The following is a 223921-nucleotide window of genomic DNA, read 5'->3' as shown; positions in this document are numbered from 1 at the left end:
TCCGTCATCGTCGCCGGAGCTCGTACCCCCATCGGCAAGTTGCTCGGCGCCCTGTCCGGGCTGTCCGGCGTGGAGCTGGGTGGCATCGCCATCAAGGCCGCCCTGGAACGTGCCGGAGTGGCCCCGGAGGCCGTCGAGTACGTGATCATGGGCCAGGTGCTCCAGGCGGGCGCCGGCCAGATCCCCTCCCGCCAGGCCGCCGTCAAGGCCGGCATCCCGATGACCGTGCCCTCGCTGACCGTCAACAAGGTCTGCCTGTCGGGCCTCGACGCCATCGCCCTGGCCGACCAGCTCATCCGCGCCGGCGAGTTCGACATCGTGGTCGCGGGCGGCATGGAGTCCATGACCAACGCCCCCCACCTGCTGCCGGGGCTGCGCAAGGGCGTCAAGTACGGCGGCTCCGAGGTGGTCGACTCCATGGCCCACGACGGCCTGTTCTGCGCCTTCGACCAGTGCGCGATGGGCGAGTCGACCGAGCGGCACAACGCCCGGCTCGGCATCGCCCGCGACGAGCAGGACGCCCTGTCGGCCCGCTCCCACCAGCTCGCCGCCGCCGCCACCAAGAACGGCGTCTTCGAGGAGGAGATCGTCCCGGTCGAGATCCCGCAGCGCCGCGGCGAGCCGGTGATCGTCCGCGAGGACGAGGGCATCCGCGGCGACACCACCGCCGAGACGCTGGCCAAGCTGCGCCCGGCCTTCGCCGCCGACGGCACCATCACCGCCGGGTCGGCCTCGCAGATCTCCGACGGCGCCTGCGCCGTGGTGGTCATGTCGAAGGCCAAGGCCGAGGAGCTCGGGCTGCCGTGGCTGGCGGAGATCGGCCGGCACGGCAACGTGGCCGGGCCCGACGCGTCCCTGCAGTCGCAGCCGGCCAACGCCATCAAGCACGCGCTGTCCAAGCAGGGGCTGACCGCCGACGACCTCGACCTGATCGAGATCAACGAGGCGTTCGCGAGCGTGGTCCTGCAGTCGGCCAAGGAGCTCGGCGTGCCGCTGGACAAGGTGAACGTCAACGGCGGCGGCATCGCGCTCGGGCACCCGATCGGGGCCTCGGGGGCGCGGATCGTGCTGACGCTGGCGTACGAGCTGAAGCGGCGGGGCGGCGGCCTCGGGGCGGCCGGCCTGTGCGGCGGCGGCGGGCAGGGCGACGCGCTGATCATCCGCGTGCCCTGACCCGTCCAGGCCCACCCGGTCGCTGTCGTCGGGTGGGCCTGTCTCCTGCCCCCGTGCGCGGTCGCCGGTCAGGGCGCGGTCAATGAGCCGCGCCCTTGCCCGTGTGCCGCCCGCCCGCCGGGACCAGCTCGCACACGCCGTCGGTGCACTGCCGCTGCATGCGTCCCATCGAGACGAGCTGCACCAGCGCCATCACCCAGCACGCCGGGCACCCGCGCAGGGCGATCGCGCCGGGGACGGCGAGCACCAGGCTGACCGGCCCGGTCCACGGGATCAGCGCGATCGCGGCGATCAGCGCGCCGAAGCCCAGCGCGCCGCGGGCCAGGTGACGGGGCAGTGACGTCCCCGCGGTGGGCTCAGTCATGGAGGGCTCCTTGGGACAGCAGGCCGTGCACGGTCGCACGGGCGCGGTGCAGGCGGGACTTCATCGCCGGGACGCTCAGCCCGAGGGCGTCGGCGACCATGCGGCCGCTGAGCCCCTGGACGTCCCGCATGATGAGCACCCGCCGCTGGTCGGCGGGGAGTGCCGCGATGGCCTCGGCCACCCGCGCGGCCTCCAGCCGTTCGAACATCTCCTCCTCGGCCGACTGCGCGGCGGCCGAGGATGGCGCGGGCGGTTCGGGACGCAGCATCAGGCGGGCCCGCCTGATGCATTCGTTGCGGATGATCCGGAACATCCACGAGGCCAGCGCTCCGGACGCGCGCAGGGTGCCGATCTTGCGGTACAGGACGATCAGCGCCTCCTGGGCGGCGTCCTCGGCGTCCTCCGGCGTGGCGCACAGCGTGTGGGCGAAGCGCCGCACGTGCGGGTGGGCGCCCGACACCAGCGCGGCGATCGAGTCGGCGTCGCCGGCCCGGGCCGCGTTGATCAGCTGCTCGTCCGACCAGGCGCGCCCGCCGCCGGCCGGCGCCGGGGCGCCGGGCGCGGCGGCCGTGCCGAGGCGCCGCGGGTCAGCCACGTTCCTTGCTCCTTCGCCGCAGTACGACGACGCACGTGCAGATCAGTACGGCCGCAGCGCCGGCCGCGATGGCGATCACCATGATGGTCTCCCATTGTCTCGTTCCGTTGTACGGACATGAGAGGCGCCGACCCCCGAAAAGGATTCAGGAGGCGCGGGTGAAGTCGGCCGTCCAGTTGGTCTCCCAGGTCGTCCCGCCGTCGGGGGAGAAGCGCTGCTCCCATCGGCACGACTCGGCGGTGATGTCCGACCAGACGTAGGCGACCTTGATCGGCCTGCCGTCGTACACGTCGTCGCAGGTGAACAGGCCGACTCCGGTGTCGTCGAAGCGGCCCACGACGGGCGGCAGGGACATGCCGGTGGCGCTGCCGGCCCAGTAGAGCGACCAGGTGCCGGCCGCCTTGTCGTACAGGCGCAGGGTCACCCCGGCCGAGCCCTCGCTGGGGAAGGTGACCTCGTCGATGTTGCCCGCGCCGTCCAGAACGCTCCAGCACCTGGTGCGCCCGGTGAACTCGTACCATTCGTCGCTGCCGGCCAGCGCCTTGCGCAGCCGCCGCTGCCGTGAGGTCCAGGTGCCGACGAAGAAGTCGAAGCTGTTGTCCATGCCCGGACGGTATGCGCCGATCCCTGACATCTTCCGTCAGTGTCCTGCCCACGCCGTACGAGCCCCCGCGACGTACGGCGTGAACGCGCGAAACCCCGGTCCGACCAGGAACGGGACCGGGGTGTCGGTGACGCTGCGCTCGGGCCGGCCAGGAATCCGGCGCCGGACGCGCCCCCTAAGGGGGCATCTCAGCCCGGCCGCGAGGGAGGTTGCGGCCGGGCTGCTTGTGGACGGTCATGAAGCCAGGAACTTGGCGAAGACCGAGCGGTGGCGACGCTCGGAACGCTGTCCCTTCAGCGCCTCCCGTACGCGCCGCTGCTCGGCGGCGGCCCGACGGAGTTCGGCGGCGTGGTGCTGCATGACGGAGTACTCGAGTTCGGCGTTCATCCGATGCTCCTGCTGTTCGTGTTTCCTTGTTCCCTGCACTCTTAAGACTCCTCCTAAGGCCCCTCCCGCCACATCGGGCGGATGTCCTATCTGCCGGGGTTCGGGCAGGTAGGGAGGTACTTAGGCAGACGCGCCCATGGACTAAGGACGCCTCGGCATACCTAGGCGGGAACGCGGACGGGCCGCCCCACCCGAGGTGGAGCGGCCCGCAGGCGGGGTAAGGACGCCCGTCAGGGCTCGTCGGTGAACTTCACGGTCACCTTGGCGAACCCGAGCGACTTGAGCATGCCGGTGAGCATCGACCTGGTGTTGGCGTCGGCCCGCGCCCGCAGGTCGCTGGCCACGGCCGCCTCGGTGATCTTCTTCTCCGCCAGCAGGTAGAGCTCGCGCTGGTCGCCCGGGGAGCCCGACAGGAAGTCCTGGACGCGGTCGAGCAGGCCGCGCTGCTGGGCGAACACGTACGAGCGGCTGTTGTCCAGGTTGGGCTTCTCCAACTGGGCGCGCGGGAGGCGGACGGTGGCCTCGGTGCGCTCCTTGTTCACGGTCACCGCGCCCGCCCCCATGGCCGAGAAGTCGACGTAGGCGTCGACGCCGCCCGCGCCCACGAACAGCGTGCGGGTGCCCTTGACCGCGTCGGGCAGGAAGTTGGCGTCCTTCTCCAGGTCGACGACGACCTGGAAGGTGCCCGTGGCCGCCTCGAACCGGCTGAGGTCCTTGATGGACTGCAACAGCACCGGCTGGCTGCGGTCGACGGTCTGCTCTCCGAACGGGTTGAGCCAGGTCCAGGCCAGCCGGCCGCCCACCACGAGCAGGACCGCCAGGACGAGGAACCCGGCCGCATATCGCCACCTGCGCCGCCGCCGGGGAGCCAGGTCCGGCGGCGTCGTCTGGGAAGTCGTCATGGGGCATGACTACCCGCTCGGCGATCATCAGTGCCACCCGCAGGGTGACATCTTCGTCCTCAGCCGGATGTGCTCGGGGTGCCGGGGTCGGGATAGACCGGGTAGACGTGGCTGCTCTCGGGCGTGGCGCCGGTGGGGGGCGTGATGACGGAGGTGGGGGCCGGACCGCCGCCGAAGTGCGTGCTGGACAGGCGGCACGCCTGGAAGTCGCTGTAGAACATGCGCAGCCACTCCCTGCGCTGGTGCTCGTCGAGACCGGAGAACCAGGACGCGGCGTACTGGTGCTCGGGCAGCGGGCCGCCGGGCAGCGGCTCGCCGCGCAGCCAGGCCATCACGATCTCCCGGTAGCCGTCGGCCGGCGTGCCGGGGCAGCGGGCGGCCAGCGCGTCGATGTACTCGTAGGCCGCCTCCTCGGCGAACCCCGCCGACAGGTCGGGCACGTGGATCGGCGCCAGGCCGTTGGAGGGCTTCAGCGGCTCGTCCAGCGGCCGCTGCTCCACCCGCGTGAACGCGGCCGGCGTGCCGGCCAGGCGCGAGGCTATCTGCGTGAACACCGCGCCCAGCTCGGTCTGCCCGGCCCGCATCCCGGGGTGCAGGCAGACCGTGATCGGCCACTCCTGGCAGGCGTAGGCGATGTCCTCGGCCGCGGCCGGCTTGGGGTGGGCCAGCATCCGCGACACGCCCATGCCAGCAGCCAGGACGGCCAGCAGCGCGCACGCCAGCACCAGGGCCTGCCTGGTCACCAGCGCCGCCCAGCCGAGCAGCAGCGCGCAGGTGATGCCGAGCAGCCAGATCGTCTGGTCGAAGAACGGCGCCCCGCCCAGCCCCTGGAACAGGTCGTACGGCTCGCCCGTGCCCGGCACCAGCCGGTCGGCCAGCCCCCGGTCGTCGGCCAGCCAGGAGAAGGCGACGTAGCAGGCCAGCCCCGTGATAGGCGGAGTGAGCATCTTGGGCACGACCCAGCCGGCCACCCACCCGATCACCGCGTAGAGCGCCAGGCCCGCCATGCCCATGCCCAGGCCGGACAGGCTGAGCCGCCCCGCCTGGTCGGTGAGCACGGTCTTGACCGCCAGCACCAGCACCGTCGCGCCGAACGAGCCCAGCACCACCACCACGATCGCCAGCGGCGCCTTGAGCGCCCGCCACGTCGTGAGCGACCGCCCGCGCAGGGCGCGCCGCTTGCGCAACGCCACCCACGCGGCGAAAGCGGCCGCCACCGGCCCGGTCATCCGCAGCGAGCCGATGACCGCGGCCAGGATGTTCTCCCACGCGTCGACGCCGGGTATCAGGACGTTCCACGCCGCGACCAGGCCGAGAGCGAGCAGCACCGCCACTGTCACGGCCGCGCTGTGCTTCAGCTCCTCGCGTGTAACGCCCGAGTGCTCACGCACCCTGTATCCCGTTGATGTTCACCAAGCACCCCCCGTGCCCTCGGCAAAGCGGAAGAATGCCAGCCCAGACCCGTCCCCACGGCAGATGGACTTGGCTTCCGCGTCACCTTACGTGAGAGAACAATAACGGAGCGTGATGATTGACGGTCGGATTCTTGGTCAAGCGGTGAAGCCTGTCGCTCCAGGTAGCCCGACGAAACCGGGACGAGAGGCACGCTACCGTAGCGCTGTGTCCCAGCCGAAGCCGCTCAATCTGCCGTTCGATCCCATCGACCGCGCCGCGGAGAGCTGGCGTGCCCGCTTCGGGCCTTCCTCCGCGATGGCCGCGGTCACCTCGATCATGAGAGCGCAGCAGATCCTGCTGTCGCAGCTCGACTCGCTGCTGAAACCCCACGACCTCACCTTCGCCCGCTACGAGGCCCTGGTCCTGCTGACCTTCAGCCACACCGGCTCGCTGCCGCTGTGGAAGATCGGCGAACGGCTCATGGTCCACCCCACCAGCGTCACGAACACGGTGGACAGGCTGGAGAAGTCCGGGTTCGTCTGCCGCCTGCCCAACCCCCGCGACGGACGCGGCGTGCTGGCCGAGATCACCGCCAAGGGAAGGGAGGTCGTGCGCCGGGCCACCGACGACCTGATGGCCGCCGAGTTCGGCCTCACGATGTACGCCGAGGACGAACTCCGCCAGATCTTCGACCAGCTCCGCACGCTGAGGGTGGCGGCGGGTGACTTCGCGGGCCCGTCCATGCGGCAAGATGAGGAGCATGGCGGACTTCTCTAGGCCCGGGTCGCTCTACGGAGCTGTGGACCTGGGCGCGCGCAAACAGGCACTGGAGGCCCAGGCCCGGCGGGAGGCCGCCGGTCCCCAGGGGGCCACCTCGGCCTCGGTCGTCGACGTGACCGAGGAGACGTTCACGACGGACGTCATCGACCGGTCGATGACCGTGCCGGTGGTGCTCGACCTGTGGTCGCCGAGGGCGCCCGGCAGCGCCCAGCTCAGCCCGGTGCTGGAGAAGGTGATCGGCGATCTGGGCGGCCGGGCCGTGCTGGCCAAGGTCAACGTCGACGCCAGCCCCCAGATCGCGCAGGCGCTGCGGGTGCAGGCCGTGCCGACCGTGCTGGCCATCTTCCAGGGGCAGGCCGTCACCGGCTTCCAGCAGGTGCTGCCCGAGCAGGAGGTGCGCCGCTGGCTCGACGAGCTGATGGGCGCGGTCGAGCAGTTCTACCAGGCCAACCCCGACGCCCGGCCGCCGGCGGCCGAGGAGGGGCCGCAGGAGCCCGCCGGGCCGCCCGCCGACCCCGACCTGGTGGCGGCCGAGCAGGCCATCGACGCGGGCGACCTCGACGCGGCCGAGGCGGCCTACCAGCGCCTGCTGGCCCGCGTCCCCGGCGACGAGGACGCCAAGATGGGCCTGGCGGGCGTCGGCCTGATCAAGCGCACCTCCGCGGCCGACCCGGCCGACGTGCAGCGGCGCCTCCAGGACCCGTCCGACATCGACGCGCAGCTGCTGGCCGCCGACCTGGAGATGCTCTCCGGCGCGGTCGACGAGGCGTTCGAGCGTGTCGTGGCCGTGGTCAAGCGCACGTCGGGCGACGACCGCGACCGGGCCAGAAAGCACTTGCTCGGACTTTTCGACGCGTTGCCGTCAGACGACCCATCTTTGGCGAAAGCGCGTAGAGCATTGGCGAGCGCCCTGTTCTAACCTGGGGGTATGCGGGTCGTCACGATCTCCGCGGCCTACGGCACGGCCGGCAGCCACATCGGCCCGGCCGTCGCCGAACGGCTCGGCGTGCCCTTCGTCGACCGTGCCATCCCCAGCGCCGTGGCCAAGGAGCTCGGCTGCACGCTGGAGGAGGCGCTGGCCCACGACGACCGCGCCGAGCACGGCCTGGGCAGGCTGCTGTCGGGCGCCATCCGGCTGCCCACGGTCACCTTCGGCGGCGTGGACATGTACGTGCCCGGCGCGATGCCGCTGCCGCCCGAGGAGTTCGTCCGGCGCACCGAGCGCATGATGAAGGAGATGGCCCTGACCCAGGGAGGCGTCTTCCTGGGCCGCGCCGGCGCCCTGGTGCTGGCCGACCATCCCGGCGCCCTCCACGTCAGGCTCGACGCGCCGCTGAAGCGCCGGGTCCGCCAGACGGCCACGCTGAGCGGCACGAGCGAGCGGGAGGCGCGGGCCGTCGTCGAGGACAACGACCGGGCCAGGACGGCCTACGTCCGCCACTTCTATCGGGCGGATCCGGGTGATCCGTGCCACTATCACCTTGTGCTCGACAGCACGACGATTCCCGTCCCCGCGTGTGTCGATCTCATCGTCACCGCAGCGACGGCACTGGGTTGACCTGATGCCCCCTATCCTTGGATGACTTCTTGGTCAGTCCCGAAGGAGCGATTGACGTGGCGACCGTCCCGAGTGTGTCGTACTCCATAACCGTGCGTCTCGAGGTGCCCGCAGGCGGCAAGGCCGTGAGCCAGCTCACCCACGCCGTAGAGTCGGCCGGAGGCGTGGTGACCGCCCTCGACGTCACCAACGCGGGCCACGAGAAGCTCCGCATCGACGTCACCTGCGCCGCGCGTGACACCGACCACGCGCAGGCCATCGTCGACCAGCTGGAGGCGGTCGAGGGCGTCGTCATCCACAAGGTGTCCGACCGCACGTTCCTCATGCACCTCGGCGGCAAGATCGAGATGAAGTCGAAGGTGCCGCTGCGCAACCGCGACGAGCTGTCCATGGCCTACACCCCGGGCGTGGCGCGCGTGTCGATGGCCATCGCCAGGAACAAGGAGGACGCGCGGCGCCTGACGATCAAGCGCAACTCGGTGGCCGTGGTCACCGACGGGTCGGCGGTGCTGGGCCTGGGCAACATCGGGCCGGAGGCCGCGCTGCCGGTCATGGAGGGCAAGGCGGCCCTGTTCAAGCGGTTCGCGGGCATCGACGCCTGGCCGATCTGCCTCGACACCCAGGACGTCGACGAGATCGTCCGCACGGTGCAGCTGATCGCGCCCGGGTTCGGCGGCATCAACCTGGAGGACATCGGCGCGCCGCGCTGCTTCGAGGTCGAGCGCCGGCTGCGCGAGCTGCTGGACATCCCGGTCTTCCACGACGACCAGCACGGCACGGCGATCTGCGTGCTGGCGGCGCTGACCAACGCGCTGCGCGTGGTGAACAAGTCCATCGAGAACGTCAGGATCACGATGGCCGGCGCCGGCGCGGCCGGGAACGCGGTGCTGCGGCTGCTGCTGGCCGCCGGCGCCCGCAACGTGGTGGTCTGCGACTACCTGGGCGCCGTGCACAAGGGCCGCGACGACCTCGACGACTCGCTGCGCTGGATCGCCGAGCACACCAACGCCGACGGCTACGCGGGCGACCTGCGCGGCGCGGTCAAGGACGCCGACGTCTTCGTGGGCGTGTCCGCGCCCGGCATCCTGACCGGCGACGACATCGCGACGATGGCCAAGGACTCCGTGGTCTTCGCGCTGGCCAACCCCGAGCCCGAGGTCTCGCCCGACGACGCGCGCGAGCACGCCGCCGTGGTGGCGACCGGCCGCTCCGACTACCCCAACCAGATCAACAACGTGCTGGCCTTCCCGGGCGTGTTCCGCGGCCTGCTCGACGCGCAGGCCGGCGGGGTGACGCAGGAGATGCTGCTGGCCGCGGCGGGCGCGCTGGCGGCCGTGGTGACCCCGGAGGAGCTGGGCCCCAACTACATCGTGCCGAGCGTCTTCCACCCCGACGTGGCGACGGCGGTGGCCGCCGCGGTCCGCGAGAGCGCCGGCGGCCGGGCAAGAGGCTTCACCGAGGCGTGACGCGCGGGGGCCGACCCGGCAGGCTCGGCCCCGCACCCGGACGGCCCACAGAGCGCACCGTCACGGCGGCGCGCCGGTGAAGGGTCAGCGGGCGTGACATGGAGGGCCACCAGCCGGAGTACGGCGGGTGGCTCGACCACGCGAAGCCGTGAAGACGGAAAAGCGTGCAAGGGCCGTGAAGACGGAAAAGCGTGCAAGGGCCGTGAAGACGGAAAAGCGTGCAAGGGCCGTGAAGACGGGAAAGCTCCCGCCTACCGGGTGACGGCGGGGATGAGGCGGTAGCTTTCCTGGAAGACCAGGTTGTGGGCGTCGGCGGCGGCGATGGCGCGCAGGGTGGTGAGCTGGCCCGCCGCGTCGGAGTGGTCGAAGACGTTCAGCGGCCAGTCGCCGACCGTGTTGCCGCGCAGGTGCGGGTGGTGGAAGTCGGCGCCGTAGTGGGCCACGATCGCGATCGGCAGGATGTCCTTGTCGCGCTGCTCCGGCCACGTGAGCGACCACATGGCGTTGAGCCCGCCCTCCTGAGACCTGGTGAGCCCGCTGGCCACCACCTGCCCCGTGCCGAGGAGCAGGTCGGCGTTGAACTCGTCCAGCGTCGCCCGCGCCACCGGGTCGAGCAGCTCGACCGCCGTGGCGAACAGGCGTTCCTTGTCCTCCCGCGCGGTGACGCCGCCGTGGACGCCGTCGCGCAGGTCGGTGAAATGCCTGATCAGAGCCTCGTTCATGGCAGTGCGCATGCCTACCCCCTTCCCCCGGGACGGGGGCGACACCCCGTGCGGCGGCGATCCGCCGCACGGGGACGCGCCGGTCAGGCGGCGAACGGCGCCGGACGCCGGTCGCGGATGCTCAGCTCGTAGATCTTCTCGTAGCCCATGGCCATGCCGAGCGCGTCGAAGTTGCGCTTGACGTGCATGCGGCAGTCGGCCGGGTTCAGGCCGCCCGCGGCCTCGACCGCCTCGGCCAGGTCGGCGGGGTCGTCGCAGACGTAACCGGTGATGCCGTCGACGAGGACCTCGCCCACGGCGCCGCCGCGCAGCGCGACCACCGGGGTGCCGCTCGCCATGGCCTCGATCATGACCATGCCGAACGCCTCCTCCCGGCGGCTGGGGAAGAGCAGGCAGTGGGCGTCGGCCAACAGCTCGCGCTTGCGCGGGCCGTCGGCCTCGCCGACGTAGACGGCGTCGTCGCCGAGCCGGGGGCGGATGTGGCGGTCGAAGTACTCGTGCTCGGACGGCTCGTTCAACCGGCCGGCGAGCACGATGCGCCGGCCGGCCCGCCGGGCGGCGTCGATGGCCAGGTGGGCGCCCTTGCCGGGGCTGAACCGGCCGAGGAAGAGCGCGTAGTCCTCCTTGCGCTCGCGGAAGGGGAAGCTCTTCAGGTCCACGCCGTTGTGCACGGTGCCCAGCCAGTTGAGGTCGGGGGCCTGCATGCGCTGGAACGTCGAGGTGGACACCAGGCCGACGGAGTCGCCGAGCCGGCGGTAGCGCTCGGCCTGCTCGCCGGAGGCCGGGCCGTGCACGGTCGTCACCGTCGGGATCCGGGGGTTCAGGGCGGTCACCGAGCCGGCCGGGGAGTGGTCGTGGACGACGTCCACGTCCAGGTCCGCCGGCCGGACGTCGGGGACCGCCGCCCTAGGGGCGGGTTCGTCGAGCGGGTGGGAAGGCGGCTCGGTGTAGGCGGCCAGGACGTGCGGGGACGTGCCCGACCGGCCCGCGCCGATCAGGGTGACCTGGTGGCCCAGTCTGAGCAGGGACCGCGCGAGGTCGTCCATCATGACCTTGACACCGCCGTACGAGCGGGGCGGGTTCTCGAACCTCGGGGGAGCCACCATCGCGATGTGCAGCCGGGACTTGGCGGACATGACGTCACCTCCGTAGGGGCGGCAGAAGAGGGTTCGGCCGGTAGGCGGCCCGCCGCCATGTTGGGAGGCGGCGGACGCGCCATCTCGGATTCCCCGTACCGGCCGCTTCGAACCTGTGAACTGCGGTGACGTTCGTCGCAGCCGCGGCGGCGGGGCGCCGCCGCGGCCCGGGTGACGGTCAGGCGAGGAGCTGCTCGATGCGGGTGCGGACGTCGGGCGTGTCGAGGCCGCGCACGGTGAGCGTGGTACGGCGGCGCACGACGTCGTCGACGGTGGCCGCCCACTCGTGGTCGCGGGCGTAGACGGCCTGGGCCCAGATGTCGGGCCCGTCGGGGTGGATGCGCTCGCCGAGCGAGGGGTCGTCGCGGATGAGCCGGGCCACGTCGAAGGCGATCGTGCCGTAGTGGGTGGCCAGGTTGCGGGCGACCAGCGGGTCCATGCGGGCGCCCGGCTCGCGTTCGGTCCACAGGCGCATGGCGACGGCGTCCGGGCTGGCCAGGCCCGGCAGCGGCACGGCGGGCAGGATGTCGGCCAGGTCGTCGCCGAGCGGCCGGCCCGGCAGGCGGGAGAGGGTCTCCAGGACGTGCCTGCCGATGTGCCGGTAGGTGGTCCACTTGCCGCCCGCGACCGACAACATGCCGCCCGCGCCCCTGGTCACCACGGTCTCCCGCTTGGCGGCCGACACCTGCCCGGGGCCGCCGGGCAGCACGCGCAGCCCGGCGAAGGCGTAGGTGATGTCCTCACGGCGGAGCTGGCAGTCGCGTACGGCGTGACCGGCCTCGTCGAGGATCTGGGCGATGTCGGCGTCGGTGGCGCGCACGTCGGCCGGGTCGCCCTCGTACGCCTCGTCGGTGGTGCCGAGCAGCAGGTGGTCCTCCCACGGGATGGCGAAGGAGACCCGGTACTTGTCGATCGGCGTGGTGAGCGCGGCCTTCCACGGGTCGTGGCGGCGCATGACCAGGTGGGCGCCCTTGGAGAGCCTGATGCTCGGCGCGGCGTGCGGGTCCTCCATCCGGCGCAGGTGGTCCACCCACGGGCCGGTGGCGTTGAGGACGAGCCGGGCGTCCACCCCGAACTCGGTGCCGTCGAGACGGTCGCGCAGCTCGGCCCCGGTCACGCTGCCGGTCGTGGCGCCGCCCGATTTGCGCAGTCCGACGACCTCGGCGTGGTTGAGCACGACCGCCCCCGCGTCGACGGCCGCGCGCACGGTCATGACGGCGACGCGGCTGTCGTTCATCTGGTGGTCGCCGTAGACGGCGGCGGCGCGCAGCCCCTCGCTGCGCAGCGCGGGGACGCGGGTCATGGCCTGGTGCGGCGTGATGACCTTGCCCATGCCGTCGCCGAACACCGACAGCGCGGAGTACAGGAAGACGCCGGCGCCGAGCTTGGCCGCGCCGTGCGGGCCGCCCTTGTAGATCGGCACCAGGAAGCTGAGCGGTTTGACCAGGTGGGGCGCGATGTCGGCGGCCAGGGCACGGCGTTCGCGGTGGTTCTCGGCGACCAGCTTGACGTTGCCGGTCTGCAGGTAGCGCAGGCCGCCGTGGACCAGCTTGGACGACGCGCTGGAGGTGGCCCCGGCGAAGTCGCCCGCCTCGACCATCGCCACCCGCAGCCCGGCCTGCGCGGCCATCCAGGTGACGGAGGTGCCGAGGATGCCGCCGCCGATCACCAGCAGGTCGTACGTGGCGCGGGAGAGCTCGTGCCGGATCTCGGCCCGGTCGGCGCCGATGACGATGTTCATGACGTGCTCCAGTCCTACTGTTCGACCCAGTCGAGGGTGCGGGCCACGGCCTTCTTCCAATTGCGGTACTCCCGCGCGCGGACCTGTTCGTCGATCTCCGGCCGCCACTCCGACGCCTTGTGCCAGTTGGCGCGCAGGCTGTCGAGGTCGGGCCAGTAGCCGGTGGCCAGGCCGGCGGCGTACGCGGCGCCGAGCGCGGTGGTCTCGGCGACCATCGGCCTGATCACGGGGACGGCCAGCACGTCGGCCAGCGTCTGCATGAGCAGGTTGTCGGCCGTCATGCCGCCGTCGGCGCGCAGCGTGGTCAGGTCGAGGCCGGAGTCGGCGTTCATCGCGTCGACGACCTCGCGGGTCTGCCAGGCGGTGGCCTCCAGGACGGCCCGCGCGATGTGCCCCTTGGTGACGAACCCGGTCAGCCCGGCGATCACGCCGCGCGCGTCGGAGCGCCAGTGGGGCGCGAACAGCCCCGAGAAGGCCGGGACGAAGTAGCAGCCGCCGTTGTCGTCGACGGTCTTGGCCAGCGTCTCGATCTCGGCGGCGCTGGAGATCAGTCCCAGGTTGTCGCGCAGCCACTGCACCAGCGAGCCGGTGACGGCGATCGCGCCCTCCAGCGCGTACGTGGCCGGGCCGTCGCCGATCTGGTAGCCGACGGTGGTCAGCAGGCCGTGCCGGGAGACGACGGGGTCCTGGCCGGTGTTCATCAGCAGGAAGCTGCCCGAGCCGTAGGTGCTCTTGGTCTCGCCGGGCTCGAAGCAGGTCTGGCCGAACAGCGCCGCCTGCTGGTCGCCGAGCGCGGAGGCCACCGGCACGCCGGCCGCGGTGTGGCCGTAGACCTCGGCGGACGGGCGGATCTCCGGCAGCATCGCGCGCGGCACGCCGAGGGCGGCGAGCAGGTCGTCGTCCCAGCTCAGCGTGTGGATGTTCATCAGCATCGTGCGGCTGGCGTTGGTCACGTCGGTCAGGTGGCGGCCGGTCAGGTTCCACAGCAGCCAGCTGTCCATCGTGCCGAACAGCACCTCGCCGCGCTCGGCTCGCTCGCGCAGGTCGTACGCGTCGAGCAGCCAGCGGATCTTCGGCCCGGAGAAGTAGGTGGTCAGCGGCAGGCCGGCCTTCTCCTTGAACAGCCCCTCGTGCTCGGCGAGCGCGCGGGTGAGCGCGTCGGTCCTGGTGTCCTGCCACACGATCGCGGGGCAGACGGGACGCCCGGTCTCCCGGTCCCACAGGACGGTGGTCTCGCGCTGGTTGGTGATGCCCAGCGCGGCGATGTCGAGCCCCTCGGTGGCCTCGGCCATGACGCTCTGGACCGACTGCCAGATCTCCTCGGCGTCGTGCTCGACCCAGCCCGGCTTGGGGAAGATCTGGCGGTGCTCGCGCTGGGCGACGGTGACGATGTTGCCGGCCTGGTCGAAGACGATGCACCGGCTGGACGTGGTGCCCTGGTCGATGGCTGCGATGTAGTGCGGTCGAGGCACGAGGTTCCTCGCTTGGGGAGTCGGGGTTCGACATTGTCGAACGATGTGAGCGATGTTACGTGTTTGCCCCGGTGTTGTTCAACCGGTCATCTGGCCAGATCGCGGGTGATCGCGCGGGCGGCGTCGCGGACGTAGGAGACGTACTCCATGGTCAGGGCGCCGTCGGAGGTCAGCCGTTCGACCGCGCCGCGGATGCCGATGGCGCCCACCACGAGGCCGCGCGGGTCCTTGATCGGGGCGGCGATGGCGACCTCGCCCTCGGTGAGCTCCTCCATCTCGGCCGCCCACCCCCTGGCCCGGACCTGCTCCAGGTCCTCCTCCAGCTTGGCGGCGTCGACCAGCGTCCGGTCGGTGTACGCCGGCAGCGGCGGGGCCGCGAGCGACTCCCCGTACGGGTCGTAGGCGAGCAGCACCTTGCCGAGCGCGCTGGCGTGCGTCGGCAGGTAGGTGCCGACCTGGAGGGTCTGCATGCTGTCGTCCGGGCGGAACACGTGGTGGATCACCAGCACGTGCCCCTCGTGCAGGGTGCCGATCCAGGCGCTCTCCCTGCTCCGCCCGGCCAGGGCGTCGGCCCAGTTGATCGAGCGGGTGCGCAGCTCGTTGACGTCGAGGTAGCTGCTGCCCAGGTGGAGCAGGGTGGCCCCGAGCCGGTACTTTCCGGTCGCGGCGTCCTGCTCGACGAAGCCGACGCGGACCAGCGTGCGCAGGATGCCGTGGAGCGTGCCCTTGGGCAGGCCCAGCGCCCTGGCCAGCTCCGCCACGCCGAGCTGGCGGGGGCCGGATGCGAGCAGCCGCAGGATCGCGGCCGCCCGTTCCACCGATTGAATCGTCTCTCCCACGGCGGCCACCCTAGCGCAGATCAGTTCGACATTGCCGAACGCTTGCGGGAGATCAGTGCTCCGCCGACCGTGAGGGCGGCGTTGACGAGCACCGCCACGATCACCCCCTGGAGCACGGTGCCCATCGCGGCCGTGGCCACGGCGCTCATGACCGGGATGCCCATGGTGATGCCGACCTGCTGGGTCATCGTCGCCAGGCCGGTGGCCAGGCCCTGCTCGGAGTCCGGCAGACCGGACGTGGCCGTCACCATGAACCCGACGATCGCCACCATGTTCCCGATCCCGCCCGCGAACGTGGCCGCCAGCAGCAGCCAGATCCATCCGGGACCGGTGCCCAGCAGCGCCAGCGACGCCGTCGCGACGGCCTGGAGCCCGAAACCGGCCGCCAGCGCCCGGCCCCTGCCGAGCCGGCCGAGGACCCGGGGCGCGAGCACGCCGCCGAGCACGGTGCCGAGCCCCAGCACCCCGAACGCCAGCCCGGTCGCCAGTGCCGAGTAGCCGAGCACCTTCTGCAGGTAGAGGGTCATCAGGAAGACGAGGGACGTCTCCGTGGCGAAGGCGATCAGCCCGGCCAGGTTGCCCCAGGTGACGCTGGGCCGGGCCAGGATCGGGACGGGCACCAGGGGCGCGGCGGCCCGGCGCTCGACGTACCGGAAGGCGACGAGCAGGGCGGCGCCGGCGGCGAGCGCGCCGAGGCCGAGGGGGTCGGCGAAGCCGTGCTCGCCGGCCCTGGTCAGGCCGAAGACCAGCGCGAGCAGGCCGGCGGTCACGCTCACCGCGCCGGGCAGGTCCATCCCGGGCCGCTCGGCGGGACGGCTCTCCTTCAGCACCACGGGCGCGGCGACGACCACGGCCAGCGCGACGGGCACGTTGACGAGGAACGCCCACCGCCAGCTCAGCAACTCGGTCAGCAGCCCGCCCAGGATCGCGCCCGAGGTGAACCCGGCCGACATCAGCGCGCCGTTCAGGCCGAGCGCCCTGGCCCGCAGCGGCCCCTCGGGGAACGACGTGGTCAGCAGCGCGAGCCCGGCGGGCGTGACGACGGCCGTGGCCAGGCCCTGGGCGACCCGGGCGACCAGCAGCATGCCCGGTGAGACGGCCAGGCCGCCGGCCAGCGAGGAGACCCCCAGCAGCACCATGCCCGCCAGGAACAGCCGGCGCCGCCCGAACAGGTCGGCGATCCTGCCGAAGAGCAACGTGAACCCGGCGGCGGCCAACGCGAACGTCGTGGCCACCCACTGGAGGTCGGACAGCGCGAAGCCGAGACCTGAACCGATCACCGGCAGCGCCACGTTCAGAATGGAGAAGTCCACGGCGAGCATGAACTGGGACCCCAGCAGGAGCACCAGAACCAGCCGCTGCGCGGACGTCATGCGATCGGATCGGGGCCGATCGGCGAGCACGGTCATGCCATCCCCCTAATGGGACGCTAGTTCCGTTAAGATGCGGCACGACGATAGCATGAAAGGGGCATTAATGGAACAAGAGTCCCGTTTGGCGGGGACTGTGCGGCCAGGGGGCCGCACCGCGCGCGTGCGCGCGGCCGTGCTGGAGGCCACTCAGGACGAGCTGGTCGAGCACGGTTTCCATGGGCTGACCATGGACCAGGTGGCGGCCAGGGCCGGCGTGGGCAAGACCACGGTCTACCGGCGCTGGGGCAGCAGGGCCGGGCTGGTGACGGACCTGATGACCGAGCTGGCCGAGCAGTCGTCACCGCACGCCGACACGGGATCCATCGAGGGCGACCTGCTGGCCAACGCCGGGGCCGTCGTGGGCGCGGTCACCGACCACCGGCTCGGGGCCACGTTCCAGGCGGTGATCGCGGCGGGCACCTCCGACGCGCAGGCCGTCCAGGCGTTGCGCGCGTTCTATCTGCGGCGCATCGAGGAGTGGGCGAAGGTCGTCGACCTCGCGGTGAAACGGGGTGAGCTGCCCGAGGGCACCGACGGCATGGAGGTGATCCGGGCGATCTCCGCGCCGCTCTACTACCGCCTGCTGGTCACCAAGGAGCCGGTGGACCTGGAGGTCGCCCGGGACGCGGCGCTGCGCACGCTGGCCGCGGCGCGGGCGGGCGCGTTCGTCCCGCGGGACGCCTGACGCGGCACGACGGCGCCTCTCGCGCAGGCGGGGTCACGGGCGGGGTCACAGGGGGCCGTCGGGGACCGAACGGGGCCAGACGGAGCCGTACCACCACATGATCCCGCCCATTACCACGAGCCCGGCCGCCGTCGCCAGCTTGCCCCACAGGTCGGACGGCGGCCCGGTGTACGGCAGGCGGCCGTGCCTGCGCTCCCGCCCCCAGGCGCAGTCGTTGCGCACCCGGGTGGAGTCGAGCAGCGTGTCGGGATGGGTGTCGGTGACCGAGAACGCCTCGATCTCGCGGGTGGTGCCCCGGTCGATGCGCACCGTCCTGACCACCTGCTTGCGGGCCGGGATCGAGCCGGTCGCCACGCTCCGCGCGTCCACCCGCAGGTCGAACCGGGCGAGCTGAGGGGTCTGGTTGCGCAGCGTGACCCGTACGGACCCCGAGCCGCACGCGATCCGGTCGGTCGTCATCGTGAACGGATCACCCCGGTCGGGCAGCGGCCACGCCTGCGCGGACGACGGGAGCAGCACGGCCGCGCCCACGGGAAGGGCGGCCAGGACGAGGCGTGTACCGATGCGCATGTGCTCCTCCCGAGCCCCGCAAGCGTGATCTTTGCCACAGATCGTGCCCATAAGCGCACAGAAAGTAACATGACCGAGCCGGGGGAGCGGAAGCCCGTCACAGCCCTCATGATGGAGGTATGGCGGAAGCGATCTACGTCGGCGGTTTGTTGGTGGCGACGCCGCTTCTTGACGACCCCAACTTCCGGCGTAGCGTCGTGCTGATCCTGGAACACGACCACGACGGCGGCACGCTCGGCGTGGTGCTCAACCGGCCCAGCGACATCTCGGTCACGCAGGTGCTGCCGGTCTGGGACCCGCTGGTGACCGGGCCGCCGGTGCTGTTCGAAGGCGGTCCCGTGCAGACCGACAGCGCCCTCGCCCTCGCGGCGGTCCCGAGCGGGGAGGAGCCGCTCGGCTGGCGCAGGCTCCACGCCGGCACCCCGGCCGTCTCCCGTCTGGGCACGGTCGACCTCGACGCGCCCCCCGAGATCCTCCAGGGCGAGATCGCGCAGATGCGGATCTTCGCCGGGTACGCCGGCTGGACCTCCGGCCAGCTGGAGAGCGAGATCGCCGAAGGCGCCTGGTACGTCGTCGACTCCGAGGACGGCGACACCTTCCACGGCGACCCCGGCTCGCTCTGGCGGCACGTGCTGCGGCGCCAGCCGGGCGAGCTGGCCTTCGTGGCGACCTGCCCCGACGACCCCACGATGAACTAGGCCGCCGGCCGGGTGTCCCAGCCGGGCCGCAACGACGCCTCGGCCAGCGCGACCGCCTCGGAGATGCGCGAGACGATCTCCGGCATGGTGGTCTCCCTGCGGGGGCACTCGAAGCCGATGCGCATGGTGGACATCGCGAACGCCACGATCAGGTACGTCAGCTGATCGTCCTCGGGGGCGACCCCTCTGCGGGCGGCGACGGCCTCGGCCAGCCGGGTCTCCGTCATGGCGCCCCGGGCCACCGACTGTCCCACCAGATGTGGATATTTATCGAATAGTTGCCGCAGCTTCAGGAACCTCTCGGTGTCCTCCGGCGTTGACCCCTGCATGTCGTCCACCATGGCCCGCAGGCCGTGCATGAGCGACGTGAACGGGGGCTCGTCCGCGGGACGAGCGGCGAACTCCTCCAGCAGGATCTCCTCGCCGTGGTCGTGGAACCACAGAACGAGATGGTCCTTGCTGGTGAAGTAGCGGAAGAAGGTGCGGGGAGAGACTTCGACGACCCCCGCTATCTGCTCGATCGTGGTGGACTCGTATCCTTGTTCGAGGAACAGGTCGAGCGCCGCGTCGAGGAGCGCGAGGCGCGTCTTCTCCTTCTTGCGTTCCCGTAGACCCACAGCGGACACCCCTTCGCCACCTTTCTGTCACAGTGTGCCAGAAGTCATGCGGCGTCTTTTTAAAATCGTTTGTCATAAGTCATCGCCTGACATACCCTACCTGAGGCTTACGAGACCTATGCCGCAGTTGAGCGGTATGTGACTGAGGGGGACCTTATGGCTAACGCGAAGGCGGTCGTCGAACCGTCGTCGCCCGGCCTCGGTAAGACGGGGACAGGTGGCGGAAACCCGTGGCTGGTGCTGTTGGCGGTCAGCCTCGGCGTCATCATGGTGATGCTGGACGGCACGGTGGTGGGCATCGCCAACCCCGTCATCCAGATGGAGTTGAAGGCGTCGCTGTCCGACCTGCAGTGGGTGACCAGCGGTTACCTGCTCGCGCTGGCCGTGTTCCTGATCACGGCGGGCAAGCTCGGCGACCTGTTCGGGCACAAGCGCGTCTTCCTGATCGGCGTGACCGGCTTCGCTCTGTCCTCGATCGGCATCGGTCTCAGCCAGGAACTGGCCGACATCGTTCCCGGCGTGTCGCCGGTCGGCGCGCTGATCGGCCTGCGGGTGCTGCAGGGCCTCTTCGGCGCCCTGCTCCAGCCGGCCGCCCTGGCCCTGCTGCGTGGCGCCTTCCCCGGTGAGAAGCTGAACCAGGCCATGGGCGCCTGGGGTGCGATCATCGGCCTGTCCAGCGCCGCCGGCCCGATCGTGGGCGGCGTGCTGGTGGAGAAGGTGAGCTGGGAGTCGGTCTTCTTCATCAACGCCCCGGTGGGCATCGTCGCGCTGATCATGGGCATTTTCCTGATCAAGGAGAACCGCGTCCAGACGTTCGCCAGGATCGACTGGCTCGGCGTGCTGCTGCTGTCGGGCGCGATGTTCTCGCTGGTCTGGACGATCATCAAGGCCCCCGAGTGGGGCTGGGGCGACTCGACGACGCTGACCTTCATCGGCGCGTTCGTGGTGCTCATCGCCGCGTTCATCTTCTGGCAGAGCAGGGCCAAGCAGCCGCTGGTGCCGCTGTCGCTGTTCAAGAACGCCTCGATCTCGATCGGCACCCTGCTGATGATGATGGTCGCGTTCGCCATGTTCGGCGCGATGTTCTTCCTCGGCTTCTTCTTCCAGGGCGTGCACGGCCTGACCCCGCTGGAGGCGGGTCTGCGGATGTTGCCGATGAGCGCGGGCATGATCGTGGCCTCGCCGCTGGCCGGCATGGCGATCGGCAAGCTCGGGCCGAAGATCACGATGGCCGCCGGTCTGCTGATCACCGCGTGCTCGATGTTCCTCATGTCGCGTCTCAGCATCGACGCCTCGTTCATCGAGAGCGGCCTGCCGTTCGTGCTGCTGGCCTTCGGTCTCTCGCCGGTGTTCGTCGGCGCGACCGAGATCATCGTGGGCAACGCGCCGGTCGAGCTGAGCGGTGTCGCGGGCGGCGTGCAGCAGTCGGCCATGCAGGTCGGCGGCGCGCTCGGCACCGCGATCCTGGGCGCCGTGATGGCCGGCGAGATCGCCGACACCCTGCCCGGCTACCTCGGCCCGGCGGCGCAGGCGATCCCGCCCGCACAGCTCCCGCTGCTGGAGAAGGCCGCCGCGTTCGGCGCGGCGCCTCCCGGGCTGCCGCAGGTGGTCACCGACGCCGTGCACCACTCGTTCATGGACGGCATGCACCTCGCCTTCCTGGTCAGCACCGGTGTCGCGGTGCTGACGGCCCTGCTGACGATGTTCGTCAAGGCCGGGCGGAAGAGCGAGGGCGCGCCGGTCCACATGGGCTGACCGCGTCCCGCCGGAACGGCCCCCGCCTGCGTGGCGGGGGCCGTTCCGCTGTCCGGGGCCGGTTGTGCGGGGGTGACGGTTGTCCGGGGCCGGTTGTGCGGGGGTGACGGTTGTCCGGGGCCGGTTGTGCGGGGGTGACGGTTGTCCGGGGCCCGTCATGCGGGGGTTACGGTCAGGACGACGCGGCCCGAGGTCTTGGTGGTGACCGTCAGGATGCGCCTGGCGGCGTTCCAGGCGGCGGTGCCGCCGTCCACCCGGGCGCCGTTGGGGAAGCCGCGCTCGGGCAGGTAGATCTCGGTGGGGCCGGTCTCGTTGGCGTCGAAGACCACCTGGAGGCGGTTCTCGCCGTAGGTCACGCTGATCGGGACGCCGCCGATCGCCCTCGGGTAGGCCCTGACGTACGCGCCCGGCAACGCGGTGGCCTTCCCCTTCACGTCGTACGGCCCCCAGGCGTCGGCGTCCCGCGACCAGTAGGCCATGCCGGTGCCCACCTCGTCGCTCAGCCCCTGGACCTTCCGCACCAGGTCGGACGCGCCGGGCCGGGTCATGTCCAGCCCGAACTCGCCCAGCAGGACGGGCGCCCCCATGCGCTCGGCCGTCCGCGCGATGTTCTCGCGCCACCAGCCCAGCGTGCGGTCGGTCCACTCCTTGGAGCCCGCGGCGTAGTCGTCCCCGAGGTCCAGCGGCAGCGGGTAGACGTGCGGGGCGAAGGCGATGCGCGGCGGCCCGCCGCGCGGGTCGTCGAAGCGCGGCAGCGACGACGGCAGCCCCCAGTTGACGCCCACGGCCTGCGGCTCCAGGAAGATCCAGCTGTCCTGGTCGACCGCCCTGATCCGCTCGATGCTCTTGCGGTAGAGGGTGGCCAGGGGGCCGGTCTCGAACGCCGCGCCCTGGACCGAGCCGCCCCACGGCTCGTTCATCAGGTCGTACCCGAGAACGCCCGGCACGTCCTTGAAGCGGGCCGCGACCGCCGCCCACGCCTTGGCGTAGTGGTCCATCAGCTCGGGGTGCTCGCCGGTGGTGTTCCAGAAGTGGTCGAAGGCCCGGATGACGCCGGGTTCCAGGTAGTACATCTCCCAGGTGAAGTGGTCGGTGGCCACCGGCAGGCCGTCGGTGTGGGTGGCCCAGCCGGGCGCGCCGTTGCCGGCGACGCCGGTGGGGGTGATGCCGTTGCCCCACAGGTCCTGGTGCATGTCGAGCATGACCTGGTAGCCGCGGTCGGAGTACCACCGCACCCGCTCAGCCACCTTGTCCAGATATTTCGTGTCATAGGTGCCGGGGGAGGGCTCCACGGCCCGCCACTGGATGAGGAACCGCACGAAGTTGGTGCCCATGTCCCGGTACTCGCGGTCGATGTCGTCCGGGGTCAGCTCGGGCAGGGCGTCGGGGGCGCCCTTGGCGCTGCCCGCCGTGTTGAAGCCGTGCAGGATCAGCGCCCGTCCCCGGTCGTCGGTGACGTAGCGGGGCGTGGACGGGGGAGCGTCCCTGGTCGCGGCGGCGACGGCGCCTCCGGACAGCAGGACGAGCACGGCTGTCGTCGCGAGCAACCTGGCGCGCTTCATCTGATCTCCGCGGATGCCGGGAAAAGGGGTCTTCCATCAGAATCATGGACGCGGCTAGCCTGCCGAACATGAGCCTTGTTCGCAATAGCCTGCCGGCGATCGTCGCCTTCTTGATCGTCCTGGGGTTCGGTCTGTTCGGCGCGGCCCTGGTCACGAGGGTCGGCTACCTGGCCGTGCCGTCCGCGGTCGGGGCCCCGTACGCGCTGCCGGGCCTGCGCGTCGTCCCCCTCGGCGAGACGACGTGGCTGCTCACGCTCGCCGACACGGTCCTGGCGCTCGCCCTGGTCGGCGCGCTGGCGGCCACGCGCGGCGGCTTCTGGCGCACCTGGGGCAGGTTCCTGGCCGCGGCGGTCGTGGTGAACCTGCTGCGCGCGGCCCTGCTCGCCACGGTCGCCCAGGCCGGGATCGGCGCCTATCTGGGCTATCTCGGCGGCGGCCTGGCCGTGGGGCTGATCTGGGGAATCGTGCTCGGCTGGCTCCCCGGGCTCGCCGCGCTGCCACGCCGGCGCGGTACGCGGGACCGCTCGCCAGCGGGCATAAACTCGATGGGGTGAGCACGAAGATCCTCCCAGAGCAGGAGACCACGCCGCGCACCTCTCACGGTGACGGCGACCACGAGCGCTTCGCCCACTACGCGGACAAGCACAAGATCACCGAAAGCATGGTGACGGGCACACCCATCCGCGCCCTGTGCGGCAAGGTCTGGGTGCCCAGCCGGGACCCGAAGAAATACCCGGTCTGCCCCGAGTGCAAGGAGATCTACGAAGGTCTTCCGTCGGGCGGCGGGGGTGACGACAAGAAGCAGTGAGTGTTGCTGAAGCCCAATCCCCTCGGGTAAGGCTACGGTCGGTAATCTGACCAGCCCATACCGTCACGGGGGGATTGCATGGCCCGGCGCGCGACCGCCGTCTCGTTGGCATGCCTGCTGGCGGCCGGGCTCGCCCCGCCGCTCCCGCTCGACGCCACCCCGACGTCGCCCTGCCGATCGTCGGCCGCGCGCCTGAGCACGCGCCCGGCCGCGCGTCCGACAGCGCGTCCGACAGCGCGCCCGGCCGCGCGCCCGGCCCCGGGCGTGCCTAAGGCGACCGGCCCGCGCTCGCCGCTCCCCGAGGACGTCGCCAAGGTCATGGCCGAGCTGAAGGTGCGGCTGCGCGGGGTGGCCGTGCCTGCGCGCATCACCGTGCCGACCCGGGTGGTCGTCCTCACCGACGGCCGCCGCAAGGTCTCCGAGCAGGCGGTCAAGGCCCAGATCGACGTGCTCAACGCCGCCTACGCCGGCCGCAACGGAGGCGTCGACACCGGCGTGCGCTTCAAGCTGGAGTCGGTCTCCGTCAAGGAGAACGCCGGCTGGTTCACCGACCCCGTCGGCGGCGAGAAGGACATGAAGACCCGCCTGCACCAGGGCGGCGCCCAGACGCTCAACCTCTACATCGCCCAGCTCAGCGAGCTCATGCTGGGCTTCGCCAGCTACCCCTACTGGTACGCCGGCGCCCCCGCCCTCGACGGCGTCGTGATCGACTGGCGCAGCCTGCCCGGCGGCCCGATGACCAACTACGACAAGGGCTACACCGGCGTCCACGAGATCGGCCACTGGCTCGGCCTGTTCCACACCTTCGAGAACGGCTGCGACGAGCCGGGCGACGGCATCGCCGACACCGCCCCCGAGGCCCGCGCGACCGAGGGCTGCCCCGAGGGCAAGGACACCTGCGCCCACGCCGGCTCCGACCCGATGCGCAACTACATGGACTACACCCACGACCGGTGCATGTCGGAGTTCACCCAGGGGCAGGCCGACCGCATGCACGAGATGTGGACGGCCTACCGACGCAGCGCAGATGCGTAGTTTGGGGGCAATTACGATGTGTAGGTGACAGCACCGAAGGCAATCGACGCTCCCGACACCTCCCCCCCGATCCTCGGGCCCCAGTACCGCACCGCCACCTTGGGGATCCTTCTGGTGGTCACGCTGATCGCCTTCGAGGGCATGTCGGTCGGCGTCGTCATGCCGGCGGTCTCGGCCGACCTCGACGCGCTCAACCTCTACGGCATCAGCTTCTCCGCCTTCCTCATCGCCAGCCTGTTCGCCAACGTGGTCGCCGGGCTCTGGTCGGACCGGCGCGGCTATCCGCTGCCGTTCCTCGTCGGGGTGGTGCTGTTCGTCGCCGGGATGGCGCTGGCCGGCGCGGCGAACGCCAAGGAGCTGTTCCTGGTGGCGCGGGCCGTCCAGGGGCTGGGCGCCGGTTCCTCGATCGTGGCGCTGTACGTGATGATCGCCCGGGTCTACCCGGCGGTCGTGCGGCCCAAGGTCTTCGCGGCGCTGTCGGCCGCCTGGGTCGTGCCCTCGATGGTCGGGCCCGCCGTGGCGGGGGCCGTCGCGAAGGAGTGGGGCTGGCGTTTCGTCTTCTACGGGATCATCCCGCTGGTGGTGCCCGCGCTGGTGATGCTCGTCCCCGCGCTCCGGATGGCCACGCCGGGGGAGGCCGACGAGAGCCCGCGCGGGCCGCGTTCGCAGCCGCTGGCGATGACGCTGGCCGCCACGTCCGCCGCCGGCGGCGCGGGCGTGCTGCTGTGGGGCGTGGACGAGCTGCACAAGCAGCCGATGATCGGCACGGCCGCCACGCTCGGCGGGCTGGGCTTCCTCGTCTACGGCCTGCAGCGGCTGCTGCCGCCGGGCGCGCTGCGGTTCGGGCGCGGGCTGCCCACGACCGTGCTGCTGCGCGGGTTCTTCTCGGCCGCCTTCTTCGGGGTCAACTCCTTCATCCCGCTGGTGCTCACGTCGGTCAAGCTCTTCGACGCCAGGGCCGCCGGGATCGCGCTGACCACGGGCGCGCTCGGCTGGTCGGCGGGCTCGTTCCTGCAGAGCAGGCGGACCGCCGAGCCGCACCGGCGGATCAGGCTCGGGGCGGTGTGCGTGACGGCCGGGATCGTGATCGCGCTGTTCGCGGCGCTGCCCGCGGTGAGCGGCTGGATCGCGGTGCCGGCCTGGATCGTGGCCGGGTTCGGCATGGGCCTCGGCATGACCACGGTCAGCGTGACCGCGCTCAGGCAGTCGCCGGTCAGCGAGCAGGGCGCCAACTCCGCCGCGCTGTCGGTCACCGACATGCTGGGCTCGGCCCTGACCGTTGGCCTGGGCGGCGCGGTGATCAACTTCATCGGGCACGGCTCCGGTCAGATCGCCACCGGGTTCGTGGTGATCTCGGTCCTCATGGCGCTCATCGGGCTGGCCGCCACGTTCCTGGCCGCGCGCACCCGCTGATCGTGTGATTCTGCCCCTCCCGCCACAGCGATCACGGATCGCCAGATCTTCGTCCCGAGGAGTGATAGGACAACGGGACGAGGAGGTGTCATGGAGGATGATCACCGGGTCTGGCCCCCCGCTTCCGGGCCCCGGCACCGCCGCACTCCTCCCCAGGACGCGGACTTCCCGGACGACCCCGACCCCGACCCCGACACCGGCGACGGCGGCGGCGACGAGGAGGCCCCCTGGCCGCCGCGCCGGGGGCGCGACCCGTACGAGCGGACGGCGTGGAACCCGCGGATCCGCAGGACCGTCCCGTTCGACCCGCCGGCCGAGCCGCTGCCGCCCTCGGCCCGCCGCCACGCCACCCCCTCCGAGCCGCTGCCGCCCTCGGCCCGCCTCTACGGCACCCCCGCCGACCCCGGCCCGCTGGAGCAGGCGCCGCGGCGCGGACGGCGGCTGGCCGGCGTCCTGGTCGCGCTGGTGGCGGTGGCGGGGCTGGTCGCGGGGATGAGCGCGGTGGCGTCCCGGCTCACCGCGCCGCCGCCGCGGCCCGATCGGCTGAGCGACGCCGTGGCCGGCGTGACGCTGCGGCTGCCGCCCGGCTGGAGCGCCGGGACGGTCCCGCCCGTCACCGGCTTCACCTCGGTCGCCAGGGACGGCAACGGCGCGCTGGTCATGGCCAGGCGGGTCGCCGAGCCCGTGCCGAACGCCAAGAAGGCCGCGGGGGAGGCCGCCGAGCTGTACTCCAGGCTGCTGCTCAAGGGCGACAAGGTCACGGTCGTCGACGACCGGGACATCCCGCAGGGACACACCCGGGCCCTGCGGGCCGAGTACCAGGACGTCGTCAACCGGCCCGCGTTCCTGCGCGTGATGCTTCTCACTCGCGCGGGCCGCGCCGTGCTGCTGGTCGGCCTGCTCCAGCCCGAGGCGGCCACCGGCAGACAGGCGCTCGACGCGGTGATGACGAGCTTCAGATAAGCCACATAGCACGTAGGGAAGACCTTGGCCAGAATCCTCGGTGCACGGCACGTCTTGTCGGTGAGCCCGATTACTCTTGGGTCACTGTGAGAGAGCGAAGCACACGAACCCCAGAGGTGATGCGGTGAGCACCTTCGCCGCGTCCCACCTTTCGCCTTCCTATCCAGACCGCGCCGCGTGGGGCACCGCGCCCAAACTGCGCGCCTGGCAGCAGCAGGCGTTCGACCTGTACTTCAGGCGCGAGCCGCGTGACTTCCTCACCGTGGCCACCCCCGGCGCGGGCAAGACGACCTACGCCCTGCGCATCGCCAGCGAGCTGCTGGCCAACGGGGTGATCAGGGCCGTCACCATCGTCACGCCCACCGAGCACCTCAAACGCCAGTGGGCCGACGCCGCCGCGCGGGTCGGCATCGGCATCGACCCGGAGTTCAAGAACAGCCAGGGCACGACCTCGCGCGACTACACCGGGGTGGCGGTGACCTACGCGCAGGTCGCGATGCACCCCGCGCTCCACCGGGCGCGCACCGAGGCCCGCAAGACGCTGGTCATCTTCGACGAGATCCACCACGCGGGCGACGCCAAGTCGTGGGGCGACGGCGTGCGCGAGGCGTTCGAGCCCGCCACCCGCCGGCTCCAGCTCACCGGCACGCCGTTCAGGTCCGACGACAACCCGATCCCGTTCGTCGGCTACGAGGAGGACGCCGAGGGCGTCAAGCGCAGCGTCTCCGACTTCTCCTACGGCTACGGCCCGGCGCTCGACGACGGCGTCGTCCGTCCGGTGATCTTCCTGGCCTACTCCGGCGAGATGAAGTGGCGCACCCGCGCGGGCGACGAGATCGCCGCGACGCTCGGCACCCCGCTCACCAAGGACCAGCTGTCCCAGGCGTGGCGGGCCGCGCTCGACCCCAAGGGCGACTGGATCCGCCAGGTCATGCAGGCCGCCGACCGCCGCCTGACCGAGGTCCGCCGGGGCGTGCCCGACGCGGGCGGCCTGGTGATCGCCACCGACCACGAGACCGCCCGCGCCTACGCCCGCCACCTGCGCAACATCACCGGCGAGGGCGCGACCGTGGTCCTGTCCGACGACCCCGGGGCGTCCAAGAAGATCAAGCAGTTCGCCGCCTCCCACGACCGGTGGCTGGTGGCCGTCCGCATGGTCTCCGAGGGGGTCGACATCCCGCGCCTGTGCGTGGGCGTCTACGCCACCTCGACCTCCACCCCGCTCTTCTTCGCCCAGGCCGTGGGCCGGTTCGTGCGCGCCCGCAAGCGCGGCGAGACCGCCTCGGTCTTCCTCCCCTCGGTGCCCACCCTCATGGGGCTGGCCAACGAGATGGAGGTCGAGCGCGACCACGTGCTCAACAGGAAGCCCCCGGAGGACGGCCTCGACGACAGCCTGCTGGAGCAGGCCAACCGGCAGAAGGACAACCCCGACGTCCTGGGCGACGAGCTGCCGTTCGAGACGATGGAGACCTCGGCCACCTTCGACCGGGTGCTCTTCGACGGCGGCGAGTTCGGCACCGGCGCGGAGATCGGCTCGGCCGAGGAGGAGGACTTCCTCGGCCTGCCCGGCCTCCTGGAGCCCGACCAGGTGGCCACCCTGCTCCGCAAGCGCCAGTCCGACCAGCAGGCCGCCAAGCGCCGGCAGAGCCCGGCCGAGCAGCCCAAGGAGACGCTCGCCCCGCACGAGCAGATCGCCGAGCTCCGGCGCGAGCTCAACGGCCTGGTCGGCGCCTGGAACCACCGCACGGGCCAGCCGCACGGCGTCATCCACGCCGAGCTGCGCCGCACGTGCGGCGGCCCGCCGATCGCGCAGGCCACGGCCGAGCAGATCCAGGAGCGCATCGACGCCATCCGCCGCTGGGCCACCCAGCGGCGCTAGCCGCGCCCCCCTTCGCCGGTTCCCCGCGAACCGGCGAAGGGGTCCGGCGGGGGTCCGGCAGGGGACCCTGCACATTTGGACACAGAGCAGTGACCTTCCGTTAGAAGGCCGGCCAGAACGGCAACAACCCTCTTGGCTGTCTTGGGATACCAGAAGGATCTTGCCCATGTCGTCTGAGGCACCCGGCAGGTCGACGCTCACCGTCGCTTCCGGCCTCTCCCGAAACGCCGTCATCATCCGGCTCGAAGGCGAGCTCGACGTCTACGCGATCCCGATCCTGCGCGAGCACATGCAGCGCGTGTGGGAGCTGCCGGCCAAGCCGTTCCTGATCCTCGACCTCGGCGCGGTCGCCTTCTGCGACTCGATGGGCATGAACGAGCTCGTCGAGGTCATGCAGCGGTGCGAGTCGAGGGGCACCAGGCTGTTGCTCGCGGGGGTGCACGGGGTGATGGCCCGGGTGTTGTCGATCACGGGGCTGCGGCACGCGTTCGAGGTGTTCGTCAGGTTCGACGACGCCGTGCGGCTGGCCGTGGCGACCCTCTAGGAGCCTAGAGGCCGGCGGGGGCTGGGATCCTCTTCCCGGAGCGGCCGTCCACCGGGATGTAGCGCTCGTCGCCCGGCAGCGGGACGGTCAGCGCGGCCCGGCCGTCCTTGACGCGGACGGGAAGGGTGCGCACCCCCTGATGGTCGCCGTTCAGCGGCCCCTCGTGCACCCACACCAGCAGCCGGCGGCCCTCCGGGCGGGCGATCACCTTGGCCGTCGCGCACTCGCGCGGCGCGGCCGACCACGACAGCACGAGCTGCCGCCCGACCTTGGCCCACTGGGGGATCGGGGTGCGCTCGTCGCAGGCGGGCAGCGCGGGCGCCGGCGGCATGTCGTGGGCCACGACGGCGGGGCCGCGGCCGGAGGGCACGTCGCCCATCGCGACCGTCGCGACCTCCAGCAGCGCCAGCGTCACGACCGCCCCCACCCGCGCCCCCGGACGGCCCTTGACGAGCACCCAGAGGGCGAGAGGGGCGAGCAGCAGCCAGGCCGCGCCCAGGGAGATGGCAAGCATGAGAAACCTCGCACAGGATGAAGAGATATGACTCTACGTACTACTTCGACTGCGGAGAGGTTGAGTCATCCTTGAATATCACATGACCGCAGGGTTGCGCACTGTGTACCGTCCGTGATCAGGCTCGGTCGCGGCACAACCGGGGGTCGTCCCCGGGCGGGGCCGGTCAGCCCGCCTTGGGCGTGCCCTCCAGCGTCACGCCCGCGGCCTCCATCTGGGCCATGGCCGACTGCGTGGTCGCCGGGGAGACGCCCGCGGTGAGGTCGAGCAGCACCCGCACGGCCAGCCCGTTGGCCGCCGCGTCGAGCGCCGTCGCGCGCACGCAGTGGTCGGTGGCGATGCCCACCACGTCGACCTCGGTCACCCCGCGCTCGCGCAGCCAGTCGGCCAGCGGCGCGCCGTCGCCCGAGGCGCCCTCGAAGCCGCTGTAGGCCGCCGCGTGGGCGCCCTTGCTGAAGACCTCCTCCACCTCCGACACGTCGAAGGAGGGATGGAAGTCGGCGCCGGGGGTGCCGGCCACGCAGTGGGCGGGCCAGGACGTGACGTAGTCGGGGGTGTCCGAGAAGTGGGTGCCGGGGTCGACGTGGTGGTCACGGGTGGCCACGACGTGGTCGTAGCCGTGCTCGCCGAGATGGCGGGTGATCGCGGCGGCCACCTCCGAGCCGCCTGCCACGGCCAGGCTGCCACCCTCGCAGAAGTCGTTCTGCACATCGACGATGATCAACGCGGTGCCCATAAGAGCACGATACGTCAGACGAACTCCGTGGGGATCGCCGCGTACCCCCTCCCGAGGTGCAGCGCCTCCTGGGGGAGCAGCGCGACGGCCGCGGCGTGGCGGTCGCGGGCGGCGGACAGGGGCTCCCGGCCGACGACCTCGCCGTCGCGCACCAGCTCGTGCAGCAGGGGGATGCCGCCGTCCGGGACGGCGCCGCCGGTCGTGATCAGCTCGGTCTCGACGTGCCCGCCGTCGTCGAGCAGCCGGTACGCCTCCTTGCGCCCACCGCGCGACGGCTTGCCCACCGACCGCTTGGCCACGGCCTCCAGCCGGCCCGCCCCGGTCTCCCGCGCCACCAGCTTGTACACCAGGGCCGCCGTGGGGACGCCGGACCCGGTCACCAGGGAGGTGCCCACGCCGTAACCGTCCACGGGGGCGGCGGCGAGCGCGGCGATGGCGTACTCGTCGAGGTCGGAGGTGACCACGATGCGGGTGTCGAAGGCGCCGAGCGAGTCGAGCAGCTCGCGCACCTCCTGCGCGGCGGCGGCCAGGTCGCCGGAGTCGATGCGGACCGCGCCCAGCTTGTTGCCGGCCAGCTCGACCGCCGTGCGCACCGCCTGCTCGACGTCGTAGGTGTCCACCAGCAGCGTCGTGCCCACGCCGAGGGAGGCGATCTGGGCCTCGAACGCGTCCCGCTCGGAGTCGTGCAGCAGGGTGAACGCGTGCGCGGCCGTGCCCGCCGTGGGGACGCCGTACATGTGGCCGGCCATGAGGTTGGAGGTGGAGGCGAACCCGGCGATGTAGGCGGCGCGGGCGGCGGCGACGGCGGCGTATTCGTGCGTGCGGCGCGAGCCCATCTCGATGAGCGGGCGCTTGCCGGCGGCGTTGGTCATGCGGGAGGCCGCCGAGGCGATGGCGCAGTCGTGGTTGAGTATCGACAGCGTCAGCGTCTCCAGCAGCACGGCCTCGGCGAAGGTGCCCTCGACGATCATGATCGGGGAGGCGGGGAAGTACAGGTCGCCCTCGCGGTAGCCGTAGACGTTCCCGGAAAACCGGTAATCGGCGAGAAACGCCAGAGTCGATTCGTCGACCACCTCCTGCTCGCGGAGAAAGGTGAGTTCTTCGTCACCGAAACGGAAGCGTTCGAGCTCGTCCAGGACGCGTCCGATGCCGGCCACGACCCCGTACCGGCGGCCGCCCGGCAGGTGTCTGGCGAACACCTCGAAGACCGCGCGCCGGTGCGCCGCGCCGCTGCGCAGTGCCGCCTGGAGCATCGTCAGCTCATAGTGATCTGTGAGCAACGCAGTGCTCATGGTCATTCTCACGACTCGAAGACTACGACCCAGATAGGGCAGACTCGGGGATGTGGGTAGCACCGCTCCAATCACCGTCGAGCGTCCGTCATCGGACGTCCGGCCCGATCTGCCATGGGTGACCATCGTCTGGAACGACCCGGTCAACCTCATGTCCTACGTGACCTATGTCTTCCAAACCGTCTTCGGCTACACCAAGGAGAAGGCGGAGAAACTGATGCTGGACGTCCACCAAAAGGGCAAGGCGGTCGTGTCCAGTGGCACGCGCGAAGAGATGGAACGCGATGTGCAGATTCTTCACTCCTACGGCCTGTGGGCGACGGTCCAGCCGGATTCGGTCAAGTGAGGCGGCGGCAGTGAGTTCGGGGTTCTCGGCCGGGCGGAACGGCTCGGTCATCGCGCAGTTCGAGGCCGCGGAGGTCTCGCTGTTGCGCTCGCTCGTCTCGATGCTGCTCGGCCTGGTCGCGCCGGGGGAGACCAGCGACGATCCGCTGGAGCGGGCGCTCGGCATCGGGGCGGCCCAGGCGCCCACCGACCCGGTGCTGGCCCGGCTGTTCCCCTCGGCCTACGAGGACGAGCAGGAGGCCTCGGAGTTCCGCCGCTACACCGAGGCCACGCTGCGCGACGGCAAGCGCGCCGACGCCCAGACCGTCCTGGACACCGCGCGACCGGGCGGCGCCGAGCTGACGCCGGAGCAGGCCCAGGCGTGGCTGCGCTCGCTCAACGACGTGCGCCTGACGCTCGGCACCAAGCTCGACGTGACCGAGGAGGTCCACGACGAGATCGCCATGATGTCCGAGGACGACCCCCGCTACCCGGCCTACGTCACCTACGACTGGCTGACCTACCTCCAAGACAGCCTGGTCCGCGCCCTCTGGTAGCTTCCGGGCATGCTCACGATCTCGCAGGAACTGGTGGACAAGATCGTCGCGCACGCGCGGGCCGACCATCCCGACGAGGCGTGCGGGGTGATCGCGGGCCGCGACGGCGTGCCCGAGCGGTTCGTCCCGATGGAGAACGCCGAGCGTTCGCCCACCTTCTACCGGTTCGACTCCATGGAGCAACTGCGCGTCTGGCGGGAGATGGACGACCGCGACGAGGAGCCCGTCGTGATCTACCACTCCCACACCGCCACCGAGGCGTACCCGTCGCGCACCGACGTGTCCTACGCCTCCGAGCCGCAGGCCCACTACGTGCTGGTCTCGACCAGGGACGAGAACGAGGTCGAGTTCCGCTCCTACCGGATCCTCGACGGAGTGATCGAGGAGGAAGAGGTAAGATTCCTCCCATGATGGTCCGGCCGGTGCAGAGCTACCTCTTCGCGCACACCCCGGCCGTCGTCGTCTACGACTGTCGCTGATCTGGAATCCGTACCAAGCCATCGGTGTTGCCGCCGATGGGACGACGACCAGATAAGAGGAGAATGACCGCGATGGCCATCGAGGTTCGCATTCCCACCATCCTGCGCACCTACACCGACGGCGCCAAGGCCGTCGACGCCGAGGGCGCCACCCTCGACGAGCTGATCAGCAACCTTGAGTCGCGCCACCCCGGCATCAAGGACCGCCTGGTCGACCAGGGCAGCCTGCGCCGCTTCGTCAACGTCTACCTCAACGACGAAGACGTGCGCTTCCTCGGCGGCCTCGGCACCCCGGTGTCCGACGGCGACACGGTTACCGTGCTGCCCGCCGTCGCCGGCGGGTGACATGCGGTTCGACTCGCTGATCGACTCGGTCGGGCGCACGCCGCTCGTCGGGCTGCCCCGGCTGTCGCCCTCGCCCGAGGTGCGCGTCTGGGCCAAGCTCGAGGACCGCAACCCGACCGGGTCGATCAAGGACCGGCCGGCGCTGTGGATGATCGAGCAGGCCGAGAAGGACGGCCTGCTCACGCCCGGCTGCACGATCCTGGAGCCCACCAGCGGCAACACCGGCATCTCGCTCGCGATGTCGGCCAAGCTCAAGGGCTACCGGCTGATCTGCGTGATGCCGGAGAACACCTCCGAGGAACGCCGTCAGCTCCTGCGCATGTGGGGCGCGGAGATCATCTCCTCGCCCGCCGCGGGCGGCTCCAACGAGGCCGTCCGCGTGGCCAAGGGCCTGGCCGCGGAGAACCCGTCCTGGGTGATGCTCTACCAGTACGGGAACCCGGCCAACTGGCGCTCCCACTACGAGACCACCGGCCCGGAGATCCTGGCCGACCTGCCCACGGTCACCCACTTCGTGGCCGGGCTCGGCACGACGGGCACGCTCATGGGCGTCGGCCGGTTCCTGCGGGAACGGGTGCCCGGCGTGCAGATCGTCGCCGCCGAGCCGCGCTACGGCGAGCTGGTCTACGGCCTGCGCAACGTCGACGAGGGCTTCATCCCCGAGTTGTACGACGAGTCCGTGCTGACCACCCGCTTCTCCGTCGGCTCGGCCGACGCGCTGCGGCGCACCCGCGAGCTGCTGGCCGCCGAGGGCATCTTCGCGGGCGTCTCGACCGGCGCCGCGCTGCACGCCGCGCTGGGCGTGGCCGGGAAGGCCGTCAAGGCGGGCGAACGGGCCGACGTCGTCTTCGTGGTGGCCGACGGCGGCTGGAAATACCTGTCCACGGGCGCCTACGAAGGCACCCTGGAGGAGGCGGAAGACCGCCTCGAAGGCCAGCTCTGGGCCTGAGGACATGAAGAAGGGGGGCGGCCGGGACGGCCGCCCCCCTTCTTGCCTGGTCAGTTGAACAGGACCCGCAGCGAGAAGTCCGCCTCGGTGGCGCTCTGCTTGCCGCTCAGCCCGACGGCCCGCAGGACCTGCACGTTGGCCTTCTCATCGCCCTCCATGCTCTGCAGGTACAGGTGCTCGACCTTGTCGAGGTCCACGAAGAGCGCGAAGGTCGCCTCGCCGGCGTCGGGGATCGCGGTCTGGAACGTCTCGGAGTCGCCCAGCGTGCCCTCCTCGGCCAGCTTCTTGGCGTACTCCTCGCTCGTCGCCGCCGTGAAGACGCCGTCACCGGGCACCTTGGCGAGCTGCGGAGCGGGCTGCCCGCTGGCCGCCAGCGCCTTCTCGATCTTGCCGACGACCGCCTGGGCCTTGGCCGGGTCGGTGACCACGCGGACGCCCGCCTTGATCTGGTCGCCGTCCAGGCCCTGGCTGTCCACCGCGACCGTGAAGTTCTTGCCGAGCACCGTGGCGAGGTCGCCGGGCAGGTCGAGGCCGAACTTGGTCTTGGCCTGGTCGAGGAGCTGCTGCACCTCGGCGCCGCCGCCGGCCGCGGCCGACTTCTGGATCTGGGCCCACTGGCTGGTGATCATCTGGTCCAGGCCGGAGACCGACAGGGCCCCGGCGGTGCCGGCGGGCAGCGTGCCCAGGGTGGCGGGCTGGAGGTCGTCCGAGGTCATGCCCTTGGCGCCCCTGACCAGGCCGGCCAGCTCGACGTAGGCGCTGTCGAAGCGCAGCGCGCCGGCGAATCGGGCGTCCTTGATGGGCTCGATGCTCGCGGCCTGCTCGGCGGGGATGGGGGTGAGCTTGGCCAGCGCGCCCATGTCCGCCCAGAACGACAACACGCCCTGCTCGCCGACGTCGCCCATGTCGTCGTTGAACTCGCTGTTGTCGGCGAGGGTGGCCTCGCCCTTCGCGAACTTGTCGGCCAGCGCCTGCGTCGAGGACAGCAGCGCGTAGTCGTCGCGGAAGGCGATGCCGTACTTGTCGCCGTCCATGAGCTTGGCGATGCCCGCCTTGGCCTGCGCCTGGTCCTTGACCTGCACGGCCACCGCGAAGTCGGGCTCGGACTTGCCGGAGGGCACGGCGGCGAAGCCGACCCTGCTGCCCAGCCACGGGTCCACGTCCTTGGCGAAGTCGACCTTCTTCTCGCCGCTGTCGTTGACCAGGTTGAACAGGGCCTGGCGCGGGTCCTCGCCGGTGAAGGAGCCCTTGGTGACCGTGAACTTCCTGGCGAGCTGGAACAGCGCCAGCTTCTGGTTCGCGGCCGGGTCGAGGTCGAGGCGGGCGTAGGCGATCGCGTTGGCGGGCAGGACCTCGTTCGGCTGCGTGCCGCCGCCGCCGATCGCGCCCACGGCCCACACCGCGCCGCCGCCGAGCAGCACCACCGCGAGCGCGGCCGCGCCGGCGATCAGCCAGCCCTTGCGGCCGCCCTTCTTCGCCGGCTCGGGCGGGCCGAAGCCCTCGGGGCCCTGCTGCTGCCAACCTTGCTGCCCGTACTGGTCCTGCTGCTGCCAGCCCTGCTGCTGGTGCTGCTGCGCGTAGGGGTCCTGCTGCGGCCAGCCCTGTTGCTGGGCGTGCTGGTCCTGCTGCGGCCAGGTCGGCTGTTGTTGCTGCTGTTGCCAGCCCTGCTGGGCCTGGCCGCCGTACGGGGCGCCGTAGGCGGGCTGCTGGCCGTAGGCGGATTGAGGGCTGTAAGCCGGCTGCCCGTACGAAGCTCCCTGCCCCGGCTGCGGGGCCTGCTGACCATACGGCTGCTGGTACGGCTGCTGCGGCTGGTACGGCTGCTGCTGCTCCTGCGGCTGGTCCCAGCCTCCTCGGTACGCCGTGGTGCGCTCAGGATCCTGGCCAGGTGGGGGATTATTCGCAGACATCACTCAACTCACAATGTGGACTTTTGACCACAGAGAAGGTAGCTGATGTTGCTAGATGGCCGCTTGCAATGTGCTGAAGTCGGGATCAGGCCCGGTTTAGCTCTTTTTTCAGCACATCGAGGTGGACTTCGCCATCTGTCCAGTCCGTCACGCAGGCCCAGGGGACGAACGTGCACCCGGCGTAGACCGTCCGCGCCAGCGTCTTGGACAGCCAGGGCGAGCGGCCCTGACGGTCGCGGGTGAGCCCGAGCAGCACGGGCGCCCGCCGCCCCGAGACGACCAGCCCGTAGACCGTCTGGCTCTGCTGGAGGCCGCCCCTGTGCTTGTGCGCGCGGATATCGACCACGTGACCGACCCAGATCCCGTTGGAGTCCCACACCGACTGACCGATGAGTTCGGTGACAGTTGCCATGATCGAACTGTCCCATCCGGGTGGTGTTTCCGCAGGTAGGCGCGCTGATGTCGGAACGGCGTGGTGTGAAGGCCGCAGCCCCGCGTAAAGTGGGGGGACTACTAGAATATAGTTCCGTACGGTGAAGGCAGGGCGGGATGACCAAGTTCGACGAGGCCACACAGGCGATCAGGGTCGACGAGACCACCTATGACGTGTGCCTCGACCCCGGATACTCCATCGGCGGCCCGCTCAACGGCGGCTACCTGATGGCCGTCGTCCTGCGCGCCGCCGTGGACGCCTCGCCGTTCGAGCACCCGGTGAGCACCACCTCGCAGTTCCTCAAGTCCCCGGTCGCCGGCCCCGCCCAGGTCCGGGTCGAGCCGCTGAAGTCGGGCCGCACGGCCGCCTTCGCCAGGGCCACTCTCGTCCAGGACGGCGTGCCGCAGATCGAGAGCCTGATCACCACCGCCACCCTGAGCGGCGCCGACCCCGTCTACACCGACGCGCCCTCGGTCGTCATGCCGTCCGTCGAGGAGTGCGTCAAGCTGCCCGACCCCAAGCCCGAGAACAACATGACCCTCAACGCCCAGATGGACATGCGCTTCGACCCGCCCACCATCGCCTGGCTGGCCGGCGAACCGACGGGCAGGCCGGAGTCGCGGGCGTACTTCAGGATGGCCGAGCCGCAGGACGCCGACCCGTACGTGCTGGCCCTGGCCGTGGACGCGCTGCCGCCCGTGGTGTTCTCCGCCGGCGCCCGCGGCTGGGCGCCCACCGTCGAGCTCACCTGGCACCTGCGGGCCCTGCCCGCCCCCGGCTGGCTCACCCTGATCGGGAGCGGCCGCCTCATTTCGGACGGCTGGTTCGACGAGGAGGTCGAGGTCTGGGACTCCGCGGGCCGGCTCGTCGCCCAGTCGCGCCAGCTCGCCAGGGTCGGAAGGGGCTGATGTGAGCAACCCGACAGTCGCGCCTTCATCAGGTGTGAGCATTCTTACGCGGTGTTGATCGAGCAGGTCGCCTACCCTCTAGAACGTGCCGGACGAGAGTATTGGGATCTTCGACAGCGGGGTGGGCGGCCTGACGGTCGCGCGCGCGATCATCGACCAGCTCCCCCACGAGTCGATCACCTACGTGGCCGACACGGCGCGCCAGCCGTACGGGCCGAAACCCATCGCGGAGCTGCGCGCCTACGCCCTTGAGGTGATGGACCACCTCGTCGAGCAGGACGTCAAGATGCTCGTCATCGCGTGCAACAGCGCCAGCGCCGCCGTGCTGCGCGACGCCCGCGAACGCTACGACGTGCCGGTCGTCGAGGTGATCCAGCCCGCCACCAGGCGCGCGGTGCGCGCCACCCGCACCGGCCGGGTCGGCGTGATCGCCACCCAGGCCACCATCACGTCGCTGGCCTACCACGACGCCTTCACCGCGGCCCCCGACGTGCAGCTCACCGGCGTGGCCGCGCCCCGGCTGGTGGAGTACGTCGAGCGCGGGGAGACGATGAGCAAGGAGCTCATCGACGTCCTGCGCGACTACCTGGAGCCGATCAGGGCGGCCGGCTGCGACACGCTCATCCTCGGCTGCACCCACTACCCGCTGCTCACCGGCGCGATCTCCTACGTCGTCGGCGACGGGGTCACGCTGGTCTCCAGCGCCGACGAGACGGCCAAGGACGTCTACCGGATCCTGCACGACCGCGGACTGGCGGCGGGAGGCGAGGCCACCCCCCGGCACCGCTTCCGCGCCACCGGCGACTCCCAGCTCTTCGCCCGCCTCGGCAGGCGGTTCCTGGGCCCGGAGATCGACGTGGTCGAAGTCGCGCCAGTGGGGGGTACTACCTTTAGCGGGAGGCCCACATGAAGGTGACCATCGTCGGATGCTCGGGCAGCTACCCCGGCCCCGACAGCCCCGCGTCCTGCTATCTCGTCGAGGCCGAGGGGTTCAGGATGCTGCTCGACCTCGGCAACGGGTCGCTCGGCGCGCTCCAGCGCCACATCGGCCTCTACGACGTGGACGCCATCTGCCTGTCCCATCTGCACGCCGACCACTGCCTCGACGTCTGCGGCTACCACGTGGCCCGCACGTACGGGCCCGACGCGCCGTACCCGCCCGTGCCGGTCTACGCGCCCGAGGGGGCGCCGGCCCGGCTCGCGGCCGCGTACGGGATGCCGGACGAGCCCGGCCTGGAGACCGCCTTCGACTTCACGCCGCTGTCGCCCGGCTCGTTCGAGGTGGGGCCGTTCGTGGTCACCGCCGGCCTGGTGAACCATCCGGTCGAGGCGTACGGGTTCCGGGTGGCCAGCGACGACGTGTGCATGGCGTACTCGGGGGACACCGGGGAGTCGGCGGAGCTGGTCAAGCTGGCCGCGGGGGCCGACCTCATGTTGTGCGAGGCGTCGTTCGTCGAGGGGCCCGACCTGCCGCCCGACCTGCACCTGACCGGCCGTCAGGCGGCCGAGCACGCGGCCAGGGCCAACGCGGGCAAGCTGGTGCTCACCCACCTGGTGCCGTGGAACGACAACGCGAGAGTGCTGCAGGACGCGTCGAGGGGCGGCTACGCCGGGCCGATAGAGCTGGCCCGCAGCGGCGCGGTCTACGACCTGGCCTGAACGTCGTCGAAGTCGCGTAATCGGGGCAGCGGCGAGAACAGCAGCGGCACGAACGACACGACCCGGCCGATCATGAACACCCATAAGGCCGTCCGCACGCCGAACTGCTGGGCGACGATCCCGCCGAGCAGCGCGCCCAGCGGGACCGAGCTCCACATCAACGACCGGAACGAGGCGTTGACCCGGCCCAGCAGCTGCTCGGGGACCGTCGTCTGCCGGTAGGTGATCTGGCCGACCGTGCTCAGCGCCGCGCTCCACGACAACGCGATCGAGGTGACGGCGAAGAACGCCACCCGCCAGTCGGCCTGGGTCATCGGCAGCAGCAGGGCGAAGGGCGCCGGCACGGTGAGGGAGAGCCAGGTGATCCTGGCCGTGCCGACCTTCCTGGCCAGCAGCGCGCCGAGCAGGCCCGCGGCCACGCCGCCGAACCCGCCGGACATGAGCAGCACGCCGATGAGACCGGGCGCCAGCCCCACCTCATCGGCCAGGAACAACACCGACAGGCCGAGCACCGCGCCGACCGTCAGGTTCGTCAGCACCGAGGACGCGGCGAACATGCGCAGCAGGCGGTCGCGCCACACGTGGCGCAGCCCCACGCCGATGCCGCGCAGCAACGGCTCGCGCTCGCTCGCGGCCGGCGGCTTGTCCGGGGTCTTGATGGTGCTGAGGAACAGCGCCGACGTCAGCGAGCCCAGCGCGGTGGCGAACATCGTGAACGGCGCGCCGACGAGCTGCACCAGCAGGCCGCCGATGCCCGGCCCGGCCAGGAAGCCGCCGGAGCGCACCACCTCCAGCTTGGAGTTGCCGTCGCTGAGCTGCCGCGTGCTCACCAGGCTGGGCAGGTACGTCTGGTCCGCGACGTCGTTGAACACCTGCGCCGCACCCGCCAGGAAGGCGACCGCGAACATCATCCCGATCGACAGCAGGCCCAGGTGCGCCGCCAGCGGAATGCTCGCCAGCAGCACGAACCTGGCCAGGTCGGTGACCATCATCACGCGGCGCCGGCGCATCCGGTCGACCCACACCCCCGCGGGCAGGCCGAGCACGAGGAACGCGGCGGTCTGCAGCGCGGACAGCAGAGCCACCTGGGCCGGCTGCGCGTGCAGCGTGACGACCGCCACCAGCGGGAGGGCCACGCGCGAGATATTCGCTCCCAGTTCGTTCCCCACGTGCGACGTCAGGAACCGGAGGAAGTCAGGGTTTCGCAACACCCCCGTTGTCATTGCGTAAGGATCCATGTGTCGGACACATTTGGTCAAGAGTGTCGTGCCGCGGAGATAGGGTGATCTGCATGTCCCGACAGGATGGCCGCAACCCCGACCAGCTACGCCCCATCACCATCACCCGGCAGTGGCTGGCGCATGCCGAGGGTTCGGTCCTCGTCGAGTTCGGCGGCACGCGGGTGCTCTGCGCGGCCTCGGTGCAGGACAGCGTGCCGCGCTGGCGCAGGGGCAGCGGGCAGGGCTGGGTCACGGCCGAATACGCGATGCTGCCGCGGGCGACCAATACCCGTAATGATCGGGAATCGGTCCGCGGCAAAATCGGCGGGCGCACGCACGAGATTTCCCGGTTGATCGGAAGATCACTTCGCGCGTGCGTCGATTACAAGGCTCTGGGCGAAAACTCCATTGTGCTCGACTGCGACGTTCTCCAGGCCGACGGCGGCACCAGGACCGCCGCGATCACCGGCGCCTACGTCGCGCTCGCCGACGCCGTCGCCTGGATGAAGGCGCGCAAGATGTGCCCGGGAGACCCGCTGATCGGCTCGGTCGCGGCCGTCTCCGTCGGGGTCGTCGGCTCGGTCCCCATGCTCGACCTGTGCTACACCGAAGACGTCGCCGCCGAGACCGACATGAACGTCGTGATGACCGGCGAGGGCGCCTTCGTCGAGGTGCAGGGCACCGCCGAGGGCGTGCCCTTCGACCGCGCGGCCCTCGACCAGCTGCTCGACCTGGCCGCCGCCGGGTGCGAGGAGCTCACCCTGATCCAGCAGGAGGCGCTGAGCGCATGAAGATCGTGCTCGCCACCCGCAACCCGGGCAAGATCGCGGAGCTGCGGCGCATCCTCACCGGGTTCGAGATCGTCGGTCTGGAGGAGTTCCCCGAGATCGGCGAGGTCGCCGAGACCGGCGTCACCTTCGAGGAGAACGCGCTGCTCAAGGCGCACGCCGTCGCCAATGGCTCCGGGCTGCCGGCCGTGGCCGACGACTCCGGGCTCTGCGTCGACGTGCTCAACGGCATGCCCGGCGTCTTCTCGGCCCGCTGGTCCGGCCGCCACGGCGACGACCAGGCCAACCTCGACCTGCTGCTCGCCCAGCTCTCCGACGTGCCCGCCGAGAAGCTGTCGGCGCACTTCGCCTGCGCCGCCGCGCTCGCGCTGCCGTCCGGGGAGCACCGGGTGGTGGAGGGCACGCTGCCCGGCCACCTGATCACCACCCCGCGGGGCACCAACGGCTTCGGCTACGACCCGATCCTGGTCCCGCTCGGCCACGACCGCACCACCGCCGAGCTGTCCCCTGACGAGAAGGACGCCATCAGCCACCGGGGCCGCGCCTTCCGCGCGCTGGCGCCGATCGTGCGCGACATCGTCGGGTCGTAACCACCGCGTAAGAACCTGCTGACCACGGGCGACGTAACGTCGTACCGTGCAGAAGAACGAGACGGTGCCCGCCTGGGCCGGCGCCCTGGCGGGGCTCACGGCGGGCGCGCTGGCGCTGGGGATCGCGCAGCTCGTCGCCGGGCTCGCCGGTCCTGAGACCTTTCCGGTGGTGGCGGTGGGGGACGCCGCCGTCGACCTGACGCCGGCGCCGGTCAAGGATTTCGCGATCAACACGTTCGGGGAGAACGACAAGACCGTCCTCATCGGGGGCGTGCTCGTGGTGCTCGCCGGGATCGCGGCCCTCATCGGCGTGCTGGCGCGGCGGCGGCTGGCGTACGGGTACGCGGGGCTGGCCCTGTTCGGGGTGGTGGGGGTGGCCGCGGTGCTCACCCGTCCTGGGGCGGGGGCGGCGGACGTGCTGCCCACGGTGGCCGGGGTCCTGTGCGGGGGGCTGGCGCTGGGGTGGCTGCTGCGGCGCGCGGGCGGTGGTCGCGGGACGGCCACGGCGGGCTCCGAGGCCGGTGGCGCGGTCGCGGGCGCTGAGGCCGGTGGCGGGGCGGCGCCTGAGGCCGGTGGCGAGGTGGCGCCTGAGGCCGGTGGCGAGGGTGCCGTTTCCGAGGTCGGCGGCGCGGGTGGTGCGGGGGCTGTGGAGCGGCCGGCTGTGATGCGGGCCGGGGCGGGGGAGCGCGGTTTCGACCGGCGGCGGCTGATCACCGGGGTGGCGGGCGGGATCGTGGTGGCGGGGGCGTCGGCCGCGCTGGGCCGGCAGCTCGGCGGGCGGCGGGAGCTGGCCGCGACGCGGGGGAACCTGGCGCTGCCCAGGCCCGCGACGCCCGCCCGGCCCCTTCCCCCCGGTACGGACTTCCGCATCCCTGGCCTGTCCCCCTTCATCACGAAAAATCAGGACTTCTATAGGGTTGATACGGCGCTCGTCGTCCCCCAGGTGGACCCGCGCGCCTGGCGGCTTCGCATCCACGGCATGGTGGACAGGCCGGTCGAGATCACCTACGCCGAGCTGCTGAACCTGCCGCTCACCGAGGCCGACATCACCCTGACCTGCGTCTCCAACGAGGTGGGCGGCCCGTACGTCGGCAACGCCCGCTGGCTCGGCGTACGCATGGCCGACCTGCTGCGCCGTGCCGGGCTCCAGCCGGGCGCCGACATGCTGCTGTCCACCTCCGACGACGGCTTCACCTGCGGCACGCCCGTGGACGTCGTGATGGACGGCCGCGACGCCCTCTTCGCCATCGCCATGAACGGCGAGGCGCTCCCGTTCGAGCACGGTTTCCCCGTCCGCCAGGTGGTGCCCGGCCTGTACGGGTACGTGTCGGCCACCAAGTGGGTGGTGGACGTGAAGGTGACCCGGTTCGACCGGGACCAGGCGTACTGGACGCCACGCGGGTGGGCCGCCAAGGGGCCGATCAAGACGGAGTCGCGCATCGACGTCCCGAAGAGCGGCGCCTCGCTCAAGGCCGGGCGCACGACCATCGCCGGGGTGGCGTGGGCCCAGCACACCGGGGTGGACGCCGTCGAGGTGCGGGTCGATCGCGGCGAGTGGCGGCAGGCGCGGCTGGCCGCCGTGCCGGGGCCCGACACCTGGCGGCAGTGGGCGCTCGACTGGGACGCCACCCCCGGGGAGCACACGATCGAGGCGCGGGCCACGGACGCGGCGGGTCACACCCAGACCGAACGGCAGGCGCCGCCCGCGCCCGACGGCGCCAGCGGGTGGCCGGCCGTGACGGTCCAGGTGGCCTGATTCGCGGACGTTTGCGCAGGTAAAGCCGTTCCCCCTGACGGATAATCTTCCCCACTTCCCCCTCTCGGACGCGACGGCGGCCCTACGATCGGTCGTCCAAGCAGGACAGGAGGCAGGACGTGGTCCGCGAACGCAAGTCGAGCGTCCGAGGGGTCCTTCCGGAGGGGCAGTACAACCCGGTGGTGGGGGAGGGGGTCCGGTGGCTCGACTACGAACGTGCCGCCGAGGACGTGCTCGGCGAAGCGCCCGCCACGACCGAGGCCCCCTCCTCCCGTGAGGGCTCGGCCCCCTTAACGCCCGCCGCCTCCATCGCCCCCGACGAGGAGCCGCCGCCACCCGGCCTCCGTACGCAGGCTCCTCCTCCTTCCCATCCGTCCCCCCAGCCCGCCACAGCCCCCGCCCCTGGTGTGGCCTCCGCCCTGGACGTGCTCACCGGTCTCGCCACCCGCCCGGCCCCGGCCCGCGCCGGCACGCCGTACGGCCTGACGTTCAGCCTGAACGCCCTCAGCCGCCTCACCCTCCCGGACGAACGGGAGGACGCACGTCCCGGCCCGCCGCCGACGGATGTGCCGGACGGTCCGGCGCCGCCTTCCACCGAGCCGACCGGCTGCGACGCCGACGCCGGCGCGGCGACCGACGGGCAGACCGCCGCAGAAGTGCCGAATGCCGGGGAGACGCGGACCGGCACGTCCGGACGTCGGACCGGCACGTCCGGACATCAGGAGGGACGTCCTGACGCGCCCGACGGCCGGGAGCTCACGGAGGAGGCGGCGTCGCGCACGACGGCTCACCCGGCCGGCGATCCGCACGGAGCCGCACCCGCGCCGGCCGCCCCGCGCGAGATCGGCCTGAACGGAGCCACCCCGCAGGCAGGCGCGGCACGCGGAAGCGACCTGCGGGAAGTCGCCCCGGAGCCGGGCAGCCTGCGTGCGGCCGGTCCGGACCTGCGAAGCCCGCGTGCGGCCGGTCCGGAAGCGGGCAGCCTGCGTGCGGCCGGTCCGGGCAAGGGCAGCCCGGCTGGAGCCGGGCCGGACGCGCGGGAGCCGGGGGAGTTCCCAGGGGGCGGGACCGGTGGGCCGGAGAGACCCGGGGGCGCGGTGACGCGGGGGTTCGGGGCGGCGGTCAGCGGGATGCGGCGGCTGGAGTTCGGGGAGAGGGACGGGGCCTGTGGCGCGGATGGACGGCATCCGCTGGAGGCCCGGATCGACCGGGCGAGGAACCGTGCCGCCGTCGACTGGTTCGAGGGCGAGCGGCGGCCGCCGAGGCTGGCCGACAGCCGGCCGTACGGGCTGCCCGGCGGGCTGGCACAGCCCGACCCGCAGGTGGAACGGGAGCTGAGGCAGGCGCTGGAGCCCGGCACCCGGTTCCCCGACCCGCGCGGCACCTGGGTCCGGCTGATCAACGGCGGCGGCCCGGCGGACGACCCGTTCCGGGCCTCCAACGCCGCCGACTGCGCCCTGGCCGTGCTGTCCACCTGGCACGGCGAGCCCGCCACCGCCGCCCCCAGGCTCCCCGAGTACGACGGGATCGGCCGTCCGCTGCTGACCGGCGAGAAGGGCGGAGCGGCCCGGATCGAGCGGTGGACCGGCCAGCGGTTCCAGCATGCGGGCCAGGGGCGGCACGCCTACCCCATGATCGCCCGGCGGCTGCTGGAGGCCGGGCACGGCGCGAGCGCGGTCATCGTGGTGCGCTGGCCGGGCGGCGGGTCGCACGTCTGGAACGCGGTCAACTCCGGCAGCGAGGTGATCTGGATCGACGCCCAGCGCGGGCACATGTCGGTGGAGCCGCCGTACGCGACGGTGACGGGGGTGTTCTGCATGATCCTCGACCGGCAGGGGCGGCCGCGATGAACATGGACCAGGCCAGGGCGCTGGCGGAGGAGTACGTCAACGGGACGCGTCCGCCGGACGAGCCGCTGTCGGTGGGCCTGTACGGCTTCCACGACGGGTACGTCGCCTGGATCCGGGAGCTCGACCCCGACGACCCCACCACCCTGCCGGACACGGTCGGCGGGGCGTGCATCGTGATCGACAAGGCGTCCGGGGAGGTCGTGGTGCGGCCGCTGCTGGACCCCGAGACCGTCGCCGAGCTCTGGCCGGGTCGCACCCCGCGCTGACCGCGTGGCGCACGCGGGGCCGGGCGCCGCCCCCATGGGGCGCCCGACCTGGCGGCACGTACGTGGCCGCGCCCCCCATGGGGCGTCCGACCTGGCGCCCGACCTGGCTTCTGGTCTGGCGGCACGTATGTGGCCGCGCGGCCTCGGCGTCCCCCACGACACCCGTCCCATGAGGCCGCGCAGCCCCCTGCGCGTACCCTCTATCCTGATTTTTCGCTTTTATTCGCTTTTATCAGGGATTAACCGGTAGCCAGCGAGCCGACGATCGACGCCCTGGCCGCCCGCCGGGCCGGCACCACGGCGGCCAGCACGCCCGCCAGCCCCGAGAGCACCACGAACAGCGCGATCTGCCCGAGCGGCGCGGAGAACACCGCACCGGGCAACATCGCCCGTACCGCGGCCCAGCCGAACACGCCGCCGAGCACCACGCCGACCAGCGCCCCGATCAGGCCGAGCAGCAGCGCCTCGACCGAGAGCATCCGCCGCAGCTGCGGCCGGGTCAGCCCGAGCGCCCGCAGCAGCGCCGACTCCCTGGTGCGTTCGTGCACCGACAACGACAGGGTGTTGGCGATGCCGAGCAGCGAGATCAGGATCGCCAGCCCGAGCAGCCCGGTCACGATCATGAGCAGCATGTCCAGGGTCTCGTCGAACTGCCCGCGTACCTCGGTCGAGCTGGCCATCTGGACGGTGGGATGGGCCGCGATCGCGGCCTTGACCACCTGGCGGGCCTGGTCGGTCGCGACGCCGTCGCGGATGTTGATCATCACGCGGGAGTCGGGCACCCGGTCGTAGTAGGTGTCCAACGGCCGCTCGGCGACGGTGAGCGGCGGCAGGGTGGAGTTCGTCCCGGCGAGGACGGCGACCACCTTCAGCGGCACGGACCCGGCCAGCTCGGTCTTCACCGTGACCGTGTCACCGACCTTGACGCCCAGGGCGGAGGCCGCGTAGTCGAGCAGCGCGACCTGCCCGGCCGACAGGCCCGCGATCGAGCCGGACAGCACCTCGGGGGTGACGGTCCCGTGGTAGGTGCCGATGTCGAAGCGCCGGTCGCCCACCTTGGCCGGGGTCTCGCGGATCTGCAGCACCGAGGCCAGCTCGGGACGGCCGCGCAGCTTCTCGGCCACCGACCTCGGCACCCCGCTGTCCTGCACCTGGCCGGCCAGCATGTAGTCGACCGGGAACTGCTCGTCGAGCTTGTTCCACACGGTCAGCCGGGTGGAGGCGCTGAGCACCGAGATCAGCGTCATCAGCGTGACGCCGATGGTGAGCGCGACCGTGGTGGTCGCGGCGCGCCGGGGGTTGCGGGCCGAGTTGTCCAGGGCCAGGCGGCCGGGCACGCCGAACAGCTTGGCCGGGACCCAGCCCACCACCGCGCTCAGCGGCCCGACCAGCACCGGCCCGAGGATCAGCACGGCCAGGAAGACCAGCGCGCCGCCCGCCATCACGACGAACAGCGTGCTCGTCTCGCCCGCCGGCAGCCCCGCCACGCCGTACGCGGTCAGGCCCGCCCCGGCCAGCAGGAACAGCCCCGCGAACACCGAGCGCAGCAGGCCGGTGCGGAAGTCCTGCTCCTCCGGCTGGGCGCGCAGCGCCGCGACCGGCGGCACGCGCGTGGCCGCCCGCGCGGGCAGCAGGGCCGCGAACAGGGTGACCACCAGGCCGACGGCCAGGCCGATCCCGACGGTGGCCGGCGTCAGCGCGACCGCCGCGTCCGTGGGCATGGGGGCGTCGAACGCGGCCAGCAGCGTCAGGGCGAGCATGGCCAGCCCGTAACCGGCCAGCAGGCCGAGCGCGGAGGCGAGCAGCCCGACCGCGACCGACTCCAGCACGATCGAGCCGAACACCTGCCCGCGGGTCGCGCCGATGCAGCGCAGCAGCGCCATCTCCCGGGTGCGCTGCGCGACCAGGATGGTGAAGGTGTTGTAGATGACCAGCGCGGCCACCATCATCGCCACCGCCCCGAACAGCAGCAGGCCGATGGTCAGCGTGCGCATCGACAGCCCGGCCGAGGCCGCCAGGTCGTCGGCCAGCTCCGTGCCGGACTTGACCTCGTACGCGTCGCCGAGCGCCGCGGCCACGGCCTGCTTGAGCCCGGGGGCCGAGCCGGCGACGTCGATCTCGCGGTAGCCCTTGGCGCCGGTCATGCGCTGCGCGGTGGCCGCGGTGAAGCCGACCGCGCCGGTGAAGGACAGCTCCTGGTCCACCCCGGGGTCGAGCAGGCCGACCAGCCGGAACTGGTGGCGGGCCTGCTTGCGGTCGAGCACGGTGATCGTGTCCCCGAGCCGCAGGCCCTGCGACTTCGCGGTGTTCTTGTCCAGCACGGCCGCCTGGTCGTCGGTGCCCGGGCCGGTGCCCGCGACGATCGCGGTGCGGTCCAGCGGGCCGGGGACGATGGACAGCGCCGTGGTCGGGCTGCTGCCGACCGCCCTGCCGTCCTTGCCGAGCAGCGGCGCGGGGTCGCGGATCAGGCCCTGCGCCTCGGTCACGCCGGCCAGGGCGCGCACCCGTTCCAGGGCCTGCTCCGGCAGCACGCCGTCGCGCTCCTTGGGCAGGACGGCCACGTCCACCTTGTCGGCGTCGGCGGTGACGCGCTGGGAGAAGCCCGCCTGGATGGTGTCGTTCAGCACGAACGTGCCCGCGATGAAGCCCACCCCGAGCGTGATCGCCAGCGAGGTGAGCAGCAGCCTGAGCTTGTGCGCGCGCAGCCCGGCCAGCGCCGTCTTCAGCACCTCAGCCCTCCAGCTTCACGAGCGTGTCCAGGACGGCCTGCGGCGACGGCGAGGTGATCTCGGTGACCAGCTCGCCGTCGCGCAGGAACACCACCCGGTCGGCGTAGGCCGCCGCGACCGGGTCGTGGGTGACCATGACGATGGTCTGGCCGAGCTCGCGGACCGAGGTGCGCAGGAAGGACAGGATCTCCGAGCCGCTGCGCGAGTCCAGGTTGCCCGTGGGCTCGTCGGCGAAGATCACCTGCGGCTTGCTGATCAGGGCCCTGGCCACGGCCACGCGCTGCTGCTGGCCGCCGGACAGCTCGGTCGGCCGGTGCCCGAGCCGGTTCCGCAGCCCGACGGTGTCGATGACCCGGGCGAACAGCTCCTCGTCCGCCTGCCGGGCGGCGATGTCCAGGGGCAGCCTGATGTTCTGCTCGGCGGTCAGCGTGGGCAGCAGGTTGAACGCCTGGAAGATGAAGCCGATCCGCTCCCGGCGCAGCAGCGTGAGCTGCCGGTCGGCCAGGCCGGTCAGCTCGACGTCGCCGATGTGCACCGTGCCCGAGGTGGCGGTGTCCAGGCCGGCCAGGCAGTGCATGAGCGTCGACTTCCCGGAGCCGGACGGGCCCATGATCGCCGTGAAGGCGCCGGTGGCGAAGGCCACGTCCACGCCGCGGAGGGCGTGGACCTGGGCGTCGCCCTGGCCGTACACCTTGGTCAGGGCCTTGGCCACCACCGCGGGCGGTGCCGCGCGCCAGGACTCGGTGAGGGTCACTTTCACTCCTTGTCGCAATTTCTCGTCGCGACCCACGTTAGGAGTGGAAATTTCAGGAATTGTGGGCCCTGAGGAGGGACTTCGTGTAGGACCTCAGACGACCCTCGTCAGCCTTTCGGCCGATGCGAGGGCACGACGAGCCCCGCCTCGTAGGCGTACACGACCACCTGGGCCCGGTCCCGCAGCCCCAGCTTGGCCAGCACCCGGCCGAGATGCGTCTTCACCGTGGCCTCGGCGACCTCCAGGCGGCCCGCGATCTCCATGTTCGACAGGCCGCGGGCCACCATGAGCAGCACCTCCCGCTCGCGCGGGGTCAGCTCGGTCGCCGCCGGCAGCTCCTCCACCGGCAACTGGGCGGCGAAGCGGTCCAGCATCCGGCGCAGCGTGCGCGGCGAGACCACGGCGTCGCCCGCGTGCACCTGCCTGATGGCGTTGACCAGGTCGGCCGGCGGCACGTCCTTCAGCAGGAACCCGGCCGCGCCCGCCTTGATCGCGGCCAGGGCGTACTCGTCGAGGTCGAACGTGGTCAGGATCAGCACCTTCGGCCCGTCGATGCGCCTGGTCGCCTCGACGCCGTCCATGCGCGGCATGCGGACGTCCATGAGCACGACGTCCACCTCGACGCGGTCCAGCAGCTCCAGGGCCGTGACGCCGTCGGCGGCCTCGGCCACCACGTCGATGTCGGGCTGGGCGCCGAGCACCATCCGGAACCCGGCCCGCAGCAGCTCCTGGTCGTCGACCAGCATCACCCTGATCATCACGCCGCCCTGGCCGTCGGGAGGCGGGCCAGCACCTCGAAGCCGCCGCCGGTCAGGGGACCGGCCGAGACCGCGCCGCCGTACATGCCGACGCGTTCGCGCATGCCGATCAGGCCGTGCCCGTCGGGGCTGCGCGGCGCGGCGGCGCCCCGCCCGTCGTCGGTCACCCGGACGACCAGCTCCGGCCCGCCGTAGTCGATCTCGACCCGCGCCTGGACGTGCGGGCCGCCGTGCTTGAGCGCGTTCGTCAGCGCCTCCTGGACGATGCGGTAGACGGCGAGCTGCTGACCTTCGGGAAGCTCGCCGGGCACGCCGCCGATCCGCAGGCTGGCGGGCACGCCGGCGCCGCGTACCAGCTCTTCGAGCTGGCCCAGGCCGGGCTGCGGAGTGTAGTCGGTGCCGTCGTCCTCGTTCTCGCGCAGCACGCCGACCATCCTGCGCATCTCGGCCAGGGCCGCCCGCCCGGTCTTGGAGATGTTCCGTACGGCCAGCCGGGCCTGCTCGGGGTCGCTGTCGAGGGCGAAGCCCGCGCCGTCGGCCTGCACCACCATCACGCTGACATTGTGCGCCACCACGTCGTGCAGCTCCCTGGCGATCCGGGTGCGTTCGGCCGCCGCGGCCATCCTGGCCTGCTGGTCGCGTTCGCGCTCGGCCCGCTCGGCGCGTTCCTCCAGCCCTTCGAGGTAGCGCCGGCGGGTGTTGGCGTACAGGCCGGCCAGCCAGATGGTGACGACGAAGATCGAGCCGCTGAAGAACATGCCGAAGGTGGCGACGGACCAGTTCACCAGCGCCAGGAAGATCCCCAGCTCGGCCACCAGCCCGGCGGCCAGCGCCCACCGGAACGCGCACTCGGAGGCGACCGTCCACAACGCCACCATGACCGCGAGGTTGGCGGGCAGCGGGTCGACGTGGGCCAGCCACTGCCCGAAGGAGGCCAGCGTGATCACCGCGTACGCCGCCAGCGGCCTGCGCCGCCACAGCAGCGGCGCGATCAGCAGCACCGAGAGCGCGAGGTAGCCCGCCACGCCCAGGTACCGGCCGCCCCCCGCCGGGGTGAGCGAGGCGTAGGGGATCGCCAGAAGCAAGCTGAAGACGGCGAGGGGGGCGACCCGCAGGACGCTCACCAGCCCGCCGTGGCGCCTCGACCACGCCCGTACCCTGCCGAACACATCATCACGATATGTAAGCCACGCCGCGGGTTTGTCCGCCTGGAGGGGGAAGTCCGCCTACGACCCAGGTCTTACATGGGTCTTACGGGGGACCAGGCATGGTGGTACCTGGGAGCGCCCCTCGCGGGCGAGTAAAGGGAGATCGTGATGGCGGATCATGATCGAGACGCGGGTCGCGCGGTGAAGAGGAAGCACCGCGCGACCCGGCCTCCCGGACGGCGCGGCCCGCGCAGCCGCCGCGTGTGCGGGCGGGGGGACTCGAACCCCCACAGTGTCTCCACCAACAGGACCTAAACCTGCCGCGTATGCCATTTCGCCACGCCCGCGATCCCGCCGAGGCGGGCTGGGAACAGCTTAGCGCTCCGGCCGTGGCCGGGCAGCCTTCCGCGACGACCGCGGGCCCCCTGTCGGCGGGGCCCGCGAGCCGGGGTCAGGCCAGGCCGAGCTTCTTCTTGAGCGAGGCCACGTGGCCGGTGGCCTTCACGTTGTAGAGCGCCTGCTCGATCTTGCCGTCGGCGTCGATGACGAACGTCGAGCGGATCACGCCGATCATCTCCTTGCCGTAGAGCTTCTTCGGGCCGTACGCGCCGTACGCCTGGTGGATGGCGAGCTCCGGGTCCGACAACAAGGGGAAGGTCAGGGCGTCGCGGGCGACGAACTTGGCCAGCTTCTCCGGCTTGTCCTTCGACACGCCGAGGACGACGAAACCCTCGCCGGTCAACTGGCTGAGGTTGTCGCGGAAGTCGCAGGCCTGTTTGGTGCAGCCGGGCGTCATGGCGGCGGGGTAGAAATAGAGGATCACCCTCTTGCCGCGCAGGCTGTCGAGGGAGACGGTGCCGCCGTCGGCGGTGGGTAGCGTGAACTCGGGCGCGGCGTCGCCGGGCGCGAGCTTGGTCTCTGTCATGGGCCCTCCTGAGTTCCTCCGGCAAACCTACCGGCCCGGCCGCTGTGCCGTACGGCACGCCGACCTGACAGACTGATCACGACCAGAACGGACGGAGCTCGCGACGGACAACGTAGCGGGCGCGACCACGCGTACGGTCGAAAGGAGAGCCATGGCTGACACCGATCCCGACGAGTTGGAGCGGCGGATCGCGCGCACGCGCGCGGAGTTGGCGCAGACGGTCGACGCCATCGCCGACCGGGTGAGCCCCAAGCGGGTCGCCGAGCGTACGGTCGCCGATGTCAAGACCCGGGCGGGCCACTTCGTGGCGTCCGTGGGGGACGCCCTCGGGGTGACCGCCCGCCCGGTCGACTACGGCGACAAGCCCGAAGGGGTGTGGGAGGACGAGCAGCCCAACCTGGCGCCGGTGCTCATCGGCGTCGGCGCGGTGCTGGTCGTCGGCGCCGCGATCGTGCTGTTCCGGCGCAGGCGCCGCCGGCGCTGAGCGGGTGTGCCGGGGCCGGGGCCGGGGTCACAGGAACGTCCGGCCCTCGCCCCGGTACGTCGGCACCGACTCGGCCAGGGTGTCGCCGTCCACGAGGTGGAGGGTGTCGAAGCGCTCGCACATCTCGCCCGCCTTGGCGTGCCGGAACCACACCCGGTCCCCGACCCGCAGCTCCTGGGCCGCCTGGCCCAGCAGCGGGGTCTGCACCTCGCCCGCGCCCTCGTCCTGCGCGTACCGCAGGCCGGCGGGCAGGTACGGCTGCGGCAGCCGGCTCGGCCCGGGAGGGCCGGAGGCGAGGTAGCCGCCGCCCAGCACCGTCACCGTGTCCGGCCCGGGCCGCCGGACGACCGGCAGCGCGAACAGGGCCGCAGGACGGCCGGTGAAACGCCGGTAGAAGTCGAACAGCCGCGGGTGGAAGAAGCCCGATCCGGCGGCGACCTCCGTGATCGCCTTCTCCCTGACCGTCGTCTCGATCGAGCCGGTGCCGCCGCCGTTGACGAACTCCAGGTCGGCGACCTGGCGCACGGCGTTCACGACGCGGCCGCGGCGCAGGATCAGCTCGCGGGCCGAGCGGGCCTGCATGACCCGGACGACGCGCGCGAAGGCGGCGTTGCCCGGCGGGGCGTCGCCCACCCCGGCGATCTGCGCCTCGTAGGCCATGAGCCCCACCAGGCGCAGCCCCGGACGCTTGGCGATGGCCGTGGCCAGGTCGGCGGCCTCGTGGGGCTCGCGCACGGGGGAGCGGAGCGCGCCGGCCCTGAACTTGCCGCCGAGGGCGACGTAGCCGGCGTCCAGGTCGAGGGAGAGCCGCAGCTCGGCCCTGGGATGCACGTCCGACACGGCCTGCTCGACGAAGTCGAGCTGCTCGCGGGAGTCGACGGTGATCGCGATCTCGGCGGCGGCCCGCGGGTCGGCGGCCAGGGCGGCGAGCGCGCGCCGGTCGGCCGTGGGGTAGGCGACCAGGATGTCGGTGAAACCCTGTCCGGCCAGCCACAGGGCCTCGGGGAGGGTGAAGGCCATGATGCCGCGGAAGCCGTCCATGGCCAGGATGCGTTCGAGGACCGCGCGGCTGCGCACGGACTTGCTCGCCACCCGGATCGGCTTGCCGGCGGCGCGGCGCACCAGGTCGGCCGCGTTGGCCCGCATGGCCGCCAGGTCGAGGATCGCGAAGGGCGGTTCGAGCGCGGCGGTGGCGCGGTCGTAGCGCCGGCGGTCATCCATGTCAGCAGGGTAACGGCATATCGGGCGAATGAATATGAGTGAGGTTCATATTCCTTTCCGGAGCGCGGGAGAGGTTCACTTTCCTTGGTGCGGCCGTAATGATCGGGCAAATGGGCGGCGAGGGCGCGGTCGCGGCCCCCGCGCACCCATGTACGTCTGTCGTTGTGATGACCACGCTTCAGCAGATGGTGCCCGCAGCCATCACCGCCCAGCACCACACCGGGCTGCGCAGGGCGAGACGGGCGCTCAGACCGGCGCGCACGCTGCCCGGCGCGCTCGTCGCGCTCGTCCTGGCCGCCGTGCTCGGCGCGACGACCGCCGAGGTGGTGACGTCGCTGCTCGGCAAGCCGCTGGGCTGGGTCCCGGTGAACGAGGCGGTCGAGCTGGCCGGCGCGCGGACCTGGCCGCAGGTCTCCTCGGCCGCGCTGCTCACCGCCGGGGCCGGGCTGCTGATGCTGCTGCTCGCGATCGTGCCGGGACGGTCCAGAACGGTCCCGGTCGAGACGTCCGACCCGCTGATCGTCATCGGCATCACCCGCGCCGGGCTGCGCCGCACCCTGCGCGCGGCCGCCCAGAAGGTCAACGGCGTGGACCGGGCCCGGGTACGGCTGCGCCGGCGCACCATCGAGGTCACCGTCGTGACCGGGCCGGAGAGCTCGGGCGCGATGCTCCGGCAGGTCGGCACGGCGGTCGGCGACCGGCTGGCCGGCGTCGGCACGCTCGGCACCGGCGAGGTCGTCGTCCGGCTGCGCAGGAAGGGCGTGTGATGCGGCAGTACACGGGCAACCGCGTCGGCCTGGCCCTGGTCGGCCTCGCCCTGCTCGCCGTGGGCGGCTACGGCTGGCTGCGTGGCAGGGGCCTGCTGTTCGACCTGCCGCGCAACGCCAAGGTGCTGCCCGCCGAGTTCGCCCGCACGCTGGCCGCCGACCCCTGGACGTTGTGGCTGCTGGCCTTCGCCATGCTGATCCTGGCCATGCTCGCCGTGCGCTGGCTGCTGCTCAGCCTGGGCTGGGGCCGCCGGGGCGCGGCCAGCGGCACCGGCACGGCCATGCTGTGCGTGGGCCTCAAGGGCGTGGACGGCCTGGGCCGGGCGGCCGTACGGGTCGCCGACAACGGCCTGCGCGTCGCCCTGACCTGCCCCTCCGACGCGGACGTCGGCGCGGTGGTGACCAAGCTCGACCAGGACATCGTCGGCCGCATCCGCCGTGAGGTGCGCGACGACGAGACGCCCGCGGTCGTCCGCGTGCACGTCCGCCGCCAACCGGCCGAGCGCCGCTGACCAGTCAACCGGCTGCTCGTAGCTGAAGGAAGAAGGCGCGACTCGGCGCCTTCGTCGTCGAATCCGATCGGGAGGTCGTCATTCACCGCATCATCGGCGCGTTCGCCGCCGCAACCCTCGCCCTCGCGCTCGCCGCGCCCGCCGCCCACGCGGCGACGGGCGACGGTTTTCCGCTGATCCCCTGCAAGATCGGGGAAGACGGCCAGATGCACTGCGTGGGGGACCACCTGCCCGGCCTGCTGGCCCAGGCGCTCAGCCCCGCGGTCGGCCTGATCTGCGTGGACAGCCACACCACCACGGTCATCTGCCGCTCATCCGCCTGAACCCCGGCCCCCGGCCCTCTCCCGCGGAGGGGGCCGGGCGGGTCTACTCGTAGTGGTAGCGAGCCTGCAGGACGACGATCTCGTCGTGCAGGACGAGGTACACCAGGCGATGCTCGTCGGTGATGCGCCGGGACCAGGCGCCCGCCAACGCGTACTTGAGGGGCTCGGGCTTGCCGATGCCCTCGTAAGGATCGCGCAGGACATCCTCGACGAGCCGGTTGATGCGCTTGAGCACCTGCCGGTCAGCCGTCTGCCAGTGGACGTGGTCCTCCCAGCCCTGGCTGGTGAACGCCACCTTCACCGAGCAGCCTCGTCGCCCAGCAGCTCGTGCCGCTCATGACGCCCTTGGATCGCTTCCTGATAGGACTCGATCAGCCGGCGGGCGTTGGCCGGGGAACGTAGCAGGTAGGCCGTCTCCTGCAGTGCTTCGTACTCCTCTGCGGCCACCAGGTAGGCGCTGCCGCTCTTGGACACGATCTCCACGGCGGTGCGGTCGTTGTTGACCTCTTCGATGAGGGGGAACAGACGACGGCGAGCCTCGCTGGCGGTGATGGACATGGTCGCCTCCTCCGAGCGGTACAACTTGGCGGTACCACTCGGAGGCGGGTCAGCACTCGATGACGTTGACGGCCAGGCCGCCGCGGGAGGTCTCCTTGTACTTGTCGAGCATGTCGCGGCCGGTGTCGCGCATGGTCTTGATGGCCTTGTCGAGCGCCACGTAGTGGCGGCCGTCGCCGCGCAGGGCGATCCTGGCGGCCGTGATGGCCTTGTTGGAGGCCACCGCGTTGCGCTCGATGCACGGGATCTGCACCAGGCCGCCGATCGGGTCGCAGGTCAGCCCGAGGTTGTGCTCGATGCCGATCTCGGCGGCGTTCTCCACCTGCTCGGGGGTGCCGCCCATGACCTCGGTCAGGCCGGCCGAGGCCATCGAGCAGGCCGAGCCCACCTCGCCCTGGCAGCCGACCTCGGCGCCGGAGATCGAGGCGTTCTCCTTGAACAGCACGCCGATCGCGGCTGCGGTGAGCAGGAAGCGCACCACGCCGTCGTCGTCGGCGCTCGGGACGAACTTGGTGTAGTACGTCAGCACGGCCGGGATGATGCCCGCGGCGCCGTTGGTGGGGGCGGTGACGATGCGGCCGCCGGCGGCGTTCTCCTCGTTGACGGCCAGGGCGAACAGCGCCACCCAGTCCATCGCCTGCAGCGGGTCCTTCTCGGCCGACTCGGCCTGCAGCCGCCGGTGGAGCTGGTTGGCCCGGCGCTTGACCTTCAGGCCGCCGGGCAGCACGCCCTCCTTGCTGATGCCGCGCCGCACGCACTCCGACATCACCCGCCACAGGTTGAGGATGCCCGCGCGGATCTCCTCCTCGGTGCGCCCGAAGGCCTTCTCGTTCTCCAGCATGAGGGCGGAGATCGACAGGCCGGTGTTCGAGCAGTGCTTGAGCAGCTCCTCGCCCGAGGCGAACGGGTAGGGCAGGACGGTGTCGTCGGGCTTGATGCGGTCGGCGCCGGTGGCCTTCTCGTCCACGACGAAGCCGCCGCCGACGGAGAAGTAGACCTTCTCGCGCACGGTCTCGCCCTGCTCGTCGCGGGCGGTGAAGCGCATGCCGTTGGGGTGCTCGGGCAGGGAGATCTTGCGCTCGAAGACGAGGTCCTGGCCCACGACGAAGGGGATCTCGTGCTCGCCGTAGAGCTTGACCGTGCCCGCGGCGCGCATCTCGGCCAGGCGGGCGTCCACGGAGTCGACGTCGACCAGTTCCGGCTTCTCACCGGACAGGCCGAGCAGCACCGCCTTGTCGCTGCCGTGGCCCTTGCCGGTCAGGCCGAGCGAGCCGTACAGGATGACCTCGACGCGGGCCACGCGGGGGAGCAGGCCGTCGTCGTGCAGCCCGCGGGCGAACTTGTGCGCGGCGGCCATCGGGCCGCCCGTGTGGGAGCTGGACGGTCCGATGCCGATCTTGAAGAGGTCGAAGACGCTGATCGCCATTGATGGGCGCCCTTCAGTTCAGGAAGTGCCGGGGCCCGCGGCGGGCCCCGGCGTTGGTGTCAGGACTCGCCTGAGGTGAGCGCCGTGTACTCCTCGGCGGACAGCAGGTCCTCCGCGTCGCCCTCCATGCGGACGCGGAACATCCAGCCGTCGCCGTACGGGTCGCTGTTGGCCAGCGACGGGTCGTCGGCCACGGCCGAGTTCACCTCGACGATCTCGCCGCCGACGGGCGCGTAGATCTCGCTCACCGACTTGGTGGACTCCACCTCGCCGACCGAGTCACCCGCCTCGACGGTCGAACCGACCTCGGGGAGCTGCACGAAGACGACGTCACCAAGAGCCTCGGCGGCGAAGGCCGTGATGCCGACGGTCACGGTGATGCCGTCGTCCACGCCCGACACCCACTCGTGCTCCTTGGTGTAGTTCAGGTCGTCAGGGATGTTGCTCACTTGTTCCTCCTGTAGAAGGGCAGCTCGACCAGGTCCATAGGTTCATGGCTGCCCCGGATGTCCACGGCCAGACCTGTGTCGGCCCCGGCGTCCACGTAGGCCATCGCGATGGGCTTGCCCAGGGTCTGGGAGGGCGCACCGCTGGTGACCTCGCCGACGACGGCGCCGTCGCGGGTGACCGGGTAGCCGTGACGCGGCACCCGGCGGCCCTGGGCGACCAGGCCGACGAGGCGGCGGCGGGGCTGGTCGTCCTTGACCGCCTCCAGTGCCGCCCTGCCGACGAAGTCACCGGGCTTGTCGAATTTCACCACTCTGCCCAGCCCCGCGTCGAACGGGGTCAGGTCGGAGCTCAGCTCGTTGCCGTAGAGCGGCATGCCGGCCTCCAGCCTGAGGGTGTCGCGGCTGGACAGACCGGCGGCGCGCAGCCCGTGCGGCTCGCCCGCGGCCTCCAGGGCGCGCCAGAGCGGCACGGCGTCCTGGTTGGCGACGAACAGCTCGAAGCCGTCCTCGCCGGTGTAGCCGGTACGGGCGATGAGCGCCTGGCGGCCGTCGACCACGCCGGGCAGGCCCGCGTAGTACTTGAGACCGTCGAGGTCGGCGTCGGTGAGCGTGGCCAGGATCTCCTGGGCCTTCGGGCCCTGGATCGCGATGAGGGCGTACTGCTGGGAGCGGTCATCGACCGTCGCGTCATACGACTTAGTACGATTTTTCAGCTCATCCGCGACCTTGTCGGAGTTCGAGGCGTTGGCCACCACCATGAACTCCTCGTCCGCCAGCCGGTAGACGATGAGGTCGTCGAGCACCCCGCCGCGCTCGTCCACGATCATCGTGTACCTGGCCCGGCCGGGCGCGAGCGCCGACAGGTGGCCGACCAGCGCGTAGTCGAGGGCCTCTCCGGCCTGCGGGCCGGTCAGGAAGATCTCGCCCATGTGCGAGAGGTCGAACAGCCCGGCCGCCTCGCGGACGGCTTTGTGCTCCGCGGACTCGCTGCCGTACCGGAGCGGCATGAGCCAGCCGGCGAAGTCAGTCAGCGTGGCGCCTAGGGCCTCGTGGACGTCTCGTAGCGGCGTAGGTCGGGACATTTGTCGCACCTCAGGACAGGATTGGATGCCAGCATCCTCCCCCTCTGTCATGGATGCCTGAGAGCTTCGCCCGAGTTTTACCGGACTTTCACCTTCGGCGAGGCCCCGAGGGCCTGCTTTCCAGAGGTCACCTCCCCGTAAGAACGCCTTACAGGGCTGCCGCGCGGTCCTTTGCCTTGAGAGGTTCGCGGGGAGGGCTTGCTCCTTCAGGGACCCTGACCGGCTGTCAGGGTGCTCTCCCGCACGGTTTCGCCGGTGATGTCCGTCAGCCTAGTGCCGTCATGGGGGTGTTGTCGCGCTTCGCCCTCCACCATCCGCGGCATCCTCGACATCCCGCACGCAGCGAAAAGCGGCCGCGGCCCCGGAGAGGCGGGGTCGCGGCCGCGTTGGTGGCCGCGCGCGAGCCGGTCATGGCAGGTCAGCTCGCACGCGGCAGCTCGGGGCGGGCCGGCGGTGACCGGCCCGCGGGGATCAGGCCCTACAGATCACAGGCCCGGAGATCAGGCCCGACGGTCAGGCCCGCGCCCAGAGGGCGGGCACGTTCGGCGGCTCCCAGCCCGGCAGGCTGGTGTGCGCCTGGAGGCAGCGGTAGCTGACCCCCTGGTAGGTGACGACGTCCCCGGCCGTGTACGACTTGTAAGCCGTCCACGTGGTGCCCTGGCCGTCCCCTCCGACGGTCAGGGTGAAGGACGCGGAGTGGTCCGCCGTCGCCCCGTCGCCGTTGATCCCTATGGTGTACGTCCCCGCCGCGACGCCGCCGGTGGTGGCGATCGTGACGGTGGACGACTGGCCCGCCTGAACGGTGGACGGGCTGAAGGAGACGGTGACCCCGCTCGGCACGTTCCCGGCGGAGAGCGCGACGCTCTGCGCCTGGCCGGACGTGACCTGGGTACTGACCGCCGCGGTAGCCGACTGACCGGCCTGGACCGATGCCGACGACGGGGTCACCGAGATCGAGTAGTCGTTCTCCGTGGGCGTGCCGGTGCCCACGGCGAGCTTCCATATGGCGTAAGCGATGGCGTCGGAGTTGCGGTCGAGCGCCGTGGTGTTGATGGCGCTCGGGTAGCTGTCGCACGCGCTGTGGTAGCAGCGGTCGAACGCCTGCCCGGCCGAGCCGCCCCACTTGGCGGCCTGGGCCGAGCTCTTGACCGCCCCGGCCCCCGTGGCCAGGCCGCCGACCCGGACGCCCGCGCTCTTGAACGAGGCGTGGTCGCTGCGGCCGTCGCCCTCCCTGTCACCCTCGGTCTGCAGGCCGATGGTGGCGAAGTAGTCGTTGAAGGTGCGCTGGATCGCCGCGTCGTCGTCGTAGACGAAGTAACCGGCGTTGGTCGAGGCGATCATGTCGAAGTTCAGGTACACCTCGACGCCGCTCGCGCCGCCGTTCTGCACGTAGTACCTGGACCCGACCATGCCCGCCTCTTCGGCGCCCCACCAGCCGAACCGCACGTGCTTGGTGAGGGTGGGCTTGCGGGCGGCCAGGGTGAGGGCGTTCTCCAGGAGCGCGGCCGAGCCGGAACCGTTGTCGTTGATCCCGGGGCCGGCCGCGACGCTGTCGAGGTGGGCGCCGAGCATCACGGTCTGGTTGGCCGGGCCGCCCGGCCAGTCGGCGATCAGGTTGCTGCCGCCGCTGAAGTTCTGCACGCGGGTGGTGAAGCCGGCCGCGTCCAGCTTGCCCTTGATGTAGTTCATCGAGGCGGTGAAGCCCGGCCTGCCCGAGGCGCGGTTGCCGCCGTTGCTCGTGGCGATGGACTGCAACTGGCTCAGATGCGCCGTCACGTTCGCGACGGGGATGTCGGGCGCGGGGTCGGCGGCGGCGCCGACCGGTCCGGCCGGCGTGGTGAGGGTCAGGGCCAACGCGGCGGTGGCCGCGGCGCCCAGCCTGAGCATGGCGTTCACGATCTGTGGCTCCTCAAGGGGGTTGGGCGGCCACCCCGGCGTGGCCGCCCAGGTCGTGCGACTTAGACCGGCTGCCAGAGGGCAGGGGTGTTGGGCGGCTCCCAGCCCGGCAGGCTGGTGTGCGCCTGGAGGCAGCGGTAGCTGGTGCCCTGGTAGGTGACGGTCTGTCCGGCCGTGTAGGCCGTGTACGTCTGCCACGTGGTGCCCTGGCCGCCGCCCACCGTCAGGCTGAAGGAGGCCGAGTGGTCGGCGCTCGCGCCGTCGGCGTTCAGGCTGATCGTGTACGTGCTGGGCGTCACGCCGCTCGTGGTCGCGAACGTCACCGTGGACGACTGCCCCGCGGTGATCGTGGACGGGCTGAAGCTGACCGTCACGCCCGCGGGCACGTTGCTCGCCGCCAGGGCGATGCTCTGCGCCTGACCGGCGGTGACCTGCGTGCTGACCGTGGCGGTGGCCGACTGGCCGGCCTGCACCGAGGCCGACGACGGGGTCACGCCGAAGGAGTAGTCGTTCGGCGAGCTCTGCCCGATCTGCAGGTTGTAGGTCGCCTGGCGGTCCACGTCGGCGCCGTCGGCCGTGATGGCGATCGAGTGGCTGCCCTGCGGGCTGCTCGCCGAGGTGGTGATCGTCAGCGTCGAGCTCTGCCCCGCGGTGATGGTGGCCGGGCTGAACGAGGCGGTCACGCCGGCCGGCAGGGTGCCGGTCCGCAGGGTGATCGACTGCGCCGAGCCGCCGGTCACGGTGGTGCTCACCGTGGTCGTGGTGCTCTGGCCGGGGGTGACGCTGCCGGAGGCGGGGTTCAGGTTGACCGAGAAGTCGTTGCTGCCCTGGGTGCAGGTCGGCTCGCCGGACTGGGCCCGTACGCTGACGCCGTCCCAGGCGTTCTTGACCACGTTGAACTCGGTGCAGCTGCCCGGGTACAGGGTCTTGGCGGCCTGGAGGGTGGCGACCCTGGCCTTGGCGTGCGTCCACGGCTGGGTCTTCGTGTTCAGCGCGGACATGAACACCTCACCGGCCTTGCGGATGCCGATGCCGGTGATCGCGGCGCCGTTGTCGCAGCGGGTGCTGGCGGGCTTGCCCGAGGGGTTGGTGCCCTCGGCCACCAGGTAGAACCAGTGGTTCTGCGGGCCGGCCGCCGCGTGCACCTCGGTGTTCGGGATGGAGGCGCTGTAGCAGTTCGGGTGGTTGAGGGCCGACGGGTTGTACATGTTGCGGATCGGCCCGGACCCGGAGAGGTTGACCTCCTCGCCGACCAGGTAGTCCGGCGGGTCGTTCGGGTTGTTGGCGTACGCCTCGGTGAGCGCGCCGAAGATGTCGCCGGTGGACTCGTTCATGCCGCCGGTCTCGTTGCCGCTGCCCGAGCCGCCGCTGGTGAACTGGAAGATGCCGTGGCCGAACTCGTGGCCGACCACGTCCATCGACGTGAGCTGCTGGGAGTTGGCGGAGTTGTGGCCGAAGGAGCCGTACTGGCCGTTCCAGTAGGCGTTGACGTCGGCCAGGCCGACGCGGGCCGGGTAGCCGCCGCCCTGGCCGTTGATGCCGTTGCGGCCGAGCCAGGCGCTCAGCATGTCCCATTCCCGCTGCGCGGCGTAGAGCGCGTCGACGCAGGCGGTCTCCAGGTTCGTGCCCGAGCCGTTGCCCCAGGTGTCGGTGGTCTTCGTGTACGGCGAGCCGTTCTGGCCGCCGCACGCGACGCCGCTCCTGCGGGGGTCGCGCATCGTGTACGAGGGGCTGGTGTCGATGGTGACGGTGCCGACGTAGTAGCTGTTGCCGGTGCCGTCGCGCACCTCGTCCCAGTCGTCGATGACCTTGCCGGTCAGGGCGTCCACGTAGACGTGGAGCTTGGTCTCGTGACCGGCGGCGGTGGCGCCGGTGACGAGGACCTCCCAGGCAAGTCGCGGGGTCGTCGTGGTGGCGTGCACGGACAGCACGGGCGTGGCGACGGTCTCGACCCTGGCCACCTTGGCCCTGGCCGTCACGGCGGCCTGGGCCGCGGTGACCTTCGCCTTCGTGCCGATCCCGATCTTCGTGCGCTGCCCGGTGGCGACCGTGTCGACCACCGCGCCGGAGGCGTCCGTGGCGACGACCACGTCGCCGCCGTAGACGGGCAGGCCCGCGTGCTTGCGGGCGTAGGTCAGGTACTGCAGGCCGCGGACGCCTTCGACGGTCGACGTCAGCGTGAACGTGTCCTGCTCGGATGCCAGCAATGCCGCCGAGTCGGCCAGGATCGCGTTGTGTGCGGTGGCGATCGCGTTCCTGCGCTCGTCGGGGCTGGGAGGATCGGCCACCTGCGACGCTTGGGCTGTGGCGCTCGTGGCGCCCACCAGCGAGCTGGTGGTCAGGGCTAGCGCGAGCATTGCGGCAGCCCCCAACCTGAGTTTGGGGTTCACTCTCTGGCTCCTCAGGGGGGTGTGGAGTGGAAGAGCCCCGGCCGGCTGGGGATGAACACAGGGTGACACCGGGATGGCGCGACCCGGTACCCAACAAGTTCGCTATAACGTGGTGGTATGGCCCCCTGAGCTGGGATTTCGCGCGATTTGAGGGCGCAGAAAAGGTAAAGAAGCTTTCCAGTAACGGTCTCAGCAGGCCGCCGTGAACGCCTCGAAGAGCGCCGGTCCCTCGCCCGCCTCCGGGTGCCACTGGACCGCCACCGCGAACCCGCCGGAGTCGAGCTCCACCGCCTCGATCGTCCCGTCGTCGGCCGTGGCGGTGACCGTGAGGCCCCGGCCGAGCCGGTCGATGGCCTGGTGGTGGTAGTGCGGGACCGCCACCGGGTCCGTGCCGAGCACCTTCGCCAGGCGGCTGCCGGGGACGGGCGTGACCGGCAGGTGGCCGAACTCGCCGGGCGCGGGGGAGTGGCCGGTGTGCCCGGTCACGTCGGGCAGGTGCTGGTGCAGGGTGCCGCCGAGCAGCACGTTGAGCACCTGCAGGCCGCGGCAGATGCCCAGGAACGGCAGCCCGGCCTCCAGGGCCGCCGCCAGGAGGGCGAACTCGGCCTCGTCCCGGAACTCCCGGACGTAGCCGGTGCGCTCGTGCGCCGCCCGGCCGTACCTGGCCGGGGCGACGTCGCCGCCGCCGGCCAGGACGAGACCGTCGAGCCGCCCCACGACCTGGGCGGGATCGCCGGCCGGCGGCAGCAGCACGGGCTGCCCGCCGGCCTGGACGATCTTCTCGACGTACATGTACGGCAGCAGCGCGACGGGCAGGTCCCACACGGTGAACCGGGCGGGCTCGACGTACGTCGTGACGCCGATGACCGGACGGGTCACAGCGGCGTCACGTACGCGCCGGAGATGCCGCCGTCCACCAGGAACTCGGCCCCCGTGATGAAGGAGGCGTCGTCGCTGGCCAGGAACGCCACGGCGGCGGCGATCTCCGACGCCTCGGCGAAGCGGCCCACCGGGATGTGCACCAGGCGCCGCTGGGCCCGCTCGGGGTCCTTGGCGAACAGCTCCTGCAGCAGCGGCGTGTTCACCGGCCCCGGGCACAGCGCGTTGACCCGGATGCCCTCGCGGGCGAACTGCACGCCCAGCTCGCGCGACATCGCCAGCACGCCGCCCTTGGAGGCCGTGTACGAGATCTGCGACGTGGCCGACCCCATCACCGCCACGAACGACGCGGTGTTGATGATCGAACCCTTGCCCTGCCGCCGCATGTACGGGATGGCGTGCTTGCAGCACAGGTACACGCTGGTCAGGTTCACCTCCTGGACGCGGCGCCAGGCATCCAGGCCGGTCTCCAGGATCGAGTCGTCGTCGGGCGGCGAGATGCCGGCGTTGTTGAAGGCGACGTCCACGCTGCCGTAGGTCTCGTGGGCCGTGGCGAACATCCGGACGACGTCGTCCTCGCTGGTCACGTCGGCCTTGACGAAGAGGCCGCCGACCTCGCCCGCGGCCTTGGCCCCGGCCTCCTCGTCGATGTCGACGCAGACGACCTTTGCGCCCTCCTGCGCGAACCTGCGCGCCGTGGCCAGCCCGATGCCGCTGCCCGCGCCGGTGATCACGGCCACGCGGTCCTGCAAACGCTGCACTGTCACTCCCTGTCCGATTGGTCGTTCACCTTCCTCATTCGCTTCGCGAAGGGCTTCGTTCCTCAGCCCTTCACTCCGCTCACTGCGTCAGGTTCACTCCCATGAAATGAAGACGTTCTTGGTCTCGGTGAAGGCCGTCAAGGCGTCGGGGCCGAGCTCACGGCCGAGGCCGGACTGCTTGAAGCCGCCGAACGGGGTCCAGTAGCGCACCGAGGAGTGCGAGTTCACCGACAGGGCGCCCGACTCCACCGCGCGGGCCACCCGCAGCGCCCGCCCGACGTCGCGCGTCCAGATGGAGCCGCTCAGCCCGTACGGGGTGTCGTTGGCGATGCGCACGGCCTCGGCCTCGTCGGCGAACGGCACCACCGACACGACCGGGCCGAAGATCTCCTCGGTGAAGGCGCGGTCGGTGACCTTGGAGGTGAGCACCGTCGGCGGGAACCAGAAGCCCTTGCCCTGGGGGCAGTCGCCCTGGAGGTAGGGCGTGCCCTCGACGAAGCCGCGGACGCGCTCCAGGTGCTCGGCGCTGATCAGCGGGCCCATCTCGGTGGACTCGTCGAGCGGGTCGCCGACCTTGACGCCGCGCACCGCCGCCGACAGGCGTTCCAGGAACTCGTCGTACACCTCGGCCTGGACGAGGATGCGCGAGCGGGCGCAGCAGTCCTGGCCGGAGTTGTCGAAGACCGCATAAGGGGCGGTTTTTGCTGCTTTTTCGAGATCCGAGTCGGCGAAGACGATGTTCGCGGACTTGCCGCCCAGCTCCAGCGTCACCCGCTTGACCTGCGCCGCCGCCTTGGCGGCGATCTCCTTGCCCACCTCCGTCGAGCCGGTGAACACGATCTTGGCCACGCCGGGATGCTCGACCAGCCGGGCGCCCGCGACCTCCCCTGCCCCGGGCAGCACCTGGAGCACCCCCTCGGGGAGGCCCGCCGCCAGGGCCAGCTCGGCCAGCCGCAGCGCCGTGAGCGGAGTCCATTCCGCCGGCTTGACGATCACCGTGTTGCCCGCCGCCAGCGCCGGGGCGACGCCCCACGACATGATCAGCATCGGGAAGTTCCACGGCACGATGACGCCCACCACGCCCAGCGGCTCCTGGAACGTGATGTCCACGCCGCCGGGCACCGGGATCTGCTTGCCGTGGTTGCGCTCGGGGGCGGCGGCGTAGAAGTGCAGCACGTCGCGGACGGCCCCGGCCGCCCAGCGCGCGTTGCCGATCGGGTGCCCGGCGTTGTCCAGCTCCAGCCGGGCCAGCTCCTCGCCGTGGGCGTCCACCAGGTCGGCGAAGCGGCGCAGCACCCGCGCCCGGTCGCCCGGCGCCACCTCCCGCCAGCTCCGGTACGCCTTCGCGGCCCGCTCCACCGCCCGGTCGACCTCCGCCGCGTCGGCCATCTCGACCTCGGCGACGACCTCTTCCGTCGCCGGATTAACGATCCTCATGCCTACCGTCACATTCGCTCGAAACCACGGAACAGCTCCCAGTCCGTCACCGCCGCGTCGAAGGCGGCCAGCTCCACGCGCGCGTTGTTCGCGTAGTGCTCGACCACGTCCTCGCCGAACGCCTCCCTGGCCAGCTTCGACCCCTCGAACAGGGCGAGCGCGTCCCGCAGCGTGTGGGGCACGGTCTCGGCGCCGGAGTCGTAGGCGTTGCCCGCGAAGGCGTCCTCCAGCGGCAGCTCCCGGTCGATGCCGTCCAGCCCGGCCGCGATCAGCGCCGACACCGCCAGGTAGGGGTTGACGTCCCCGCCCGGCACCCGGTTCTCCACCCGCAGCGACGGCCCGTGGCCCACCAGCCGCAGGGAGCAGGTGCGGTTGTCCACGCCCCACTTGACGGCGGTCGGCGCGAAACTGCCGGGCACGTAACGTTTGTAGGAGTTGACGTTGGGGGCGTACAGCAAAGTGAGCTCGCGCATGCGGGCGAGCTGCCCGGCGATGAACCGCGCGCCGAGCTGTGAGAGCCCGTACGGCCCCTCGCCCGCCATCGCCAGGCCGCCGTCGAGGCCGCGCAGCGAGATGTGGATGTGGCAGGAATTGCCCTCGCGCTGGTTCGGCTTGGCCATGAAGGTGATCGAGCGGCCCTCCTGGGCGGCGATCTCCTTGGCGCCGTTCTTGTAGATCGAGTGGTTGTCGCAGGTGCGCAGGGCCTCGTCGTAGCGGAAGGCGATCTCGTGCTGGCCGAGGTTGCACTCGCCCTTGGCCGACTCGACGTACATGCCGGCGCCCTCCATGTCGCGCCTGATGCGCCGGAGCAGCGGCTCGACGCGGGCGGTGCCGAGAAGGGAGTAGTCGACGTTGTAGAGGTTGGCGGGGGTCAGGTCGCGGTAGGCGCGCCGCCAGGCGTCCTCGTAACTGTCGTCGTAGACGACGAACTCCAGCTCGGTGCCCACGTACGCGGCCAGGCCCCGCTCGGCCAGGCGGGCGAGCTGGCGGCGCAGGATCTGCCGCGGCGAGGCGGTGACCTCGCCGCCCTCCTCCCAGGCCAGGTCGGCCATGACCAGGGCGGTGCCGTCCTGCCAGGGGACCCGGCGCAGGGTGGACAGGTCGGGCTTCATCGCGAAGTCGCCGTAGCCCCGGTCCCAGGAGGACATGTCGTAGCCGGCGACGGTGTTCATGTCCACGTCGACCGCGAGCAGGTAGTTGCAGCCCTCGGAGCCGTGGTGCAGCACCTCGTCCAGGAAGTAGCGGGCGGAGAGCCGTTTGCCCTGCAACCTGCCCTGCATGTCGGCGACGGCGAGCAGCACCGTGTCGATCCGGCCGGAGGCGACCTCGCCCCGCAGTTCCTCGACGGACAGGAATCCGTTGCCCGCTGGTTCGCTCACCCTAGGTCGCTCCGATCTGCTCTGAAGCGCTTTCCCGTTGATTGGGCTAGTCTCAGACCATTGATGTGCATGCCGGGATCGCTTGTCAAGACCTGAGGACACCTTGGACGATTCGGCGCGTTTGATGACAGTGCTGCGCCCGGTGAAGGCGGGAAACGCCTTCGAGGAGACCGTGGAACGGCTGCTCCAGGCGATCAAACTGGGCGTGGTGGCGTACGGCGACAAGCTGCCGCCCGAGCGCGAGCTCGCCGTGCGGCTGGGCATCAGCAGGGTCACCCTGCGCGAGGCCATCCGCGCCCTTCAGGACGCGGGCTACCTCGATGTGCGGCGCGGCCGGTACGGCGGCGCGTTCGTCACCTATGTCCCGCCGCGGCCCGACGCGGGCGACCTGCGGCAGGCGGTGGCCGACATGGGCATGGCCGAGCTGTCGGACGCGCTGACGTTCCGGCTGGCGGTCGAGTGCGGGGCGGCGCAGGTGCTGGCCGCGGCCGAGCTCACCCCCGCCCAGCGGGAGGTGCTGCTGCGCCGGCTGGCCGAGCTGGACGCGGCGCCCCTGGAGGACTACCGGCGCCTGGACACGGCCTTCCACCTGTCGATCGCCGAGCTGACCGGCTCGACGCTGCTCGCGGCGACGTGCGCCGACGCCCGCTCCCGGGTGAGCGACCTGCTGAACGCGATCCCGATGCTCCAGGTGAACATCGAGCACGCGGCCGCCCAGCACCGGGCCATCGTGGACGCCATCCTGGCCGGCGACCCGGACGCGGCGCGCCGGGCGATGGCCGAGCACCTGGAGGGCACGGCAGCCCTCCTGCGCGCCTTCCTGGCCTGAGCGTGGGCCTGAGCGCCTTCTGGAGGGCCGGCGCGTGGGTCTCAGCGTGGGCGGGCCGTCAGGCGGCGGTGTCCGGGGTGCGGACCTGGAAGGTGTGGCGGGTGCCGTCGGGCCAGGTCAGCGTGATCTCGTCAGCCGTCACCGCCGCCGACGGCACCGTCAGCGTGATGTCGTCGGCCGCCGCCGACGGCGTCCCGGCCGGGTCGCCGTCCAGGACGGCCGTGCTGACCGCCCAGCCGTCCGCCGCCACCCCCTCCAGCACCGGCACGGCCGCCGGGGCCCCGAAGGCGCTGCCCTCGGGGGCGTCGGCGACGTAGGCCCGGCTGTAGCCGCGCACCGCGACCAGCTCGGAGACCAGCCCGTCGCCGTCCCGGGCCCGGACCCGGACGCCGGGCCCGCCGGCCGGGTCGTCCTGGTCGGCCTGGTCGGCCGGGTCGGCGGACGCGACCAGCGCCCAGCCGCTCTGCCGGACCGCCGAGCCGGGCGCGACCCGATGGACGCGCACCTCGACGGCCCCCCTGATCACGCTCAGGCTCTCCACGCCCGCGCCCGCCGACGCGGCCCACGCCAGGTCGCCCGCCGAGCCCGCCCCCCGAGGGGTGATCGTGCCGCGCCCGGCGACCGTGCCGTCCGGACCGACCACGCCGAAGTGGTTGTCGGGGACGCCCGTCGTCGGCGCGGTGCGGGTGGAGTAGGCGTAGCGGTCGTACAGGGGGTCGCCGGGGTGGTGCTGGCTGCCGTGGTTGAGCAGGCGGGCGACGTCGCCGGTGTGCTGGACGACCAGTCCCGGACCGGGCAGCGCGGCCAGGCCGGTGGGGCCGGGCTCCTCGGTCGCGGTCCACACCGGATGGCCGGCCGGCAGCAGCAGCCCGAGGAACGCCTTCGACGCCCAGTACGGCGACGCCGAGCCGGAGTAGGACTGCAGCGAGGGCTCGTGCGGGCCGTGCCAGCCCAGCGTGAGCAGCCCCTCGGGGGAGAGCGCGCCCTCGTCGAGGAAGCGGCGCAGGACGCCGGAGGCGATGCGGCGGGTCTGGCCGGGGGAGAGCGGGGTGGCCTCCAGCAGGGCGCCGGCGAAGAGCGAGGTCGCCGAGGCGAAGCGGTAGGTGAGGGAGCGGCCCTGGTAGAGCATGCGGCCGTCCTGGTCGAAGGTGAGGGCGTAGCTCTCCAGGAAGCGGCGCAGGCGTGGCCCGGGGGAGCCCTGGCCCGCCAGGTGGGCCAGCAGGGCCGGGTAGAGGTGCATGGCCCAGCCGTTGTAGTGGTCGAAGGAACGGTTGTCGCCGTCGGCGTACCAGCCGTCGCCGGCGTACCAGGGCTCGATGCGGGCCAGGCCGCGCTCCACCGCCGCGCCGGCCTCCTCGGCGTGCAGGCCGACGGCCGACAGGAAGCCGCCCACCATGGCGGGGAACAGCCACCAGTTGTTGTCCACCGGCTCGTGGCGCAGCGCCCCGGCCAGGTACACGGCGACGCGTTCACGGGTGGCGGGGGACAGGCGGTCCCACAGGCGTTCGCGGGTCAGCCAGAGCGACAGGGCGATCGAGGCCGCCTCGACCATGGGCTGGGTGCGGTCCTCGATCGGCTGCCAGACGCCGGGGCCGGACTCCAGGCCGCGCGCGTACGGGGCCAGCAGCTCCTCGGGGCCGCCGCCGGCCACGCGGAAGGCGGCCAGCAGGAAGGTGCGCGCGTACCCCTCCAGGCCGTCGCAGCGCGACCAGCTCTCGCGTCCCGGCAACGTGATCACGGCGCCGTCCGCGGAGCGGTACGGTTCCACCGCGGCCAGCAGCCCGTCGGCCACCGCCTCCCAATGGGCGCGGGTCCAGCCGGTGTACGGGCTGAGCGTTCGATCCTCCGGCGGAAGCGGGAACATGCGGCACTCCAAAGGGACGTCCGGTCTCGGCCGGGACCTTAGCATCCTGATCGAACGAAAGCATCCGTTCAAAAACGAAAGCACTTCCCGCTAGGATCGTAGGGTCGAGTCAGAAGGAGTCGCGGTGTTCGCCGAACAACGTCATGAACTGATCCTGCGCGAGGTGCGCGAGCGCGGTTCCGTACGCCTGGCCGAGCTGGTCGACCGGCTCAACGTCTCGATGGTCACCCTGCGCAGGGACGTCGAGCACCTGGCCGGCCAGGGCCTGGTCAACCGCGTGCACGGCGGCATCACCCGGCCCGAGTCCGCGCCCGCCCCGGCCAGGGAGCGCTCCCTGACCCTCGGCATGCTGGTGCCCTCGGCCACCTACTACTACCCGGCGGTCATCAGGGGCGCCCGCGAGCAGGCCGAACGGCTGGGCGCGCGGCTCGTCCTCGGCGTCTCGCGCTACGACGACGAGGAGGACCGCACCCAGGTCAGGCAGCTCGTGGACGGCGGCATCGAGGGCCTGCTGCTCACCCCGAGCAGGCAGCCGGACGCCTCGCACGAGGACTGGCTGGCCGAGCTGGGCGTGCCGGCGGTGCTCGTCGAACGGCGGGCCGAGCTGGGCGGGCCCGCCTCGCTGCTGGACGCGGCGGCCTCCCACCACGCCCACGGGGCCTTCCTCGGCACCCGGCACCTGGCCGAGCTCGGGCACCGGCGCCTGGCGATGGTCTCGCGGGACAGCCCCACGGCCCCCCGGGTGCGGCACGGGTTCCTCGCCGCCGTCCGCGACCTGGGGCTGGCCGAGCCCGTCCACCTCGACGTCGCGCAGGAGGGGCCCTCGCGCGAGCAGGTGGCCGACGTGGTCGCGGCGATCAGGGGCGGGGTCACCGCCATGCTGGTGCACAACGACGAGGACACGTTGCTGCTGGTCCAGCACCTGCGGACGGCCGGGGTGCGCATTCCCGAAGAGGTGTCGCTGGTCGCCTACGATGACGAGGTGGCGGCGCTCAGCGACCCCCCGCTCACGGCCGTCGCGCCCCCCAAGGCCGCGGTCGGCCGCTGTGCCGTCGACCTGCTGGTGAGCCGGATCCAGGAGGGCCCGCGGCGCCCTGCCCAGCACGTGGCGCTGCTGCCCGAGCTGAGGGTCCGGGAATCCACGGTCGCGCCACGTCCGTGACGTTACGCATCCATTTCGTTATTGATCGATTTGTGGCCTCTCTCTAGACAATCGATCGAGTATGAGCGAATGATGCCTTATCGATCGAAAGCGATGAGGAGCCATCGATGGGACGCAAGAGCGCCGGCATTGCCGGACTGCTGGCCGGTATGAGCCTGCTCGCCGCCGCGTGCGGCAGCACGGAGCCGGCGCAGCCCGCGGGCGAGGCGGGCAAGCCCGCCGAGGTCACCTTCTGGGGCTGGGCCAAGGGCACCCAGCAGGTCGTGGACGCCTTCAACAAGTCGCACAAGGACGTCCAGATCAAGTACGAGGAGATCCCCTCGGGCAACGCGGGCGGCTACGCCAAGTTCTCCAACGCCGTCAAAGCCGGCAACGCCCCCGACGTCATGTCCGTGGAGTACCCGCAGCTGCCCGACTTCGTGAACCAGGGCGCCCTCCAGGACATCTCGGCCGACGTGGCCGACGTCAAGTCCAAGTACCCGGCCGAGGTCTTCGGCCTGGTCGAGCTGGGCGGCAAGGCGTGGGCGCTGCCCATGGACGCCGCGCCGCAGGTGTTCTTCTACCGCAAGGACCTGTTCGAGAAGAACAAGATCGAGGTCCCCAAGACCTGGGACGACTTCCGCGCCGCCGCCGAGAAGGTCAAGAAGGCCGACGGCAAGTCGCGCATCGCCACCTTCTTCCCCGACGACCCGAGCGTGCTGGCCGCGCTGTCGTGGCAGGCGGGCGGCAAGTGGTTCGGCACCGAGGGCGACGCCTGGAAGGTGACGATCAACGACGAGCCCAGCAAGAAGGTCGCCGAGTACTGGCAGGGCCTGGTCAAGGACGACCTGCTGAAGGTCCAGCCGTCCTTCAGCCAGGAGTGGAACGCCGCCTTCGAGGACGACACCCTCTGGGGCTACGTCGGCGCCAACTGGGGCGCGGGCGTCATGAAGGGCAACCACGCCGGCCAGGCCGGCAAGTGGGCCATCGCGCCGATCCCGAACTGGGGCACCCCGGCCAGCGGCATGCTCGGCGGCACCACGTTCGGCGTGAGCAAGGGGTCGAAGAACGCCAAGGCCGCCGTCGAGGTCGTCAAGTGGCTGACCGGCTCGGAGGAGGCGTGGACCGCCCGCCTGTCCTCGGGCACCTCCAGCGGCTTCCCGGCCATCGCCGACCTCGTGCCGGTCGCGGCCAAGAGCTTCGACGCCTCCTTCTACGGCGGCCAGGACATCTACGCGCTGTTCGCGGAGTCGTACAAGACGGTCCAGCCCGGCTGGACGTGGGGCCCGAGCATGGTCCAGACGCTGACCACGTTCAAGGACGCCCTCGGCAAGGTCTCCAGCGGCGGCACCACCATCCCCGGCGTGCTGGACGCCGCCCAGACGGCCACCGTCGGCGAGATCAAGAGCCGCGGCCTCAACGTCGCCCAGCAGTAGCACGACGCTCGCGGCGGAGCGCCGGCTCCGCCGCGACCCACCGAAAGGCAGCTTGTGACTCCTCCAGTAGGAAGCGGTCGCGGCGGCGAGGGGTGGCGGCGGCGGGGGGCGATCCTGCTGTTCGTCGGGCCGTTCTTCGCGCTGTTCGCGGCCGTGATCGTGGCCCCGCTGGCCTACGCGGTCTACCTCAGCCTGTTCAGCGAGAAGTCGTCGGGGCTCGGCTTCGGCGGCGCGGAGACCGTGTTCGTCGGGCTCGGCAACTACCTGGACACGCTGAAGGACTCCGCCTTCACCGACGGCTTCCTGGTCATCCTCGGCTACTGCGTGCTGTACATCCCGCTGATGATCGGCGGCGCGCTCACGCTGGCGCTGCTGCTGGACTCCGGGCTGGCCAGGCTGGCCAAGTTCTTCCAGCTCGCGCTGTTCATGCCGCACATCGTGCCGGGCGTGATCGCCGGGCTGATCTGGCTCTACCTGTACCTGCCCGGCATCAGCCCCATCGTGGACCTGCTCGGCGACGTCGACTTCCTCGGCGGCGACCACGTGCTCGGCTCGGTGGTCAACATCGCGCTGTGGGAGTGGGTGGGCTACAACATGATCATCTACTTCGCGGCGCTCCAGGCCATCCCGGCCGAGGTCGTCGAGGCGGCCAGGATGGACGGCGCGGGCCCGCTGCGCGTCGCCCTCCAGGTCAAGGTGCCGCTGATCCGCGGCGCCGTGGTCACCACCGTGCTGTTCACGATCATCGGCTCGCTGCAGCTGTTCACCGAGCCGATGGTGCTCGACAACGTCAGCGACGGCGTCGTCAGCACCTGGACGCCCAACATGTACGCCTACAACGAGGCGTTCGGCAACAACGACTACGGCCAGGCCGGCGCGGCCTCCATCCTGCTCGCGCTGCTCGCCGCCGTGCTGTCCTACGCCGTCACGAAGTGGGGGAACCGCCGGTGAAGTGGATGTCCCGCGCCACGGTCAACGTGCTGCTGATCATCTCCGCCCTCTACACGCTGCTGCCGCTGACGTGGCTGCTGTTCGCCTCCACCAAGTCGCTGTCCGACCTGTACTCGACGCCCGGCTTCTCCTTCGCCGGCTTCAACCTGTTCGAAAACATCAGGGCGGTCGCGCAGGAGGGCGACGGCGTCTTCTTCCGCTGGTACCTCAACAGCGTCCTGTACGCCGGGGTCGGCGCGGCGGTCAGCTCGTTCGTCACCGTGATGTGCGGTTACGCCTTCGACAAGTACTCCTGGTTCGCCAAGGAGAAGATGTTCGGGCTGGTGCTGCTCGGCGTGCTGGTGCCGACCACCGCCACCGCCGTGCCGCTCTACCTGCTGGCCTCCAAGATCGGCGTGGTGAACACGTTCTGGTCGGTGTTCGTGCCGGTGCTGGTGCATCCGTTCGGCGTCTACCTGGCGCGGGTGCTCTCCTCCGGGTACGTGCCCGGCGAGGTGCTGGAGGCGGCCAGGTCCGACGGGGCCGGCGAGCTGCGCACGTTCGTGTCCGTGGCGCTGCCCATGCTGCTGCCCGCGTACGTGACGATCTTCCTGTTCCAGTTCACCGCCATCTGGAACAACTTCTTCCTGCCCCTGGTCATGCTGAGCGACCAGCGGCTCTACCCGCTCAGCCTCGGCCTGTACGGCTGGGAGAAGCAGGGCAACGCCTTCCCCGAGTTCCACAGCCTCGTGATCACCGGGTCGCTGCTGTCCGTGGTGCCCCTGCTGCTGGTGTTCGTGTCCCTGCAGCGGTTCTGGAAGGCCGGGATGACGGCGGGCAGCGTCAAGTGAACGAGCTCTCGGGGGAGAACATGAACAAGCCGGTGACGGTCGTCGCCATGGCCGCCGAGGTCGCCGGGCGCATGCTCACCGGCGAGGTGCGCGCCCGGCTGGCCAGGGTGGCCGACGTCCGGGCCGAGGTCGCCGCGTTCGACGACGCCGACCTGTCGCAGGCCGAGGTGCTGCTCACCTCGTGGGGCTGCCCGCCGGTGACGGCCGAGGTGCTGGCCCGCGCGCCCCGGCTGCGGGCGATCGTGCACGCGGCCGGCTCGGTCAAGCACCACGTCACCGACGCCTGCTGGGAGCGCGGCATCGTGGTCTCCTCGGCCGCCTCGGCCAACGCCGAGCCGGTGGCCGAGTTCACGCTCGCGGCGATCCTGTTCGCGAACAAGCGGGTGATCGACATCGCCCGCGCCTACCGGGCTCGGCGGGCCAACGACGACTGGGACGCCCGCTTCCCCGGCTTCGGCAACTACCGGCGGGTGGTCGGCGTCGTCGGGGCCTCCAGGATCGGGCGGCGGGTGATCGAGCTGCTGCGGCCGTTCGACTTCGAGGTGCTGGTCAGCGATCCTTACCTGACGGAGGACCTGGGGGCGCGCCGGGTCGGGCTGGACGAGCTGGTCGCCCGCTCCGACGTGGTCAGCCTGCACGCGCCCGACCTGCCCGAGACCCGCCACCTGATCGACGCGGGCCGGCTGGCCGCCATGCGCGACGGCGCCACGCTGATCAACACGGCCAGGGCCGCCCTGGTCGACCAGGACGCGCTCGTCGCCGAGCTGACCTCCGGACGGCTGTACGCGGTGCTCGACCACACCGAGCCGGAGTTCCTGCCCGCCGACTCGCCCCTCTACGACCTGCCGAACGTGCTCGTCACGCCGCACGTCGCCGGCTCGCTGGGCGGCGAGCTGGCCAGGATGGCCGACCTCGCGCTCGACGAACTGGCCCGGCACGCCCAGGGCCTGCCCTTCGAGCACGGCGTCGAGCCCGGCACGCTGTCCCGGTCCGCCTGAAGCCCCCTCTGAACCGCTCTGAACTGATCAGAGCTCGCCTGAAACACCCCCGGAGAGGAAACATGCGCCTTCAGTTAGTCGCGGCCCTGGTCGTGGCGGCCGGACTGGTCGCCACCCCCGCGGAAGCGGCCGCCGCCCGGAACTTCTTCGTCGACTGCCAGGCGCCGGACGGCGGCTCGGGGCGCAATGCCGCCGGGCCGCTGAACAGCCTGGACGCCGTCAACGCCATCACCTTCCGCGAGAAGGACACGATCAAGTTCAGGGCGGGGACCGTCTGCGCCGGCCGGCTCGAACCCGTCGGCTCGGGCACGGCCGCGCACCCCGTCGTCTTCACCTCCTACGGCGAGGGCCCCAAGCCGATCATCCAGGGCGACGGCGGCGAGTGGGCCGTCCACCTGGTGGACAACAGCTACGTGACGCTGGAGAAGCTGCACATCACCAACCCGGCGGCCACCACGGCCAAGCGGACCGGCGTGCAGTACAACTCCACCACCCCCGAGCCGAAGGCCGGGCTGGTCCTGCGGGACCTGGAGATCTCCGACGTCGCCGGATGGGGCAACAAGACCGGGGCGAACAGCTCCTGGTTCGCCTACTCGGCGGGCATCAGCGTCCAGGCGCTGCCCGAGGGCAAGGTCGGCTACCTCGACGGCATCACGATCACCGGCAACTACGTGCACGACACGGGCGGCGGCGGCATCAAGATCAGCCGCAAGGGCACCGACTACCACCGGAACGTGCTCATCGCCCGCAACACCATCCGCGCGGTCGGCGGCGACGGCATCGTGGTGCACGCCTCGGACCGGCCGCTGGTGGAGCAGAACCTGTTCGACGAGGGCGGCGCTGGGAAATACCCGTACGTAGACGGAAATTTCGCGGGAATGTGGCCGATCAACTCTGTTGACCCGGTATTTCAGTTCAACGAGGTGACCCGGCAGCGGCCCACCATCTTCGACTCCACCGCCTGGGACTGCGACGGCGGCATCAAGGGCTCGTGCGTCTACCAGTACAACTACTCGCACGACAACGCCGGCGGCTTCTACCTCGGCTGCCAGAGCTGCACCGAGTTCCCCAACTACAAGGCCACCGCCATCCTGCGGTTCAACATCGCCCAGGACGACTGCCGCATCGCGGGCAACGCCTCCGGCGACAACACCAGCCCGCTGTGGCTGTACAACAACACGTTCTTCTGCCCGTCGCAGAAGCTCGACGTGGCCGTGCCCACCGGGAACTCGAAGATCGTCAACAACATCTTCTACGCGCCGTCCGGCACGCTGCCCGCGGCCCCCGGCATCGGCTACGACTCCAACGTCTACCACGGCGGCGTGGCCGTGCCGGCGGCCGACGCCCGCGCGGTGACCGCCGACCCCGGGCTCGCCGCCCCCGGCACCGCCGACGGGGCCGCCGACGTGAACGGCTACAAGCTGCTCGAAGGCTCGCCCGCGCTCGCGTCCGGCGCGGTCGTGGACGGTCTCGGCGACCGCGACTACTTCGGCAACCAGGTCGCCGGCACGGTCTCGCGCGGGGCCTACAACGGGCCGGCCACCGCGCCGGTCGTGGCGGGCTCGGTCGAGGAGGCGTACAACAACGTCGCGGTCAGCTCCGACCTCAACCCCAACGTCGGCGGCTTCTCCACCAGCGGTCGCAGCTACTCCGGCCAGGCGCTGGAGAAGGCCGGCCTGACGCCGGGCCGGACCGTGAACGTGCTCGGCGCCGACTTCGTCTGGCACCCGCGCCCGTACGGCATGACCGACAACGTCAAGGCCGCCGGGCAGACGGTCGCGCTGCCGGGGCAGGGCGCCAGGCTGGTCCTGCTCGGAGCCGGTGGCCTGAAGGCGCGCGAGGGCGTGTTCAAGGTCACCTACACCGACGGGACGACCGAGGACAAGACCGTCAGGTTCGGCGACCAGTGGGACGCGACCGCGCCCGCCGGTGGCGTGCTCGTGGCCCGCGCCGACTACCACAACATGACGCAGACCAGCTACAAGAACCCGGCCACCGGGCAGACGCGCGAGTCGGGCGTGTCGGTGTTCGGCTACGCGGTGCCGCTCGACGCGTCCAGGACGGTCGCCACGGTGACCTTCCCGGCGGGCAGCCCGCTGGCGAACGCGGGGTTCCACGTCTTCGACATGAAGATCGCGAGCTGACGCCGTGACGAGCACCACGGCCACCGGCCGGTCGCGCCGGGCGTCCGGCCCGCGTCCGGGGTTCCCGGCGCGCGGGCGGGTCCTGTGGGCGGCTCTCGCCCTGGCCGGGATGCTCGTCGTCGGCATCGCGGTGTCGGGGAAGGAGACCGGAGGCGGGGTTCCGGCGCGGGCGGCGTCGGCGGGCGTGGCGGAGGTGCTCGGGATGCGTCCCGGGGACACGGTCGTCACGTTCGAGGGGGAGCCGGTGAGCGGGGCCGAGGTGCTCAGGGCGGCCGAGACCGTGCGCGCCGAGGTGATCTCCGAGTTCGCCGCCCAGGGGCTCGGTCCTGGCTTCTGGGACCGTCCCCGCGACGGCGTCACCCCGGCGCGGCGGCTCAGGGAGCGGGCGGTGCGGGCCGCCGTCCTGGACAAGGCGCGGCGGATCTGGGCCCGCGAGGCGGGCCTGCTCGCCGACGTCAGCGAGCAGGGGTTCCAGCGCGAGCTGGCCGCCGAGAACGCCCGCCGCGCGCAGGCCGCGCGCTCCGGCCGCCCGATCCCGGGCGTGCCCTCCTACGACCAGTACACCTACGCGCAGGTGCGGGCCGCCGAGCTGGACTCGGCGCTCGGCAAGCTGCACGCGGCCGCCCTCGACCTGTCCGAACGCCGCCTGCGCGACCGGTACGCCCGCACCGCGGGCCCCGGCGCGCCCCCTTTCGACCAGGTGCGCGACACCATCAGGCGGCAGCTCGTCATCGAGGGCTACGAACGGGCCCTCCAGGCGAGAGCCGCCTCATGAGCCCTCCCGCAGCGGACATACAAGGCTGTTCCGGCTCGTACCATCGACTTCTAAGGTCATGGGGAACTGGTTCCAGAGCAACATCGTCACCACGGGACGGCTGCCGCTGTTCTGTTACTTCGTCACGCTCATCGTGGCGTTCATCGCCACCCGCATCAACGTCCGCCTGATCAGGGCCAAGGTCGGCTGGTTCCGCAACGTGAACGTGGGCGAGATGCACATCCACCACGTCGTGTTCGGCGTCGTGCTCATGCTCATCGGAGGCGTGACCGGGCTCATCGTCAACGGCGCCGCGCAGGCCGGGCAGGTGGTCGCCGCCTGCGTGTTCGGCGTCGGCTCCGCCCTCGTGCTGGACGAGTTCGCGCTGATCCTGCACCTGCACGACGTCTACTGGGAGGAGGAGGGGCGCACCTCGGTGGACGCGGTCTTCATCGCCGTCGCCGTGACCGGCCTGCTCCTCATCGGCCTGCGCCCGCTGACCTGGGACTACGGCACGCCGGTCAACCCGGCGGCGCTGATCGTGGCCAACCTCGCGCTGGCGGTGATCACGCTGCTCAAGGGCAAGATCTGGACCGGGATGGCGGGGCTGTTCCTGCCTTTACTGCTCGTGGTGGGCGCCGTGCGCCTGGCCCGTCCCGGCTCGCCGTGGGCCCGCTGGTTCTTCCGCGGCGGACGCTCGCCCCGCAAGCTGGCCACCGCCGTCCACCGTGAGGAGCGCTGGCGGCGGCCGGTCATCAGGGCCAAGATCGCGTTCCAGGAGTTCCTGTCGGGGCGGCACGACCTGCCCTCCAGCCGGCGCGGCCGTCGGCATACTTGACCCATGACACCGCTCGCGCCCCCCGCCGCGCTCTGATGCGCTTACCGCCGTTCCCCGAGCGCCTGCTGCGGGCGCTGTCCCCGGCCGGCGAGCGGCATGGGCTGCTGCTGGCGGGCGGCCACGCCCTGCGGGCCCACGGCTTCACCGACCGCCTGGTCGACGGCCTCGACCTGGTGACCGCCGCCGAAGGGCCCCTGCCGTCCGCCGCCGATGACGTCGTGGCCGCGTTGCGCGCCGGGGGGCTGGTCGCCGAGGTCGCCGAGAGCGCCGCGTGGGCGGCCCGCCTGATCGTCACGGACCCGTCCATCGGGCGTGAGGCCGAGATCGTCCTCACCCGCGAGGCGCTGCGCGAGCCCCCGGTGGTGTGCGACGGCCTGCCGGTGGCGGCCCCGGCGGACGTGATCGGGCTGCGGGTGCGCGACCTGCACGAGAGGGGGCTGCCGGCCGACGTCGCCGACGCGGCCTCGGCGGCGCACGTTTTCTCCTTCCGCGACCTCGAACGCCTCGCCGCCGTCCACCTCGACGACTTCTCGCCGCAGGAGCTGCTCATGCGGCTGGAGTTCGTCGAGCTCATGAGCGACGAACGCTTCGAGGCCCACGGCCTGGACGAACGGCACATCGCGGACATCCGTGCCTTCGCCCGGGAGTGGGCCGAGGACATCAAGCTGCGCAGGGCCGACGACGGCGACGCCGACTACGACGATCCCGACCTGCCCGAGGTCGACTGATCCGGCAGGCCGAGGGGCACCGGCGCGAGCGCCGGGCGCTTGCACACCCGGCCGTCGCCCGAGGAGCGGCCCCGCAGGCGCCGGGCGATCCACGGCCCGGCGAACGAGCCCAGCCAGCGGGCCTCCGCCGCCGCCGTGCGCAGGCGGCCGGGCGGCGGCAGCACGGGCAGCGGCAGGTTCCAGCCGTCGTCGCTGCCGGGCAGCTCCAGCGCGTACGCCACCGACGCGGCGAACCTGGCGTGCCCCGCCGGGCTGGCGTGCAGCCGGTCGGGGCTCCACAACCGCGCGTCGGTCACCGCCGTGTCGGGGAAGGTGTCCACCAGCGTCACGCCGTGCCGGGCGGCGGCCTCGCGGACGCGGGCGTTGAGGTCGAGCACGCGCGGCAGCAGCGGCCTGGCCAGCGGCGCGATCCGGCCGATGTCGGGGAAGGTCACGGTCACCACCCGCGCGCCCGCCCCGGTCAGCGCCGCGAACATGTGCTCCAGGTCGGCCGCGACGGCGGCGGCGTCGAAACCGGGACGGATGATGTCGTTCATGCCCGCCATCACCGTGGCCAGGTCGGGACGGAGCTCCAGCGCGGCGGGAAGTTGCTCGGCGCGGATCTGGGCGGCCACCCGGCCGCGCACCGCGAGGTTGGCGTAGAGCAGGCCGGGATTGCCGCGGGCCAGGTGCTCGGCGAGCCGGTCGGCCCAGCCGCGGTGGCCGAGGACGTCGTCGCCGTCGCCGAGGCCCTCGGTCTGGCTGTCGCCGAGCGCGACGTAACGGGTGTAGGTCACGGGTTCTCCTCCGAGGTCCGGGCGGCGCGCTCGCCGAGCGTCCGGGCGGTGCTCAGGCACCAGTCGCGCATCTCCCGCTCCAGGCGGCAGCCCGCCAGGCAGGACAGGTACGGGCCGACCCGCTCGCCTTCGCGCAGGAACGACTCCTCGTCGCGGTCGCCGCGCAGGCGCAGCAGGGTCTGCTCGAAGAACGCGAGCTTGGCGGCGGCCTCCCCGGCGCGGTCGAGGAGCTGGGCGATCAGCGGCGCCGGGTCGAGCCGGTCGGCCGCGTGGACCTTGACGGCCAGGTCGTCGCGGAGCAGCAACGGCTTGGCCGGAGCAGCGGCGAAGGCGGCCAGCTCGTCCAGGCCGGCCGGGGTGACCGAGAACAGGCGCTTGTTCGGACGGCCGCGCTGGACCACCTCCCGGCCGGTGACCAGGCCGTCGGCCTCCAGCCTGGTCAGCTCGGCGTAGAGCTGCTGGGGGGCGGCGTACCAGAAGTTGGAGACGCCCACGTCGAAGATCTTGGTGAGCTGGTAGCCGCTGTACTCGCCGTCGAGCAGCGCCGCCAGCACGGCATGCCGCAACGCCATCAGCGACGCTCAAGAACATGACTACTCATGGACATGACTATAGGGCCGCCGCCGATCCCGGTGCCAGAGGGCGGCGATCGTCCGTGCGTCTCCTTCCCAAGGAGGAGACGTCAACGAAAGTTGACATACTTTGGTCGTCAATCTAAGTTGACCCTGGCGCGGCGGTGCGGATCGCGCTGCGCCGTTCGTTGGGCAATTTCGAGAAATGTCGTGAGAGGAGTTGGGGTGCTCAAAGAGCTGCTGGCCTACCTCAGGCCGCACCGGAAAGTCCTGATCGCGGGCGGTCTGCTCGGGTTGATCGGCTCGGTGGCGGGGCTGGCGATGCCCCTGCTGGCCAAGTACGTCGTGGACGCCTTCGGAGAAGACCAGTCGCTGGCCGCGCCGCTGTTAGGACTGACCGTGGCGGTGCTCGTCGGAGCCGTCGTCTCGGCCGGGGGCACCTACCTGATGGAACGCACCGGCGAGGGCGTCGTGCTGGGCGCCCGGCGCAGGCTCGTCGACCGGATGCTCCGGCTCAGGGTCGCCGACGTCGACCGGCTCAAGCCCGGCGACCTGATGTCGCGGGTGACGAGTGACACGACGCTGCTGCGCGCGGTGCTGACCAACGGGATCGTGGAGTCGGTCAGCGCGGTCTTCATGCTGATCGGCGCGATCGTCATGATGGCCACCATGGACGGCGTGCTGCTGCTGGTCACACTGCTCGTGGTGGTGGTGATCGGCGGCCTGGTCGCGCTCATCATGCCGCGCATCCAGCGGGCGCAGACGCAGGCCCAGGAGGCCGTCGGCGAGATGGGGGCCGTGCTGGACCGGGCGCTGCAGGCGTACCGGACGGTCAAGGCCAGCGGCGCGGAGGAGCGGGAGATCGCGGTCGTCGGGGAGGCGGCCGAGCGCGCCCGCGACCGCGGACTGCAGGTGGCCGGCTGGACGTCGCTGGCCGGCGTGGCGACCTGGATGGCCGTGCAGATCGCCTTCCTGTGCGTGCTGGCCGTCGGCGGGTCGCGGGTGGCGTCGGGCGTGCTGGAGGTCTCGTCCCTGATCGCGTTCCTGCTCTACCTGTTCTACCTGGTGCCGCCGATCGGGCAGCTCGTCCAGGGCGCCGTCCAGCTCCAGAACGGGCTGGCCGCGATGCGGCGCATCAAGGAGATCGAGGACCTGCCCGGCGAGCCGGTCAGCGCCGCCGTCCCGGTCGCGGGCACGCCGGTGGGCCTGCGGTTCCAGGACGTCGTCTTTCGGTACGGCGACGACCGTCCCGCGGTGCACGACGGCGTCACCTTCGAGGTGCCCGCGGGCGGGCTCACGGCGCTGGTCGGGCCGTCGGGCGCGGGCAAGTCCACGGTGTTCGCCCTGCTCGAACGCTTCTACGAGCACCAGGACGGCCTGATCTCCATCGGCGGCCGGGACATCCGCGACTGGCCCCTCGGCGAGCTGCGGGCCGCGCTCGGCTACGTCGAGCAGGACGCCCCCGTCCTGGCCGGCACGCTGCGCGAGAACCTGCTCTTCGCCGCCCAGGACGCCACCGAGGACGAGCTGCGCCGCGCCGTCACCCGCACCCGGCTCGACGACCTGGTCGCCCGGCTGCCCGAAGGGCTCGACACGGCGGTGGGCCACCGCGGCGTGCTGCTGTCCGGCGGCGAGCGGCAGCGGGTCGCCATCGCCAGGGCGCTGCTGCGCAGGCCCAGGCTGCTGCTGCTCGACGAGGCCACGTCCCAGCTCGACGCGGTCAACGAGCTGCGGCTGCGCGAGGTCATCGCCGAGGTGGCGGCCGAGACGACCGTGCTGGTCATCGCCCACCGGCTGTCCACCGTGACGAACGCCGACCGGATCGTGGTGATGGAGGCGGGCGGCGTACGGGCGGTCGGCACCCACGCCGAACTCGTCGCGGACGACGACCTCTACCGCGAACTGGCCGCCACCCAGTTCCTCACCAGCTAGGGGAGCCTCACGTTCAACCCAACGGTGGACCGCTGGACGCTTCGGGACCGTAGGCGCAGGCTTCGCCTGCTGCCTGCGGTGGACCGCTGGACGCTACGGGACCGTAGGCGCAGGCTTCGCCTGCAGCCTGCGGTGGACCGCTGGACGCGGTCCACCGTAGTCTTCGGGTGACAAAGGTGAATGTGTTCATTCAGGAGGGTCACCATGAGCCGCAGCGTGCGCGCACCGCGAGGCACCACGATCACCGCGAAGGGGTGGCCGCAGGAGGCGGCGCTCCGCATGCTCCAGAACAACCTGGACCCCGAGGTCGCCGAGCACCCCGAGCAGCTGGTCGTCTACGGCGGCTCCGGCCGGGCCGCCCGCGACTGGCCCTCCTTCGACGCCATGGTCAGGACCCTGACCACGCTGGAGGGCGACGAGACGCTGCTGGTCCAGTCGGGCCGCCCGGTGGGCGTCTTCCGCACCCACGAATGGGCCCCCCGGGTGCTCATCGCCAACTCCAACCTGGTCCCCGACTGGGCCAACTGGGAGGAGTTCCGCCGCCTGGAGGCGGCCGGCCTCACCATGTACGGCCAGATGACCGCCGGTTCGTGGATCTACATCGGCACCCAGGGCATCCTCCAGGGCACGTACGAGACGTTCGCCGCGGTCGCCGCGAAGCGGTTCGGCGGCTCGCTGGCCGGCACGATCACCCTCACGGCCGGCCTCGGCGGCATGGGCGGCGCCCAGCCGCTGGCCGTCACCATGAACGGCGGCGTCGCGATCTGCATCGACTGCGACCCCCGCTCGGTCACCCGCCGCATCGAGCACCGCTACCTCGACGTGCAGGCGGCCTCCCTGGAGGAGGCGCTGCGGCTGGCCTACGAGGCCCGCGACGCGCGCCGCCCGCTGTCCATCGGCGTCGTGGCCAACGCCGCCGAGGCCCTGCCCGAGCTGCTGGCCGGGGGCGCCGAGATCGACATCGTCACCGACCAGACCTCCGCGCACGACCCGCTGATGTACCTGCCGGTCGGCGTCGCCTTCGAGGACATGGGCGCCGAACGCGACAAGGACCCGGCCGGTTTCACCGAGCAGGCGCGCACGTCGATGGCCCGGCACGTCGAGGCCATGGTCGGCTTCAAGGACGCCGGCGCCGAGGTGTTCGACTACGGCAACTCCATCCGCGGGGAGGCCCAGCTGGCGGGGTACACGCGGGCCTTCGACTTCCCCGGGTTCGTGCCGGCGTACATCAGGCCGCTGTTCTGCGAGGGCAAGGGGCCGTTCCGGTGGGCCGCGCTGAGCGGCGACCCGGCCGACATCGCCGCGACCGACCGCGCGATCCTGGAGCTGTTCCCCGACAACGAGCCGCTGGCCAGGTGGATCGCGCAGGCCGGCGAGAAGGTGCACTTCCAGGGCCTGCCCGCGCGCATCTGCTGGCTCGGCTACGGCGAGCGCAACGTCGCGGGCGAGCGGTTCAACGACATGGTGGCCTCCGGCGAGCTCCAGGCGCCGATCGTGATCGGCCGCGACCACCTGGACAGCGGATCGGTGGCCTCGCCGTACCGGGAGACCGAGGCCATGGCCGACGGCTCGGACGCCATCGCCGACTGGCCGCTGCTCAACGCCATGCTCAACACCGCCTCCGGCGCGGCCTGGGTGTCCATCCACCACGGCGGCGGCGTGGGGATCGGCCGGTCCATTCACGCCGGGCAGGTCACGGTCGCCGACGGCACCGCGCTGGCCGGGGAGAAGCTCAACCGCGTCCTGACCAACGACCCCGGCACGGGCGTGATGCGCCACGTCGACGCGGGGTACGAGGAGGCCGCAGAGGTGGCCGAGGCCCGTGGCGTGCGCATCCCCATGCGCGAGTCCTGACCCCGTCGTCGCCGTCCCCCGCGCGGCGCGGGGGATGAGAATGCCGGTGGCGGAGTGTTGGAGGTGGCGTGGCTGACGGATATCACGGTGGGCTCGGCGTGCTGCTCGACGGCCGGAGGTTGTCGCCGGTGCAGCGCAGGATCGCCCATTACCTGGGCGAGCACCTCGACGAGGCGATCTTCCTGTCCAGCGTCGAGCTGGCCGAGCGGGCCGGGGTCAGCCAGCCGTCGGTGACCAGGTTCGCCATGGTGCTCGGCTTCGCCGGCTATCCCGAGCTGCGCCAGGCGCTGCGCCCGCTGGTGCTCGGGGGCGGCGTGGTTGCGCCCCAGGAGAGCCTGCTGCGCAACGCGATCGACAGCGAGATCCGCAACCTCGCCGTGGTCCGCGAGCGGCTGGCCGCCCTCCCGCTCAAGGAGCTGGGCGAGCAGCTCGCCGCCACCGAGCCGCTGCCGGTGCTGGGCCTGCGGGTCTCCTGCGGCCTGGCCACCACCTTCGCCTACTACGCCAGGCGCATCCACCCCGACGTGCGCCTGCTCACCCACGGCGGCTCCGAGCTGGTCGAGGGGCTGCACGCGGCGCGGCGGGCGGGTGCGGAGTGGGTGGTGGCGGTGGTGCTCCCGCGTTATCCGGCCGAGGTCGTGCAGGCGCTGGAGTACGCCGGGAAGCTCGGCCTGCGCGTCGCCGCCATCACCGACAAGCCCGGCTTCCCGGCCGAGGTCGTGCTCGACGGCCCGGTCGGGGACCGCCTGGTGTTCGACTCCCACGCGGCCCCCCTGGCCCTGGCCATGGCCCTGGTCGAGGCCATGGCCGACGCCGCGCCGCTGCGTACCAGGGCCAGGCTGGAGGAGTACGAGCGGATGACCGACGAGGCCGGCACGTTCCTACCCGGCGATCCTGCGTAGCGACCGCGTCGACCAGAGCGTCGTGAGCACCGCGAGCACGATGAACAGCGCGAAGGCGATCGGGATCGACGAGTCGTCCAGCCGTCCGGCGAACAGCGCCCGCCCGGCCTCGACCGCGTGGTAGAGCGGGTTGACCGGCGCGATCGCCCGCATCCAGCCGGGCGCGAACGCGATCGGGATGAACAGCCCGGCCAGCAGCATGATCGGCAGCATGAACAGGTTGAGCGTCTGCGACATGCCGTTCTCGTCGCGCACGGTCAGCGCCAGCCCCTGCGACAGCCCGGAGGCGAACAGCCCGGTGGCCGCCATGAGCGCCAGCACCAGCACCAGCTCGACGCCGCCGATCCGCACGCCCATGGCCACGGCCACGACCAGCACCAGGACCGCCTGGCACACCAGCACGACCATGTCCTTGGCCACCCGCCCGAGCACGATGGCCGGCCGCCAGGCGGGGCTGACGGCGTACCGTTCGAGCGAGCCGTTGCGCAGCTCGGCGATCAGGCCGAACCCGGAGAACAACGAGCCGAACACGGCGATCATCATCATCGACGCGGGCGTGAACATGCGCAGGGCGTCGACCGTGCTGCGGCCCGGCGTCAGGTCCTTGAGCAGCGGCGCGAACATCAGCAGGTAGAGCACCGGCTGCAGGATGCCGAACAGCGGCCAGACGGGGTTGCTGAAGGACTTCTTCAGCTCGTAGCCGGTGAACAGGGCGATGTGGCGGATCATGCGGCGGCTCCGGTGTCGCGCAGGGACCGGCCGGTCTTGGCCAGGAAGACGTCGTCGAGGGTGGAGCGGTCGAGGGCGATCGAGCGCAGGCCGATGCCCTGCTCCTCAAGGACGCGCAGCAGCGCGGGCAGGGTGTGCTCGCCGTCGTCGACGTAGACGCGCAGGGCGTCCTCGTCCAGGCGGACCTCGCGGGCCAGGGGCCTGAGCGCCTCGGCGGCCCGCTCGGGCTCGGCCAGCCGCAGCGTGACGACGTCGCCGGAGACCTCGCGCTTGAGCTCGCCGGGCGTGCCCTCGGCCACGATGCGCCCGTGGTCGACGATCACCAGCCGATCGCAGAGCGCGTCGGCCTCGTCGAGGTAGTGGGTGCTGAGCAGCACGCTCGTGCCGGCCTCGCGGAGCTGTCTGATGCGGTCCCAGAGGTTGGCCCGGTTCTGCGGGTCGAGGCCGGTGGTGGGCTCGTCGAGGAAGAGCAGCGGCGGGGCGTGCACCAGCCCCAGCGCGATGGCCACCCGCCGTTTCTGGCCGCCGGAGAGCGTGCGGCCGGGCCGGTCGGCCATCTCGGCGAGGTCGAAGCGGTCGAGCACGTCAGCCGTGGCCTGCTTCGGGTCGGCCACGCCGTGGATCTTCGCGGCCATCATGATCTGGGCGCGGGCGCTCGTGGTGTCCTCCACGCCGCCCGCCTGGCTGACGTAGCCGAGCCGGCGGCGCACGGCCTCGGGCTCCTTGCGCAGGTCGTGGCCGGCGACGACGGCGGTGCCGGAGTCGGGCGTGATCAGCGTGGCCAGCATGCGGATCGTCGTGGTCTTGCCGGCGCCGTTGGGGCCGAGCACGCCGAAGATCTCGCCCTTCTCGACGTCGAGGTCGATGCCGCGCACGGCCTCGACGGTCTGTGAGCCCTTGCGGCTCCTGGTGGTGAACGTCTTGCGTAACTCACGTGCCTCAATGATCATTTTTCTCCTCAGGGCAGTTCGTCCTTCTCGACCCGGCCGATCGCGCCTTCGACCCAGTCGAGCTGGGCCTGGAGCATGGCTTGGGTCAGGCGGAGGTTCTCGTCGAGGTGGCGGGGCTCGCCGTAGCGCTGCTTGGTGCCGTACGCGTGGTCGATGGTCTCGATGTTCAGTCGCAGTTGCCGAATCCTGCCATGCAGGGCGTCGAGAATCTCCTGCTTTTTCATCCGATGCATGAACGTCAGCGCGACCTGGAAGGGGTCGACGACGGGTCTCACCTCGGACCAGCTGTGCATGAGCAGCCGGTGGAACTCGTAGCGGCCGGCCTCGGTCAGCTCGTAGACGACCTTGCCGCCCTTGCCGGCCTCGACGACCGCGAGCAGCCCCTCGTCGGCCATCTTGCCCAGGCCGTGGTAGATCGAGCCGAAGGCGACGTTGGCCCAGGTGTCGGCGCCCATCATCTCCAGCCGGCGGCGGACGCCGTAGCCGTTCATGGGGCCGTCGAGCAGGGAACCGAGGATCAGGATGCGCGTGGACGCCGACATGTGCTCAAGTTTGTACTCAAATTTGTATAACCGTCAAGGTCATAAACTCGGCACCATGACTGAACGACCGACTGCGCTGGTCACCGGCGCTTCCCGTGGTGTGGGCGAGGCCGTGGCGCGGGCGCTGGGCCCCACGCATCACGTCATCCTCGGCGGCAGGGACGAGTCCGCGCTCGCCAGGCTGGCGGCCGAGCTGCCGGACGCCCGGCCCTGGCCCGTCGAGCTGACCCGGCTCACCGAGGCCGACGTCAGCGGCGTCGAGCGGCTCGACGTGCTCGTGCACAGCGCCGGGATCGCGCTGCTCGGCCGGATCGCCGACCAGCCCGTCGGCAACTGGCGCACGACCATGGAGCTCAACGTCGTCGCGGTCGCCGAGCTGACCCGGCTGCTGCTGCCCGCGCTGCGCCGCGCCCGGGGGCACGTCGTCTGCGTGAACTCCGGCGCGGGGCAGCGGGCCAACCCCGAGTGGGCCTCGTACGCGGCCAGCAAGTTCGCCCTGCGCGCCTTCGCCGACGCGCTGCGCCTGGAGGAGCCCGAGCTGCGGGTCACCACCGTCTACCCGGGCCGGGTGGCCACCGACATGCAGCGCGGCGTGCGCGCCCAGGAGGGCGGCGCGTACGAACCGGACAAGTACCTCACCCCGGAGAGCGTCGCGCGGGCCGTGCTCGCCACGATCAACGCCGGACCCGACGCCCACCTCACCGAACTGACCATCAGACCGAGTGCGGGCCCGGCCAACTGACATCTGAATGGATCCATTCACTACAGTGGACCCATGCTTGAACCACTCGCGCACATAGGACGAGATCCCCGCTCCGGCGGATACGTGAGAGACGCCTGGTCGGCCGCCGACATGGAGCTACGCGGGTGGTTCGCGGGCGAGGCCGCGCGCCGCGGGCTCGACCTGCGGGAAGACCGCAACGGCAACCTCTGGGCCTGGTGGGGCGACCCGTCGCGCCGGCCCGGCGTGGTCACCGGCAGCCACCTCGACTCCGTGCGCCACGGCGGCGCCTACGACGGCCCGCTCGGCGTGGTGTCCGCCTTCGCCGCCCTCGACCTGCTGCGCGAACGGCAGGTCACGCCGGGCCGGCCGATCGGCGTCGCCTGCTTCACCGACGAGGAGGGCGCCAGGTTCGGCGTGCCGTGCATGGGCTCCCGGCTGCTCACCGGCGCGCTGACGCCGGAACGCGCCCTCGCGCTCACCGACGACGACGGCGACACGCTGGCCGACGTCCTGACGCGGGCCGGCCGCAAGCCGGCGGACGTGGGCCCCGACGCCGAGACCCTGGCCACCGTCGGCACGTTCGTCGAGCTCCACGTCGAGCAGGGCCGCGGCCTGGTGCACGAGGGCCGCCCGGTGGGCGTGGCCAGCGCCATCTGGCCGCACGGCCGGTGGCGGTTCGACTTCCACGGCAGGGCCGACCACGCGGGCACCACCCGGCTGGCCGACCGCGACGACCCGATGCTGCCCTTCGCCCGCCTGGTGCTGGCCGCCCGGGAGGCGGCCGAGCGGCACGACGTGGTGGCGACGGTCGGCAAGACCCGCGTCTCGCCCGGCAACGCCAACGCCGTCCCCGGCCTGGTCACGGCCTGGCTGGACGCCCGAGGCCCGGCCGAGCCCGCGGTCCGCGCCCTGGTCGAGGAGCTGTCCGCGGCGGCCGGCGCGGACGTGCGCGAGGAGTCGTGGACCCCCGAGGTCGCCTTCGGCGCGGCGCTGAGGGACCGGCTGGCCCGCGTGGCGGGCGGCGACACGCCCGCGCCGATCCTGCCGACCGGAGCGGGCCACGACGCCGGAATCCTGGCCACGGCGGGCGTCCCGAGCGCGATGTTGTTCGTACGCAACCCCACCGGCGTGTCCCATTCCCCCGAGGAGCACGCCGACCAGGCAGACTGCCATGCGGGAGTGGTGGCACTCGCGGACGTGCTGGAGGATCTGTGTCGCTGACCTACTGGTGCGAGCAGGCCTGGTTGCCCGACGGGGTCGCCCACGGCGTCCTCATCGAGGTCGAGGGCGCCCGGATCGCCAGGATCGGGCGGGGTGAGCCCGGCTCGGCCGAGCGGCTGCCCGGCCTGACCATCCCCGGCCTGGCCAACGCCCATTCCCACGCCTTCCACCGGGCCCTGCGCGGCGCCACCCAGCGCGGCAAGGGCGACTTCTGGACCTGGCGCGACCAGATGTACGAGGTCGCGGGCAAGCTCGACCCCGACACCTACTTCCAGCTCGCCAGGGCCGTCTACGCCGAGATGGCGCTGGCCGGGGTGACCTGCGTGGGCGAGTTCCACTACCTGCACCACGGGCCCGGCGGCCGCCCGTACGAGGACAGGAACGTGATGAGCCACGCGCTCGTCCAGGCCGCGCGCGAGGCCGGGCTGCGCATCACGCTGCTCGACACCTGCTACCTGTCCGGCGGCATCGGCGTGCCGCTGTCGGGCACGCAGCTGCGCTTCAGCGACGGCAGCGCCGACGGCTGGGCGGCCAGGGCCGACGAGCTGGCCGCCGCCTACGAGGGGCAGCACGACGTGGAGATCGGGGCCGCCGTCCACTCCGTGCGCGCGGTGCCGCCCGACCAGATGCCGGTGGTGGCCGAGTTCTCCCACCGGCACGGCGCCCCCCTGCACGCGCACGTCTCCGAGCAGCGCGCCGAGAACGCCGCCTGCGCCGAGACGTACGCCGCCACGCCGGTCCAGATCCTGCACGAGCGCGGCGTGCTGGGCCCGCGTTCGACCGCGGTGCACGCCACCCATCTGACCGACTCCGACGTGGAGCTGCTCGGCCAGTCGGGCACGTACATCTGCATGTGCCCCACGACCGAGCGCGACCTCGCCGACGGCGTCGGCCCGGCCAGGGCGGCGGCCGACCGCGGCACCCCGATCACGCTCGGCTCCGACGGCCACGCCGTGATCGACCTGTTCGAGGAGGCCCGCGCGGTCGAGCTCGACGAGCGGCTGACCAGCGAGCGGCGCGGCCACTGGAGCGCCGCCGACCTGCTCACCGCCGCCACGGGCGCCGGGCACACCTCGCTCGGCTTCGCCGACGCCGGCCGGCTCATCCCCGGGGCGTGGGCCGACCTGGTGTCGGTCCGGCTCGATTCGGTGCGCACGGCGGGCATCGGCGGCCTGGAGGCCGTGGTGTTCGCGGCCACGGCCTCCGACGTGCACTCGGTGGTCTCCGGCGGCCGCAGGGTGGTCGCGCAGGGCCGCCACGAGCTCGGCGACGTCGGGCACATGCTCTCCGAGGCGATAGGAAAGGTGCGATGACCACCACGCTGATCGACGGGATCGGGCTGCTCTACACCGGCGACCCCGAGCGCGAGGAGATCACCGACGCGGCGCTGGTCGTCGAGGACGGCCTGGTGGCCTGGGTCGGCCCCGCCGCCCAGGCGCCCGACGCCGACGAGCGCCTGCACGCCGGCGGCCGGGCCGTGCTGCCCGGGTTCGTGGACAGCCACGCCCACCTGGTGTTCGCCGGCGACCGTACGGCCGAGTTCCAGGCCCGCATGTCGGGGCAGCCGTACACCGGCGGGGGCATCAGGACGACCGTCGCCGCCACCCGCGCGGCGAGCGACGCCGACCTGGCCACGCACGCCCGCGCCCTGGTGGAGGAGATGCTCGCCCAGGGCACCACCACCGTGGAGATCAAGAGCGGCTACGGCCTGTCCGCCGAGCACGAGCGCCGCTCGCTGGAGATCGCCACCACCCTCACCGACGAGACGACCTACCTGGGCGCGCACGTCGTCCCCGAGGGCGCCGACGCCGACGACTACGTCCGGCTGGTGACGGGCGAGATGCTCGACGCCTGCGCCCCCTACGCCAAATGGGTGGACGTCTTCTGCGAGCGCGGCGCGTTCGACGGCGACCAGACCAGGGAGATCCTGAACGCCGGGATCAAGGCCGGGCTCCAGCCCCGGGTGCACGCCAACCAGCTCACCGAGGGGCCCGGCGTGCGCATCGCCTGCGAGCTGGGCGCGGCCTCGGCCGACCACTGCACCCACCTGTCGGCCGCCGACGTCGACGCACTTGCGTCGAGCGGGACGGTGGCGACGCTGCTGCCGGGGGCCGAGTTCTCCACCCGCTCGCCCTATCCCGACGCGCGGCGGCTCATCGACGCGGGCGTCACGGTCGCGCTGGCCACCGACTGCAACCCGGGCTCGTCGTTCACCTCGTCGATGCCGTTCTGCGTGGCGCTGGCGGTGCGCGAGATGGGGATGACGCCGCTGGAGGCGGTGCGCGCGGCCACGTACGGCGGGGCCCGCGCGCTGCGCCGCACGGACGTGGGGTGGCTGCGTCAGGGAGCCCGCGCCGACCTGGTCGTGCTCGACGCCCCCTCCTATGTCCACCTGGCGTACCGACCCGGCGTTCCCCTTGTCCACCAGGTGTTTCAGGCCGGTCTCCTCCTTTAGGAGGACGTCCAAGACCCTCCCTCTGGCGTAGCTGTTTAGGGAATCTTTGCTTCCGGCCGGACGTTGGCGGGATATAGGACGCAGCTGCGGAACGAGGTGCCAGGGGATGGCAAGGCCTACGGGGAGTCGCACGCAGGAGCAGCACGTCGCTGACCGCGACCTGCTGGGGACGTATCTGGCCGAGATCGGCCGGGTCCCGCTGCTCACGGCGGAGGAAGAGGTGGAGCTCGCCAAACGGATCGAGGCGGGCCTGTTCGCCGAGCAGCTTCTTGACAGCGGAGGCTCCGAGCCGCGGATCGGGGACGCGGCGGACGAGGAGCTGGAACGCCTGGCCGTCTCCGGCCAGCGCGCGAAGGACGAGTTCATCCAGGCCAACCTGCGCCTGGTGGTGGCGGTGGCCCGGAAGTACTCGGGCCGGGGGATGCCGCTCATCGACCTGGTCCAGGAGGGGAACCTGGGCCTGGTTCGAGCGGTCGAGAAGTTCGACTACCGCCGGGGGTACAAGTTCTCCACCTACGCGACCTGGTGGATCAGGCAGTCGGTCGGACGGGCCATCCACGAGCAGGCCCGTCCGGTCCGGCTGCCGACGCACGCCGGCGAGCAGATGACCCGGCTGATGCGGGTGCGCCGCGACATGCTGGCCGAGTTCGACGCCGAGCCGACCGACGGCGACCTCGCCGAGATCCTCGACCTGCCGATCGAGCGGGTGCGCGAGCTGCGCCGCTGGGCGTCCGACCCGGTGTCGTTGCAGCTCGGCGTGGGTGACGAGGACGAGACCGAGCTCGGTGACATGATCGCCGACGAGACGTGGGCCGATCCCGAGCAGCAGGCCATCGACATCCTTGAGCGCGAGCGGCTCGACCAGTGGCTCACCGGCCTGGAGGGCGACACCAGCGAGATGCTGCGCTGGCGCTACGGGCTGCTCGACGGGCGCGAGCACACGCTGACCGAGGTGGGGGAGCGCTACGGCATCGGCCGCGACCGCGCCCGTCGCATCGAGCGCGACGCCCTGGCCCGGCTGCGCCGCATGGCCAACGCCGCCGCCTGACCTTTCTCCACGTTTCCGGCCCCGCCGCCCGGCCTTCCGGGCGGCGCCGCCGTCTTCAGGGCCGTGTAGCAGCGCCCTGAAGGCCTGCTACGGCTTGAGGACGCGGCGCAGGAACTCCTCCACGGCGGCCTCCGCCGTCGCCGTGTCGCCGCCCCTGGCGACCAGCAGGGCGCTCTCGTTGACGGCGGCCAGCAGCATGTGGGCGTGCAGGTCGACGAAGTCGTCGGGGACCGCGCCGGTCGCCTGCAGGGCCGCCTTCAGCATGCCGAAGGAGTACCGCTCCTCCATCGCCCGCCAGCTCTCCCAGCCCAGCACCGCGGGCGCGTCGATGAGCACGATGCGCCGGATCACCGGATCGCCCGCCAGCCTGACCCAGGCCAGCGCGCCCGCCAGGAGCGCCGCCGCCGGGTCGGCGATGCCGCGCACCGCCTTGGCGATCTTGACGCCGATGGCCGACTCCGTGGCCTCCAGCACCGCCTCGAACAGCGCGTCCTTGCCCGCGTAGTGGTGGTAGAGGGCCCCGCGGCTCAGCCCCGACTCCTGGAGCACGGTCTCGATCGACGTGTCGTCGTAGCCCCGCTCGGCGAACAGCCGCGTGGCGATGGCCAGGACCCTGTCGCGGGTGGCCGCGCCGCGCTCTGCCTTGAGGTTCATGCCCTCACTCTAGACAAACCGACCAACGGTCGGTAATTTCCTAGACCGACAGTCGGTCTGTAATCGAGAGGGAGCCGGCATGGACGGCATCAACTACGTGGACGTGGGCCAGGGCCCGGTGACCCTGTTCGTGCACGGTGTGGGCACCAGCTCGTACCTGTGGCGCAACCTCATCGCCGAGCTGCGCGACGAGCGCCGCTGCGTGGCCCTGGACCTGCCCGCGCACGGCGGCAGCGAGCCGCGCGCGGACCTGTCCGTCCCCGCGCTGGCCGAGGCCGTGGAGGAGCTGTGCGCCGGGCTCGGCCTGGACGAGGTGGACCTCGTGGCCAACGACACCGGCGGCGCCGTCGCCCAGGTCTTCGCGGTACGCCACCCCCGCCGCCTGCGCTCGCTCACCCTCACCAACTGCGACGTGCACACCAACACCCCGCCGGAGGCGTTCAAGGACACCGTGGAGCTGGCCGCCAAGGGCGAGCTGGCCGGGCTGGTGGCCGCCGTGCTCGACCACCCCGAGCTGCTGGCCAAGACAGCCTTGGGCGCCGGCTACGAGCACATCGACGACCCCGCCGCGCTGGTGGACGCCTACCTGCGCCCGATCCTGGCCAGACCGGACGGCGGCCGCGCCTTCGAACGCCTGCTGGCCTCGATCGACGCCGCGGACATGGTCGCCATCGAGCCGCAGCTCACCGTGCTCACCGTGCCGACGCTGGTCGTGTGGGGCACCGGCGACGTGTTCTTCGACGTGAGCTGGGCCCGCTGGCTGCGCGACACGATCCCCGGCGTGCGGGAGGTCGTGGAGATCGACGGCGGCCGGCTGTTCTTCCCCGACGAGCGGGCCGCCGAGCTGGTCCCCCACCTGCGCCGCTTCTGGGACCGGGCCTAAGCTCTCGATCATGCATGTCGACACGTTGCGCCGCTATCCGGTGAAGTCGATGCTGGGCGAGGAGGTCGCCGAGAGCGAGGTGACCGAGCGCGGCCTGGCCGGCGACCGGGCCCGGGCGGTGCTCGACGTCGCCACGGGGAAGATCGCCAGCGCCAAGAACCCGCGGCTCTGGCGCGACCTGCTGACCGTCGAAGGCGCCCGCGTGCCGGGCGACGAGGAGCTGTCGAAGCTGCTCGGCCGCGAGGTGCGGCTGATCGACGTGCCGCCGGAGGGGGCCGAGCTGGAGCGGTCGGTGCCCGAGCGGGTGCTGGCCGAGGGCATCGAGGCGGAGGTGCCGTACACGGCAGGCACGCTCGGCGGGGCCTCGCCGGCGGGCACCTTCTTCGACTTCGCGCCCCTGCACCTGATCTCCACCTCGACGATCGCCCGCATCGGCGAGCTCAGCCCGCGGGGGCACGTCGAAGCCCTCCGCTACCGGCCCAACCTGATCATCAGGACGGACGCGGCGGGCTTCGTGGAGAACGACTGGGTGGGGCGCGAGCTGCACGTCGGGGACGAGGTCGTGCTCCAGGTCATCGTGGCCAGCCCGCGCTGCGCGGTGCCGACGCTCGCCCACGGCGCGCTCGGCCGCGACACCGAGGCGCTGCGCGTGGTGGCCCGGCACAACCGGGTCCAGGTGCTGGAGGCCGGGCTCCAGGCGTGCGCGGGCGTCTACGCGCGGGTGCTGCGGCCCGGCCGGATCGCCCGGGGCGACCGGGTCAGGCCAGCGGGCTGAGGTACTTCTCCAGGTCGTCGAGGATCTTGCCGGCGGCGGTGACGCCGATGCCGGTCATCCAGATCTCGTCGTCCACGTCGTGGGCGTGGCCGGCCTTCACCGCGGCCAGGTTCTTCCACAGCGGGCCGCCGGTGACCGTGGCCTGCGACTTGGCGGCGGCCTCGCCGTAGGCGCTGTAGAAGACGGCGTCGCCGTCGGCCTTGGCGATGTTCTCCTGGCTCAGCTTGCCGAAGCGCTTGTCGTCCTGGTCGGCCAGGCGCTGGGCCTCGGGCCGCTGGACGCCCGCGTCGCCGACCACGATGCCGCTGAACGACTCGGGGCCGTACATGCGGATCTCGGTGGGCATGAAGCGCACGATGCTCACCGACAGCTTGCCGAACTTCCCGCCCAGCGCCCCGGCCCGCTGCTCGTAGGCCGACAGCAGCCCGGACGCCTGCTCCTTCTTGCCCAGGGCCTCGGCGTCCAGCAGGAAGTTCTCCTTCCAGGTGACGCCCACCTTCTCGGTGAACACGGTCGGCGCGATCTTGCTGAGCTTGTCGTAGAAGGCGGCCTGGCGGAACTTCGAGCCGAGGATGAGGTCCGGCTTGAGCGCCATGATCGCCTCGATGTTGGGCTGCTGGAGGGTGCCGACCGGCTTGGTGGCCGACAACGCCGAGCCGAGGTACTCCGGCCAGGTCTGGTTCTCGCCCGCCTGGGCCGCGCCTATGGGGGCCATCCCGAGGGAGACCATCGTGTCCAGCTTGTCGGTGTCGAGCACGACGACCCGCTTGGGGGTCATCGGCACCTTGGTCTCGCCCATGGCGTGCTTGACGGTCCGGGTGGGGCCGGCGTCCTCCGTGCCGGTCGAGGTGCCGCAGGCGGCCAGAGCGAGGACGGGGAGCAGGGCCAGAAGCCGGAGACGCATGAGGGATTCCTTGATCTATTAGGTTAGGCAATCCTAAGTATCTCATGACCGGATCGGCGCGTGTGAAGGGGCCGAAACCTACCCGAAACACCGTGCCGGTGAGATTCACCGCCGCGAAACACTGCAGGTCGAGCCACGAAACCCCGGCCGAACACGCTGTGGCAACACGTCACACGTAAGGAGGGTCGCGTCGTGAAGATCGATAGCGGCACCACAGCCTGGATGCTCGCGGCCACCGCGCTGGTGTTGCTGATGACTCCGGGCCTCGCGTTCTTCTACGGGGGCATGACCAGGGCCAAGAGCGTCCTGAACATGATGATGATGTCCTTCGGCGCCATCATCACGGTCACCGTGGCCTGGGTGCTGTTCGGGCACTCGCTCGCCTTCACCGACAACGGCAGCTCGCTGCTGAACAACGTCGTCGGCGGCTTCGACGCCCTGGGCCTGCAGAGCCTGGTGGAGACGGCCACCAAGGACGACGGCACCGGCATGCCGAGCCTGGTCTTCTCGGCCTTCCAGCTGACGTTCGCCATCATCACCGTCGCCCTGATCAGCGGCGCGATCGCGGACCGGGCGAAGTTCGGCGCGTGGATCCTGTTCAGCGTCATCTGGGCCACCGTGGTCTACTTCCCGGTCGCCCACTGGGTGTGGGGCACCGGCTGGCTCAACACCATGGGCATCGAGGACTTCGCCGGCGGAACCGTCGTGCACATCAACGCCGGCGCCGCGGCGCTGGCCCTGGCCCTCGTGATCGGCAAGCGCCAGGGCTGGCGCAAGGAGCCGATGCGGCCGCACAACCTGACGCTGGTCCTGCTCGGCGCGGGCCTGCTGTGGTTCGGCTGGTTCGGCTTCAACGCCGGCTCGGAGCTGGCCGTGGACGGCACCGCCGGGCTGGCGTTCATGAACACCCAGATCGCCACGGCGGTCGCCGCGGGGGCCTGGCTCGTCGTGGAGAAGCTGCGCGACGGCCACGCCACCAGCCTCGGCGTCGCCTCCGGCGCGGTCGCCGGCCTGGTCGCCATCACGCCGGCCTGCGGCTTCGTGGACCCGTGGGCCGCGATGGTCATCGGCCTGGCCGCCGGGGCCGTCTGCGCCTACGCCGTGGGCCTGAAGTACCGGCTGGGCTTCGACGACTCGCTCGACGTGGTCGGCGTGCACCTGGTCGGCGGCGTCATCGGCGCCGTCTCGCTCGGCTTCCTGGCCGCCTATCCCTTCCTCGACCAGCAGAGCAAGGGGCTGTTCTACGGCGGCGGCCTCGGCCAGCTCGGGCTGCAGGTGCTCGGCCCGGTCGCGATCGGCGGCTACTCGTTCGCCGCCACCTGGATCGTCGGCAAGCTCATCGACAGGACGATGGGCTTCCGCATCTCCGCCGAGGACGAGCTCACCGGCATCGACGTCACCACGCACGCCGAGACCGGGTACGACCTCGGCACGGTCTACGCCTCCGGCGTGACCACCCCGAACGGTCCGCTCACCCCGGCACCGGCTCCCAAGAAGGTGGAGGCATGAGGCTCATCACCGCGATCATCAAGCCGTTCAAGCTCGACGACGTCAAGGCGGCGCTGGAGCAGTTCGGCATCAAGGGCATGACGGTCAGCGAGGCCAGCGGCTACGGCCGCCAGCGCGGCCACACCGAGGTCTACCGCGGCGCCGAGTACCAGGTGGACCTGGTGCCGAAGGTGCGCCTGGAGGTGCTGACCGAGGAGGACGACGCCGAGGACGTCATCGACGTCATCGTCAAGGCGGCGCACACCGGCAAGATCGGCGACGGCAAGGTCTGGTCCGTGCCCGTCGACACGGCCGTGCGCGTACGCACCGGAGAGCGAGGGCCGGAGGCCCTGTGAGAGGAGAGGCGCGCTCGTACGCCGCGGCCCGCAAGGAGCGGACCGCGGACACCGACCGCTGGCTCAAGGACCTCTTCAGGACGGCGAGCGACGGCGACCAGGTCTCTCTGGTCGCCGTCGGCAGCCTCGGCCGCGGCGAGCCCGCCCCCGGCAGCGACCTGGACCTGGTCCTGCTGCACGACGGGCGGGCCGACGTGGCGCGGATCGCCGAGCGCATCTGGTACCCGATCTGGGACTCCGGCGTCGGCCTCGACCACTCCGTGCGGACCGTGGCGGAGGCCGTGGCCGTGGCCGGGCAGGACCTCAAGGCCGTGCTCGGCCTCATCCAGGCCAGGCATGTCGCCGGCGACCCCGAGCTGACCAGGAGGGCCAGGGAGGCGGTGCTGGCCGAGTGGCGGGCCGACTCGCGGCGCAGGCTGGGCGAGCTGCGCGCGTCGGCCGACCGCCGGGCCCAGGTCAGCGGCGAGCTGGCCTTCCTCCTCGAACCCGACCTCAAGGACGGCCGCGGCGGGCTGCGCGACGTCCAGGCGATGCAGGCCGTGGCGGCGGCGTGGGTCGCCTCGGCCCCGGGACCGCGGGCGCGCGAGGCCCACGAGTTCATCCTCGACGTGCGGCACGCGCTGCACGTCGTCACCGCGCGCGGCGCCGACCGGCTGGTGCTCCAGGAGCAGGACGCGGTGGCCGGGCTGCTCGGCCTGCTGGACGCCGAGGCCCTCATGCGCCGGCTCGCCGAGGCGGGCCGGACCGTCTCCCACGCCTTCGACGCCACCTGGCGCACGGTTGACAGGCTGCTGTCAGGACCGGTCCCGAGAGGGCGCCGCCCGCTGGCCGACGGCGTGGTCGAGCACGGCGGCGAGGTGGTGCTCGCCAGGGGCGCCGACCCGCGCAAGGACCCCGTCCTGGTGCTGCGGGCCGCCGCCGCGGCGGCCGGCTCGGGGCTGCCGCTGGCGCCCGCCACGGTGTCCGTCCTGGCTGCTCAGTCGGCTCCGATGCCGGTGCCGTGGCCGGAGGAGGCGCGCGACGCGCTGGTGTCCGTCCTCGGCGCCGGACGGGCCGCCGTGCCGGTGTGGGAGGAGCTCGACCAGGCGGGCGTGCTTGTCAAGCTGCTTCCTGACTGGGAGCGCGTACGGCACCGTCCGCAGCGCAACCCCATCCACCGCTTCACCGTCGACCGGCACCTGATCGAGGCCGCCGCGAACGCCGCCGGCCACGCCCGCGAGGTCTCCCGTCCCGACCTGCTGCTGATCGGCGCGCTCCTGCACGACATCGGCAAGGGCTGGCCGGGCGACCACTCGGCGACGGGCGAGGTCGTGGTCCGCGACATCGCCCGGCGCATGGGGCTGCCCGCCCGCGACGTCGAGACGCTGGCCACCGTCGTACGCCACCACCTGCTGCTGCCCGAGACCGCCACCCGCAGGGACCTCGACGACCCGGTCACGATCGAGAAGGTCGCGGCCACGGTCGGCTCCCGTGAGGTGCTCGACCTGCTGGCCGCGCTGGCCGTCGCCGACGGCAACGCGACCGGGCCGGCCGCGTGGAACGCCTGGAAGGCCGGGCTGGTCGCCGACCTCGTGCGCCGCGTCAGGTCCGTGTTGTCGGGCTCGCCGCCGCCCAGGGCGCCCTCGATCCCGCCCGAGCAGGCGGCGCTGGCCCGGCACGGCGGCGGCGCGGTGCGCGTCAACGGCGGGGCGGTCACCGTCGTCGCGCCCGACCGGGCCGGGCTGTTGTGGAGCGCCGCCGGGGTGCTGGCCGCCCACCGGATGGTCGTGCGCTCGGCGTCGGCCGCCTCGGCGGGCGGCACGGCGGTGATCGAGTTCGCCGTCGTGCCCGAGTACGGCTCGCCGCCCGACCCCGCCACCCTGGAGGCCGACCTCCGTCTCGTCCTTGCCGGCCGTCTTGACATCGAGCAGCGGCTGGCCCGCCGGACCAGGTCCGTGCGGCCGCCGCGGGTACCTGTGGCTCCACCTCGGGTGACACTGGTCGACGACGCCTCCGCGACGGCCACCGTGGTGGAAGTCAGGGCCCATGACAGGCCGGGGCTCCTGTGGCGCATCGGACGGGCGTTCGGGGAGTGCGGTCTTGACGTGAGAGCCGCCCGCGTGGAGACTCTCGGCGCGGAGGCGGTGGACGTCTTCTATGTCGTGGACCGCGCCGGTCGCCCCCTCAGCGACAGCGCGCAGCGAGCTCAAGTCCACGATCAGGTGCTGGCCGCACTGCGATAACCAACAGTGAACAACTGTCGGTCACATATGTAACGATTGTGTCCGAAATGCCTGTTAAGTCGGATGCTGCGGATACCTTGTGGACGGCTTGAACACCCGTCGTTTGAACGGGACGATTGAGGGGTAGCGAAAGCAGTGATCACGGGGAACTCCGACAGCGGCCATGCCGCGAGGCGGGACCGCGGGAAGCGGTCGCTGCCTCGCCTCGGCCTGCGGAACTGGCGCGTGAGATGGCGTCTGACGGCGCTCATCCTCGTGCCCACCATCGCCGGCGTCGTGCTCGGGGGAGCACGTGTGGTCGGCTCGGTCCAGAGCATCGGCGACTACGACCGCACGGCCACCGCGGCCGAGCAGGCCGGCCGGATCCGCGACCTGGTGCAGGCACTCGGCCTGGAGCGTGACACGGGGGGCTGGATCGGCGCCTATCCCAAGTTGCGCAAGTCGAAGGCCGGCGAACTCGCCGAGTACAAGGCCGCGGTCGACAAGCTGGTCACCAGCGTCCGCGCGGACCTCGACACCATGGACGAGTCCTACGGCGAACGCGTCGTCAAGGCCGCCGGCCAGGCCAAGTACGACCTCAACCGGCTGAGCAAGATCCGCGCCGAGGGCCAGGCCGACACCATCCGGTACGACTTCCTGACCGACACCCTGCTCAAGCTGCACGACGAGCTCTCGCTGCTGTCGGACGACTCCCAGATCATCGGCCACTTCCGCGCCCTGAGCGCGCTCGCGCAGGCCAAGGAGGAGATGTCCCGCCAGCGCGTGCAGCTGCTGAAGAACTCCTACAACGTCGAGCGCGTCGACGCCAAGGAGGTCGAGCGGTTCATCGCCTCCAACGCCCGCGAGCAGAGCGACATCGCCACCGTGGGCGCCGAGGCCGGCGTCGAGATCGGCCTGCAGCTGTCCAAGCTGCTGACCGGCAAGAACGAGTACGTCAACGTCCAGCTCACCAAGGCCCGCGCGGTCACCCTGGCCAGCGGCCGGGCCCCGGGCGTGCGGATCGCCGACAACCTGATCTCCTCCCGGTCCAACGCCCGCGAGCAGTGGTTCAACGACAACAAGGTCGCGATCGGCGTCCTGCACGAGATCGAGAAGGACCTCGCCGACAAGGTGAACCTGCGCAGCCAGGAGCTGCGCGAGGCCGAGATCCGCAACGCCATCATCGCCGGTGTGCTGATCCTGGCGCTGCTGCTGATCGTGCTGCTGCTGACCGTGGCCATCGCCCGTTCGATGGTCGGCCCGCTGCGCCGGCTGCGCACGGAGGCGCTGGAGATCGCCGGTTTCCGGCTCCCCGACGTGGTCCGCCAGCTGCGCGTCTCGGGCGAGGCCAGCACCGAGGTCCGCCCGATCGAGGTCGAGGGCCAGGACGAGATCGGCGAGGTCGCGCGGGCCTTCGACCAGGTCCACCGCCAGGCCGTGCGCCTGGCCGGTGAGGAGGCCGAGCTCCGCAGCAACATCAGCTCGATGTTCGTCAACCTCTCGCGCCGCACCCAGACGCTGGTCGAGCGACAGATCTCGCTGATCGACGGCCTGGAGAAGGGCGAGCAGGACGGCGGCCGGCTGGCCGACCTGTTCAAGCTCGACCACCTGGCCACCCGCATGCGCCGCAACTCCGAGAACCTGCTGGTCCTCGCCGGCCACGAGGCCACCCGCCGGCGCAGCCAGCCGGCCAAGCTGGTCGACGTCGTGCGCGCCGCGCTGTCGGAGGTCGAGGGCTACGAGCGGGTCCAGGTCAAGGTCCACCGGGCCACGTCCGTGCAGGGCAGCGCCGCCAACGACCTCGTCCACCTGGTGGCCGAGCTGGTCGAGAACGCGATCCAGTTCTCCCCGAGCAACTCCCAGGTCCTGGTCTCCAGCAGCCTCATCGAGGGCGGCGGCGCGCTGCTGTCGGTGAGCGACTCCGGCATCAGCATGACCGAGGAGGAGCTGGCCGAGGCCAACCGCCGCCTGGCCGAGCCGCCCGTCGTGGACGTGTCGGTCTCCCGCCGCATGGGCCTGTTCGTGGTCGGCCGGCTGGCGCTGCGCCACGGCATCCGGGTGCAGCTGCGCAAGGGCGAGGGCGCCGGGCTGATCGCCATGGTGCTGCTGCCGCCCACGCTGATCGCCGACAACATGCAGCAGCCGCTGCCGCAGCGCCCCGCGTTCGGCGGCGGGACCGTGCCGCCGCCTGCGCCGAACGGCTCGTTCCGGTCGTTCGGCAGCTTCGACTCGGTCGAGGCGAACGGGGCGAACGGGGCCAGGCCGGCTCCGGGCGACCCGGCCAGGTTCGGCACCGGGCCGTCGGCGTCCCCGGCGGGCCCGGCGCCCTCGGGGACCTTCGACAGCGCTCCCTCCGGGCCGCCGTCCTTCGACAACCCGCCGCCGCCCGCGCCCAGGCACGGGCTCGGGGCGTTCAACTCCGACCCGGGCCGTCCGGTCAACGGCTTCACGGCCGACACCGACGGCGGTTCCTACCGGCGGCAGCCGTCCTCGTTCGACTCCGGGGCCTACCCGTCGTTGTCGTCGGGCACCGGCTCGTTCCCGCCGTACCCGGCGAGCGGCGGGACGTTCCCGACGCCGCCGCCTTACGCGACGAACTACGGGACGAACGACGTACGCCGTCCCGATCCGACGCCCTCGGTGGACGTCTCGCCGATGGAGCCGGAGCAGGAGGAGTTTCTGCCGATCTTCGCGTCGGTGGAGTCCGCGTGGTTCCGCAGGCCGCCGGGGGAGTCGGCGCCCGAGGCGTCCTCGTCCGGCGAGAACGGCGGTGAGGCGAGGCCCGCGCAAGCCGTACCCTCTGGGGAGGAAGCGTGGCAGACGGCCGCGGACGCCGGTTGGCGTGCGGCGGCCAAAGCCAGCGAGCCCAGCCTCGGCGGCGTGACCGCCGCGGGGCTCCCCAAGCGCACCCCCAAGGCCAATCTGGTCCCCGGCACGGCCAGCCAGCCCGCTCAGCAGCAGGCTCAGCAGTCGCCGCCGCCGGCGCCACCGGTCTCAGCCGACCGGATGCGCAGCCGCATGGCCAGCTACCAGAAGGGTGTGCGACGGGGCCGCCAGGAAGTACGTGGACAGGAGGAACAGAGTGAGTAAGCGTCCCGCTGGGGAGGATGCGTGACAACGCTGAGCCATGAAGCGCACCGCTTCGACTGGCTGATCACCGACTTCGTGCGCAACACTCCGGGGGTCGCGCACGCCGTGGTCGTCTCGGCGGACGGCCTGTGCCTGGCCGCCTCCGAGGGTTTCCCGCCGGACCGGGCCGACCAGCTCGCGGCGGTCTCCGCCGGTCTGCTGAGCCTGACGGTGGGCGCGTCCAGGGTGTTCGAGGGCGGCGCGGTGTCGCAGACCGTCGTCGAGATGCAGCGCGGGCTGCTGCTGGTCATGGCGATCAGCGACGGCTCGGTGCTGACGGTGCTGGCGGGTCCTGATTGTGACATGGGGCTGGTGGCGTACCAGATGACGCTGCTGGTAGACAGAGCGGGACAGGCGCTCACGCCGGCCCTGCGCGCCGAACTCCAGGCCGCCAGGACCCGGTGATGTGATGGAACTGATGGGAGAGGGCCGTGTACGGCAGTGACGGGACCGGGGACGACGAGCCCCTGTTCCGTCCTTACGCGGTGACCGGCGGCCGTTCCGAGCCGCGGTATCACCTCGCGATGGAGACGCTGATCTCGTCGATGTCGATCCCGGACGACGAGATGGCCATGCTCACCCCCGAGCAGGAGGCCATCATGCAGCTCTGCAGGACGTTCCGGTCGGTCGCCGAGATCTCGGCCCTGCTCCGCGTCCCGCTGGGCGTGGCGAGGGTGCTAGTGGCGGACATGTCAGACGAAGGTCTCGTCCGCCTGCACCAGCCACGCCTCAGCCAGGGACAGCCAGACCTCAACATGCTCGAAAGGGTGCTCAGTGGACTTCGCAGGCTCTAGCCCCGGGCTCACTTCGACGAAGATCGTCGTCGCTGGTGGGTTCGGCGTCGGCAAGACGACGTTCGTGGGGGCGGTGTCCGAGATCCTCCCGCTCACCACGGAAGCGGTGATGACCGACGCGTCCGCGGGCATCGACGACCTCGGGTTGACGCCGAACAAGCAGACCACGACCGTCGCCATGGACTTCGGCCGGCTCTCGCTCGACCGCGACCTGATCCTGTACCTGTTCGGCACGCCCGGACAGCACCGGTTCTGGTTCATGTGGGACGACCTGGTCCGCGGCGCCATCGGCGCGGTCGTGCTGCTCGACACCCGCCGTCTGGCCGACAGCTTCCCCGCCATCGACTACTTCGAAGAGGCCAAGCTGCCGTTCGTGGTGGGCATCAACGGCTGGGACGGGCAGTTCCCGCACACCGACGACGAGGTGCGCGAGGCGCTGGCGCTGGGCTCGCACGTGCCGATCGTGCGCACCGACGCGCGCAACCGCGAGTCGGTCAAGACGACGCTGATCTCGCTGGTCGAGCACGTCGTACGGCTGCGCGCGGCCCCCGTCCGCTAGCCGCCGACCGCCCACGGGACGCTCTCCAGCGAGTTGAGCACGGGCACCAGCGTCCGCTCCTCATGGTCGAAGTGGCTCTCCAGCTCGGCGGCGACGCGTTCGATCGCCGCCGGGTCGCTCGCCGCGCGCAGCTCCTCGACCAGCGCCGCGATCACCTCGTGCTCGCGGCGCAGCCGGTCGAGCGCCTCCTTCAGCTCCGGGCGCGTGCCCTCCAGGTAGGGGAACGCCACCCGGTCCTCGCCGGAGTGGTGGAAGCTCAGCGCGTCGCAGAAGGTCAGGCAGTGTGCCCGCAGGTCGTCGGTGACGGCCCCGCCCGCGCGCAGCTTCGCCAGCTCGCCCCTGAACCAGTCGTGTACCTTGACCAGCTCGTCCCCGAAGGCCCGCACCCGCTCGTCCATGTCACTATCCTTTGCCCAGACGACGACAAATTAGCTTTGCGAACGAAGCTAATTTAGACAGCAAGGTATTGGCGATGTCAACCGACGGCTTGAGCGTGGACGAAGGCATCAGGACGCTGCTGCTCCTGATGCCGCGCATGGTGGGCCGGGCCAAGCGGCTCAAGGTGCCCGAGGCGCTGCGGTCGTTGGCGCTGGCCCCCCGGCACCTGTCGTTGCTGGCCTACCTGCTGTTCGACGGCCCGACCACGGTCAACGAGCTGGCCGGGCGCCTGGAGGTGGCGCCGGCCACCGTGAGCCTGATGGTGGGCGAGCTGAGCAGGAAGGGCGTGCTGGAGCGCCGCGAGGACGACGCCGACCGGCGCCGCACGATCGTCAGCATCGCCCCGGCCCACCAGGAGGCGATCACCGAATGGCTCGGCTACGGCGCCACGGCCTGGCGGGCCGCGCTCGACCCGCTGACGCCGCAGGAGCGGCAGACGTTCGTGCGCACCCTGCTGGCCTACGAGCAGGCGTTGTCAGCCCGCTGACCGGCTGTTGACCAGCACCTCGACGCCGTCGAGCACGCGCTGGAGGCCGAACTCGAAGGCGTGCTCGGGGCTGTAGGCGGCCTGCAGCGCCTCCCCGGCCGCCTGGCCGACGCGCGAGGCCGTGGGGAACATGGCGGGATCGGAGATCCGGCTGAGGAAGGGCGCGTGCGCGGCCCACCACTGCAGGTCCGTCATGCCGGTCCGGCTCTCGGCCTGGGCGGCCTCCACCGCACCTCTCGCGGTGCCGTGCACGAAGCCGGTGACCAGCGTGATCACCGAGTCCATCTCCAGGTCGGTCAGGCCGATGCCGTCGACGGCGCGCAGCTCGTAGTCGTACTTGGCGGTGACGTTGGGGCCGAGGACGGGGCGGCTGGCCGCCACCTGGAGCAGCCACGGGTGACGCAGGTAGAGGGCGAAGTTCTCGCGGGCGATCAGCTCCAGGCGGGCCCGCCAGCCGCCCGGCACGTCCTCGGGGCGGGCGGTCTCGCCGTAGACGGTGTCGAGCATGACGTCGAGCAGCTCGGGTTTGCCCGGCACGTACGTGTAGAGCGACATCGTGCCCACGCCCAGCTTCTCGGCCACCCGGCGCATGGACAGCGCCGCCAGCCCCTCGGCGTCGGCCACGTCGATGGCGGCGCGGACGACGCGCTCGACGCTCAGCTCCGGCTTGCCCTTGCGGCTGGCCCGTTCGCTCGTCCGCCACAGCAGCGCGAGGCTGCGGGCCGGGTCGCCCTTGCCCGGGTACTCAACAGTCACCCTCGTACGGTACACCGTACGGTTGCGTGCGTCGATCGTATATTGTACGGTACGCCGTACGATTCGACAGGGAGGTGGCCATGTCCGCAGTGCTCGCCCAGGGCCTGCGCAAGACCTACGGCTCGACGACGGCGCTCGACGGCATCGATCTCGACGTGCCCGCCGGCACCGTCTACGGCCTGCTCGGGCCCAACGGCGCCGGGAAGACCACCGCCGTCCGCATCCTCACCACGCTCCTTCGCCCCTCGGCCGGCCGGGCGGAGGTGGCCGGGTTCGACGTGACGGCCGAGCCCCGCCGGGTCCGCGCCGCCATCGGCCTGGTCGGTCAGCAGACGGCCGTGGACGAGATCCTGACCGGAAGGCAGAACCTGGAGCTGTTCGGCCGCCTCTACCACCTGAGCGCGCCGGCCGCCCGCGCCCGGGCCGCCGAGCTGCTGGAGCGCTTCGGCCTGACCGGGCACGACGGCCCGGCCAAGGAGCTGTCCGGCGGCCTGCGCAGGCGGCTCGACCTGGCCGCGAGCATGATCCTGGCGCCGCCCGTGCTCTTCCTCGACGAGCCCACCACCGGCCTCGACCCGCGCAGCCGCGCCGGGATCTGGAACGCGGTGCGCGAGCTGGTCGCGGGCGGCACGACCGTGCTGCTGACCACCCAGTACCTGGAGGAGGCCGACCAGCTCGCGGACCGCGTCGCGGTGATCGACTCCGGCCGGCTGGTGGCCGAGGGCACGCCGGAGGAGCTGAAGGCCAAGCTCGGCGGCGACCGGCTCGACGTGGTGATCAACGACCCGGCGCGGCTCGACGAGGCGGCAGCGATCCTCTCGGCGGCCGCCGCGGGCCCCGCCGAGATCGACCGGGACACCCGGCACGTCAGCGCCCCGGTGGCCGAGCGGGTGAGCGCGCTCACCCGGGTCCTGCCCGCGCTGGCGGCGGCCGGCATCGAGGCCGCCGACGTCGCGCTGCGCCGGCCGACCCTCGACGAGGTCTTCCTGAACCTGACGACTGCGGGAGGCGATCGATGACCGCACTCAGATGGGCGCTGGCCGACGGCTGGACCGTCGCCCGCCGCGACCTGATCCACTGGGCCAACCAGCCCATGACGGTGGTCTTCGGGGTGCTCTTCCCCGTGGTGATCACCCTGGCCTTCGGCTACCTGTTCGGCGGCGCGGTCGAGGTGCCCGCGGGGGCCGACTACTTCGCCTTCCTCATGCCCGGCATGTACGGCATGACGATGCTCTTCGGCCTGAGCTCCACCATGATCGCCGTGTCCTCCGACGTCTCCAAGGGCGTCACCGACCGGTTCCGGTCGATGCCCATGGCGCCCTCGGCCGTGCTGGTCGGGCGGGCCGTGGCCGACCTGCTCAACTCGGTCCTGATCCTGGGCGGGCTGCTGCTGTGCGGCCTGGCGGTGGGCTGGCGGCCCGCCTCGGCCGGGGGCGCGCTCGGCGCGATCGGCCTGCTGCTGCTCCTGCGCTTCGCCCTGCTGTGGGCGGGCATGTACCTCGGCCTGCTCACCCGCGAGCCGGGCGCGGTGGTCGCGATCCAGACGCTGGAGTTCCCGATCGGCTTCCTGTCCAACGCCTTCGTCGCGCCCGGCACCATGCCCGGCTGGCTGGGCGCGATCTCGGAGTGGAACCCGCTCTCCTCCACGGTCGCCGCCGCCAGGCAGCTGTTCGGCAACCCGGGCTGGGGCGGCGACTCGTGGGTGGCCCAGCACGCCGTGACGATGGCGGTGCTGTGGCCGGCGGCGATCACCGTCGTCTTCTTCGTCCTGTCCGTCCGCCTGTACCAGCGTCTGGACCGTTAGACCGGGTCAGGCGTGGCGGTGGAAGGCCGTGGTGTCGGGGGCGAGGGGGGTGTTGCCGAGGATCAGGTCGGCGGACTTCTCGGCGAGCATCATGACCGGGGCGTAGATGTTGCCGTTGGTGACGTACGGCATGGCGGAGGCGTCCACGACGCGCAGGCCGTCCAGGCCGTGCACGCGCATGGTGGCGGGGTCGACCACGGCCAGGTCGTCCACGCCCATCTTGCAGGTGCACGACGGGTGCAGGGCGGTCTCGCCGTCCTTGGCCACCCAGGCCAGGATCTCCTCGTCGGTCCGGACGTCCGGGCCGGGGGAGATCTCGCCGCCGTCCAGGCCGGCCCAGGCGGGCTGGGACAGGATGGCGCGGGCGTGCCTGATCGCCTCCACCCACTCGCGGCGGTCCTGCTCGGTGGAGAGGTAGTTGAAGCGCAGCGCGGGCTTGGCGCGGGGGTCGGCCGACCGGATCCGCACCGAGCCGCGGGCGTCGGAGTACATCGGGCCGATGTGCACCTGGTAGCCGTGCCCGCCGGCCGGCGCCGAGCCGTCGTAGCGCACGGCGATCGGCAGGAAGTGGAACATCAGGTTCGGGTACGCGACGTCGTCGTTGGAGCGGATGAACCCGCCCGCCTCGAAGTGGTTCGTGGCGCCGGGGCCGCGCCGCAGGAACAGCCAGTCGGCGCCGATGAACGGCCGCCGCCACATCGCCAGCGACGGCTGCTGCGAGACCGGCTGCGTGCAGGCGTGCTGGACGTAGACCTCCAGATGGTCCTGGAGGTTCTCGCCGACGCCCGGCAGGTCGTGCACCACCCGGACGCCCACGGACTCCAGGAGCGCCTTCGGCCCGACCCCGGACAGCTGGAGGAGCTGCGGGCTGTTGATCGCGCCGCCGCACAGCACGACCTCGCGCGCCTCGATGCGCTCGCCGCCGCACTGGACGCCCACCGCCCGCGTCCCGTCGAAGAGCACCTTCTCCACGTGGGCCCGCGTCCTGACCGTGAGGTTGGGACGGCGGCGCACCGGATGCAGGTAGGCGCGGGCCGCGCTGAGCCGGCGGCCCCGGTGGACGTTGCGGTCGAAGGCGGCGAAGCCCTCCTGGCGGTAGCCGTTCACGTCGTCGGTGAGCGGATGGCCGGCCTGCTGGACGGCCTCGAAGAACGCCTCGAACAGGGGGCCGCGGGCCGGGCCGCGCTCCAGCTTCAGCGGGCCGTCGTCGCCACGGAAGGGGGAGCCGGGGTCGGCCAGGCAGTTCTCCATGCGCCTGAAGTAGGGCAGGCAGTGGGCGTAGTCCCAGTTCTCCATGCCGGGATCGGCGGCCCAGCGCTCGTAGTCCAGCGGGTTGCCGCGCTGGAAGATCATCCCGTTGATGCTGCTGGAGCCGCCCAGCACCTTGCCGCGCGCGTGGTAGATGCGCCGGTCGTTCATGTGCGGCTCTGGCTCGGACTCGTACTTCCAGTCGTAGAACCGGCTGCCGATGGGGAACATCAGCGCGGCCGGCATGTGGATGAAGACGTCCCAGAGGTAGTCCGGCCGGCCCGCCTCCAGCACCAGCACGGACACCGACGGATCGGCGCTCAGCCGGTTGGCCAGGGCGCAGCCGGCCGAGCCGCCGCCCACGATGACGAAGTCGAAGCTCAACGCGGGATCCAGTCCTTCCACACGATCTTGTTCTCCTCCACCCACTGCCGGGCGGCCTGCTCGGCGGTCTTCTTGCCGTTGATCATCTCGGCGGCCACGGCGTTCTGGTTGTCGTTGGTCCAGGTGAAGTTGCGCACCAGCTCGTACGCCTTCCCGCCGCGCTCGGCGAACCGCCTGCTGACGATCTTGTCCAGCAGGTACGGCGGGTAGTCGCAGGCGACCCTGGCGGGCACGTCGTCGCAGCCGACCGCGTACGGGGGCAGGTTGACCTTGACCAGTTTGACCTTGGTGAACAGCCATTGCGGTTCGTAGAAATACATGAGCAGGGGCGTGCGGGTGCGCGCCGCCGTCTGCGCGGCCTTGATCAGCGCGTCCTCGCTGCCGGAGTAGACGACCTTGTAATCGAGGCCGAGGTTCTTGATGAGAACCTCGTCGTTGGTGACGAATGTCGGGTCCCCGTCGAGTACCTGACCCAAATTTCCGGTTTTGGCGGTCCGGAATAGGTGTGCGTACTTGTTCAGGTTCCGATAGTCGGTGATGTCGGGATATTTCTTGGTCATCCACTCGGGGACGTACCAACCGATCACGCCTTTGTTGCCGGTGAGCCCGGCCGACAGCGCCACCTTCTTCTGCTCGATGTACTCCTTCTTCAGGTCGTTGTGTCCCCAGTTCTCGACGATCACGTCGACCTTGCCGGATTCGAAATCGCGCCAGGAATCGCTCTCGTTGTTCTTGCGCGTGTTGACCTTGTAACCCAGCTCGTGTTCGAGCAGGTAGGCCAGGACGGCGGCCTGGGCCTCGTACCCGACCCAGGCGTGCACGTCGATGTTGACCGTGCCCTTGGCGGCGACCCCGGTCTCGGGGGCGCCGCCGGAGCAGGACGTCAGGAGCAGGGCCGCGAGCAGCGGCCCGGCCAGCTTCTTGGTTCGCATGAGAGGTCTCCGCGACCGCGCCTCCTCCGTCCCCGCCGGCGCCCGGCCGGAGGGGACGCGGTCAAGAGGGGTCACTTGGGGAGCCAGGCCTGCCACTTGGCGGTGTTGGCCTCGACCCACTTCTTGGCGGCCTGCTCGCCGGTCAGGCCGTTGTTGGTCATGTCGTTGGCGACCGCGTTCTGGTCCTCGTTGGTCCAGCTGAAGTTCTTGACCAGCTCGTACGCCTTGCCGCCGGTGTCGGCGAACTTCTTGCTGACGATCTTGTCGAGGTCCAGCTCGGCGTAGTCGCAGGCGACCTTCTTGGCGTCGGCGTCGCAGCCCTCGGTGTACGGGGGCAGGTTCACCCGGGTCAGCTCGACCTTGTCGAACAGCCAGTGGGGCGTCCAGAAGTAGAACAGCAGCGCCTTCTTCTGCGCCTGCGCCTGCTCGGCCGCCTTGAGCAGGGCCGCCTCGCTGCCGCCGGTCACCACCTTGTAGTTCAGCTTGAGGTTCTTGACCAGGGCCTCGTCGTTGGTGACGTAGCTCGGGTCGCCGTCGAGGAGCTGGCCCTTGCCGCCGGACTCCGACGTCTTGAACAGGTCGGCGTACTTGTTCAGGTTCTTGTAGTCGGTGATGTCGGGGTACTTGTCGGCCATCCACTTGGGCACGTACCAGCCGATGACGCCCTTGTTGCCGGTGGAGCCCGCCGAGAGCGCGACCTTCTTCTCGTCGATGAACTTCTTCTTCAGGTCCGGATGGCCCCAGTTCTCGATGATGACGTCCACGTCGCCCGTCTCGAAGCCCTCCCAGGCGACCTGCTCCTTGATCTCGGGCAGCTGCACGTCGTACTTGAGCTCGTTCTTCAGCAGGTAGGCGACGACGTTCGCGCTGGCCTCGTAACCGACCCACGGGTTGATCGCGATCTTGACGGTGCCGGTCGTCGCCGCGCCGGAGGCGGCGCCGGCCGACGGGGCGGCAGAGCTGGGGGAGGTCTCCACCTTGGCGCCACCGCCGCAACCCACGGCGGTGAGGCCGACAACGAGCAGGCCTGCGAGCAGGCGAATCTTCATGTGCGCTTCCTCTTTCGGGGGGAAGGACGCCTGTCGGCGCCCTGCGTGATGCGGTCGAGCATGACTCCGAGCAGGACGGTCGCGATGCCCGCCACGAAGCCCATGCCGAAATCCGTGCGCTGGGAGAAGCCGACGACCACGTCGTAGCCGAGCGCGCCCGCCCCGACCAGGCCGCCGACGACGACCATGGCCAGCGTCATCACGATGCCCTGGTTGGCGGCGAGCAGGATGGCCCGCCGCGCCATCGGCAGCTGCACCTTCCACAGCAGCTGGCCCGGGGTCGAGCCGGCCGACGCGGCCGCCTCGACGACCGTGCCGGGCACCCCTCTGATGCCGTCCTCGACCAGGCGCACCACGGGCGGCACCGCGTAGATCACCGAGGCGAAGATCGCGGTGAACCGGGTCGTCTCGAACAGGGCCAGCGCCGGCAGCAGGTAGACGAACGCGGGCATGGTCTGGGCGGCGTCCAGCAGCGGGCGCTGAACGGCCGACCAGCGCGGCGAGCGGGCCGCGGCCACCCCCAGCAGCAGGCCGACGACGAGGGTGACGAGCACCGCCACCGCGACCGTGGTCATCGTCTGCATGGCGTGCTCCCACACGCCGAGCAGCGCGATCGCCAGCAGGCAGCCGAGCGCGGTCAGCGCCGGGCGTACCCCGCTCACCCGCCAGGCCAGGGCCAGCACCGCGAGGGCGACCAGCCACCACGGGGCGGAGGTGAGCAGGCCCTCCAGCGGGTTGAGCAGGAAGGCCGAGGTCAGGTCCTTGACGAACGTCGTGACCGGGTACCAGGTCGTCTCGGCCCAGCGGACGGCGTCGTTCACCGCGCCGGCGAAGGTGACCGTCAGGCCGTCGGGCCAGCCCGCGGGCAGCGCGAGCCCGGCCGCCACGCCCGCGACCGCCAGCGCCGCCGCGACCGCCAGGTCCGGCCGGCCGAGCGACGCGTGCGCCTCGCGGCGGGCCACCGACATGAGCACGCGGTCGAGCACGACGGCCATGACCACGATGGCCAGGCCCGCCGGGAGCATGATGCCGACCTGGGCCCGCGACAGGCCGCGGATGATGTCGCCGCCCAGGCCGGGGGCCGAGATCAGGTTCGCGATCACGACCATCGACAGCGCCATCATGATGGTCTGGTTCACCGCCAGCGCCATCGTCGGACGGGCCAGCGGCAGCTGCACCTTGAACAGCGTCTGACGGCGGGTCGCGCCGAGCGACGCCGACGCCTCGACCGCCGTGGCGGAGACCCCCTCGACGGCCAGCGCGGTGATCCGGATCGCGGGCGGGATCGAGTAGATCATCGTCGCGATCGCCCCGGCCGGCGCGCCGATGTGGAAGAACAGCACGAGCGGCGCCAGGTAGGCGAACGTCGGCATGATCTGCATGACGTCCAGCACCGGCGTCAGCACCCGGCGCACCCGCGCCGACAGCCCGGCCCAGACGCCGAGCGGCACGCCGACCGCCAGCGACAGCAGCACCGAGGCCGCCACCAGCGCCAGCGTGTCCACGCTCGACTGCCACAGGCCGAGCACCCCGAACGCGCCCACGCCCGCCGCCGCGAGCAGCGCGATGCGCCAGCCGCCCGCGAGCCAGGCCAGCGCGGCCAGGACGCCGATGAGACCCGGCCAGTTCAGGGCGGTGAGCACGGTCTGGAAGAAGGTGTAGACGCCGTCGACGAACAGCCGGATGTAGTTGAGGAAGTACAGGAAGAGCGGGCTCTCGTTACGGTGGTCGTCGATCCATTCGCGCAGCTCGGTGACCGCCAGGAACTGCGGCGCCTCCTTGTCGTGCGGCAGCGTGCCGGTGCCGCGGAAGACCAGGTACGCCACGGCGAACAGGATCGCGACCCCGGCGGGAGCGGCGCATCTGGGGATCTTGAGCCTGGTGGGGGCGCTGACCGCGGTGGTGCTCACGCGCCTGCCCTCACCGCGGCGTCCGCGCCGGCGAGGAAGGACAGCAGGTCCACGCGGTCCACGACGCCGGTCAGCTCGTCGCCGTCCATCACGCGGATCGGGCGGGAGGAGGCCGAGGCCGCGGCGATGGCGTCCTTGACCAGGGTGGTGGCGGGGAGCTGGGGGCCGTCCAGCGGCTCGCCGGGCTCGGGGGCGCGGCAGATCCAGCGCAGCGTCAGCACGTGGCTGCGCGGCACGTCGCGGACGAAGTCGGCCACGTAGTCGTCGGCCGGCGCGCCCACCAGCTCCTCGGCCGTGCCGAGCTGCACGATCGAGCCGGCCCGCATGATGGCGATGCGCTCGCCCAGCTTGAGGGCCTCGGACAGGTCGTGGGTGATGAACACCATCGTCTTGCCGACCTCGCGGTGGAGCCGGATCACCTCGGTCTGCATGTCCCGCCGGATCAGCGGGTCGAGCGCGCTGAACGGCTCGTCGAACAGCATGACCTGGGGATCGACGGCCAGCGCGCGGGCCAGGCCGACGCGTTGCTGCATGCCGCCGGAGAGCTGGTCGGGGTAGGCGCCGGCGTACCCGTCGAGGCCGACGAGGGTGAGGATCTCGGCGGCCCGCGCGTGCCTGGCGGCCCTGGGGGTGCCCTGGATCTCCAGGCCGTAGGCGACGTTGTCGATGACCCTGCGGTGCGGCAGCAGGCCGAAGTGCTGGAAGACCATGCTGACCCGGTGGCGGCGCAGCTCGCGCAGCCGGGCGGGGGAGGCGCGGCCGACGTCCTCGCCGCCGATGCTGATGCGGCCGGCGGTGGGCTCGACGAGCCTGGTCAGGCAGCGTACGAGGGTGGACTTGCCGCTTCCCGACAGGCCCATGACGACGAAGACCTCGCCGGGGCGCACCTCGAAGCTCACGTCGCGGACGGCGGCGGTGCAACCGGTCTTCTCTCGCAGAGCGGCGGGGTCGAGGTGTCTGTCCTCGCTGTCCAGCACCTTTTGCGCCCTGGATCCGAAGATCTTCCAAAGCCCTTCGACGCTGATGGCCGCGCTGTCGGGAGAATCCCGCACCCTCGCCTCCTCGATTGCCGAGGGCTCAACATATGCGGTGAATAACGCAAATCTCAACGCTGTGACCTGTGAGAGACCTGGCTGCTCCTCCCGTGTTATGCGCTTGGAACGCACTAAACGCCCATACGCGGACATATGAATGTATAGAGGGCTATTTCTGGTTCGATGGACGGCGAGATGGGGCTCCAGCTTTCGTCCCACTGGGCACAGAAGTTGAATTTCGCACCGATATGTGCGGGTGGCCACCTCCGCTTAGGATGTGTTCCAATTACCCGCACTTGCTGATTTCTCCCAAGGGCCACAGCCCTGACAAATACGCCGATTCGGGCGAGGTGCGTTCGGTGACAACACAGCTGGGCGAGCGGCAGGCCGTCGAAGGCAACTGGCGCCTGCGCAATTGGCGCGTACGTGCGCGCCTGGTCGCCCTCATCCTGGTGCCGACCGCCGCCGCCGTGCTGCTGGGCGGCGTCCAGGTGCTGTCCTCGACGGGCGCCGCCGCCGACTACGACCGGACGAACCGATTAGCCGTGCTGTCGGAGCAGGTGGGCGACCTGACCCACCAGCTCGCCGGTGAGCGGGCCAAGACCGCCTGGTACATCGCCAGGAACCGGCCCGTGAACGGGCTCGGCGGCGTCCGGTCCCAGATGGACCAGGTGGACGTCGCCATCAGGGAGGTACGCGGCACCGCCCAGCAGATCCTGGCCGACGTCGAGGGCCGCACGGCCGACCAGATCGAGAACATGCTCACCCGCCTGGACGACCTGACCTCGCTGCGCGAGCAGGCGATGGACGCCGACCTGCTGCCCGGCCCCGCCGTCGACCTCTACACGACGGTGATCGGCGACCTCCTCTCCATCCACACCGAACTGATCAAGGGCAGCTCCGACGACGAGCTGTTCCGCCAGACCCGCATGCTGGACGGCCTGGCCAGGGCCAAGGAGAGCGTCTCCTACCAGCAGGCGCTGCTCACCACCGTCCTCGTCGAGGGCGCCTTCGGCCAGGACCAGCTCAAGCGCTTCCTCGGCGAGCTGTCCGCCGAGACCGCCGACCGCAGGGGCTTCGCCGCCGAGGCCACCGCCGACGAGCGCCGCTTCTTCGACGAGACCGTCAACGGCCGCAGCGCCGACCGCATGTTGTTCCTGCGCGAGCTGGTGCTCATCAGGGCCTCGGCCTCGCTGCCGCTGCGCGGGCTGGACCTGGCCAAGCGCGACGACGCCAAGGAGTGGTTCGACGCCTCCAACGTCGTCGTGGACTCCATGCGCAAGGTCGAGCAGCGCCAGGCCGCCGGGATCGTGGCGCGCAGCGCCACGCTCAGCGCCGAGGAGCAGCGGCGGGCGCTGGTCATCGCGGGCGCGGTGCTCGCGCTGCTGGTCGCCGTCCTGCTGATCACCACCGGCGTGGCCAGGTCGCTGGTCAGGCCGCTGCGCAGGCTGCGCGGCGAGGCGCTGGAGATCGCCGGGCGCCGCCTGCCGGACTTCGTCCAGCACCTGCGCGAGTCGCGCGACGGCGCGGTCGACGCCGAGGTGCCGCCCATCGGCATCTTCTCCAGGGACGAGGTCGGCGAGGTCGCCCGCGCCTTCGACGAGGTGCACCGCGAGGCCGTCCGGCTGGCGGGCGACGAGGCGCGGCTGCGCTCCAACGTCAACGCCATGTTCGTCAACCTGTCGCGGCGCAGCCAGACCCTGGTCGAACGGCAGCTCACCCTGATCGAGCGCCTGGAGCGCGGCGAGCGCGACGACGAGCGCCTCGGCGACCTGTTCAAGCTCGACCACCTGGCCACCCGCATGCGCCGCAACAGCGAGAACCTGCTGGTCCTGGCCGGTCAGGAGGCCGCGCGCAAGTGGAGCGAGCCGGTCGAGCTCATGGACATCGTGCGCGCGGCGCTCGGCGAGGTCGAGAGCTACGACCGGGTCAGCGTCCAGGCGCAGTCGGACGTCGCCATCGCCGGGCAGGCCGTCACTGACGTGGTGCACCTGCTGGCCGAGCTGGTCGAGAACTCGGTCTCGTTCTCCTCCAAGGACACCAAGGTGATCATCTCCAGCAGCCGCATCGACGGCGGCGGGCTGATGGTCTCGGTGACCGACAACGGCATCGGCATGACCCCCGAGGAACTGGCCGAGGCCAACTGGCGGCTGGCCCACCCGCCGGTCGTGGACGTGTCCGTGTCGCGGCGGATGGGCCTGTTCGTGGTCGGGAGGCTCGCGCTGCGGCACAGCATCAAGGTGCAGCTCCGCCGCCAGGACATCGGCGGGCTGACCGCGATGGTGCTGATCCCGGAGATGCTGCTCGCCGCCGTCCCCGGCACGGTGGCCGGGCACCTGCACGGCTCGATGGCCGCGGCCGCGCACACCCCGGCCATGTCCGCCATGGGCCGCCCGGACCAGGGACGCGCCGAGCCCTTCCAGAGCGCCGAGCCGTTCCAGAGCGCCGAGCCGTTCCAGAGCGCCGAGCCGTTCCGAAGCGCTGAGCCTTTCCGCAGCGCCGACTCGTTCCGCAGCGCCGACCCGTTCCAGAGCGCCGAGCCCTTCCAGGGCGCCGAGTCGTACGCGCCGCCCACGGCCCCGATGCCCGCCTACGGGCACCCGTCGTTCGACCCCATGCCGTCGGCGTCCGAGTCGTCGTGGTTCACCTCGTCCTCCTCGCAGTCGGTCGAGCAGCCGGAGCCGCCGGCGTCCGGGGCGTCGTACCCGTCGTTCGCCACGGGGCCCGAGCCGGCCCAGCCGGCGGCCGGGAACGAGTTCCTGCCGATCTTCGCCTCGGTCGAGGAGAGCAGCTGGTTCAGCAAGGCCGCGCCGACCGCCGACCGGCGGGACCCGGCCTGGTCATCGCCCGCCGACCAGGGATGGCAGGCGGCGAACACGACCGCCGAGCCCGCCCAAGGCGGCACCACGAACTCCGGCCTGCCCAAGCGCACGCCGCGAGCGAATCTGGTACCGGGTACCGCGGTTCCCCAGCCGCCGCCCGTGCCGGTTCCTCCGCCGTCCCCCGACCGGCTGCGCAGCCGGCTGGCCAGCTACCAGCAGGGCGTGCGCAAGGGCCGAGCCGAGCTAGAGGAGGACTGATGAAGGAACTGAGCCAGGGGGCCAGGGACATCAACTGGCTGGTGAGCGCGTTCGTCGAGGAGGTGCCCGGCGTGGCCCACGCCGTGGTGGTCTCCGCCGACGGCCTGCCGATGGCCTTCTCCCGCGGCTTCCCCAAGGACCGCGCCGACCAGCTCGCCGCCATCGCGGCCGGGCTGGTCAGCCTGACGCAGGGGTCGGCGCGGGTCTTCGAGGGCGGCGGCGTCACGCAGACCCTGGTGGAGATGGAACGCGGGCTGCTGCTGGTGATGTCGATCAGCGACGGGTCGTGCCTGGCGGTGCTGGCCGCGCCCGACTGTGACATGGGCCTGGTGGCGTACCAGATGACGATTCTGGTCGAACGCACGGGGCAGGTGCTGACCCCTGCCGTACGGGCGGAGTTGTCATCCGCGCGCCCCTGGTGATGGGAGTGGACGTTGGCATCGTGGCATGACGGGGAGCCGGAGCCCCAGCGCAGCTCGCTGGTGCGCATGTACGCCGTCACTGGCGGCAGGACGGCGCCGCGCACCGGCCTGGCCATGGAGGCGCTGGTCTCGTCGGCGACCTCGGCCCGGCTCGGCATGACCTACACCCGCGAGTACCGCGCGATCAGCGAGCTGTGCCGCCAGGTGCGTTCGGTGGCCGAGATCTCCGCGCTGCTGGCCGTGCCGCTCGGCGTGGCGCGGGTGCTGGTCGCCGACATGGAGGCGGACGGGCTGGTCAAGGTCTACCAGCCGCAGCTGGAGGCCGGGCTGCCGGACCGCAGGCTGCTGGAGAGGGTCCTGAGTGGACTTCGCCGGCTCTAGCCCAGCGCTCACCTCGACGAAGATCGTCGTGGCGGGCGGGTTCGGCGTGGGGAAGACCACCTTCGTCGGCGCGGTGTCGGAGATCGTGCAGCTGACCACCGAGGCCGTGCTGACGGACGCCTCGTCCGGCATCGACGACCTCGCGCACACACCGGGCAAGTCCACCACCACGGTCGCGATGGACTTCGGCCGCGTCTCCCTCGAACGCGACCTGATCCTGTACCTGTTCGGCACGCCCGGCCAGCACCGGTTCTGGTTCATGTGGGACGACCTCGTCCGCGGCGCGATCGGCGCGATCGTGCTGGTGGACACCCGCCGCCTGGCCGACAGCTTCCCCGCCGTCGACTACTTCGAGGAGGCCGGGCTGCCGTTCGTCGTCGGCCTGAACGGCTGGGACGGGCGGGTTCCCGCACGTGGAGAGCGAGGTGCGCGAGGCGCTCACGCTCTCACCGCAGGTGCCCATCGTGCGCACGGACGCGCGGGCCCGCCAGTCGGTCAAGAACACCCTGATCACCCTGGTCGAGCACGTGATCGGCGCCCGTCCCTACTGAGCGTTCCACCAGTACGCGGCCACCAGCTCGGCCACCAGCGTCTCGGTGAGCAGCGCCACGCCGGGGTCGTCGTCGTGCGCGTAGCGGATCGCCGCCGCGGCGTCCTTCACCTCGCCGCCCACGGAGATCACCGTGGAGCCGCGCTCGCGCACCCAGTCCATGGCCTGCTCGTCGTAGCGGGAGCCGGGGAAGAGCAGTGCCCGGTAGTCGAGGGTCTTGGTGAGGTAGACGTCGACGTGCGACCAGTCGCCCGCCTCGCAGGCGTCGGCCGCGCGGCGCGGGCCCTCGCGGAACATCAGCGCCGACTGCTCGGCCGACGACAGCCGCTCGGCGGGGGCGATCGTGTAGACGCCGTGGGGCCCGTCCAGGAGCTCCATGGTCAGCGGGAGCCATTCGTCCCGGCGGTCCAAGAGGTCGCGGGTGGCCTCGGCGGCCCGGGTGAGCAGCGCGGGCAGGTCGCCGCCCGTCCCGGTGAGCCGGGCTTCGAGCGCCAGCAGCAGGGCCAGCGTGTGCTGGAACGTCCGGCAGGCCACGCCGCCGCGCTCCTCGCCCGCGCCCATGGGGACGACCAGGTCGGCCGCCTCGGTGACGGGCGAGCCGGGCACGTTCGTGATCGCGGCCACGTACGACGGGCCCCCGGCGTAGCGGGCGAGGGCGTCGAGGGTCTCGCGGCTGCCGCCGGTGGCCGAGATCGGCACGACCAGCGTGTCCGGCCCGGCCGGGTAGGTCGCCGCGGCCGAGGCGTAGTCGGCGTAGGCGTCCACGCCGGCCGCGCGCAGGCGCAGGGCCGCCACCCCGGCGGCGTACCGGGAGCTGCCCATGCCGAGGAACAGCACCCGGCGCACGCCCTCGGGCAGCCCGGCGAAGGGATCGGCCGCGCGCAGCCCGTCGGCGAGGGCGGCCAGGGCGGCGGGCTTGGCCTCCAGGTCGGCCAGGTAGAGCTCGGGATTCACGGCAGGTTCTCCTCGGGGTACCAGGTGCGCAGCACGCCCATGGGGGCGTAGCGCCAGCGGGGCAGGTGGCGGGCGGCGTAGATCAGCTCGCGGCACTCCTGCTCGACCTCGAACGGGCGGATCAGGGTCTCGTCCAGCAGGTCGGAGCGGCCGAGGCCGGACAGGCGGTCGCGGTAGGCGTCCAGCAGGCCGGCGCGGGCCCGCGCCGCCCAGGCCGCGGCGTGGGCGGGCGGGGTGCCCCGGCGCTTGACGGCGACCTGGGCCACGTGCTCCAGGCTGGTGGTGAGCTGGGCGACGTCCCTGGCGGCCGGCTGGCGCACGCCGGTGTCGGCCACGGTCGGGTTGCCGTCGAAGTCGATCACGGCGTAGCCGTCGCGCCACCGCAGGATCTGGCCCACGTGCAGGTCGCCGTGGATCCTGATCACCGGGCCCGCGAAGCCCGCGCGCAGCGGCTCCAGCTCGCAGGCCAGGGCGCCGGCCCGCGTGGCCAGCCACGCGCCGTCGGCGCCGCCGGTGAGGGCGAGCGCCTCGGCCAGCGCGTCCGCGGCCCGCGCCGCCGGGTCCGCCTGCCGCGCGGACGAGCCGCCGGGCAGGGTGGACAGCGCGACGTGCAGGTCGGCGGCCAGCCGGCCGAGCTCGCCGGCGAACCGCGTGCCGCCGGACTCGGCCTCGTCCACGCACCACTCCCAGCCGTCGCGCGCCTCGGGCAGGTAGCCGGTCACCAGCGCGAGCAGCTCCTCGCCGGCGTCCGACGCGCGGGTCAGCGCCAGGTACGGGGGCGCGGTGCCGGTGAAGCCGACCTCGACGAGGTGGGCGAAGATCTCGGGCGTCGGGTGGGGCAGCGGGACCGGCGGGGCCAGCCACTTCACGACCATCCGCTCGTCCACCACGACCGAGTGGTTGGTCTGGTCGACGTGCGGCCCGAAGCCGCGCTCGGCGGCCGTCGCCGCGAGGACGGGAAGGTCATGGAACCGGCGGACGGCGAACGGGGGCGGCGGGTCGTGCGCCAGCGCCCGCAGCAGGCTCGTGGACAGGCCGTGATCCCGGTCGGAGACGGGCTCCGCCGCGAGGGCGGCGAGCCGGATCGCAATTGAATCCCAGTTCAACAGATTGACCATCGTTCCCGATCGACGTGTGGAAGGAAGTCTCGCTCATGTTGATATCCGCTGCAACTTCGCCCTCTTCGGAGCCCGTCCGCGCATTAGGGGAAAAGCGCCTGCGCCGGTCAGGAGGGTACGGTCCCGCCCGCGGTGCTCGCTCCGGGCCGCCCCTGCCTCGATGCGCCGGCGGGGGCCGCGCGGTGTCGCCGCGACCGATAACCCGCTCTCAGCGGATCCGGATCGTTCACCCGTTCGCTGAGCACCCGCCAGGGATCGCACGCTCCCGAGCCGATAGATTACGGCTGGGAGAGATGGCGCGAAGAGCGCGGCCCAAAGGCGGTCCGTACGCGAGGTGAGAGGTCCCTCACGGACCGGGATGAGGCGACTCCGTTATTGAATCTCGATTCAACACTCTGATCAAACTTCCTGGTAGCAATGTCGGGAAAAGTCTTGCTCATGTTGATTTCTGCTGCAACACTCCTGCTCTGGTCTGCCGTGTCCAGTAAGGTCGCGCGACCCCTCAATCCTCAGCACCAGAAGGAGTAGCGGCCGTGTCCCGTAACCGGTTCACCCGTCGTCTTCCGGCCGCCGTGGCGGTGGCCGGCCTCGCGCTAGCCGTCGCGGCGTGCGGCGGTGGGTCGTCGAGCAGCTCAGACGGCACGACCGCGGCCAAGGCCGAACAGCTCCAGCCCAACGCCGACCTGACCAAGCAGTCGCTCCAGGTGACCGTCTGGCCGGGCTACACCCCGGAGGAGCTGCCCGAGAAGGTCAAGCAGCAGCTCAAGGTCAAGGAGATGGGGATCACCAACCACGACACGAACGAGCTGGCGATGGCCAAGCTGACCGCCTCCGGCGACAGCGGCATCGACGTGGCCTTCGTGTCCGGCCAGTACGCCCAGGCGCTCAACGCCCAGGGCCTGCTGGAGCCCATCCACGCCGAGCTGATCCCCAACCTGGCCAATCTCTACCCCGAGGCCACGCAGCTCTCCTACGACAAGGGCAACAAGTACTCGGTGCCCTACACCTGGGGCACCACCGGCATCTGCTACCGCAGCGACCTGGTGAAGACGCCGCCGACGAGCTGGAACGACATCCTCAAGCCCGCCTCCTGGGCCGAGAAGAAGGTCACCATGATGACCACCGAGCGCTGGCTGGTCCTGCCCGCGCTCAAGGCGCTCGGCTACTCGGTCAACACCGAGAAGGACGAGGAGATCGCCAAGGCCAAGGAGCTCCTGGTCTCGCAGAAGCCGCACCTGCTGCGCTACGACGACACCACCTTCGGCGACCGGCTGAAGTCCGGCGAGGCCATCATGGTCGAGGCGTGGGACGGCTGGTGCCCGACCACGGACGAGAAGCAGAACATCAAGTTCGTGGTGCCGAAGGAGGGCAGCGACCTCTGGGTGGACACCATGGTGATCATGAAGTCCTCCAAGAACAAGGAGGCGGCCCACGCCTTCATCAACATGATCCTCGACCCGGAGATCCACCGCTGGGCGGCCGAGAACATCAACTACAAGGTGCCCAACAAGGCCGCCATGGACAAGGTGACCATCCCCAAGGGCTCGCTGCTGGACATCAAGCCGGCGGAACTGCTCAACGGTGAGTCGATCATCGACCTGGGACAGGCGTCGACCAAGTTCAGCCGCCTGTCGCAGGAAGTCACGGCCGGATAGTCGTTGGTGCAGTGAGATCCGAGGTCAAGGCCCGGCCGGTGTCCCGTAAGCGGGGTCGCCGGCTGGGCGCGTTCGTTTTCCTTTCGCCAGGTCTGACGTACCTGGTCGTGCTCCTCCTCGTGCCGCTGGCGCTGGTGCTCAGCTACACCGTCTTCCAGCGGGGGCGCTTCGGGGGCATCGTCTACGAGTTCACGCTGGAGAACTTCCAGCGCCTGTTCGACTCCCTCTACCTGAACGTCGTCGGCGACTCGCTGAAGATGGCGACGATCGCCACGCTGATCGCGTTGCTGCTCGGCTACCCGACGGCGTACCTGATCGCCCAGCTCCCGTCGAAGTGGAAGACGATCGCCCTGGTGGCGGTCGTGCTGCCCTTCTGGACGAACTTCATCATCCGCGTCTACGCGTGGATCATCATGCTCAGCAGTCAGGGGCTGCTCAGCTCCCTGCTGGGCAAGGAGATGGAGCTGCTGTACACCCAGGGCGCGATCGTCACCGGGCTGCTCTACTCGTACCTGCCGCTCATGGTGCTGCCGTTGTACTCCTCGATCGAGAAGCTCGACCCGCAGTTGCGCGAGGCGTCGGCGAACCTCGGGGCCTCGGCGTTCACCACGTTCCGGAAGGTGACGCTGCCGCTCACCCTGCCCGGCGCGCTGACCGGGGCGATGTTCGTGTTCGTGCCGAGCTTCGGCAACTTCGTCATCCCCGAGATGCTCGGCGGCAACAAGTCCATCATGGTGGGGAACCTGATCCGCAACCAGTTCCTGGTCGCGCGCGACTGGCCGTTCGGCTCGGCGCTGGTGCTGGCGCTGATCGCGGTGCTGATCCTGCTGCTGCTCGTGCAGGCGTGGGCGGCCCGCCGTGCGTAGACCCAAGCTGCTGTACGTGCCGTTCTGGGCGACCTACGCCTTCCTGTACGTGCCGATCATCGTCCTGGTCGTCATGTCGTTCAACTCCGGCAAGTCGGCCTACACCTACGAGGGCTTCAGCCTCAAGTGGTACGGCGAGCTGGCCGCCGACGAGAAGATCAGAGAGGGCCTGGTCAACACCCTGATCGTGGCCCTGGGCTCGACGGCGATCGCCACCGTGCTGGGCACGCTGCTGGCCGTCGGCCTGGCCCGGTACACCAAATCGAAGCTGCTCGACGCGATCTCGCTCATGCCGGCCGTGCTGCCCGACCTGGTGCTCGGGATCGGGCTGCTGGTCCTGTACGCCCTGATCAACACCTTCCTGGCCCAGTGGGACGCCCAGTTCGCGCTGGGCCTGCCCACCGTGACCATCGCGCACGCCGTGTTCTCGATGGCGTTCGTCGCGGCGGTGGTGCGCACCCGGCTCACCAACGCCGACACCTCGCTGGAGGAGGCCTCGCGCGACCTGGGGGCCGGGCCGGTGGTCACGTTCATGAAGGTCACGCTGCCGCAGCTGGTGCCCGGGATCGTCGCCGGGGCGCTGCTGGCGTTCACGCTGTCGCTGGACGAGTTCGTGATCGCCTTCTTCACGATCGGCAACGCCGAGCCGACGCTGCCGATCGTCATCTACTCAATGGTTCGTTTCGGGGTGACCCCGAAGATCAACGCGCTGGCCGCGATCCTGCTCCTCGTGAGCTTCACGGCGGTGATCGCCGGGCAGCGGATGACCAAGATCGGGAAATCACGTGCTCAGGATTGACGGGGTCACCCGCAGGTTCGGTGACGTCACCGCGCTCGACGGCGTCTCGCTGGAGATCGAGCAGGGCGAGTTCTTCGCCCTGCTCGGGCCCTCCGGCTGCGGCAAGACCACCCTGCTGCGCATCATCGCCGGGTTCGAGACGCCGGACGCCGGCACGGTCACGCTCGACGGCGAGGACCTGCTGTCCAAGCAGCCCAACCGGCGGCCGATCAGCCTCATGTTCCAGTCGTACGCGCTGTTCCCGCACATGACCGTGGCCAAGAACGTGGCCTACGGCCTGGAGCGGGAGAAGCTGCCCCGGCAGGAGATCAAGCAGCGGGTCGGCGAGGTGCTGGAGACCGTGGGCCTGTCGGCGCACGCCTCGCGCAAGCCCGCGCAGCTGTCCGGCGGCCAGCGGCAGCGGGTCGCGCTGGCCCGCTCCATCGTCAAGCGGCCGCGGCTGCTGCTGCTCGACGAGCCGCTGTCGGCCCTGGACAAGAAGGTCCGCGCGGACATGCAGCTGGAGCTCAAGCGGCTGCAGAGCGAGGTCGGCATCACCTTCGTGGTCGTCACGCACGACCAGGAGGAGGCCATGTCGCTGGCCGACCGCATCGCGGTCTTCGACAGCGGCAGCGTGCGCCAGGTGGACGCCCCCGTGGCCCTGTACGAGCGCCCGCGCTCGCCGTTCGTGGCCGACTTCGTCGGGGCGAACAACCTGTTCGAGGGCGTCTGCACCGGCCTGGACGGGATCAAGAGCGAGGAGTTCGGCATGCTGGCCGGCACGCCGCTCGAAGACCTGGCCGCCGACGCCAAGGCGCTGCTCGCGGTGCGGCCCGAGAAGATCGAGCTGGCCGACGAGAACGCGGCGCGGGGCCTGAAGGGCAGCGTCCTGGACGTGAGCTTCTACGGCGGCGTCTCGCACATCTCCGTGGACGTGCCGGGACGGGCCAAGCCCGTGCTCGCCGCGGTGCAGGGGGCGAGCACGGTGCAGCCCGGCGCCAAGGTGAAGGTGCGCTGGGAGGCCCAGGACGCCGTCATCATGGCGGTCGATCAATGAGCCAGGTCGTTGCCCGTCGCCGCCCGCGCGTACGACAGGATCAGCTCGGCCGCCTCGTCGGGGCCGATCAGCGGGTGCCTGGCGGTGATGCGGTAGCCGTAGGCGTCCTCCAGCGCCACCAGATTGCGCGCGACGGTCACGGAGTCGGCCGTCAGCCGGAAGACCCCGAGCGCGGCCCCGGTGTCCAGGATCGCCTGGTACATCGACACCTGGCGGTCGTACAGCGAGGTGAGCAGCACGCCGTAGACCCGGTTGCGGCCCGCGGCGCCGCCCAGCTCGTTGAGCAGGCGGACGTCGGGGTCGAGCGGCCCGGTCGGCAACCCCGACCGGATCGTGACGACCAGCTTCTCTACCGGGTCGGTGAAGTCGGCCAGGCGGCGCATGCGCAGCTCGTAGAACCGCTCCATGCCCGCGTGCTGCGCCTCGACCAGCAGTTCGCCCAGGTCGGGGTAGTGGTAGAGCACGGCGCCGGAGGTCAGACCGGCCTCCTCGGCGACGTGCGAGAGCTGTACTCCGTCGATGCCGTGGCGGATGATGGCTCGGCGCGCGGCCTCGATCAAGTCGATGCGCCGGTCACTACGGCTTTTGCGCTGGGCCACGACCACCACCCCCCGTGCGTTTGGTCACCATTCAGATCGGCCGTGACCATAGTGCACTTAACTTGCGCTTCACGCTAGATGAGTATTTGAATTCCTCTTCAATTTGACGAGTTCCCCCGGAGTTCACGATGTCCCTCACCATCCTGTTCATGCCAGAGAGCGCGTACGGCCCCACGAACAACTGCATCGGCGTCGGCGACATTCTCCGCCGTCGCGGGCACCGCGTCGTCTTCGCCGCGGAGTCGTCCTGGAAGGGCAAGCTCGAAGCGCTCGGCTTCGAGGAGGACCTCGTCGACCTGGCCCCGCCGCCCGAGAACGCCGAGGAGCAGGACGCCGGCCAGTTCTGGAAGGACTTCATCCGCGAGACCGCGCCGGAGTACCGCAAGAGCACGCTGGAGCAGCTCGACACCGTCATCAAGCCCATCTGGGACTCCCTCATCGACGGCGCCAAGTACTGCGAGCCGCAGCTCAAGGCCATCATCGAGCGGGTGAACCCGGACGTGATCGTCGAGGACAACGTGATCACGTTCCCGGCGCTGCTCACGGCGGGCAAGAAGTTCGTCCGGATCGTCTCCTGCAACCCGCTGGAGGTGCGCGGCGAGAACGTCGCGCCGGTCTTCTCCGGCCTCCCCGCGGACGACCGCTCCGGCTGGGACGCCTTCCGCGCCGAGTACGACCGCACCCACCGCGAGATCTGGACCGCCTTCAACGAGTGGTGCGTCGAGCAGGGCACCGCCCCGCTGCCCGACCTGGACTTCATCCACGAGGGCGACCTGAACCTCTACGTCTTCCCCGAGATCCTCGACTACACCGACGCCCGCCCGCTCGGCCCGAGCTGGCACCGGCTCGACTCCTCGGTGCGCGAGACCGACGAGGACTTCACGCTGCCCTTCCAGCGCAACGACGGCTCGCTGATCTACTTCTCGCTCGGCTCGCTCGGCTCCTCCGACGTCGAGCTGATGCAGCGCGTGATCGACATCCTGGCCGGCACGCGGCACCAGTACATCGTCTCCAAGGGCCCGCTGCACGAGGAGATCAAGCTCGCCGACAACATGTACGGCGCCGAGTTCCTGCCGCAGACGAAGATCATCCCCCTGTGCGACCTGGTCATCACGCACGGCGGCAACAACACCACCACCGAGGCGGCGCACTTCGGCAAGCCGATGATCGTGCTGCCGCTGTTCTGGGACCAGTACGACAACGCCCAGCGGGTGGACGAGCTGGGCTACGGTGTCCGGCTTTCCACCTACACCTTCACCGACGAGGAGCTGACCGGCGCGGTGGAGCGCCTGCTCGGCGACACCGAGATGCGCGCGAGGCTCGCCGCCGCCGGCGAGGAGATCCGCCGCCGCGACGGCCTGCGCAAGGCCGCCGACCTGATCGAACAGCTCGGCCAGTAGGGATTTCGAGGACCTTCCATGCGTGAACTGATCAACCCCGCCACCGGCCTCCCGTGCGCCGAGATCCCGGACACCCCGGTGGCCGACGTGGCGGCGGCCGTCCGGACCGCCCGGGGCGCGTTCGAGGAGTGGGCGCAGACCACCCCCGCCGAGCGCCAGCGGCTGCTGCTGCGCCTGGCCGACCTGGTGGAGGCCGACGCCGAGGAGCTGACCCGGCTGGAGGTGGAGGAGACCGGCAAGCCGGCGGCCGTCTTCAGGGACGGCGAGCTGCCCTTCGCCGTCGACAACCTGCGCTTCTTCGCCGGCGCCGCCCGCTCGCTCGAAGGGTCGGGGGCCGGGGTGTTCAGCGCCGGTTACACCTCGGTGCTGCTGCGCCGTCCGGTCGGGGTGGTGGGGTCGATCGCGCCGTGGAACTTCCCGTTCGTCATGGCGGTGTGGAAGGTCGGCCCGGCCGTGGCAGCCGGGAACGCCGTGGTCATCAAGCCGGCGCCGCAGACGCCGCGCACGACGCTGCGCCTGGCCGAGCTGTTCGCCAAGGCGGGCGCGCCCGAAGGGCTCGTCCAGGCGGTCACCGGCGACGCCGAGGTCGGCCAGGCGCTGGTCACCGACCCGGGCGTGGACATGGTCAGCGTCACCGGCTCGACCGGCACCGGCCGGGCGGTCATGACCGGCGCGGCGGCCACGCTCAAGCGGGTGCACCTCGAACTCGGCGGCAAGGCGCCCGCCCTGGTCTTCCGGGACGCCGACCTGGCCGAGATGGCCCGCGGCGTGGCCATGGGCGCCACGTACAACACCGGCCAGGACTGCACCGCGGCCACCCGCGTCTACGTCGCCCGCGAGATCTACGACGACGCCGTCGAGGCCATCCGGGCGACCCTCGCCGAGATCACCGTGGGCGACCCCTGGGACCCGGCGACGGACATCGGCCCGCTGATCTCGGCCGCCCACCGCGAGCGCGTGCACGGCTTCGTCGCGCGCTCGGGCGGACGGGTCGTGCACGGCGGCGCGCCCGTCGAGGGGCCCGGGTTCTTCTACCCGCCGACGCTTGTGACCGATGTCGCACAGGACAGCGAGATCGTCCAAGGTGAACTTTTCGGACCGGTCCTTGTGGCGCTGCCGTTCGACGGCGAGGACGAGGCCGTCCGGCTGGCCAACGACACCCCCTACGGGCTGGCCTCGTCGGTGTGGTCGCGCGACGTCGCGCGGGCGATGCGCGTGTCCCATCGGCTCGACGTGGGCGTGACCTGGGTGAACGATCATCTGCCGATCGCCAGCGAGGCGCCGCACGGCGGCGTGAAGGGCAGCGGGTTCGGCAAGGACATGAGCCAGGAGGCGGTGCAGGAGTATTCGGTGACGCGTCACCTCATGGTCAAGCACGCGGCGCCCGTGGAGCGGGATTCGTTCCGGCCCGCCTGAAAACGTGTACGGCGATATGACGCCCAAAGTGTCGCTTTGGGTGCATTTAGTGGGAAATGTACGGTTGGCCGTCTGGTACGGACTGTGTTCCAATTACCCAGCCGGACAGAATCCCATGCGCCACACGCGTGTCTGATTTCTTTCGAGCACGTACCGGCGAGAGGTAGCGAGAGTCAGTGAGGACGGAAAACCCCAGGCACACGAGGTCAGGGGAGTACACAGGCGGAAGGTTCCGGCTGGGGAACTGGCGTGTGCGCTCGAGGTTGATCGCGCTGATCCTCATCCCCACCATCGTGGGCGTGCTCCTCGCGGGCGTGCAGCTCGCCAACGCCATCGGGACGAGCTCCGAGTACCGCCGGCTGACCCAGGTCGCCGAGCTGGTGCAGCGCATCGGCGGGCTCAACCACGAGCTGGCCAAGGAGCGCACGCTCACCGCGTGGTACGTGACCGACCAGTCGAAGGCGGGGCGGTTCGTCCAGCTCAAGACCCAGCGCGCGGCCGTCGACGCGGCCAAGAAGAAGGTGCTGGCCTCGGCCAACGCCATCGACGCCGCGCACTCGGCCCGTATCCGCGACGGTGTGGAGAACATGCGCCGGTGGCTCACCGGCCTCGACAGCCTCCGCACGTCGATGGTGGCCGAGGGCACGCCCCCGCGAGCCGCGATCACCACGTACACCACCATGATCGGCGTCTTCTCCGCGATCCAGGGCGACCTGGGCGACGGCGTGAACGACGACGACCTCCAGGGTGACGTGGCCGCCCTCGGCTCGCTGCAGCGGGTCAAGGAAGAAGTCTCCAGGCAGCAGGCCATTCTCATGATCGCGCTCATCGAGCGTGAGCTGGACTACGACGACCTGTCGGAGTTCCTCGGCTCGTGGAGCCGCCAGCAGGCCGAGCTGACCGCCTTCGAGCGGGAGGCCGACCCGGCGGACCTGCGCGCGTACCAGAAGAGCATGCGCGGGCCGGACATCGACCGCGCCGACGCCATGCGGCAGCGCGCCCTGGCCCAGGTCCGCGAGTACAACCGGATCCGCGACCTCGACGTCACCTCCGCCCGCGACCTGAGCCGCTGGTACGACAGCACCACGCTGGCCGGCAACACCATGCGCAAGGTCGAGGACTCCCTGGCCACCAAGATCGTGACCAGGGCCCGCGAGCTGAGCGACACCGAGCAGCGCAACGCCATCATCAGCGGTGCGACCATCCTCGTCCTGCTGCTGCTGGTCCTGATCATCACCACCCGGGTGGCCGGTTCGCTGGTCCGCCCGCTGCGCCGGCTGCGCGCCGAGGCGCTCCAGGTGGCCACCACCCGGCTGCCCGAGACCGTCCGCATCCTGCGCGAGTCCGGCGACGGCGCGCAGATGCCCGAAGTGCCCTCGGTCGGCGTCAACACCCGCGACGAGATCGGTGAAGTGGCGCGGGCCTTCGACGAGGTCCACCGCGAAGCGCTCCGGCTGGCCGGCGACGAGGCCAAGCTGCGCGCCAACGTCAACGCCATGTTCGTCAACCTCTCCCGCCGCAGCCAGACGCTGGTCGAACGGCAGCTGCAGCTCATCGAGGGCCTGGAGCAGGGCGAGGAGGACGAGCAGCGGCTCGCCAACCTCTTCCGCCTCGACCACCTGGCCACCCGCATGCGCCGCAACAGCGAGAACCTTCTGGTCCTCGCCGGCCAGGAGGCCGCGCGCAAGTGGAGCGAGCCGGTGCCGCTGGTCGACATCGCCCGCGCCTCGCTGTCGGAGGTCGAGAACTACGAGCGGGTCCAGATCAAGATCCCGTCCGGCACGCTGATCGTCGGCCCGGCCGTCACCGACGCCGTCCACCTGCTCGCCGAGCTGATCGAGAACGCGATCTCCTTCTCGCCGCGCGAGAGCAAGGTCGAGGTCTCCAGCGTGGCCGCCGACGGCGGCGTCATGATCTCCATCAACGACCTGGGCATCGGCATGAGCCCCGAGGAGCTCGCCGAGGCCAACTGGCGCCTGGCCAACCCGCCCGTCGTGGACGTCGGCGTCTCCCGCCGCATGGGCCTGTTCGTGGTCGGCCGCCTGGCGCTGCGCCACGGCATCCGCGTCCAGCTCAGCATGCGGGAGACCGGCGGCCTGAGCGCGCTGGTGATGATGCCCGACATGCTCATCAGCGGCGGCGCCGGCATGCCGCAGCAGCCCGGCAGCCAGTACGAGGCGTTCACCACGTTCGACCCGAGCCAGTTCGGCGTCGCCGCCGCGCCCGCCGAGGCGAGCCAGAACGGCGCCCCCGTCTCCGCGCCCGACGCGGCCGACCGGGTGCTGGACACGCAGTGGCCGGGCTCGCTGCCCGCTCCGGGCACCGGCAACTGGCCGTCCTTCGCCGACGAGTCGGCCCAGGAGGAGACCCGCTGGGGATCCTTCGGCGAGGAGCCGGGCCGGGACGAGCCGCGCTGGCCGTCGTTCGCCGAGGAGCCCAAGCCGTCCTTCGGTGACGAGCCCAAGCCGTTCTTCGCCGACGAGCCGAAGCCGTTCTTCAGCGATGAGCCGAAGCCGTCCTTCGGCGACGAGCCCAAGCCCTTCTTCGGCGACGAGCCGAAGCCGATCTTCGCCGACGAGCCGCCCGCGGCCAAGCCCGAGCCGCAGCCGCAGGCGCAGTCCCCGTGGGGCGAGCAGCGCTGGCCGTCCTTCGCCGAGCAGCCGCCGCCGTTGCAGGACGACGAGCCCCGCTGGCCGTCCTTCGCCACCGAGCCGCCGCAGAGCGGGACGGAGGAGCCCCGCTGGTCCTCCTTCGGCTCGCCGTCCTTCGGCGACACCTCGCTCGGCCAGTCGGCCTTCAACGAGGAGCCGCCGCGGCGGTCCCTGTTCGAGTCGGTCGACCCGCCGCGCCCCTCGGCGTTCGGCGAGGAGCCCTACCGGGCGGCGTTCGGCGACCTGCCGGGGTTCGGCGCGGAGGAGCCCAAGCCCGCCGACCAGTACGAGCAGAGCCGTCCGGGCGCCTACGGCCCGTTCGGCCAGGGCGACTACTCCTCCCAGGACCTGACCGGCCCGCTCCCCGTGGTGCGCACCTCGCCCCTGGAGGAGCAGAGCGAGGAGTTCCTGCCGATCTTCTCGTCCGTCGGCTCGGACTGGTTCCGCAGGCCCGACCCCGAGCAGCTGCGTCAGCAGGAGCAGGAGCCCGAGCACGAGATCACCGCCGTGCATCCGGCCGTGCCCGCCGACCCTCCGGCGGCCGCGCCGCCCGACGCCCCGGCGGTGGGCCGGTCCGGGCTGCCGCAGCGCAGGCCCGGCCAGTCGGGCGCCGGCGCGTCGTGGTCCTCGCCCGCCGACTCCGGTTTCCAGGCGGCGCAGGCCGCCGCGCAGCCCGCCCAGGCCGGCACGACGTCCTCGGGGCTGCCGCGCCGGGTGCCCAAGGCCAACCTCGTGCCCGGTACGGCCAGTCTCGCCGAGCCGCAGCCCACGTCACCGCCGCCGCAGATCTCGCCCGAGCGGTTGCGCAGCAGGCTCTCCAGCTTCCAGCAGGGAGTGCGGCAAGGCCGCGCGTTCACCCGCGGAGAAGAGAATGAGGAGGACAAATGAGAGAGATGAGCCAGGGAGCGCGTGGCATCAGCTGGCTGATCACCGACTTCGTGAACAACGTGCCGGGCGTCGCGCACACCGTCGTGGTGTCGTCCGACGGCCTGCCGCTGGCCTTCTCGGAGGGTTTCCCCAAGGACCGGGCCGACCAGCTCGCCGCGGTCGCCTCGGGCGTGATCAGTTTGACGCAGGGCGCCGCGCGGGTCTTCGAGGGCGGCATGGTCACCCAGACCGTCATCGAGATGCAGCGCGGGCTGTTGATGATCATGTCCATCAGCGACGGGTCCTGTCTGGCCGTCCTCGCGGCTCCCGACTGTGACATGGGCCTCGTGGCGTACCAGATGACGCTGCTGGTCGAGCGCGCCGGTCAGGTGCTCACCCCGGCCGTACGCGCTGAGCTGCAAGCGGCCCGCCCCCGCTAGCGGGCGGTGACAGGAGATCATGGTGTCAGGTCAGGGTTGGGCTGGTGATAGCACTCCGCCGCATCCGGCGGCCCCTCGTCCGCAGAAGCCGAGTTCCCTGGTACGGCCCTATGCCGTGACCGGGGGGCGCACCGCGCCGCGGATGAAGTTCGCCATGGAGGCTTTGGTGTCCTCCGTGACGTCGGAATACCAAGACATTTCCCTACTGAGTCCGGAGTATCAGGCGATCATTCAGCTGACCCGGAACGTCCGGTCGGTTGCCGAGATCTCCGCCCTTTTACGCCAGCCCCTTGGTGTGGTCCGGGTGCTGATCGCCGACATGGCGTCGGAGGGCCTGATCCGCGTGCACCAGCCTGCGCTGGACGCGGGAAAGCCGGACCTCAACTTGCTCGAAAGGGTGCTCAGTGGACTTCGCAGGCTCTAGCCCCGGTCTGACCTCGACGAAGATCGTCGTGGCCGGGGGCTTCGGCGTGGGGAAGACGACGTTCGTGGGAGCGGTCTCGGAGATCCTGCCGCTCACCACGGAAGCGGTCATGACGGACGCCTCGGCCCACGTCGACGACGTCTCGCTCACGCCGAACAAGACGACCACGACCGTGGCGATGGACTTCGGACGTGTGTCGCTGGATCGCGACCTGATCCTCTACCTGTTCGGCACCCCCGGACAGCACCGGTTCTGGTTCATGTGGGACGACCTCGTGCGCGGCGCGATCGGCGCCGTCGTCCTGGTGGACACGCGCCGTCTGGCGGACAGCTTCCCCGCCATCGACTACTTCGAAGAGGCCAAGCTGCCCTTCGTCATCGGCATCAACGGCTGGGACGGCCAGTTCGCCCACGCGGAGGACGAGATCCGCGAGGCGCTGTCCGTCGGCGGGCACATCCCGATCGTCCGCCTCGACGCCCGCCAGCGCGACGCGGTGAAATCCACCCTGATCACGCTGGTGGAGCACGCGCTCACCCGCCACTCCCACACGCCGGTATAGCCCGACGCGCCCCGGGCGCCCGGCTGAGGCCGGGCGCCCGCCCGCGCGTCAGACGGTGGTGGCGTGGCCGCGCACCAGGCGGCCGACCTCGGCGCGGAGGTGCACGAAGTCGGGGTGCTCGCGGGTGGTGATCTGGTCGCGCGGCTCGGGCAGGTCGACCTTGAGGTCGCCGACCACGTGCGCGGGGGCCTTCGACAACACCACGACGCGGTCGCCTACGTAGACGCTCTCGTCGATGTCGTGGGTGATGAGCACGATCGTCATCTGGTGGTGGCCGCGCACCTTCAGCACGAGGTCTTCCAGGTCTTCGCGGGTCTGGGCGTCGACCGAGCCGAACGGCTCGTCCATGAGCATGAGCGAGGGCCGGTAGGCCAGCGCCCGCGCGATCGCCACCCGCTGCTGCATGCCGCCGGAGAGCTGGAACGGGTACTTCTTCTCGGCGCCCTGGAGCCCGACCGACTCCAGCGCCTCCTGGGCGGCCTCGCGGCGCTGCTGCTTGTCCATGCCCCGGCGGCGCAGCGGCAGGGCCACGTTGTCGGCCACCGACATCCACGGGAACAGCGAGCGGCTGTAGTCCTGGAAGACCACCGCCAGGTTGTCGGGGGTCTGCCGCACCAGCTCGCCCTCGACCCTGACCTCGCCGCCGGTCGGCCTGATCAGCCCGGCGATGGAGCGCAGCAGGGTCGACTTCCCGGCTCCCGACGGCCCGACGATGCACAGCAGCTCGCCCGCGGCGACGCTCAGGTTGAGCCCTTCGATGGCGTGGTGAGCGTTGGGGCCACCGCCGCCGTACACGTGGGAGAGGTTCTCTATCTCGAGCATGGATGTCCTAGGGGGCGAGGCCGCGAGCGGAGGACCGACTCGGGAAGCCGGAAATGTCGGTATGGCTCTACGGTGTCGGATCTTACCCTTGAGTCTTCGCGGCTGTCATGGGATGCGTACGCTCCACGACTCCCGCTCGTTCAGCGCCCGGACGTCGGCGTCGGAGATGCGCCGCTGCGCCCCGGCCATGGCGGCCAGCTCGGCCTCCGTCAGCACGTCGGCGATGTCGGCGAACCCGTCGGGCGCGCGCTCGGTCACCAGGCCGATCGTATCCTCGATGGGCAGCGCCCGATGCGCCATCACCAGCGCCGACGTGGGCGGACGCCGTTCCTCCTCGTACGCCTTGAGCGCCGTGACCGGGTCCCCGGACGTCGCCAGGCACCGGGCCAGCACCCGCGCGTCGAGCACCGCCTGCGAGCCGCCGTTCGAGCCGATCGGGTACATCGGGTGCGCGGCGTCGCCCAGCAGCGTCACCCGGCCCTCTCCCCAGACGGGCAGCGGGTCCCGGTCCACCATCGGGTACTCCAGGATGCGCGGGGAGGCCGCGAGCAGCCCCTGGACGTCGGCCGGCCGGTACCGCCAGTCGGCGAAGTGCGCGGCCACCTCCTCCAGCCGGCCCGCGCGCGACCAGTCGGCCTCCGCGGCGACGCCGGGCTCGGCCACCTTGACCTCGGCCACCCAGTTGACCAGCCGGGGGTTGCGGGCCGAGATGTGATAGGTGACGAACTTCCCGGCCCGGTTGGAGCCGCCCACCAGCACGGTGGCGCCGTCCAGGACGCGGTCGGCCTCGGCCACCCCGCGCCACATCCTGATGCCGGACCACAGCAGCGGGTCGTCCGACGGGTGCAGCAGCGCCCGCACCGTGGACTGCACGCCGTCCGCGCCGACGAGCACGTCCACGCGTTCCTCCACGAGCTCGCCGCCCTGCCAGAGCCGGACGAGAACCTGCTCGCCGTCCTGCTCGAAGCCCTCCAGGCGGACGCCCGACCGCACCGGGACGCCCCGTTCCTCGACCGCGGCCAGCAGCGCCATCTGCAGCTCGCCCCGGTGGATGCTGTACTGCGGCCAGCGGTAGCCGGCCGAGCGCCCGCGCGGCAGCGCCAGGATCACGTTGCCGTGCCGGTCGGCGAAGGTCATGAAGGTCGTCTCCACGCCCAGCGCGGCCAGCTCGCCGGCCAGCCCCAGCTCGGTCAGCTCCCGTACGGCGTGCGGTTGCAGGTTGATCCCGACGCCGAGCGGCCTCAGCGTGGCGGCCGCCTCCACGACCACGCACTCCAGCCCGGCCGCCGCCAGGCTGAGCGCGGTGGTGAGCCCGCCGATCCCGGCGCCCACGACCATCGTCCTCACGTCGCCCCCAGTGGTCTCGATCCGGTCCCACGTGTCCCTGACGGGGAACATGACGATAAGTTTCTCGCCCTTTGCAGGCCGAAGACCAGAGTTATCCCATTAACCTCGTTCCTATCTGGGTGTGAGGTGTGTGATGCGCGGATTCAGTGACGGGGAGTTCGCCTACCTGCTTGAGCACGACCTGGCGCGGCTCGCCACGGCGGGAGCCGGGGGAACGCCGCACGTCGTGCCCGTGCGGATCCATCTCCAGCCGGACCGCGGCATGATCGCGGTCGGCTCCCGCCTGCTGCCCGGCGGCGTGCGTCCCCGGCGGTACCGCAGGGACGTCAGGGACAACCCCGAGGTGTCGCTCGTCGTGGACGACTTCACCGAGGACGGGCCGCGCGGCGTCCTCGTCCAGGGGGTCGGGCGGGTCCACGCCAAGGGCGGCGAGCGGCTGAAACCCGGGTACGAGCCCGTATGGGTGGAGATCATGCCGCTGGCCGTCGCGTCGTGGGGCATCGACTCGGGCGCCTACGAGCCGCCGCGCAGCCGCCCGGTCGCCGCCGGCACGTTCACTGCTCCGTGAGCCGCTGCGCGCCGAGGTGCCAGGCCAGCACCCGCCGCTCGGCCACCAGGAACAGCTCGTTGAGCAGGTAGCCCAGCACGCCGAGCAGCACGATCCCGGCCCACATCGCGGGCAGGTCGAACGTCGAGTACGCGGTGGTGAGCTGGAACCCGATGCCGTTGGAGGCCCCCGGCAGCAGCTCGGCGAAGACCATGACGATCAGCGACAACGACAACGACAGCCGCAGCCCGGCGAACATCTTCGGCAGCGCCGACGGCAGGACGACCCGCAGCAGGCGCTCGGTCCCCGACAGCCGGAACACTCGCCCGGTGTCCAGGTGCAGCGGATCGACCGCCCGCGCGCCGTCGGCGGTGTTGAGCAGCACCGGCCACACGACGCTGAACATGATGAACGCCAGCTGCATGCGCAGCCCGAAGCCGAACACCACCAGGAACACGGTGACCAGCGCGGGCGGCGGGATCGCGCGCAGGAACTGCAGCACGCCGTCGAGATAGTCGTAGACCCGCGCCGACAGCCCGAACGCCAGCCCGAGCAGCACCCCGGCCACCGCCCCGCCCGCGAACCCGGCGGCCATCCGGCCCAGGCTCGGCAGGACGTCGTCCACCGCCGCGCCGGTCAGGAACAGGCTGCCGGGCGGGCCGGAGAACCACATCTGGTGCATCCGGGCCACGATCGTCGTCGGCGGCGGGAAGAACGAGCTGCCCGCCAGCCGCGTGCCCGCCTCCCAGGCCAGGACCAGCACGGCCAGCACGGCCACCCGGAACGCCGTGCCGCGCGTGCGGTCGCGGGCCGACGGCCCGCGCCGGGCCCCGGTCACGACCCCTCCGTCAGCCGGGCGTGGTGCCAGCGGAAGGCGCGCTGCTCGGCCGCCACCAGCATCGCGTTGACCAGCACGCCGAACAGTCCCACCCAGAACACCCCGGCCAGGATGTCGGTCATCCGGGCCGGGACCGCGATCCCGGCGAAGAAGATGAACACGCCGATGCCCTCCCCGCGCCCGGCCACGATCTCGGTGCTGACGGTCAGGATGAGCGCCACGGACGCCGCCAGCCGCACGCCCGTGGTGATGAACGGCGCGGCCGACGGCAGGCTGACGCGCAGCAGCACCGACAGCGGGCCGAAGCCGTAGGAGCGCAGGGTCTCCTTGGCGACGGGGTCGACGCCGCGCAGGCCGTACATGGTGTTGTAGAGGATGGGCCACATGGCGGCGTAGAGCACGAGCGTGACGCGGAGCTGCAGGCCGGTGCCGATCACGAGGGCGACCAGCGGGATCAGCGCCACCGACGGGATCGGCCGCAGGAACTCCACCACCGAGCGGGTGGCGGCGTCGATCACCGGCACGCTGCCGAGCAGCAGGCCGAGCGGCACCGCCACCAGCACCGCGAGGCCGAGCCCGAAGGCCCAGGCCAGCAGGCTGGTGCGGGCGTGGGTCAGGAAGGCCGGATCGGCGAGCAGCGCCAGGCCACGCCCGACGATCCGCGTGGCCGGCGGCAGCACCTCGGCGTCCACCAGCCCCGACCGGCTCAGCAGCTCGACGAGGACGGCGAAGCCGGCCGCCCCCGCCGCCCGGCGCGACCACCGCGTGGCGGCGCCGGCCGGACGGCGGACGACGCCCGTCGCGGTGCTGCTCACCCCGACGTCGTCGGGGACATCAACGTCTTGACGTCGATCTCCTTGCCCAGCCACTTGGCCTCCCACATCCAGTCGGCCACCCGCTGCAGCCGCACCGGGTTGTCGGAGCTGGAGAAGTAGGGGAAGGTGACCGTCGCCGCCGTGGACGCGTCGATCTGCGTGAAGTTCGGCAGCACCTTGGCCACCACCTCACGGTTGTTCTCCATCAGCTTGGCCGCGTTGTGGATGGCCCGCTGGAAGGCCGCCGCCGTCCTCGGGTTCTTGTCGTACCAGTCCTGGGTGCTGATGTATCCCGAGATCGGGAACTCCGCCGCCGGCCCGGAGGCCGGGTCGAGGATCTTGCGCGCGCCCATCGACGAGGTCGCCGCGGTGACCAGAGGCTCGCCCAGGTAGGCGGCGTCGATCTGGCCGCTCTTCCACGAGGCCATGATGTTCTGGAACGTCACGGGGACGTACTTGATCGTGCCGGGGTCGATGTTGTTGGCCTTGAGCACCTGGGTGAGCGCGAGCTCCTGGAAGTTGTGCAGGACGTTGACGTTGATCGTCTTGCCCGCGAGGTCCTTCGGCGTCTTGATGGGGGAGTTGGGCAGCGCCATGATGCTGAGCGAGTCGGGGGCGGCCCGCGAGCCCTCGGCGAGCACGTGGATCTTGATCGCCCCCTTGTCGTGCGCCTGGAACATCGACACGTAGTTGCCGAACATGGCGTCGATCTCACCGTTGACCAGCATGGGGATCGCCTCGGGGGCGGCCTGGACGACCTGCGGGGTGACGTCGAGACCCTCCTGCTCGAAGAGCTTCTGGTCGATGGCGACGTAGATGGCGGCACTGTCGATGGCGGGCAGGGTGGCGATCTTGAGCTTCGTCTTCTCCAAGGCGCCGCCGCCGCCGTTCGCGGAGGCGGAGGGTGGTGCGCTGGCGGTGGTTGAGCCGCCGGTGCTGCACGCTACGGCGCCTAAAGTCACAGCGAACCCGATGATGGCGGCCTTGGCGGAGCGGCCAAGCCTCATGTCAGGGACTCCCTTCAAGACGTGGAGCCGGGGGGACCGGGTGGCTGAACTGCCCCCGGGGCTGAGTGCCTGACGAACAAGCAGGAATCGACCGTAGCACCACATTGGCAGTCATTATCAAGAAAATGACTCTTGTGGTTGCAATGTCCGTTTGCCGCTCTATCGTAAATAGAGGCGTGAGATGTCTTTGTCCGTTTTGGGAAAGAGGGTGGCGACCGGGGCGTCTGTTACTGGTGGGACTAGCTGACCTGGATCGTTCCGCGGGCGGAAGGGGGCTTGCGGAACACGTTTCGGCTGCCCGTTTTTGCAGGTAAACGGCGGTCTACCAATTTTGTCACAATTTTTGGACAATCCGGGATATAAGCCTCAGAGGGGCACTATAGGTGGTTGGTCCTGACCGGTACCTGTGCTCAAATGGCCCTCATCTCGATTGTACATATTGCCCCACGTGCATTTACCTGCATGGTCTTCGAGAATTCCCCTCCGGGGCGAGAGGTTGCGAGGCAAGTGAGAACGCAGAGCGCTGAAGCTTCCGCTGACCGCGAGCCGCACGGGCACCAGAAGCGACGGCTGCCCAAACCTGCTTCTAACAGGTTCGGATTGGGCAATTGGCACGTACGATCGCGCCTCGTGGCGTTGATCGTCGTACCCACGGCTGTCGCGGTGGGCCTGGGCGGGCTGAACGTGATCACCTCCCTCAGGGACGCCGACACCTACCAGACACTCAGAGAGGTGGCCGAGCTCAGTGAGCAGCTCGGCGCCGTCACGCACGAACTGGCCTTCGAACGGGACGAGACCGCTCTCTACATCGCCCAAGGCCGTCCGGAGAGCCGCGCGGCCCAGCTCCGCACCACCTACAGCGGGGTCGACAACCTCATCGACGAGGCCAAGGTGCGGGCCGGCGCCCTCACCGACACCCACGCCGACTCCGTACGCCCGGTGCTGCGCCGCCTGGAGGAGATCCAGACCCTGCGCGACACCGCCGTCAAGGGCAAGATCCAGCCGCTGCCGATGATCCAGAAGTACTCCCAGATCATCTCCACCCTCCTGCAGTTCCACGACCAGGTGGGACAGGTCGCGGTGGACGACGACATCTCCCACAGCGCCAGCTCCATGGCGGCCATCGCGCGCGCGAAGGAGCAGGCGTCCAAGCAGCGCGGCATCCTGGCCAGCGCCCTGGACAAGAAGAGCTTCGACAGCGGCGAGCTCGACGCGCTCTCCGACGCCAAGGCGCGCGAGGAGAGCGAGGAGACCCTGTTCGCCACCCTCGCCAGCATCGACCAGCTGGAGCTCTACCGCGACACCGTGGTGGGCAGGGACGTCGACCAGACCGACCTGTTCCGGCTGCGGGCCATGGCCCAGTCCGTCGAGGCCAAGCCCCTGAGCATCGGCGTACGGCCGGACAAGGACGTCGGAACCTGGTTCGACGTCAGCACGGGCAAGATCGACGCCCTGCGCAGCGTGGAGAAGTCGCTGGCCTCCTCGGTCATCCTGCGGGCCCGCGCCCTGGAGGAGGCGGCCAACCGGTCGGCGCTGATCTCCGGCGTGCTCATCATGATCCTGCTGATCGTGGTGCTGATCATCATCACCTTCATCGCCCGCTCGCTCATCAGGCCGCTGCGCAGGCTGCGCGGCGAGGCCCTGGACATCGCCGGCAAACGCCTGCCGGAGACCGTGCGGGCGCTCCGCGAGGCGGGTGACGGCAAGGTCGGGCCCGTCCCGCCGATCGGGGTGGACACCCACGACGAGATCGGCGAGGTGGCGCGCGCCTTCGACGAGGTCCACCGCGAGGCGGTCCGGCTGGCCGGTGAGGAGGCGCGGCTGCGCTCGAACGTCAACGCGATGTTCGTGAACCTGTCGCGGCGCAGTCAGACGCTGGTGGAGCGGCAGATCACCCTGATCGACGGTCTGGAGCAGGGCGAGCAGGACGAGCAGCGGCTCGGCAACCTGTTCAAGCTGGACCACCTGGCCACGCGCATGCGGCGCAACAGCGAGAACCTGCTGGTGCTGGCCGGCCAGGATCCGCCGCGGCGCTGGAGCCAGCCGGTCAAGCTGGTCGACGTGGCCCGCGCCTCCCTGTCGGAGGTCGAGAGCTACGAGCGCGTCGTGCTCCAGGTGCCCGACGGCGTGTCGGTGGCCGGCCAGGCCGTCAACGACGTCATCCACCTGCTGGCCGAGCTGGTGGAGAACGCGCTGTCGTTCTCGCCGCGCGAGACCCGGGTGGCGGTGTCGGGCAGCAGGATCGACGGCGGCGGCGTGATGTTGTCGATCACCGACTCCGGCATCGGCATGACCCCCGAGGAACTGGCCCAGGCCAACGACCGCCTCACCGACTCGCCCAGCGTCGACGTGTCGGTCTCGCGGCGGATGGGCCTGTTCGTGGTCGCCAGGCTGGCCCACCGGCACGGCATCAGGGTGCAGCTCCGTCCGCACAGCTCGGGCGGGCTGACCGCCATGGTGCTCGTCCCGGAGAACATGCTCGGCACGCAGCCGCCCGGGTTCGCGGGCATGCAGCCGGCGGCGGCCGAGAGCACGTCCGGGAGCGAGCCGTACGTGGGGCCGCACGCGGCGCCCCCGGCCACCGACTGGCCGCCGATCTCGGCTCCGCCCGAGGCCGACTGGCCCGCGGCCGCCTCCGCCGCCGGGGCCGACTGGCCGCCCGCGCCGCCCGCGCCGGGAGCCGACTGGCCGCAGGCGCCGCTCACACCGGCGGCCGACTGGCCGCAGGCGCCCCCGGCCGCCGGACAGGACTGGCCGCGGCCCACCTACCAGATGGGCCCCGCGCACCCGTCGTACCCGTCGAACCCGGAGGCGGGGGGCAACTGGCCGCAGTGGCCCTCGTCCGACGGCTGGCCCTCCGACCCGCACGGCGGCGGCTTCGACAGCCACGACATCTGGTCGCCGCCGCGCAACAACGGCGACCGCGGGCTGCCCAAGCGTCCCCCGGCCGAGCCGCCGCCCCCCTGGAAGCAGGACGGCCTCCAGCGCCCGCGGCCCGACTTCCCCGAGACCGAGTCGGCGGCCACCGGCCCGATCCCGCCCGTGCCGCCCGCCTCCGCCGGGGACGACTACCTGCCGATCTTCGCCGCCGTCGAGTCGGCCTGGTTCGGACGCGACGAGGGCGGCTGGGGCTCGACGAAGGCCGACGCCGGCTGGAGCGCCGCCGAGGCGGCGGCCGAGCCGGCCCGCGACGGCACGACCGCGGCCGGCCTGCCCAAACGGGTGCCCAAGGCGAACCTGGTGCCCGGCTCGGCCGACACCTCCGCCTCGCCCAAGGGCGTGTCCCCGATGCCCTCGGTCTCGCCGGACCGGGTGCGGAACAGGTTGTCCAGCTTCCAGCAGGGCTTCCGGGCGGCCCGCGACGACATCACCGAGGGCAGGGCGTTCCAGCCGGGCCCTCGCGGCTCCTACAACGGTGAAGCCCACAACAGTGAAAGAGAGGAGGGCGCATGAACGACCTGAGCCACGCGGCGCGCGGAGTCGACTGGTTGATCACCGACTTCGTCAGCACGGTCCCCGGTGTGGCACATGCGGTGGTCGTCTCGTCCGACGGGTTGCCGCTTGCGGCCTCGTCGGGTTTTCCGGCTGACCGGGCCGACCAGCTGGCCGCCATCGCGTCGGGGCTGGTGAGCCTGACGCAGGGTGCGGCCAGGGTGTTCGAGGGTGGTGCGGTCAACCAGACGATCGTGGAGATGCAGCGCGGGCTGATGCTGATCATGTCGATCAGCGACGGCTCGTGCCTGGCGGTGCTGGCGGCTCCGGACTGTGACATGGGGCTGGTGGCGTACCAGATGACTCTGATGGTGGATCGCGCCGGTCAGGTGCTGACCCCGGCTGTGCGGGCCGAGTTGCGCGCCAGCCAGACCAGGTGATGTAGGTGACGGACCAGAGATGGAACAGCGGCGGCTGGGCGCCTCCGCCCAGGCCACAGCCCCAGTCGCAGCTGCACCCCGACCCCGCCTCGCCCGTCCGCCCGTACGCGGTGACGGGTGGGCGGACGGCGCCCAGGGTCAAACTGGCGATGGAGGCCCTGGTGTCGTCGGCGACGGCCGAGCACCGGGAGTTCTCGCACATCACGCCGGAGTACCAGGCGATCAGCCAGCTGTGCAGGCAGGTCAGGTCCGTGGCCGAGGTGTCGGCGCTGCTGCGGATCCCGCTGGGCGTGGTGCGTGTTCTGATCGCCGACATGGCGGCCGAGGGCCTGGTCCGCGTGCACCAGCCACAGCTGGACGCCGGCAGGCCGGACGTTAATCTGCTCGAAAGGGTGCTCAGTGGACTTCGCAGGCTCTAGCCCCGGCTTGACTTCAACGAAGATCGTGGTGGCCGGTGGTTTCGGGGTGGGCAAGACGACGTTCGTCGGCGCGGTCTCGGAGATCATGCCGTTGACCACCGAGGCGGTGATGACCGACGCCTCCGCGGGGATCGACGACCTGGGCATGACGCCCCTGAAGTCGACCACGACCGTCGCGATGGACTTCGGCCGCGTCTCGCTCGACCGTGACCTGATCCTCTATCTGTTCGGCACGCCGGGCCAGCACCGGTTCTGGTTCATGTGGGACGACCTGGTGCGCGGCGCGATCGGCGCCGTCGTGCTGGTGGACACCCGCCGGCTGGCCGACAGCTTTCCCGCGATCGACTACTTCGAGGAGGCGCAGCTGCCGTTCGTGGTGGGCGTCAACGGCTGGGACGGCCAGTACCCGCACAGCGACGCCGAGGTCCGCGACGCCCTCACGCTGGCCCCCCACATCCCGCTCGTCCGGCTGGACGCGCGCTCCAAGGACGCCGTCAAGAGCGCGCTGATCCAGCTGGTCGAGCACGCCCTGTCGATCAGGATGGCGGTGCCGGGCTGGAGCGGCGGCAGCTGATCCGGCCCGCCGCCGCCCCTCGCGCTCAGCGGGGCCGGGCCTCGATGAGGCTGGCTCCCGAACCCAGCTCGACGACCTCGGCCAGGCGCAGGTCCGCCCGGTCGAGCAGTGCCGTGTACTGCTCCCGGCTGCGCTCGGCGCCGCCGTCGAAGATCGCCAGCATCCGCATGTCGATGTCCTTGCCCAGGTGCGGCGCCTCGTCGTCGGGCAGCACCACCTCCAGCACCAGGACGCGGCCGCCGGGGTTCATCGCCCGGCGGACGTTGCGCAGGATCGTGACCGCGTCCTCGTCGTCCCAGTTGTGCAGGACGCTGGCCAGCAGGTAGACGTCGCCGCCCGCCGGGACCTCGGTGAAGAAGTCGCCGGTGACGACCTCGCTCCGCTCGCCCAGCCCCTCGGCGGCCAGCAGCTCCCTGGCCCGGTCGGCCACGTGCTCCAGGTCGAACAGGATGCCGCGCATGTCCGGGTTGGCGTGCAGCACCGTGGCCAGGATGTGGCCCTTGCCGCCGGCCACGTCCACCATGGTCGCGGTGGCCGGGAAGTCGTACCGCTTGGCCAGGCCCTCGGTGAAGGGGATCGCGCGGGCGGTCATGTAGTCGTCGAACAGCTTGCCCGCCCCGGGGTTGGCCGCCAGGTAGTCGTACAGGTGGCCGTAGCGGGCGGCGAAGGCCGAGCCGCCGTCGCGGACGGTCGCGGGCAGGTTGCCCATGGCGTGCCAGAAGCCCTCCTCGCCGAGCATCCTGATCGACGAGCGCACCGAGTCGGGCACGTCCGAGCGCAGCGCCGTGCCGCGCTCGGTCAGGTCGAACGTGTCCGGCCCGGCGCCGCGGACCACGCCCATCCCGGCCAGCTCGCGCAGCACGCGGCGCAGCCGGGGGGCGTCGGCCTCGCAGCGGGCGGCCAGGTCGGCGGTGGTGAGCGGACCGTGGGCGAGGTGGTCGGCCAGGCCGAGCTCCGCCATGGTCAGCAGAGCGGCGAAGCGCGAGATGTCGGCCACGGCCCCCCAGAGGAGGTCATCCGAGTGGGGCATGGGGTCCTTCCAGAAGTCAGACGTTGCGGTTGGCCTGCCGGTGCCACACCAGCAGGCGGCGCTCGGCCAGCACGAACAGCGAGTTCACCAGGTAGCCGAGGATGCCGAGCAGGGCGATCGCGGCCCACACGCCGGGCCCGTCGAAGCTGCGCTGGGCCTGCAGGAGCTGGTAGCCGATGCCGTCCGTGCTGCCGAACAGCTCGGAGATCACCATGAGGATCAGCGCCAGCGACAGGCTCAGCCGCAGCCCGGCGAAGATCTTCGGCGAGGCGGCGGGGAGCACGACGACGCGCAGGCGCTGTGCCTTGGACAGGCCGAACACGGTGGCGGTCTCGGTGTAGGTGCGGTCCACGGCCCGGACGCCCTCGATCGTGTTGAGCAGCACCGGCCAGATCACGCCGAACACGATCGTGGCGAGCTGCATGCCGAGCTGCGCGTACTCGGTGCGCGCGAACAGCGCGACGAACAGCGGCAGCAGCAGCGGCGGCGGGATCGCCCGGCCGAACTCGAACAGCGCGTCCACGTAGTCGGTGGCCGTCTTGGAACGGCCGAGCGCCACGCCGAGCAGCACCCCGAGCAGCGAGGCCAGGATCCAGCCGCTGAACATGCGGCCGAGGCTGGGCAGGATGTTGCCGATCGCGTCCTCGGTGAGGAACAGGTGGGAGACGGGCCCGGAGAACCACATCTGGTACATGCTGGTGACGATGGTGAGCGGCGGCGGGAAGTCGCTGTCGTCGATGAGCCGCCCGAGCAGCTCCCAGACGACCAGCACGACCGGCACCACCCACAGCCTGGACAGCCGCCTCACGACTCCGACGCTCCCATCCGGACGCGGTGCCAGCGGAACAGCCGCCGCTCGCCGGCCAGCAGGACGAGGTTCGCGAACACCCCGAACGCCCCGGCCCAGAACGTCGCCGCCATGATCAGGTCCATCCGGTTGCCGCTGCCCGCCTGGATCGTGTAGACGCCGATCCCGGCCGTGCCGCCGGCCAGCAGCTCGGCGCTGACCGCGAGCACGAGCGCGATGCCGGCCGCGATCCTGATGCCGGTCGCGACGAAGGGGGCGGCGCTCGGCAGGCTGACCCGGGCCAGCACGGCCAGGCGGCCGAAGCCGAAGCTGCGCAGCGACTCCTTGGCCAGCGGGTCCACGTCCTGCATGCCGTACAGGGTGTTGATCAGGATCGGCCACATGGACGCGTACACGATGACCGAGACCTTCATCAGGCCGTCCACCGGGATCAGCAGGATCGCCAGCGGGATGATCGCCACCGAGGGGATCGGGCGCATGAACTCCAGCAGCGGCCGGATCGCCCGCTCCACCGGCGGCACCGCGCCCAGCAGCACGCCCAGCGGCACGGCCACGACGATGGCGGCGAGCAGGCCGAGCGCCCAGTTGGTGAGGGTGGTGACCAGGCCCTCCGTGAACACCGGGTCGGCGAGCAGGCGCACGGCTTCGTACAGGATGACGGAGGGCGCCGGGAAGATCACGCCGTCGCTCAGCGCGAAGCGGATGACCAGCTCACCGGCGATGAGGAACCCCGCGGCGCCGGCGGCGCCGCGGAGCAGACGCGCGGTGTTCATCAGCTTGCAGGGGCGGCGATGACCGACTTCACGTCGACCGGGCTGGTGAGGTACTTGTACTCCAGCATCAGGTCGGCGACCTTCTGCAGCCGGTTCTCGTTCAGCTCGCTCGGGTACGTGCCGAGCGTGATCACCGAGGCCGTCTTGGCGTCGATCTTGGTGTACTTCGGCAGCGTCTCCTCGATGACCTTGCGGTCACTGGAGGCGAGCTGCTGCGCCTTGGCGATGGCCCGCTGGAAGGCGGCCAGCGTCTTCGGGTACTTCTGCACCCAGTCCTCGGTGGCCATCCAGCCGGCGATGGGGAAGTCCTCCGTCTGGCCGGTCATGGTGTCGGCGAGCTTGCGGAAGCCGAAGGCGCTCTGGTTGGCGGTGATGAACGGCTCGGTCATCCAGCCCGCGTCCGCCTGCGCGGAGTTGATCGCGTTGCCCTGCTCCGGGAACGGCTTCTCCACGAACTTGACGTCGGACTCGGTCAGGCCGGCGACCTTGAGCTGCGTCTCCACGGCCAGGGTGGCGATGTTCCTGAGGTTGTTGACGTAGATCGTCTTGTCCTTCAGGTCCGCCACCGTCTTGATGGGGGAGTCCTTGGGCACCATGATGTTGAACGTGTTCGGCGCGGCCTGGTACATGTCCGCGACCAGCTTGATCTTCTTGCCCTTGCTCACCGCGAGGAAGGTCGAGACGTAGTTGGTCTGCGAGATGTCGAGCGCGCCGCTCTCGATCTGCGGCAGCGCCGCCGCGCCACCGGTGATGGTGACCGGCTCGACGGTCAGTCCCTCTTCCTTGAAGAAGCCCTTTTCGTTGGCGAGATAGACCGACACAACGTCGGGCACGGGGAGGGCGCCGACCTTGATGGTGGTCTTCTCCAGGCCCTTGCTGTTGGCCGAGCTCTTCGCGGTCTCGCCGCTGCCTCCGCCGCAGCCGGCAAGGGTGAGCGCCAGAGCCACGCCGACGACAATGGCGTGACCGCGCATAGTGCGTGTCATGGGGGGGTTCTCCTACCAGGGGGAAGTTCCGGAGATCGGCACGGGATGCCGGGCGTGAAGCGTACCGGAGCCGACTTCGGATCTACAGCGCTATGCCGCGTATATGTTGGTTTATCGCGAAAATATGACAAATCGGCGCTATAGATGTAAATCTGAAGATTAAGTACGTTTAGTGGTGATATGTCCGTATTGGGACGGTGGTTGCGCTCCGTGTGCGCTGGTATGCGACGTGAAGGGAGTGCGATGTGGAACGGTTGAAAACCACCGAAACGTTGGCCTAAGTATGAGGTTTGTGCTCAAATTGGGCCTCGAACTTGCCTGCGATCACTCGTCCGCGTGACGAAGCCGCTGATTCCCCCTGAAGCAGGCCATGGCGAGAGGTTGCCACCAGTGAGGACAACAACGACCGGATCCGGTCGTGGCCGGGCTCCGGACGCCCCGGAAAAGGCCGCGGACGGCGAGGTGCGGCAGGCCCACCCGCCCAAGGCGGGCAGCCCGTTCGCCCTGCGCAACTGGCGCGTGCGTACCCGCCTCATCGCCCTCATCGCCATTCCCACGCTCGTCGCCGTCGTCCTCGGCGCCCTGCGGGTCACGACGTCGATCAACAGCGCCCAGCAGTACCAGGACATCAGCAGCGTGGGGACCCTGGTCGCACAGCTCGGCGAGCTCGCCCGCGACCTCGGGCTCGAACGCGACCTGGCCACCCGCCACGTCGCCACCAACCGCGGAGCCTCCGACGAGCAGCGGTTGCAGAGCCAGCACGAGATCGTCGACAAGCGCATCGCCAGCACCCTTGAGGCGGGGAAGAAGTCCGAAACGTCGCTGTCCGACCTCGGCAGGAAGTCCCTCGACCACATCCGGATCCGGCTCGGCCAGATCCCCACGATGCGCAAGGCCGTCGCCGAGACCAAGCTCGGCCCGCTGCCCACCAGCGAGAAGTACTCCGAGGTCATCGCCGAGCTGCTGCAGCTCTACGACGAGCTCGGCCAGGGCTCCACGGACGAGGAGATCATCGCCACCAGCGCGGCCCTGCGCGCCGTCGCCCGCGCCGAGGAGGAGGCCTCCAAGCAGCGCGGCCTGCTGACCAGCGCCCTGATCAGAGGCTCGTTCGAGGAGCCGGAGTACAACGCCTTCCTCGACGCCCGCTCCCGCCGCAACAGCGAGCGGGACTCCTTCCGCGCCGTCGCCACGCCCGCGCAGCGCCAGTTCTACGACAACACCGTCGCCAGCCTGAAGATCGGCCGCGCCGAGTTCTATGCCAGCCGCGCGGTGCTGCTGCACAACGCCAACCAGTCCCTGCGCCGGCTCGACACCTCGACCAGGGACGACACCGACCAGTGGTTCCAGTCCATCACCGAGACCGTCGAGCGCCTGCACACCGTGCAGAAGTCGCTGTCGGAGCAGATCGCCACCCGAAGCGCCGACATCGCCAGCAGCGACCGGCAGCTCGCCGCGATCAACATCGGCATCGTGATGGGCCTGCTCGTCCTGGTCCTCGCGATCACCGCCCTGATGGCCGGCTCGCTGGTGCGCCCGCTGCGCCGCCTGCGCTCGGACGCCCTGAAGATCGCCGGCCAGACGCTGCCCGACCTGGTCCGGCAGCTGCGCAACACCGACGTCAGCCCGGAACAGCTCCAGGTCCCGCCGATCGAGGTCAACTCCAAGGACGAGATCGGTGAAGTCGCCCGCGCCTTCGACGAGGTCCACCGCGAAGCCGTCCGGCTGGCCGGCGAGGAGTCCAGGCTGCGCTCGAACGTCAACGCGATGTTCGTGAACCTGTCGCGGCGCAGTCAGACGCTGGTGGAGCGGCAGATCACCCTGATCGACGGCCTGGAGCAGGGCGAGCAGGACGAGCAGCGGCTCGGCAACCTGTTCAAGCTGGACCACCTGGCCACGCGTATGCGGCGCAACAGCGAGAACCTGCTGGTCCTCGCGGGGCAGGACCCGCCGCGGCGCTGGAGCCAGCCGGTCAAGCTGGTCGACGTCGCCCGCGCCTCCCTGTCGGAGGTCGAGAACTACGAGCGCGTCGTCCTGGAGGTGCCCGAGGGCGTCTCCATCGCCGGCCAGGCCGTCAACGACGTCATCCACCTGCTGGCCGAGCTCATCGAGAACGCGCTGTCGTTCTCCCCGCGCGAGACCCGCGTCCCCGTCTCCGGCAGCAGGATCGACGGCGGCGGGATCATGCTCTCCATCAGCGACTCCGGCATCGGCATGACCGGCGAGGAACTGGTCCAGGCCAACGAGCGCCTGACCGACGCCCCCACCGTGGACGTGTCGGTCTCCCGCCGCATGGGCCTGTTCGTGGTCGCCAGGCTGGCCCACCGCCACGGCATCAGGGTGCAGCTGCGCCCGCACGGCTCCGGCGGCCTGACCGCCATGGTCCTCATCCCCGAGACGCTGCTCGGCGCGCAGCCCGCCGCGGTCGCCGGCGCGGGCGGCAACACCGCCGCCACGACCGCCCGCGAGGACGCCTTCGCCGCCTCCCAGCCCGCCGCCGGGGCCCAGCAGTGGCCCGGCGCCTCGGGCTTCGGGCTCGCCCCCGGGCACCCGTCCTACCCGTCGTACCCGTCCGAGCCGGCCGGCGGGTCGTGGCCGTCGATGCCGAACTCGCTGCCGTCCTCGATGCCGCAGTGGCCCTCGACGGAGTCGACGAACACCGGCTCCGACTGGCTGCCGGACTCGTCGTCCGACGTCTGGGTGTCCTCGCGCGGGCCGGTCACCGGGGAGCACGCGCCGCCGCAGCGCGGCCTGCCCCCCGAGGAGCCCCGCGCCTGGTCGGCTCCGCCGCAGGAGACGTCGCCCGCGTCCAAGTACGACTACCCCGAGACCGAGTCGGCGGCGACCGGCCCGATCCCCGTCGTCAAGCCCGCCTCCGGCGGGGACGAATACCTGCCGATATTCGCCGCGGTGGAGTCGGCCTGGTTCGACCAGGGCGAGCCGAGCGCCACCTGGGGCTCGGCCAAGGCCGACGCCGGCTGGAACGCGGCGGCGTCCGTGGTGGAGCCCGTACGCGACGGCTCGACGGCGGCCGGGCTGCCCAAGCGGGTGCCCAAGGCCAACCTGGTGCCCGGATCGGCGGACACGGCGTCCGCGCCCAAGGGCGTGGCTCCCATGCCGTCGGTCTCGCCCGACCGGGTGCGCAGCAGGTTGTCGAGCTTCCAGCAGGGCTTCCGAGCAGCGCGTGACGACATCAGCGAGGGCAGGACATACCAATCCGGCCCGAGGAACGACAGTAGGGAGGAGGGCGCGTGAATGACCTGAGCCACTCGGCGCGCGGAGTCGACTGGTTGATCACCGACTTCGTCAGTACCGTCCCGGGGGTCGCGCACGCGGTGGTCGTGTCATCCGACGGGTTGCCGCTCGCGGCTTCGTCGGGTTTTCCGGCTGACCGGGCTGACCAGCTGGCCGCCATCGCGTCGGGACTGGTGAGTCTCACGCAGGGTGCGGCCAGGGTCTTCGAGGGTGGTGCGGTCAACCAGACGATCGTGGAGATGCAGCGCGGGCTGATGCTGATCATGTCGATCAGCGACGGCTCGTGCCTGGCGGTCCTGGCGGCTCCCGACTGCGACATGGGACTGGTGGCGTACCAGATGACCTTGATGGTGGATCGCGCCGGTCAGGTGCTGACCCCGGCGGTGCGCGCGGAGCTGCGCGCCAGCCAGACCAGGTGATGTAGGTGACGGATTCCTGGAACAGCGGTGGTTGGGAGCCCCAGCCGCCGGTCAGCTCGGACCCGGCCTCGCCGGTGCGCCCGTACGCGGTGACGGGCGGGCGTACCGCGCCCAAGGTCAAGCTGGCCATGGAGGCCCTGGTCTCGTCGGCTACGGCCGAACACCGGGAGTTCTCCCACATCACCCCCGAGTACAAGGCGATCAGCCAGCTCTGCCGTCAGGTTCGGTCGGTCGCCGAGGTGTCGGCGCTGCTGCGGATCCCGCTCGGTGTGGTGCGTGTTCTGATCGCTGACATGGCGGCCGAGGGCCTGGTACGGGTGCATCAGCCGCAGCTGGATGCGGGTAGGCCGGACGTCAACCTGCTGGAAAGGGTGCTCAGTGGACTTCGCAGGCTCTAGCCCCGGTCTGACCTCGACGAAGATCGTGGTGGCCGGCGGCTTCGGCGTGGGCAAGACGACGTTCGTCGGCGCGGTCTCGGAGATCATGCCGCTCACGACGGAGGCCGTCATGACGGACGCCTCCGCGGGCATCGACGACCTGGGCATGACGCCGCTGAAGTCGACCACGACCGTCGCGATGGACTTCGGCCGCGTCTCGCTCGACCGCGACCTGATCCTGTACCTGTTCGGCACGCCCGGACAGCACCGGTTCTGGTTCATGTGGGACGACCTCGTGCGCGGCGCCATCGGCGCCGTCGTCCTGGTCGACACCCGCCGCCTGGCCGACAGCTTCCCCGCGATCGACTATTTCGAGGAGGCGCAACTCCCCTTCATCGTGGGGATCAACGGCTGGGACGGCACGTACGCCCACAGCGACGCCGAGGTCCGCGACGCCCTCACGCTGGCCCCCCACATCCCGCTGGTGCGTCTCGACGCCCGACAGAAGGACTCGGTCAAAAGCGCTCTGATCAACCTCGTCGAGCACGCGTTGACCGTCCGGATGGCCGTGCCAGGCTGGAGCGGCTAGGAGAGCGGATAGGCTGAAGTCTTAGACGTACATTCGCTTCGAGGACTGGCCAACCACGTGTTCGAGACGCTTTCCGACCGGCTGACATCGGTCTTCTCCTCCCTCCGATCCAAGGGTCGGCTGTCCGACGCCGACATCGACGCCACCACCCGCGAGATCCGCATCGCCCTGCTCGAGGCCGATGTCGCGCTCCCGGTGGTCAAGGCGTTCGTCGCCCAGGTCAAGGAGCGCGCCCGCGGCGCCGAGGTCTCCCAGGCGCTCAACCCGGCGCAGCAGGTCGTCAAGATCGTCAATGACGAGCTGATCGAGATCCTCGGCGGCGAGACCCGCAGGCTCCGCTTCGCCAAGACCGCCCCGACCGTCGTCATGCTCGCGGGTCTCCAGGGCGCCGGCAAGACCACCCTGGCCGGCAAGCTGGCCCGGTGGCTGCGCGATCAGGGCCACGCGCCCCTGCTGGTCGCCGCCGACCTCCAGCGGCCCAACGCCGTGCAGCAGCTCCAGGTCGTGGGCGAGCGCGCCCAGGTCGCCGTCTTCGCGCCCGAGCCGGGCAGCGGCGTCGGCGACCCGGTCGACGTCGCCCGCCGCTCGATCGACGAGGCCCGGCGGCTCAACCACGACATCGTCATCATCGACACCGCCGGTCGCCTGGGCATCGACCAGGAGATGATGAAGCAGGCCGCCGACATCCGCGACGCGGTCCGCCCCGACGAGGTCCTGTTCGTGGTCGACGCCATGATCGGCCAGGACGCCGTCACCACGGCCCAGGCGTTCATGGACGGCGTCGGCTTCGACGGCGTCGTGCTGACCAAGCTCGACGGCGACGCCCGCGGCGGCGCCGCACTGTCGGTGCGGCACATCACCGGCCGCCCGATCATGTTCGCCTCCACCGGCGAGAAGCTGGAAGACTTCGACGCCTTCCACCCCGACCGGATGGCCTCCCGCATCCTCGACATGGGTGACATCCTCACCCTGATCGAGCAGGCGCAGAAGACGTTCGACGAGGAGCAGGCCGCCAAGATGGCGGGCAAGCTCACCTCGGGCGAGAACTTCACGCTCGACGACTTCCTCGAGCAGATGATGATGGTCCAGAAGATGGGCCCCATCAAGAACCTGCTCGGCATGATGCCCGGCATGGGGCAGATGCGCGACCAGCTCAACTCCATCGACGACCGCGACCTCGACCGCATCGCCGCCATCATCCGCTCGATGACGCCCGGCGAGCGGCAGGACCCGAAGATCATCAACGGCTCCCGCCGCGCCCGCATCGCCGCCGGTTCCGGCGTCACGGTCAGCGCCGTGAGCAACCTCGTCACGCGCTTCTTCGAGGCGCAGAAGATGATGAAGCGGGTGGCCGGGGGCATGGGGCTGCCGGGCATGCCCGGGGGGCGCGGGAAGGCGTCCAAGGCCCAGAAGAAGGCCAAGAAGGGGCGGCGCGTCAGCGGCGACCCGCGCAAGGCGGGCCTGGAGAAGTCGGCGTCCCCGTCGCCCGACGGCGAGGGCGGCGCGCCCAAGGCCGGAGGAGTGCTGGGGAACCTGGGCGGCAAGCTGCCGCCGGGGCTCGAACTGCCGCCGGGCTTCGACCCGTCGAAGCTGAAGCTGCCCGGGCAGTAACCGCGCCGACCGGGGCGGGCACCCGTTCCGCCCGCCCCTGCCCGGCGTGCACGTCTGCCCGGCCTGCACTTTTGCCGGGCCTGCACATTTGCCCGGCCTGCGCGGCCTGCGCGTCTGCTGGGCCTGTGCTTTTGCCGGGCCTGCGGGTTTGCACGGCCTGCGGGTTTGCACGGCCTGCGGGTTTGCACGGCTTGCGCGTCTGCTGGGCCTGCCGCGTCCGCCTCTCGCGCCTGCTTGTCGGGCAGGTCCTTTCACGTGTCGTCTGGCATGTAGCTGTCTATTGCGTGGCCTTCTGTCGCGCGTCTCCTTGCCGGGCGCGCGCCTGTCCCTGACCACGACCCTGGGCTGGCCGACCGGCGCGTCCGTCTGTCCGCCGCGCCTGTCTGGCGCCTGACTCGGAGCAGTGTCTCTTACGCGTGCCATGGCGGGCCTCGCCCCGCACCGGAAGCTCTGGGCATCCAGGCGCGCCCTTACACCTGCGCCCCTTGCGATGGCGGCCCCTTACGCCGGCGCCCCTGTGCTGGCGGCCTCTGTGCTGGCGGCCCTTGCGGTGGCGGCGCCTGTGCTGGTGGCCCTTGCGTCGTCGGTGCTGTGCCGGCGGGTTTTGGCGCCGGTCTTGCTCGCCCCGGTGCCCCCTTCGCGCCGATTCTTCTCGTACTACCCCTACTCGCGCCGCCTTCATGACGGTGGTTTGCGCGTCGGGGCTGTGTCGCTGTTCGCCGGTGTGTTCGCGCTCGCCCGAACGGGTGCGCGCCCGGGACCGTGGTCGGTCACCGGGCGCGCGGATGTGAGGCCGTTCGGCCTGCTCTAACGGCAGAGGAGCATCCACTGAAGAGCGGGGTCCATGAGGAGCCACCCTGAGGCGGCCGTTACGGGCATCCACATCGGCAGGCCGGTGAGCGGCGACCTCTGGGTCACCCAGGCGTCTTCGTGCGCCGGACCGAACTCGCCGCCGTGATCGCCGGGCCATTGATGACCGCTGGGGTCGCCGTGGTGGTGCGGCTCATGCGGGTTGTACGGCCACTCGCAAGAAGGCCAGTGGCTCTTCTCATACGGCTTGTGAGTCTTGTGCGGCTTGTGAGTGCAGTCATGCGTGGGCGTCGGGCTCGGCGTGGGCGTCGGCGTCACAGTGGGCGTCGGATTCGGCGTCGGCGTCACGGTGGGTGTCGGCGTGACCGTGGGTGTGGGTGTCACGGTGGGTGTGGGTGTCACGGTGGGTGTCGGCGTCACGGTCGGCGTGGGCGTCACCGTGGGCGTCGGTGTCACGGTGGGCGTAGGAGTGACGGTCGGCGTCGGCGTGACGGTGGGCGTCGGGTTCGGCGTCGGCGTGACGGTGGGCGTCGGTGTCACGGTGGGGGTGACCGTGGGTGTCACGGTGGGTGTGACCGTGGGGGTGGGTGTCACGGTGGGCGTAGGGGTGACGGTGGGCGTGGGTGTCGGGGTCACCGTGGGGGTGATCGTGGGCGTCGGGGTGGGCTGGTTGGGGACGCAGTTGACCTCCACCCGGCCGATGGTGACCTCCGTGAGCGGCCCCTCGTAGACGACGTTCCCGTCGGCGTCCCGCAGGCTGGCCGAGATCGAGATCGTCATGTCCGCCTCGGCGGAGGTCGCGTCGTTCGTCGTGGCGTTGTCGGTCCTGACCACCGTCAGGATCCCGTCGTACACGCCGGGGTACCCGAGCTGCGCGCCCGTGGCGGGCACCTCCGTGGTCCCCTGGTCCACGGGGACGCCGAGCACCGTGATGGTCCCCGGCGCCGCCTGCACGGACGCCATCGCCGGAGCCGGCGGCGTGCACCGCGCGTGCGTCTCCACATTGCCCGTGACCAGCAGCGGCTCGGACGCGTCCGGGTTCAGCTGAAGGGTGTTGACGACCAGTTGGGCGCTGGCCTCCCAGACGTCCGGCGCGTCGAGGCCGTCGGCCTGGATCTGTTCGTTGGCCAGGCTGACGAAGTCGGTGACCCCGTCGGGGTCGCTCCAGTCGCCGGTGTCGGTGCCGGGGTCGGGCCCGACGGACGCCGTGCCCCAGGTGCCGGAGAAGCCCGGCTGGCCCAGTTCCGGGATCTCGGTGATGGTCAGGCCGATACCGTTGGCGTTGGCGAACTCGCCCGCCGCGGCGGTGGCCGTAAGCCCGAACAAGGCGCCGGTGAGCAGGACGGACGCGCCGGCGGTGAGCAGCCGCGCGCGCGTGAACAGCGGATTGGTCGTGGTGGTCACCCACCCATTCCGCAGGGAAGTTGATCAAGTCGGGCGAGGTGACACGCGGCCCTTGCCGAGCCTTTGCCGCGGCCTGCCGGGACAGGTCGAAGGCACTGTCCGCGGTCTGGCAGAATGACATGTTGGAACATCGTGACCAGGTGGGTGCCCTCTCATCTCCTGCCGGCCACGCCTGTCCCTGGAACGTCCTCTCATCGTGCCCCACTCGATGAGGTGCCGTTCACCCACGCTCGAATGCAGGAGAGACCACACCAGTGGCAGTCAAGATCAAGCTCAAGCGGCTCGGCATGATCCGCAACGCTCAGTACCGAATCGTCGTCGCCGACAGCCGCACCAAGCGTGACGGCCGGGCGATCGAGGAGATCGGCCTGTACCACCCGAAGGAAAACCCTTCGCGCATCGAGGTCAACGCCGAGCGTGCGGCCTACTGGCTGGGTGTCGGCGCGCAGCCGACCGAGCCGGTGCTCAAGCTGCTCAAGCTCACCGGTGACTGGCAGAAGTTCAAGGGCGAGGCCGCCCCGGCGCCGCTGCTGGTCGCCGAGCCCGCGCCCGACCGTCACGCCCTCTACGAGGCCGCGGCCAAGGAGGCGCTGTCCGGTGGCGACACCGGCACGGCCGCCACCACGGCGCCCAAGCGTGCCAAGAAGAAGGAAGAGGCTGAGGCCGCCCCCGCCGCCGAGACCCCGACCGAGGGCGAGGGCTGACGTGCTCGAGGAGGCTCTCGAGCACCTCGTTAAGGGCATCGTCGAACATCCCGACGATGTCCGGGTCCGCGCTCGCCGCATTCGCAGCGGGCGCGTCCTGGAGGTCCGGGTGCACCCCGAGGACCTGGGCAAGGTCATCGGACGCGGCGGGCGCACCGCCAAGGCGCTGCGCACCGTTGTGAACGCCCTGGCCGACGGGAAGTACGTACGGGTCGATCTGCTCGACCTGGACGAAGCAGTCCGTTAGCGTCAGGAATTCGCGCCCTCATCGGTCCCGAAGGGGCTGATGGGGGCGCTTGCGTTAGGAGAAGGTGGGTTTACGTGCAGCTGGTCGTCGGCCGGATAGGCCGTCCGCACGGTGTACGCGGCGAGGTCACCGTGGAGGTGCGCACCGACGATCCCGAGCTGCGCTTCGCCGAGGGCGTGGCAGTCGCGACCGACCCGGCGAGCGCGGGGCCGCTCGTGGTCGAGAGCCGCCGCTGGCACAAGGGCGTGCTGCTGATCGCGTTCGAGGGGGTTCACGGCCGCGACGCCGCCGAGGAGCTCCGGGGCACCATGCTGGTCATCGACTCCGCCGACGTGGAGTCGTCGGACGACCCGGACGAGTTCCACGACCACCAGCTCGTCGGGCTGGCGGTGGAGACCGTGTCGGGCGAGCCCGTCGGCGAGGTCACCGACGTGCTGCACCACGGCCAGGACCTGCTGGTCGTACGCCGGCGCGGGCAGGACGACGCGCTCATCCCGTTCGTGAAGGCCCTGGTGCCCGAGGTCGATCTGACGGGCGGGCGCCTGGTCGTCGACCCGCCAGAGGGCCTGCTGTGATGCGCCTCGACATCATCTCCATCTTTCCCGAGTACTTCGCCCCGCTCGACGTCTCGCTGATCGGCAAGGCGCGCGAGCGCGGCACCCTCGACGTACGCGTCCACCAGCTCCGCGACTGGGCGCACGACGTGCACAGGACGGTCGACGACACGCCGTACGGCGGCGGTCCCGGCATGGTGATGAAGCCCGAGGTCTGGGGCGAGGCCATCGACTCGGTGATCGGCGACGGCGCTCCGCGGGTCATCGTGCCGACGCCGAGCGGGCGGCCGTTCACCCAGGAGATGGCCCAGGAGCTGGCCGCCGAGCCGTGGCTGCTGTTCGCCTGCGGGCGCTACGAGGGCATCGACTCGCGCGTCATGGCCGAGTACGGCGCCCGGCTGCGGGTCGACGAGGTCAGCATCGGCGACTACGTGCTGGCCGGCGGCGAGGTCGCGGTGCTGGTGATGGTCGAGGCCGTCGGCAGGCTGCTGCCCGGCGTGCTGGGCAACGCCCAGTCGGCCGTGGACGACTCCTTCGCGCCGGGTTCGATGCAGAACCTGGTGGAAGGCCCGGTCTACACCAAGCCGCCGGTCTGGCGCGGGCACGAGGTTCCCTCGGTGCTGCTGTCCGGACATCACGGAAAAGTCGCCCGATGGCGACGGGACGAGGCGCTCCGGCGTACGGTGCGGAACCGGCCGGAACTGGCCGCGGCGCTCGATCCCGAGACGCTCGACAAGCACGACAGGAAGCTGCTCGACGAGCTCTCGTTTCGCGTCCGGCCGGAAGATGTGGCAAACTGAATCGCTGCCGACCATCACACGGTTGGTCCGTCATGCCCGGGTAACGGTCCCGGGTTCATCAAATCAGCAAGCGTGTCCGCCGCGAGCTCCGGCCGGGTGGACCTCCGCGTGCTCGCGAGGACTTGAGGACAGCTCTCATGCACACGAAGATCCAGGAGCTCGAGAAGGCGACCCTTCGGAGCGACGTCCCGGCGTTCCGCCCCGGTGACACGCTCGAGGTCCACGTACGAGTCGTCGAAGGCAACCGCTCCCGTATCCAGGTCTTCAAGGGTTTCGTGCTGCGCCGGCAGGGCAGCGGCGCCCGCGAGACCTTCACGGTCCGCAAGGTCAGCTACGGCGTCGGCGTCGAGCGCACCTTCCCGGTGCACAGCCCGGTCATCGAGAAGATCGTGCTCGTGACCCGCGGTGACGTGCGTCGCGCCAAGCTCTACTACATGCGCGACCTGCGCGGCAAGGCCGCCCGCATCCGCGAGAAGCGTGAGTCCACGCCCGCGAAGTAACCCCAATCTTTTCCGAAAGGCCCGTGCACCGCACGGGCCTTTCGGCTTTGCGGGGCCATTTCCTTTATGTGGAGCGACTCGTGCGTGGGTGTAACGTCGGTCGAGGCTTGTCGAGCCGTTCCATCATCTAGGCTCGTCAGCGATGACAAGCGAAGACCAGGAGCACGGCGCCTCGCGCCGCCCTGTCGAGGACGAGGTGGACGTGGTCGCCGAAGAGACTCAGAAGCCGGCAAAGGGCGACAAGGAGAAGAAGGGGTCGTTCTGGAAAGAACTCCCCGTACTTGTCGTTGTGGCCCTCGTGCTGGCCCTGATCATCAAGACGTTCGTGATCCAGGCCTTCTACATTCCGTCGGAGTCCATGGAGAACACCCTGCTCAAGAACGACAGGGTCCTGGTCAACAAGCTCGTCTACCACACCCGTGACATCGAGCGCGGCGACGTGGTCGTCTTCTCCGGCGTCGACTCCTGGGACGGCGAGTTCGAGGTCGAGGAGCCGTCCAATCCGATCGCGGGCTTCTTCCGCTGGGTCGGCACGGCCTTCGGCGTCGTCCCCGGCGAGAAGGACTACATCAAGCGGGTCATCGGCGTGGGCGGCGACCACGTCAAGTGCTGCGACTCCAAGGGGCGCATCACGGTCAACGGCACGGCCATCGACGAGGAGAGCTACCTCTATCCGGGCAATGTGCCGTCCGACCGGTTCTTCGACATCACCGTGCCGCCCGGGCGGCTGTGGGTGATGGGCGACCACCGTTCCGTCTCGCTCGACTCCCGCTCGCACACCGGCGACCAGGGCGGCGGCTCGATCCCCGAAGGTCAGGTCATCGGCCGGGCCTTCGTGATCGTCTGGCCGTTCAACCGGGCGGGCGTGTTGTCCATACCCGACACCTTCGCGCAGCCCGCGCTCCAGGCACTCGGAGGGGCCGTACCGCTGGTGGCCGGGTTCGGGCTGGCCGTACCCTTGGTCCTGGTTCGTCGGCGCCGGTTGGGGAGGAAGCGCTGATGGCCGTCACCAAGAAGGCGGAGGGCGTGGCCAAAGAGAAGAAAAAGGGCGGCTTCCGGGAGACCGTCCTGCTGCTGGTGCTCGGCGTGGGCATCGCGTTGTTGCTCCAGGCGTTCGTGATCGGGTCGTTCTACATCCCGTCGGAGTCGATGGAGAACACCCTGCTCATCAACGACCGGGTCTTCGTCAACAAGCTGGCGGGCGATCCCGAGCGCGGCGACATCGTGGTCTTCAAGGGCTGGCGTACCGGCGAGGACACCATCAAGCGGGTCATCGGCGTCGGCGGCGACAAGGTGGTGTGCTGCGACTCCAAGCACCGCATCAGCGTCAACGGCACGCCGCTCGACGAGGAGTCCTACCTCTACCCCGGCGACTTCGGCGGCGGCGACAAGTTCAGCGTCACCGTCCCGGCCGGCAAACTGTGGCTGATGGGCGACCACCGCACCGCCTCGGCGGACTCGCGGGCCCACATGGACGAGCCCGGCGGCGGCTTCATCTCCGTCGACGACGTGATCGGCAAGGCGGTCGTCCGCTACTGGCCGCTGTCGCGCGGCTACCTGTTCTCCACGCCCGAGACTTTCGACAAGGTCAAGTAAGGGGCTTTCGGTCGCGGTTTGCGGCGAATGGGGCGTACGCTTCGAGTGTCATGACAGTTGCGTTCCGCCCTCGACCGAGCGTCGTCCGGCGCGATTCCGGACTCTACGCCTACGAGCGGGCGCTGGCCCGCCGTGGGCTGACCCCGATCGCGGGCGTCGACGAGGCGGGCCGCGGCGCCTGCGCCGGGCCGCTGGTCGTCGCGGCCGTCGTCCTGCGCAGGGAGATCGACGGTCTCGGTGACTCCAAGGTGCTGTCCCCGCCGGTGCGCGAGCGCCTGTACGACCGCGTCGTCGCCACCGCCCACGTGGGCGTCGTGGTGATCCCGGCCGCCGAGATCGACGCCCGGGGGCTGCACAGGAGCAACATCTCCGGAATGCGGCGGGCTGTGGCGCAGTTGCCATGTGATCCGGAGTACATCCTCACGGACGGCTTCCCGGTGCCCGGCATGCCCGCGCCGTCCCTGGCGGTGTGGAAGGGGGATCAGGTGGCCGCCTGCGTGGCGGCCGCGTCGATCGTGGCCAAGGTGACGAGGGACCGCCTCATGGTCGAGCTGGATCGAAGGTTCCCTCAGTACGGTTTTGCCGAGCACAAGGGGTATGTCACGCCAGGACACCGTTTGGCACTGGAGAGACACGGCCCGTGCCCCGAACACCGTTACTCCTTCGTCACGGTGGCCAGGGGGATGGGTGAAAATGAGATGGGGGCCGGGGTTGCCTGAGCAGGCGAACCGGGGGACCGGTACGACAGGAGGACCGCGATGAGCGCAGAGGATCTCGAAAAATACGAAACCGAGATGGAGCTGCAGCTTTACCGCGAATACCGTGATGTCGTCGGTTTGTTCACATACGTCGTGGAGACTGAGCGTCGGTTCTACCTGACCAACTCGGTCGACCTCGACGTCCGTACGGCGGAGAACGGCGACGTCTTCTTCGATGTGAAGATGCAGGACGCCTGGGTGTGGGACATGTACCGGCCGGCGCGGTTCGTGAAGAACGTGCGGGTGGTCACGTTCAAGGATGTGAACGTGGAAGAGCTGGCCAAGGCCGACCTGGAGATGCCCAAGGAAGGGTTCTCGGGGTAGGTCGAAGGGGCGCCGTCGAGGCGGGGGCCGGTGGGGCGGCGGGTGTTGTTGGTGCGTCCGGCGGTGGCGGCGTGTTGGGCTCGGTTGAGCTTGCGCTCGCACCTGGAGTTCCAGGGTTCTGGGGTTGCAGCGTGACGCCGCGGCTGCCACGCCGTATCGGGGGACTCATCGATCTGGGCGGCTATTGGTCCCAGGATGTCTCGTTGCTGGTTGACCAACGCTGACCTCATCGGCCCGATGCCTTGCACAATGCGCACCTGCACCTGCTGAGTACCGCCGCCTCCTGCACGCTGGCCCCATACTGCACGCTGAGCACCCGCCTGCTGCTAGCTGGGTGCTGTCGGCACATGTTGGGCTCTGCCGGGACGTTGGGCTCTGCCGGGACGTTGGGCCCTGCCGGGACGTTGGGCCCTGCCGGGACACGTTGGGCGCTGTGGGCACACGCTGAGCGCGATGAGCGCGTGCTGGGGTGTCATCCGGCTTGCGATGGTCGTCGTCGAGCGCAAGGTGAGGGGCGCCGGGCAGGCGGGAGCATTAGCCAGCTCAGGGTAGCGACGCCTGGCCCGCGATGAGCGTTGGCAGCAGGCTCAAGATGAGCGCCAGCTGGCCCACGACGGAGGCGCCTGCCCCCTCCTCCTGCCACGCGCTACACGTCCCCCGCTACGCGCTCACCCGCCTCCTCCCACGTGCTGCCCGTCATGTGCCGCCTCGTGGGATGGGGGCCGCGTCCTACCCACACCGTCACCGCCAGCCGTCCGCATCGCTTCAGGGCCGTGGAGGGCCGCAGGGCTCATGATGCGCCTCCGCCGCCCCTGCGCTGTGCAGTCGCCGACTGTCGTGCCACGGCGAGCCGCCTCGGGCAGGACGGTCACAGCGCACATCGCACCTGATCACACAACGCTCTGACCCGTCCCGTCATCTGGGCATGGATGCACAGATGACGCCCCTCGAATGGCCCGGCAACGAGCCTCGGTTGCGTGGAGTTATCCACAAGCCACCGCCCAGCTCTCCCCGCTATCCCCAGAATCCCGTTCGCCTCCGTCTGATCTCCCCGCCATCCGCCAAGGTCGGTGACCGAACACAGCACCGACGACGGACGAAGGGACGCCACCCATGGCTCCGAAAGACGAGCTCGGCAAAGAAGGCGAGCACCTGGCCGCGATCTACCTCGAAGCCAAGGGAATGACGATCCTCGAACGCAACTGGCGCTGCCGTCGCGGCGAGATCGACATCATCGCCCTGGACGGTCAGGTCCTGGTGGTCGTCGAGGTCAAGACCAGATCGAGCAGATCCCACGGCACAGCCCTGGAATCCGTGAACCACACCAAACTGGCGCGGCTCCGCATGCTGGCCGCCAAATGGCTGTCGGCGCAGTCCCGGTCCTTCGAAGCCGTACGCATAGACGTGATCGCCCTTGAGCGCTTCGCGGGCAACTTCGCCCTGCGCCACATACGGGGGGCGATCTAGATGGCCGTGGCCCGCACCCGCAGCGTCGCGCTGGTCGGTGTGAGCGGCCGCAGCGTCGAGGTCGAGGCCGACGTGGGCAACGGCCTGGCCGGCATCCACCTCATCGGCCTGCCCGACACGGCGCTCAGCGAGGCCCGCGACCGGGTGCGATCCGCCGTGGTCAACAGCAGTTATCCCAGGACGACCCCGGTCTAGCTGGGTAAACGCTCATTCGGGCCGTCCTTGGGCCGCCTGTGGGCCGCCAGCCGCAGAGTCAGGCCGTCTCATCGCCGCGTCGATGATCCTCCGCATCCGCTGTTCCGACTTCGGCAGCACGTGGGCGTAGACCCTCAACAGCAGCGCGCCGCCGTCCGCGTGGCCCAGCCAGTCAGCGACTGCCTTCGGGCTCTCGCCCTCGGCCAGCAGCACGGAGGTGAAGTACTTCCGCAGCATGTGCATCCCGTGCTCGCGGAAGTCGTTCCCACGCTTCTCGCGCCGCTTCAGAGGCACGATCCCCGCCTGCTCGAGCGCTACGTGCCACGTCCGGAGGAACGTCGAGGGGTGCACCGGCCGGCCAAAGGAGTTGGCGAAGAACAGCCGCGCGGTGTGCGGCGGCCCGTCCTCCTTCATCCATGGCAGTGTCACCTCGACCGGCTCGAAGCGGCGCATGTGCTCAGATAAGGCGATCTTGACGCCCTCGGACAGAGGCACATCCCGCGGCTTGTCGCCCTTGGGTAACGCGAAGATGAGCCGGTCGTTGAGAATCTTGATCTGCCGCTGAACGTGCACCACGCCGGGAAGCCATTCGATGTCGTCCGGGCTGAACGCGAAGATCTCGCCCTGCCGCAACCCCAGCCCCCGGCCGGCGTCGACCATCGCCTGGTAGCGCTCAGGCAGGGCGTCGTGGACATCGAACACCTGATCGGCAGTCCACAAGATGAGCTTCTTCTTGGTCGCCTTCGGGATCACCACGGCGCTGGACTTGAGCGGATTCTTGACGATCAGCTCGTCATCGATGGCCACCGTGAATACGAGGTTCACGTGCGCCATGATCACGCTGATCGTGTTCGGGGCGAGATGCTCCGCCAGGCTCGTCACCAGGCCCTGCAGAATGCTGGGGCGCTTGGCTAGGCGGCCCAGCTCCTGGCCGCCGATCGCGGGGTAGACGTGCGTGGCGAGCCGCTTATGCATCTTCGCGCGGGTGCTTGGGTTGAGGGTGCGGTTCTTGATGACCTCTTCGGCGAACGCCTTGAACGTGACCTTGCCCGCGTCCGGATCGATGTACGTGCCGCGCTGTAGGTCAGCCTCGACCTCGATCTTCCGCCGGTCGGCATCGACCTTCCTGCCGAAGCTCTCGTTCTTCTCGCGGCCGTCAGGCCCGTCGTACCGGAGCCGCCACCGCGAGCCCTTGCCGTACCTTGTCGGGTCCTTCTCTAGGACCGGCCTGCCCCTATCGTCGAGCAGCACCTTGCCGTCCGGGCCGCGCGCCTTCCGCATCCAGCGGTCTTCGACGTGAGCCATCTCGTCACACCTCCTTGACAGGGAATTCCTGGTACACAAGATCGGGAGCCTCGAGCCAGGCATCCTCTCGGCCCTCGATGTGCTCCGTGTACCAGTTCCTCATGACGTGGATGAAGTCTTCCTCGGGGAGCCGGTGAGTCCCGCCCTTGTCCGGCCGGCCACTGATGAGCCGCAGTCCTTCCCATGTGGATCTGAAGAACCGATCGGCGTGCAGTGCTTTGAAGACCCAGAGCAGACCCCAGGCCGTCACCGGGTCGAGGTCATGGGTGCCGGTCTCCAAGCGCGGTCGCATCGCCGCGGCGAGCTTGTGCATCTCCTCCTGCCAGGCGACGAATGAGGCGGCTACCTGCTCAGAGATGTCGAGCGACGCGCGCCGGAACCGGTCCACGGTGAAGCGGAGTTCTTGATCCGTTGTTCCCTCGGTCAGCATCCCGTTGAAGTCCGCCTCGAGGACCCTTGCGATCACAATCGCCTCGTTGAGCCGCACGGGGCGCTCGCCGTTCTCGATGCGCTGGACGGTCGGCTGATGAAACGGCAGACCGTACGCCTTGAGTTCACGCGCCAGGTCGGTCTGTGTCATCTTCCGCGCCTCGCGGAGTCGCTTCATCTGCTGGACGAAGTTGTGTTCCCACCTGGGATTCGGATGCTCAGCCACAGGTGCAATATAACGCTTTGTTGGCGCTAAGTCTGCAGTTCGTTGCACAGATGTGGCTAGTGGTGTTAGATAAGGAACTGAAGGTCTCGGATCTTCAAAACCGTATCTCCGGGTACGTAAACGGCCCAGCAGGGTCAGTCGCCAAACATCCCCCTGCTGGGCCGCGAGAACCCAACCCATGCCGTTGACCAGCACAGGAAGGCTCATGGCTCACAGTACACGCGCCCCCCAGCGCAGACGTCCGGCCGACGACCAGCTCATGCTGCTCCCCGAGATCGCCGAGTACGTTCGCAGTACCCCCGCCGGTCTCCGCTATCGTCGCCACACCAACGACCCCTCCGCGCCGCCGATCTGGAGGCAGGGTAGGCGGCTCGTCGCCTGGAAGTCCGAGATCGACCAGTGGCTCGACGAGCAGCGCGCCGCCGACGAACAGCGGCGTAGCGCGTGAACAGCGCCGCCGGACAGCAGCCGCCGGCACCACCGCCTGACAACGCAGAAGGGCGGCCTTCGCGGGGCCGCCCCTCAACAAGTTCGACGCTCACCAGCGCCACCATCACGACAACGAGCGTACCCCGCTCCGCCGTCCCCGTCATCGGCGTCGCCTACGCGCCCGCCGCGCGCCGTACGCGCTGGCTCTCCGTCGTCGAACGTTGCCCACACTGCCGTGGCACCCACGTCCACCGCGGCGCCGCAGACGCGCCCATCGACGGCGAACGCCAGGCCGGATGCGGCCTCGGCCTCTACTACGTCGTTCCGGCCCAGAGAGGAGCGGCATCGTGAACGGCCGTCAGGCCCGGCACCGCCGCTTCGTCGAGCAGGTAAGGCAACAGCGCGCCCTCGACCAGGCCCAGCACGCTACGCCCGTGCTCGTCTTTGTGATGCCCAGTGGCAACGAGGTGTGGATGGTCGGCCCCGTCATGGTCGTTATCCCGCCCCTCCACGACGACTTCCCGCCAGAGGTCAAACACGCGGTCGACCGCCGCCGCCGCGCCACCCTCACCGGGCAGTGCGACTGCGGTGCTGTACGCCGCCTCACAAGGTCGGGAAGCGCCGCCATCGAGCACGAGCCCGGCTGCATGGCCGGTGACCACCTGCTCGCTGAGATCGGCGCACGCCATGGGATCACATTCGCGAGGTGGGGTCAGTGAGCGCCGCACTCGCCGCCGTCCTGCAACGCCTGTACGAGGTCACCGGCCACGTGCCTCGCGGCAGCGGTACTAACCGATCCGCGCGCTGCCCGGCTCACGACGACCGCAACCCGTCCCTCTCGGTCGGGCTGGGCCGGGATGGCGCCGTGGTGCTGCGCTGCCACGGCGGACCCCAGTGTCCGGTCGAGGACATCGTGGCCGCTCTCGACCTGTCGATGTCCGCGCTCTGGCCTCCTGACCAGCAGCGCACCCGTGACCGCCTCACCGGTCCAGACATGTGGATGCCGTGCGGCCACGACAAGGTTGCCGAGTACCTCTACCGCGACGAACAGGGCGCGGTCCTGTACGGCGTGGCCAGGTGCGCCCGGAAGGGGAAGGGCTGCCAGGGCTTCCGGCAGTGGCGGCCCGACGCATCCGCGAAGTCCGGCCGCCGCTGGAGCCTCAACGACGGCGGGAGGATCGCGGTGCGCCTAGTGCCCTACCGGCTCCCCGAGGTCCTCGCTGCCGTCCGCGACGAGCGCGTGGTCATGATCTGCGAGGGCGAGAAGGATGTCGAGGCGCTCAGCGCCCGGCCCGGCATCACCGCGACCTGCAACCCGATGGGGGCCGGGAAGTGGCGGCCGGAGTTCGCCGAGCACTTTCACGGCGCGGACGTGTCCATCGTGGCCGACCGCGATGAGGCCGGCCGCCGCCACGCCCAGGCCGTCGTCGACCACCTCACGCCGGTGGCCCGGTCCATCTACGTCATCCAAGCCCACCACGGCAAGGACGCCGCCGACCACCTCGCCGCCGGCGGGCACACCGGCGACTTCCTCGACGTGTGGGCACCCAAGCCGTACCACCTGGAGTCCTGCACGTGACCACCGCACCGGCGTGGGCGCCTGACTTCGTAAAGCCGCCCACGCCCTGCCCGCCTGAGGGATGGCCGCCGCTGGTGTCGCCTGACGGCGTGTTGCCGCCGGTCCTCCCCGAGGAGTTCTGGCGGGCCCGCCCCATGTTTGCCCATGTGCGCCAGGCCGCACACAGCCGCCTCATCGCTCCGGATGGGGTCATGGCGGCTGTGCTCGTCCGCGCGTCCGTGACCACGGACTACCGCGTGTTGATCCCGCCCATCGTCGGCCGCTACCAGCCGCCGACCTTGTACGGGGCCTTGGTCGCCGCGTCCGGCGGCGGCAAGGGCGCTTCGCTCGACGCCGCCGCCGAGCTGCTCCCGTTCGTCAGCCTCCCGGATCACCGGATCCGGGAGCTGTCGGTGGGGTCCGGAGAGGGGCTGGTCAAGAAGTTTTTCGTCAAAGACAGCGTCACCGACGACACCGGCAAGGTCATCGGCACCGAGTGGCGGCAGGCATGGCAGGCCATGCTCGTACGGATCGACGAGGGATCCATGCTCGGCCCGATGATGAAGCGCCAGGGGCAGACCACCCTGGAGACGCTCCGGCAGGCGTGGTCAGGCGAACGCCTCGGCGGCACCTATGCCGATGAGGAGCGCGGCCAGCAGCTCGCGCCGCACACCTATCGGCTGTGCGTGGCCCTCGGCATCCAGCCTGAGACCGCCGGCTTCCTGTTCGAGGACGTCCACGGCGGCCTGCCCCAGCGGTTCCTGTGGCTAGCCGTTCAGTCCCCGACCATGCCCGGCCTCGACGAGATCCCCGAGCACCCCGGCCAGCTCCGATGGGGGCCGCCGCTCGTTGACGCCCGCCACCTCAAGGCCAACATCAACGGTCTGCAGCGCTGCCTCGTCGACATCGCCCCCGAGATCATGCACGAGATCCGGGTCGCCCACCTCGCCCAGGTGCAGGGCCGCACCGACGGAGACGCCCTTGACGGGCACGCCAACCTGGCCCGGCTCAAGGTCGCCGTCATCCTGGGAGTCCTCGACGGCCGCCTGTCGGTTACCTCCGACGACTGGGCCATCGCCGCAACCATCGCCCGCACGTCCACCGCCGTGCGTCGGTGGATGCAGGCCCGACTCGCGGCCAGCGAGAACGAGACCAGGCAGGCCCGGAACAAGGCGTACGCGGAGCGCGAGGTGCAGGCCGAGGACGCCAAGGTCAAGGCGCAGACCTTGCGCATGGCCAAGCGTGCTCGCACGTACGTGCTCAAGCTCACGGCCGCCAACAAGAAGGCCGGGCTGCGTGAGCTCGGCCAGAGCTTCGGCGGCTCGGAGCGGCACCTGATGAGTGACGCCATCGACTACGCCCTGTCGATGGACTGGATTCGGCGGGAAGGCGGCGGGTTCGTCCTCGGGGGGTCGGAGCCGCGATGAGGGTCCGTAGGAACGCTGCTCCCCGGAATGTTGGAAGTAGGAATTTTCCTACACCGATCCGCCCCCGCCCCTCTCTTATAGATCATAAATCGAGAGATATATGCCTTAGTGTCCGAAATTCCGGGGGGTTCGAACACGCCTCATGTAGGAAACGTTCCTACTTTTCCTACGTCCAGCAGCCCCCACGACGCGCTCGACAAACCCCGGGCTGGAGCCCAGAGCCGACCCACACGGAGTTCTCATGACCAGACCCATCACCCCGACCTGGGAAACCATCGCTACCGTCGAGCCCCTCGCCGCCGCCCTCGACGCCCTCACCGATCACGTCGCCGCAGGCATCCCCAACGACAACACCCGCTGGTGCGCCAACACCTTCTTCCACGCTCACCTCAAGCCGTTCATCTGCGAAATCGTCGGCTGGGAACGCGGCTACCCCATTGACGAAGCCAGGCCACCGAGCACCACATGGCAGGTCATAGACCTTGGCCGCCACCTCGACGGCACCGAGGAGAAACTCCGCAGGCCAGCGACCAACCCCTTCGAGGAGATGCTCCGCACCTCCGATGCCTACGAGGTCGTCTACCGCCGACTCCTCAACAAGCTGCCCGACTGCCGCGACTGCGGCTGCTACCGATGACCGTCTGGAGACCGCCCATGAGCACCGAACCCCCGTACACCGTCGCCGACGGCATCGCTCTCCCCACTCCCGCCGGTCTCGCCCTCCTCTGCGGCGTCGAACCCGACCAGCTCCAAGCCGAACTCCACCGACTCGCTACCAACCCCAACGACGAGTTCCCCGACATCTGGATACGCCGCGCCGCCAACACCCTCACCCGCGCCCTCCAGTCCCACGGCGCCGCCGGCCTCATCCCCGCCACCCTCGACCAGCTCGCCGCCCTGCAGGCCAGCGAGCAGACGCGACCCCTCTGAACGCCCCCGCCCGGCCAACCCATGAGAGCGCCCCTGTGAAGATCCGCCCCGCCCTCCGGTGCATCGGCCACCGCAGCGACGGCACCCCGTGCAAGGCGTACGCCATGCACGGCACCACGGTCTGCTCAGCACACGGCGGCCGGGCGCCCCAAACGAAAGCAGCCGCGGCCGTACGGGTCGCAGAACGGAAGGCACTACGTGCCATGGACAGACTGACCACCAGCACGCCCGCGCCACTTGAAGACCCCGTAGGGGCCCTGCTTCGGCTCGCCTCAGAGATCGCCGCGTTCAAGGAGTTCGTGGCCGGCCGCGTCGCCGAGCTGCGCGCGAACGACTGGCGGTTCACCGACCACAAGGGCGCCGAGCAGCTGCGCGCCGAGCTCGCCCTCTACGAACGCGCCCTCGACCGGACCGCCCGGGTGCTCGTCGAGATCAACCGGCTCGGGCTGGAGGAGCGGGCGCTGCGCAACGCCGAGCGCGTCACGGCACGGCAAGGCGAGCAGATCGCCGACGTGATCCGGGCCATCCTCGAGGCCATGCTTGGCCACGCCGAGCGGCTGCTGGGCGATGTCGAGCCGTGGGCGGCCGAGCAGCTGCGCGCCCGGTGGCCAGCTTGGATCGGCGAGGTGGTGCCGCGCGAGCTGACGCGCATGGCCGAGCAGGACGCACGCCGTGGCTGACCGGCCGCCGCTCACGGACGCCCAGGCCCTCGACCGCGCCGTCTTCACTCTCGAGGTGGCCGCCGGCCTACGCGACTTCGGCGCCGCCCTCGCTGGCGTCCGTATCACCTTGAGCGACCTCGACACCGACGAGCTGCGCAGCGTCGCCGCCCGTCTGGCTGTCCACGCCGTACGTGCCATGCCGCCGGCCGACGTCGCCCGCTGGCTCGACACGCTCCGCCTCGAGCACCTCATGCAGCTGGACCTGGCGGGCCGCGAGCCGCGATGACCCATCCCGACCCGCTGGCGACCGGCCTGCCCGGCGGCCTGGTCCTGCTGGGCCCGGTCGGGGTGGCCTACTGCGAGCGAGCGTTACGGCTCGCGCAGCGCGCCGCGGTGAGGGACGGTGCCGCCTCCCGGCCCCAGGTGCGGCGGCTGGCCGAGCTGCTCGGCGCCGCCCTCGAGGCGATCGCGGCCGCTGCCCAAGATCGGGCTTCCGTGTCCGGAAGTGCGGAAGTGCCGCAAGATCCGCCCCCGCCACCCTCGGAAGCGGTTGGTACGGAGGAGGCGGCAGAGCTCCTCGGCATCACAGCCCGCGGCGTGCGTGACCTGTGCCGTCGGGGGACTCTGCCGGCCGTCCAGGTGGGCGGACGTTGGGTGATCGACCGTGCCGACCTTGTCGCCTATGCCGACAAGCGATCAAGGAGCGGCACCATGTCTCACGAGTACACGAACCCCCCGATGAGGGAAGCGGCGCGTGCCCACAAGCCCGCCCCGCACCCGGCGCCGCCGGTCGACGGGGCGACCCCGGCCAAGCTTCGCCAGGCGCTCGGCTTGGGGGCGGACGCGACGGACCGGCAGGTGCGCGCCGCGTTCGACGCCCAGATGAGAGACCTCGAGGGGCAGCGGGTCATCGACGCGGCGATCCTGGCGCGCAAGATCCCGGGTGCCCGCCGCGACCACTATCTCGACCTGTGGGCGGCCGACCCCGACGGCACCAAGAGCCTGCTCGACGAGCTGACGCCGGCGCTGACCGATCGCGTCGAGGATGAGCGCGTGCGCGCGGCGTTCTGGGAGACCGCCCACACCTACGACGCGCTGTTCCCCGGTCAGGCCTGATCGGGCACCGCCATGGCTGGCACTCCGCTTGCGGAGGCGTTCGTCCGCGTCCGCGCGCTCACCGACAAGTTCAAGGACGACGTCCGCGACGGCCTGCGCGGCACCGGGCTCGACTTCGGTAACTACTTCGGCCAGGAGATGGCGGCCAGCCTGCGGGCCCAGCGCGGCACGTTCGAGGCTGAGGGCCGGGAGATCGGCGATGAGGCCGGCCTCGCGGCCGGGCGCGCTTTCGCCGACCGGATGCAGGACAGCGCCGTCAAGTTCGGCGAGGACGGGGCGCCCTTCGTCCGCGCGGGCAAGCAGCTGGGCCGTGAGTCCGGCGACGCGGCCGGCCGGGAGTTCGCCGACCACATGGAAGAGGGCGCGGTTCGCTTCGGCGACGACAAGTCGCCGTTCGTCCGGGCCGGGGCCAAGCTCGGTGACGAGACCGGCGCCGCGTTCGCGCGCGCGTTCACTGAGGCGTTCAAGCTGGACGACAACGGCCGCTGGCACGACGCCCGGGGCCGGTTCGTGGCGGATGCCGAGGCGGTCGGCGAGGAGACCGGGGAAGGGTTCCAGCGCGGCGTCGACCGCGGGGCCGGGAACGGCAACCGGGACCGTGGACGCAGGCTCGGCAAGGACTTCGGGGACGGGTTCGCAGACGGGCTCGGCGCCGCGCTGAAGAACCTGGCACCGGCGTTCGAGAGCGTCGCCGTGGCCATGAACAAGGTGCTCGGCACCGGCAGCCTATGGGGCGGGATCTCCGCCGGCGTGGCGGGCCTTGGCGCTGCCGCGGCGTCGTCGGCCGGGTACGTGGTCACGCTGGCCGCGGACCTGGCGCCCCTGTCCGGGCTCCTGGCCGGCCTGCCAGGTGTCGCCCTGGTGGGGGCCGGTGCGTTCCTGACGTGGAAGCTGGCCGTCGGCGGGCTGGGCGACGCGATGAAGGCGGCCCTGGCCGGCGACGACAAGAAGCTCGGCGAAGCCCTGGGGAGACTGTCGCAGGGCGGACGCGACTTCGTCACCGAGTTCCAACAGGTCATCCCGCAACTCCAATCGTTCAAGGCGGCGGCGCAGGACGCGTTCACCGAGCAGCTCGCGGGCCACTTGCGGCCCTTCATCGACGGGATCTCAGGGCTGAAGTTCTCCCTGAGCGAGATCGCCGCTGCGTTCGGCGGCATGACGCGGCTGACGCTGGACTGGGTCTCGGCCGCCGGCACGGTGGAGCAGCTCGACAAGGTGCTCGTCAACGTGCGCACGCTGCTGGACGGGGTCTGGGAGGCGTTGCGGCCGTTGCTGCAGGGCTTCACCGATCTGGGCGTGGTTGGGTCGACGTGGCTGGCCGGCATGTCCGGCGGTCTGGCCGACGTGCTGACCAGGTTCGGCGAGTGGATGTCGCAGATCAGCGCGGGTGGACAGGCGCTGGCCTGGCTGAACGATGCCACCGACGTGCTCAAGCAGTTGGGCGGCCTGGTCAAGGACGTGTGGCAGGTCTTCACCGGCCTGCTCAAGGCGGCGGAGACCGCGGGCGGCGGCGCGCTCGGCGTGCTCGGCCAGCTCGTCGACACGTTCAACCGCTGGGTCAACTCCGCCCAGGGGCAAGACGTGCTCGTCACCGTCTTCAAGGCGCTGAACGACGTCGGCCGCGCGCTGATGCCGGTGCTGACCGCGCTCGGCGGCGCGGTGGCCGCCATCGCCCCCGAGGCCGCCAAGGTCGCGACCGCCCTGGGCCCCGTGCTCGCTGACGCGATCAAGACCCTGGGGGCCGGGATCGCCGCCATGGGGCCCGGCCTGGTCGCCATGGTGCAGGGGTTCGGCCGCATGGTCGAGAACATCGGACCCTTGACGCCGCTCGGCGCCGCGCTCGGCGACGTGTTCGCCGCGCTCGGCGGCGCGCTGGCCCTGATCGTCCCCCAGATCGCACAAATCGCCCTGGCCCTGGCACCCGCCCTGACCGCTGCGATCAACGCTCTGGGGCCCGCTCTGGCCGCGCTCGGACCCGGCCTGACGACCGTTGCCCAGTACCTGGCCATCGCGTTCGCCGACCCCGCGATGCAGGCCGGGCTGCTAGCCCTGGGCAAGGGCATCTCCGACGTTCTGATCGCCGCGGCGCCGCTGCTGCCCATCGTGGCGCAGCTGGCCGGCATCCTGGCCCAAGGACTGGCCATCGCCATGTCCAACCTGGGCGCGGTGCTGGGCCCCATCGTGGTCGCCCTGGCCGACGCGCTCAAGCCCGCGCTGGCCGCGATCTCCACCGCCTTGACGCAGCTCGCGCCGCTGATGCCGCCGATCTACCAGGCGTTCGGCGAGATCGCCGCGGCCGTGCTCACGCAGGTGCTGCCGCCGATCCTCAACCTGATCCCCAGCCTGCTCACCGGGCTCGTGCCCGCGTTCGTCGAGCTGTGGAAGGCGACCGAACCGCTTCTACCGATCTTGACCGATCTCGCCATCAAGTTCATCAACGAGATCCTCCCCGCCGTGCTGCCGATGATTCCCCAGCTGACCGACCTGGGGCTCGTGTTCGCCAAGATCGGCATCATCGCCGCCCAGCTCGCGGCCGATCTCGCCCCGAAGATCACGGCCATCATCGGTGACTTTCAGCGGCTGACCGACCGGGCCGGGCAGATCATCGGCTGGTTCGGGAACCTCCCTCAGATGTTCGCCACCTGGCTCGGCCAGGTGGTCGACTGGGTGGAGAACAAGTGGAACCTGATCAAGAACGCCATCGCGGACAAGATCGAGGACATCAAGACCAAGATCCGCGACACCCTTGACGCGATCAAGCAGAAGTGGAACGACATCTGGGACGGGCTCAAGACCTTCGTCTCCGACAAGTGGAACGAGATCAAGACGGCCGTGAGCGGCAAGGTCGACGACATGATGGGCACCATCCGGGACATCCCGGGCCGGATCACCGGCGCGCTCGGCAACCTCGGGTCGCTGCTGTGGGACTCGGGCCGGTCCGTCGTCCAGGGCCTGATCGACGGCCTGTACTCCAAGCTGCAGGACGCGGCCAACGCCGCCTCGGACATCTTGAAGCGGATCCGCGACTTCTTCCCGTTCTCGCCGGCCAAGCGCGGCCCGTTCTCCGGCCGCGGCTGGGTGCTGTACTCGGGTGAATCGATGATGACCGCGCTGGCCGACGGCATCCGCGGCCAGGAGGGCGAGCTCGTCGCCGCGGCGAATCAGGTGATGCGGGCCGGGGCCGACGCGTTCGCGCCAATGCTGCCCGGCCTGTCTGCTCTGGCCGTGCCGTCGCCGGCGCCCGGGTTCGACGGAGCGTTCGGCGCGGTGACCGCCGGCCCGGCCGGCGGCTCGGCCGCGCGCGGCGTGCACGTGGAGAACCTCGTGGTCAACGTCCAGGGCATCATCGACCCCAACAACCCGATGTCGGCCCGCCGGTTCGCCGAGGCGATCCGCGAGCAGATCCGCCAGCTCGACCGGGAGGTGTACCAGGGATGACGGACTTCAACGCGAGCGCGCAGGTGGTTGCCCTGGTGACGGGCATGCGGTCGGGGCTCGAGCTGCACGACATCCTCAAGATGACCAATGAGGCCGTGCGGGAGGGCGCGACCTCGGACAAGGAAGTCATCTACCGCCTGGGCAAGCTGGTGGGGGCGTTCGCGGCCACGACCGCGTGTATCTGTCAGGCGTGGGACGAGGCCGACGGCACGGCGGTCGCGACGCGGTTCATGTCGCAGTTCGGCCAGATGGTGGCCGCGCAGGGGAGCGACGAGACTCCTCCATGAGCGTGGTCCCGGCCGTCGGCAACTGTCCTCCGACCGGCGGCCGGGACCATCCCCCAGGTAACAGCGGCCCGGGGAGCGGTGCGGCGGCGGGGGCATGGAGCCCGCCGCCGCACCGCTGTATTTCCGGAGTTTCGGGAGGACCCTCACGCGCACGCGCGGAAGGGCCTCATTCCGTCGATGCTCTCTTGTCCTGGTCGCTTGACGGGCCTGGGTTGCCGACGGACCATCGGGGCGCGCAACAATCCGCAACCAGCAAGGAGCGAGCATGCGCCTCACGTTCGTCGCGAAGGACCCTGACAGCAACCCGACCCAGTCACCGACGCTCTACCGGACAGACCGGGGGAGCTGGGTGGTCCAAGGGTGGGTTGTTACCGACCCAGACGCACTCCAGCTGATGAACATCCCCGAAGGTGAGACCGCGGTCGAGATCCCGGACAGGCTCGTCCCGTTCTTCCAGGGTGGCGCGTGATCATCTCTCCTGCCGAGTTCGACAACCTGCTGAGCGGCATCGAGCGCGAGGCCATCCACCTCGAGACCAGAGACGCCTACGGAACGGCGATCGAACTGCCCTACATGGCGAAGTGGGCGGCCGGAGAGCCAGACGACCTCGAGTGGCTCCAGGGCTGGTGTGCCACGCTCCGAGAGCACACTGCCGCCGGGAGGACCGTTCGCCGCGCACGGGTCGTCTCCGAGCCGCTGAGCGACTACCAGAGGTGGTCTCACTCCATCGCCCATCCGATGGTGGACGCCGGGGAGGATATCCGTTGGGTGCCGCGCCACCAGCTCACCGAGCCGGGTGCCGTCGTCATGCTGCCGGCCAACGACTTCTACGTCCTCGACCACCGCCTGGTGGTGTTCCTTACCTACACTGGCGATGGCCTCACCCGCGCGATCACCGGGTCCACCGACCCCAGGGACGTCAAGACCTGCGAGAACGCGTTCGCCGACGTCTGGAAGTACGCCATCCCGCACCGTGACTACTCGCCCTCCTAACCCGGAACGGCAGATCGCCGAAGAACTCGGCGCGCGTCTGCGGGAGATCCGCATGGGCGCGGCCCTCACCGGCCGCGCCCTCGCCGCGCAAGCAGGCTGGCACTTCACCAAGGTCAGCCGCATGGAACACGGCGTGAAGATCGCCACCGAGGAAGAGATCCGCATCTGGTGCCGCATCTGTGCCGCTGACGACCAAGTGCCCGACCTCATCGCCACCGTGCGCGCCATCCAGACGATGTACCAGGAGCTGCGCCGCCAGACCCGCGCGGGCATGAAGCGGCTCATGCGAGCCCCCGTCCCGCTGTACGAGCGGACTCGCCGGTTCCGGATCTACGAGCACAACGTCATCCCGGGCCTGTTCCAGACGGCCGGCTACGCCCGCGCGATGCTCACCTTCTGGTTCGGGTTCCTCGACGCCCCCAACGACCTCGAGGAGGCGGTCGAGGCGCGGATGGAACGGCAACAGGTCATCCACGCCCCGGGCAAGCGGTTCGATGTCCTCCTGGAGGAGCAGGCGCTACGGACATGGTTCGGCTCGGCCGCCGAGCAGCGCGAGCAGCTTCAGCGGCTGCTGACGGTCATGTCGCATCCGCACGTCTCGGTTCGCATCATCCCCTTGATGATCGAGCGGCCCTGTGTTGCCTCGGCGGGCTTCTGGATCTTCGATGACGAGCTGGTGACCCTGGAGACCCCCACGGCCGCGCTTGAGGTCACCCGGCCGCGCGAGGTCGAGCTGTACGTGCGGATGTTCGAGCACCTGGCCAGCGTGGCTCTCACCGGCCGCGCGGCGCGAGCGCGCGTCCTGGAGGTCATCGACGACCTTGCCGGCCGCTGATTGCCGCAACATTGCGCAACATCCTGGCCTGGCGCTGGCCGTCGTTCTTACCGTCCTGGGCATGGACAGTCACGGGTCCGAACCCCCCATGCGAGCGCAAGCCCCCGCGTCGGGCATATGCGCCACCACGAGCAGGCCGGTCGGCCCCGACACCGTGACCGGGTGTCGGCCGGCCGTCGAGGTCCCCGGGTTCCGCCACGTCGAGCAGCGGCCAGACGGCTCCTGGACCGCCGTCCACCGCGCCAGCGGCGAAGTCATCGAGGCGTCGACCTTCGAGCGCCTGGAGCGCATCGAGGCGCCGATCGTCCGCCTCGCTCACGGCTGGCGGCGCGGCGCATGAGCAGCCTCACAGACTCGGGCGGGAGTCCTGTGATGGGCTTCCTGTTCTGCTTGGCGTGTGCCGCTTCCGTCGAGGAGAACGCGTTCGGCGACTGGGAGAGCGCGAAGGGATCTGTCTGCCCCAAGCGCCAGGGCGGTCATCTGGTTGAGCAGGTCGTCCCGGAACCGGAGGAATCGGCGTGATCCCCCGCGACTACCGCGACGAATTCGCCGTCATCGCCCCAAAGGGCGTCACCTACTCCTTCGAGATCGACGTCGAAGGCGGCTGGTGGCTCACCGAAGCTGGCCGGCGAGGCCATCAGGAGAAGCCATGGCGGCCTGCCGAGGACTGCGACGTTCTCGCCGCAGTGACCCTGCTCTACATGCTCAACGACCTCGGGCCCGTGCCGATCAGCGGCGACTACGCCAAGGCGGCGGCGAAGGCGCGCATCTCCGAGAATGATCTACGCGTCGGGCTGATGCACAGGGCCTACGGCATGTATCTGCGGCACCTCAGGCGCTGATCCCTTAGACCACCCCCGCTCTAGTACTGGAGGGGGCTAGACGGGGGTGCACACGCCGCCCTCGGAAGACGCTTCGCCGCACCCCAGACCTCGCGGACCTGGGGTTGCTACAGCGAAGGAAGCGCGTCTTCCGAGGGCGGCTAGGCAAGCAGCATCTAGCGCCCGAAACGGCCACGGATCTCGCCCGACCGCCGACAGCGCGCGCATGGCCGGTACCGCCACGGCAGCACCCACGAGCGGACCATGCCGCTGCCCCCACAGCGGGAGCACCGGGTGAGCGGGTTGCGGGTGACGGCGATGTAGAGCACAGCCACGACCGCCGCGGCGATCAGCAGAGCGGTGAACGGGTCCATGGTGACCCTCCCTCCTGTAGCGGCGATCCCGCTACACGTAGCGGCGCCGCTACAGGGCCCGCTACCGGCTGACATGGGGGAACGTGCGCTTGTAGCGGGTAGCGGCCACCCTGCCCGGGCCCGGGATACGGCCTGAACGGGCTCACCGCAGGACCGGCCGGCCGCTACCGCCACCGTTCGACTCGATGGCCCGCCGCTCCGCGGCCTGCTTCACCGCAGCCAGCTTGCAGCCCTTGAGCGGGTCCCCGGTGACCGAGTCCCGCACGTTCTCGCTCGCCACGCCGAGCTCACGCAGCTTGGCGCTGATGGACTCCTGCGTCTCGCTGGCGTAGCCCTCCGGAAGCTGCTCGCGCAGACGCTCGGCCAGCAGCCGCCAGGTCAGCTTGTCCTCGCCGCCGTAGAACACCTGCTGCACGTCGTACAGCACGTCTCGCGCCTGCTTGACGGCCTCCTCGCCGGCGGCCATCCCCGACAAGGTGCCCGCCTTCTCCCGCAGGGTCCGCGCGTAGGTGAGGATCTTTTCGGCGTCGCCGGCGTCGGCGAGGTGGAAACGGACGGTGGGCGTGTCGTCGGAGGCGCCGCGCAGCATCCCGACGCCCTTGTACGTGGGCAACAGGGTGGAGGTGTCGTATCCCTCCGTGGACGAGCCGGACCCGAGCACCATGTCCGACACCTGGTAGGAGCCGGTCCGCAGCCCGATGCGCACCTGGTGCTGGTCGCGGAACGCGGTGAACCGGGTGGCGATCTCGCCGGAGCCGACACCGCCCGGCTTCTGCGTGGCGTCCAGCACGATCACGCCGGCCGCAGGCGCGACCTTGACCAGGAACACCAGCAGCCCGGAGATCTCCTTGTCCAGCTCCTTGTCTCCGGTGTCGAAGTACTCCTGGCACTCGTCGATCACGACCAGCCGGACCGGCATGCCGTAGCGCGGGTCACGGGCGAGGTCGCGCGTCAGCTTCCCCTCCGGGCACACGTCCACGGGCAGCTCCGACAGCCGCTGGTAGCGCCACTGCACCTCTGCCTTCAGCTCGCGCAGCGTCTCCACGAAGATCTCCAGCGGGTCGCCGTCGCGGGACATGGCGAACCCGAAGCTGAACCGGTCGGCCACGAGCGCGAACTTGCGCCAGTCCGGCGAGCCCTTGCCGTCGAACACGCACAGCTTCACGTACGGGTCCAGCGCCGCGTACAAGGCCAGCAGCCGGGCGGTGAAGCTCTTGCCCTGCCGCGGCTGGGCACCGACCAGGATGGACACCCACATCATCAGCAGCGTCACCGCCTGGCCGCGCTCGTCGAGCCCGAGCGGCGCAGGCTGCCAGATGTCGGTCGGCTGCAGCTTCAGCAACGGCGTGCGGCCAGCCGGGATGGACAGCGGGTCCCGATCGGCCACCCACAGCTTGTGCCGCCTGTTGGAGGACGGGTCGCGGGTGAGGAACACCTGCGAGACGGCCACGTCGAGGCCGGACGCGAGGTCCTCCTTGGCCTTGACCACGTGGCCGAACCCCTTGCCGTACGGGAGGTCGATCAGGACAGCGCTGCCGTCGCCCTCGCGCCGCATCACCGACCCGAACGTGACCTGCTGGTCCTTCTTGTCGGGGTGCCCGAGCCCGGCCGCGTAGTAGCCGCGCAGGACGACATCCGGGGTCATCTTGCGAAACCGGGGAGCCACCACCGCGGCGTGCACGATCCGCTGGTCGACCGGATGGCCCACCTTGGCCAGCAACGGCAGCACCGCCGCCAGGACGCCGGCCTGCACCCACCACGGACTGACGCGCGCCAGCACCAGCAGCGAGACGAGCAGGCAAGCGAGGCCGATGATGAACCACGGCAGGCGGTGGCGGCGATGCTTGTCGGCCACCTCGATGAACTTCAGCGCCGCCTCGGCATCGGGGGTCACCTTGGCGCGGCTCATGGTGTCGCTGTCGAACGCCCACCTGCCCGCCGCAGCCAGAACCTTCCATGCGCCCGCGGGTGCCCACCACAGCGCCAGCGCCGCATACCAGGGGGTTCGCAGGCTGTGGTAGCCGAGCCGGTGCGCCAGACGGCCGAGGAAGCGTCTGGCGGCGGGCCGGCGGTTCCCGCGCCGGAGCGCGGCCGGAATGATCGGCCGCGCTTCGTGGTCCTCGGTGACGACGTCGGCATAGACCGGCTTGCCCGCGTCCGGCTCGGGCTCGGCGTCCAGCTCGATTTCGTAGTGCGTCTGCCGCGCAGCCTTCTCGGACTCGGTCACCGCGCACCAACCGCGATGATGAGGGCGGTGACGAACAGCCAGGCGATGTGCCAGGACTGGTCGAGGGCGTAGGCGCCGGTGCCGCACGGGGCCGCCTCGCCGAGGCCGAGCCGGTAGAAGTCGCCCTTGCCGGTGCGGTCGGCGAGCCAGGCCAGGGTGTAGCGGCGGTCGGCCCAGTAGTGGCTGGCGCCGTCGACGGCCAGAGCGATGGCGGCGGCTGTGAGCGAGAGGTGCAGCCCAGTCACGATGCACAGCAGGCCGAGCGCGACCGCCTTGTGCGCGGCCAGCAGGACGACGTGGCCGAGGCAGTGCCGGACGCCCTGGCGGGTCCGTGCGCCCTTGCCGAGCGCCTGCCGGTGCGTCTGGCCGAACCAATGGTCACCGAAGGAATGGGCAGCGTACAAGGCGGCAAACACGGATGCGAACGCCGCGACGGCGGGGCTCATGCGGCCCCCCTGGCGGGTCGCCTAAACACGACCCTCCGGCCATCCCAGTCCACCGTGACCAGCTCCCAGCCGGACCGGCAGTGCCGTTCGAGGACGTTCTCGAACGTCGTCCACTTGTCGCGGTAGGACTCGACGAGGTACTCCCACCCGGTCAGCTCGGTCAGCAAGGGGACGGCGCGGCACTTCTCGGCATGTGCCTGCGCCTCGCCGCGCGCCTCGGCCAGCTTGCGGAATCCGGGGTCGTTGTAGCTGTCGCCCTCGCGGCCATAGGCGGCACAGCCGCGGCAGCGCCAGTTCCAGCCGTCCACTGCATACGGCTCGTCGCACGCGTACGGAGGCCCGGACAACCACTGCGTCATGAACCGTGCGGTGTGCAGCTCGACGATCGCGCCGCCGAGGTTCACGAAGCCGGCGACCACGTCCCCGGCCCACGCGGTGTGCGAGGTCGCGTTCACTGGTCCTCACCGGCCTGCCCGTTGCTGGCGGACGACTCGGACCCGTAGTTCATGAGCGCCTCGTTGCGCATCTGGGCGATGCGCTGGCGGACCTCCGGCGAGGCTGGCATGCCGACGTCCTGAGACGGCACGGGGACGACGCGGTCACCCCAGCGGACGGGGCGCTTCTGCACGGTCGCGGGGTGAACCTCCGCGGGCTCGTCGTCGGGAGCGGCGGGCTGCTCGGTGAGCCGGGCGTTGATCAGCTCGACCGCGCGCCGCTCTGTGATCCCGAACCGGGTGACGAGCTGGTCGGGGTGCGGCGGCTTGCCTTGCATCTGCAGCGTGATGGCGACCAGTTCGTCAGCCACCTCGCCAATGATCGCCCGAGCAGCGCCACGGGTCAGCTTGAACCGGTCGGACAACTTGCGCTCGGACAGCGGTTCCCGGGTGAGCACGCTCGCCTCGTACGCGAACCGTGCCGCCTCCTCGACCGTGCCGGGCACGACCGGCTCGGGCCGGTCAGCTTCCGGCTCCTCCCGCTCGCTGGGCTGAGCGTCGGCCTCCTCGACCGGCCGGTGGTCGATGACCGGGCCGGTGTGCGGGGAGCGGCGCAGCATGCCCATGAGCAGCTCGTACGCCACCACGAGAACGATCGGTGCGACCGCGCTGATCAGGCTGGACGCCAGTCCGCCAGACCAGCCGTGCGCCACGTTCGCCGCCAGCGTGGCAACTGCCCCGGCAATGAGCGCGAGCCGGGCCAGCCACGGAGAACGGTGCCGCCGGCGCGAGGCGTCGAGCATCACGAGCGACCCCATGATGATCACGCCATCGATCAGGACGGGCAGGGTCCACGCCGTCGACGCGGGTTCACCGGCGGACGTGGCGAGCCCGTGCTGATGCCGGAATGACACATAGGCGGCCACGGCCGCGATGACCGACACGACCGCGATGGCGACGCGGCGCGTGGCCACACCGTCGACCGGCCGGGCGGGACTGAGTTCGAGCGGTCGGTCGACCGGCTCGATAGGGTTTCGGCTCACAGCCGGATCTCCTGTTCTGGCAGGGGTCGGGTTGAGGTCCCCGGCTGGCGGTAGGGTCGCCTGCCGGGGACCGGCTTCTAGTGGTCGGCGTCGTCCTCGTTGAGCAGCCGGGCGCCCTCGGCGAGCAGCTGCCCGAACTCCCGCACCCCGCGCCGGTCGAACAGCTCGACGATCCGCCCGATAACGCCCGCCTGCTCGGCGGTGAAGCGGACGCTGCTCGTCGTGCCATCCACGTCGGTGAGCACCACCTGTAGGTGCGGGTCGACGACGGTCTGCACGTTGACCTCGATCAAGCACGCCCGGTGGTCCAGGTGCTCGATCAGGTCGAGGTTCCGGCGGTGCGGCCGGTCCGCGTGGGAGCTGGCTACCACTGCACGCTCCCGGGGGTGTGCGGGCCCTGGGCGGCACGGCGCAGACCGGCGGCGAACTCGCCGAAGGTCGGCACTGTGAGCAGGGCCAGGATGTCGGCCAGCGCCGTCGCGGCGTCCGGGCGGATGTCGAGGGTGTTGCTGAGGGCCCAGTCCGGGCCGTACAGGACGCGCAGGAACGGCACGCGGGCGGGCTCGCGCTCGGCGTACCGGACCTCCACGGTGGTGTTGTCGGCGCCGGTGCTGGCGGCCACCTGCCAGTGCAGGCCGGCGTCGCGGGCGGTGCTGTGGTCGGCCTGGCACCACGGGATGCGGCAGCTTCCCGGGCCGGCCGACGGTACGGTGTCGGTCACGTCGATCTCCTGGGTCCTCAGGGGATGGGCCAGGCCCTGGCAGGTGTTGGAGCACCGGCCAGGGCCGTCGTGCTATCTGGACGCCCTACGGGCGCGGGAGACCTGAGTGTCGAGGGCGCGCAGAAGCTGCTCGGCCTCGTCGAGGGTGAGGTCCTCGACCTTGCAGTCGAGGTTGATGATGTGGCCGAGCTGGCTGTCGAACCACAGCACGACCCGCCCGGCCGCGTGGCCCGGCTCGACCGGCGCCGCCTCGGGGAGGGCGATGCAGGTGAACCCCTCGGGGTCGGTGTTGTGGCCGGCGCACCAGGGGCGGCAGCCGGGGGCGGCGAGCAGCTGCAGGCCGCGCTCGGCCAGGCCGCGCTCGACCAGCGACATGCACGGGTCGCAGCCGTGGACGGGGGCGCCGTTGCCCTCGAGTAGCGGGCGCACCTGCTCGACGGGGCGGCGGAGCGGCAGGTGGGTCTTGCGGCACCAGCGGCAGGCCGGTGCCTCGAGCTCGGGCCGCGCCGTCTCGGCGTCGGAACGGACCGGGGTGCTGGTGGCGTCGTCGTTGACGTAGGTACGGTGGTGCATTGGCGCTCTTTCCTGGTTGTGCAGGTGAGGGCGTTTGCGGGGTCGGTGGTGGCTCACCGGCCCCGCCCGCCTGGACGTCGGAGGGGGAGGGGCGGTCCTACTTGCGGGCCGTCTTGATCTGCTCGACGATCGCCGCCTGGCCGGCGGGGTCGTCGGTGGCGAACGAAGCGAAGTCCGCCAGGTCCTGGTCGGTCAGGTCGGCCGCGGCGAGGATCTCCGCGGTCTGGGGGGCGATCTGCACGGTGCTCCTCGGAGGTCAGGCCGCCTCGACCAGGTCGGCGGCGGCGAGGTGGTAGCAGTTCAGGCCGCGGATCGCCGCGCGGCAGGTGCAGGAGTGCTCGGCCTGGTCGACGACGTACTGCGAGGTCCCGTCGGAGGAGATCGCGACGTAGAGCGCCGGGCGCGAGGTGGCGACGATGCCGCCCTGCTCGATGAGCTCGCGGGCCTTGTCGAGCTGGAAGGGCTTGTACTGGTCGAGGTTGACGCTGAGGGTGATGATCCACCGGCCGCCGACCTTGACCGCGTCGAGCTTGCCCTTGGCCGCCCAACGCTGCACGGTGCGAACCGAGACGCGGCGGGCCTGGGCGATCTCGCGGGTGGTGACGGTGGTGTCCATCTCGCGCTCCCTGTCATCTGACTTCGCGAACAAAGTTGACGCTATAGGGAGAGTGGAATGATGTCAACAATGTTCGCGTTCTATGTTCCGGCACTTTGTTGTGAGAGCATGCCTCCATGGCCAAGGACGAGATTCCGGAGCTGCGCGAGCTCCGCGACGCATACGACCAGGCGCGGGCGGCGCTGTTCGCCGGCATCCGAGAGCAGATCGGCAAGGGCGAGAGCCTTGCCAAGATCGGGCGGTCGGTGGACTGGTCGCGCGAGTACATCGGGAAGATCCGTGACGGTAAGGCCACGGAGTAGCTACAGCCGGGCCGCCCGTGGGCCGTCTGTGGGCCGCCGCAGTGCCTAACGTCGCCTAACACAACCAACGCCAACAAGTAGCGTTCTTGCAGCTCACGGCCGATGCGGGCGTCATTCCCCCAGGTCGGAAACGCCCAGCATGGGGAACAGCAGCTACCCATGGCCGGACGCCCGCATCACCGTCAGCCTCTTCCCCGCCAGCCTCCCCAAGCGCGGATCCCAGTTCGACCTCGCCATCGCCATGGCGATCCTGGGAGCCGCAGGAGTCGTCCCGGCGGAGCGCATCGCCGAGCCCTTCTTCCTGGGCGAGCTCGGTCTCGACGGCCGCATCAGGCCCGTGCGCGGAGTGCTTCCGTCCATCCTCGGTGCCGCGGCGGCGCACGAAGACGCCACGATCATCGTCCCGTCGGAGAATTCGGGGGAAGCGGGTCTGGTCCCCGACGTGAACGTGGTCCCGGTGGCTCACCTGCGCCAGCTGGTCGAGTGGCTACGCAAAGGCGACAAGCCACCCGAACCCGAGGTCGCTGGCCGCGTCGACACGCCCAAGCCCGTGGCCCAGCCCGCCGTCGACCTGGCGGACGTCGTTGGCCAGCCCGTGGCCCGCCGGGCGTTGGAGGTGTGCGCCGCAGGCGGCCACAACCTGTGGATGGTGGGCCCGCCCGGCACCGGCAAGACCCTGCTGGCCGAACGCCTTCCCACCCTCCTGCCGGACCTGGAGCTCGACCACGCCCTGGAGGTCACGGCCATCCACTCCGTCGCGGGGCTGCTGCCACCCGACAGTCCCATGATCAACCGTCCGCCGTTCGTCAGCCCCCACCACACGGCGACGGCGGCCGCCATCATCGGTGGTGGCAGCACGGTCGTCCGTCCGGGAGCGGTCTCCCTCGCGCACAGGGGCCTGCTGTTCATGGACGAGGCCCCCGAGTTCCCTCGTCACGTCCTCGACTCGTTGCGGCAACCGCTGGAGTCGGGGCGCGTCACGGTGTCCAGATCCGCGGCGTCGGTCACGTTCCCCGCCCGGTTCATGCTGGTGCTGGCCGCCAATCCGTGCCCCTGCGCCCAGGCCGACGACCAGGCCGGCGCGACCTGCCGCTGCTCGCCCACCACAAGACGTCGATATCTGGGCCGGCTGTCTGGTCCCCTCCTCGACCGCATCGACATGAAGGTCACGGTCGTCCGTTCGTCCAGACGCGAGCTCCTGGCCGACCGCCACTTCGTCGAATCCAGTGAAACAGTGGCCGAACGCGTCCTGCTGGCCCGTGAGCGCGCCGTCAAACGCCTGGCCCACACCCCCTGGCGGACGAACGCCGAGATCCCCTCATCCGTCCTCCACTCCGACCTCCGTCCGTCCGATGCGGCGATGAAGCCCATGACCTCCTGCCTCGACTCTGGCTCCCTCACCGCCCGCGGCCTCGACCGCACGCTGCGCGTCGCCTGGACCCTCGCCGACCTCGCCGGCAAAGACCGCCCAGAAGAAGACGAGACCACCGCAGCCCTCGGCTTCTGGCTCGGAGTACAACCGTGACCCCGGCCGTCCGCCTGCACACGAACCCGCCCATGAAGATCACCAGGAGGCCCCTGTGATTAGTCCAGAGCATGAGGCACGTGCGGCCCTCATGCGAGCCGCCGACGTGGGCGACACGGCCATGGGCCGCCTGGTGGCGCACCTCGGTGCCTCCGGAGCGGTGGAGGCGATCCGCGAGCGCGCACTTCCACCGGCCTTCACCGCCCAGGAGTCCCGGCAGGAACGTCCGTGTGACCTGTCGGGTCGGCTGAACGCCTGGTTCCTCCGGCTGGCTGCGTCGAAGCCCGCCGCTGATCTGGAGGCCGGCGAGATGCACGGAGCCAGGCTGATCGTCCCCGGCGACCCCGAATGGCCCACGCAACTTGACCATCTCGGCCCGAGCCGCCCCCTGGGCCTCTGGTTGCACGGCACGGCCGATCTCCGCTTCGCCTGCCTGCAGTCCGTGGCCGTCGTAGGAGCCCGAGCCGCCACCCAGTACGGTCTGCACATCGCGGCCGACTTCGGCATCGGCCTCAGCGAAGCGGGCTGGTCCGTCGTCTCCGGCGGCGCCTACGGGGTGGACGGCGCGGCCCACAAGGGCGCCCTGCTGGCCGGCTCACCCACGGTGGTCGTTCTCGCCTGCGGAGTGGACATCTGCTACCCGAGCGGCCATCAGGAGCTCTTCGCCCAGGCCCGCGAGCAGGGCGTCGTGGTGAGCGAATGCCCGCCCGGCGTCCATCCGACCCGCGCCCGGTTCCTGATCAGGAACCGCCTCATCGCCGCCCTGACCAGAGGCACGGCCGTCGTGGAGGCAGCCCTCCGCAGCGGTGCCCTGAACACCGCCGGCCACGCGCTCACTCTCAACCGGCACCTGGGGGCGGTGCCCGGGCCCACCACGTCTGCGTTGTCGGCCGGCTGCCACAAACTCCTGCGCGAACGCAAGGCGGTCTGTGTCACCACTCCGGAGGAAATGATCGAACTAGTCGGCGTCATGGGCGACGACCTGGCCCCGCAGACCCGAACGCCCATCGTCCCCCGCGACGGTCTCAGCGAATCCACCAAGAGAGTCCTGGACGCCATCCCCACCCGCGGCGGCGCCGGTCCGGCCTCGATAGCGGTCTCAGCAGGCGTCAGCATGGACATCACACTGAGCGCCCTGGGCGGTTTGGCCGCAGCCGGATACATAGAACGGGCGGGCGGCGGCTGGCGCCTCCGCAAAACCACATCCAGCTACCCGAAAGCCCCCGAAACCATGGCCCTGACCCCACCCCCGGCCAACGAAGCCCCAGTCACAGACCCTCCGCCACCTGCGGAAGACGACACCCCACCCCCGCCTCACCCCGAAGAACTCGCACCTCCTACCTGACCAATCGTTGTGACGTGGGGGCATGCGACACCGCCGATGTGACAGCCACCATGACCCAGGTGGCGAGTTCATCGGGTGAGATGGTGAAGGAAGAAGGCATGTAGGCGATTGAAGATGACTGACATGTGGGCAATGAGACGCGCAACCAAGCCGCAGCCGACGTCCGCGCCGTGCCGTGCCGTGCCGTGCCGCGCCGTGCCGCGCCGCGCCGTGCCGTGCTGCGCCGTGCCGCGCCGTGCCGCGCCGTGCCGCGCCGTGCCGCGCCGTGCCGTGCTGCGCCGTGCTGCGCCGTGCCGCGCCGTGCCGCGCCGTGCCGCGCCGTGCCGTGCCGCGCCGTGCCTTGCTCGGCCGCTGGGACGGACGCTCGAGCGGTTGAGCTGCACACCGCTCCCATGGCGAGCCCGAGGCATCAGGCGGCACAGCAGTGACAGAAGTGGCGAATGTTCGTGGGGACAGTAGGTGAAGCCTTGAACAGCGACCTGAACGACAGCCTGAACCGCGACCCAAATCCCGATCTGAACCCCAACGTGAACGCAGACCAGAACCCCAACGTGAACGCAGACCTGAACCTTGATGTGAACGCGGACCCGGACCCCCACGTGAACGCTGACTTGAACCCCCACGTGAATGCGGACCTGAATCGTGACCTGAACCCTGGTCTGCACCGTGACGTAAATGCCGACGAAGTGCTTGCCGAGTTCGAGAGGTATTTGCGGTTCGAGCGAGACCTTTCCCCACATACAGTGCGCGCCTACCTGTCAGACATCACCGCCCTCCTCGACCACCTCCGTGGATGGCTTGACCGCCTGGACATCAGCGAGCTGCGGGGCTGGCTGGCCGACCAGCACAGTGCAGGCAAGGCAAGAGCCACGTTGGCCCGCAGAACGGCGTGCGTCCGTACCTTCACCGCGTACTGCCACCGCCGGGGTTGGCTGGCCGCCGACCCCGGCCTGTTGTTGGGCAGCGCCAAGGCGCCCCGTCCCTTGCCTGCCGTGCTCGACCAGGATCAGGCCCAGGCCGTCCTGAGCGCGCCCCAGTCCACCGGCGATCCCAAAGACCTTCGAGACCAGGCGCTCTTGGAACTCCTCTACGCCACGGCTGTGCGGGTGGGCGAGCTCTGCGCGCTCGACGTCGACGACGTGGACCGGGACCGGCATGTCATCAGGGTCCTGGGCAAGGGACGAAAGGAGCGTTCCGTGCCGTTCGGGCTGCCAGCGCTTCGAGCTCTGGACCGATGGTGCATCAACGGACGTCCCATCTGGGTTCGGGAACGCTCTGGGCCGGCCCTCTTCCTCGGTGTCCGTGGCGGCCGGATCGACGCTGGCACCGTACGACGGGTGGTGCACGCGCGGCTGGCCCAGACCGAGGGCGCCCCCGACATGGGCCCACACGGACTGCGGCACACCGCGGCAACCCACCTGCTCGAAGGGGGCGCAGACCTGCGTAGCGTCCAGGAACTACTCGGTCACGCCTCCCTCAACACAACCCAGATCTACACCCACGTCTCGATCGACCGCCTCCGCACCGCATACCGCCAAGCCCACCCCCGCGCCTGACCACAGACACCAGCACGCCATTGCCTCTCTCACCCACCCCTCGCTCCCCGGCTGAGCGGCAAGGGCCATAAGACGTCGAACCAAGCGTCCACGCAGGCATTGGGCCCGGCCGAACCCGCAGCTAGGCGACGCAGCACGACACGTTCGGGAGTGCTGCGCAGTTCCCACACCGACGCCAACGCCCCAAGACCCGTAGCCACGTCGGCCAGAGAACCCGACGGCGCGACGACACGACAGTGCCGTCAATCCGCGAGGGATGCGAAAGGAGCGAGAGGCAAGGACGCGAGAAGCATGTTCCTGCCGCGCAGGCAGTGCTGGATTCATGGGGTGGAGCGAAAGACCGGCGGCGACCACCTAACCGACGGGTGCTCTACCGGAGAGGCGCGCGGGAGTCGAGCACGCGGAGGTGCGGGTCACGTGCAGCGCCTTGATTGAGGACCTGATACTCCTGGCTGGCGCCGGCTTGCTGGACGCTCCAGATCACGCGCCGTCATCCCACAGCAGGACGCGTCTATACCCAGCCCCCTCCAAGGAGGAACTGGGAACGAAGGACCGCGCACGAAAGCGGCGCGGACGGTAGAGGAAGAAGCCCAACCGGAGTCGGAGGCGTATTCGCGGGCATGGTCCCCCAGCAGGGGCCAGCCATCGCGGGGAGTCTCTCACCCCAGCAGGGCGTTGCGGGGGCTTAAGCGCGGGTCTAGCGATCGCTTGGGTGAGTCCCCGCCCCACTGGGGTGCAGGCTCCGGTGCGGGTCTAGCCACCGCCCGGCTGAACGCCGCTCCCTGGGGGTGCGGGCTCCGGTGCGGGTCTAGCCATCGTCCGGGTGAACGCCCGCCCCCTTGGGGTACGGGCTCCGGCATGGGGCCAGCCCTCGCCCAAGTGAGTCCCGGCTTGGTTCGGTCTGCTGCTGGACGAGCTTCCCTTACGGCGCATAGAAGCGTCTCGCATGCAGGCGAGCGGCGGCCATGTGGCGACTGGGCTTACCTGCGGCGGCCAAGAAATGGGTGGTCCCCATTCACATGGCGCGGGTGGCCTGTGCCGCTACAGGCAACCATAACCACGCACGGCGCTGGTGCCGTGCGCTTTACGTAGGCCGCAACTTGGCAGTGCGGTCCTGGTGCACCGCATTCAGTGCCTCGCTCGGCGGTGAGGATGCCAAGGAGCAGAGGGCACGAGGGCGGAGGGCACGAGGGCGGAGGGTTCAGAGACGGTTGGCCGGTGCCGGTGCCGGTGCCGGTGCCGGTGTCGGGCGTCGGCGGTGGGTGGTGGGCGGACGGCGGTGGACCGACAGCGGTCGACCGGCAGCGGTGGGCGGATGGCGACTGAGGCGGTGGACGGAGGCTGGGCCGTGGAGCCAGAGGGCGAACAAGGCGCTCTTATTAGGCGGGGTTTGGTCCGGATCAAGGGCGCACGCGTTTCCCGATGAGGTTTGACGGTCGTGTTCATCCAGCGGCGGTGAATGGATGGGCATCTTGGTTGCCTTGAAGGCATTTCTGGATTGATGCGGGTGGCCGTTGTGGGGGTCTCGTTGTGAGCTTGGAGGTTCTCGGCAGGTGTCGGGTTCAGGGCTTGAAGAGTGAGTCTCTGAGGGCGGTTTGAGGGGTCAGGAGGAGCGTCGTGAGGGTGGGTTGGGGCGTCTGTGGAGTCCTTCTGTTGGGGGTTTGCGGTGTTGGCCGCTTCCGCTTCTTGAGCCGTGGTGTTTCTTGTGGGGGCGTCGGCGGCGGCGTAGGGCCGTGATCAGGAGGGCGGCGCCGAGGATGGTGCCCAGTCCGATCGCTGGGGCTGCTGGCAGCGAAGCCGCATGTGTCAGGAGGCGGAGGACGGTTGCAAGGGATCTGGAGGGGACGTGAGTTGGGTCATGCCGCTGCTCGGGAGTTCTGGCTGATTGGTTGCGGAGGGGAAGGTCGCTGGAACGCGTCTCCGGGCGTGAGGGGGTGACCGCAGGGGTGATGAGCGGGGTCTCGGGGGTGGGCTCTGCGGTGAGGGCAAGCGCCTGCAGGACGGTGGAGTAGGCGGATGGGAGCGCGTTGTGCTGGTTCGCGGATGAGTCGTGGTGCGCGAGAACTGTGAGCAGGGACGGGGGGAGAGGGACGAGGAGCGGGGGCGGAGGAGGCACGGGGGCGTCGGAGACAGGTTCCGTGCGAGCGAAGCAGACGGGTTCAGGCGTGGAAGCAGGGGCGGGTTCGGGCGGTAGAAGGCGGCGGACAGCTTGGTGAGCAGGGGGAGGGTGGGTGGGGTTGAGGTGCTGCCTGCGAACGCCTCCGAGGGGTTGGACGAGACGTCAAGCGGAGCTTCGGAGGGCTCAAGGGGGACGGCAAGGGGTGCTTCGGAGGGCTCGACGGGGACGGCAAGGGGTGCTTCGGAAGGCTCGGAGGGATAGGTAAGGGGTGCTTCGGAGGGTGGTCTGGGGGCCGGAGGGAGCAGGGGCGGGGTGGTCTGCGGTGGGGCGGTCTTGGGCCAGATGGGGAGGAGGCGGATGGGGGCGTGGCCCAGGAGGAGAAGAGGGTCCAGGTAGCGGGCGCTTTGGATCAGGCCCCAGTGCAGGCATGACTCCTGGCAATGGCCGTGTACGGCTTGTACGACTCCCAGACGGCTGCCCATCGTGATCGGCTCACCCTGCTTCACCGATGCGCTGATCGGCAGGTACGTCGTTCGGAGGCCGCCTGGGTGGTCGATGGTGACGACTCCCCTTCCGCCTACTGGGCCTGCGAAGCGGACGGTGCCTGAGCCTGCGGCCAGGACGGGCGTGTCGGCGGAGGCCGCCAGGTCTATGCCGCGGTGTCCGGCCAGCCAAGGAGCCAAGGGCGGGGCGAAGCGGCGCAGGACGCGGGGGCTGCCGTCGAGTGGCCATCGCCAGGAGGGTGGGGCGGCCTTCGCCAGCGGAGCCGGGGTGGCAATGGTCGTGAGCGTGATCGCCGTCGCGAGCACGACCAGGGGGATCACGGCACGGCGGGCCACGTTCTGCGTGCATGGTCTCGGCGGTGGTGGTGCTGAGCAAGGGGACAGGGCGGGGAGGCGTGGGCGAGGGGGCATGGCGGGGAGTCTTGCCGGGAGCGGCCTGCGGAGGTCGAGGCGAGCGGGATTCTGTGGATACAGGAAGCGGTGGGGAGCCTCCTGTGGACAACCTGCCCTGTACCGAGCCCGCCGCCCGCCCGGCCGAGTGGAAATCCAATGGACGAGGTCATCCGGGCGATGCAAGAGTCCCACCGTGAGCCCGACTGCAGCGTCCCCCGCACCCGTCCCGCTGGCCGACGGCCTCGTTCTGCGGCAGGCACGGCCGGCGGACCTCGACCAGATCAGCGCGCTGCTCACCGAACGCGGCGACTCGGCCGACGCCCTCGACCACCGGCTGGTCGTCTCGGACCCGGAGGTCGGCTGGTCCGCCTGCGCCGTGGTCGTGGATGGAGAGCGGGTCGTGTCCACGGCGACGCTCCTCGACGAGGAAGTGCGCGTCGGCGGCATCCGCCTACCCGCCGGCCAGGTCGAACTGGTCGCCACCGACCGCGAATACGAAGGACGCGGACTTGTACGGGCGCTCATGCGATGGGCTCACGACCGCTCCGCCGCCCGTGGTCACGTCGTTCAGGTGATGATCGGGATCCCGTACTTCTACCGGCTGTTCGGCTACGAGTACGCCATCGACATCCCGTCGGCGCTGACCGTGCACACGCCCCGGGCCGGTGAGGGCACGCCCGCACTCCGCGTCGCCCGGCCCGCCGACATTCCCGCCATGGCAGCTCTGCAGGACATGGCTCAGGACCGGTTCGACGTGGCCATGCCGCATTCGGCGGCAGGCTGGCGATGGCTGCTGGACCACCAGGCGAGCACCTCCTGGGTCCTGGAGCGCGCCGGCACCGTCATCGCCACCGGACGCACCACGCCTCCCGACGACGACGAGGTGCTGCTGGCCGAGGCTGCCGCCGCCGACGAGGCCGCGGCCCGCGACCTGCTCAGTGCCGTCGTCGCCCAGTTCCCCGGGAGTGAGCTGAAGGTCGTCCATCGGGCCGGATCCGTGACTGCCACCGCCTGGCAGGAGTTCCTCGACCACGAACCGCGGAAGCGGGCGGAGCAGTACTACGTGCGCATTCCGGACGTCGCGGTGTTGCTCGACCGGCTCCGGCCGCTGCTCTGGCAGCGCCTCACCGCAGAGGGGACGGACCGCACCGGCGATGACATCGTCATCTCCACCTTCGGCGCCCATTACCGGATCCCGGTCGGCGCCGATGGCCTTGGCGAGGTCGTCACAGGAGGGCCGATGCAGCGACCTGGATCCGTGAAGGGCATCGGAGTGGCACCCGACCACCTGCCCGCCCTGTTGTTCGGCCCGCACGGGATCGAGGGGCTGACCCGCATCCGGCCCGACGTCTACACCGGAGAGGAAGAGCTGTTCCAGGCGCTCTTTCCGCCGCTCACCGCGGATCTGCTCAGCTACTACCTGCCGTATTAGGCCCGTTCCAGCTTCAGGTCGCTGTTCGGCGGAGCTTGATAGGGCCGAGTGCTGCGGCCCCTGGGCGGCCATTGATGGCCGCTTCCGGCGGTGACGGCTCAAATTGGCTTCAGGACGTCGATGAAGTGGCAGGTCGATTTCTGCCTGGTCAGCATGGGACGCACCATTGCGTCACCACCATGCGGCTGGTGTGGCGATCGATCCAGAGCTGCGCCAAGAGCTGGAGAAAGGCTGTGCCCAAGAAACGGGCCGCCCCCAGTGACGGTAACCGCCGACGCCGGGAGGTGAAGGCACTAACCGTGGGAGGGGCGTTGCAGGCCGTAGGGCGAGGGCTCTGGCTGTGTGCCGTACGACCGGTGCAGGCACCGTGGGTGTACGTGCGGTTGGCGAGATGGCAAGGGGCCGAGAGGGGGGCGGGGTGTAGTGGCAGCGGGAGCGAGACGTGGTGTAGGCGGTGCGGGATTTGGGGGAGTGGAGGTGGCTAGATGACTGAGTGGCGCTTGGATTCGATCAGGTTCTTCAGTGTCTGGGGGCTGGGGTTGTGAGGGGGCGCGGGTGGGGTGTGGGAGGTCTGAGGGCGGTTGGGACGTAGGGGGGAGAGCCAGATCCAGAGGCTGCTCAGGGCGATGCCCGCCGCGCTCAGCAGGATGACCGGGCGCAGGCCCATGAACTCGGCCAGTACGCCGCCCACCAGGCCGCCGACGGCCAGGACGCCCTGTACGGCGAAGGTCATGGTGGCGTTCACGCGGCCTCGGAGGGCGGCGGGGGTGTCGCGGAGTGTGATCACGCCCATGCAGGTGGCGAAGGCGACCACGATGACGCCGGTCATGACGCCCGTCAGGCCGAGGACGGTGAGCTTCACCCAGAGGGGGCCGGTCAGGAGGCCGACGGCGAGGATGTCCAGCGGGAAGAACAGGACCGAGACGAGCAGGATGCGGTTCTCGCCGTAGCGCTTGGACAGGCGGGAGGTGAGCCAGGCGCCCAGGAGGCCGCCCGCGCCGCTCAGCGCCGTGAGGAGGCCGATCATTCCCTTGGGGATGTCGAGCGTGTTGACCATGTAGAGCATGTAGACGGCGATGTACGCCATGGCGAAGAAGTTGATCGTCACGCCGGCGCCCAGGACGGCTCGGAGCGTGGGGTGGGTGAGGCTGGTTCGCAGGCCCTCGACGATGTCGTGCCACATGCTGGACGAGCGGGTGGGCTCGTTGTGCTCCGGGGTGCGGATCGAGCGGAGCAGGATGGCGGAGGCGAGGAACGACAGCGCCTCGGCCAGTACGGCGAACGGCGCGGTGAGCGTCTGGACCAGGATGCCGGCCAGGCCGGGGCCGCTCACGGAGGCCACCGAGTACGAGGCTTGGAAGCCGGCCATGGCCTCGGTGCGCTGCGACGGGTCCACGACCGCGGCTATGTAGGGGAAGTTGGCGGATTTGAAGATGACGCCGGCCGTACCGATGACCAGGGCCACGATGATCAGCCAGGGCACGGTGAGGACGCCGAGCAGCCAGGCCAGCGGGACGGTGGCGGCGGCGGCGCAGGAGACGAGCTCGCAGGCGATCATCAGCGGGCGGTGCCGGGTGAGACGGTCGGCGATGGCGCCCGACTGGAGGCCGAACAGCAGGGCGGGCAGCGGCGCGGCGGCGGTGAGCAGCCCCATCTCGGCGGGTGAGGCGGTCAGCAGCGTGATGGCGGTCAGTGGGACGGCCAGCTTGGAGACCTCCGAGCCGGTGATCGAGATCGTGCGGGCACTCCACAGCAGGCGGTAGTCACGCTGCTTGCGGAGGGGGAGTGGGGGCGTCGTGTCCATGCTGGGGTCTCCGGTGGCGAGTTCGGGAGGAGGTGAAGAGGGCCGGGCGGACAGGGTGGGGAGAGATGTGAAAGGAAGACTTCATAAGTATGAAGGGATCCCTTCAGAGTTGTAAAGGGAATGCTTCACATCTCTTGCCGGGTACCTTTGGCACATGACGCAGGACATGGAGGGGCTCAGCGATCCCAAGATGATGCGGGCGCTGGCTCACCCGGCGAGGCTGTTGATCCTCAACCGGCTCGGCGTGCAGGACAGCGCCACCGCGACCGAGGTGGCCGAGATCGCGGGGATCACGCCCAGCGCCGCCAGCTATCACCTGCGCATGCTGGCCAAGTACGGCTTCGTCGAGGACGCCCCGCCCAGAGGGGACGGACGCGAACGGCTGTGGAGATCGACGCACAAGCCGTTCAGCGTGGGAGTGCTTCCGGACGACCAGCCGGAGGTCCGTGACGCCAAGACCCTGTTGATCAAGGCGTTCCGCAAGGAGGCCGGCGACGAGGCCGACCGGGCCCTGGCCAGCATCGAGCACGACACGGACGAATGGCGCGACGCGACGCGCTTCAGCCGCACCCGGATCAGGGTCGACGCGAGCGAGCTGGGACGGCTGAGCGCGGAGATCGAGAAGCTCCTGGAGCCGTACATCGCCCACCAGCGCAGCCAGGAGGACGCGCCGAGCGGTGCCAGGATCGCGGAGGCGCAGATCAACCTCTTCCCGGTCGCCCCCAGGACGTCGCCCGGGTTGCCCACGGAGGACCACGATGTGGGGTGAGCCGTACCCGGCATGTCGGTTTGACCTCCGACGGTCAGCCTGGGGCGGTGTGGGAGGTAGACTTTTCGATGGCCTGTGGCAACAGGCCGACTTCGCATGCCCCGTTGCGGACCGCACCCTCGGTCCGGGCCCCGGCCCGGCTGGAGCGGTTTTGGGGCATCAGGGCGGTAGACAACGCGCTGCCGCGGCACAACCGAGAACTGCGCCCATCCGCAGGGCGCCCAGACCTGGAGGACCATCACATGGCCCCCGTCGTCACCATGCGACAGCTGCTCGAGAGCGGCGTTCACTTCGGCCACCAGACCCGCCGGTGGAACCCGAAGATGAAGCGCTTCATCTTCACCGAGCGCAACGGCATCTACATCATCGACCTGCAGAAGTCGCTGTCGTACATCGACCGTGCCTACGACTTCGTCAAGGAGACCGTCGCCCACGGCGGCACGATCCTGTTCATCGGCACCAAGAAGCAGGCTCAGGAGGCCATCTCCGAGCAGGCCGCGCGGGTCGGCATGCCGTACGTGAACCAGCGCTGGCTGGGCGGCATGCTCACCAACTTCTCCACCGTGCACAAGAGGCTTCAGCGTCTGAAGGAGCTCGAGGAGCTCGACTTCGACAACGTCGCCGGCTCGGGGCTCACCAAGAAGGAGCTCCTCATGCGCCGTCGCGAGAAGGACAAGCTCGAGCGCACGCTCGGCGGCATCCGTGACATGGGCCGCGTGCCCAGCGCGGTGTGGGTCGTGGACACGAAGAAGGAGCACATCGCGATCAGCGAGGCCAAGAAGCTTGGCATCCCGGTCGTCGCGATCCTCGACACCAACTGCGACCCCGACGAGGTCGACTACCCGATCCCGGGCAACGACGACGCCATCCGCGCCGTCGGCCTGCTCACCAGGGTCGTCGCCGACGGTGTCGCCGCCGGTCTGATGGCTCGCTCCGGCGCCGCCCGCGGTGACGAGAAGCCGGCCGCCGCCGAGCCGCTGGCCGAGTGGGAGCGCGAGCTCATCGAGCAGGGCCAGGGTCAGGCCGCCGAGGCCGCCCCTGAGGCTGCCCCCGAGGCCGCCGCCGAGGAGGCCCCCGCTGCCGAGGCTCCGGCCGAGGAGGCGCCTGCCGCCGAGGCCGCTCCGGCTGCCGACGAGACCCCCGAGTCCGAGCCGCAGGCCTGAGACACGGCCGCCGCGCCCGGTCGTGAGGCCGGGCACGGTACAGGCGCCGGCTCCGCGCCGCAGGTCGTCATCGACCGCGGTGCGGGGCGGGCAGCCGGCCGATAGAGGGTGAGCGGAACCGAGGTCCTGCGCGGGCCGAGGTTGTGAAAGGCAAGGCCGAGGTCCTGCGCGGGCTGAGGCTTGGTAGGGCAAGGTACGCGTCTCGACTGGGCAAACGGCCGAGCCGGGACGGCAAGCCGGACAGGACGGCACCCCGCCGAGGCGATAAGTCAAGGCAGGGTGGCGATCAGGCCGAGGCGATAGGTCAAGGCAGGGTGGCGATCAGGCCGAGGCGAGAGCCTGGGCAGGGTGGCGATCAGGTTCGGGCGGTAGGTCAGGGCCGGGCGTCGGAAGCCGAGGCGGTAAGCCGAGGTGGATGACCATCGGGCCGGAGCGATAAGCCGAGCCTGGCTGGGCAGTATGCCGAGCGAGGCGGAGCGGAGCTCCACCGGCGGAGCCCGTCCTGCTGAGCGGAGACCTGGGCGAAAACCCGGGCCCGAGCGGAGTCCGCGCCCAGGCCGGACGAAGCCCGAGCCCAGACCGAGCCCAGGTGCGAGCGAAGGTTCCGGAGGCAGCCGGACGGGCCAGGCGAAAGCCGGGCAAGTCAGGTGAAAGCCAAAGGGGCCGGGCGGAAGCCCAGCCGGCACGACCCGGCGCCACCGCTTGAGACCGTGCAAGACCTGGGCAAGACCGCGCACGACCGAGGCAGAACGCACGACCCGCGCACGACCCGCGCACGACAAGGCCCTGGTGCGGCGCGCGCCTGCCGCACCGACCAGGGGCGGGCGCCCAGGGCGTCCACTCCGATCCACGACGACGACGAAATCCCACAAGGAATAAGAGCAATGGCTTCCGTGAACATGGCCGACGTCAAGCGGCTTCGCGAGATCACCGCTGCCGGCATGATGGACTGCAAGAAGGCGCTTGAGGAGTCCGAAGGCGACTTCGACCGCGCCATCGAGCTCCTGCGCCTCAAGGGCGCCAAGGACGTGGGCAAGCGCGAGGCCCGTACGGCCTCCAACGGCCTCGTCGCGCTCCAGCAGGACAGCGACTCCTCCGCCGCTCTTCTCGAGCTCAACTGCGAGACCGACTTCGTGGCCAAGGGCGAGCGCTTCCAGGAGCTGGCCGCCGGTGTGGTCGCCCACATCCTGGCGAGCAAGCCCGCTGACGTGGCGACGCTGCTCGACTCCTCCTTCGACGGCAAGACCGTCAAGGAGCACCTGGACGAGGCCAACGCCGCGCTGGGTGAGAAGATCGAGATCCGCCGCTTCGCCGTGCTTGAGGGCGGCTACATCGGCTCGTACATGCACAAGACGGACCCGGCGCTGCCGCCGGCGGTCGGCGTGCTCGTGCAGCTCGACAAGCCGAACGCCGAGGTCGCCAAGGACATCGCCCAGCACGCCGCGGCGATGGCCCCGCAGTACCTCAAGGCCGAGTCCGTCCCCGCCGAGGTCGTCGAGAAGGAGCGCAAGCTCTTCGAGGAGATGACCCGCGAGGAGGGCAAGCCCGAGGCCGCCATCGGCAAGATCGTCGAGGGTCGCGTCAACGGCTGGTACAAGGACTTCACCCTGGTCCAGCAGGCCTTCGTGAAGGACAACAAGAAGAGCGTGGGCAAGTACGCCGAGGAGAACGGCGTCGAGGTGCTCGCCTTCGTCCGATTCAAGGTCGGCCAGGCTTAGGCTTGAGCGAACTGCCAGCCCAGAGTTCCACCCAATGAAGGAGGCCGCCGCCGTGCAGGACCACCGGGAGTCAGCCCACGAATCCACACGGACGGCGGCTTCCTCATCACCCAGCCCGCAGGGTCCACTGAGGTGGAAGCGGGTGATGTTGAAGCTGTCAGGCGAGGCGTTCGCCGGAGACGACCCGCTGGGCATCGACCCGGCCGTCGTCGACCACCTGGCCGACTCGATCACCGAGGCCGTGCGCGAGGGCGTGCAGGTCGCGGTCGTGGTCGGCGGGGGGAACATGTTCCGCGGCGCCACCCTGTCCCAGGGCGGCATCGACCGCGCCAGGGCCGACTACATGGGCATGCTCGGCACGGTGATCAACTGTCTGGCGCTCCAGGACTTCCTGGAGCGGCGCGGCGTCGAGACCCGCGTCCAGACCGCCATCACCATGCAGCAGGTCGCCGAGCCCTTCCTGCCGCGCCGCGCGATCAGGCACCTGGAGAAGGGCCGCGTGGTCATCTTCGGGGCGGGTCTCGGCTCGCCGTACTTCTCCACCGACACCGCGGCGTCGCAGCGGGCCCTGGAGATCGGCGCCGAGGCGCTGCTCAAGGGCACGCAGGTCGACGGGATCTACGACTCCGACCCGCGCAAGAACCCCGACGCGGTCCGGTTCGACCATCTTGACTACGGCGAGGTGCTGCTGCGCGACCTCGCGGTCATGGACGCGACCGCGATCAGCCTGTGCAAGGACAACGATCTGCCGATCGTGGTCTTCGACCTGATGGGCGAGGGCAACATCCTGCGAGCGGTACGCGGTGAGAAAATCGGCACGCTGGTGAGTCCCGCAGGCAAATGAGGGAGCTAGCCCGACACCGCCAGCTAGTAGACAGGGAGCCGCTGTGATCGACGAAACCCTCCTCGAAGCCGAGGAAAAGATGGACAAGGCCGTCTCGGTCGCGAAGGAAGACTTCGCGACCATCCGGACCGGCCGGGTCACCCCCGCGATGTTCAACAAGATCAATGCGGAGTACTACGGCACTCCGACTCCGGTGCAGCAGTTGGCCTCGTTCCACCTGCCCGAGGCGCGCATGGTCATCATCCAGCCCTTCGACAAGAGCGCGATGGGCGCGATCGAGAAGGCCATCCGCGACTCCGACCTCGGCGTCAACCCGACCAACACCGGCGACGTGATCCGCGTGACCTTCCCGGAGCTGTCCGAGGAGCGCCGCAAGGAGTACATCAAGGTCGCCAAGAACAAGGGCGAGCACGCCAAGGTGTCGATCCGGAACATCCGTCGTACGGCCAAGGAGGCCCTCGACAAGATGATCAAGGACGGCGAGGCGGGCGAGGACGAGGTCCGTCGCGCGGAGAAGGAACTCGACGACCTCACCCAGAAGCACGTCGCCAAGATCGACGAGCTGCTCAAGCACAAGGAAGCCGAGCTGCTCGAAGTCTGAGCGGCACGCCTCGCGGCCCTCGCCGGAAGGCGGGGGCCGTGGCTATGGAGAGTGTCTGTGGAAGAACGTACGGCCGGCACCGGCCCGGACGGCGGCAGCCGTACCGGAAGGAACCTGCCGGCCGCGATCGCGGTGGGTGTGGGGCTGGGCGCGCTGGTTCTCGGTACCCTCTACACGATCAAGGAGCTCTTCCTCCTGGTGATCGTGGTGTGCGTCGGCGTGGGCGTGCTGGAGCTGACCAAGGCGTTCGCCACGCGCGGGATCAAGGTCCCGGCCGTGCCCGTGCTCGCGGGGCTGGTGGCGATGCAGGCCGGGGCGTACTGGGGCGGGCCGTTCTGGCTGCTGGGGACGTTCGCGGTGTTCGCGTTCGTGCTGCTGGTCTGGCGCATGTTCAGCGACGGCACCGACGGCTACGTGCGCGACGGCACCGCCTCGGTGTTCACGTTGTTCTACCCGGCGATGCTGGCGGCGTTCGCGGCGTTGCTGCTGGCGCCGCACGACGGCCGCGACCGGGTGCTGATCTTCATCGCGGTGACCGTGGCCAGCGACATCGGCGGATACGTCGCGGGTGTGCTGTTCGGCAGGCACAAGATGACGGTCATCAGCCCGAAGAAGACCTGGGAGGGTTTCGCCGGGTCGGTGATCGCCTGCACGCTGGTCGGCGGCTGGCTGGTGACCTGGCTGCTGGACGGCCCGCTCTGGCTGGGCGCGCTGATCGGGGCGCTGGCGGCGCTGCTGGCGACCGTGGGCGACCTCATCGAGTCGATGATCAAGCGGGACCTCGGCATCAAGGACCTCGGCACGATCCTGCCGGGGCACGGCGGCCTGATGGACCGCCTCGACTCGCTGGTGACCACGCTGGTGCCGGTCTGGCTGCTACTGACGCTGTTCCTCTAACGCCTCCGTCGTGACGGGCGTGAGCCACAACCACCGTACGGCCTCCCCGCCGAACGCGAACCCCGACATGTCAGGCATGTCGGGTGGGTCGGCTCGCATGAGCACCCCCGAGTACTGCGGCCCCAGCGGGAACGTCGAGGGCTCGTGGTACCACTTGGCCGTGTGCCCGTGGCCGAGCCAGGTCACCGAGTGCCACGGATACTGGGCCAGCCACACCAGCAGCAGCGCCGCGTCCCTGGGGTCGTCGTGGGTGGCCACGGCCAGCTCGATCCGGGCGTAGGCGTCGGGGCGGTCGATCCACTGCTCGACCGTCGGCATGCGCTGGCAGCTCATCCCCACCGTGGACAGCACGGTCGGCTCGCGGCCCGCGTACGGCGGCCGTTCGGTGATGCCGACGGTCGGCAGGCGCTCGCCGCTGGCGTCCCAGTAGCGCCCGGCCGGGCCGAGCACCCGGTCCAGATGGCCCATGACGAACTGCTGGAACGACGGCCACGACCCCTCGCCGTGCCGCCAGCGCCAGTAGGACGTGGCATTGGAGATACGCGGCCGCAGCCCCTCCAGCGCCTCCGACAGCGCCCACGCGAACGGCGACTCGCCCACGGCGTCACGGGCGTAGCCGGGCATGCCCCTGCTCATGTCGGCCCAGCCGGGGATGACCGCGAGCAGGTCGTCGTCCTCGTAGAGGGCGACGCCGTCGCCCTCCTCGAACCACAGGGCGGACAACTGCCCGAGCGGCCTGCGCCCCTCGGGGTGCGTCGTGTTGCCCCTCGGCATCAGCGGGGGCAGGCCGGAGTTGATCCGGGCCAGGTCGACCACCGCCGGGGCCGGCCGGTGGTTGGCCAGCCAGACCGCTCCGTGGACGGCGCCCTCGGGCGAGCACAGGTAAGCTACCGAGGAGTCCTCGTCCCGCTCGACCACGAGCGTGCGGCTGCCGTAGGGGTTACCGGCGGCGAGGACGACCTCGGTGCCACCCTCGCCAGATGCCGACCGGAAAATCGCCATACGAGATGACTGTAGATCGGGCGGTGACCCTGACGCGAGCCGTACCGTGATCAGGAATGCCTCCTCGGCGGCCGGCGTTCACTAACCTGGCCGGTGAGAAATCCCGGAAGTCCCAAGCAGAGTCCCGGAAGTCCCCCAAGCAAAGGCAGGAACGTGTCCCAGCAGCCAGGCCAGCTCACCTTCGTCGCACCGCGACGGGCCAAGCCCGCGCGGCACCTGGCGGACCTGTCCATGGCCGAGCGCCGGGCCGCGGTCACCGAGCTGGGGGAGAAGGCGTTCCGCGCCGACCAGCTCTCGCGCCACTACTTCGAGCGCCACACCGCCGACGTCGCCGAGATGACCGATCTGTCCGCGGCGGCCCGCGACAAGCTGTCGGCGCTGCTGCCGACGCTGCTCACGCCGGTCAAGGAGCTGACCACCGACGGCGGCACGACCCGCAAGACCCTGTGGCGGCTGTTCGACGGCGCGCTGGTCGAGTCGGTGCTCATGCGCTATCCCGAGCGGGTCACGATGTGCGTGTCGTCGCAGGCCGGTTGTGGCATGAACTGCCCGTTCTGCGCCACCGGACAGGCGGGCCTGACCCGGAACATGTCCACCGCCGAGATCGTCGAGCAGGTGGTCTCCGGCGCCCGTGCGCTGGCGGCGGGCGAGGTGCCGGGCGGTCCCGGCCGGGTGAGCAACATCGTCTTCATGGGCATGGGCGAGCCGCTGGCCAACTACAAGCAGGTGATCGGCGCCGTGCGCCGCATGGTCGAGCCCGCGCCGCACGGTCTCGGCATCTCCGCGCGCGGGGTCACGGTCTCCACCGTGGGGCTGGTGCCCGCCATCGGCAAGCTCGCCGACGAGGGGCTGCCGGTCACGCTCGCGCTGTCGCTGCACGCGCCCGACGACGAGCTGCGCGACACGCTCGTCCCGATCAACACGCGCTGGAAGGTGGCCGAGGTCCTCGACGCGGCCTGGTCGTACGCGGCCAAGACCAAGCGCCGCATCTCCATCGAGTACGCCCTGATCAAGGACGTCAACGACCAGGAGTGGCGGGCCGACCTGCTCGGCAAGCTGGTCAGGAACAAGCTCGTGCACGTCAACCTGATCCCGCTCAACCCCACGCCCGGCTCCAAGTGGACGGCCTCCCGGCCGGAGGACGAGCGGGCGTTCGTGCGCCGGCTGGAGTTCCACGGGGTGCCGGTGACCGTGCGCGACACCAGGGGTCGCGAGATCGACGGCGCCTGCGGCCAGCTCGCCGCGGCCGAGTAACCGGCCCCGGCCCGAGCGGGTAGCCGGCCCTCTTCGAGCAAGCGACCGGCCCCGACCGGCGGCCGCCGAGCAGGGCGGCCGGCCTATCTTGTGGCGGGCGAGCGGGCGGCGAAGGTCCCGATCAGGTCCGCGATCATGGCCGCGCCCCGGCTGTTGAGGTGCACGGTGTCGGTGGTGAGCCGCAGGCCGCGGCTGCTGGAGATGGCGTCCAGGCTGCGGCCGAGCAGGAAGTGCTGCATCGCGGCGGTCTGCGCCTGGTTGCTCTCGGGACGGTAGTGGGTGCGGGGCGAGGTGCCCTCCAGGTCGGCGGTCATGCGCTCGTTGAGCGGCAGGTAGGTCACGCCCTGCTCGGCGGCGACCGTCCTGACGATCTCGGCGAACTCCTGGGTGCGGCGCACCGGGACCGAGTCCAGGTCCTCGCCGATGACCGGCGGGGACAGCAGCGCCACGCGGGCCATGGTCTCGTTCTGCAGGCGGGCGGCGATGGCCGTCAGGTTGGCGGCGTACGCGGCGGGCGTGGGGGTCTCGGCGAGCTTCCAGCGCTTGCGCAGGGCCCTGGCCCGCTTCTCGCTCAACGTGGCGTTGGCGTCGTTGGTGCCGATGAGCACGGTGACCACGTCCGGATCCTGCCGTACGACGTCGTCGAGACGCTTGAGCAGCTCGGACGACGGCTCGTAGTTGACGCCCGCGTTGATCACCGTCTCGCCGGGCAGCCGGTCGCGCAGCATGGCCACATAGTCGACGCTCACCTGTCCGCGGGTGATGCTGTCACCCAGGCAGATCACCTTCACCGTTGCCTCCTCAGGGGTGAGTGAACGCTTACTAACCTACCCTACGGCGCCTCCAGGCATACAGGGCGAGTCCCGCCAGGCACCACACCAGGGAGATCGCGGACAGTTGGGGCAGCTGGTCGAGCAGCTCGCCGGCCCCGGCCGTACGCATCCAGACCACCAGCGGAACCGTCAGCCAGTACGCGGGGGACGCGCTGAGCAGCAGCATCACCAGGTAGCCGAGCACCAGCGACATGATCGAGACCGCGGGGGAGCGCAGCACGGCCTGGCTGGTGAGCGCGCCGAGCGCCGTCCCGGCGAGCACGGCCAGGGCGTGCAGGACGAGGGCCGCGCCGAGCACGTCCCGGCCGGGGCGCTCGCTCAGGCCGAGCAGGACGGCCCACGCGAGGCCGACGGCGGCCAGCGCGGCGCAGGCGACCAGGCTCGCCACGAGCCCCGCGGCCACCTCCTTGCCGCGCCCGCCCGCGGTGACCGCCGACAGCTCGCGCTGCCGGTCGGGCTCGGTGTCTAGGAGGCTCCGCGTGGCCCAGGCGAGGATGGGGATGATCAGGACCGCGCCGTCGGCCAGCACGGCGGCCTCCGTGCCCTTTGGCGCGCGGCTGCCGTAGACGACGGCGAGCATGGCGAGGGTGAGCAGGAGCGCCTGATGGACCCGGTGCGACCGCACATAGGCGGCCAACCGGAAGACGGCCAGAGCGATCACCGGCACTCCTCAGGCGAGCGGAAGACGGCCAGGGCGGTCACCGGCACTCCTCGGTCAGGCGGACGGCGGTCAGGGCGATCACCGGCACTCCTCGGTCAGGCGGGCCAGGGCGATCATCCGGGCTCCTCGGGCGGGTGGGGGTCGGGGTGGTCGAGGGCGGAGGTTCGGTAGCCCTGGTCACGCATCCTGGTCAGGAAGAGCGGGAGCTTGTCGGCGGGCAGGGTGACCGCCACGGTGGTCAGCGGGCGTTCCGGAGTGTGAGCCGGAGGAGACGCGGAGGCCGCCGGGGCCACCTGGGCGACGGGGGTGGCGGAGATCCGGGCCGCGGGGGGCTCAGGGGCCGCAGGGGTGGACTCCTTCAGGTGGCCGTCCACGAGGGACCATGAGCGCAGCCCGGGGAGGCCGCGCAGGCCGCCCTGGTGGTCGCTGGCGACGACGATGCCCCCGCGCCCGGCCACCTCGGTGACGATGGCGGGCAGCGTCTCGCGGGCGTCGGCGTCCAGGCCGGCGAAGGGCTCGTCCAGGATCAGCAGGCCGGGGTCGGCCATCAGGGCCTGGACCAGGCCGACCTTGTGGGCGCTGCCCTTGGACAGCTCGCCGAGCGGCAGGCTGAGAAGGTGGCCCATGTTCAGGCGTTCGGCCCAGGGACGCCATCGGGCGCCGCCCCGTACGGACGCCATGTGCGTCAGGTAGGACGTCACCGTGAACGGCTGGGCCGTCGGGAAGCGGTCGGGGGCGAAGCCCACGACGCCGGGACGGTCGGTGATGTGGCCCCGCGTCGGCCGCGCGAGCCCCGCGAGGAGCCGCAGCAGCGTGGACTTCCCCGCCCCGTTGGCCCCGGTCAGCTCGATCGCGTCGCCCGGCGCGAGCTGCGCGTCGGCCTCTTCGAGGACGAAGGGCTGACGTCTTCGGTAGCGAAAAGAGACCTGTAACAGTCGCATGGTGCTGTAACGGTATATGTCAGGGCGCAGGGCCGTGATAAAGGGCCGCACTGCTATAACGGGCCTCACCGCTGTAAAGGGCCTCACCGTGATGAAGGGCCTCACAATGGAGAAGCCCCCGGCACATCTCAGGAGGAGTGGGCTTGAACCGCTTTCCGCGCGTCATGGGTATGCGTTCAGGCTATGACCCCGTGGAAGTCGACGCCCTGATCGCGCGCATCGAGTCGACCCTGGGCAGAGGGCCGCACACGGTCGAGCCCGTCACCGCCGACGAGGTCCGCACCGCGACCTTCCGCGCCAAACGCGGCGGCTACCACGAGACCGCGGTGGACTTCGCGCTGGAGGCGTTCGTCGTGGCCCTGGAGACCCAGGCCAAGCGCCCGGTGCGGCTCGCCATGGCCGAGCCCACCGGGGAGCTGCTGCGCGAGGAGTGGTTCGAGACCCAGGCGGCCCGCGTCGAACGGGTGGCCTTCCGCCCCGGCCGCATGGGCACCGGCTACAACGAGGACGAGGTCGACGCCTTCCTCGACCGCATCGTGGCCACCCTGCGCGGCACGACCGAGTTCGCGGTGACCGCCCAGGAGGTGCGCGAGGCCCGCTTCTCGACCGTGCTGCTGCGCGCCGGCTACCTGATCACCGACGTCGACTCCTTCCTCGAAGGCGTCGCCGAGATCCTGGAGAAACCCCGCTAAGCGCCCGAGCGCCGCCGTCAGGCCCGTTCGACGGCCGCGAGCAGGCCGCGGAGGTCGGGCAGGACCACCCGGACGACCTCGGGCCCGGCGGGCCGCTCGCCGTGCCGGTTGATCCACACCCGGCGCACGCCCAGCCGCTCGGCCGGGATCATGTCGTGGAAGTGGCTCTGCGCCACATGCACCCATTCGGCCGGCTCGTAGGTCCTGCTGAAGTGCTCGAAGTGCGCCTCGTCCGGCTTGTAGGCCCCGGCGTCCTCGGCGGTCACCACCGCGTCGAACGGCACGGGCAGCCGCCGCAGGGTCTGGGCGATCAGGTCGCGGTCGCAGTTGGTCAGCAGCGCCAGCCGCCGGCCCGCCGCGCGCAGGGCCGACAGCTCCGCCCCGACCTCGGCGTACACCGGCCAGTAGGGCAGCGTGGCGGCCAGCACCGAGGCGTCGTCGTCGTTCAGCGGGACTCCGGTCTCGGCGCAGGCGCGGCGCAGCGCCTCGGCCATGACGTCCCGGTAGCGGGCCCGTGGCGTCTCGGCCTCGACCGCGCTCTCGTGCCGCAGGTACGCCGTCAGCAGCTCGTCCCCCCTGCCGGGCGCGATCAGCTCAAGGCTGGTGCCGATGCCGTGCCGCCAGTCGACGAGGGTGCCGAAACAGTCGAACGTGATCCATCGCATAGGTCACATGATGACCCTTCCGAGCACCTGGTCGAGCGCCCGGCCGACCTCGCCCTCGACCGCCGGTCCTTCGGCCCGCCAGGCCACGTAGCCGTCGGGGCGGACCAGGACGGCGGTGGCGTCGCCGTAGCGTTCGGCCCAGGCGTCCTCGACGTCGAGCACGTCACCGCCCACCCGGTGCACCCGCACGCCGGGCCCGGCGGCCCGCGCCCAGTCCGCGCCGCCGGGGCCGCACAGCAGGACGAAGGCGTCGTGGAACAGGTCGTGGACGCCGATGCGCTCGCCGTCCCGGTCGAGCCAGAGGTGCGGGGCGCGGGTGCCGGGACGGGCGCCCTGGGCCGCCGGGTCGCCGAGCACCGTCTCGTGGGTGGCGCCGACCATGGCCGACGAGCGGTAACGCTGTCCCAGGATCGCCGCGACGTGGTCCAGCGGGTCGTCCTCGGGGTTGGGGCCGAACCTGGCCGCCTGGCTGCGTACGGTCAGGTCGGCCAGCTCCAGGGCCACCGGGCGGCGCTCGGCCTCGTAGGTGTCGAGCAGCGCGTCGGAGGCCCGGCCGGCCAGCACGGCGGCCAGCTTCCAGGCCAGGTTGTGGGTGTCCTGGACGGCCGAGTTGGCGCCCAGCCCGCCGGCCGGCGGCCAGACGTGCGCCGCGTCGCCGACCAGGAAGACCCGTCCCTCGCGGTAGCGCGTGGCGACGCCCACCGCCTCCTCCCACGCGGCCCTGCTGACGATCTCCACGGGCAGGTCGCGGCCGATCAGCTCCTTGGCCGAGGCGACCAGCCGCTCGTCGGTGAAGTCGTCCGGCGACTCGACGGCGGGGTCGTACGTCAGGGCCATGCCCCAATGGCCCGGCAGCGCGTGGGAGACCATCGCGCCCGAGGCCGTCCCGCCGGGCGCGCCGAGGATCCAGAACAGCGCCCGCTTGGTGACCAGCTCCGACAGGTCGGCCCTGAAGACGAAGGACTGGTAGGCGCGCAGGACGCCGAGCCCTTCGCGGGCGATGCCCAGCCGCTCCCTGATCGTGCCGCGGTAGCCGTCGGCGGCGATCAGGTAGCGGGCGCGCAGGGTCCGGCGCTCGCCGGTGCGGGCGTCCTCGGTCACCACCGTGACGCCGTCCGCGTCGGGCTCGATCGACCTGCATATGGTGTCGAAGCGCAGGTCGGCGCCCCGGGCGCGGGCGGCCTCGGCGAGGATCGGCTCGACCGTGCTCTGGTCGGCCATGCCGTACTCGCCCGCGGTCAGCTCGGGCAGCGCCCGGGAGGAGCCGCCCTCGAAGAGCCACTGCCATTCGCCGGCCAGCGTCTCGCAGCGGGCCACGCCCCCTTCCTCGTCGAAGGGCCGCCCGGCCTCCTTGACGGCCTGCTCCAGGCCGAGCGGCCGGTAGATCTCCATCGTGCGCGGGGTGATGCCGCGCGCCCTGCCCAGGAGCGACACGCCGGAGTGGCGGTCGACGAGCACGCAGGGCACCCCGTGGTGGGACAGGAACAGGGCGGCGGTGAGCCCGGCGTAGCCGCCGCCGACGATCAGCACGGGAATCTCGGTCATGACGCCCTCAGGGCGGTCTGCTGTGGTCATGGGGAGATAGTTGCATTGCAACTAGTCTCAAGTCAACTAGTTGCTGTGCGGCTACGATGAGGGCCATGGCTCTCGACCGCGGCTCACCGCTCGCCCTCACCGTGCTGGCCCTGCTGCGGTCCCGGCCTCTGCACGCGTACGGCATGCAGCGCCTGCTCAAGCAGTGGGGCAAGGACCAGGTCGTCAACGTCGGCCAGCGGGCCGGGCTCTACCGCACGATCGAGCGGCTGGGGGAGGCCGGGCTGCTCAGGGTCAGGGAGACCGGCCGCGACCAGCAGTACCCGGAGCGCACGGTCTACGAGCTCACCGACGCCGGGCGCGAACGGCTCGACGTGTGGCTCGACGACATGCTCAGCCGTCCCAAACAGGAGTTCCCGCAGTTCCCCGCCGCGCTGTCCAACGCGATGCTGCTCCCGCCCGGCGTGCTGGCCGACGCGCTGGAGCGGCGGGCGGCGGCCGTGGAGCAGACGCTGGCCGAGCTGGAGTCGAGCCTGTCGGCCGAGCAGGACCTGCCGCGCATCACGATGCTGGAGTCCGAGTACCTGCGCGAGGTGACGGCGGCCGAGGCCCGCTGGCTCCGCGCCGTCATCGCCGACCTGCGGGAAGGCCGCATCCAGTGGTCGCGCGAGGAGCTGGAGGCGGTCAGCTCGGCCCGGGAGTGATCAGGTGCGGGCGCGGCCGCCGCAGCAGCGCGACGAGCACCGAGGTCACCGGCGCGGCCAGGAAGGCCCCGGTGATGCCCGCGATCACGCTGCCCACCGTGATCGCGATCAGGATGACCGCTCCCGGCAGGTCGAGCGCCTTGCCGTAGACCTGCGGCGCCAGCACGTGCCCTTCGAGCTGCTGCACCGCCACCGTCACCGCGACCACGATCAGCGCCACCAGCCACCCCTTGGCCACGAGCGCCACCACCGCCGCCAGCAGCCCGGCCATGAACGCCCCCACCACCGGCAGGAACGCCCCCACGAACGTCAGCACGGCCAGCGGCAGCGCGATCGGCACGCCGAGGATCCACAGGGCGAGCCCGATGAAGAAGCCGTCGACCACGCCCACGATCGCCACGCCGCGGATGTAGCGCCCGATCACCCCGAAGATCAGCACGCCGGTGTCGTGGCAGCGCGTCTTCGCCGCGTCGGGCATCAGATCGACGATCCAGGCGAACAGCCGCTCGCCGCCGTGCACGAAGTACACCGACAGGATGACCGCCAGCACCGCGCCGACGACGATCTCGCCGGCCGTCCTGACCCCGGCGATGGCGCCGCTGGTGATCTGCCTGCCCTGCTTGGAGACGTAGTCCCTGGCCTGGGCGAGCAGCCGCTGGTCGTCGAGCCCGAACCGGGCGGCCAGGCCGTGCAGGTCGCCGAACGCCTTGCCCAGGCTGGTGCGCATCTCGCTCAGGCTGTCCACCGTGGGCGGCACCAGCAGCGCGATCAGCGCGCCGGCCAGCAGCAGGCCGCCGACGAAGACGATCGTGGTGGCCAGCGCCGGGCCGAGCCCGCGGGCGGTGAGCCAGCGGGCCGGCGGGTGCAGCAGCGCCGTGAGGAAGACGCCGATGATCACGGACATGACGACCGTGCGCAGGTGATAGAGGCAGAAGAAGGCGACCGCGATGATCGCGATCCACCCCAGCACCCGCCACGGCCTCATGCCCAACCCCCGATCGTGCCTGGTCAGTGGCCTTCCCGGCGGTGATCGAGGGCAACCCTGGTCAGGACGGCGGGCTCAGGTGCGCGCGCTGTGACCGTTTGGCCTCCTCGTACGCCGCCCGCTCGGCCGGCGCGCCCACCCCGGCCACGGGCACGTCCCACCACGCCTGCGAGGAGGGGACGTCGTCGGCCATGGGGTCGGTGCGCACGTGCACGACGGTCGTCTCGCCGGACGAGCGCGCCTCCTCCAGGGCCTTGCGCAGGTCGGCGAGCGACTCCGGACGCAGCACGACCGCGCCCAGGCTGGCGGCGTTGGCGGCCAGGTCGACCGGCAGCGGGCCGCCCGTACGCGACCGGTAGGACGTGCCCAGGCGGCGCGCGCCCACGCTCTCCGACAGCCGCCCGATGGAGGCGAAGCCCGAGTTGTCCACCAGGACGACGACCAGCTTGACGCCCTCGGCGACCGCGGTGACCAGCTCCTGCGCCATCATCAGGTACGACCCGTCGCCCACCAGGACGAACACCTCGCGCTCCGGCGCGGCCAGCTTGACGCCGACGCCGCCCGCGATCTCGTAGCCCATGCAGGAGTTGCCGTACTCGACGTGGTAGCCGCCGGGGCCGCTCGGCCGCCACAGCTTGTGCAGGTCGCCCGGCATGGAACCGGCCGCGCACACCACGACGCCGTCCGGGCCCGCGGCCGCGTTCACGGCGCCGATGATCGCCGCCTGCGACAACGGGGAGCCGTCGAGCGCGTACGCCCGGTCCACCTGCGCGTCCCAGTCCCGGGAGAGCGCGGCGGCCCTGGCCGTCCAGGCGTCGTCGGAGCGCCGGCCGGCGACGGCCGAGACCAGGTCGGTCAGGCATTCGCGGGCGTCGGCGACCAGGTGCAGCCCCGACAGCTTGGCGGCGTCGAAGGCGGCGACGTTGACGTTGACGAACCGGGCGTCCGCGGCGAAGAGCGACCTCGACGCCGTGGTGAAGTCGCTGTAGCGGGTGCCGACCCCGATGATCACGTCGGCCTCGCGGGCCAGCGTGTTGGCGGCGGTGGTGCCGGTCGCGCCCACCGCGCCCACCGCCAGCGGATGGCCGTGCGGCAGCGACCCCTTGCCGGCCTGGGTCTCGGCGACCGGGATGCCGTGCGCCTCGGCGAAGGCGGCCAGTTCGGCGGTGGCCCGGCTGTAGATCGTCCCGCCGCCCGAGACGATCAGCGGGCGGGCCGCCGTTCTGATCACCTCGGCCGCCCTGGCCAGTGCGGCGCGTTCGGGGCGCGGGCGCGGCACGTGCCACACCCGGCGGGCGAACAGCTCCTCGGGCCAGTCGTACGCCTCGGCCTGCACGTCCTGCGGCAGCGCCAGCGTCACCGCGCCGGTCTCGACCGGGTCGGTGAGCACCCGCATGGCCGCCGTCAGCGCGGACGGGAGCTGTTCCGGCCGGTTGATCCGGTCCCAGTACCGCGAGACCGGCTTGAAGCAGTCGTTGACCGAGATGTCGTACGAACGCGGGTCCTCCAGCTCCTGGAGCACCGGGTTGGCGGCACGGGTGGAGAAGACGTCGCCGGGCAGCAGCAGCACGGGCAGCCGGTTGATCGTCGCGCCCGCGGCGCCGGTGATCATGTTGGTCGCGCCGGGGCCGATCGAGGTCGTGCAGGCCAGCGTGGCCAGCCGGTCGGCGGCTCGGGCGTAGGCGGCGGCCGTGTGCACCATGGCCTGCTCGTTGCGGGCCAGGTAGTAGGGCAGGTCGTCGCCCACGGTGGCCAGGGCCTGGCCGAGCCCGGCGACGTTGCCGTGGCCGAAGATGCCGAAGCAGCCGCCGAAGAAACGGCGCTCCTCGCCGTCGCGCTCGCTCCACTGGGCGGCCAGGAAGCGCACGACGGCCTGCGCGACGGTCAACCGGGTCATGCGTGCCCTCCGAACGGCAGTCTCGGGTCGACGTCCTGGCCCGACCAGGACGAGCGGATCCAGGCGTGACGGGGATCGTCGCAGAACGCCATCGAACGCTCCTCCGCCGGCCCCGCCAGCACGTTGAGGTAGTACAGGTCGTAGCCCGGGGCGGCCATGGACGGCCCGTGGTAGCCGTAGGGCACCAGGACGACGTCGCCGGAGGAGACCTCGGCCAGCGTGTCCACCTGCCCCCGCTCGGAGGAGTAGACGCGCTGGTAGCCGGGCCCGTCGCCGGCGACCTCGAAGTAGTAGACCTCCTCCAGCACGGCCTCGCCCGGGTTGGGGGTGTCGTGCTTGTGCGGCGGGTAGGACGACCAGTTGCCGCCCGGGGTCAGCACCTCGACGGCCATGAGCTTGTCGCAGTCGAAGACGCCGGGGGCGCAGAAGTTGTTCACCTGCCGGCTGGCCTGCCCCGCGCCCCTGATCTCCACCGGCACCCGGGAGGCGGGCACGTGCCGCGGCGGCAGCGACCGGGTCGCGCGGGCCGACGGCAGCGCGACGCGCCCGCCGCCGCTCAACGTGACCTGGACGCCGATCGGCAGGTACGCGAAGTCGCTCGGCCCGTCGAACACCGACCCGCGCCCGGCCAGCACGAACGTCTCACCGCCGACCTCGACCGTGCACGACCCCGACAGCGGAAGGACGATCATCTCCTCCTCTCCGGTGCCGAACGACAGCGGCGTGCCGGTCAGGTCCGCCACGCGCAGCCCGGAGTAGGTCCAGCCGGCCAGCGAGGGGGTGATCTCCACCGACCAGGGGCCGTCGGCGGCCTTGCCGTAGGGCAGGTAGGTCATGCGTGTGCCTCTCGTACCAGGGCGGCGGCGCCGTCCACCGCCGTCGCCACGTCGTCGTCGGATGGGTAGAGCAGGGCGCGGCCGACGACCAGGCCGAGCACGCCGGGCAGGGCCAGCGCGCGGTGCCAGTCGGCGTAGGCCGTGCCGATGTCGGGCGGATCGCCGCCGAGGAGCAGGGTGGGCAGCGTGGTCGCGGCCATCACCCGGTCCATCTCGGCCACCACGGGGATCTTCAGCCAGGTGTGGGCCGAGGTGGCCCCCAGCGCCTGGGCGACGCTGATCGAGCGGATCACGGCGTCGGGGGACAGGTCGTTGCGCAGCACGCCGGACTCCGAGCGCGCCGCCCAGAACGGCTCGACCATGGCCACCAGCCGCCTGCGGGCCAGCCCGGTCACCGCGTGCGCGCACGACTCCAGGGTGGCGGCCGTCGCGTGGTCGCCGGGGTCGATGCGGCACAACATCTTGCCGCCGTCGAGGCGCATCGTGTCGATGGCCTCGGGGTCGAAGCCGGTGAACCGGTCGTCCAGCTCGAACACCGAGCCCTGCAGGCCGCCCCGGTTCATCGAGCCGAAGGCCAGCTTGCCCTCCAGCGCGCCCAGGAGCAGCAGGTCCTCCAGGACGTCGGGGGAGGCGAGGATGCCGTCCACGCCGGGCCGGGCCAGGGCCGCCTGGAGGCGGTCGAGCAGGTCGTGGCGGCTGCCCATGGCCAGCGGGCGGTCGCGTACGGACAAGGCTCCCCTGGCCGGGTGGTCGGCGGCGATGATCAGCAGCCGCTCGTCCGGCCCCGGCATCCGGCGGCGCTGCCGGCGCGCGGCGGCCGCGGCGATCTCCTCGGGGCGGGTCGCGCGGATCCGCGTGAGCCACTCGTAGCGGGCGGTCCTGGGCAGCGTGAGGTCGCTCACGTGGGCACCTCGTTCAGCAGTTCGTGCACCTCGTCGGTGGTGGGCATGGCGTCGGCGCAGGCCAGCCGGGCGGCCACGAACGCGCCGGCGGCGCCCGCGAAGCGGATCGTGCGCTCCAGCGGCCAGCCGCGCAGCAGCCCGAGGCAGACCGCGCCGCCGAACGCGTCGCCGGCCCCGATGCCGTTGACCACCTTCACCTCGACCGGCTCGGCCACGACGGTCTCGGTGGCGGTGCGGGCGAGCACCCCGGCCGGGCCCATCTTGACGATCGCCACCTCGACCCCGGCGTCGAGCAGCGCCTGCGCCGCCGCCTCCGGCTCGCGCACGCCCACGGCGGTCTCCACCTCGTCCAGGTTGCCGACGGCCACGTTCGCGTGCGGCAGCGCCTCGCGCGCCGCCGCGCGGGCGGCCGCACGCGACTCCCACAGCGCCGGACGGTGGTCGAGGTCGAACACGGTCCAGCCGGAGGTGCGGGCCGACAGGGCGGCGGCGTGCGCCGCGCGGCTCGGCTCCTTGCTCAGGCCGGTGAGGGAGAACCAGAACAGGCCGGTCGCGCGGATGGCGTCGAGGTCGAGGTGGCCGGGGGTGAGGCGCAGGTCGGGCGGGTGCTCGCCGCGGTAGAACCAGATGGGGAAGTGGTCGGGCGGGAAGATCTCGCAGAACGTGACCGGGGTGGCCGGGCCCTCGATGACGCTCACGTAGGCGTCGTCCACGCCGAAGTCGCGGATGGCCCGCCGGACGTACGCGCCGAAGGGGTCGGCGCCCACCGCGGTGATCACCGCCGAGCGCAGCCCGTGACGTGCCGCCGCGACGGCGACGTTGGTCGGGCTGCCGCCGAGGAACTTGCCGAAGGTCTCGACGTCGGCCAGCCCGACGCCGGTCTGCAGCGGATAGACGTCGACGCCGCAGCGGCCGATCGTGATCAGGTCGTACAACGCACCTCCAGAGGACGCACCCTACCTCGACACTATGGCATATTGTCATGACATAAGGATGTCCGCTATGTTGTTGATGATCCTTCAGGACGGGCCCCCGTCACCTCACTTCTGTAGTGTCGGGCGGTGAGGAGGTTCGCTCATGTTCGTCCCCAACGGCGTCCATCACGAACAGCACACCACCAAGCTCTCCTTCCGCCCCGCCTCAGGCAAGGGCGGACCGGCGTGAAAGGCCACTGGAGCCTCGACGACCGGCTGGAGCGGTCGTTGCGCGAGGTCCCCTTCGAGGTGCCCGCCGGGTCGGAGTCCGTCACCGTGCGGCTCGACTACGACCGGTCGCGGGGCGTGCTCGACCTCGGCTGCGGCTCGCCCGGCGGCTTCCGCGGCTGGTCGGGAGGGGCGCGCTCGGAGTTCACGATCGCCCGCGACTGGGCCACCCCCGGCTACCTGCCCGGCGTCCCCGAGCCCGGCACCTGGCACGTGTGGCTCGGGCTGCACCGCGTGCCGCCGCAGGGCCTCGACTTCACCCTGGAGATCTCGGCCGCGCGCACGGCCCCGCCGGAGCCGGTCGCCGCCGAGCCGCCGCCCGGCGAACGGCCGCCGCGCCGGGACGTGCCCGACGTCGGCGGGCTGCGCTGGTTCGCCGGCGACTTCCACGCGCACACCGTCCACAGCGACGGCGCGCTCACCGTCGCCGAGCTGGCCGAGCTGGCCCGCGGCCGGGGCCTGGACTTCCTGGCGGTCACCGACCACAACACCGTCAGCCACCACCCCTGGCTGCGCGCGACCGACCGCGGCGTCACGCTCATCCCCGGCCAGGAGGTCACCACCGACCGCGGCCACGCCAACGTGTTCGGCGAGGTCGGCTGGGTGGACTTCCGGCGGCCCGCGGGCTCCTGGACCGAGCACGCCGGGCGCGCCGGCGGCCTGATCTCGATCAACCACCCGCTGGGCGGCGACTGCGCCTGGCTGCTGCCGGTCGGCGAACGCCCGCGGGTGGCCGAGGTGTGGAGCTCCGGGTGGTGGGACCGCCGCTGGGGCGCGCCGCTGGCCTGGGCCGACGCCTGGCGCGACGACGTGGTGGCGATCGGCGGCAGCGACTTCCACCGGCACGGCAGCGACGGCCTGCCGGGCGCGCCGACCACGTGGGTGCTGGCCGAGGAGCCGGGCGCGGTGCTCGACGGCGTGCGCGCCGGGCGCACCGCGGTCTCGGCGGGGCCGGACGCGCCGCTGCTGCTCCGGCTGGGCGACGAGCTGCTCGCGCTCGACGCCGACGGCCTGGTGCTGGTCCGCCCCGGCGGCGCCCGCCAGGTCGTACGCGGCGAGCGGGCGCTGCTTCCCGCGGCCGAGGGACGCCACCGCCTGGAGACCTACGAGAACGAGGTGATCGCCCTATGCGAGTGAGGAGAGTCGCGAACGCGCCGGTGAGCTTCGGCGTGTTCGAGCTCAGCGACGCGCCGCCGCCCCTGGGCCCCGACGAGATGGTCCGCGCGCTGGCCGAGGCCGGTTACGCGGGCATCGACTCCGGGCCCATCGGCTACCTCGGCACCGGCGCCGACCTGGCCGCCCGGTTGTCGGCGCACGGCCTGCTGCTCGCCGGCGGCTGGGTCGACCTGCGGTACGGCGACGCCGAGGCGTACCGGCGGGGGCTGCCCGCGCTGGAGGCCGCGCTCGACGTGTTCGCCGCCGCGCCGCAGGCGCCCGCCCTCTTCGCGCCCCGGCCCACGCTGGCCTGCTCGGGCTCGCCCGAGAGGTTCGCCAGGCCCGGCGGCAGCGTCGCCGGGCTGCCCGCCGCCGACTGGCCCGGGTACGCCGCCCGCGTCCAGGAGGCCGCCGACCGCTGCCGCGAACGCGGCCTGGAACCCGCCTTCCACCACCACCTCGGCACCTACGTCGAGACCCCCGACGACGTCGAGCGCCTTCTGGAGCTGACCGACGTCCAGCTCTGCCTGGACACCGGTCACCTGCTGCTGGCCGGCGGGGACCCGGTCGCGGCGCTGCGCGCGTGGGCCGGCCGCGTCGGGCACGTGCACGTCAAGGACGGCGACACCAGGATCCTGGCCGCCGCCCTGGACGACGGCGCCGACCTGCGCGAGCTGATGGCCAGGGGCGGCTTCACCCGCCTGGGCGACGGCGAGCTCGACCTGCCCGCGGTCGTGGCGGCGCTCGACGCCATCGGCTACGAGGGCTGGATCGTGGTCGAGCAGGACACGATGCCGGGCCGCCGCCCGGTCGGGCGGAACATCGCCGACCAGGCCGCCAACCGCGAGCGGCTGAGGGAGCTGGGCCTGTGAGGATCGCGCTGGTCGGGTGCGGGGCCGTCACCCAGGCGGTCTACGTGCCGCTGCTGTCCAGGCGGCGGGACCTGTTCGAGGTGAGCGCCGTCTGCGACCTGTCGCGCACGCTGGCCGACGTCGTCGGCGACCGGCTGGGCGCGCCCCGGCGCTACACCTCCCTGGCGAAGATGCTGGCCGACGGCGGTTTCGAGGCCGTGGTGGTGCTGGCCTCCGGCTCCCACGGCGAGACCGTGCGCCGGGCGCTGGCCGCCGGGTACGCCGTGCTGTGCGAGAAGCCGCTCGCGCTGACCAGGGCGGAGGTGGCCGCGCTGCCCGAGGGGCGGCTGATGGTCGGCTACATGAAGCAGTACGACCCGGCGGTGCGCCGGGCCGTCGCGCTGCTGGAGGAGCTGGGCGGCCCGGCGGCCGTCCGGTCGGTCGAGGTGACCGTGCTGCATCCCAGCGGGGAGTCGCAGCTCGCGTTCGCGAACCTGGCGCGGGCCGGCGACGTCGATCCCGGCGTGCTCGGCTCGTTGCGCGAGGCCGAGGACGCGCTCGTCTCCCGGGCGCTGGGCCAGGCCGCCCCGGAGTCGCTGCGCAACGTGTACGCGGTCTCCCTGGGCTCGATCTGCCACGACCTGTCGCTGCTGCGGCGCTTCACCGGAGCGCCGCGGGAGATCACGTACGTGGACAGCTGGGGGCCGGCGCCCGGTTCCGTGGAGATCTCCGGGCCGCTGCCCGTGGCGGGCCGGTTCCACATCCGCTGGCACTACCTGGACGGCTACCCCGCCTACCGCGAGACTGTCGCGATCCACCACGACGGGGGCACGCTGGAGCTGGTCTTCCCCACGCCCTACCTGATGAACGCGCCCACCACCCTCACCGTGGTCTCCGGGGCCGAGACCCGCGCCGAACACCGCCAGGTGACCGAGGCGTTCGAGGTACAACTGACGGCCTTCCATGCTTATGTGAACGATGGCAGCCCGCCGCTCACCGACGCGGCCGGCGCACTGGAGGACATCGTGACGGCTCAGCGGATCGCCGCCCGCTACGCCGTCCAGCATCGGCTGCCCATCGGAGGGGAGGCGGCGGCATGGACATAGTGGTCGTACCGCACACGCATTGGGACAGGGAGTGGTACGAGCCCTTCCAGCGCTTCAGGCTGCGGCTGGTGGACCTCCTCGACGAGGTGCTCGACACCATGGAGCGCGAGCCCGCCTACCACTTCACCCTCGACGGCCAGCTCGCCTGCGTGGACGACTACCTGGAGGTGCGCCCGGAGAACCGGGACCGCGTCGCGGCGCTCGTCGAGTCCGGGCGGCTGGCGGTGGGGCCGTGGCAGATCCTGCTCGACGAGTTCCTGTGCTCGGGCGAGAACATCGTGCGCAACCTCGAACTCGGGCTGGCCGGCGCGGACGCGCTCGGCGGCGCGATGCGGGTGGGCTACCTGCCCGACATGTTCGGTCACACCGCCCAGATGCCGCAGATCCTGCGGCAGGCCGGGCTTGAGCACGCCTGCGTCTACCGCGGGGTGCCGTCGTCGGTGACGACCGACGCCTTCGCCTGGGTGGCCCCCGACGGCACCGCGATCCGCACCCAGTACCTGCCCGAGGGCGGCTACGGCAACGGCGCCCACCTGTTCTCCGACGTCAAGGGGCTGGAGGAGCGGGCGGCGGAGTTCGTCGCCACCATGCGCGCCTGGCACGGCCCGCAGGGCGAGCTGCTGGCCATGTACGGCGCCGACCACTCGGCCCCCGTGCGCGGGTTGCCGGAGATGGTGGCGGCCGTCGGCGCCCGCATGGACACCTTGTCTGGATATATCGAGAAATTTTCGGGTGACACCGCGGGGTTGCCGCAGGTCGTCGGCGAGCTGCGCTCGCACGCCCGCGCCAACATCCTGCCCGGCGTCATCTCCGCCCGCGTCGCCGTCAAGCAGGCCATGGGCCGGGCCGAGCGCATGGTCGAGCGCTACGCCGAGCCCCTGGCGACGCTCTGGGGCGGCCCGTGGCCCGGCCGGTTCCTCGACATGGCCTGGCGGCGGCTGGTGGAGGCCAGCGGCCACGACTCGGTCACCGGCTGCGGCGTGGACGAGACCGCCCAGCAGGTCGCCGCCCGCATCGCCGAGGCCGAGCAGCTCGGGCAGGCCGTCCGCGACATGGTGACCGCGCGCCTGGCGGCGGCGGTGCCGGCCGACGGCGTGCTCGTCGTCAACCCGACGCCGGCCGTGCGCAGCGGCGTGGTGATCGCCGACGTGGCCGGCGGCAGCGGGCCGCTGGTGGATCCCTCCGGCGCGGCGGTGCCCACCCAGCCCCTGGACTGCGCGCCGGTGCTGCTGCTGGACGAGCGCATCGACCCCCTCACCGTGCTCGGCTTCGTGCACGGCACCGAGCTGTACGGCCAGCACGTCATCGACTGGCAGGTGTTCGACGACATCCTCCTCATCACCGTGGGCAGGGAGCCGCGCGGGCCGTTCGACCAGGCCGAGCTGCGCCGCGCGCTCGACGGCGTGACCTGGGTCCGGGTCGAGGCCGAGCCCCGGTCCACGGTCGCCGCCTTCGTCGAGGTGCCCGCGCTCGGCCACACGAGCCTGCGCCCCGGCCCGCCCGAGCCCACATACCCCGCGCCGCGGGCGGAGGTCCGCAACAACGGCCACCACCAGGACTGCTGGCTCTCCTCCGACACGGGGGTCCTGCCCATCAAGGCCAGCTCCACGGTGCTGGACAACGGGCTGCTGCGGGTCGAGATCGAGCCCGACGGCACCCTCGGCCTGTTCGGCGAGGACGGCCGGACGATCACCGGCGTGGGCCGCATCGAGGACGGCGGCGACTCCGGCGACACCTACAACCACGCGCCCCCCGCCGACGACCTGGTCGTGTCCGAGCCGATCTCGATCGACACGGAGATCATCGAAGGCGGCCCGCTCGTCGCCTCCGTGGAGATCACCCGGGTCTACCTGTGGCCGGCGGCGGGCGAGCCCGTCCCGAACACGCCGGAGCTGCCGCCGCCCGCGCGTACCGGCGCGACCGAGGACGTCGAGGTCACCATGCGGGTCGAGCTGCGGGCGGGCGAGCCGTTCGTCCGGCTGCGGGTGTCGTTCGACAACCGGTGCGCGGACCACCGGGTGCGCTTCCACGTGCCGCTGCCGAGGCGGGCCGACCATTCGCTGGCCGAGGGGCAGTTCGCGATCGTGCGGCGGGAGCTCGAAGCCGAGGGCGGCTGCGGCGAGACCCCGCTGCCCACCTTCCCCGCCTCCGGCTGGGTGGCCGCCGGCGGCGTCGCCGCGCTGCTGGAGCACGTCACCGAGTACGAGCTGCTGGACGACGGCTACGAGCTGGCGCTCACGCTGCTGCGCTCGGTCGGCTACCTGTCGCGCAACCACAACAGGCTGCGCCCCGAGCCGGCCGGTCCGCAACTGCCCACCCCCGCCGCCCAGTCACGCGGGCCGCACACCGTGTCGCTGGCGCTGATGCCGTACCTGGACTGGCGGGACGTGCCGCCGCAGGCGGAGCTGTACCGGCACGACCTGCTGGTGGTGCCGGGCGGCGGCGATCGCGAGCTGACCCCGCCACCGGCGGCGCACGGGTTGTCGGTGTCCGGTCAGGGCGTGACGATGAGCTCGCTGCGCCGCCGCGACGACTGGCAGGAGCTGCGCCTGGTGGCGCTCACCGCGTCCGGCACCGAGGCCGTGGTGCGGGGCGACTTCACCCGGGCCCGGCGGGCCGGTCTGACCGGCGGCGGCCCCGGCGAGCCGCTGGAGACGGCGGACGGCACGCTCAGGCTGCCGCTGAGGCCGTGGGAGATCGCCACCGTCCAGCTCCGCTGACCCCGCAGCCCTAGCAGAGGCCGAGCTGGCGGGCCGCGCGCACGGCCAGCCAGACCTCCGCGAACGCCGCGCTGGACGACAGGTCGCGCCCGCTCAGCGCGGCGAACCGGCGCAGCCGGTAGGCCAGCGTGTTGGGGTGGACGTGCAGCGCCGCCGCCGCGTCCTCGACGTGGCGGTTGCGCTCCATCCACGTGCGCACCGACAGCAGCAGCCGGGAGTCGTGGGCCTCGTCGTAGGCCAGCACCTCGCCCAGCACGTGGTCGACCAGGGCCGACAGCGTGGAGGGGTCGTTGGGCAGCCAGCGGCCGGTGGTGTCGTCGCCGTAGTGGACCAGCGCCTTGCCCGACTCGGCGGCGTGCGCGGCCGCCCACACGGCCTCACGCTGGGCGACCCGCAACGACTCGCCCGGCGGGAACGGCCGGCTCACCCCCGCGCTGGCCCCGGGCACGGCGGCCACCGCCGGCCCCAGCTCGGGCGGCCCCAGCAGGTAGTGGTCGTCGCCGCGGCGCAGCAGCAGGTGCGGCAGCTCGCCCACCGCGCGGCGCAGCGCGTCGTCGGGCGCGTGCCGCACGACGAGCAGCACCGACCCGGTCTCCAGGGGCAGGCCCATCCTGGCCAGCCGGCGCCGGGCCGAGGGCGGGTCGAGCACGTCCTGGAGCAGCTCGGCCAGCGTCTCGGCGCCCTCCCGGCGCAGGGTCTCGCGCTCGTGCCTGGCCATGGCGACCTGGAGGGCGGCCACGGTGGCGATGTGCTGGACCACGGCCAGCCCGGCGGGCCGCGCACCCTCCCGCTCGAAGGCCACCAGGAACCCGGCGGGGCCGCCGGGCGCCGGCACCGGCAGTGCGAAGCCGCCCGGGATCGTGGGCGGCGCGTCGGGCTCGGCGGGCAGGACGTCGAGCGAGGGAACCGGCACGCCGGGCAGCAACGGCCGGCCCTGCGGGGTGCACAGGTAGACGTCGTAGCCGGACAGCCGTTCCAGGCGCTTGAACAGGGTGACGGTGTCGAGGTCCTCGGCGGCCAGCCAGCGCAGCGCGCCGAACACCTGGAGCTGGGCGCCCAGCCGGTGGCTGGCGTCCTCCTGGAGCGCCGCCGCCACCTCCTGCGAGACGGCGATGAACGGCACCGCGAGCGGCACCTCCAGCACCGGCATGCCGCGCTCCTCGGCGGCCTCGAAGAACGCCCGGTGCAGCGGCGGGACGTGCAACTGGGCCGACAGGGCGAGCGCCGAGACCCCCGCGTCGTCGAGCCGTTCGAGGTAGGCGCGCTGCCGGGCGGCCGAGCGCGGCAGGCCGAGCCCGGTCGTCATGATGACCTCGGCGCCGAGCAGCCAGGGCGTCGGGTCGGCCAGCTCGCTGACGTGCGCCCACGAGACCGAGCGGGACAGCCCGGCCTCGCCGGCGAGCACGCGGAGCTGGAGAGCGGGGGAGCGGAGGAGGTCTTCGACCGTCAGCTTGTGGTCAGCCACAACACACACCGTATTACTTTGTGGGAGTAACAATTGCCGCAGGTCAGAAGCGTGACGAACACTGACGAACATGCACATCGGTCCCGTCGACTCCTCTCGGGTCCCGCGTTTCGCCGGGCCCGCCACCTTCGCCCGGCTGCCCCGGCTCGACCAGGTCGAGCGGGCGGACGTGGCCGTCGTGGGCGTGCCCTTCGACGCGGGCGTGTCCTACCGTCCGGGCGCCCGGTTCGGCCCCGCCGCCGTACGGGAGGCCAGCCGGTTGCTGCGGCCCTACCATCCGGGGCTGGACGTCTCGCCGTTCGAGCGCGTCCAGGTCGCCGACGCCGGTGACATCGCGGCGAACCCGTTCGACATCGGCGAGGCCGTCGAGACCATCGAGGCCGCGGCCGACGAGCTGGACGCCCGGCTGGTCACCATCGGCGGCGACCACACGATCGCGCTGCCGCTGCTGCGCTCGGCGGC

Annotated in this window: 222 protein-coding genes, 1 tRNA gene, 2 pseudogenes and 2 riboswitches (2 of these 227 only partly in view); of the genes and pseudogenes, 131 read left to right on the top strand and 94 right to left on the bottom strand. The window is 71.1% G+C overall.

The features are described 5' to 3' along the window. Positions 1–1173 carry the 3' portion of an acetyl-CoA C-acetyltransferase gene (locus ACFYUV_RS12215; protein WP_358283483.1) on the top strand. Its footprint begins 9 nt before the window's first position, so 1173 of the gene's 1182 nt are visible here — the last part of the coding sequence; its start codon lies beyond the left edge, outside the window; the stop codon is at positions 1171–1173. Positions 1174–1252: 79 nt separating this feature from the next. Here ACFYUV_RS12215 and ACFYUV_RS12210 read toward each other — a convergent pair whose 3' ends face one another. The 6 genes from ACFYUV_RS12210 to ACFYUV_RS12185 all read right to left on the bottom strand — a co-directional run bounded on the left by ACFYUV_RS12210 (position 1253) and on the right by ACFYUV_RS12185 (position 5416). Next, positions 1253–1537 (bottom strand): hypothetical protein, encoded by a 285-nt coding sequence (locus ACFYUV_RS12210; RefSeq protein WP_387667961.1) that lies wholly within the window; start codon positions 1535–1537, stop codon positions 1253–1255. Further along, positions 1530–2132: an RNA polymerase sigma factor gene (locus tag ACFYUV_RS12205; protein ID WP_387667959.1), complete on the bottom strand. Its 603-nt coding sequence runs from the start codon at positions 2130–2132 to the stop codon at positions 1530–1532. Before ACFYUV_RS12205 ends, ACFYUV_RS12210 begins: the two co-directional genes overlap by 8 nt. Before the next feature lie 145 nt (positions 2133–2277). After that, positions 2278–2736, bottom strand: a complete 459-nt coding sequence (locus ACFYUV_RS12200) for a hypothetical protein (protein ID WP_358283488.1) — start codon at positions 2734–2736, stop codon at positions 2278–2280. A 234-nt stretch (positions 2737–2970) separates the two neighbouring features. Next, positions 2971–3123 carry a hypothetical protein gene (locus tag ACFYUV_RS12195; RefSeq protein WP_352324303.1) on the bottom strand — a complete coding sequence of 51 codons (153 nt, stop codon included), beginning with the start codon at positions 3121–3123 and terminating at the stop codon, positions 2971–2973. A 230-nt stretch (positions 3124–3353) separates the two neighbouring features. Then, positions 3354–4025 (bottom strand): DUF4230 domain-containing protein, encoded by a 672-nt coding sequence (locus ACFYUV_RS12190; RefSeq protein WP_364324747.1) that lies wholly within the window; start codon positions 4023–4025, stop codon positions 3354–3356. Positions 4026–4084: 59 nt separating this feature from the next. Next, positions 4085–5416, bottom strand: a complete 1332-nt coding sequence (locus ACFYUV_RS12185) for a hypothetical protein (protein WP_387667955.1) — start codon at positions 5414–5416, stop codon at positions 4085–4087. Between the two features lie 229 nt (positions 5417–5645). Here ACFYUV_RS12185 and ACFYUV_RS12180 point away from each other — a divergent pair, with 229 nt between their 5' ends. From ACFYUV_RS12180 to ACFYUV_RS12165, 4 genes are read left to right on the top strand one after another with little or no spacing between them, the layout of a single operon-like run. After that, positions 5646–6197 (top strand): MarR family transcriptional regulator, encoded by a 552-nt coding sequence (locus ACFYUV_RS12180; protein WP_357971087.1) that lies wholly within the window; start codon positions 5646–5648, stop codon positions 6195–6197. After that, positions 6181–7119 (top strand): tetratricopeptide repeat protein, encoded by a 939-nt coding sequence (locus ACFYUV_RS12175; protein ID WP_358283494.1) that lies wholly within the window; start codon positions 6181–6183, stop codon positions 7117–7119. Before ACFYUV_RS12180 ends, ACFYUV_RS12175 begins: the two co-directional genes overlap by 17 nt. A 9-nt stretch (positions 7120–7128) precedes the next feature. Further along, on the top strand, positions 7129–7758 hold the full coding sequence (locus ACFYUV_RS12170; protein ID WP_387667952.1) for an AAA family ATPase: 630 nt from the start codon (positions 7129–7131) through the stop codon (positions 7756–7758). Between the two features lie 56 nt (positions 7759–7814). Beyond that, positions 7815–9224, top strand: a complete 1410-nt coding sequence (locus ACFYUV_RS12165) for an NAD-dependent malic enzyme (protein ID WP_352326154.1) — start codon at positions 7815–7817, stop codon at positions 9222–9224. A gap of 251 nt (positions 9225–9475) precedes the next feature. On the opposite strand, the gene ACFYUV_RS12160 is transcribed toward ACFYUV_RS12165, so the two are convergent. The 6 genes from ACFYUV_RS12160 to ACFYUV_RS12135 form a co-directional block, all read right to left on the bottom strand. Beyond that, on the bottom strand, positions 9476–9958 hold the full coding sequence (locus ACFYUV_RS12160; RefSeq protein WP_352326153.1) for a hypothetical protein: 483 nt from the start codon (positions 9956–9958) through the stop codon (positions 9476–9478). Between the two features lie 71 nt (positions 9959–10029). Then, the gene (locus tag ACFYUV_RS12155) at positions 10030–11082 is read right to left on the bottom strand and encodes a glycosyltransferase family 4 protein (protein ID WP_387667950.1); all 1053 of its coding nucleotides are present in this window, start codon (positions 11080–11082) and stop codon (positions 10030–10032) included. A gap of 178 nt (positions 11083–11260) precedes the next feature. Beyond that, positions 11261–12823 carry an FAD-dependent oxidoreductase gene (locus ACFYUV_RS12150; protein WP_387667948.1) on the bottom strand — a complete coding sequence of 521 codons (1563 nt, stop codon included), beginning with the start codon at positions 12821–12823 and terminating at the stop codon, positions 11261–11263. Between the two features lie 14 nt (positions 12824–12837). Then, positions 12838–14295, bottom strand: a complete 1458-nt coding sequence (glpK, locus tag ACFYUV_RS12145; RefSeq protein ID WP_387667945.1) for a glycerol kinase GlpK — start codon at positions 14293–14295, stop codon at positions 12838–12840. A gap of 86 nt (positions 14296–14381) precedes the next feature. Continuing rightward, entirely contained in the window at positions 14382–15134 is a 753-nt protein-coding gene (locus ACFYUV_RS12140; protein WP_352350074.1) for an IclR family transcriptional regulator, read from the bottom strand. 20 nt (positions 15135–15154) lie between these two features. Then, complete coding sequence (locus tag ACFYUV_RS12135; protein ID WP_387667942.1) at positions 15155–16507, bottom strand: MFS transporter; 1353 nt, start codon at positions 16505–16507, stop codon at positions 15155–15157. Between the two features lie 103 nt (positions 16508–16610). Here ACFYUV_RS12135 and ACFYUV_RS12130 point away from each other — a divergent pair, with 103 nt between their 5' ends. After that, positions 16611–17231, top strand: a complete 621-nt coding sequence (locus tag ACFYUV_RS12130) for a TetR/AcrR family transcriptional regulator (RefSeq protein WP_358283510.1) — start codon at positions 16611–16613, stop codon at positions 17229–17231. 45 nt (positions 17232–17276) lie between these two features. On the opposite strand, the gene ACFYUV_RS12125 is transcribed toward ACFYUV_RS12130, so the two are convergent. Continuing rightward, entirely contained in the window at positions 17277–17801 is a 525-nt protein-coding gene (locus tag ACFYUV_RS12125) for a hypothetical protein (RefSeq protein WP_358283512.1), read from the bottom strand. A gap of 119 nt (positions 17802–17920) precedes the next feature. Between ACFYUV_RS12125 and ACFYUV_RS12120 the strand changes: the two genes are divergently transcribed. Further along, complete coding sequence (locus ACFYUV_RS12120; RefSeq protein WP_358283513.1) at positions 17921–18499, top strand: YqgE/AlgH family protein; 579 nt, start codon at positions 17921–17923, stop codon at positions 18497–18499. On the opposite strand, the gene ACFYUV_RS12115 is transcribed toward ACFYUV_RS12120, so the two are convergent. Continuing rightward, positions 18496–19125: a TetR family transcriptional regulator gene (locus ACFYUV_RS12115; RefSeq protein WP_358283515.1), complete on the bottom strand. Its 630-nt coding sequence runs from the start codon at positions 19123–19125 to the stop codon at positions 18496–18498. The genes ACFYUV_RS12120 and ACFYUV_RS12115 overlap by 4 nt on opposite strands. 147 nt (positions 19126–19272) lie before the next feature. Between ACFYUV_RS12115 and ACFYUV_RS12110 the strand changes: the two genes are divergently transcribed. Further along, positions 19273–20871, top strand: coding sequence for an MFS transporter (locus ACFYUV_RS12110; RefSeq protein WP_387667937.1), 1599 nt, complete (start codon positions 19273–19275; stop codon positions 20869–20871). Positions 20872–21026: 155 nt separating this feature from the next. On the opposite strand, the gene ACFYUV_RS12105 is transcribed toward ACFYUV_RS12110, so the two are convergent. Then, complete coding sequence (locus tag ACFYUV_RS12105; protein ID WP_387667934.1) at positions 21027–22433, bottom strand: cellulase family glycosylhydrolase; 1407 nt, start codon at positions 22431–22433, stop codon at positions 21027–21029. 68 nt (positions 22434–22501) lie between these two features. Here ACFYUV_RS12105 and ACFYUV_RS12100 point away from each other — a divergent pair, with 68 nt between their 5' ends. From ACFYUV_RS12100 to ACFYUV_RS12070, 7 genes are all read left to right on the top strand, one after another. Next, positions 22502–22987, top strand: a complete 486-nt coding sequence (locus ACFYUV_RS12100) for a hypothetical protein (RefSeq protein WP_387667931.1) — start codon at positions 22502–22504, stop codon at positions 22985–22987. Further along, the gene (locus tag ACFYUV_RS12095) at positions 22984–23241 is read left to right on the top strand and encodes a DUF3039 domain-containing protein (protein ID WP_358283521.1); all 258 of its coding nucleotides are present in this window, start codon (positions 22984–22986) and stop codon (positions 23239–23241) included. Before ACFYUV_RS12100 ends, ACFYUV_RS12095 begins: the two co-directional genes overlap by 4 nt. 264 nt (positions 23242–23505) lie before the next feature. Beyond that, positions 23506–24276, top strand: a complete 771-nt coding sequence (locus tag ACFYUV_RS12090) for a zinc metalloprotease (RefSeq protein ID WP_387667929.1) — start codon at positions 23506–23508, stop codon at positions 24274–24276. Between the two features lie 24 nt (positions 24277–24300). Further along, the gene (locus ACFYUV_RS12085; RefSeq protein ID WP_387667926.1) at positions 24301–25689 is read left to right on the top strand and encodes an MFS transporter; all 1389 of its coding nucleotides are present in this window, start codon (positions 24301–24303) and stop codon (positions 25687–25689) included. Between the two features lie 90 nt (positions 25690–25779). Beyond that, positions 25780–26652, top strand: coding sequence for a hypothetical protein (locus ACFYUV_RS12080; protein WP_387667923.1), 873 nt, complete (start codon positions 25780–25782; stop codon positions 26650–26652). 124 nt (positions 26653–26776) lie between these two features. Further along, a complete protein-coding gene (locus ACFYUV_RS12075) occupies positions 26777–28531 on the top strand; it encodes a DEAD/DEAH box helicase (RefSeq protein ID WP_387667921.1) in 1755 nt (584 codons plus the stop codon). Between the two features lie 166 nt (positions 28532–28697). Further along, positions 28698–29075 carry an STAS domain-containing protein gene (locus ACFYUV_RS12070; RefSeq protein WP_387667918.1) on the top strand — a complete coding sequence of 126 codons (378 nt, stop codon included), beginning with the start codon at positions 28698–28700 and terminating at the stop codon, positions 29073–29075. Positions 29076–29079: 4 nt separating this feature from the next. Here the strand turns inward: ACFYUV_RS12070 and ACFYUV_RS12065 are convergent, their stop codons facing one another. The 3 genes from ACFYUV_RS12065 to ACFYUV_RS12055 form a co-directional block, all read right to left on the bottom strand. Beyond that, the gene (locus ACFYUV_RS12065; protein WP_387667916.1) at positions 29080–29589 is read right to left on the bottom strand and encodes a hypothetical protein; all 510 of its coding nucleotides are present in this window, start codon (positions 29587–29589) and stop codon (positions 29080–29082) included. A gap of 166 nt (positions 29590–29755) precedes the next feature. After that, on the bottom strand, positions 29756–30325 hold the full coding sequence (locus ACFYUV_RS12060) for a nicotinamidase (protein ID WP_352327700.1): 570 nt from the start codon (positions 30323–30325) through the stop codon (positions 29756–29758). 14 nt (positions 30326–30339) lie between these two features. Next, on the bottom strand, positions 30340–31623 hold the full coding sequence (locus ACFYUV_RS12055) for a nicotinate phosphoribosyltransferase (protein ID WP_387667914.1): 1284 nt from the start codon (positions 31621–31623) through the stop codon (positions 30340–30342). Positions 31624–31669: 46 nt separating this feature from the next. Between ACFYUV_RS12055 and clpS the strand changes: the two genes are divergently transcribed. From clpS to ACFYUV_RS12030, 5 genes are all read left to right on the top strand, one after another. After that, positions 31670–31963 (top strand): ATP-dependent Clp protease adapter ClpS, encoded by a 294-nt coding sequence (clpS, locus tag ACFYUV_RS12050; RefSeq protein WP_352350112.1) that lies wholly within the window; start codon positions 31670–31672, stop codon positions 31961–31963. Positions 31964–31973: 10 nt separating this feature from the next. Continuing rightward, complete coding sequence (locus ACFYUV_RS12045; RefSeq protein WP_352350114.1) at positions 31974–32498, top strand: DUF2017 domain-containing protein; 525 nt, start codon at positions 31974–31976, stop codon at positions 32496–32498. A gap of 9 nt (positions 32499–32507) precedes the next feature. Continuing rightward, a complete protein-coding gene (locus tag ACFYUV_RS12040; RefSeq protein ID WP_352327704.1) occupies positions 32508–32909 on the top strand; it encodes a M67 family metallopeptidase in 402 nt (133 codons plus the stop codon). A 140-nt stretch (positions 32910–33049) separates the two neighbouring features. After that, the gene (locus tag ACFYUV_RS12035) at positions 33050–33322 is read left to right on the top strand and encodes a MoaD/ThiS family protein (protein ID WP_352350116.1); all 273 of its coding nucleotides are present in this window, start codon (positions 33050–33052) and stop codon (positions 33320–33322) included. A gap of 1 nt (position 33323) precedes the next feature. Continuing rightward, positions 33324–34271, top strand: coding sequence for a cysteine synthase (locus tag ACFYUV_RS12030; RefSeq protein ID WP_358283538.1), 948 nt, complete (start codon positions 33324–33326; stop codon positions 34269–34271). A gap of 50 nt (positions 34272–34321) precedes the next feature. On the opposite strand, the gene ACFYUV_RS12025 is transcribed toward ACFYUV_RS12030, so the two are convergent. Next, on the bottom strand, positions 34322–36181 hold the full coding sequence (locus tag ACFYUV_RS12025) for a DUF3352 domain-containing protein (protein WP_387667908.1): 1860 nt from the start codon (positions 36179–36181) through the stop codon (positions 34322–34324). Positions 36182–36266: 85 nt separating this feature from the next. Further along, a complete protein-coding gene (locus ACFYUV_RS12020; protein ID WP_352350122.1) occupies positions 36267–36593 on the bottom strand; it encodes a hypothetical protein in 327 nt (108 codons plus the stop codon). Positions 36594–36730: 137 nt separating this feature from the next. Between ACFYUV_RS12020 and ACFYUV_RS12015 the strand changes: the two genes are divergently transcribed. From ACFYUV_RS12015 to ACFYUV_RS12005, 3 genes are all read left to right on the top strand, one after another. After that, positions 36731–37522 (top strand): thioesterase family protein, encoded by a 792-nt coding sequence (locus ACFYUV_RS12015; RefSeq protein WP_387667905.1) that lies wholly within the window; start codon positions 36731–36733, stop codon positions 37520–37522. Positions 37523–37607: 85 nt separating this feature from the next. Continuing rightward, complete coding sequence (gene murI / locus ACFYUV_RS12010) at positions 37608–38432, top strand: glutamate racemase (protein ID WP_387645872.1); 825 nt, start codon at positions 37608–37610, stop codon at positions 38430–38432. Further along, positions 38429–39181 (top strand): MBL fold metallo-hydrolase, encoded by a 753-nt coding sequence (locus ACFYUV_RS12005; protein ID WP_387667902.1) that lies wholly within the window; start codon positions 38429–38431, stop codon positions 39179–39181. Before murI ends, ACFYUV_RS12005 begins: the two co-directional genes overlap by 4 nt. Here ACFYUV_RS12005 and ACFYUV_RS12000 read toward each other — a convergent pair. Continuing rightward, complete coding sequence (locus ACFYUV_RS12000; RefSeq protein WP_387667900.1) at positions 39166–40404, bottom strand: MFS transporter; 1239 nt, start codon at positions 40402–40404, stop codon at positions 39166–39168. The genes ACFYUV_RS12005 and ACFYUV_RS12000 overlap by 16 nt on opposite strands. A 68-nt stretch (positions 40405–40472) precedes the next feature. Between ACFYUV_RS12000 and rph the strand changes: the two genes are divergently transcribed. From rph to ACFYUV_RS11975, 5 genes are all read left to right on the top strand, one after another. Then, positions 40473–41192, top strand: coding sequence for a ribonuclease PH (gene rph / locus ACFYUV_RS11995; RefSeq protein WP_358283918.1), 720 nt, complete (start codon positions 40473–40475; stop codon positions 41190–41192). Then, the gene (rdgB, locus tag ACFYUV_RS11990) at positions 41189–41779 is read left to right on the top strand and encodes an RdgB/HAM1 family non-canonical purine NTP pyrophosphatase (protein ID WP_387667897.1); all 591 of its coding nucleotides are present in this window, start codon (positions 41189–41191) and stop codon (positions 41777–41779) included. Before rph ends, rdgB begins: the two co-directional genes overlap by 4 nt. Positions 41780–41825: 46 nt before the next feature. Further along, a complete protein-coding gene (locus ACFYUV_RS11985; RefSeq protein ID WP_387667894.1) occupies positions 41826–43535 on the top strand; it encodes a molybdopterin-dependent oxidoreductase in 1710 nt (569 codons plus the stop codon). Between the two features lie 119 nt (positions 43536–43654). Continuing rightward, a complete protein-coding gene (locus ACFYUV_RS11980; protein ID WP_387667892.1) occupies positions 43655–45385 on the top strand; it encodes a toxin glutamine deamidase domain-containing protein in 1731 nt (576 codons plus the stop codon). Further along, complete coding sequence (locus tag ACFYUV_RS11975; protein ID WP_357971121.1) at positions 45382–45651, top strand: hypothetical protein; 270 nt, start codon at positions 45382–45384, stop codon at positions 45649–45651. Before ACFYUV_RS11980 ends, ACFYUV_RS11975 begins: the two co-directional genes overlap by 4 nt. Positions 45652–45890: 239 nt before the next feature. On the opposite strand, the gene ACFYUV_RS11970 is transcribed toward ACFYUV_RS11975, so the two are convergent. From ACFYUV_RS11970 to bcp, 6 genes are all read right to left on the bottom strand, one after another. Then, entirely contained in the window at positions 45891–48380 is a 2490-nt protein-coding gene (locus tag ACFYUV_RS11970) for an ABC transporter permease (RefSeq protein WP_387667889.1), read from the bottom strand. A gap of 1 nt (position 48381) precedes the next feature. Next, the gene (locus ACFYUV_RS11965; protein WP_352350142.1) at positions 48382–49134 is read right to left on the bottom strand and encodes an ABC transporter ATP-binding protein; all 753 of its coding nucleotides are present in this window, start codon (positions 49132–49134) and stop codon (positions 48382–48384) included. Positions 49135–49241: 107 nt separating this feature from the next. Then, positions 49242–49892: a response regulator transcription factor gene (locus ACFYUV_RS11960; protein WP_358283557.1), complete on the bottom strand. Its 651-nt coding sequence runs from the start codon at positions 49890–49892 to the stop codon at positions 49242–49244. Then, a complete protein-coding gene (locus ACFYUV_RS11955; protein WP_387667885.1) occupies positions 49892–51061 on the bottom strand; it encodes a sensor histidine kinase in 1170 nt (389 codons plus the stop codon). The genes ACFYUV_RS11960 and ACFYUV_RS11955 overlap by 1 nt, the downstream gene beginning before the upstream one ends. A gap of 243 nt (positions 51062–51304) precedes the next feature. After that, positions 51305–51387 (bottom strand) — tRNA-Leu (locus ACFYUV_RS11950). Between the two features lie 104 nt (positions 51388–51491). Continuing rightward, complete coding sequence (gene bcp, locus ACFYUV_RS11945) at positions 51492–51965, bottom strand: thioredoxin-dependent thiol peroxidase (RefSeq protein WP_387667883.1); 474 nt, start codon at positions 51963–51965, stop codon at positions 51492–51494. Positions 51966–52116: 151 nt separating this feature from the next. Here bcp and ACFYUV_RS11940 point away from each other — a divergent pair, with 151 nt between their 5' ends. Continuing rightward, positions 52117–52449 carry a DUF3618 domain-containing protein gene (locus ACFYUV_RS11940; protein WP_352350150.1) on the top strand — a complete coding sequence of 111 codons (333 nt, stop codon included), beginning with the start codon at positions 52117–52119 and terminating at the stop codon, positions 52447–52449. 27 nt (positions 52450–52476) lie between these two features. On the opposite strand, the gene ACFYUV_RS11935 is transcribed toward ACFYUV_RS11940, so the two are convergent. Beyond that, entirely contained in the window at positions 52477–53670 is a 1194-nt protein-coding gene (locus ACFYUV_RS11935) for an amino acid deaminase/aldolase (RefSeq protein WP_387667881.1), read from the bottom strand. Positions 53671–53855: 185 nt separating this feature from the next. On the opposite strand from ACFYUV_RS11935, the gene ACFYUV_RS11930 reads away from it, so the two are divergent. After that, positions 53856–54437, top strand: coding sequence for a DUF6286 domain-containing protein (locus ACFYUV_RS11930; protein ID WP_352350154.1), 582 nt, complete (start codon positions 53856–53858; stop codon positions 54435–54437). Next, entirely contained in the window at positions 54437–54949 is a 513-nt protein-coding gene (locus ACFYUV_RS11925; protein WP_358283565.1) for a hypothetical protein, read from the top strand. The genes ACFYUV_RS11930 and ACFYUV_RS11925 overlap by 1 nt, the downstream gene beginning before the upstream one ends. A gap of 366 nt (positions 54950–55315) precedes the next feature. Here ACFYUV_RS11925 and ACFYUV_RS11920 read toward each other — a convergent pair whose 3' ends face one another. The 11 genes from ACFYUV_RS11920 to ACFYUV_RS11870 all read right to left on the bottom strand — a co-directional run bounded on the left by ACFYUV_RS11920 (position 55316) and on the right by ACFYUV_RS11870 (position 67529). Further along, a complete protein-coding gene (locus ACFYUV_RS11920; RefSeq protein WP_387667877.1) occupies positions 55316–55573 on the bottom strand; it encodes a Txe/YoeB family addiction module toxin in 258 nt (85 codons plus the stop codon). After that, positions 55570–55830, bottom strand: a complete 261-nt coding sequence (locus tag ACFYUV_RS11915; protein ID WP_352350160.1) for a type II toxin-antitoxin system prevent-host-death family antitoxin — start codon at positions 55828–55830, stop codon at positions 55570–55572. The genes ACFYUV_RS11920 and ACFYUV_RS11915 overlap by 4 nt, the downstream gene beginning before the upstream one ends. Before the next feature lie 49 nt (positions 55831–55879). Then, entirely contained in the window at positions 55880–57256 is a 1377-nt protein-coding gene (locus ACFYUV_RS11910) for an L-serine ammonia-lyase (RefSeq protein ID WP_387667874.1), read from the bottom strand. 59 nt (positions 57257–57315) lie between these two features. Then, a complete protein-coding gene (gene gcvH, locus ACFYUV_RS11905) occupies positions 57316–57705 on the bottom strand; it encodes a glycine cleavage system protein GcvH (protein ID WP_352324995.1) in 390 nt (129 codons plus the stop codon). After that, positions 57702–58787 (bottom strand): glycine cleavage system aminomethyltransferase GcvT, encoded by a 1086-nt coding sequence (gcvT, locus tag ACFYUV_RS11900; RefSeq protein WP_352350164.1) that lies wholly within the window; start codon positions 58785–58787, stop codon positions 57702–57704. The genes gcvH and gcvT overlap by 4 nt, the downstream gene beginning before the upstream one ends. Positions 58788–58821: 34 nt before the next feature. Next, positions 58822–58921: riboswitch (glycine riboswitch) on the bottom strand. Between the two features lie 20 nt (positions 58922–58941). Beyond that, positions 58942–59039: riboswitch (glycine riboswitch) on the bottom strand. Between the two features lie 261 nt (positions 59040–59300). Further along, positions 59301–60674 carry a M28 family peptidase gene (locus tag ACFYUV_RS11895; RefSeq protein WP_387669265.1) on the bottom strand — a complete coding sequence of 458 codons (1374 nt, stop codon included), beginning with the start codon at positions 60672–60674 and terminating at the stop codon, positions 59301–59303. A 71-nt stretch (positions 60675–60745) separates the two neighbouring features. Next, on the bottom strand, positions 60746–63040 hold the full coding sequence (locus ACFYUV_RS11890; protein WP_387667871.1) for a M4 family metallopeptidase: 2295 nt from the start codon (positions 63038–63040) through the stop codon (positions 60746–60748). Between the two features lie 222 nt (positions 63041–63262). Beyond that, positions 63263–63952 (bottom strand): gamma-glutamyl-gamma-aminobutyrate hydrolase family protein, encoded by a 690-nt coding sequence (locus tag ACFYUV_RS11885; RefSeq protein WP_387667869.1) that lies wholly within the window; start codon positions 63950–63952, stop codon positions 63263–63265. Further along, positions 63949–64713 carry a 3-oxoacyl-ACP reductase gene (locus tag ACFYUV_RS11880; protein WP_364324614.1) on the bottom strand — a complete coding sequence of 255 codons (765 nt, stop codon included), beginning with the start codon at positions 64711–64713 and terminating at the stop codon, positions 63949–63951. Before ACFYUV_RS11880 ends, ACFYUV_RS11885 begins: the two co-directional genes overlap by 4 nt. 93 nt (positions 64714–64806) lie before the next feature. Beyond that, positions 64807–66150, bottom strand: coding sequence for an aldehyde dehydrogenase family protein (locus tag ACFYUV_RS11875; protein ID WP_387667866.1), 1344 nt, complete (start codon positions 66148–66150; stop codon positions 64807–64809). 8 nt (positions 66151–66158) lie between these two features. Beyond that, positions 66159–67529 (bottom strand): glutamine synthetase family protein, encoded by a 1371-nt coding sequence (locus tag ACFYUV_RS11870; RefSeq protein WP_387667863.1) that lies wholly within the window; start codon positions 67527–67529, stop codon positions 66159–66161. Between the two features lie 124 nt (positions 67530–67653). Between ACFYUV_RS11870 and ACFYUV_RS11865 the strand changes: the two genes are divergently transcribed. Further along, a complete protein-coding gene (locus ACFYUV_RS11865) occupies positions 67654–68358 on the top strand; it encodes an FCD domain-containing protein (RefSeq protein WP_358283588.1) in 705 nt (234 codons plus the stop codon). A gap of 58 nt (positions 68359–68416) precedes the next feature. On the opposite strand, the gene ACFYUV_RS11860 is transcribed toward ACFYUV_RS11865, so the two are convergent. Beyond that, positions 68417–70222 (bottom strand): DUF2264 domain-containing protein, encoded by a 1806-nt coding sequence (locus ACFYUV_RS11860; RefSeq protein WP_387667861.1) that lies wholly within the window; start codon positions 70220–70222, stop codon positions 68417–68419. A gap of 124 nt (positions 70223–70346) precedes the next feature. Between ACFYUV_RS11860 and ACFYUV_RS11855 the strand changes: the two genes are divergently transcribed. From ACFYUV_RS11855 to ACFYUV_RS11815, 9 genes are all read left to right on the top strand, one after another. Next, positions 70347–71384, top strand: coding sequence for a substrate-binding domain-containing protein (locus ACFYUV_RS11855; protein WP_387667859.1), 1038 nt, complete (start codon positions 70347–70349; stop codon positions 71382–71384). 107 nt (positions 71385–71491) lie between these two features. Continuing rightward, positions 71492–72799 carry an extracellular solute-binding protein gene (locus tag ACFYUV_RS11850; RefSeq protein WP_352350182.1) on the top strand — a complete coding sequence of 436 codons (1308 nt, stop codon included), beginning with the start codon at positions 71492–71494 and terminating at the stop codon, positions 72797–72799. 54 nt (positions 72800–72853) lie between these two features. Then, positions 72854–73750 carry a carbohydrate ABC transporter permease gene (locus ACFYUV_RS11845; RefSeq protein ID WP_387667855.1) on the top strand — a complete coding sequence of 299 codons (897 nt, stop codon included), beginning with the start codon at positions 72854–72856 and terminating at the stop codon, positions 73748–73750. A 5-nt stretch (positions 73751–73755) separates the two neighbouring features. Beyond that, complete coding sequence (locus ACFYUV_RS11840; protein ID WP_352324996.1) at positions 73756–74580, top strand: carbohydrate ABC transporter permease; 825 nt, start codon at positions 73756–73758, stop codon at positions 74578–74580. After that, positions 74577–75578 (top strand): hydroxyacid dehydrogenase, encoded by a 1002-nt coding sequence (locus ACFYUV_RS11835; RefSeq protein ID WP_387667853.1) that lies wholly within the window; start codon positions 74577–74579, stop codon positions 75576–75578. The genes ACFYUV_RS11840 and ACFYUV_RS11835 overlap by 4 nt, the downstream gene beginning before the upstream one ends. 62 nt (positions 75579–75640) lie before the next feature. Then, positions 75641–77722 (top strand): hypothetical protein, encoded by a 2082-nt coding sequence (locus ACFYUV_RS11830; RefSeq protein ID WP_387667850.1) that lies wholly within the window; start codon positions 75641–75643, stop codon positions 77720–77722. A gap of 4 nt (positions 77723–77726) precedes the next feature. Then, positions 77727–78497 carry a hypothetical protein gene (locus ACFYUV_RS11825; protein ID WP_387667847.1) on the top strand — a complete coding sequence of 257 codons (771 nt, stop codon included), beginning with the start codon at positions 77727–77729 and terminating at the stop codon, positions 78495–78497. 58 nt (positions 78498–78555) lie between these two features. Continuing rightward, positions 78556–79314 (top strand): hypothetical protein, encoded by a 759-nt coding sequence (locus tag ACFYUV_RS11820; RefSeq protein WP_387667845.1) that lies wholly within the window; start codon positions 78556–78558, stop codon positions 79312–79314. A 35-nt stretch (positions 79315–79349) separates the two neighbouring features. Continuing rightward, entirely contained in the window at positions 79350–80042 is a 693-nt protein-coding gene (locus ACFYUV_RS11815; RefSeq protein WP_387667842.1) for a hypothetical protein, read from the top strand. On the opposite strand, the gene ACFYUV_RS11810 is transcribed toward ACFYUV_RS11815, so the two are convergent. Both ACFYUV_RS11810 and ACFYUV_RS11805 read right to left on the bottom strand, forming a co-directional pair. Next, positions 80009–80818, bottom strand: coding sequence for an SGNH/GDSL hydrolase family protein (locus tag ACFYUV_RS11810; RefSeq protein ID WP_387667840.1), 810 nt, complete (start codon positions 80816–80818; stop codon positions 80009–80011). The genes ACFYUV_RS11815 and ACFYUV_RS11810 overlap by 34 nt on opposite strands. Further along, positions 80815–81390: a PadR family transcriptional regulator gene (locus ACFYUV_RS11805; protein WP_358283613.1), complete on the bottom strand. Its 576-nt coding sequence runs from the start codon at positions 81388–81390 to the stop codon at positions 80815–80817. The genes ACFYUV_RS11810 and ACFYUV_RS11805 overlap by 4 nt, the downstream gene beginning before the upstream one ends. A 225-nt stretch (positions 81391–81615) precedes the next feature. On the opposite strand from ACFYUV_RS11805, the gene ACFYUV_RS11800 reads away from it, so the two are divergent. The 3 genes from ACFYUV_RS11800 to ACFYUV_RS11790 all read left to right on the top strand — a co-directional run bounded on the left by ACFYUV_RS11800 (position 81616) and on the right by ACFYUV_RS11790 (position 86078). Further along, positions 81616–83322: an ABC transporter ATP-binding protein gene (locus tag ACFYUV_RS11800; protein WP_387667837.1), complete on the top strand. Its 1707-nt coding sequence runs from the start codon at positions 81616–81618 to the stop codon at positions 83320–83322. A 204-nt stretch (positions 83323–83526) separates the two neighbouring features. Beyond that, a complete protein-coding gene (gene hutU, locus ACFYUV_RS11795) occupies positions 83527–85176 on the top strand; it encodes a urocanate hydratase (protein WP_387667835.1) in 1650 nt (549 codons plus the stop codon). A 68-nt stretch (positions 85177–85244) separates the two neighbouring features. After that, positions 85245–86078, top strand: coding sequence for a MurR/RpiR family transcriptional regulator (locus tag ACFYUV_RS11790; protein ID WP_387667833.1), 834 nt, complete (start codon positions 85245–85247; stop codon positions 86076–86078). Here the strand turns inward: ACFYUV_RS11790 and ACFYUV_RS11785 are convergent. The 3 genes from ACFYUV_RS11785 to ACFYUV_RS11775 are packed head-to-tail and all read right to left on the bottom strand — an operon-like array spanning position 86058 to position 88299. After that, positions 86058–86807 (bottom strand): ABC transporter permease, encoded by a 750-nt coding sequence (locus ACFYUV_RS11785; protein WP_364324563.1) that lies wholly within the window; start codon positions 86805–86807, stop codon positions 86058–86060. The genes ACFYUV_RS11790 and ACFYUV_RS11785 overlap by 21 nt on opposite strands. Then, the gene (locus ACFYUV_RS11780) at positions 86804–87754 is read right to left on the bottom strand and encodes an ATP-binding cassette domain-containing protein (protein WP_387669264.1); all 951 of its coding nucleotides are present in this window, start codon (positions 87752–87754) and stop codon (positions 86804–86806) included. Before ACFYUV_RS11780 ends, ACFYUV_RS11785 begins: the two co-directional genes overlap by 4 nt. A gap of 11 nt (positions 87755–87765) precedes the next feature. Then, positions 87766–88299, bottom strand: a complete 534-nt coding sequence (locus ACFYUV_RS11775; protein ID WP_352326833.1) for a PadR family transcriptional regulator — start codon at positions 88297–88299, stop codon at positions 87766–87768. A 55-nt stretch (positions 88300–88354) separates the two neighbouring features. Here ACFYUV_RS11775 and ACFYUV_RS11770 point away from each other — a divergent pair, with 55 nt between their 5' ends. The 5 genes from ACFYUV_RS11770 (at position 88355) to ACFYUV_RS11750 (ending at position 93747) form a co-directional block, all read left to right on the top strand. Continuing rightward, the gene (locus ACFYUV_RS11770) at positions 88355–89041 is read left to right on the top strand and encodes an SDR family oxidoreductase (RefSeq protein WP_387667830.1); all 687 of its coding nucleotides are present in this window, start codon (positions 88355–88357) and stop codon (positions 89039–89041) included. A 33-nt stretch (positions 89042–89074) separates the two neighbouring features. Beyond that, positions 89075–90244 (top strand): allantoate amidohydrolase, encoded by a 1170-nt coding sequence (locus ACFYUV_RS11765; RefSeq protein WP_387667827.1) that lies wholly within the window; start codon positions 89075–89077, stop codon positions 90242–90244. Then, entirely contained in the window at positions 90235–91557 is a 1323-nt protein-coding gene (locus ACFYUV_RS11760) for a formimidoylglutamate deiminase (RefSeq protein WP_352326836.1), read from the top strand. Before ACFYUV_RS11765 ends, ACFYUV_RS11760 begins: the two co-directional genes overlap by 10 nt. Continuing rightward, positions 91554–92699, top strand: a complete 1146-nt coding sequence (gene hutI, locus ACFYUV_RS11755) for an imidazolonepropionase (protein WP_358283632.1) — start codon at positions 91554–91556, stop codon at positions 92697–92699. Before ACFYUV_RS11760 ends, hutI begins: the two co-directional genes overlap by 4 nt. A 106-nt stretch (positions 92700–92805) precedes the next feature. Further along, positions 92806–93747 carry a sigma-70 family RNA polymerase sigma factor gene (locus tag ACFYUV_RS11750; RefSeq protein ID WP_358283634.1) on the top strand — a complete coding sequence of 314 codons (942 nt, stop codon included), beginning with the start codon at positions 92806–92808 and terminating at the stop codon, positions 93745–93747. Positions 93748–93834: 87 nt separating this feature from the next. Here ACFYUV_RS11750 and ACFYUV_RS11745 read toward each other — a convergent pair whose 3' ends face one another. Beyond that, positions 93835–94401 (bottom strand): TetR/AcrR family transcriptional regulator, encoded by a 567-nt coding sequence (locus ACFYUV_RS11745; protein WP_387667823.1) that lies wholly within the window; start codon positions 94399–94401, stop codon positions 93835–93837. Between the two features lie 79 nt (positions 94402–94480). Here ACFYUV_RS11745 and ACFYUV_RS11740 point away from each other — a divergent pair, with 79 nt between their 5' ends. After that, complete coding sequence (locus tag ACFYUV_RS11740) at positions 94481–95284, top strand: alpha/beta fold hydrolase (RefSeq protein WP_387667821.1); 804 nt, start codon at positions 94481–94483, stop codon at positions 95282–95284. A 10-nt stretch (positions 95285–95294) separates the two neighbouring features. Then, entirely contained in the window at positions 95295–96059 is a 765-nt protein-coding gene (locus tag ACFYUV_RS11735) for an MOSC domain-containing protein (protein ID WP_387667818.1), read from the top strand. On the opposite strand, the gene ACFYUV_RS11730 is transcribed toward ACFYUV_RS11735, so the two are convergent. Further along, positions 96043–96963: an ABC transporter substrate-binding protein gene (locus ACFYUV_RS11730; RefSeq protein WP_387667815.1), complete on the bottom strand. Its 921-nt coding sequence runs from the start codon at positions 96961–96963 to the stop codon at positions 96043–96045. The two genes, ACFYUV_RS11735 and ACFYUV_RS11730, sit on opposite strands and share 17 nt — an antisense overlap. A 192-nt stretch (positions 96964–97155) precedes the next feature. On the opposite strand from ACFYUV_RS11730, the gene ACFYUV_RS11725 reads away from it, so the two are divergent. The 7 genes from ACFYUV_RS11725 (at position 97156) to ACFYUV_RS11695 (ending at position 105490) form a co-directional block, all read left to right on the top strand. Next, the gene (locus ACFYUV_RS11725) at positions 97156–98472 is read left to right on the top strand and encodes an ammonium transporter (RefSeq protein WP_358283648.1); all 1317 of its coding nucleotides are present in this window, start codon (positions 97156–97158) and stop codon (positions 98470–98472) included. Further along, entirely contained in the window at positions 98469–98807 is a 339-nt protein-coding gene (locus ACFYUV_RS11720; protein ID WP_352321406.1) for a P-II family nitrogen regulator, read from the top strand. The genes ACFYUV_RS11725 and ACFYUV_RS11720 overlap by 4 nt, the downstream gene beginning before the upstream one ends. Next, the gene (locus ACFYUV_RS11715) at positions 98804–101029 is read left to right on the top strand and encodes a [protein-PII] uridylyltransferase (RefSeq protein ID WP_387667811.1); all 2226 of its coding nucleotides are present in this window, start codon (positions 98804–98806) and stop codon (positions 101027–101029) included. Before ACFYUV_RS11720 ends, ACFYUV_RS11715 begins: the two co-directional genes overlap by 4 nt. Positions 101030–101254: 225 nt before the next feature. Next, complete coding sequence (locus tag ACFYUV_RS11710) at positions 101255–104098, top strand: nitrate- and nitrite sensing domain-containing protein (protein WP_387667808.1); 2844 nt, start codon at positions 101255–101257, stop codon at positions 104096–104098. A gap of 21 nt (positions 104099–104119) precedes the next feature. Next, entirely contained in the window at positions 104120–104542 is a 423-nt protein-coding gene (locus ACFYUV_RS11705) for a roadblock/LC7 domain-containing protein (protein WP_185844483.1), read from the top strand. Between the two features lie 26 nt (positions 104543–104568). Beyond that, the gene (locus ACFYUV_RS11700) at positions 104569–104931 is read left to right on the top strand and encodes a DUF742 domain-containing protein (RefSeq protein WP_125631446.1); all 363 of its coding nucleotides are present in this window, start codon (positions 104569–104571) and stop codon (positions 104929–104931) included. Beyond that, entirely contained in the window at positions 104912–105490 is a 579-nt protein-coding gene (locus ACFYUV_RS11695) for an ATP/GTP-binding protein (RefSeq protein WP_352321413.1), read from the top strand. Before ACFYUV_RS11700 ends, ACFYUV_RS11695 begins: the two co-directional genes overlap by 20 nt. Here ACFYUV_RS11695 and ACFYUV_RS11690 read toward each other — a convergent pair. Next, a complete protein-coding gene (locus ACFYUV_RS11690; protein ID WP_387667806.1) occupies positions 105487–105888 on the bottom strand; it encodes a hemerythrin domain-containing protein in 402 nt (133 codons plus the stop codon). The two genes, ACFYUV_RS11695 and ACFYUV_RS11690, sit on opposite strands and share 4 nt — an antisense overlap. Before the next feature lie 74 nt (positions 105889–105962). Here ACFYUV_RS11690 and ACFYUV_RS11685 point away from each other — a divergent pair, with 74 nt between their 5' ends. Continuing rightward, positions 105963–106415: a MarR family winged helix-turn-helix transcriptional regulator gene (locus ACFYUV_RS11685; RefSeq protein ID WP_387667803.1), complete on the top strand. Its 453-nt coding sequence runs from the start codon at positions 105963–105965 to the stop codon at positions 106413–106415. Here ACFYUV_RS11685 and ACFYUV_RS11680 read toward each other — a convergent pair. Next, positions 106404–107171: a TetR/AcrR family transcriptional regulator C-terminal domain-containing protein gene (locus tag ACFYUV_RS11680; protein WP_387667801.1), complete on the bottom strand. Its 768-nt coding sequence runs from the start codon at positions 107169–107171 to the stop codon at positions 106404–106406. The genes ACFYUV_RS11685 and ACFYUV_RS11680 overlap by 12 nt on opposite strands. Before the next feature lie 80 nt (positions 107172–107251). Here ACFYUV_RS11680 and ACFYUV_RS11675 point away from each other — a divergent pair, with 80 nt between their 5' ends. Further along, the gene (locus ACFYUV_RS11675) at positions 107252–108190 is read left to right on the top strand and encodes an ATP-binding cassette domain-containing protein (RefSeq protein ID WP_387667798.1); all 939 of its coding nucleotides are present in this window, start codon (positions 107252–107254) and stop codon (positions 108188–108190) included. Further along, entirely contained in the window at positions 108187–108975 is a 789-nt protein-coding gene (locus ACFYUV_RS11670; protein WP_387667796.1) for an ABC transporter permease, read from the top strand. The genes ACFYUV_RS11675 and ACFYUV_RS11670 overlap by 4 nt, the downstream gene beginning before the upstream one ends. A gap of 6 nt (positions 108976–108981) precedes the next feature. Here ACFYUV_RS11670 and betA read toward each other — a convergent pair whose 3' ends face one another. From betA to ACFYUV_RS11645, 5 genes are all read right to left on the bottom strand, one after another. After that, positions 108982–110628, bottom strand: a complete 1647-nt coding sequence (betA, locus tag ACFYUV_RS11665) for a choline dehydrogenase (RefSeq protein ID WP_387667793.1) — start codon at positions 110626–110628, stop codon at positions 108982–108984. Beyond that, on the bottom strand, positions 110604–111539 hold the full coding sequence (locus ACFYUV_RS11660) for an ABC transporter substrate-binding protein (protein ID WP_358283672.1): 936 nt from the start codon (positions 111537–111539) through the stop codon (positions 110604–110606). The genes betA and ACFYUV_RS11660 overlap by 25 nt, the downstream gene beginning before the upstream one ends. 71 nt (positions 111540–111610) lie before the next feature. After that, positions 111611–112588, bottom strand: a complete 978-nt coding sequence (locus ACFYUV_RS11655; RefSeq protein ID WP_352350246.1) for an ABC transporter substrate-binding protein — start codon at positions 112586–112588, stop codon at positions 111611–111613. Beyond that, positions 112585–114498, bottom strand: a complete 1914-nt coding sequence (locus tag ACFYUV_RS11650; RefSeq protein ID WP_387667790.1) for an ABC transporter permease — start codon at positions 114496–114498, stop codon at positions 112585–112587. The genes ACFYUV_RS11655 and ACFYUV_RS11650 overlap by 4 nt, the downstream gene beginning before the upstream one ends. Beyond that, a complete protein-coding gene (locus ACFYUV_RS11645) occupies positions 114495–115550 on the bottom strand; it encodes a glycine betaine/L-proline ABC transporter ATP-binding protein (RefSeq protein WP_387667788.1) in 1056 nt (351 codons plus the stop codon). Before ACFYUV_RS11645 ends, ACFYUV_RS11650 begins: the two co-directional genes overlap by 4 nt. Positions 115551–115891: 341 nt before the next feature. On the opposite strand from ACFYUV_RS11645, the gene ACFYUV_RS11640 reads away from it, so the two are divergent. The 4 genes and pseudogenes from ACFYUV_RS11640 (at position 115892) to ACFYUV_RS11625 (ending at position 119966) form a co-directional block, all read left to right on the top strand. Then, entirely contained in the window at positions 115892–118612 is a 2721-nt protein-coding gene (locus ACFYUV_RS11640) for a nitrate- and nitrite sensing domain-containing protein (RefSeq protein ID WP_387667786.1), read from the top strand. Beyond that, complete coding sequence (locus ACFYUV_RS11635; protein WP_352321436.1) at positions 118612–119034, top strand: roadblock/LC7 domain-containing protein; 423 nt, start codon at positions 118612–118614, stop codon at positions 119032–119034. Before ACFYUV_RS11640 ends, ACFYUV_RS11635 begins: the two co-directional genes overlap by 1 nt. A gap of 66 nt (positions 119035–119100) precedes the next feature. Further along, on the top strand, positions 119101–119415 hold the full coding sequence (locus ACFYUV_RS11630; protein WP_229824241.1) for a DUF742 domain-containing protein: 315 nt from the start codon (positions 119101–119103) through the stop codon (positions 119413–119415). Beyond that, positions 119396–119966, top strand: a pseudogene (locus tag ACFYUV_RS11625) (ATP/GTP-binding protein). Before ACFYUV_RS11630 ends, ACFYUV_RS11625 begins: the two are co-directional and overlap by 20 nt. On the opposite strand, the gene ACFYUV_RS11620 reads toward ACFYUV_RS11625, so the two are convergent. Beyond that, on the bottom strand, positions 119960–120919 hold the full coding sequence (locus tag ACFYUV_RS11620) for an SIS domain-containing protein (protein ID WP_387667784.1): 960 nt from the start codon (positions 120917–120919) through the stop codon (positions 119960–119962). The pseudogene ACFYUV_RS11625 and the gene ACFYUV_RS11620 sit on opposite strands and share 7 nt — an antisense overlap. Continuing rightward, positions 120916–122025, bottom strand: coding sequence for a hypothetical protein (locus ACFYUV_RS11615; protein ID WP_387667782.1), 1110 nt, complete (start codon positions 122023–122025; stop codon positions 120916–120918). Before ACFYUV_RS11615 ends, ACFYUV_RS11620 begins: the two co-directional genes overlap by 4 nt. 545 nt (positions 122026–122570) lie before the next feature. Here ACFYUV_RS11615 and ACFYUV_RS11610 point away from each other — a divergent pair. The 4 genes from ACFYUV_RS11610 (at position 122571) to ACFYUV_RS11595 (ending at position 126393) form a co-directional block, all read left to right on the top strand. Continuing rightward, positions 122571–123692, top strand: coding sequence for a spermidine/putrescine ABC transporter substrate-binding protein (locus ACFYUV_RS11610; RefSeq protein ID WP_357971184.1), 1122 nt, complete (start codon positions 122571–122573; stop codon positions 123690–123692). A 107-nt stretch (positions 123693–123799) separates the two neighbouring features. Continuing rightward, complete coding sequence (locus ACFYUV_RS11605) at positions 123800–124558, top strand: ABC transporter permease (protein WP_352350262.1); 759 nt, start codon at positions 123800–123802, stop codon at positions 124556–124558. Then, positions 124551–125357, top strand: a complete 807-nt coding sequence (locus tag ACFYUV_RS11600; RefSeq protein ID WP_357971186.1) for an ABC transporter permease — start codon at positions 124551–124553, stop codon at positions 125355–125357. Before ACFYUV_RS11605 ends, ACFYUV_RS11600 begins: the two co-directional genes overlap by 8 nt. Further along, positions 125344–126393 carry an ABC transporter ATP-binding protein gene (locus ACFYUV_RS11595; RefSeq protein ID WP_387667777.1) on the top strand — a complete coding sequence of 350 codons (1050 nt, stop codon included), beginning with the start codon at positions 125344–125346 and terminating at the stop codon, positions 126391–126393. Before ACFYUV_RS11600 ends, ACFYUV_RS11595 begins: the two co-directional genes overlap by 14 nt. On the opposite strand, the gene ACFYUV_RS11590 is transcribed toward ACFYUV_RS11595, so the two are convergent. Further along, positions 126387–126992, bottom strand: coding sequence for a TetR family transcriptional regulator (locus ACFYUV_RS11590; protein WP_352350268.1), 606 nt, complete (start codon positions 126990–126992; stop codon positions 126387–126389). The genes ACFYUV_RS11595 and ACFYUV_RS11590 overlap by 7 nt on opposite strands. A gap of 128 nt (positions 126993–127120) precedes the next feature. On the opposite strand from ACFYUV_RS11590, the gene ACFYUV_RS11585 reads away from it, so the two are divergent. From ACFYUV_RS11585 to ACFYUV_RS11560, 6 genes are all read left to right on the top strand, one after another. Next, positions 127121–128392 (top strand): glycosyltransferase, encoded by a 1272-nt coding sequence (locus ACFYUV_RS11585; RefSeq protein WP_387667774.1) that lies wholly within the window; start codon positions 127121–127123, stop codon positions 128390–128392. A gap of 18 nt (positions 128393–128410) precedes the next feature. Beyond that, a complete protein-coding gene (locus tag ACFYUV_RS11580; RefSeq protein WP_387667772.1) occupies positions 128411–129808 on the top strand; it encodes an aminobutyraldehyde dehydrogenase in 1398 nt (465 codons plus the stop codon). A gap of 251 nt (positions 129809–130059) precedes the next feature. After that, positions 130060–133347 carry a nitrate- and nitrite sensing domain-containing protein gene (locus ACFYUV_RS11575; protein WP_387667769.1) on the top strand — a complete coding sequence of 1096 codons (3288 nt, stop codon included), beginning with the start codon at positions 130060–130062 and terminating at the stop codon, positions 133345–133347. Between the two features lie 5 nt (positions 133348–133352). Next, on the top strand, positions 133353–133766 hold the full coding sequence (locus ACFYUV_RS11570; RefSeq protein ID WP_201760494.1) for a roadblock/LC7 domain-containing protein: 414 nt from the start codon (positions 133353–133355) through the stop codon (positions 133764–133766). 19 nt (positions 133767–133785) lie between these two features. After that, on the top strand, positions 133786–134190 hold the full coding sequence (locus ACFYUV_RS11565) for a DUF742 domain-containing protein (protein ID WP_055507219.1): 405 nt from the start codon (positions 133786–133788) through the stop codon (positions 134188–134190). A 7-nt stretch (positions 134191–134197) separates the two neighbouring features. Next, the gene (locus tag ACFYUV_RS11560) at positions 134198–134749 is read left to right on the top strand and encodes an ATP/GTP-binding protein (RefSeq protein ID WP_352350489.1); all 552 of its coding nucleotides are present in this window, start codon (positions 134198–134200) and stop codon (positions 134747–134749) included. Positions 134750–134797: 48 nt separating this feature from the next. Here the strand turns inward: ACFYUV_RS11560 and ACFYUV_RS11555 are convergent, their stop codons facing one another. Both ACFYUV_RS11555 and ACFYUV_RS11550 read right to left on the bottom strand, forming a co-directional pair. Then, the gene (locus ACFYUV_RS11555) at positions 134798–135571 is read right to left on the bottom strand and encodes an ABC transporter ATP-binding protein (protein WP_358283706.1); all 774 of its coding nucleotides are present in this window, start codon (positions 135569–135571) and stop codon (positions 134798–134800) included. A gap of 105 nt (positions 135572–135676) precedes the next feature. Further along, a complete protein-coding gene (locus ACFYUV_RS11550) occupies positions 135677–136969 on the bottom strand; it encodes a flavin-dependent oxidoreductase (RefSeq protein ID WP_387667766.1) in 1293 nt (430 codons plus the stop codon). An 82-nt stretch (positions 136970–137051) separates the two neighbouring features. Here ACFYUV_RS11550 and ACFYUV_RS11545 point away from each other — a divergent pair, with 82 nt between their 5' ends. Beyond that, a complete protein-coding gene (locus ACFYUV_RS11545; RefSeq protein WP_364324477.1) occupies positions 137052–137486 on the top strand; it encodes a pyridoxamine 5'-phosphate oxidase family protein in 435 nt (144 codons plus the stop codon). Here ACFYUV_RS11545 and ACFYUV_RS11540 read toward each other — a convergent pair. The 3 genes from ACFYUV_RS11540 to ACFYUV_RS11530 are packed head-to-tail and all read right to left on the bottom strand — an operon-like array spanning position 137473 to position 140125. Further along, positions 137473–138303: an ABC transporter permease gene (locus tag ACFYUV_RS11540; protein WP_387667764.1), complete on the bottom strand. Its 831-nt coding sequence runs from the start codon at positions 138301–138303 to the stop codon at positions 137473–137475. The two genes, ACFYUV_RS11545 and ACFYUV_RS11540, sit on opposite strands and share 14 nt — an antisense overlap. Beyond that, positions 138300–139118, bottom strand: a complete 819-nt coding sequence (locus ACFYUV_RS11535; protein ID WP_387667762.1) for an ABC transporter permease — start codon at positions 139116–139118, stop codon at positions 138300–138302. Before ACFYUV_RS11535 ends, ACFYUV_RS11540 begins: the two co-directional genes overlap by 4 nt. Beyond that, the gene (locus ACFYUV_RS11530) at positions 139115–140125 is read right to left on the bottom strand and encodes an ABC transporter substrate-binding protein (protein ID WP_387667759.1); all 1011 of its coding nucleotides are present in this window, start codon (positions 140123–140125) and stop codon (positions 139115–139117) included. Before ACFYUV_RS11530 ends, ACFYUV_RS11535 begins: the two co-directional genes overlap by 4 nt. 630 nt (positions 140126–140755) lie before the next feature. Here ACFYUV_RS11530 and ACFYUV_RS11525 point away from each other — a divergent pair. From ACFYUV_RS11525 to ACFYUV_RS11510, 4 genes are all read left to right on the top strand, one after another. Next, positions 140756–143578 (top strand): nitrate- and nitrite sensing domain-containing protein, encoded by a 2823-nt coding sequence (locus ACFYUV_RS11525; RefSeq protein WP_387667756.1) that lies wholly within the window; start codon positions 140756–140758, stop codon positions 143576–143578. Further along, positions 143575–143997 carry a roadblock/LC7 domain-containing protein gene (locus ACFYUV_RS11520; RefSeq protein ID WP_020546542.1) on the top strand — a complete coding sequence of 141 codons (423 nt, stop codon included), beginning with the start codon at positions 143575–143577 and terminating at the stop codon, positions 143995–143997. The genes ACFYUV_RS11525 and ACFYUV_RS11520 overlap by 4 nt, the downstream gene beginning before the upstream one ends. Positions 143998–144068: 71 nt before the next feature. Then, positions 144069–144416: a DUF742 domain-containing protein gene (locus ACFYUV_RS11515; RefSeq protein WP_352350491.1), complete on the top strand. Its 348-nt coding sequence runs from the start codon at positions 144069–144071 to the stop codon at positions 144414–144416. Positions 144417–144423: 7 nt separating this feature from the next. Further along, positions 144424–144990: an ATP/GTP-binding protein gene (locus tag ACFYUV_RS11510; protein WP_352350291.1), complete on the top strand. Its 567-nt coding sequence runs from the start codon at positions 144424–144426 to the stop codon at positions 144988–144990. Positions 144991–145015: 25 nt separating this feature from the next. Here the strand turns inward: ACFYUV_RS11510 and ACFYUV_RS11505 are convergent, their stop codons facing one another. From ACFYUV_RS11505 to ACFYUV_RS11490, 4 genes are read right to left on the bottom strand one after another with little or no spacing between them, the layout of a single operon-like run. Continuing rightward, positions 145016–146020, bottom strand: coding sequence for a methyltransferase (locus ACFYUV_RS11505; RefSeq protein ID WP_358283726.1), 1005 nt, complete (start codon positions 146018–146020; stop codon positions 145016–145018). 16 nt (positions 146021–146036) lie between these two features. After that, complete coding sequence (locus ACFYUV_RS11500) at positions 146037–146828, bottom strand: ABC transporter permease (RefSeq protein WP_387667753.1); 792 nt, start codon at positions 146826–146828, stop codon at positions 146037–146039. Beyond that, positions 146825–147601, bottom strand: coding sequence for an ABC transporter permease (locus ACFYUV_RS11495; protein ID WP_358283732.1), 777 nt, complete (start codon positions 147599–147601; stop codon positions 146825–146827). The genes ACFYUV_RS11500 and ACFYUV_RS11495 overlap by 4 nt, the downstream gene beginning before the upstream one ends. Next, positions 147601–148587, bottom strand: coding sequence for an ABC transporter substrate-binding protein (locus ACFYUV_RS11490; RefSeq protein WP_358283734.1), 987 nt, complete (start codon positions 148585–148587; stop codon positions 147601–147603). Before ACFYUV_RS11490 ends, ACFYUV_RS11495 begins: the two co-directional genes overlap by 1 nt. Positions 148588–148977: 390 nt before the next feature. On the opposite strand from ACFYUV_RS11490, the gene ACFYUV_RS11485 reads away from it, so the two are divergent. Genes ACFYUV_RS11485 through ffh form a run of 5 tightly spaced genes read left to right on the top strand, consistent with a single transcriptional unit; the run spans position 148978 to position 154835 of the window. Next, positions 148978–151839, top strand: a complete 2862-nt coding sequence (locus ACFYUV_RS11485; protein ID WP_387667749.1) for a nitrate- and nitrite sensing domain-containing protein — start codon at positions 148978–148980, stop codon at positions 151837–151839. Further along, complete coding sequence (locus tag ACFYUV_RS11480) at positions 151836–152258, top strand: roadblock/LC7 domain-containing protein (protein ID WP_352350301.1); 423 nt, start codon at positions 151836–151838, stop codon at positions 152256–152258. Before ACFYUV_RS11485 ends, ACFYUV_RS11480 begins: the two co-directional genes overlap by 4 nt. Positions 152259–152263: 5 nt before the next feature. Continuing rightward, the gene (locus tag ACFYUV_RS11475; RefSeq protein ID WP_352350303.1) at positions 152264–152656 is read left to right on the top strand and encodes a DUF742 domain-containing protein; all 393 of its coding nucleotides are present in this window, start codon (positions 152264–152266) and stop codon (positions 152654–152656) included. Between the two features lie 7 nt (positions 152657–152663). Beyond that, the gene (locus ACFYUV_RS11470) at positions 152664–153224 is read left to right on the top strand and encodes an ATP/GTP-binding protein (protein WP_352350493.1); all 561 of its coding nucleotides are present in this window, start codon (positions 152664–152666) and stop codon (positions 153222–153224) included. A gap of 57 nt (positions 153225–153281) precedes the next feature. After that, positions 153282–154835, top strand: coding sequence for a signal recognition particle protein (ffh, locus tag ACFYUV_RS11465; protein ID WP_358283740.1), 1554 nt, complete (start codon positions 153282–153284; stop codon positions 154833–154835). Positions 154836–155642: 807 nt separating this feature from the next. On the opposite strand, the gene ACFYUV_RS11460 is transcribed toward ffh, so the two are convergent. Further along, positions 155643–157049 (bottom strand): hypothetical protein, encoded by a 1407-nt coding sequence (locus tag ACFYUV_RS11460; protein ID WP_387667745.1) that lies wholly within the window; start codon positions 157047–157049, stop codon positions 155643–155645. A gap of 254 nt (positions 157050–157303) precedes the next feature. On the opposite strand from ACFYUV_RS11460, the gene rpsP reads away from it, so the two are divergent. The 11 genes from rpsP to ACFYUV_RS11405 all read left to right on the top strand — a co-directional run bounded on the left by rpsP (position 157304) and on the right by ACFYUV_RS11405 (position 164194). Beyond that, positions 157304–157753: a 30S ribosomal protein S16 gene (gene rpsP / locus ACFYUV_RS11455; protein WP_352329496.1), complete on the top strand. Its 450-nt coding sequence runs from the start codon at positions 157304–157306 to the stop codon at positions 157751–157753. A gap of 1 nt (position 157754) precedes the next feature. Next, positions 157755–158000, top strand: coding sequence for an RNA-binding protein (locus ACFYUV_RS11450; RefSeq protein WP_020546537.1), 246 nt, complete (start codon positions 157755–157757; stop codon positions 157998–158000). A 74-nt stretch (positions 158001–158074) separates the two neighbouring features. Further along, the gene (gene rimM, locus ACFYUV_RS11445; protein WP_358283744.1) at positions 158075–158575 is read left to right on the top strand and encodes a ribosome maturation factor RimM; all 501 of its coding nucleotides are present in this window, start codon (positions 158075–158077) and stop codon (positions 158573–158575) included. Beyond that, positions 158575–159354: a tRNA (guanosine(37)-N1)-methyltransferase TrmD gene (trmD, locus tag ACFYUV_RS11440; RefSeq protein WP_364324447.1), complete on the top strand. Its 780-nt coding sequence runs from the start codon at positions 158575–158577 to the stop codon at positions 159352–159354. The genes rimM and trmD overlap by 1 nt, the downstream gene beginning before the upstream one ends. A gap of 137 nt (positions 159355–159491) precedes the next feature. Next, positions 159492–159854 (top strand): 50S ribosomal protein L19, encoded by a 363-nt coding sequence (gene rplS / locus ACFYUV_RS11435; protein WP_352350313.1) that lies wholly within the window; start codon positions 159492–159494, stop codon positions 159852–159854. A 142-nt stretch (positions 159855–159996) separates the two neighbouring features. Next, positions 159997–160854, top strand: a complete 858-nt coding sequence (lepB, locus tag ACFYUV_RS11430) for a signal peptidase I (protein ID WP_387667740.1) — start codon at positions 159997–159999, stop codon at positions 160852–160854. Continuing rightward, positions 160854–161450 (top strand): signal peptidase I, encoded by a 597-nt coding sequence (lepB, locus tag ACFYUV_RS11425; protein WP_352330985.1) that lies wholly within the window; start codon positions 160854–160856, stop codon positions 161448–161450. Before lepB (ACFYUV_RS11430) ends, lepB (ACFYUV_RS11425) begins: the two co-directional genes overlap by 1 nt. Positions 161451–161500: 50 nt before the next feature. After that, positions 161501–162169, top strand: a complete 669-nt coding sequence (locus ACFYUV_RS11420; protein ID WP_364324443.1) for a ribonuclease HII — start codon at positions 161501–161503, stop codon at positions 162167–162169. Between the two features lie 39 nt (positions 162170–162208). Next, complete coding sequence (locus ACFYUV_RS11415; protein ID WP_026215037.1) at positions 162209–162532, top strand: DUF2469 domain-containing protein; 324 nt, start codon at positions 162209–162211, stop codon at positions 162530–162532. A gap of 1113 nt (positions 162533–163645) precedes the next feature. After that, positions 163646–163999, top strand: coding sequence for a YraN family protein (locus ACFYUV_RS11410; protein ID WP_352350319.1), 354 nt, complete (start codon positions 163646–163648; stop codon positions 163997–163999). Continuing rightward, positions 164000–164194 carry a magnesium chelatase domain-containing protein gene (locus tag ACFYUV_RS11405; RefSeq protein WP_387667737.1) on the top strand — a complete coding sequence of 65 codons (195 nt, stop codon included), beginning with the start codon at positions 164000–164002 and terminating at the stop codon, positions 164192–164194. Between the two features lie 12 nt (positions 164195–164206). On the opposite strand, the gene ACFYUV_RS11400 is transcribed toward ACFYUV_RS11405, so the two are convergent. Beyond that, complete coding sequence (locus ACFYUV_RS11400) at positions 164207–165499, bottom strand: tyrosine-type recombinase/integrase (protein ID WP_387667735.1); 1293 nt, start codon at positions 165497–165499, stop codon at positions 164207–164209. A gap of 4 nt (positions 165500–165503) precedes the next feature. After that, the gene (locus tag ACFYUV_RS11395; protein WP_387667733.1) at positions 165504–166154 is read right to left on the bottom strand and encodes a multiprotein-bridging factor 1 family protein; all 651 of its coding nucleotides are present in this window, start codon (positions 166152–166154) and stop codon (positions 165504–165506) included. A gap of 205 nt (positions 166155–166359) precedes the next feature. Between ACFYUV_RS11395 and ACFYUV_RS11390 the strand changes: the two genes are divergently transcribed. Next, positions 166360–166602, top strand: coding sequence for a hypothetical protein (locus ACFYUV_RS11390; RefSeq protein WP_387667731.1), 243 nt, complete (start codon positions 166360–166362; stop codon positions 166600–166602). Positions 166603–166897: 295 nt separating this feature from the next. On the opposite strand, the gene ACFYUV_RS11385 is transcribed toward ACFYUV_RS11390, so the two are convergent. Continuing rightward, on the bottom strand, positions 166898–167272 hold the full coding sequence (locus ACFYUV_RS11385; protein ID WP_387667728.1) for a hypothetical protein: 375 nt from the start codon (positions 167270–167272) through the stop codon (positions 166898–166900). Positions 167273–167298: 26 nt separating this feature from the next. Here ACFYUV_RS11385 and ACFYUV_RS11380 point away from each other — a divergent pair, with 26 nt between their 5' ends. The 15 genes from ACFYUV_RS11380 (at position 167299) to ACFYUV_RS11310 (ending at position 178671) form a co-directional block, all read left to right on the top strand. Next, the gene (locus ACFYUV_RS11380) at positions 167299–168162 is read left to right on the top strand and encodes a toprim domain-containing protein (RefSeq protein WP_387667726.1); all 864 of its coding nucleotides are present in this window, start codon (positions 167299–167301) and stop codon (positions 168160–168162) included. 191 nt (positions 168163–168353) lie between these two features. Continuing rightward, a complete protein-coding gene (locus ACFYUV_RS11375; RefSeq protein WP_387667724.1) occupies positions 168354–169568 on the top strand; it encodes a hypothetical protein in 1215 nt (404 codons plus the stop codon). Positions 169569–169809: 241 nt separating this feature from the next. Continuing rightward, positions 169810–170205, top strand: a complete 396-nt coding sequence (locus ACFYUV_RS11370; RefSeq protein ID WP_387667722.1) for a hypothetical protein — start codon at positions 169810–169812, stop codon at positions 170203–170205. Between the two features lie 17 nt (positions 170206–170222). After that, positions 170223–170498 carry a hypothetical protein gene (locus tag ACFYUV_RS11365; RefSeq protein ID WP_387667720.1) on the top strand — a complete coding sequence of 92 codons (276 nt, stop codon included), beginning with the start codon at positions 170223–170225 and terminating at the stop codon, positions 170496–170498. A gap of 203 nt (positions 170499–170701) precedes the next feature. Continuing rightward, positions 170702–171178 (top strand): hypothetical protein, encoded by a 477-nt coding sequence (locus ACFYUV_RS11360; RefSeq protein ID WP_387667717.1) that lies wholly within the window; start codon positions 170702–170704, stop codon positions 171176–171178. Further along, the gene (locus tag ACFYUV_RS11355) at positions 171171–171446 is read left to right on the top strand and encodes a hypothetical protein (protein WP_387667715.1); all 276 of its coding nucleotides are present in this window, start codon (positions 171171–171173) and stop codon (positions 171444–171446) included. The genes ACFYUV_RS11360 and ACFYUV_RS11355 overlap by 8 nt, the downstream gene beginning before the upstream one ends. Next, positions 171443–172276, top strand: coding sequence for a helix-turn-helix domain-containing protein (locus tag ACFYUV_RS11350; protein ID WP_387667713.1), 834 nt, complete (start codon positions 171443–171445; stop codon positions 172274–172276). Before ACFYUV_RS11355 ends, ACFYUV_RS11350 begins: the two co-directional genes overlap by 4 nt. A 12-nt stretch (positions 172277–172288) precedes the next feature. Beyond that, positions 172289–175714 carry a hypothetical protein gene (locus ACFYUV_RS11345; RefSeq protein WP_387667710.1) on the top strand — a complete coding sequence of 1142 codons (3426 nt, stop codon included), beginning with the start codon at positions 172289–172291 and terminating at the stop codon, positions 175712–175714. After that, complete coding sequence (locus ACFYUV_RS11340; protein ID WP_387667708.1) at positions 175711–176001, top strand: hypothetical protein; 291 nt, start codon at positions 175711–175713, stop codon at positions 175999–176001. The genes ACFYUV_RS11345 and ACFYUV_RS11340 overlap by 4 nt, the downstream gene beginning before the upstream one ends. 265 nt (positions 176002–176266) lie before the next feature. Further along, positions 176267–176470: a hypothetical protein gene (locus tag ACFYUV_RS11335; protein WP_387667706.1), complete on the top strand. Its 204-nt coding sequence runs from the start codon at positions 176267–176269 to the stop codon at positions 176468–176470. Then, the gene (locus ACFYUV_RS11330; RefSeq protein ID WP_387667703.1) at positions 176467–176994 is read left to right on the top strand and encodes a DUF6879 family protein; all 528 of its coding nucleotides are present in this window, start codon (positions 176467–176469) and stop codon (positions 176992–176994) included. Before ACFYUV_RS11335 ends, ACFYUV_RS11330 begins: the two co-directional genes overlap by 4 nt. Continuing rightward, positions 176975–177829 carry a helix-turn-helix domain-containing protein gene (locus ACFYUV_RS11325; RefSeq protein ID WP_387667700.1) on the top strand — a complete coding sequence of 285 codons (855 nt, stop codon included), beginning with the start codon at positions 176975–176977 and terminating at the stop codon, positions 177827–177829. Before ACFYUV_RS11330 ends, ACFYUV_RS11325 begins: the two co-directional genes overlap by 20 nt. A gap of 88 nt (positions 177830–177917) precedes the next feature. Then, positions 177918–178169 carry a hypothetical protein gene (locus ACFYUV_RS11320; protein ID WP_387667697.1) on the top strand — a complete coding sequence of 84 codons (252 nt, stop codon included), beginning with the start codon at positions 177918–177920 and terminating at the stop codon, positions 178167–178169. Positions 178170–178201: 32 nt separating this feature from the next. Then, the gene (locus tag ACFYUV_RS11315; protein ID WP_387667695.1) at positions 178202–178351 is read left to right on the top strand and encodes a hypothetical protein; all 150 of its coding nucleotides are present in this window, start codon (positions 178202–178204) and stop codon (positions 178349–178351) included. Next, on the top strand, positions 178348–178671 hold the full coding sequence (locus tag ACFYUV_RS11310; RefSeq protein WP_387667693.1) for a hypothetical protein: 324 nt from the start codon (positions 178348–178350) through the stop codon (positions 178669–178671). Before ACFYUV_RS11315 ends, ACFYUV_RS11310 begins: the two co-directional genes overlap by 4 nt. A 155-nt stretch (positions 178672–178826) precedes the next feature. Here the strand turns inward: ACFYUV_RS11310 and ACFYUV_RS11305 are convergent, their stop codons facing one another. The 10 genes from ACFYUV_RS11305 to ACFYUV_RS11260 form a co-directional block, all read right to left on the bottom strand. Further along, the gene (locus ACFYUV_RS11305; RefSeq protein ID WP_387664536.1) at positions 178827–179024 is read right to left on the bottom strand and encodes a hypothetical protein; all 198 of its coding nucleotides are present in this window, start codon (positions 179022–179024) and stop codon (positions 178827–178829) included. Between the two features lie 142 nt (positions 179025–179166). Continuing rightward, positions 179167–181251: a hypothetical protein gene (locus ACFYUV_RS11300; protein WP_387667691.1), complete on the bottom strand. Its 2085-nt coding sequence runs from the start codon at positions 181249–181251 to the stop codon at positions 179167–179169. Beyond that, entirely contained in the window at positions 181248–181655 is a 408-nt protein-coding gene (locus ACFYUV_RS11295; RefSeq protein WP_387667689.1) for a transcriptional regulator, read from the bottom strand. Before ACFYUV_RS11295 ends, ACFYUV_RS11300 begins: the two co-directional genes overlap by 4 nt. A gap of 38 nt (positions 181656–181693) precedes the next feature. Continuing rightward, the gene (locus ACFYUV_RS11290; RefSeq protein WP_387667687.1) at positions 181694–182152 is read right to left on the bottom strand and encodes a hypothetical protein; all 459 of its coding nucleotides are present in this window, start codon (positions 182150–182152) and stop codon (positions 181694–181696) included. Continuing rightward, positions 182149–183105, bottom strand: a complete 957-nt coding sequence (locus ACFYUV_RS11285; RefSeq protein WP_387667684.1) for a DUF2637 domain-containing protein — start codon at positions 183103–183105, stop codon at positions 182149–182151. The genes ACFYUV_RS11290 and ACFYUV_RS11285 overlap by 4 nt, the downstream gene beginning before the upstream one ends. A 146-nt stretch (positions 183106–183251) precedes the next feature. Next, a complete protein-coding gene (locus tag ACFYUV_RS11280; RefSeq protein WP_387667682.1) occupies positions 183252–183545 on the bottom strand; it encodes a hypothetical protein in 294 nt (97 codons plus the stop codon). Continuing rightward, positions 183539–183895: a hypothetical protein gene (locus tag ACFYUV_RS11275; protein WP_387667679.1), complete on the bottom strand. Its 357-nt coding sequence runs from the start codon at positions 183893–183895 to the stop codon at positions 183539–183541. Before ACFYUV_RS11275 ends, ACFYUV_RS11280 begins: the two co-directional genes overlap by 7 nt. 72 nt (positions 183896–183967) lie before the next feature. Beyond that, positions 183968–184468, bottom strand: a complete 501-nt coding sequence (locus ACFYUV_RS11270; RefSeq protein ID WP_387667676.1) for a hypothetical protein — start codon at positions 184466–184468, stop codon at positions 183968–183970. 97 nt (positions 184469–184565) lie between these two features. After that, on the bottom strand, positions 184566–184709 hold the full coding sequence (locus ACFYUV_RS11265) for a hypothetical protein (protein ID WP_387667674.1): 144 nt from the start codon (positions 184707–184709) through the stop codon (positions 184566–184568). Between the two features lie 15 nt (positions 184710–184724). Then, on the bottom strand, positions 184725–185084 hold the full coding sequence (locus tag ACFYUV_RS11260) for a helix-turn-helix domain-containing protein (protein ID WP_387667671.1): 360 nt from the start codon (positions 185082–185084) through the stop codon (positions 184725–184727). Between the two features lie 116 nt (positions 185085–185200). On the opposite strand from ACFYUV_RS11260, the gene ACFYUV_RS11255 reads away from it, so the two are divergent. The 4 genes and pseudogenes from ACFYUV_RS11255 (at position 185201) to ACFYUV_RS11240 (ending at position 189812) form a co-directional block, all read left to right on the top strand. Further along, complete coding sequence (locus ACFYUV_RS11255; RefSeq protein ID WP_387667668.1) at positions 185201–185386, top strand: hypothetical protein; 186 nt, start codon at positions 185201–185203, stop codon at positions 185384–185386. 133 nt (positions 185387–185519) lie between these two features. Beyond that, a pseudogene (locus ACFYUV_RS11250) lies at positions 185520–186911 on the top strand (YifB family Mg chelatase-like AAA ATPase); the annotation flags it as partial. Positions 186912–187002: 91 nt separating this feature from the next. Then, complete coding sequence (dprA, locus tag ACFYUV_RS11245; RefSeq protein ID WP_387667665.1) at positions 187003–188256, top strand: DNA-processing protein DprA; 1254 nt, start codon at positions 187003–187005, stop codon at positions 188254–188256. Between the two features lie 467 nt (positions 188257–188723). After that, a complete protein-coding gene (locus tag ACFYUV_RS11240) occupies positions 188724–189812 on the top strand; it encodes a tyrosine-type recombinase/integrase (protein ID WP_387667662.1) in 1089 nt (362 codons plus the stop codon). A 1806-nt stretch (positions 189813–191618) separates the two neighbouring features. On the opposite strand, the gene ACFYUV_RS11235 is transcribed toward ACFYUV_RS11240, so the two are convergent. Beyond that, positions 191619–192845 carry a M23 family metallopeptidase gene (locus ACFYUV_RS11235; protein WP_387667659.1) on the bottom strand — a complete coding sequence of 409 codons (1227 nt, stop codon included), beginning with the start codon at positions 192843–192845 and terminating at the stop codon, positions 191619–191621. A gap of 175 nt (positions 192846–193020) precedes the next feature. Here ACFYUV_RS11235 and ACFYUV_RS11230 point away from each other — a divergent pair, with 175 nt between their 5' ends. Further along, positions 193021–194259: a GNAT family N-acetyltransferase gene (locus ACFYUV_RS11230; protein WP_387667656.1), complete on the top strand. Its 1239-nt coding sequence runs from the start codon at positions 193021–193023 to the stop codon at positions 194257–194259. Positions 194260–194740: 481 nt separating this feature from the next. On the opposite strand, the gene ACFYUV_RS11225 is transcribed toward ACFYUV_RS11230, so the two are convergent. Continuing rightward, entirely contained in the window at positions 194741–196063 is a 1323-nt protein-coding gene (locus ACFYUV_RS11225) for an MFS transporter (RefSeq protein ID WP_387667653.1), read from the bottom strand. 154 nt (positions 196064–196217) lie between these two features. Here ACFYUV_RS11225 and ACFYUV_RS11220 point away from each other — a divergent pair, with 154 nt between their 5' ends. The 6 genes from ACFYUV_RS11220 (at position 196218) to ACFYUV_RS11195 (ending at position 202055) form a co-directional block, all read left to right on the top strand. Beyond that, a complete protein-coding gene (locus ACFYUV_RS11220) occupies positions 196218–196832 on the top strand; it encodes an ArsR/SmtB family transcription factor (RefSeq protein WP_387667650.1) in 615 nt (204 codons plus the stop codon). A gap of 242 nt (positions 196833–197074) precedes the next feature. After that, the gene (rpsB, locus tag ACFYUV_RS11215; protein ID WP_387667647.1) at positions 197075–197995 is read left to right on the top strand and encodes a 30S ribosomal protein S2; all 921 of its coding nucleotides are present in this window, start codon (positions 197075–197077) and stop codon (positions 197993–197995) included. Between the two features lie 884 nt (positions 197996–198879). Beyond that, positions 198880–199713: a translation elongation factor Ts gene (gene tsf, locus ACFYUV_RS11210; RefSeq protein WP_352323799.1), complete on the top strand. Its 834-nt coding sequence runs from the start codon at positions 198880–198882 to the stop codon at positions 199711–199713. A gap of 145 nt (positions 199714–199858) precedes the next feature. Next, positions 199859–200557, top strand: a complete 699-nt coding sequence (gene pyrH / locus ACFYUV_RS11205; RefSeq protein WP_352323800.1) for a UMP kinase — start codon at positions 199859–199861, stop codon at positions 200555–200557. A 43-nt stretch (positions 200558–200600) separates the two neighbouring features. Then, positions 200601–201158: a ribosome recycling factor gene (gene frr / locus ACFYUV_RS11200; protein ID WP_352350337.1), complete on the top strand. Its 558-nt coding sequence runs from the start codon at positions 200601–200603 to the stop codon at positions 201156–201158. A 57-nt stretch (positions 201159–201215) separates the two neighbouring features. Further along, positions 201216–202055, top strand: a complete 840-nt coding sequence (locus tag ACFYUV_RS11195; RefSeq protein WP_352323802.1) for a phosphatidate cytidylyltransferase — start codon at positions 201216–201218, stop codon at positions 202053–202055. Here ACFYUV_RS11195 and ACFYUV_RS11190 read toward each other — a convergent pair. Further along, the gene (locus ACFYUV_RS11190) at positions 202035–203057 is read right to left on the bottom strand and encodes a suppressor of fused domain protein (protein ID WP_358283771.1); all 1023 of its coding nucleotides are present in this window, start codon (positions 203055–203057) and stop codon (positions 202035–202037) included. The two genes, ACFYUV_RS11195 and ACFYUV_RS11190, sit on opposite strands and share 21 nt — an antisense overlap. Positions 203058–203210: 153 nt before the next feature. Here ACFYUV_RS11190 and rlmN point away from each other — a divergent pair, with 153 nt between their 5' ends. Next, complete coding sequence (rlmN, locus tag ACFYUV_RS11185) at positions 203211–204311, top strand: 23S rRNA (adenine(2503)-C(2))-methyltransferase RlmN (protein WP_352350343.1); 1101 nt, start codon at positions 203211–203213, stop codon at positions 204309–204311. 83 nt (positions 204312–204394) lie between these two features. On the opposite strand, the gene ACFYUV_RS11180 is transcribed toward rlmN, so the two are convergent. The 3 genes from ACFYUV_RS11180 to ACFYUV_RS11170 form a co-directional block, all read right to left on the bottom strand. Further along, a complete protein-coding gene (locus tag ACFYUV_RS11180; protein ID WP_387667642.1) occupies positions 204395–205102 on the bottom strand; it encodes an SGNH/GDSL hydrolase family protein in 708 nt (235 codons plus the stop codon). A gap of 31 nt (positions 205103–205133) precedes the next feature. Next, the gene (locus ACFYUV_RS11175; RefSeq protein WP_387667639.1) at positions 205134–205805 is read right to left on the bottom strand and encodes a hypothetical protein; all 672 of its coding nucleotides are present in this window, start codon (positions 205803–205805) and stop codon (positions 205134–205136) included. Between the two features lie 113 nt (positions 205806–205918). Beyond that, positions 205919–206746 (bottom strand): ATP-binding cassette domain-containing protein, encoded by an 828-nt coding sequence (locus ACFYUV_RS11170; RefSeq protein WP_387667636.1) that lies wholly within the window; start codon positions 206744–206746, stop codon positions 205919–205921. A 191-nt stretch (positions 206747–206937) separates the two neighbouring features. Here ACFYUV_RS11170 and ACFYUV_RS11165 point away from each other — a divergent pair, with 191 nt between their 5' ends. Next, positions 206938–207438, top strand: coding sequence for a DivIVA domain-containing protein (locus ACFYUV_RS11165; protein WP_387667633.1), 501 nt, complete (start codon positions 206938–206940; stop codon positions 207436–207438). 17 nt (positions 207439–207455) lie between these two features. On the opposite strand, the gene ACFYUV_RS11160 is transcribed toward ACFYUV_RS11165, so the two are convergent. Both ACFYUV_RS11160 and ACFYUV_RS11155 read right to left on the bottom strand, forming a co-directional pair. Next, positions 207456–208103, bottom strand: coding sequence for an HAD family hydrolase (locus ACFYUV_RS11160; RefSeq protein WP_387667630.1), 648 nt, complete (start codon positions 208101–208103; stop codon positions 207456–207458). A gap of 3 nt (positions 208104–208106) precedes the next feature. Next, on the bottom strand, positions 208107–209678 hold the full coding sequence (locus ACFYUV_RS11155) for an FAD-dependent monooxygenase (protein ID WP_387667628.1): 1572 nt from the start codon (positions 209676–209678) through the stop codon (positions 208107–208109). A gap of 65 nt (positions 209679–209743) precedes the next feature. Here ACFYUV_RS11155 and ACFYUV_RS11150 point away from each other — a divergent pair, with 65 nt between their 5' ends. Beyond that, positions 209744–210340, top strand: coding sequence for a PadR family transcriptional regulator (locus tag ACFYUV_RS11150; RefSeq protein WP_387667625.1), 597 nt, complete (start codon positions 209744–209746; stop codon positions 210338–210340). On the opposite strand, the gene ACFYUV_RS11145 is transcribed toward ACFYUV_RS11150, so the two are convergent. From ACFYUV_RS11145 to iolC, 5 genes are all read right to left on the bottom strand, one after another. Then, positions 210321–211325: an AI-2E family transporter gene (locus ACFYUV_RS11145; RefSeq protein WP_387667622.1), complete on the bottom strand. Its 1005-nt coding sequence runs from the start codon at positions 211323–211325 to the stop codon at positions 210321–210323. The genes ACFYUV_RS11150 and ACFYUV_RS11145 overlap by 20 nt on opposite strands. A gap of 61 nt (positions 211326–211386) precedes the next feature. Then, positions 211387–213222, bottom strand: coding sequence for a 3D-(3,5/4)-trihydroxycyclohexane-1,2-dione acylhydrolase (decyclizing) (gene iolD, locus ACFYUV_RS11140; RefSeq protein WP_387667619.1), 1836 nt, complete (start codon positions 213220–213222; stop codon positions 211387–211389). After that, entirely contained in the window at positions 213219–214058 is an 840-nt protein-coding gene (gene iolB / locus ACFYUV_RS11135; protein ID WP_387667616.1) for a 5-deoxy-glucuronate isomerase, read from the bottom strand. The genes iolD and iolB overlap by 4 nt, the downstream gene beginning before the upstream one ends. Further along, a complete protein-coding gene (locus tag ACFYUV_RS11130; RefSeq protein WP_358283793.1) occupies positions 214055–214960 on the bottom strand; it encodes a deoxyribose-phosphate aldolase in 906 nt (301 codons plus the stop codon). The genes iolB and ACFYUV_RS11130 overlap by 4 nt, the downstream gene beginning before the upstream one ends. After that, positions 214957–215895, bottom strand: coding sequence for a 5-dehydro-2-deoxygluconokinase (gene iolC, locus ACFYUV_RS11125; protein WP_387667613.1), 939 nt, complete (start codon positions 215893–215895; stop codon positions 214957–214959). The genes ACFYUV_RS11130 and iolC overlap by 4 nt, the downstream gene beginning before the upstream one ends. A gap of 225 nt (positions 215896–216120) precedes the next feature. Here iolC and ACFYUV_RS11120 point away from each other — a divergent pair, with 225 nt between their 5' ends. Genes ACFYUV_RS11120 through ACFYUV_RS11105 form a run of 4 tightly spaced genes read left to right on the top strand, consistent with a single transcriptional unit; the run spans position 216121 to position 221994 of the window. After that, positions 216121–217299, top strand: a complete 1179-nt coding sequence (locus tag ACFYUV_RS11120; protein WP_387667611.1) for a CehA/McbA family metallohydrolase — start codon at positions 216121–216123, stop codon at positions 217297–217299. Further along, a complete protein-coding gene (locus tag ACFYUV_RS11115) occupies positions 217290–218189 on the top strand; it encodes a TIM barrel protein (RefSeq protein ID WP_387667609.1) in 900 nt (299 codons plus the stop codon). The genes ACFYUV_RS11120 and ACFYUV_RS11115 overlap by 10 nt, the downstream gene beginning before the upstream one ends. Further along, positions 218186–219274: a Gfo/Idh/MocA family protein gene (locus ACFYUV_RS11110; protein WP_387667607.1), complete on the top strand. Its 1089-nt coding sequence runs from the start codon at positions 218186–218188 to the stop codon at positions 219272–219274. The genes ACFYUV_RS11115 and ACFYUV_RS11110 overlap by 4 nt, the downstream gene beginning before the upstream one ends. Next, entirely contained in the window at positions 219265–221994 is a 2730-nt protein-coding gene (locus ACFYUV_RS11105; protein ID WP_387667605.1) for an alpha-mannosidase, read from the top strand. Before ACFYUV_RS11110 ends, ACFYUV_RS11105 begins: the two co-directional genes overlap by 10 nt. Positions 221995–222004: 10 nt before the next feature. Here ACFYUV_RS11105 and ACFYUV_RS11100 read toward each other — a convergent pair whose 3' ends face one another. After that, a complete protein-coding gene (locus tag ACFYUV_RS11100) occupies positions 222005–223459 on the bottom strand; it encodes a PucR family transcriptional regulator (RefSeq protein ID WP_387667603.1) in 1455 nt (484 codons plus the stop codon). Between the two features lie 70 nt (positions 223460–223529). Here ACFYUV_RS11100 and speB point away from each other — a divergent pair, with 70 nt between their 5' ends. Further along, positions 223530–223921 carry the 5' portion of an agmatinase gene (gene speB / locus ACFYUV_RS11095; protein ID WP_358283807.1) on the top strand. It continues 541 nt past the right edge of the window, so the window shows 392 of its 933 coding nt (coding positions 1–392); it begins with the start codon at positions 223530–223532; its stop codon lies beyond the right edge, outside the window.

It is taken from the genome of Nonomuraea sp. NPDC003560, from assembly GCF_042878785.1.
Classification (GTDB): domain Bacteria; phylum Actinomycetota; class Actinomycetes; order Streptosporangiales; family Streptosporangiaceae; genus Nonomuraea.
This window is presented reverse-complemented; position numbering and strand designations above follow the sequence as displayed.

What these genes read in the sequence shown, in the direction of transcription:
- ACFYUV_RS12210 (WP_387667961.1), bottom strand. Translation starts at nt 1,537, where the DNA reads ATGACTGAGCCCACCGCGGGGACGTCACTGCCCCGTCACCTGGCCCGC.
- ACFYUV_RS12200 (WP_358283488.1), bottom strand. Translation starts at nt 2,736, where the DNA reads ATGGACAACAGCTTCGACTTCTTCGTCGGCACCTGGACCTCACGGCAG.
- ACFYUV_RS12195 (WP_352324303.1), bottom strand. Translation starts at nt 3,123, where the DNA reads ATGAACGCCGAACTCGAGTACTCCGTCATGCAGCACCACGCCGCCGAA.
- ACFYUV_RS12190 (WP_364324747.1), bottom strand. Translation starts at nt 4,025, where the DNA reads ATGACGACTTCCCAGACGACGCCGCCGGACCTGGCTCCCCGGCGGCGG.
- ACFYUV_RS12175 (WP_358283494.1), top strand. Translation starts at nt 6,181, where the DNA reads ATGGCGGACTTCTCTAGGCCCGGGTCGCTCTACGGAGCTGTGGACCTG.
- ACFYUV_RS12170 (WP_387667952.1), top strand. Translation starts at nt 7,129, where the DNA reads ATGCGGGTCGTCACGATCTCCGCGGCCTACGGCACGGCCGGCAGCCAC.
- ACFYUV_RS12160 (WP_352326153.1), bottom strand. Translation starts at nt 9,958, where the DNA reads ATGCGCACTGCCATGAACGAGGCTCTGATCAGGCATTTCACCGACCTG.
- ACFYUV_RS12155 (WP_387667950.1), bottom strand. Translation starts at nt 11,082, where the DNA reads ATGTCCGCCAAGTCCCGGCTGCACATCGCGATGGTGGCTCCCCCGAGG.
- ACFYUV_RS12150 (WP_387667948.1), bottom strand. Translation starts at nt 12,823, where the DNA reads ATGAACATCGTCATCGGCGCCGACCGGGCCGAGATCCGGCACGAGCTC.
- ACFYUV_RS12135 (WP_387667942.1), bottom strand. Translation starts at nt 16,507, where the DNA reads ATGACGTCCGCGCAGCGGCTGGTTCTGGTGCTCCTGCTGGGGTCCCAG.
- ACFYUV_RS12130 (WP_358283510.1), top strand. Translation starts at nt 16,611, where the DNA reads ATGGAACAAGAGTCCCGTTTGGCGGGGACTGTGCGGCCAGGGGGCCGC.
- ACFYUV_RS12125 (WP_358283512.1), bottom strand. Translation starts at nt 17,801, where the DNA reads ATGCGCATCGGTACACGCCTCGTCCTGGCCGCCCTTCCCGTGGGCGCG.
- ACFYUV_RS12120 (WP_358283513.1), top strand. Translation starts at nt 17,921, where the DNA reads ATGGCGGAAGCGATCTACGTCGGCGGTTTGTTGGTGGCGACGCCGCTT.
- ACFYUV_RS12110 (WP_387667937.1), top strand. Translation starts at nt 19,273, where the DNA reads ATGGCTAACGCGAAGGCGGTCGTCGAACCGTCGTCGCCCGGCCTCGGT.
- ACFYUV_RS12105 (WP_387667934.1), bottom strand. Translation starts at nt 22,433, where the DNA reads ATGAAGCGCGCCAGGTTGCTCGCGACGACAGCCGTGCTCGTCCTGCTG.
- ACFYUV_RS12100 (WP_387667931.1), top strand. Translation starts at nt 22,502, where the DNA reads ATGAGCCTTGTTCGCAATAGCCTGCCGGCGATCGTCGCCTTCTTGATC.
- ACFYUV_RS12080 (WP_387667923.1), top strand. Translation starts at nt 25,780, where the DNA reads ATGGAGGATGATCACCGGGTCTGGCCCCCCGCTTCCGGGCCCCGGCAC.
- ACFYUV_RS12070 (WP_387667918.1), top strand. Translation starts at nt 28,698, where the DNA reads ATGTCGTCTGAGGCACCCGGCAGGTCGACGCTCACCGTCGCTTCCGGC.
- ACFYUV_RS12065 (WP_387667916.1), bottom strand. Translation starts at nt 29,589, where the DNA reads ATGCTTGCCATCTCCCTGGGCGCGGCCTGGCTGCTGCTCGCCCCTCTC.
- ACFYUV_RS12060 (WP_352327700.1), bottom strand. Translation starts at nt 30,325, where the DNA reads ATGGGCACCGCGTTGATCATCGTCGATGTGCAGAACGACTTCTGCGAG.
- ACFYUV_RS12055 (WP_387667914.1), bottom strand. Translation starts at nt 31,623, where the DNA reads ATGACCATGAGCACTGCGTTGCTCACAGATCACTATGAGCTGACGATG.
- ACFYUV_RS12040 (WP_352327704.1), top strand. Translation starts at nt 32,508, where the DNA reads ATGCTCACGATCTCGCAGGAACTGGTGGACAAGATCGTCGCGCACGCG.
- ACFYUV_RS12035 (WP_352350116.1), top strand. Translation starts at nt 33,050, where the DNA reads ATGGCCATCGAGGTTCGCATTCCCACCATCCTGCGCACCTACACCGAC.
- ACFYUV_RS12030 (WP_358283538.1), top strand. Translation starts at nt 33,324, where the DNA reads ATGCGGTTCGACTCGCTGATCGACTCGGTCGGGCGCACGCCGCTCGTC.
- ACFYUV_RS12025 (WP_387667908.1), bottom strand. Translation starts at nt 36,181, where the DNA reads ATGTCTGCGAATAATCCCCCACCTGGCCAGGATCCTGAGCGCACCACG.
- ACFYUV_RS12020 (WP_352350122.1), bottom strand. Translation starts at nt 36,593, where the DNA reads ATGGCAACTGTCACCGAACTCATCGGTCAGTCGGTGTGGGACTCCAAC.
- ACFYUV_RS12015 (WP_387667905.1), top strand. Translation starts at nt 36,731, where the DNA reads ATGACCAAGTTCGACGAGGCCACACAGGCGATCAGGGTCGACGAGACC.
- ACFYUV_RS12005 (WP_387667902.1), top strand. Translation starts at nt 38,429, where the DNA reads ATGAAGGTGACCATCGTCGGATGCTCGGGCAGCTACCCCGGCCCCGAC.
- ACFYUV_RS12000 (WP_387667900.1), bottom strand. Translation starts at nt 40,404, where the DNA reads ATGACAACGGGGGTGTTGCGAAACCCTGACTTCCTCCGGTTCCTGACG.
- rph (WP_358283918.1), top strand. Translation starts at nt 40,473, where the DNA reads ATGTCCCGACAGGATGGCCGCAACCCCGACCAGCTACGCCCCATCACC.
- rdgB (WP_387667897.1), top strand. Translation starts at nt 41,189, where the DNA reads ATGAAGATCGTGCTCGCCACCCGCAACCCGGGCAAGATCGCGGAGCTG.
- ACFYUV_RS11975 (WP_357971121.1), top strand. Translation starts at nt 45,382, where the DNA reads ATGAACATGGACCAGGCCAGGGCGCTGGCGGAGGAGTACGTCAACGGG.
- ACFYUV_RS11960 (WP_358283557.1), bottom strand. Translation starts at nt 49,892, where the DNA reads ATGATCAGGGTGATGCTGGTCGACGACCAGGAGCTGCTGCGGGCCGGG.
- bcp (WP_387667883.1), bottom strand. Translation starts at nt 51,965, where the DNA reads ATGACAGAGACCAAGCTCGCGCCCGGCGACGCCGCGCCCGAGTTCACG.
- ACFYUV_RS11940 (WP_352350150.1), top strand. Translation starts at nt 52,117, where the DNA reads ATGGCTGACACCGATCCCGACGAGTTGGAGCGGCGGATCGCGCGCACG.
- ACFYUV_RS11935 (WP_387667881.1), bottom strand. Translation starts at nt 53,670, where the DNA reads ATGGATGACCGCCGGCGCTACGACCGCGCCACCGCCGCGCTCGAACCG.
- ACFYUV_RS11930 (WP_352350154.1), top strand. Translation starts at nt 53,856, where the DNA reads ATGGTGCCCGCAGCCATCACCGCCCAGCACCACACCGGGCTGCGCAGG.
- ACFYUV_RS11925 (WP_358283565.1), top strand. Translation starts at nt 54,437, where the DNA reads ATGCGGCAGTACACGGGCAACCGCGTCGGCCTGGCCCTGGTCGGCCTC.
- ACFYUV_RS11915 (WP_352350160.1), bottom strand. Translation starts at nt 55,830, where the DNA reads ATGTCCATCACCGCCAGCGAGGCTCGCCGTCGTCTGTTCCCCCTCATC.
- ACFYUV_RS11910 (WP_387667874.1), bottom strand. Translation starts at nt 57,256, where the DNA reads ATGGCGATCAGCGTCTTCGACCTCTTCAAGATCGGCATCGGACCGTCC.
- gcvT (WP_352350164.1), bottom strand. Translation starts at nt 58,787, where the DNA reads ATGTCCCGACCTACGCCGCTACGAGACGTCCACGAGGCCCTAGGCGCC.
- ACFYUV_RS11895 (WP_387669265.1), bottom strand. Translation starts at nt 60,674, where the DNA reads ATGCTCAGGCTGGGCGCCGCGGCCACCGCCGCGTTGGCCCTGACCCTC.
- ACFYUV_RS11890 (WP_387667871.1), bottom strand. Translation starts at nt 63,040, where the DNA reads ATGCTCGCGCTAGCCCTGACCACCAGCTCGCTGGTGGGCGCCACGAGC.
- ACFYUV_RS11875 (WP_387667866.1), bottom strand. Translation starts at nt 66,150, where the DNA reads ATGAGGATCGTTAATCCGGCGACGGAAGAGGTCGTCGCCGAGGTCGAG.
- ACFYUV_RS11865 (WP_358283588.1), top strand. Translation starts at nt 67,654, where the DNA reads ATGACAGTGCTGCGCCCGGTGAAGGCGGGAAACGCCTTCGAGGAGACC.
- ACFYUV_RS11860 (WP_387667861.1), bottom strand. Translation starts at nt 70,222, where the DNA reads ATGTTCCCGCTTCCGCCGGAGGATCGAACGCTCAGCCCGTACACCGGC.
- ACFYUV_RS11850 (WP_352350182.1), top strand. Translation starts at nt 71,492, where the DNA reads ATGGGACGCAAGAGCGCCGGCATTGCCGGACTGCTGGCCGGTATGAGC.
- ACFYUV_RS11840 (WP_352324996.1), top strand. Translation starts at nt 73,756, where the DNA reads ATGTCCCGCGCCACGGTCAACGTGCTGCTGATCATCTCCGCCCTCTAC.
- ACFYUV_RS11830 (WP_387667850.1), top strand. Translation starts at nt 75,641, where the DNA reads ATGCGCCTTCAGTTAGTCGCGGCCCTGGTCGTGGCGGCCGGACTGGTC.
- ACFYUV_RS11820 (WP_387667845.1), top strand. Translation starts at nt 78,556, where the DNA reads ATGGGGAACTGGTTCCAGAGCAACATCGTCACCACGGGACGGCTGCCG.
- ACFYUV_RS11815 (WP_387667842.1), top strand. Translation starts at nt 79,350, where the DNA reads ATGCGCTTACCGCCGTTCCCCGAGCGCCTGCTGCGGGCGCTGTCCCCG.
- ACFYUV_RS11805 (WP_358283613.1), bottom strand. Translation starts at nt 81,390, where the DNA reads ATGGCGTTGCGGCATGCCGTGCTGGCGGCGCTGCTCGACGGCGAGTAC.
- hutU (WP_387667835.1), top strand. Translation starts at nt 83,527, where the DNA reads ATGAGCCGCAGCGTGCGCGCACCGCGAGGCACCACGATCACCGCGAAG.
- ACFYUV_RS11785 (WP_364324563.1), bottom strand. Translation starts at nt 86,807, where the DNA reads ATGATCCGCCACATCGCCCTGTTCACCGGCTACGAGCTGAAGAAGTCC.
- ACFYUV_RS11775 (WP_352326833.1), bottom strand. Translation starts at nt 88,299, where the DNA reads ATGTCGGCGTCCACGCGCATCCTGATCCTCGGTTCCCTGCTCGACGGC.
- ACFYUV_RS11770 (WP_387667830.1), top strand. Translation starts at nt 88,355, where the DNA reads ATGACTGAACGACCGACTGCGCTGGTCACCGGCGCTTCCCGTGGTGTG.
- ACFYUV_RS11765 (WP_387667827.1), top strand. Translation starts at nt 89,075, where the DNA reads ATGCTTGAACCACTCGCGCACATAGGACGAGATCCCCGCTCCGGCGGA.
- hutI (WP_358283632.1), top strand. Translation starts at nt 91,554, where the DNA reads ATGACCACCACGCTGATCGACGGGATCGGGCTGCTCTACACCGGCGAC.
- ACFYUV_RS11750 (WP_358283634.1), top strand. Translation starts at nt 92,806, where the DNA reads ATGGCAAGGCCTACGGGGAGTCGCACGCAGGAGCAGCACGTCGCTGAC.
- ACFYUV_RS11745 (WP_387667823.1), bottom strand. Translation starts at nt 94,401, where the DNA reads ATGAACCTCAAGGCAGAGCGCGGCGCGGCCACCCGCGACAGGGTCCTG.
- ACFYUV_RS11740 (WP_387667821.1), top strand. Translation starts at nt 94,481, where the DNA reads ATGGACGGCATCAACTACGTGGACGTGGGCCAGGGCCCGGTGACCCTG.
- ACFYUV_RS11735 (WP_387667818.1), top strand. Translation starts at nt 95,295, where the DNA reads ATGCATGTCGACACGTTGCGCCGCTATCCGGTGAAGTCGATGCTGGGC.
- ACFYUV_RS11730 (WP_387667815.1), bottom strand. Translation starts at nt 96,963, where the DNA reads ATGCGTCTCCGGCTTCTGGCCCTGCTCCCCGTCCTCGCTCTGGCCGCC.
- ACFYUV_RS11720 (WP_352321406.1), top strand. Translation starts at nt 98,469, where the DNA reads ATGAGGCTCATCACCGCGATCATCAAGCCGTTCAAGCTCGACGACGTC.
- ACFYUV_RS11690 (WP_387667806.1), bottom strand. Translation starts at nt 105,888, where the DNA reads ATGGACGAGCGGGTGCGGGCCTTCGGGGACGAGCTGGTCAAGGTACAC.
- ACFYUV_RS11685 (WP_387667803.1), top strand. Translation starts at nt 105,963, where the DNA reads ATGTCAACCGACGGCTTGAGCGTGGACGAAGGCATCAGGACGCTGCTG.
- ACFYUV_RS11675 (WP_387667798.1), top strand. Translation starts at nt 107,252, where the DNA reads ATGTCCGCAGTGCTCGCCCAGGGCCTGCGCAAGACCTACGGCTCGACG.
- ACFYUV_RS11670 (WP_387667796.1), top strand. Translation starts at nt 108,187, where the DNA reads ATGACCGCACTCAGATGGGCGCTGGCCGACGGCTGGACCGTCGCCCGC.
- ACFYUV_RS11660 (WP_358283672.1), bottom strand. Translation starts at nt 111,539, where the DNA reads ATGCGAACCAAGAAGCTGGCCGGGCCGCTGCTCGCGGCCCTGCTCCTG.
- ACFYUV_RS11655 (WP_352350246.1), bottom strand. Translation starts at nt 112,588, where the DNA reads ATGAAGATTCGCCTGCTCGCAGGCCTGCTCGTTGTCGGCCTCACCGCC.
- ACFYUV_RS11635 (WP_352321436.1), top strand. Translation starts at nt 118,612, where the DNA reads ATGAAGGAACTGAGCCAGGGGGCCAGGGACATCAACTGGCTGGTGAGC.
- ACFYUV_RS11630 (WP_229824241.1), top strand. Translation starts at nt 119,101, where the DNA reads ATGTACGCCGTCACTGGCGGCAGGACGGCGCCGCGCACCGGCCTGGCC.
- ACFYUV_RS11585 (WP_387667774.1), top strand. Translation starts at nt 127,121, where the DNA reads ATGTCCCTCACCATCCTGTTCATGCCAGAGAGCGCGTACGGCCCCACG.
- ACFYUV_RS11580 (WP_387667772.1), top strand. Translation starts at nt 128,411, where the DNA reads ATGCGTGAACTGATCAACCCCGCCACCGGCCTCCCGTGCGCCGAGATC.
- ACFYUV_RS11570 (WP_201760494.1), top strand. Translation starts at nt 133,353, where the DNA reads ATGAGCCAGGGAGCGCGTGGCATCAGCTGGCTGATCACCGACTTCGTG.
- ACFYUV_RS11565 (WP_055507219.1), top strand. Translation starts at nt 133,786, where the DNA reads ATGGTGTCAGGTCAGGGTTGGGCTGGTGATAGCACTCCGCCGCATCCG.
- ACFYUV_RS11555 (WP_358283706.1), bottom strand. Translation starts at nt 135,571, where the DNA reads ATGCTCGAGATAGAGAACCTCTCCCACGTGTACGGCGGCGGTGGCCCC.
- ACFYUV_RS11550 (WP_387667766.1), bottom strand. Translation starts at nt 136,969, where the DNA reads ATGTTCCCCGTCAGGGACACGTGGGACCGGATCGAGACCACTGGGGGC.
- ACFYUV_RS11545 (WP_364324477.1), top strand. Translation starts at nt 137,052, where the DNA reads ATGCGCGGATTCAGTGACGGGGAGTTCGCCTACCTGCTTGAGCACGAC.
- ACFYUV_RS11530 (WP_387667759.1), bottom strand. Translation starts at nt 140,125, where the DNA reads ATGAGGCTTGGCCGCTCCGCCAAGGCCGCCATCATCGGGTTCGCTGTG.
- ACFYUV_RS11520 (WP_020546542.1), top strand. Translation starts at nt 143,575, where the DNA reads ATGAACGACCTGAGCCACGCGGCGCGCGGAGTCGACTGGTTGATCACC.
- ACFYUV_RS11505 (WP_358283726.1), bottom strand. Translation starts at nt 146,020, where the DNA reads ATGCCCCACTCGGATGACCTCCTCTGGGGGGCCGTGGCCGACATCTCG.
- ACFYUV_RS11495 (WP_358283732.1), bottom strand. Translation starts at nt 147,601, where the DNA reads ATGAACACCGCGCGTCTGCTCCGCGGCGCCGCCGGCGCCGCGGGGTTC.
- ACFYUV_RS11490 (WP_358283734.1), bottom strand. Translation starts at nt 148,587, where the DNA reads ATGACACGCACTATGCGCGGTCACGCCATTGTCGTCGGCGTGGCTCTG.
- trmD (WP_364324447.1), top strand. Translation starts at nt 158,575, where the DNA reads ATGCGCCTCGACATCATCTCCATCTTTCCCGAGTACTTCGCCCCGCTC.
- rplS (WP_352350313.1), top strand. Translation starts at nt 159,492, where the DNA reads ATGCACACGAAGATCCAGGAGCTCGAGAAGGCGACCCTTCGGAGCGAC.
- lepB (WP_387667740.1), top strand. Translation starts at nt 159,997, where the DNA reads ATGACAAGCGAAGACCAGGAGCACGGCGCCTCGCGCCGCCCTGTCGAG.
- lepB (WP_352330985.1), top strand. Translation starts at nt 160,854, where the DNA reads ATGGCCGTCACCAAGAAGGCGGAGGGCGTGGCCAAAGAGAAGAAAAAG.
- ACFYUV_RS11420 (WP_364324443.1), top strand. Translation starts at nt 161,501, where the DNA reads ATGACAGTTGCGTTCCGCCCTCGACCGAGCGTCGTCCGGCGCGATTCC.
- ACFYUV_RS11415 (WP_026215037.1), top strand. Translation starts at nt 162,209, where the DNA reads ATGAGCGCAGAGGATCTCGAAAAATACGAAACCGAGATGGAGCTGCAG.
- ACFYUV_RS11410 (WP_352350319.1), top strand. Translation starts at nt 163,646, where the DNA reads ATGGCTCCGAAAGACGAGCTCGGCAAAGAAGGCGAGCACCTGGCCGCG.
- ACFYUV_RS11405 (WP_387667737.1), top strand. Translation starts at nt 164,000, where the DNA reads ATGGCCGTGGCCCGCACCCGCAGCGTCGCGCTGGTCGGTGTGAGCGGC.
- ACFYUV_RS11400 (WP_387667735.1), bottom strand. Translation starts at nt 165,499, where the DNA reads ATGGCTCACGTCGAAGACCGCTGGATGCGGAAGGCGCGCGGCCCGGAC.
- ACFYUV_RS11390 (WP_387667731.1), top strand. Translation starts at nt 166,360, where the DNA reads ATGGCTCACAGTACACGCGCCCCCCAGCGCAGACGTCCGGCCGACGAC.
- ACFYUV_RS11385 (WP_387667728.1), bottom strand. Translation starts at nt 167,272, where the DNA reads ATGGCGTGCGCCGATCTCAGCGAGCAGGTGGTCACCGGCCATGCAGCC.
- ACFYUV_RS11375 (WP_387667724.1), top strand. Translation starts at nt 168,354, where the DNA reads ATGGCGGCTGTGCTCGTCCGCGCGTCCGTGACCACGGACTACCGCGTG.
- ACFYUV_RS11370 (WP_387667722.1), top strand. Translation starts at nt 169,810, where the DNA reads ATGACCAGACCCATCACCCCGACCTGGGAAACCATCGCTACCGTCGAG.
- ACFYUV_RS11365 (WP_387667720.1), top strand. Translation starts at nt 170,223, where the DNA reads ATGAGCACCGAACCCCCGTACACCGTCGCCGACGGCATCGCTCTCCCC.
- ACFYUV_RS11360 (WP_387667717.1), top strand. Translation starts at nt 170,702, where the DNA reads ATGGACAGACTGACCACCAGCACGCCCGCGCCACTTGAAGACCCCGTA.
- ACFYUV_RS11350 (WP_387667713.1), top strand. Translation starts at nt 171,443, where the DNA reads ATGACCCATCCCGACCCGCTGGCGACCGGCCTGCCCGGCGGCCTGGTC.
- ACFYUV_RS11345 (WP_387667710.1), top strand. Translation starts at nt 172,289, where the DNA reads ATGGCTGGCACTCCGCTTGCGGAGGCGTTCGTCCGCGTCCGCGCGCTC.
- ACFYUV_RS11340 (WP_387667708.1), top strand. Translation starts at nt 175,711, where the DNA reads ATGACGGACTTCAACGCGAGCGCGCAGGTGGTTGCCCTGGTGACGGGC.
- ACFYUV_RS11335 (WP_387667706.1), top strand. Translation starts at nt 176,267, where the DNA reads ATGCGCCTCACGTTCGTCGCGAAGGACCCTGACAGCAACCCGACCCAG.
- ACFYUV_RS11320 (WP_387667697.1), top strand. Translation starts at nt 177,918, where the DNA reads ATGCGAGCGCAAGCCCCCGCGTCGGGCATATGCGCCACCACGAGCAGG.
- ACFYUV_RS11315 (WP_387667695.1), top strand. Translation starts at nt 178,202, where the DNA reads ATGGGCTTCCTGTTCTGCTTGGCGTGTGCCGCTTCCGTCGAGGAGAAC.
- ACFYUV_RS11305 (WP_387664536.1), bottom strand. Translation starts at nt 179,024, where the DNA reads ATGGACCCGTTCACCGCTCTGCTGATCGCCGCGGCGGTCGTGGCTGTG.
- ACFYUV_RS11270 (WP_387667676.1), bottom strand. Translation starts at nt 184,468, where the DNA reads ATGCACCACCGTACCTACGTCAACGACGACGCCACCAGCACCCCGGTC.
- ACFYUV_RS11260 (WP_387667671.1), bottom strand. Translation starts at nt 185,084, where the DNA reads ATGGACACCACCGTCACCACCCGCGAGATCGCCCAGGCCCGCCGCGTC.
- ACFYUV_RS11255 (WP_387667668.1), top strand. Translation starts at nt 185,201, where the DNA reads ATGGCCAAGGACGAGATTCCGGAGCTGCGCGAGCTCCGCGACGCATAC.
- dprA (WP_387667665.1), top strand. Translation starts at nt 187,003, where the DNA reads ATGCGAGCCGCCGACGTGGGCGACACGGCCATGGGCCGCCTGGTGGCG.
- ACFYUV_RS11235 (WP_387667659.1), bottom strand. Translation starts at nt 192,845, where the DNA reads ATGCCCCCTCGCCCACGCCTCCCCGCCCTGTCCCCTTGCTCAGCACCA.
- ACFYUV_RS11225 (WP_387667653.1), bottom strand. Translation starts at nt 196,063, where the DNA reads ATGGACACGACGCCCCCACTCCCCCTCCGCAAGCAGCGTGACTACCGC.
- ACFYUV_RS11220 (WP_387667650.1), top strand. Translation starts at nt 196,218, where the DNA reads ATGACGCAGGACATGGAGGGGCTCAGCGATCCCAAGATGATGCGGGCG.
- rpsB (WP_387667647.1), top strand. Translation starts at nt 197,075, where the DNA reads ATGGCCCCCGTCGTCACCATGCGACAGCTGCTCGAGAGCGGCGTTCAC.
- tsf (WP_352323799.1), top strand. Translation starts at nt 198,880, where the DNA reads ATGGCTTCCGTGAACATGGCCGACGTCAAGCGGCTTCGCGAGATCACC.
- pyrH (WP_352323800.1), top strand. Translation starts at nt 199,859, where the DNA reads ATGTTGAAGCTGTCAGGCGAGGCGTTCGCCGGAGACGACCCGCTGGGC.
- ACFYUV_RS11190 (WP_358283771.1), bottom strand. Translation starts at nt 203,057, where the DNA reads ATGGCGATTTTCCGGTCGGCATCTGGCGAGGGTGGCACCGAGGTCGTC.
- ACFYUV_RS11170 (WP_387667636.1), bottom strand. Translation starts at nt 206,746, where the DNA reads ATGCGACTGTTACAGGTCTCTTTTCGCTACCGAAGACGTCAGCCCTTC.
- ACFYUV_RS11160 (WP_387667630.1), bottom strand. Translation starts at nt 208,103, where the DNA reads ATGCGATGGATCACGTTCGACTGTTTCGGCACCCTCGTCGACTGGCGG.
- ACFYUV_RS11155 (WP_387667628.1), bottom strand. Translation starts at nt 209,678, where the DNA reads ATGACCACAGCAGACCGCCCTGAGGGCGTCATGACCGAGATTCCCGTG.
- ACFYUV_RS11150 (WP_387667625.1), top strand. Translation starts at nt 209,744, where the DNA reads ATGGCTCTCGACCGCGGCTCACCGCTCGCCCTCACCGTGCTGGCCCTG.
- ACFYUV_RS11145 (WP_387667622.1), bottom strand. Translation starts at nt 211,325, where the DNA reads ATGAGGCCGTGGCGGGTGCTGGGGTGGATCGCGATCATCGCGGTCGCC.
- iolD (WP_387667619.1), bottom strand. Translation starts at nt 213,222, where the DNA reads ATGACCCGGTTGACCGTCGCGCAGGCCGTCGTGCGCTTCCTGGCCGCC.
- iolB (WP_387667616.1), bottom strand. Translation starts at nt 214,058, where the DNA reads ATGACCTACCTGCCCTACGGCAAGGCCGCCGACGGCCCCTGGTCGGTG.
- ACFYUV_RS11115 (WP_387667609.1), top strand. Translation starts at nt 217,290, where the DNA reads ATGCGAGTGAGGAGAGTCGCGAACGCGCCGGTGAGCTTCGGCGTGTTC.
- ACFYUV_RS11105 (WP_387667605.1), top strand. Translation starts at nt 219,265, where the DNA reads ATGGACATAGTGGTCGTACCGCACACGCATTGGGACAGGGAGTGGTAC.